This is a genomic window from Microbulbifer maximicatervae (SeqCode), from assembly GCF_052467505.1.
Genome location: NZ_CP174313.1, coordinates 267,844 through 498,529, shown reverse-complemented (window position 1 = coordinate 498,529; position 230,686 = coordinate 267,844). Strand labels below are relative to the sequence as shown.

At 49.0% G+C, this 230,686-nt stretch carries 207 protein-coding genes, 18 tRNA genes, 2 pseudogenes and 1 riboswitch (2 of these 228 running past the window's edge); of the genes and pseudogenes, 81 read left to right on the top strand and 146 right to left on the bottom strand.

Annotated features, from left to right (window positions below):
* From lon to ACJJIN_RS02230, 9 genes are all read right to left on the bottom strand, one after another.
* On the bottom strand, nucleotides 1-357 hold the beginning of the coding sequence (lon, locus tag ACJJIN_RS02270; RefSeq protein ID WP_413665176.1) for an endopeptidase La. It extends 2,049 nt beyond the left edge of the window; 357 of the gene's 2,406 nt are visible here — the first part of the coding sequence; its start codon is at nucleotides 355-357; its stop codon lies beyond the left edge, outside the window.
* A 267-nt stretch (nucleotides 358-624) separates the two neighbouring features.
* Entirely contained in the window at nucleotides 625-1,911 is a 1,287-nt protein-coding gene (gene clpX, locus ACJJIN_RS02265; protein WP_282933429.1) for an ATP-dependent Clp protease ATP-binding subunit ClpX, read from the bottom strand.
* A 162-nt stretch (nucleotides 1,912-2,073) separates the two neighbouring features.
* Complete coding sequence (gene clpP, locus ACJJIN_RS02260; protein ID WP_282933430.1) at nucleotides 2,074-2,715, bottom strand: ATP-dependent Clp endopeptidase proteolytic subunit ClpP; 642 nt, start codon at nucleotides 2,713-2,715, stop codon at nucleotides 2,074-2,076.
* A gap of 188 nt (nucleotides 2,716-2,903) precedes the next feature.
* The gene (gene tig / locus ACJJIN_RS02255; protein ID WP_444896707.1) at nucleotides 2,904-4,217 is read right to left on the bottom strand and encodes a trigger factor; all 1,314 of its coding nucleotides are present in this window, start codon (nucleotides 4,215-4,217) and stop codon (nucleotides 2,904-2,906) included.
* A gap of 184 nt (nucleotides 4,218-4,401) precedes the next feature.
* A tRNA-Leu gene (locus tag ACJJIN_RS02250) sits at nucleotides 4,402-4,486 on the bottom strand.
* A 182-nt stretch (nucleotides 4,487-4,668) separates the two neighbouring features.
* The gene (gene fadA / locus ACJJIN_RS02245; protein WP_413665174.1) at nucleotides 4,669-5,844 is read right to left on the bottom strand and encodes an acetyl-CoA C-acyltransferase FadA; all 1,176 of its coding nucleotides are present in this window, start codon (nucleotides 5,842-5,844) and stop codon (nucleotides 4,669-4,671) included.
* An 11-nt stretch (nucleotides 5,845-5,855) separates the two neighbouring features.
* Entirely contained in the window at nucleotides 5,856-8,012 is a 2,157-nt protein-coding gene (gene fadB / locus ACJJIN_RS02240; protein WP_444896706.1) for a fatty acid oxidation complex subunit alpha FadB, read from the bottom strand.
* A gap of 299 nt (nucleotides 8,013-8,311) precedes the next feature.
* Nucleotides 8,312-8,896, bottom strand: coding sequence for a type II toxin-antitoxin system RelB family anti-toxin (locus tag ACJJIN_RS02235; RefSeq protein ID WP_444896705.1), 585 nt, complete (start codon nucleotides 8,894-8,896; stop codon nucleotides 8,312-8,314).
* A gap of 76 nt (nucleotides 8,897-8,972) precedes the next feature.
* The gene (locus tag ACJJIN_RS02230) at nucleotides 8,973-10,829 is read right to left on the bottom strand and encodes a beta-ketoacyl synthase (protein WP_444896704.1); all 1,857 of its coding nucleotides are present in this window, start codon (nucleotides 10,827-10,829) and stop codon (nucleotides 8,973-8,975) included.
* A 139-nt stretch (nucleotides 10,830-10,968) separates the two neighbouring features.
* On the opposite strand from ACJJIN_RS02230, the gene ACJJIN_RS02225 reads away from it, so the two are divergent.
* Nucleotides 10,969-11,955: a GlxA family transcriptional regulator gene (locus ACJJIN_RS02225; RefSeq protein ID WP_413665170.1), complete on the top strand. Its 987-nt coding sequence runs from the start codon at nucleotides 10,969-10,971 to the stop codon at nucleotides 11,953-11,955.
* Here ACJJIN_RS02225 and ACJJIN_RS02220 read toward each other — a convergent pair.
* Nucleotides 11,935-12,588: a class I SAM-dependent methyltransferase gene (locus ACJJIN_RS02220; protein WP_444896703.1), complete on the bottom strand. Its 654-nt coding sequence runs from the start codon at nucleotides 12,586-12,588 to the stop codon at nucleotides 11,935-11,937. The two genes, ACJJIN_RS02225 and ACJJIN_RS02220, sit on opposite strands and share 21 nt — an antisense overlap.
* 1 nt (nucleotide 12,589) lies before the next feature.
* A complete protein-coding gene (locus ACJJIN_RS02215) occupies nucleotides 12,590-13,066 on the bottom strand; it encodes an Hsp20 family protein (RefSeq protein ID WP_444896702.1) in 477 nt (158 codons plus the stop codon).
* A gap of 146 nt (nucleotides 13,067-13,212) precedes the next feature.
* Between ACJJIN_RS02215 and thpR the strand changes: the two genes are divergently transcribed.
* On the top strand, nucleotides 13,213-13,797 hold the full coding sequence (gene thpR, locus ACJJIN_RS02210; RefSeq protein ID WP_444896701.1) for an RNA 2',3'-cyclic phosphodiesterase: 585 nt from the start codon (nucleotides 13,213-13,215) through the stop codon (nucleotides 13,795-13,797).
* A 95-nt stretch (nucleotides 13,798-13,892) separates the two neighbouring features.
* On the opposite strand, the gene ACJJIN_RS02205 is transcribed toward thpR, so the two are convergent.
* On the bottom strand, nucleotides 13,893-14,825 hold the full coding sequence (locus ACJJIN_RS02205; protein ID WP_444896700.1) for a hypothetical protein: 933 nt from the start codon (nucleotides 14,823-14,825) through the stop codon (nucleotides 13,893-13,895).
* Between the two features lie 539 nt (nucleotides 14,826-15,364).
* Here ACJJIN_RS02205 and ACJJIN_RS02200 point away from each other — a divergent pair.
* Nucleotides 15,365-15,721: an HPF/RaiA family ribosome-associated protein gene (locus ACJJIN_RS02200; RefSeq protein WP_413665165.1), complete on the top strand. Its 357-nt coding sequence runs from the start codon at nucleotides 15,365-15,367 to the stop codon at nucleotides 15,719-15,721.
* An 87-nt stretch (nucleotides 15,722-15,808) separates the two neighbouring features.
* Here ACJJIN_RS02200 and gorA read toward each other — a convergent pair whose 3' ends face one another.
* Nucleotides 15,809-17,167 (bottom strand): glutathione-disulfide reductase, encoded by a 1,359-nt coding sequence (gene gorA, locus ACJJIN_RS02195; RefSeq protein ID WP_413665164.1) that lies wholly within the window; start codon nucleotides 17,165-17,167, stop codon nucleotides 15,809-15,811.
* A 241-nt stretch (nucleotides 17,168-17,408) separates the two neighbouring features.
* Here gorA and ACJJIN_RS02190 point away from each other — a divergent pair, with 241 nt between their 5' ends.
* The gene (locus ACJJIN_RS02190) at nucleotides 17,409-17,909 is read left to right on the top strand and encodes a hypothetical protein (protein WP_444896699.1); all 501 of its coding nucleotides are present in this window, start codon (nucleotides 17,409-17,411) and stop codon (nucleotides 17,907-17,909) included.
* Between the two features lie 78 nt (nucleotides 17,910-17,987).
* On the opposite strand, the gene ACJJIN_RS02185 is transcribed toward ACJJIN_RS02190, so the two are convergent.
* The 4 genes from ACJJIN_RS02185 to ACJJIN_RS02170 all read right to left on the bottom strand — a co-directional run bounded on the left by ACJJIN_RS02185 (nucleotide 17,988) and on the right by ACJJIN_RS02170 (nucleotide 22,068).
* Complete coding sequence (locus tag ACJJIN_RS02185; protein ID WP_444896698.1) at nucleotides 17,988-19,112, bottom strand: TIGR01620 family protein; 1,125 nt, start codon at nucleotides 19,110-19,112, stop codon at nucleotides 17,988-17,990.
* Complete coding sequence (locus ACJJIN_RS02180) at nucleotides 19,109-20,566, bottom strand: YcjX family protein (RefSeq protein WP_444896697.1); 1,458 nt, start codon at nucleotides 20,564-20,566, stop codon at nucleotides 19,109-19,111. The genes ACJJIN_RS02185 and ACJJIN_RS02180 overlap by 4 nt, the downstream gene beginning before the upstream one ends.
* A 138-nt stretch (nucleotides 20,567-20,704) precedes the next feature.
* Nucleotides 20,705-21,514, bottom strand: a complete 810-nt coding sequence (locus tag ACJJIN_RS02175) for a GIN domain-containing protein (RefSeq protein WP_444896696.1) — start codon at nucleotides 21,512-21,514, stop codon at nucleotides 20,705-20,707.
* A gap of 131 nt (nucleotides 21,515-21,645) precedes the next feature.
* The gene (locus ACJJIN_RS02170) at nucleotides 21,646-22,068 is read right to left on the bottom strand and encodes an HIT family protein (protein WP_444896695.1); all 423 of its coding nucleotides are present in this window, start codon (nucleotides 22,066-22,068) and stop codon (nucleotides 21,646-21,648) included.
* Between the two features lie 336 nt (nucleotides 22,069-22,404).
* Between ACJJIN_RS02170 and ACJJIN_RS02165 the strand changes: the two genes are divergently transcribed.
* From ACJJIN_RS02165 to tcdA, 4 genes are all read left to right on the top strand, one after another.
* Nucleotides 22,405-22,764 carry a hypothetical protein gene (locus ACJJIN_RS02165; RefSeq protein WP_444896694.1) on the top strand — a complete coding sequence of 120 codons (360 nt, stop codon included), beginning with the start codon at nucleotides 22,405-22,407 and terminating at the stop codon, nucleotides 22,762-22,764.
* 138 nt (nucleotides 22,765-22,902) lie between these two features.
* Nucleotides 22,903-23,367, top strand: a complete 465-nt coding sequence (locus ACJJIN_RS02160; protein ID WP_413665157.1) for an FKBP-type peptidyl-prolyl cis-trans isomerase — start codon at nucleotides 22,903-22,905, stop codon at nucleotides 23,365-23,367.
* A 48-nt stretch (nucleotides 23,368-23,415) separates the two neighbouring features.
* A complete protein-coding gene (locus tag ACJJIN_RS02155) occupies nucleotides 23,416-23,865 on the top strand; it encodes a thiol-disulfide oxidoreductase DCC family protein (protein ID WP_444896693.1) in 450 nt (149 codons plus the stop codon).
* Complete coding sequence (tcdA, locus tag ACJJIN_RS02150; RefSeq protein WP_444896692.1) at nucleotides 23,852-24,652, top strand: tRNA cyclic N6-threonylcarbamoyladenosine(37) synthase TcdA; 801 nt, start codon at nucleotides 23,852-23,854, stop codon at nucleotides 24,650-24,652. Before ACJJIN_RS02155 ends, tcdA begins: the two co-directional genes overlap by 14 nt.
* Here tcdA and ACJJIN_RS02145 read toward each other — a convergent pair.
* Nucleotides 24,649-25,533 carry a LytTR family DNA-binding domain-containing protein gene (locus ACJJIN_RS02145; protein ID WP_444896691.1) on the bottom strand — a complete coding sequence of 295 codons (885 nt, stop codon included), beginning with the start codon at nucleotides 25,531-25,533 and terminating at the stop codon, nucleotides 24,649-24,651. The genes tcdA and ACJJIN_RS02145 overlap by 4 nt on opposite strands.
* Before the next feature lie 138 nt (nucleotides 25,534-25,671).
* Here ACJJIN_RS02145 and ACJJIN_RS02140 point away from each other — a divergent pair, with 138 nt between their 5' ends.
* Nucleotides 25,672-26,868 carry an acyltransferase family protein gene (locus tag ACJJIN_RS02140; protein ID WP_444896690.1) on the top strand — a complete coding sequence of 399 codons (1,197 nt, stop codon included), beginning with the start codon at nucleotides 25,672-25,674 and terminating at the stop codon, nucleotides 26,866-26,868.
* 1 nt (nucleotide 26,869) lies between these two features.
* On the opposite strand, the gene ACJJIN_RS02135 is transcribed toward ACJJIN_RS02140, so the two are convergent.
* Nucleotides 26,870-28,528, bottom strand: a complete 1,659-nt coding sequence (locus ACJJIN_RS02135; protein WP_444896689.1) for an aminotransferase class V-fold PLP-dependent enzyme — start codon at nucleotides 28,526-28,528, stop codon at nucleotides 26,870-26,872.
* Nucleotides 28,525-29,313: a TatD family hydrolase gene (locus tag ACJJIN_RS02130; RefSeq protein ID WP_444896688.1), complete on the bottom strand. Its 789-nt coding sequence runs from the start codon at nucleotides 29,311-29,313 to the stop codon at nucleotides 28,525-28,527. Before ACJJIN_RS02130 ends, ACJJIN_RS02135 begins: the two co-directional genes overlap by 4 nt.
* A 61-nt stretch (nucleotides 29,314-29,374) precedes the next feature.
* On the opposite strand from ACJJIN_RS02130, the gene ACJJIN_RS02125 reads away from it, so the two are divergent.
* Nucleotides 29,375-29,995 carry a LysE family translocator gene (locus tag ACJJIN_RS02125; protein ID WP_444896687.1) on the top strand — a complete coding sequence of 207 codons (621 nt, stop codon included), beginning with the start codon at nucleotides 29,375-29,377 and terminating at the stop codon, nucleotides 29,993-29,995.
* A 65-nt stretch (nucleotides 29,996-30,060) separates the two neighbouring features.
* Here the strand turns inward: ACJJIN_RS02125 and ACJJIN_RS02120 are convergent, their stop codons facing one another.
* On the bottom strand, nucleotides 30,061-30,540 hold the full coding sequence (locus ACJJIN_RS02120; protein WP_444896686.1) for a hypothetical protein: 480 nt from the start codon (nucleotides 30,538-30,540) through the stop codon (nucleotides 30,061-30,063).
* A 507-nt stretch (nucleotides 30,541-31,047) separates the two neighbouring features.
* On the opposite strand from ACJJIN_RS02120, the gene ACJJIN_RS02115 reads away from it, so the two are divergent.
* Complete coding sequence (locus tag ACJJIN_RS02115) at nucleotides 31,048-32,172, top strand: M14 family metallopeptidase (protein WP_444896685.1); 1,125 nt, start codon at nucleotides 31,048-31,050, stop codon at nucleotides 32,170-32,172.
* A gap of 53 nt (nucleotides 32,173-32,225) precedes the next feature.
* On the opposite strand, the gene ACJJIN_RS02110 is transcribed toward ACJJIN_RS02115, so the two are convergent.
* Nucleotides 32,226-33,104 carry a hypothetical protein gene (locus ACJJIN_RS02110; RefSeq protein WP_444896684.1) on the bottom strand — a complete coding sequence of 293 codons (879 nt, stop codon included), beginning with the start codon at nucleotides 33,102-33,104 and terminating at the stop codon, nucleotides 32,226-32,228.
* A 165-nt stretch (nucleotides 33,105-33,269) separates the two neighbouring features.
* The gene (locus ACJJIN_RS02105) at nucleotides 33,270-34,784 is read right to left on the bottom strand and encodes an MFS transporter (RefSeq protein ID WP_444896683.1); all 1,515 of its coding nucleotides are present in this window, start codon (nucleotides 34,782-34,784) and stop codon (nucleotides 33,270-33,272) included.
* 297 nt (nucleotides 34,785-35,081) lie between these two features.
* Between ACJJIN_RS02105 and ACJJIN_RS02100 the strand changes: the two genes are divergently transcribed.
* Both ACJJIN_RS02100 and ACJJIN_RS02095 read left to right on the top strand, forming a co-directional pair.
* A complete protein-coding gene (locus ACJJIN_RS02100) occupies nucleotides 35,082-36,281 on the top strand; it encodes a phosphatidylinositol-specific phospholipase C domain-containing protein (RefSeq protein WP_444896682.1) in 1,200 nt (399 codons plus the stop codon).
* Between the two features lie 244 nt (nucleotides 36,282-36,525).
* Nucleotides 36,526-38,277: a M28 family metallopeptidase gene (locus ACJJIN_RS02095; RefSeq protein ID WP_444896681.1), complete on the top strand. Its 1,752-nt coding sequence runs from the start codon at nucleotides 36,526-36,528 to the stop codon at nucleotides 38,275-38,277.
* 175 nt (nucleotides 38,278-38,452) lie between these two features.
* Here the strand turns inward: ACJJIN_RS02095 and ACJJIN_RS02090 are convergent, their stop codons facing one another.
* From ACJJIN_RS02090 to ACJJIN_RS02030, 13 genes are all read right to left on the bottom strand, one after another.
* Nucleotides 38,453-40,090, bottom strand: a complete 1,638-nt coding sequence (locus tag ACJJIN_RS02090; RefSeq protein ID WP_413665144.1) for an AMP-binding protein — start codon at nucleotides 40,088-40,090, stop codon at nucleotides 38,453-38,455.
* Between the two features lie 150 nt (nucleotides 40,091-40,240).
* On the bottom strand, nucleotides 40,241-40,576 hold the full coding sequence (locus ACJJIN_RS02085; protein ID WP_282933465.1) for an SCP2 sterol-binding domain-containing protein: 336 nt from the start codon (nucleotides 40,574-40,576) through the stop codon (nucleotides 40,241-40,243).
* Between the two features lie 81 nt (nucleotides 40,577-40,657).
* Nucleotides 40,658-42,451, bottom strand: a complete 1,794-nt coding sequence (locus ACJJIN_RS02080; RefSeq protein ID WP_282933466.1) for an acyl-CoA dehydrogenase C-terminal domain-containing protein — start codon at nucleotides 42,449-42,451, stop codon at nucleotides 40,658-40,660.
* A 178-nt stretch (nucleotides 42,452-42,629) separates the two neighbouring features.
* Complete coding sequence (locus ACJJIN_RS02075; RefSeq protein ID WP_444896680.1) at nucleotides 42,630-43,700, bottom strand: AraC family transcriptional regulator; 1,071 nt, start codon at nucleotides 43,698-43,700, stop codon at nucleotides 42,630-42,632.
* 3 nt (nucleotides 43,701-43,703) lie between these two features.
* Nucleotides 43,704-43,904, bottom strand: a complete 201-nt coding sequence (locus ACJJIN_RS02070) for a hypothetical protein (protein WP_282933468.1) — start codon at nucleotides 43,902-43,904, stop codon at nucleotides 43,704-43,706.
* A 261-nt stretch (nucleotides 43,905-44,165) separates the two neighbouring features.
* Nucleotides 44,166-45,551 (bottom strand): class II fumarate hydratase, encoded by a 1,386-nt coding sequence (locus ACJJIN_RS02065; protein WP_444896679.1) that lies wholly within the window; start codon nucleotides 45,549-45,551, stop codon nucleotides 44,166-44,168.
* 58 nt (nucleotides 45,552-45,609) lie between these two features.
* A complete protein-coding gene (locus ACJJIN_RS02060) occupies nucleotides 45,610-46,056 on the bottom strand; it encodes a DUF4399 domain-containing protein (RefSeq protein WP_282933470.1) in 447 nt (148 codons plus the stop codon).
* Nucleotides 46,057-46,308: 252 nt separating this feature from the next.
* Nucleotides 46,309-46,743: a hypothetical protein gene (locus ACJJIN_RS02055; RefSeq protein ID WP_282933471.1), complete on the bottom strand. Its 435-nt coding sequence runs from the start codon at nucleotides 46,741-46,743 to the stop codon at nucleotides 46,309-46,311.
* A gap of 177 nt (nucleotides 46,744-46,920) precedes the next feature.
* Nucleotides 46,921-48,972, bottom strand: coding sequence for an NAD-dependent DNA ligase LigA (gene ligA / locus ACJJIN_RS02050; RefSeq protein ID WP_444896678.1), 2,052 nt, complete (start codon nucleotides 48,970-48,972; stop codon nucleotides 46,921-46,923).
* A gap of 151 nt (nucleotides 48,973-49,123) precedes the next feature.
* Nucleotides 49,124-50,140, bottom strand: coding sequence for a cell division protein ZipA (gene zipA, locus ACJJIN_RS02045; protein ID WP_444896677.1), 1,017 nt, complete (start codon nucleotides 50,138-50,140; stop codon nucleotides 49,124-49,126).
* 26 nt (nucleotides 50,141-50,166) lie between these two features.
* Complete coding sequence (smc, locus tag ACJJIN_RS02040; protein ID WP_444896676.1) at nucleotides 50,167-53,670, bottom strand: chromosome segregation protein SMC; 3,504 nt, start codon at nucleotides 53,668-53,670, stop codon at nucleotides 50,167-50,169.
* A 304-nt stretch (nucleotides 53,671-53,974) separates the two neighbouring features.
* Nucleotides 53,975-55,204, bottom strand: a complete 1,230-nt coding sequence (gene ccmI, locus ACJJIN_RS02035; RefSeq protein ID WP_444896675.1) for a c-type cytochrome biogenesis protein CcmI — start codon at nucleotides 55,202-55,204, stop codon at nucleotides 53,975-53,977.
* Nucleotides 55,201-55,728, bottom strand: a complete 528-nt coding sequence (locus ACJJIN_RS02030; protein WP_444896674.1) for a cytochrome c-type biogenesis protein — start codon at nucleotides 55,726-55,728, stop codon at nucleotides 55,201-55,203. The genes ccmI and ACJJIN_RS02030 overlap by 4 nt, the downstream gene beginning before the upstream one ends.
* Nucleotides 55,729-55,904: 176 nt before the next feature.
* Here ACJJIN_RS02030 and ACJJIN_RS02025 point away from each other — a divergent pair.
* The 6 genes from ACJJIN_RS02025 to ACJJIN_RS02000 all read left to right on the top strand — a co-directional run bounded on the left by ACJJIN_RS02025 (nucleotide 55,905) and on the right by ACJJIN_RS02000 (nucleotide 57,218).
* A tRNA-Val gene (locus ACJJIN_RS02025) sits at nucleotides 55,905-55,980 on the top strand.
* Nucleotides 55,981-56,029: 49 nt separating this feature from the next.
* Nucleotides 56,030-56,106 (top strand) — tRNA-Asp (locus ACJJIN_RS02020).
* Nucleotides 56,107-56,502: 396 nt separating this feature from the next.
* Nucleotides 56,503-56,578: transfer RNA gene (locus ACJJIN_RS02015), tRNA-Val, on the top strand.
* A 48-nt stretch (nucleotides 56,579-56,626) separates the two neighbouring features.
* Nucleotides 56,627-56,703: transfer RNA gene (locus ACJJIN_RS02010), tRNA-Asp, on the top strand.
* A 314-nt stretch (nucleotides 56,704-57,017) separates the two neighbouring features.
* Nucleotides 57,018-57,093: transfer RNA gene (locus ACJJIN_RS02005), tRNA-Val, on the top strand.
* A gap of 48 nt (nucleotides 57,094-57,141) precedes the next feature.
* Nucleotides 57,142-57,218, top strand: a tRNA-Asp gene (locus ACJJIN_RS02000).
* Nucleotides 57,219-57,288: 70 nt separating this feature from the next.
* On the opposite strand, the gene ACJJIN_RS01995 is transcribed toward ACJJIN_RS02000, so the two are convergent.
* The 3 genes from ACJJIN_RS01995 to ACJJIN_RS01985 all read right to left on the bottom strand — a co-directional run bounded on the left by ACJJIN_RS01995 (nucleotide 57,289) and on the right by ACJJIN_RS01985 (nucleotide 59,374).
* On the bottom strand, nucleotides 57,289-57,768 hold the full coding sequence (locus tag ACJJIN_RS01995; protein ID WP_444896673.1) for a GFA family protein: 480 nt from the start codon (nucleotides 57,766-57,768) through the stop codon (nucleotides 57,289-57,291).
* A 142-nt stretch (nucleotides 57,769-57,910) separates the two neighbouring features.
* The gene (locus tag ACJJIN_RS01990) at nucleotides 57,911-58,420 is read right to left on the bottom strand and encodes a GNAT family N-acetyltransferase (RefSeq protein WP_444894356.1); all 510 of its coding nucleotides are present in this window, start codon (nucleotides 58,418-58,420) and stop codon (nucleotides 57,911-57,913) included.
* 63 nt (nucleotides 58,421-58,483) lie between these two features.
* On the bottom strand, nucleotides 58,484-59,374 hold the full coding sequence (locus tag ACJJIN_RS01985) for a patatin-like phospholipase family protein (protein ID WP_444896672.1): 891 nt from the start codon (nucleotides 59,372-59,374) through the stop codon (nucleotides 58,484-58,486).
* Between the two features lie 101 nt (nucleotides 59,375-59,475).
* Here ACJJIN_RS01985 and ACJJIN_RS01980 point away from each other — a divergent pair, with 101 nt between their 5' ends.
* From ACJJIN_RS01980 to ACJJIN_RS01970, 3 genes are all read left to right on the top strand, one after another.
* Nucleotides 59,476-59,991 carry a PH domain-containing protein gene (locus ACJJIN_RS01980; protein ID WP_282933480.1) on the top strand — a complete coding sequence of 172 codons (516 nt, stop codon included), beginning with the start codon at nucleotides 59,476-59,478 and terminating at the stop codon, nucleotides 59,989-59,991.
* Nucleotides 59,992-60,050: 59 nt separating this feature from the next.
* Nucleotides 60,051-60,767, top strand: coding sequence for an esterase/lipase family protein (locus tag ACJJIN_RS01975; RefSeq protein WP_444896671.1), 717 nt, complete (start codon nucleotides 60,051-60,053; stop codon nucleotides 60,765-60,767).
* An 84-nt stretch (nucleotides 60,768-60,851) separates the two neighbouring features.
* Nucleotides 60,852-61,310, top strand: a complete 459-nt coding sequence (locus ACJJIN_RS01970) for a GNAT family N-acetyltransferase (protein ID WP_444896670.1) — start codon at nucleotides 60,852-60,854, stop codon at nucleotides 61,308-61,310.
* A 70-nt stretch (nucleotides 61,311-61,380) separates the two neighbouring features.
* Here ACJJIN_RS01970 and ACJJIN_RS01965 read toward each other — a convergent pair whose 3' ends face one another.
* From ACJJIN_RS01965 to ACJJIN_RS01940, 6 genes are all read right to left on the bottom strand, one after another.
* Nucleotides 61,381-62,889: a PepSY-associated TM helix domain-containing protein gene (locus tag ACJJIN_RS01965; protein ID WP_444896669.1), complete on the bottom strand. Its 1,509-nt coding sequence runs from the start codon at nucleotides 62,887-62,889 to the stop codon at nucleotides 61,381-61,383.
* Between the two features lie 27 nt (nucleotides 62,890-62,916).
* A complete protein-coding gene (locus ACJJIN_RS01960; protein WP_444896668.1) occupies nucleotides 62,917-63,495 on the bottom strand; it encodes a hypothetical protein in 579 nt (192 codons plus the stop codon).
* Nucleotides 63,496-63,605: 110 nt separating this feature from the next.
* Nucleotides 63,606-65,822: a TonB-dependent siderophore receptor gene (locus tag ACJJIN_RS01955; RefSeq protein WP_444896667.1), complete on the bottom strand. Its 2,217-nt coding sequence runs from the start codon at nucleotides 65,820-65,822 to the stop codon at nucleotides 63,606-63,608.
* Between the two features lie 331 nt (nucleotides 65,823-66,153).
* Nucleotides 66,154-67,722: an AbgT family transporter gene (locus ACJJIN_RS01950; RefSeq protein ID WP_444896666.1), complete on the bottom strand. Its 1,569-nt coding sequence runs from the start codon at nucleotides 67,720-67,722 to the stop codon at nucleotides 66,154-66,156.
* 80 nt (nucleotides 67,723-67,802) lie between these two features.
* Nucleotides 67,803-68,810, bottom strand: a complete 1,008-nt coding sequence (locus tag ACJJIN_RS01945) for a tryptophan--tRNA ligase (protein WP_444896665.1) — start codon at nucleotides 68,808-68,810, stop codon at nucleotides 67,803-67,805.
* Between the two features lie 121 nt (nucleotides 68,811-68,931).
* A complete protein-coding gene (locus tag ACJJIN_RS01940; protein ID WP_444896664.1) occupies nucleotides 68,932-69,930 on the bottom strand; it encodes a helix-turn-helix domain-containing protein in 999 nt (332 codons plus the stop codon).
* Nucleotides 69,931-70,253: 323 nt separating this feature from the next.
* Here ACJJIN_RS01940 and ACJJIN_RS01935 point away from each other — a divergent pair, with 323 nt between their 5' ends.
* Complete coding sequence (locus ACJJIN_RS01935; protein WP_444896663.1) at nucleotides 70,254-70,664, top strand: rhodanese-like domain-containing protein; 411 nt, start codon at nucleotides 70,254-70,256, stop codon at nucleotides 70,662-70,664.
* Between the two features lie 100 nt (nucleotides 70,665-70,764).
* Nucleotides 70,765-71,145, top strand: coding sequence for a hypothetical protein (locus ACJJIN_RS01930; RefSeq protein ID WP_444896662.1), 381 nt, complete (start codon nucleotides 70,765-70,767; stop codon nucleotides 71,143-71,145).
* Nucleotides 71,146-71,399: 254 nt separating this feature from the next.
* Here ACJJIN_RS01930 and csrA read toward each other — a convergent pair whose 3' ends face one another.
* From csrA to ACJJIN_RS01900, 6 genes are all read right to left on the bottom strand, one after another.
* A complete protein-coding gene (gene csrA / locus ACJJIN_RS01925; RefSeq protein ID WP_444894366.1) occupies nucleotides 71,400-71,579 on the bottom strand; it encodes a carbon storage regulator CsrA in 180 nt (59 codons plus the stop codon).
* Nucleotides 71,580-72,718: 1,139 nt separating this feature from the next.
* Complete coding sequence (locus ACJJIN_RS01920; RefSeq protein ID WP_444896661.1) at nucleotides 72,719-74,410, bottom strand: histidine kinase; 1,692 nt, start codon at nucleotides 74,408-74,410, stop codon at nucleotides 72,719-72,721.
* 415 nt (nucleotides 74,411-74,825) lie between these two features.
* Nucleotides 74,826-75,572 (bottom strand): 2,3-dihydro-2,3-dihydroxybenzoate dehydrogenase, encoded by a 747-nt coding sequence (gene dhbA / locus ACJJIN_RS01915; RefSeq protein ID WP_444896660.1) that lies wholly within the window; start codon nucleotides 75,570-75,572, stop codon nucleotides 74,826-74,828.
* Between the two features lie 7 nt (nucleotides 75,573-75,579).
* Nucleotides 75,580-76,467, bottom strand: coding sequence for an isochorismatase family protein (locus tag ACJJIN_RS01910; protein WP_444896659.1), 888 nt, complete (start codon nucleotides 76,465-76,467; stop codon nucleotides 75,580-75,582).
* A gap of 13 nt (nucleotides 76,468-76,480) precedes the next feature.
* Nucleotides 76,481-78,106: a (2,3-dihydroxybenzoyl)adenylate synthase gene (locus ACJJIN_RS01905; RefSeq protein WP_444896658.1), complete on the bottom strand. Its 1,626-nt coding sequence runs from the start codon at nucleotides 78,104-78,106 to the stop codon at nucleotides 76,481-76,483.
* Nucleotides 78,106-79,299, bottom strand: a complete 1,194-nt coding sequence (locus ACJJIN_RS01900; protein ID WP_444896657.1) for an isochorismate synthase — start codon at nucleotides 79,297-79,299, stop codon at nucleotides 78,106-78,108. Before ACJJIN_RS01900 ends, ACJJIN_RS01905 begins: the two co-directional genes overlap by 1 nt.
* A gap of 457 nt (nucleotides 79,300-79,756) precedes the next feature.
* Between ACJJIN_RS01900 and fes the strand changes: the two genes are divergently transcribed.
* The 6 genes from fes to ACJJIN_RS01870 all read left to right on the top strand — a co-directional run bounded on the left by fes (nucleotide 79,757) and on the right by ACJJIN_RS01870 (nucleotide 92,283).
* Nucleotides 79,757-81,121: an enterochelin esterase gene (fes, locus tag ACJJIN_RS01895; protein WP_444896656.1), complete on the top strand. Its 1,365-nt coding sequence runs from the start codon at nucleotides 79,757-79,759 to the stop codon at nucleotides 81,119-81,121.
* 7 nt (nucleotides 81,122-81,128) lie between these two features.
* Nucleotides 81,129-81,323 (top strand): MbtH family protein, encoded by a 195-nt coding sequence (locus ACJJIN_RS01890; protein WP_444896655.1) that lies wholly within the window; start codon nucleotides 81,129-81,131, stop codon nucleotides 81,321-81,323.
* Nucleotides 81,324-81,596: 273 nt separating this feature from the next.
* Nucleotides 81,597-88,808 carry a non-ribosomal peptide synthetase gene (locus ACJJIN_RS01885; protein ID WP_444896654.1) on the top strand — a complete coding sequence of 2,404 codons (7,212 nt, stop codon included), beginning with the start codon at nucleotides 81,597-81,599 and terminating at the stop codon, nucleotides 88,806-88,808.
* Nucleotides 88,809-89,110: 302 nt separating this feature from the next.
* A complete protein-coding gene (gene entS, locus ACJJIN_RS01880) occupies nucleotides 89,111-90,409 on the top strand; it encodes an enterobactin transporter EntS (RefSeq protein WP_444896653.1) in 1,299 nt (432 codons plus the stop codon).
* A 62-nt stretch (nucleotides 90,410-90,471) separates the two neighbouring features.
* Nucleotides 90,472-91,128: a 4'-phosphopantetheinyl transferase family protein gene (locus tag ACJJIN_RS01875; RefSeq protein ID WP_444898220.1), complete on the top strand. Its 657-nt coding sequence runs from the start codon at nucleotides 90,472-90,474 to the stop codon at nucleotides 91,126-91,128.
* A 51-nt stretch (nucleotides 91,129-91,179) separates the two neighbouring features.
* Nucleotides 91,180-92,283, top strand: coding sequence for a 3-deoxy-7-phosphoheptulonate synthase (locus tag ACJJIN_RS01870; RefSeq protein ID WP_444896652.1), 1,104 nt, complete (start codon nucleotides 91,180-91,182; stop codon nucleotides 92,281-92,283).
* Between the two features lie 188 nt (nucleotides 92,284-92,471).
* Here the strand turns inward: ACJJIN_RS01870 and ACJJIN_RS01865 are convergent, their stop codons facing one another.
* The 7 genes from ACJJIN_RS01865 to ACJJIN_RS01835 form a co-directional block, all read right to left on the bottom strand.
* The gene (locus ACJJIN_RS01865) at nucleotides 92,472-92,963 is read right to left on the bottom strand and encodes a GNAT family N-acetyltransferase (RefSeq protein ID WP_444896651.1); all 492 of its coding nucleotides are present in this window, start codon (nucleotides 92,961-92,963) and stop codon (nucleotides 92,472-92,474) included.
* 138 nt (nucleotides 92,964-93,101) lie between these two features.
* The gene (locus tag ACJJIN_RS01860) at nucleotides 93,102-93,590 is read right to left on the bottom strand and encodes a GNAT family N-acetyltransferase (protein WP_413665117.1); all 489 of its coding nucleotides are present in this window, start codon (nucleotides 93,588-93,590) and stop codon (nucleotides 93,102-93,104) included.
* 242 nt (nucleotides 93,591-93,832) lie between these two features.
* The gene (locus tag ACJJIN_RS01855) at nucleotides 93,833-94,339 is read right to left on the bottom strand and encodes a GNAT family N-acetyltransferase (RefSeq protein ID WP_444896650.1); all 507 of its coding nucleotides are present in this window, start codon (nucleotides 94,337-94,339) and stop codon (nucleotides 93,833-93,835) included.
* A 155-nt stretch (nucleotides 94,340-94,494) separates the two neighbouring features.
* Nucleotides 94,495-95,106, bottom strand: a complete 612-nt coding sequence (locus ACJJIN_RS01850) for a DUF998 domain-containing protein (protein WP_444896649.1) — start codon at nucleotides 95,104-95,106, stop codon at nucleotides 94,495-94,497.
* A 1,094-nt stretch (nucleotides 95,107-96,200) separates the two neighbouring features.
* The gene (locus tag ACJJIN_RS01845; protein WP_444896648.1) at nucleotides 96,201-96,719 is read right to left on the bottom strand and encodes a MaoC family dehydratase; all 519 of its coding nucleotides are present in this window, start codon (nucleotides 96,717-96,719) and stop codon (nucleotides 96,201-96,203) included.
* A 30-nt stretch (nucleotides 96,720-96,749) separates the two neighbouring features.
* Entirely contained in the window at nucleotides 96,750-97,277 is a 528-nt protein-coding gene (locus tag ACJJIN_RS01840) for a MaoC family dehydratase (protein ID WP_444896647.1), read from the bottom strand.
* 56 nt (nucleotides 97,278-97,333) lie between these two features.
* On the bottom strand, nucleotides 97,334-98,185 hold the full coding sequence (locus ACJJIN_RS01835; protein WP_413665111.1) for an HpcH/HpaI aldolase/citrate lyase family protein: 852 nt from the start codon (nucleotides 98,183-98,185) through the stop codon (nucleotides 97,334-97,336).
* Between the two features lie 280 nt (nucleotides 98,186-98,465).
* Here ACJJIN_RS01835 and ACJJIN_RS01830 point away from each other — a divergent pair, with 280 nt between their 5' ends.
* Nucleotides 98,466-99,665 (top strand): CaiB/BaiF CoA transferase family protein, encoded by a 1,200-nt coding sequence (locus ACJJIN_RS01830; RefSeq protein WP_444896646.1) that lies wholly within the window; start codon nucleotides 98,466-98,468, stop codon nucleotides 99,663-99,665.
* A 5-nt stretch (nucleotides 99,666-99,670) separates the two neighbouring features.
* Here ACJJIN_RS01830 and ACJJIN_RS01825 read toward each other — a convergent pair whose 3' ends face one another.
* From ACJJIN_RS01825 to ccmA, 8 genes are all read right to left on the bottom strand, one after another.
* Nucleotides 99,671-100,270: an IMPACT family protein gene (locus ACJJIN_RS01825; RefSeq protein ID WP_444896645.1), complete on the bottom strand. Its 600-nt coding sequence runs from the start codon at nucleotides 100,268-100,270 to the stop codon at nucleotides 99,671-99,673.
* Nucleotides 100,233-100,817 carry a DsbE family thiol:disulfide interchange protein gene (locus ACJJIN_RS01820; RefSeq protein ID WP_444896644.1) on the bottom strand — a complete coding sequence of 195 codons (585 nt, stop codon included), beginning with the start codon at nucleotides 100,815-100,817 and terminating at the stop codon, nucleotides 100,233-100,235. The genes ACJJIN_RS01825 and ACJJIN_RS01820 overlap by 38 nt, the downstream gene beginning before the upstream one ends.
* A 15-nt stretch (nucleotides 100,818-100,832) precedes the next feature.
* A complete protein-coding gene (locus ACJJIN_RS01815) occupies nucleotides 100,833-102,824 on the bottom strand; it encodes a heme lyase CcmF/NrfE family subunit (protein ID WP_444896643.1) in 1,992 nt (663 codons plus the stop codon).
* Nucleotides 102,821-103,270, bottom strand: a complete 450-nt coding sequence (locus tag ACJJIN_RS01810) for a cytochrome c maturation protein CcmE (RefSeq protein WP_413665106.1) — start codon at nucleotides 103,268-103,270, stop codon at nucleotides 102,821-102,823. The genes ACJJIN_RS01815 and ACJJIN_RS01810 overlap by 4 nt, the downstream gene beginning before the upstream one ends.
* An 87-nt stretch (nucleotides 103,271-103,357) precedes the next feature.
* Entirely contained in the window at nucleotides 103,358-103,600 is a 243-nt protein-coding gene (gene ccmD, locus ACJJIN_RS01805) for a heme exporter protein CcmD (protein WP_444896642.1), read from the bottom strand.
* A gap of 1 nt (nucleotide 103,601) precedes the next feature.
* Entirely contained in the window at nucleotides 103,602-104,345 is a 744-nt protein-coding gene (locus tag ACJJIN_RS01800; protein WP_282933518.1) for a heme ABC transporter permease, read from the bottom strand.
* Nucleotides 104,346-104,359: 14 nt separating this feature from the next.
* The gene (gene ccmB / locus ACJJIN_RS01795; protein ID WP_444896641.1) at nucleotides 104,360-105,073 is read right to left on the bottom strand and encodes a heme exporter protein CcmB; all 714 of its coding nucleotides are present in this window, start codon (nucleotides 105,071-105,073) and stop codon (nucleotides 104,360-104,362) included.
* Nucleotides 105,060-105,734, bottom strand: coding sequence for a cytochrome c biogenesis heme-transporting ATPase CcmA (gene ccmA, locus ACJJIN_RS01790; RefSeq protein ID WP_413665104.1), 675 nt, complete (start codon nucleotides 105,732-105,734; stop codon nucleotides 105,060-105,062). Before ccmA ends, ccmB begins: the two co-directional genes overlap by 14 nt.
* Before the next feature lie 298 nt (nucleotides 105,735-106,032).
* On the opposite strand from ccmA, the gene ACJJIN_RS01785 reads away from it, so the two are divergent.
* Nucleotides 106,033-106,725, top strand: a complete 693-nt coding sequence (locus tag ACJJIN_RS01785) for a 2OG-Fe(II) oxygenase (protein WP_413665103.1) — start codon at nucleotides 106,033-106,035, stop codon at nucleotides 106,723-106,725.
* A 339-nt stretch (nucleotides 106,726-107,064) separates the two neighbouring features.
* On the opposite strand, the gene ACJJIN_RS01780 is transcribed toward ACJJIN_RS01785, so the two are convergent.
* On the bottom strand, nucleotides 107,065-107,244 hold the full coding sequence (locus tag ACJJIN_RS01780; RefSeq protein ID WP_108735213.1) for a PA3496 family putative envelope integrity protein: 180 nt from the start codon (nucleotides 107,242-107,244) through the stop codon (nucleotides 107,065-107,067).
* Between the two features lie 410 nt (nucleotides 107,245-107,654).
* Between ACJJIN_RS01780 and ACJJIN_RS01775 the strand changes: the two genes are divergently transcribed.
* Nucleotides 107,655-107,730, top strand: a tRNA-Arg gene (locus ACJJIN_RS01775).
* A 301-nt stretch (nucleotides 107,731-108,031) separates the two neighbouring features.
* On the opposite strand, the gene hdeA is transcribed toward ACJJIN_RS01775, so the two are convergent.
* The 3 genes from hdeA to ACJJIN_RS01760 form a co-directional block, all read right to left on the bottom strand.
* Nucleotides 108,032-108,460, bottom strand: coding sequence for an acid-activated periplasmic chaperone HdeA (hdeA, locus tag ACJJIN_RS01770; protein WP_282933522.1), 429 nt, complete (start codon nucleotides 108,458-108,460; stop codon nucleotides 108,032-108,034).
* 338 nt (nucleotides 108,461-108,798) lie between these two features.
* Entirely contained in the window at nucleotides 108,799-109,479 is a 681-nt protein-coding gene (locus tag ACJJIN_RS01765) for a hypothetical protein (protein ID WP_444896640.1), read from the bottom strand.
* Between the two features lie 379 nt (nucleotides 109,480-109,858).
* Nucleotides 109,859-110,359 carry an HNH endonuclease family protein gene (locus ACJJIN_RS01760; RefSeq protein ID WP_444896639.1) on the bottom strand — a complete coding sequence of 167 codons (501 nt, stop codon included), beginning with the start codon at nucleotides 110,357-110,359 and terminating at the stop codon, nucleotides 109,859-109,861.
* Between the two features lie 266 nt (nucleotides 110,360-110,625).
* On the opposite strand from ACJJIN_RS01760, the gene ACJJIN_RS01755 reads away from it, so the two are divergent.
* The 5 genes from ACJJIN_RS01755 to ACJJIN_RS01735 all read left to right on the top strand — a co-directional run bounded on the left by ACJJIN_RS01755 (nucleotide 110,626) and on the right by ACJJIN_RS01735 (nucleotide 114,524).
* Entirely contained in the window at nucleotides 110,626-110,934 is a 309-nt protein-coding gene (locus tag ACJJIN_RS01755; RefSeq protein ID WP_444896638.1) for a hypothetical protein, read from the top strand.
* 128 nt (nucleotides 110,935-111,062) lie between these two features.
* A complete protein-coding gene (locus ACJJIN_RS01750; RefSeq protein ID WP_444896637.1) occupies nucleotides 111,063-111,644 on the top strand; it encodes an HD domain-containing protein in 582 nt (193 codons plus the stop codon).
* A 724-nt stretch (nucleotides 111,645-112,368) separates the two neighbouring features.
* Nucleotides 112,369-113,247 carry a CPBP family intramembrane glutamic endopeptidase gene (locus tag ACJJIN_RS01745; protein ID WP_444896636.1) on the top strand — a complete coding sequence of 293 codons (879 nt, stop codon included), beginning with the start codon at nucleotides 112,369-112,371 and terminating at the stop codon, nucleotides 113,245-113,247.
* 88 nt (nucleotides 113,248-113,335) lie between these two features.
* The gene (locus ACJJIN_RS01740) at nucleotides 113,336-113,833 is read left to right on the top strand and encodes a T6SS immunity protein Tdi1 domain-containing protein (RefSeq protein ID WP_444896635.1); all 498 of its coding nucleotides are present in this window, start codon (nucleotides 113,336-113,338) and stop codon (nucleotides 113,831-113,833) included.
* Nucleotides 113,834-113,906: 73 nt separating this feature from the next.
* Nucleotides 113,907-114,524: a LysE family translocator gene (locus ACJJIN_RS01735; RefSeq protein ID WP_444896634.1), complete on the top strand. Its 618-nt coding sequence runs from the start codon at nucleotides 113,907-113,909 to the stop codon at nucleotides 114,522-114,524.
* Here the strand turns inward: ACJJIN_RS01735 and ACJJIN_RS01730 are convergent.
* Complete coding sequence (locus tag ACJJIN_RS01730) at nucleotides 114,489-114,656, bottom strand: hypothetical protein (RefSeq protein WP_444896633.1); 168 nt, start codon at nucleotides 114,654-114,656, stop codon at nucleotides 114,489-114,491. The genes ACJJIN_RS01735 and ACJJIN_RS01730 overlap by 36 nt on opposite strands.
* 203 nt (nucleotides 114,657-114,859) lie before the next feature.
* On the opposite strand from ACJJIN_RS01730, the gene ACJJIN_RS01725 reads away from it, so the two are divergent.
* The 3 genes from ACJJIN_RS01725 to ACJJIN_RS01715 all read left to right on the top strand — a co-directional run bounded on the left by ACJJIN_RS01725 (nucleotide 114,860) and on the right by ACJJIN_RS01715 (nucleotide 116,847).
* Nucleotides 114,860-115,489, top strand: coding sequence for an HAD-IA family hydrolase (locus ACJJIN_RS01725; protein WP_444896632.1), 630 nt, complete (start codon nucleotides 114,860-114,862; stop codon nucleotides 115,487-115,489).
* 273 nt (nucleotides 115,490-115,762) lie between these two features.
* Entirely contained in the window at nucleotides 115,763-116,278 is a 516-nt protein-coding gene (locus ACJJIN_RS01720) for a hypothetical protein (protein WP_444896631.1), read from the top strand.
* Nucleotides 116,279-116,595: 317 nt separating this feature from the next.
* Complete coding sequence (locus ACJJIN_RS01715) at nucleotides 116,596-116,847, top strand: hypothetical protein (protein ID WP_444896630.1); 252 nt, start codon at nucleotides 116,596-116,598, stop codon at nucleotides 116,845-116,847.
* A gap of 128 nt (nucleotides 116,848-116,975) precedes the next feature.
* Here the strand turns inward: ACJJIN_RS01715 and ACJJIN_RS01710 are convergent.
* The 3 genes from ACJJIN_RS01710 to ACJJIN_RS01700 form a co-directional block, all read right to left on the bottom strand.
* Nucleotides 116,976-117,063, bottom strand: a tRNA-Ser gene (locus tag ACJJIN_RS01710).
* 634 nt (nucleotides 117,064-117,697) lie between these two features.
* Entirely contained in the window at nucleotides 117,698-118,207 is a 510-nt protein-coding gene (locus ACJJIN_RS01705; protein WP_444896629.1) for a hypothetical protein, read from the bottom strand.
* A gap of 1,370 nt (nucleotides 118,208-119,577) precedes the next feature.
* Nucleotides 119,578-119,665, bottom strand: a tRNA-Ser gene (locus tag ACJJIN_RS01700).
* 887 nt (nucleotides 119,666-120,552) lie between these two features.
* Here ACJJIN_RS01700 and ACJJIN_RS01695 point away from each other — a divergent pair.
* A complete protein-coding gene (locus tag ACJJIN_RS01695; RefSeq protein WP_282933535.1) occupies nucleotides 120,553-121,950 on the top strand; it encodes an adenylate/guanylate cyclase domain-containing protein in 1,398 nt (465 codons plus the stop codon).
* Between the two features lie 29 nt (nucleotides 121,951-121,979).
* Here the strand turns inward: ACJJIN_RS01695 and cyoD are convergent, their stop codons facing one another.
* From cyoD to msrB, 19 genes are all read right to left on the bottom strand, one after another.
* A complete protein-coding gene (gene cyoD, locus ACJJIN_RS01690) occupies nucleotides 121,980-122,300 on the bottom strand; it encodes a cytochrome o ubiquinol oxidase subunit IV (protein ID WP_444896628.1) in 321 nt (106 codons plus the stop codon).
* Complete coding sequence (locus tag ACJJIN_RS01685) at nucleotides 122,293-122,919, bottom strand: cytochrome c oxidase subunit 3 (protein ID WP_444894403.1); 627 nt, start codon at nucleotides 122,917-122,919, stop codon at nucleotides 122,293-122,295. The genes cyoD and ACJJIN_RS01685 overlap by 8 nt, the downstream gene beginning before the upstream one ends.
* Nucleotides 122,920-124,995, bottom strand: a complete 2,076-nt coding sequence (locus tag ACJJIN_RS01680; RefSeq protein ID WP_413665088.1) for a cbb3-type cytochrome c oxidase subunit I — start codon at nucleotides 124,993-124,995, stop codon at nucleotides 122,920-122,922. It abuts the gene before it with no gap.
* On the bottom strand, nucleotides 124,992-125,957 hold the full coding sequence (locus ACJJIN_RS01675) for a cytochrome c oxidase subunit II (protein WP_444896627.1): 966 nt from the start codon (nucleotides 125,955-125,957) through the stop codon (nucleotides 124,992-124,994). Before ACJJIN_RS01675 ends, ACJJIN_RS01680 begins: the two co-directional genes overlap by 4 nt.
* Nucleotides 125,958-126,212: 255 nt before the next feature.
* Entirely contained in the window at nucleotides 126,213-126,794 is a 582-nt protein-coding gene (locus ACJJIN_RS01670; protein ID WP_444896626.1) for a hypothetical protein, read from the bottom strand.
* 34 nt (nucleotides 126,795-126,828) lie between these two features.
* The gene (locus ACJJIN_RS01665; protein ID WP_444896625.1) at nucleotides 126,829-128,361 is read right to left on the bottom strand and encodes a DcaP family trimeric outer membrane transporter; all 1,533 of its coding nucleotides are present in this window, start codon (nucleotides 128,359-128,361) and stop codon (nucleotides 126,829-126,831) included.
* 179 nt (nucleotides 128,362-128,540) lie between these two features.
* Nucleotides 128,541-129,371: an NADPH-dependent 7-cyano-7-deazaguanine reductase QueF gene (gene queF, locus ACJJIN_RS01660; protein WP_444896624.1), complete on the bottom strand. Its 831-nt coding sequence runs from the start codon at nucleotides 129,369-129,371 to the stop codon at nucleotides 128,541-128,543.
* A gap of 8 nt (nucleotides 129,372-129,379) precedes the next feature.
* Nucleotides 129,380-130,153: an ABC transporter permease gene (locus tag ACJJIN_RS01655; protein WP_282933542.1), complete on the bottom strand. Its 774-nt coding sequence runs from the start codon at nucleotides 130,151-130,153 to the stop codon at nucleotides 129,380-129,382.
* A complete protein-coding gene (locus tag ACJJIN_RS01650) occupies nucleotides 130,150-131,085 on the bottom strand; it encodes an ABC transporter ATP-binding protein (protein WP_413665083.1) in 936 nt (311 codons plus the stop codon). Before ACJJIN_RS01650 ends, ACJJIN_RS01655 begins: the two co-directional genes overlap by 4 nt.
* 203 nt (nucleotides 131,086-131,288) lie before the next feature.
* Nucleotides 131,289-131,364 (bottom strand) — tRNA-Gly (locus ACJJIN_RS01645).
* Nucleotides 131,365-131,397: 33 nt separating this feature from the next.
* Nucleotides 131,398-131,473 (bottom strand) — tRNA-Glu (locus ACJJIN_RS01640).
* Between the two features lie 118 nt (nucleotides 131,474-131,591).
* Nucleotides 131,592-131,667 (bottom strand) — tRNA-Gly (locus ACJJIN_RS01635).
* Between the two features lie 33 nt (nucleotides 131,668-131,700).
* Nucleotides 131,701-131,776: transfer RNA gene (locus ACJJIN_RS01630), tRNA-Glu, on the bottom strand.
* 118 nt (nucleotides 131,777-131,894) lie between these two features.
* A tRNA-Gly gene (locus ACJJIN_RS01625) sits at nucleotides 131,895-131,970 on the bottom strand.
* Between the two features lie 33 nt (nucleotides 131,971-132,003).
* Nucleotides 132,004-132,079, bottom strand: a tRNA-Glu gene (locus ACJJIN_RS01620).
* A gap of 119 nt (nucleotides 132,080-132,198) precedes the next feature.
* Nucleotides 132,199-132,274, bottom strand: a tRNA-Gly gene (locus tag ACJJIN_RS01615).
* A 1-nt stretch (nucleotide 132,275) separates the two neighbouring features.
* Nucleotides 132,276-132,351: transfer RNA gene (locus tag ACJJIN_RS01610), tRNA-Glu, on the bottom strand.
* A 159-nt stretch (nucleotides 132,352-132,510) separates the two neighbouring features.
* Complete coding sequence (locus tag ACJJIN_RS01605) at nucleotides 132,511-133,287, bottom strand: DUF1499 domain-containing protein (protein WP_444896623.1); 777 nt, start codon at nucleotides 133,285-133,287, stop codon at nucleotides 132,511-132,513.
* Nucleotides 133,284-133,700: a peptide-methionine (R)-S-oxide reductase MsrB gene (msrB, locus tag ACJJIN_RS01600; RefSeq protein ID WP_444896622.1), complete on the bottom strand. Its 417-nt coding sequence runs from the start codon at nucleotides 133,698-133,700 to the stop codon at nucleotides 133,284-133,286. Before msrB ends, ACJJIN_RS01605 begins: the two co-directional genes overlap by 4 nt.
* Before the next feature lie 186 nt (nucleotides 133,701-133,886).
* On the opposite strand from msrB, the gene ACJJIN_RS01595 reads away from it, so the two are divergent.
* Both ACJJIN_RS01595 and ACJJIN_RS01590 read left to right on the top strand, forming a co-directional pair.
* Nucleotides 133,887-135,101, top strand: a complete 1,215-nt coding sequence (locus tag ACJJIN_RS01595; protein ID WP_108732567.1) for a pyridoxal phosphate-dependent aminotransferase — start codon at nucleotides 133,887-133,889, stop codon at nucleotides 135,099-135,101.
* The gene (locus ACJJIN_RS01590; RefSeq protein WP_444896621.1) at nucleotides 135,101-135,502 is read left to right on the top strand and encodes a hypothetical protein; all 402 of its coding nucleotides are present in this window, start codon (nucleotides 135,101-135,103) and stop codon (nucleotides 135,500-135,502) included. The genes ACJJIN_RS01595 and ACJJIN_RS01590 overlap by 1 nt, the downstream gene beginning before the upstream one ends.
* Before the next feature lie 34 nt (nucleotides 135,503-135,536).
* Here ACJJIN_RS01590 and ACJJIN_RS01585 read toward each other — a convergent pair whose 3' ends face one another.
* The 5 genes from ACJJIN_RS01585 to ACJJIN_RS01565 are packed head-to-tail and all read right to left on the bottom strand — an operon-like array spanning nucleotide 135,537 to nucleotide 140,216.
* A complete protein-coding gene (locus tag ACJJIN_RS01585; protein ID WP_444896620.1) occupies nucleotides 135,537-136,478 on the bottom strand; it encodes a class I SAM-dependent methyltransferase in 942 nt (313 codons plus the stop codon).
* 3 nt (nucleotides 136,479-136,481) lie between these two features.
* Nucleotides 136,482-137,633 carry an ATP-NAD kinase family protein gene (locus tag ACJJIN_RS01580; protein ID WP_444896619.1) on the bottom strand — a complete coding sequence of 384 codons (1,152 nt, stop codon included), beginning with the start codon at nucleotides 137,631-137,633 and terminating at the stop codon, nucleotides 136,482-136,484.
* Nucleotides 137,624-138,745 (bottom strand): 4-phosphoerythronate dehydrogenase, encoded by a 1,122-nt coding sequence (locus ACJJIN_RS01575; protein WP_444896618.1) that lies wholly within the window; start codon nucleotides 138,743-138,745, stop codon nucleotides 137,624-137,626. Before ACJJIN_RS01575 ends, ACJJIN_RS01580 begins: the two co-directional genes overlap by 10 nt.
* Entirely contained in the window at nucleotides 138,742-139,635 is an 894-nt protein-coding gene (locus ACJJIN_RS01570; protein ID WP_444896617.1) for a 5'-3' exonuclease, read from the bottom strand. Before ACJJIN_RS01570 ends, ACJJIN_RS01575 begins: the two co-directional genes overlap by 4 nt.
* Nucleotides 139,632-140,216, bottom strand: coding sequence for an elongation factor P hydroxylase (locus tag ACJJIN_RS01565; protein WP_413665060.1), 585 nt, complete (start codon nucleotides 140,214-140,216; stop codon nucleotides 139,632-139,634). The genes ACJJIN_RS01570 and ACJJIN_RS01565 overlap by 4 nt, the downstream gene beginning before the upstream one ends.
* A 293-nt stretch (nucleotides 140,217-140,509) precedes the next feature.
* Here ACJJIN_RS01565 and ACJJIN_RS01560 point away from each other — a divergent pair, with 293 nt between their 5' ends.
* Nucleotides 140,510-141,196, top strand: a complete 687-nt coding sequence (locus ACJJIN_RS01560; protein ID WP_444896616.1) for a hypothetical protein — start codon at nucleotides 140,510-140,512, stop codon at nucleotides 141,194-141,196.
* A 75-nt stretch (nucleotides 141,197-141,271) separates the two neighbouring features.
* On the opposite strand, the gene tusA is transcribed toward ACJJIN_RS01560, so the two are convergent.
* Entirely contained in the window at nucleotides 141,272-141,502 is a 231-nt protein-coding gene (tusA, locus tag ACJJIN_RS01555; protein WP_282933554.1) for a sulfurtransferase TusA, read from the bottom strand.
* Nucleotides 141,503-141,620: 118 nt separating this feature from the next.
* Here tusA and ACJJIN_RS01550 point away from each other — a divergent pair, with 118 nt between their 5' ends.
* Nucleotides 141,621-141,908, top strand: coding sequence for an antibiotic biosynthesis monooxygenase family protein (locus ACJJIN_RS01550; RefSeq protein ID WP_413665059.1), 288 nt, complete (start codon nucleotides 141,621-141,623; stop codon nucleotides 141,906-141,908).
* Here the strand turns inward: ACJJIN_RS01550 and ACJJIN_RS01545 are convergent.
* The 4 genes from ACJJIN_RS01545 to ACJJIN_RS01530 all read right to left on the bottom strand — a co-directional run bounded on the left by ACJJIN_RS01545 (nucleotide 141,883) and on the right by ACJJIN_RS01530 (nucleotide 143,974).
* Nucleotides 141,883-142,521 carry an alpha/beta family hydrolase gene (locus tag ACJJIN_RS01545; protein WP_444896615.1) on the bottom strand — a complete coding sequence of 213 codons (639 nt, stop codon included), beginning with the start codon at nucleotides 142,519-142,521 and terminating at the stop codon, nucleotides 141,883-141,885. The genes ACJJIN_RS01550 and ACJJIN_RS01545 overlap by 26 nt on opposite strands.
* Nucleotides 142,514-142,738: a YheU family protein gene (locus ACJJIN_RS01540; RefSeq protein WP_108732557.1), complete on the bottom strand. Its 225-nt coding sequence runs from the start codon at nucleotides 142,736-142,738 to the stop codon at nucleotides 142,514-142,516. Before ACJJIN_RS01540 ends, ACJJIN_RS01545 begins: the two co-directional genes overlap by 8 nt.
* A gap of 62 nt (nucleotides 142,739-142,800) precedes the next feature.
* A complete protein-coding gene (locus tag ACJJIN_RS01535) occupies nucleotides 142,801-143,613 on the bottom strand; it encodes a class I SAM-dependent methyltransferase (RefSeq protein ID WP_444896614.1) in 813 nt (270 codons plus the stop codon).
* Between the two features lie 16 nt (nucleotides 143,614-143,629).
* Nucleotides 143,630-143,974 carry an MTH1187 family thiamine-binding protein gene (locus ACJJIN_RS01530; protein ID WP_444896613.1) on the bottom strand — a complete coding sequence of 115 codons (345 nt, stop codon included), beginning with the start codon at nucleotides 143,972-143,974 and terminating at the stop codon, nucleotides 143,630-143,632.
* A gap of 92 nt (nucleotides 143,975-144,066) precedes the next feature.
* On the opposite strand from ACJJIN_RS01530, the gene ACJJIN_RS01525 reads away from it, so the two are divergent.
* The 4 genes from ACJJIN_RS01525 to mnmC all read left to right on the top strand — a co-directional run bounded on the left by ACJJIN_RS01525 (nucleotide 144,067) and on the right by mnmC (nucleotide 147,709).
* On the top strand, nucleotides 144,067-144,597 hold the full coding sequence (locus tag ACJJIN_RS01525; protein ID WP_282933559.1) for a glycine cleavage system transcriptional repressor: 531 nt from the start codon (nucleotides 144,067-144,069) through the stop codon (nucleotides 144,595-144,597).
* Between the two features lie 82 nt (nucleotides 144,598-144,679).
* Nucleotides 144,680-145,153 carry a tRNA (uridine(34)/cytosine(34)/5-carboxymethylaminomethyluridine(34)-2'-O)-methyltransferase TrmL gene (gene trmL, locus ACJJIN_RS01520; protein WP_108732553.1) on the top strand — a complete coding sequence of 158 codons (474 nt, stop codon included), beginning with the start codon at nucleotides 144,680-144,682 and terminating at the stop codon, nucleotides 145,151-145,153.
* Nucleotides 145,154-145,167: 14 nt separating this feature from the next.
* Entirely contained in the window at nucleotides 145,168-145,707 is a 540-nt protein-coding gene (gene fldB, locus ACJJIN_RS01515; RefSeq protein ID WP_444896612.1) for a flavodoxin FldB, read from the top strand.
* Between the two features lie 13 nt (nucleotides 145,708-145,720).
* A complete protein-coding gene (gene mnmC / locus ACJJIN_RS01510) occupies nucleotides 145,721-147,709 on the top strand; it encodes a bifunctional tRNA (5-methylaminomethyl-2-thiouridine)(34)-methyltransferase MnmC2/FAD-dependent 5-carboxymethylaminomethyl-2-thiouridine(34) oxidoreductase MnmC1 (RefSeq protein WP_444896611.1) in 1,989 nt (662 codons plus the stop codon).
* Here the strand turns inward: mnmC and ACJJIN_RS01505 are convergent.
* Complete coding sequence (locus tag ACJJIN_RS01505; protein ID WP_444896610.1) at nucleotides 147,702-148,337, bottom strand: DUF502 domain-containing protein; 636 nt, start codon at nucleotides 148,335-148,337, stop codon at nucleotides 147,702-147,704. The two genes, mnmC and ACJJIN_RS01505, sit on opposite strands and share 8 nt — an antisense overlap.
* Before the next feature lie 9 nt (nucleotides 148,338-148,346).
* On the opposite strand from ACJJIN_RS01505, the gene ACJJIN_RS01500 reads away from it, so the two are divergent.
* Nucleotides 148,347-149,159 carry a glutaminyl-peptide cyclotransferase gene (locus ACJJIN_RS01500; protein WP_444896609.1) on the top strand — a complete coding sequence of 271 codons (813 nt, stop codon included), beginning with the start codon at nucleotides 148,347-148,349 and terminating at the stop codon, nucleotides 149,157-149,159.
* Here ACJJIN_RS01500 and ACJJIN_RS01495 read toward each other — a convergent pair.
* Nucleotides 149,143-149,571 (bottom strand): hypothetical protein, encoded by a 429-nt coding sequence (locus ACJJIN_RS01495; protein WP_157953964.1) that lies wholly within the window; start codon nucleotides 149,569-149,571, stop codon nucleotides 149,143-149,145. The genes ACJJIN_RS01500 and ACJJIN_RS01495 overlap by 17 nt on opposite strands.
* Nucleotides 149,572-149,724: 153 nt before the next feature.
* Between ACJJIN_RS01495 and recQ the strand changes: the two genes are divergently transcribed.
* The 3 genes from recQ to ACJJIN_RS01480 all read left to right on the top strand — a co-directional run bounded on the left by recQ (nucleotide 149,725) and on the right by ACJJIN_RS01480 (nucleotide 153,659).
* The gene (gene recQ, locus ACJJIN_RS01490; protein ID WP_444896608.1) at nucleotides 149,725-151,530 is read left to right on the top strand and encodes a DNA helicase RecQ; all 1,806 of its coding nucleotides are present in this window, start codon (nucleotides 149,725-149,727) and stop codon (nucleotides 151,528-151,530) included.
* A 98-nt stretch (nucleotides 151,531-151,628) separates the two neighbouring features.
* Nucleotides 151,629-153,140 carry a CoA-acylating methylmalonate-semialdehyde dehydrogenase gene (locus tag ACJJIN_RS01485; protein ID WP_444896607.1) on the top strand — a complete coding sequence of 504 codons (1,512 nt, stop codon included), beginning with the start codon at nucleotides 151,629-151,631 and terminating at the stop codon, nucleotides 153,138-153,140.
* Nucleotides 153,141-153,416: 276 nt separating this feature from the next.
* Nucleotides 153,417-153,659: a hypothetical protein gene (locus tag ACJJIN_RS01480; protein ID WP_444896606.1), complete on the top strand. Its 243-nt coding sequence runs from the start codon at nucleotides 153,417-153,419 to the stop codon at nucleotides 153,657-153,659.
* A 113-nt stretch (nucleotides 153,660-153,772) separates the two neighbouring features.
* Here the strand turns inward: ACJJIN_RS01480 and ACJJIN_RS01475 are convergent, their stop codons facing one another.
* From ACJJIN_RS01475 to djlA, 3 genes are all read right to left on the bottom strand, one after another.
* Nucleotides 153,773-154,618 (bottom strand): OmpW/AlkL family protein, encoded by an 846-nt coding sequence (locus ACJJIN_RS01475; RefSeq protein ID WP_444896605.1) that lies wholly within the window; start codon nucleotides 154,616-154,618, stop codon nucleotides 153,773-153,775.
* A 429-nt stretch (nucleotides 154,619-155,047) separates the two neighbouring features.
* Nucleotides 155,048-155,356 carry a BolA family protein gene (locus ACJJIN_RS01470; RefSeq protein ID WP_444896604.1) on the bottom strand — a complete coding sequence of 103 codons (309 nt, stop codon included), beginning with the start codon at nucleotides 155,354-155,356 and terminating at the stop codon, nucleotides 155,048-155,050.
* 46 nt (nucleotides 155,357-155,402) lie between these two features.
* Nucleotides 155,403-156,188 (bottom strand): co-chaperone DjlA, encoded by a 786-nt coding sequence (gene djlA / locus ACJJIN_RS01465; RefSeq protein WP_444896603.1) that lies wholly within the window; start codon nucleotides 156,186-156,188, stop codon nucleotides 155,403-155,405.
* A gap of 236 nt (nucleotides 156,189-156,424) precedes the next feature.
* Here djlA and ACJJIN_RS01460 point away from each other — a divergent pair, with 236 nt between their 5' ends.
* From ACJJIN_RS01460 to ACJJIN_RS01450, 3 genes and pseudogenes are all read left to right on the top strand, one after another.
* The gene (locus ACJJIN_RS01460; RefSeq protein WP_444896602.1) at nucleotides 156,425-157,030 is read left to right on the top strand and encodes a hypothetical protein; all 606 of its coding nucleotides are present in this window, start codon (nucleotides 156,425-156,427) and stop codon (nucleotides 157,028-157,030) included.
* 136 nt (nucleotides 157,031-157,166) lie between these two features.
* On the top strand, nucleotides 157,167-158,585 hold the full coding sequence (atzF, locus tag ACJJIN_RS01455) for an allophanate hydrolase (RefSeq protein WP_444896601.1): 1,419 nt from the start codon (nucleotides 157,167-157,169) through the stop codon (nucleotides 158,583-158,585).
* A 142-nt stretch (nucleotides 158,586-158,727) separates the two neighbouring features.
* Nucleotides 158,728-158,952: pseudogene (locus ACJJIN_RS01450) on the top strand (allophanate hydrolase-related protein); the annotation flags it as partial.
* Here ACJJIN_RS01450 and ACJJIN_RS01445 read toward each other — a convergent pair.
* Nucleotides 158,879-159,760: a LysR family transcriptional regulator gene (locus ACJJIN_RS01445; protein ID WP_444896600.1), complete on the bottom strand. Its 882-nt coding sequence runs from the start codon at nucleotides 159,758-159,760 to the stop codon at nucleotides 158,879-158,881. The pseudogene ACJJIN_RS01450 and the gene ACJJIN_RS01445 overlap by 74 nt on opposite strands.
* Nucleotides 159,761-159,851: 91 nt before the next feature.
* Between ACJJIN_RS01445 and ACJJIN_RS01440 the strand changes: the two genes are divergently transcribed.
* Both ACJJIN_RS01440 and ACJJIN_RS01435 read left to right on the top strand, forming a co-directional pair.
* Nucleotides 159,852-160,502: a hypothetical protein gene (locus tag ACJJIN_RS01440; RefSeq protein WP_444896599.1), complete on the top strand. Its 651-nt coding sequence runs from the start codon at nucleotides 159,852-159,854 to the stop codon at nucleotides 160,500-160,502.
* A complete protein-coding gene (locus tag ACJJIN_RS01435; RefSeq protein ID WP_444896598.1) occupies nucleotides 160,503-161,150 on the top strand; it encodes a type 1 glutamine amidotransferase in 648 nt (215 codons plus the stop codon). It abuts the gene before it with no gap.
* Nucleotides 161,151-161,283: 133 nt separating this feature from the next.
* On the opposite strand, the gene ACJJIN_RS01430 is transcribed toward ACJJIN_RS01435, so the two are convergent.
* From ACJJIN_RS01430 to ACJJIN_RS01415, 4 genes are all read right to left on the bottom strand, one after another.
* Nucleotides 161,284-161,733 (bottom strand): hypothetical protein, encoded by a 450-nt coding sequence (locus ACJJIN_RS01430; protein ID WP_444896597.1) that lies wholly within the window; start codon nucleotides 161,731-161,733, stop codon nucleotides 161,284-161,286.
* A 265-nt stretch (nucleotides 161,734-161,998) separates the two neighbouring features.
* Nucleotides 161,999-163,315, bottom strand: coding sequence for a sodium ion-translocating decarboxylase subunit beta (locus ACJJIN_RS01425; RefSeq protein WP_444896596.1), 1,317 nt, complete (start codon nucleotides 163,313-163,315; stop codon nucleotides 161,999-162,001).
* Nucleotides 163,316-163,334: 19 nt separating this feature from the next.
* Nucleotides 163,335-165,125 carry a sodium-extruding oxaloacetate decarboxylase subunit alpha gene (oadA, locus tag ACJJIN_RS01420; protein ID WP_444896595.1) on the bottom strand — a complete coding sequence of 597 codons (1,791 nt, stop codon included), beginning with the start codon at nucleotides 165,123-165,125 and terminating at the stop codon, nucleotides 163,335-163,337.
* Nucleotides 165,126-165,178: 53 nt separating this feature from the next.
* Entirely contained in the window at nucleotides 165,179-165,415 is a 237-nt protein-coding gene (locus ACJJIN_RS01415) for an OadG family protein (protein WP_444896594.1), read from the bottom strand.
* Between the two features lie 565 nt (nucleotides 165,416-165,980).
* On the opposite strand from ACJJIN_RS01415, the gene ACJJIN_RS01410 reads away from it, so the two are divergent.
* Nucleotides 165,981-166,985, top strand: coding sequence for a tRNA dihydrouridine synthase (locus ACJJIN_RS01410; protein WP_444896593.1), 1,005 nt, complete (start codon nucleotides 165,981-165,983; stop codon nucleotides 166,983-166,985).
* Between the two features lie 66 nt (nucleotides 166,986-167,051).
* On the opposite strand, the gene ACJJIN_RS01405 is transcribed toward ACJJIN_RS01410, so the two are convergent.
* From ACJJIN_RS01405 to ACJJIN_RS01365, 9 genes are all read right to left on the bottom strand, one after another.
* On the bottom strand, nucleotides 167,052-167,837 hold the full coding sequence (locus ACJJIN_RS01405) for an outer membrane lipoprotein-sorting protein (RefSeq protein ID WP_444896592.1): 786 nt from the start codon (nucleotides 167,835-167,837) through the stop codon (nucleotides 167,052-167,054).
* Nucleotides 167,830-169,044: an ABC transporter permease gene (locus tag ACJJIN_RS01400; protein WP_444896591.1), complete on the bottom strand. Its 1,215-nt coding sequence runs from the start codon at nucleotides 169,042-169,044 to the stop codon at nucleotides 167,830-167,832. Before ACJJIN_RS01400 ends, ACJJIN_RS01405 begins: the two co-directional genes overlap by 8 nt.
* A complete protein-coding gene (locus ACJJIN_RS01395) occupies nucleotides 169,032-169,715 on the bottom strand; it encodes an ABC transporter ATP-binding protein (RefSeq protein ID WP_444896590.1) in 684 nt (227 codons plus the stop codon). Before ACJJIN_RS01395 ends, ACJJIN_RS01400 begins: the two co-directional genes overlap by 13 nt.
* Nucleotides 169,716-169,738: 23 nt before the next feature.
* Nucleotides 169,739-170,353, bottom strand: a complete 615-nt coding sequence (locus ACJJIN_RS01390) for a hypothetical protein (protein ID WP_444896589.1) — start codon at nucleotides 170,351-170,353, stop codon at nucleotides 169,739-169,741.
* Between the two features lie 613 nt (nucleotides 170,354-170,966).
* On the bottom strand, nucleotides 170,967-171,689 hold the full coding sequence (locus tag ACJJIN_RS01385) for a hypothetical protein (protein ID WP_444896588.1): 723 nt from the start codon (nucleotides 171,687-171,689) through the stop codon (nucleotides 170,967-170,969).
* A gap of 936 nt (nucleotides 171,690-172,625) precedes the next feature.
* Nucleotides 172,626-173,387: a LytR/AlgR family response regulator transcription factor gene (locus ACJJIN_RS01380; RefSeq protein ID WP_444896587.1), complete on the bottom strand. Its 762-nt coding sequence runs from the start codon at nucleotides 173,385-173,387 to the stop codon at nucleotides 172,626-172,628.
* The gene (locus tag ACJJIN_RS01375; RefSeq protein WP_444896586.1) at nucleotides 173,375-174,187 is read right to left on the bottom strand and encodes a sensor histidine kinase; all 813 of its coding nucleotides are present in this window, start codon (nucleotides 174,185-174,187) and stop codon (nucleotides 173,375-173,377) included. Before ACJJIN_RS01375 ends, ACJJIN_RS01380 begins: the two co-directional genes overlap by 13 nt.
* Nucleotides 174,188-174,394: 207 nt before the next feature.
* On the bottom strand, nucleotides 174,395-175,564 hold the full coding sequence (locus ACJJIN_RS01370; protein WP_444896585.1) for a hypothetical protein: 1,170 nt from the start codon (nucleotides 175,562-175,564) through the stop codon (nucleotides 174,395-174,397).
* A gap of 163 nt (nucleotides 175,565-175,727) precedes the next feature.
* Nucleotides 175,728-176,345 (bottom strand): CHAP domain-containing protein, encoded by a 618-nt coding sequence (locus ACJJIN_RS01365; RefSeq protein WP_444896584.1) that lies wholly within the window; start codon nucleotides 176,343-176,345, stop codon nucleotides 175,728-175,730.
* 380 nt (nucleotides 176,346-176,725) lie between these two features.
* On the opposite strand from ACJJIN_RS01365, the gene ACJJIN_RS01360 reads away from it, so the two are divergent.
* From ACJJIN_RS01360 to ACJJIN_RS01340, 5 genes are all read left to right on the top strand, one after another.
* Nucleotides 176,726-178,315 carry a VCBS domain-containing protein gene (locus ACJJIN_RS01360; protein WP_444896583.1) on the top strand — a complete coding sequence of 530 codons (1,590 nt, stop codon included), beginning with the start codon at nucleotides 176,726-176,728 and terminating at the stop codon, nucleotides 178,313-178,315.
* A gap of 22 nt (nucleotides 178,316-178,337) precedes the next feature.
* A complete protein-coding gene (locus tag ACJJIN_RS01355; RefSeq protein ID WP_444896582.1) occupies nucleotides 178,338-178,634 on the top strand; it encodes a hypothetical protein in 297 nt (98 codons plus the stop codon).
* Between the two features lie 576 nt (nucleotides 178,635-179,210).
* Nucleotides 179,211-180,293 (top strand): efflux RND transporter periplasmic adaptor subunit, encoded by a 1,083-nt coding sequence (locus ACJJIN_RS01350; protein ID WP_444896581.1) that lies wholly within the window; start codon nucleotides 179,211-179,213, stop codon nucleotides 180,291-180,293.
* Nucleotides 180,290-183,391, top strand: a complete 3,102-nt coding sequence (locus ACJJIN_RS01345) for an efflux RND transporter permease subunit (RefSeq protein WP_444896580.1) — start codon at nucleotides 180,290-180,292, stop codon at nucleotides 183,389-183,391. Before ACJJIN_RS01350 ends, ACJJIN_RS01345 begins: the two co-directional genes overlap by 4 nt.
* Before the next feature lie 212 nt (nucleotides 183,392-183,603).
* Nucleotides 183,604-183,936: a hypothetical protein gene (locus ACJJIN_RS01340; RefSeq protein ID WP_444896579.1), complete on the top strand. Its 333-nt coding sequence runs from the start codon at nucleotides 183,604-183,606 to the stop codon at nucleotides 183,934-183,936.
* Between the two features lie 64 nt (nucleotides 183,937-184,000).
* Here ACJJIN_RS01340 and ACJJIN_RS01335 read toward each other — a convergent pair whose 3' ends face one another.
* Complete coding sequence (locus tag ACJJIN_RS01335; protein ID WP_444896578.1) at nucleotides 184,001-185,215, bottom strand: hypothetical protein; 1,215 nt, start codon at nucleotides 185,213-185,215, stop codon at nucleotides 184,001-184,003.
* Nucleotides 185,216-185,373: 158 nt separating this feature from the next.
* Nucleotides 185,374-186,975 carry a sodium:solute symporter gene (locus ACJJIN_RS01330; protein WP_444896577.1) on the bottom strand — a complete coding sequence of 534 codons (1,602 nt, stop codon included), beginning with the start codon at nucleotides 186,973-186,975 and terminating at the stop codon, nucleotides 185,374-185,376.
* A 246-nt stretch (nucleotides 186,976-187,221) separates the two neighbouring features.
* Here ACJJIN_RS01330 and ACJJIN_RS01325 point away from each other — a divergent pair, with 246 nt between their 5' ends.
* The 5 genes from ACJJIN_RS01325 to ACJJIN_RS01305 all read left to right on the top strand — a co-directional run bounded on the left by ACJJIN_RS01325 (nucleotide 187,222) and on the right by ACJJIN_RS01305 (nucleotide 194,677).
* The gene (locus ACJJIN_RS01325) at nucleotides 187,222-188,442 is read left to right on the top strand and encodes an ROK family transcriptional regulator (protein ID WP_444896576.1); all 1,221 of its coding nucleotides are present in this window, start codon (nucleotides 187,222-187,224) and stop codon (nucleotides 188,440-188,442) included.
* Between the two features lie 114 nt (nucleotides 188,443-188,556).
* A complete protein-coding gene (locus ACJJIN_RS01320) occupies nucleotides 188,557-189,543 on the top strand; it encodes a glycoside hydrolase family protein (protein ID WP_444896575.1) in 987 nt (328 codons plus the stop codon).
* Nucleotides 189,544-189,878: 335 nt separating this feature from the next.
* Complete coding sequence (locus ACJJIN_RS01315) at nucleotides 189,879-192,401, top strand: TonB-dependent receptor (protein WP_444896574.1); 2,523 nt, start codon at nucleotides 189,879-189,881, stop codon at nucleotides 192,399-192,401.
* 198 nt (nucleotides 192,402-192,599) lie between these two features.
* Nucleotides 192,600-193,532, top strand: coding sequence for an ROK family protein (locus ACJJIN_RS01310; RefSeq protein WP_444896573.1), 933 nt, complete (start codon nucleotides 192,600-192,602; stop codon nucleotides 193,530-193,532).
* A 245-nt stretch (nucleotides 193,533-193,777) separates the two neighbouring features.
* Nucleotides 193,778-194,677 (top strand): alpha/beta hydrolase, encoded by a 900-nt coding sequence (locus ACJJIN_RS01305; RefSeq protein WP_444896572.1) that lies wholly within the window; start codon nucleotides 193,778-193,780, stop codon nucleotides 194,675-194,677.
* A 144-nt stretch (nucleotides 194,678-194,821) separates the two neighbouring features.
* On the opposite strand, the gene ACJJIN_RS01300 is transcribed toward ACJJIN_RS01305, so the two are convergent.
* From ACJJIN_RS01300 to pdxH, 3 genes are all read right to left on the bottom strand, one after another.
* Nucleotides 194,822-196,153 (bottom strand): RDD family protein, encoded by a 1,332-nt coding sequence (locus ACJJIN_RS01300; RefSeq protein WP_444896571.1) that lies wholly within the window; start codon nucleotides 196,151-196,153, stop codon nucleotides 194,822-194,824.
* Nucleotides 196,153-197,844 (bottom strand): Hsp70 family protein, encoded by a 1,692-nt coding sequence (locus ACJJIN_RS01295; protein WP_444896570.1) that lies wholly within the window; start codon nucleotides 197,842-197,844, stop codon nucleotides 196,153-196,155. The genes ACJJIN_RS01300 and ACJJIN_RS01295 overlap by 1 nt, the downstream gene beginning before the upstream one ends.
* 236 nt (nucleotides 197,845-198,080) lie before the next feature.
* Nucleotides 198,081-198,719: a pyridoxamine 5'-phosphate oxidase gene (gene pdxH, locus ACJJIN_RS01290; RefSeq protein WP_444896569.1), complete on the bottom strand. Its 639-nt coding sequence runs from the start codon at nucleotides 198,717-198,719 to the stop codon at nucleotides 198,081-198,083.
* A gap of 267 nt (nucleotides 198,720-198,986) precedes the next feature.
* On the opposite strand from pdxH, the gene ACJJIN_RS01285 reads away from it, so the two are divergent.
* The 8 genes from ACJJIN_RS01285 (at nucleotide 198,987) to ACJJIN_RS01250 (ending at nucleotide 208,664) form a co-directional block, all read left to right on the top strand.
* Nucleotides 198,987-200,591, top strand: a complete 1,605-nt coding sequence (locus tag ACJJIN_RS01285) for a 5-guanidino-2-oxopentanoate decarboxylase (RefSeq protein WP_444896568.1) — start codon at nucleotides 198,987-198,989, stop codon at nucleotides 200,589-200,591.
* A gap of 28 nt (nucleotides 200,592-200,619) precedes the next feature.
* Nucleotides 200,620-202,053, top strand: coding sequence for an aldehyde dehydrogenase family protein (locus tag ACJJIN_RS01280; protein WP_444896567.1), 1,434 nt, complete (start codon nucleotides 200,620-200,622; stop codon nucleotides 202,051-202,053).
* Between the two features lie 65 nt (nucleotides 202,054-202,118).
* Nucleotides 202,119-202,245, top strand: a riboswitch (SAM-I-IV-variant riboswitch).
* 58 nt (nucleotides 202,246-202,303) lie between these two features.
* Nucleotides 202,304-202,519: a hypothetical protein gene (locus ACJJIN_RS01275; protein ID WP_108732493.1), complete on the top strand. Its 216-nt coding sequence runs from the start codon at nucleotides 202,304-202,306 to the stop codon at nucleotides 202,517-202,519.
* 78 nt (nucleotides 202,520-202,597) lie between these two features.
* Nucleotides 202,598-203,797, top strand: a complete 1,200-nt coding sequence (locus tag ACJJIN_RS01270; RefSeq protein WP_444896566.1) for a glycine C-acetyltransferase — start codon at nucleotides 202,598-202,600, stop codon at nucleotides 203,795-203,797.
* An 85-nt stretch (nucleotides 203,798-203,882) separates the two neighbouring features.
* Nucleotides 203,883-204,908 carry an L-threonine 3-dehydrogenase, zinc-binding type gene (gene tdh, locus ACJJIN_RS01265; protein WP_444896565.1) on the top strand — a complete coding sequence of 342 codons (1,026 nt, stop codon included), beginning with the start codon at nucleotides 203,883-203,885 and terminating at the stop codon, nucleotides 204,906-204,908.
* A gap of 406 nt (nucleotides 204,909-205,314) precedes the next feature.
* On the top strand, nucleotides 205,315-205,731 hold the full coding sequence (locus ACJJIN_RS01260; protein ID WP_444896564.1) for a hypothetical protein: 417 nt from the start codon (nucleotides 205,315-205,317) through the stop codon (nucleotides 205,729-205,731).
* A gap of 335 nt (nucleotides 205,732-206,066) precedes the next feature.
* Nucleotides 206,067-207,143, top strand: coding sequence for a helix-turn-helix domain-containing protein (locus ACJJIN_RS01255; RefSeq protein WP_444896563.1), 1,077 nt, complete (start codon nucleotides 206,067-206,069; stop codon nucleotides 207,141-207,143).
* A 90-nt stretch (nucleotides 207,144-207,233) separates the two neighbouring features.
* Entirely contained in the window at nucleotides 207,234-208,664 is a 1,431-nt protein-coding gene (locus ACJJIN_RS01250; protein WP_444896562.1) for an amidohydrolase family protein, read from the top strand.
* 173 nt (nucleotides 208,665-208,837) lie between these two features.
* Here ACJJIN_RS01250 and ACJJIN_RS01245 read toward each other — a convergent pair.
* The 18 genes and pseudogenes from ACJJIN_RS01245 to ACJJIN_RS01160 form a co-directional block, all read right to left on the bottom strand.
* Nucleotides 208,838-209,872 (bottom strand): annotated as a pseudogene (locus ACJJIN_RS01245) (IS481 family transposase).
* A 169-nt stretch (nucleotides 209,873-210,041) separates the two neighbouring features.
* A complete protein-coding gene (locus tag ACJJIN_RS01240) occupies nucleotides 210,042-210,872 on the bottom strand; it encodes an alpha/beta fold hydrolase (RefSeq protein ID WP_444896561.1) in 831 nt (276 codons plus the stop codon).
* Between the two features lie 483 nt (nucleotides 210,873-211,355).
* Nucleotides 211,356-211,943, bottom strand: coding sequence for a dienelactone hydrolase family protein (locus ACJJIN_RS01235; RefSeq protein WP_444896560.1), 588 nt, complete (start codon nucleotides 211,941-211,943; stop codon nucleotides 211,356-211,358).
* A 58-nt stretch (nucleotides 211,944-212,001) separates the two neighbouring features.
* Nucleotides 212,002-212,472: an N-acetyltransferase gene (locus ACJJIN_RS01230; protein ID WP_444896559.1), complete on the bottom strand. Its 471-nt coding sequence runs from the start codon at nucleotides 212,470-212,472 to the stop codon at nucleotides 212,002-212,004.
* Nucleotides 212,473-212,673: 201 nt separating this feature from the next.
* Nucleotides 212,674-213,264 carry a TrmH family RNA methyltransferase gene (locus ACJJIN_RS01225; RefSeq protein ID WP_444896558.1) on the bottom strand — a complete coding sequence of 197 codons (591 nt, stop codon included), beginning with the start codon at nucleotides 213,262-213,264 and terminating at the stop codon, nucleotides 212,674-212,676.
* A gap of 524 nt (nucleotides 213,265-213,788) precedes the next feature.
* Nucleotides 213,789-214,100, bottom strand: a complete 312-nt coding sequence (locus tag ACJJIN_RS01220; protein ID WP_444896557.1) for a hypothetical protein — start codon at nucleotides 214,098-214,100, stop codon at nucleotides 213,789-213,791.
* A gap of 68 nt (nucleotides 214,101-214,168) precedes the next feature.
* A complete protein-coding gene (locus ACJJIN_RS01215; RefSeq protein ID WP_444896556.1) occupies nucleotides 214,169-214,672 on the bottom strand; it encodes a T6SS immunity protein Tdi1 domain-containing protein in 504 nt (167 codons plus the stop codon).
* A gap of 84 nt (nucleotides 214,673-214,756) precedes the next feature.
* Nucleotides 214,757-215,074 carry a hypothetical protein gene (locus ACJJIN_RS01210; RefSeq protein WP_444896555.1) on the bottom strand — a complete coding sequence of 106 codons (318 nt, stop codon included), beginning with the start codon at nucleotides 215,072-215,074 and terminating at the stop codon, nucleotides 214,757-214,759.
* A 501-nt stretch (nucleotides 215,075-215,575) separates the two neighbouring features.
* Nucleotides 215,576-216,466, bottom strand: a complete 891-nt coding sequence (locus ACJJIN_RS01205) for a hypothetical protein (protein ID WP_444896554.1) — start codon at nucleotides 216,464-216,466, stop codon at nucleotides 215,576-215,578.
* Nucleotides 216,467-216,617: 151 nt separating this feature from the next.
* Nucleotides 216,618-218,102, bottom strand: a complete 1,485-nt coding sequence (lysS, locus tag ACJJIN_RS01200; RefSeq protein WP_444896553.1) for a lysine--tRNA ligase — start codon at nucleotides 218,100-218,102, stop codon at nucleotides 216,618-216,620.
* A gap of 72 nt (nucleotides 218,103-218,174) precedes the next feature.
* Nucleotides 218,175-219,270 (bottom strand): peptide chain release factor 2 gene (gene prfB, locus ACJJIN_RS01195; RefSeq protein ID WP_444898219.1). Its coding sequence is split into 2 segments (ribosomal slippage): nucleotides 218,175-219,197 and nucleotides 219,199-219,270, totalling 1,095 coding nucleotides; the frame shifts between segments, so codons are not numbered across the junction.
* A gap of 103 nt (nucleotides 219,271-219,373) precedes the next feature.
* A complete protein-coding gene (locus ACJJIN_RS01190; protein ID WP_444896552.1) occupies nucleotides 219,374-219,766 on the bottom strand; it encodes a MerR family transcriptional regulator in 393 nt (130 codons plus the stop codon).
* Between the two features lie 24 nt (nucleotides 219,767-219,790).
* Entirely contained in the window at nucleotides 219,791-220,249 is a 459-nt protein-coding gene (locus ACJJIN_RS01185; RefSeq protein WP_444896551.1) for a hypothetical protein, read from the bottom strand.
* Nucleotides 220,250-220,282: 33 nt separating this feature from the next.
* Nucleotides 220,283-220,909: a LysE family translocator gene (locus tag ACJJIN_RS01180; protein WP_444896550.1), complete on the bottom strand. Its 627-nt coding sequence runs from the start codon at nucleotides 220,907-220,909 to the stop codon at nucleotides 220,283-220,285.
* A gap of 8 nt (nucleotides 220,910-220,917) precedes the next feature.
* A complete protein-coding gene (locus ACJJIN_RS01175; protein ID WP_444893194.1) occupies nucleotides 220,918-221,829 on the bottom strand; it encodes a DMT family transporter in 912 nt (303 codons plus the stop codon).
* Between the two features lie 79 nt (nucleotides 221,830-221,908).
* Nucleotides 221,909-223,636 carry a single-stranded-DNA-specific exonuclease RecJ gene (gene recJ / locus ACJJIN_RS01170; RefSeq protein ID WP_444896549.1) on the bottom strand — a complete coding sequence of 576 codons (1,728 nt, stop codon included), beginning with the start codon at nucleotides 223,634-223,636 and terminating at the stop codon, nucleotides 221,909-221,911.
* Between the two features lie 60 nt (nucleotides 223,637-223,696).
* The gene (gene thrC, locus ACJJIN_RS01165; protein ID WP_444896548.1) at nucleotides 223,697-225,097 is read right to left on the bottom strand and encodes a threonine synthase; all 1,401 of its coding nucleotides are present in this window, start codon (nucleotides 225,095-225,097) and stop codon (nucleotides 223,697-223,699) included.
* An 86-nt stretch (nucleotides 225,098-225,183) separates the two neighbouring features.
* Nucleotides 225,184-226,506, bottom strand: coding sequence for a homoserine dehydrogenase (locus ACJJIN_RS01160; protein WP_444898218.1), 1,323 nt, complete (start codon nucleotides 226,504-226,506; stop codon nucleotides 225,184-225,186).
* Between the two features lie 404 nt (nucleotides 226,507-226,910).
* Here ACJJIN_RS01160 and ACJJIN_RS01155 point away from each other — a divergent pair, with 404 nt between their 5' ends.
* From ACJJIN_RS01155 to aspA, 3 genes are all read left to right on the top strand, one after another.
* Nucleotides 226,911-227,924: an asparaginase gene (locus ACJJIN_RS01155; protein ID WP_444896547.1), complete on the top strand. Its 1,014-nt coding sequence runs from the start codon at nucleotides 226,911-226,913 to the stop codon at nucleotides 227,922-227,924.
* A 105-nt stretch (nucleotides 227,925-228,029) separates the two neighbouring features.
* The gene (locus ACJJIN_RS01150) at nucleotides 228,030-228,845 is read left to right on the top strand and encodes a helix-turn-helix domain-containing protein (protein ID WP_444896546.1); all 816 of its coding nucleotides are present in this window, start codon (nucleotides 228,030-228,032) and stop codon (nucleotides 228,843-228,845) included.
* Nucleotides 228,846-228,951: 106 nt separating this feature from the next.
* The gene (gene aspA, locus ACJJIN_RS01145) at nucleotides 228,952-230,418 is read left to right on the top strand and encodes an aspartate ammonia-lyase (protein ID WP_444896545.1); all 1,467 of its coding nucleotides are present in this window, start codon (nucleotides 228,952-228,954) and stop codon (nucleotides 230,416-230,418) included.
* A 52-nt stretch (nucleotides 230,419-230,470) separates the two neighbouring features.
* On the opposite strand, the gene ACJJIN_RS01140 is transcribed toward aspA, so the two are convergent.
* Nucleotides 230,471-230,686: the 3' portion of a DsbC family protein gene (locus ACJJIN_RS01140; protein WP_282933659.1), read on the bottom strand. The gene runs 534 nt beyond the window's last position; 216 of the gene's 750 nt are visible here — the last part of the coding sequence; its start codon lies off the right edge, out of view — the gene reads right to left on this strand; it ends in the stop codon at nucleotides 230,471-230,473.

Here is a 230,686-nt window from a genome sequence, read left to right as displayed (position 1 = left end):
CGTCTCCATCGGCGAAACGGTCGCCTCGAAATGGTTCTCCCTCTCCATCACTTCGTGGATATTTACGCGCTCCCCCCCTTCTACCAGCACCTTCACAGTGCCATCGGGGAGTTTGAGTAACTGCAAGACACTGGCAATAGTGCCCACGCGATAGATATCGTCTGCACCTGGGTCATCCTCAGATGCCTTTCGCTGCGCCACAAGCAATACCTGCTTATCCCTGCGCATGGCCTCTTCCAGGGCCTCTATGGACTTTTCCCTGCCGACAAAAAGCGGGATCACCATATGGGGGTAAACAACAACATCGCGCAATGGCAACAACGGATATTCAAGTGTGGTGTCGGATGACTGATCCATAGAACTCCTCTCGGCCCTATCACTGGGTATTTGGCGCGGCATCATGCTGCTGTTGGAATTGACAGCTTAACCTGGGCCACCGCCCTTCAGATGCTAGTAATGGGGGGGAAGGGCCCGAAATACAAGTCTAATCTCGCGACCAATTTGTGCCGAGCTAAGAGTGCTATTCGAGCCAGGAATACCCAGACAGGTAGTTAGATACCCGGGTAATCAGAAAAAACTATAAAAAAAGCCCCAATATTGGGGCTTTTTGAGGTGGGATTTGAGCTACTCTTCCGGCGCCGCCTTCTGCGGCTGGGACTCACTCTCATAAACCAGCAGCGGGGCTGATTCGCCTTTGATGACCGCCTCGTCAATCACAACTTTCACCACATTATCTGTGGATGGGATGTCATACATGGTCTCCAACAATACGGACTCCATGATAGAGCGCAAGCCACGGGCGCCTGTTTTCCGCTCCATTGCCTTAGTGGCAACTGCATCCAACGCATCGGGGCGGAAATCCAGTTCTACATCTTCCATCTCAAACAGTTTTGCGTACTGTTTAGTCAAGGCATTGCGTGGCTCGGTGAGAATCTGTACCAGAGCCTCACGGTCCAATTCTTCCAAAGTTGCGGTCACCGGTAGGCGTCCAACAAACTCCGGGATCAGCCCGTAACGAACCAGGTCTTCAGGCTCCAGGTCGCGCAGGATCTCACCAAAATTACTGGTGCCATCCTTCGATTTAACCTCTGCACTGAAACCAATTCCACCCTTCTCCGAGCGATCGCGGATAACCTTATCCAGCCCCGCAAAAGCGCCGCCACAAATAAACAGGATATTGGAGGTGTCGACCTGCAAGAATTCCTGCTGCGGATGCTTGCGTCCACCCTGCGGCGGCACAGACGCCACAGTGCCTTCAATCAACTTCAGTAGCGCTTGCTGCACACCTTCACCGGACACATCACGGGTAATTGAAGGGTTGTCTGACTTGCGCGAAATTTTGTCGATCTCATCGATATAGACGATACCCTGCTGGGCTTTTTCTACATCGTAATCACACTTCTGCAAAAGCTTCTGGATGATATTCTCAACATCCTCACCCACATAACCAGCTTCGGTCAGGGTGGTTGCATCGGCAATAGTGAAAGGAACATTGAGCAGGCGAGCCAGGGTCTCGGCAAGAAGGGTTTTACCACTACCGGTTGGGCCTACCAGCAAAATATTAGACTTACTGAGCTCTACTTCATCCTTACTTTTAACACCAGACTTGGTGCGCAGACGCTTGTAGTGATTGTATACGGCAACAGCCAGCACACGCTTGGCTCTCTCCTGCCCAATCACATACTGATCGAGGATTTCAGTAATCTCACGGGGTGTCGGCAGGCGCCCTTCAGGCCCCTCCGCAGTCTCTTGTACTTCTTCACGAATAATGTCGGTACACAGCTCGACACATTCATCGCAGATAAAGACTGACGGCCCAGCGATTAACTTCCGCACTTCCTGTTGGCTCTTGCCACAGAAAGAGCAGTACAGCAATTTTCCGCTGTCTTCTCCGCTGCTTTTGTCGGTCATCAAAATACTCCGTCGTCACTGGCCGGCCAGGGCCCTAAATTCAGCTTACCCAGCAAGATGCTGCCTTTTGGCGTGATTTTCAAGTCCCAACGAAAGCCAGCCTGTCAAAAAAACTAACTTTCGCTGAAATCCGCCTCCGGCAAACTTTTAATGTAGAAAAATCTACTTATCGAATGCCTGTCGGCGAGACAATACATCATCGACCAAGCCATATTCCTTGGCTTCATCGGCGCTCATAAAGTTGTCGCGCTCTGTATCCCTCTCAATATCACTGACTGGACGTCCAGAGTGATGCGCCATGAGCTCATTCAAACGATGACGAATCTTGAGAATTTCCTGGGCGTGAATGTGGATATCGCTCGCCTGCCCTTGGGCCCCACCGCTGGGCTGGTGAATCATCACACGGGAGTTTGGTGTTACGAAGCGTTTGCCTTCAGCACCGGCAGTCAACAAGAAGGCGCCCATACTACAGGCCTGCCCAATGCACATAGTGCTGACGTCAGGCTTAATGAACTGCATGGTGTCATAGATAGACATGCCGGCAGTTACCGAACCGCCCGGTGAATTAATGTAGAGGTGAATATCCTTATCCGGATTTTCTGCCTCGAGGAAAAGCAGCTGCGCAACAACCAGGTTGGCCATGTGGTCTTCTACAGGCCCGACCAGGAAGATCACACGCTCTTTTAACAGGCGAGAATAAATATCAAATGAGCGCTCCCCTCTGGCGGTTTGTTCTACCACCATGGGAACTAAACCTGATGCTGAGGGCTCTATCGAAGCTTTTGGAAAATCAATTCGTGCCATAGGTACCATTGCTTCCTTTTGTGGCGTATTCGGCAGGCCAGCGAATAGGCATCGTATGCCCATGCTGAAAAATTTGGTTTTCAGAGCTTAACCGGTCAGGCGAGAGAAAGCCAGCCGGTAAAAAGGAAGGAGATGTAGGGGCGTCACGCTTGAGCGGACGCCACCTTACACCTGAATGAAGTGAGAGATTAGCTTTGTTTTTGCGGCTTAATCACTTCGTCGTAGCTGCTGTCAACTTCAGATACTTTAGCTGAAGCCAGTACGTGATCAACAACCTGGTCTTCCAGTACAACAGACTCAACACCAGACAGCAGCTCACGGTTGCTGTAGTAGTAGTCAACCACTTCTTGCGGCTGCTGGTAGGTAGAAGCCAGCTCTTCAACTTTCGCCTTTACGCGATCGGCATCAACAGAAAGTTCATTCTGCTTAACAATCTCACCGACTACCAGACCGAGAACTACACGGCGCTTTGCCTGCTCTTCGAACATAGTGTCAGGTAACATACGCTCGGCATCTTCAGCCTTGATCTGACCACCAAACTGCTGAACCATTTGACCACGCAAGGTAGTTACTTCACTGGCAACCAGAGCGGACGGCAGCTCAACTGGATGCTTTTCGAACAGCTGATCCATGATCTGGGTCTTAACTTTGTTAAGAGCGGCATTTTTCAGCTCACGCTGCATATTGTTGCGAACTTCCTCACGGAACTTCTCTTCGCCACCTTCCTGAACACCGTAAGCTTTGAAGAACTCTTCGTTCAGCTCGGGAAGTTCAGGCTTCTCGGAAGAAGTCACCTTGATATTAAAGGTAACAGCAGCACCGCGAAGCTCTTCCGCCTGGTAATCTTCCGGGAAGGTCAGATCAATGTCTTTCTCTTCACCGGGCTTCATGCCCAGAATGCCTTCTTCGAAGCCAGGGATCATCTGGCCGGAACCCAGTACCAACTGGTGACCTTCGGCCTTGCCACCTTCAAACTCTTCGCCGTCTTTGCGACCAACAAAGTTGATAACAACACGATCGCCCTTTTGAGCTTTGCGCTTGGTATCTTTCCAGGAAGACTGTTGCTTACGCAGAACATCGATCATGTTCTTCACGTCAGCATCAGTAACTTCTGCAACAGGACGCTCTACAGCGATCTCAGCCAGATCAGCGAGTTCAACTTCAGGGTAAATCTCGAAAGTAGCAACGTACTCCAGATTTTCGCCAGCAGCAGTCTGCTTAGCTTCGATGCTAGGCTGGCCGGCAGGTTTAACCTCTTCCTTCTGTACCGCTTCGTAGAAAGAACGGCTCATTACCTCACCCAGAACTTCCTGACGAACGCCGGCGCCAAAGCGCTGACGAACAACCTTCATCGGCACCTTGCCTTTGCGGAAGCCATTGATGCGAACAGTCTTAGCAGCCTGCTGGAGACGCTTATCCACTTCTTTGTCGACAATTTCTGCCGGCAAGTTGACCGTTAAGCGACGCTCCAGACCGGAAGTAGTTTCGATGGAAACCTGCATGTTTATCCTCGTGAGACTATCTCTGTAATCGCGCCGCAGCGCCAACGAATACCGGGTCACCGAGACTTAGTCAGCAACCTCGTGGCCCAGCACCAAAACAATACTTTTGTGCTGCCGCCAAATACACAAGAAGCCCGCACCCACCCCTCCAGGGCAAGTCACACGGACTTCAAGGCTTTTAATTTGGTGGGGACGGGGAGACTCGAACTCCCACACCTTTCGGCACCAGAACCTAAATCTGGCGTGTCTACCAATTTCACCACGTCCCCAAATCGAACCTGCCGCTAACTCTTTGATATTTAAGCGCTTTCGCTACTTTTTTAGAGCCCATCGCGACAAGGGGTGCAGATTGTGCCACAGCATTTTGGGGTCTTCAACACTTTACTGAACACTTTTCCCATAAAATAAAAAAAGGCGCCTCAAAGGCGCCTTTTTTCGGGGTCTAATTTCCTTAGACTCGCTCTACAACAGTGGTAATACCCTGCCCCAGACCGATACACATGGTAGACACACCCAGGTTGCCGCCCTCATTCTGCATAACGCTCAGCAGGGTGCCAGTAATGCGCACGCCAGAGCAGCCGAAGGGGTGACCCAGGGCAATAGCGCCACCGTACAGGTTGACCTTCTCATCCATCTGCTCGAGCAGATCCAGGTCTTTCAGCACCGGCAGCGCCTGCGCGGCAAATGCCTCATTCAGCTCAAACTTGTCGATATCGCCAACAGTTAGACCCGCTCTCTTGAGCGCCTTCTTGGTAGAGGGCACCGGGCCATAACCCATAATGGACGGATCAACACCAGCCAGCGCCATTTCTTTCACGCGAGCAATAGGAGTCATACCCAAAGCCTGAGCGCGCTCAGCGGACATTACCAGCATCACAGAGGCACCGTCGGTAATCTGAGAGGAGGTGCCAGCTGTTACCTGACCGTGCTTCGGATCGAATGCTGGCTTCAGCTGAGCCAGACCTTCCACGGTGGTGTCCGGACGGATGGTTTGGTCCGTCTCAACCAGGAAAGGTACGCCGTCATCGTCATGACCTTCAATAGCGATAATTTCGCGATTGAATTTGCCAGCCTTGGTAGCTTCAGCAGCGCGATGGTGAGAGCGTGCACCGAACTCATCCATCTGCTGACGTTGGATACCGTGCATCATCGCCAGGTATTCAGCAGTCATACCCATGGAGCCGGCAGCTTTAGCCATATAGCGACCCAGCATTGGGTTGGGGCTAACATGCTCCATCATGTTCAGGTGACCCATGTGCTCAACACCACCCACAACGTACACATCACCAACGCCAGCCTGGATGTTGGCAGCTGCAGTATGCAGGGAGGACATAGAAGAGCCGCACAGGCGGTTGACGGTTTGCGCCGGGATAGTGTGTGGCAGACCAGCGCGCAGCAGGATAAAGCGAGCTACGTTAAAGCCCTGCTCATCGCGCTGCATAACACAGCCCCAGATCAGGTCATCGATCTCGGCGGGATCGAGCTTATCATTGCGCTGCATGAACTTTTTCAGCAGCTCAGCGGACATATCATCGGCGCGAACATGGCGATATACGCCATTCTTCGAGCGACCCATGGCCGTACGCGCGTAGTCGACGATTACGGCATCTCTAGGATTTAAACTCATCGCTATTCTCCTTACTTGTCGCCGTAGTAGGTTTTGCCACTTGCGGCCATTTCACGCATGCGATCGGTCGGCTTGTACAGCTCACCCAGATCGGCGTACTTATCGGCAATCTTCACGAATTCATCCAGACCAATGCTGTCCAGCCACGCGAAGATTCCACCGCGGAACGGGGGGAAGCCAATGCCGTAGATCAGCGCCATATCAGCTTCAGCTGGGGAATCCACGATACCCTCTTCCAGGCAGCGAGCCAGTTCGGTTGCCATAGGCACCATCATGCGCTCGATAATTTCGTCTTTTTCAAACTCGCGACGTTCAGCAACGTGCGGCTTAAGCAGCTCGTAGGACTCTTCAGTAGCCACTTTCTTCGGGCGACCTTTTTTGTCCTGCTCGTAGCTGTAGAAGCCATTGTTGTTCTTCTGGCCGTAACGACCCGCTTCATACATAACGTCGGAAGCGGCGGTAAAGGTTTTACCCATGCGATCGGGGAAGCCTTCAGCCATTACGCTTTCTGCGTGAACACCGGTATCGATACCGACAACGTCCATCAGGTAAGCGGGGCCCATCGGCCAACCCCAACGCTCCATCACCTTATCAACGGCCTGGAAGTCAGCGCCATCGCGCACCAGCATGGAGAAACCGGCAAAGTAAGGGAAGAGAACGCGGTTAACCAGGAATCCAGGGCAGTCGCGTACAACAATAGCCTTCTTGCCCATCTTGTTTGCGTAGGCAACAACGCGAGCTACAGCTGTGTCGGAAGTTTTCTCTCCGCGAATCACCTCAACCAGCGGCATTTTGTGCACTGGGTTGAAGAAGTGCATACCGAGGAAGTTCTCCGGACGAGAGAGCGGCTCAGCCAGCTGGTTAATAGAAATAGTGGAGGTATTAGAAGCGATGACAGTGTCTTCGCTTACTTTGGTTTCCACTTCTTTCAATACTGCGTGCTTCACCTTGGGATTTTCAACCACCGCTTCCACAACAACATCGATATCGTTGAAGCCGTCGTAGCTCAAGGTAGGCTCGATACGGTTGAGCACTTCACCCATTTTAACGGGGGTCAGGCGCTTGCGATCAACCAACTTGGACAGCAGCTTGTTCGCCTCATTCAGACCAAGATCGATACCCTTCTGGTCGATATCCTTCATCTTGATCGGAGTGCCTTTGTAGGCAGACTGGTAAGCGATACCGCCACCCATAATGCCAGCACCCAGTACTGCCGCACGCTCAATCGGCTTATCGGCCTTCTTCTCCCAACCTTTGGCAACTTTACCAATTGCCTGGTCAGCCAGGAACAGCCCTACCAGAGACTTCGCAGTGCCGGTCTGCGCGCAGAAAATGAACTTCTCCTGCTCGATTTTCAGCGCTTCATCACGGCTCAGCTTGTAGCCCTGCTCGATTGACTCAACCGCAGCTACGGGAGAGGGGTAGTTTTTACCCGCCTGCTGACCCACAAATGCCTTGGTGGTAAAGAAGGCCATTAGCGCTTCAGTATCATTCAAGGGGATTGGAGATTTCTTCAGCTCGCGAATGGCTTTGTAGTCCAGCTCGCCATTAATAGCGCGCTCAAGCAGCTTGACCGCTGCATCTTTGAGCTTGGCAGTGGGGATCACCGCATCGACAGCGTGAGCTTCCAGAGCGGCGGCAGGCTTCTGCTCCTTACCCGCTGCAATCCACTCAGCAGCAACATCAACACCCACTACACGCGGCAGGCGAACAGTGCCACCCCAGCCCGGAATCAGACCCAGCTTAACTTCCGGAAGGCCAACTTTGGCCTCTTCGCCCATCAGGCGGAAGTCACAGCCAAGACACACCTCAAAACCACCGCCAAGCGCGTAGCCATTAATTGCTACCGCAGTCGGTACCGGAAGGTCTTCCAGGCGGTTGATATTTTCGTTGTTCTGATTCATCAGATCAGCAACGCCCTCTGCACCTGCAGAGAAGGCACCACCAAACTCAGTGATATCAGCACCAACAATGAAGACGCCTTTACCGCTGGTCAGCAGTACACCTTTTACACCATCCGCTGCTTCGATAGCATCCAGCGCTTGGGAGAATTCAGAAACCGTCTGACGGTTAAATTTATTGACGGATTCGCCTTGCAGGTCGAATTTGAGCTCGGCGATGCCGTTATCCAGCATCTGTACCGTGAGCGCTTTGCCACTAAATAACATTGATTGACCTCTTTTATTCTGGGCCGCGATCCTGGGCCCGGGGTCGGAATTTTTGTGCAACCAAGGGCCGCCCCGCACAGCGCGGTGACACTTAGGCCCAATTTGGTCAGCCGTAGTATAGCCAGATTCAAACGATTGTTTGAATACTATTTCTTACAAATGGAGTGGCACCAGGAGTGCCAAAGTACAGAAATTCGCCAGTTTGCGAACAGAGAGAAATTAAAGCTGGGCTAGTCTATCTCGGATCGTGCTGCCTTATCAGCCACTTGGCACGAACTCCCTCTTTTCTAAACCATCTTTCAGGAATTGGGCTCTTGAAGGTCGGGATGCCCATAAGCCGGCATCATTGCGCTGACAACTACACAGTCACAGCGACCTGTATTTCGAAAGCGGTGCGGACGCTGAGCATCAAAATAATACCCATCACCGGCACTCAGCAGGGCAAAGTCGGAGCCAACCGTAACCTCCAGGTCACCACTGACAACCACTCCACCAATCTCCCCCTCAGCAGACTCGAGAGAAAAGCCGGTGTCATCCCCAGCCGGAAATACTTTCCACAATAGCGACATGCCGCAGTTTACCTTTGCCCCTCCAAACAAACGGCAGGACACAGAGCCATGACCGATCTCAGGCACTTCATTTCCGCGAAAAAAAATTTGCTTTGCGCCCGATATTTCCAAGGAAAAAAAATCGGTTAGCGACATAGGAATGGCGCCCAATATTTTTTTTAAGGAGCTTACGGAAGGGCTAACCTTCCCCAATTCAATAAAAGAAATTGTTGCGTTGGTTACCCCAGCCCGTCTCGCCAACTCCCTCTGTGAGATACCGTAAATGTGGCGCACCATTTTCAAGCGGGCGCCAACATCCTCTTCAGGATCATCCATGCTCCCCATTAGCTCCTTTTGTGCAATCTCCCCTCAGGTAAAAATCACCGAAATTGAGGTATTATGTAAAAGCCAATCACACCATATCTTCAAAGGGATTTCCATTTGGCAACTTCACCGGCGGCATTCCGGGTAAACAAATTTCTTCTTCTGAGATAGTGATCTCACTTTCATTGATCATGCCCTCACCAAATCGATAAATAACATCAAGCTCACCACGAGAAGCCTTGGCGTTGTACTTTTCACTCTGCTCTACAACCTTCTCGTTCAACGCTTGAGACGTCACACTGGCCGATTTGCCATGACGCTTTTCCATCATTGATTTTGTGATCTGCGGGGACAAAATTGTTGCCGTCGCATTATTTCCACCAAAACCTTTCGAGTTTAAGAACGCTAAATCAAGCGCACCCCTGCCCCTATCGGTATGCTCAAGGGAAATATCCAAATGCTTACAATGAACATCATCGGCGATGTGATCAACGGTAGTCACTCCAGGGAGAATGCCGCGATCAAATACACCTAACGCTGTAACTAACTGATCTCCACTGGCTGAAGCGACGGTATGCCCCAAAAAGGCCTTGACCGCACAAATCGGCCACTCGGCAATGCCAAATGCGCCGGCCAAACGATCAAAAATGGCGGACTCAGTAACCCGATTTTGCGGCGTACTGGAGCCATGGGCCTGCACAAAGCTGCGACGCCGCAAACTATCCTCACCCACAATTGCCCGCGCCTCCGCCATTGCCCTGGCCATCGTCAGGTAATTCCCGGGACCCGGCGCAGAAATCGATTTTTTTGTACCGTCGGCATTGGTAAACACACCGGCAACCGAACCATATACGGAAGCACCCAACTCAAGCGCCAAAGCATCATCCATTAAGATGACCCACTGGGTACCCTCACCCAAGGTAAAACCACAGTTCTCACCGAACGGGCGACTGGTGCGTCGATAATCAATCTCACCAGGGAAAAGCTTGCGTAAATTCTCAGTAGTGGCAAGAGCACCCATCGTTGAATAGCCATCGACAACTTCAGGCACAAGGGGCGCCTCAGCCGCACCAATTACAGCGACCCGCGCTCTACCCGAACGAATATCTTCAACACCAGCGCGAAGGTTGTACAAGAAGGTTGCGCAAGCACCGGCAACAGCGCCAGTAGAGCCGACATTTCCGAGCACATAAGCGTTAACAAAATCCGCTGGCATACTATTTAAACCAAGCGCCAGTTGTTTAGAGCTTACGCGACCACCTCGCAGGCGGGACTGCAATAGACCACCGTTGCCAAATGGGTCCAGCTGACTCATTGCCGAGGCGGCATAGAGTGAAATATTTCCCGGCCCAGCCGCAGATACAACGGTATCCCAATCAACCCCCAAAGACTGCACAGCATCTGATGCACCCAAGAGGGCCAACTGCAGTCCCCTCGGGTGAAATCGAGAGTTATATTTAGTGCTCGGTTCAAATCCGGTTGGGAGCTGGCCGGCAGCAGCCACACTTATCTCGCGGTGGCTATCCAACAAAACTGACAGCTCAGCTGTGGTGACCCGAACCCTGCCGCCCTGGATATGCTCCAAGTACCAATGAGCTGGCACAGGCTGCGGAAGCTGCCGGGTGGAGATTTCGAATGTCAGGCCCTGGGGGTTTGCGAGCTGGGCAGACTGATGGAAATGGCACTTGCGGTAGTCGTAATAGCGACTCTCTAGTTCGCGCACCAAAGTACCATCCAACACCTGCCGCTCAAGGGCAGGGTCCAAAATGCCTTCAGCGTTGTCTCCGGTACGCAAGCCCATCAGGGCGGCCAGGTCGGAAAGAGTGCTATCCCTCTCTTCCTTACCCAGTTTATCTAGCACGAGGCGAGAGTACCCCCTATGGAAAGAACTACGTCCAGCAGGGTTGAATCCACCGAATGCGGTGATTACGGGAAGGCGCTGCATCCTGACCTCCAGCCAAGCACTTAACACTATAAAAATAAGAGATGCGAGTGTAGGGGGTGGCGATTCTGTCCAGTTATGGGCATACTGGCCAGCAAAATTGAGTGTTTTGGCCAATAGCGCAAGTGCGCATAGATGTGTAATGCGAACAGTAACTTTTCTACTTATCGACCAGATGCTGGCAACCGGTACCGTTCTCCCACTTGAGATGCTCCGCGGTGCGGAGAGTCGCGCCAGGGTTGAGGGCATCAAGGGCAGCCTAAAACTGGTGACCGCCAGCTTGGATGGGGCACCAGTAAATACCCGCTGCGGGTTTACCCTTCAACCGGATGTCGCTCTTAGCGACGCACCAGATAGCGACCTAATCTACATCCCGACCATGTGGCGCAACCCCCGCCCCGCCCTTAAGCGAGGCGGAAAAATATTGGAATGGCTGCGCCAACAGGAAAAACAAGGAGCTGCAATTAGTGCTGTGGGTACCGGAGTTTGCTTTTTGGCCGAAGCGGGCCTCCTTAACGGAAAACCTGCAACCACCCACTGGCATTATTTTGATCAATTTAGCTCAGACTATCCAGAGGTAAAATTAAAACGTCAGTATTTTATTACCCAGGCAGACAAACTTTTCTGCGCGGCCAGCGTCAATGCCCTCGCTGACGTAACGGTTCATATGATCCGCCAACTGTATGGACCGGCCATTGCCAGTCATGTAGAGCGCAATTTCTCTCACGAAATTCGCCGCCCATTTGAAGAGATAGCCTACTCAGAAGGATCTGTTCACTTACACCCAGACGAAGATATCGTTCAAGCCCAGGCCTGGCTCAAGGAACATTGCAATACCGAGGTACGCCTTAGCGAAGTGGCACAACTTTTCGATATGAGCGTGCGATCGTTCAATCGCCGGTTCAAACTTGCTACAGGACAGACACCATTGCAGTATTTGCAAAATGTCAGGGTTGACATGGCGCGCGAGCTTTTACAATCAAGCAATTTATCGGTCAATGAAATTGCTGAAAAAGTTGGTTATCAGGATATGGGACATTTCACAGCGCTATTTAAAAAATTCCTGGCAACAACTCCAAGTGAATACCGCACCACGGTGCGAGCCAAGCTATTCAGGGTCAATACTTAATTTTCTTAGAAAAATAACATCGCTGTGAACAAACTGGAGCTCGGCACCGAGTGACCGAGCCAACCATTCAAATGTCTTCACGCTAAAGAAGCAAATATGTGTAGGGTCTCTGATGTAGTGCCAATTGGCGAAGCGCTCTGCAGAAATAACCAGTTTCGTCATCAGGGCCATAACCCCCCCCGTGCGAAGCCTTTGCCAAAGGTTTTCAAGCTCCTCTCCCGGCCTCACAAGATGTTCGATCACTTCTGTAGCGACAATAAAATCGTAGCTCCTATGCAGCGCCTTTCTGGCCGGCATGTAAAAGTGATCATACAGGTCCACCCGGTGCCCACTCTCCGCCATAATTCTGGCCAATAAAGGCGCCGGGCCACAACCAAAGTCCAGGCCATGACAGACTCCATTCAACTCTTTCAGTAACGGCTGCGCGCAACGACTAAGAAATTGATGGTAACCGTCATCCTCCATCGAATTCTCATGGAGGTCGTAATAAGCTCTCTCTTTTTCAGGTGTCAGATGGTACTGCTGCGGCACAAAAACGAGCGCGCAGTTATCACACTGATGATAACTGCGGAATTTATCCTGATGGTAAAGCTGTACCGCACTTTGGCGGCACAGCGGGCAATGAAGTGACAACTTACGCTACTGCAGCAGTGGGCTTAGTCTCACTCCCTTTGTGCTGCAGCACATTACCTTCTGTAATCGAAATTTTTCGCGGCTTCATCGCTTCAGGTATTTCGCGTACCAATTCTATATGTAACAGCCCATTAGCCAGTTTTGCATCGGTCACTTTCACGTGATCGGCGAGCTGAAAGCGCCGCTCAAAATTTCTTGCGGCGATACCCCTGTGTAAATAATTTCCCTGGCTATTACTTTCTGGCTTAGTACCGCTAACCACTAAACGATTTTGCTCTACCTGAATATCGAGTTCAGACTGCTCAAAGCCGGCGACAGCCATGGAAATTCGGTAGCTATCCTCACCAGTCAGCTCTATATCGTAAGGGGGGTAGGAAGGCTGCTTTTGCTCGCTTGTGGTCATTGCATCGAGCAGACTGGCCATACGGTCAAAACCAATTGCAGAGCGATAAAGTGGAGAGAAATCAAAATTACGCATTATCATATCCTCAATTCAGAGCAATATTTAAAACCACGTCCGTCAAATGACCGGACTCTATCCAGGGGCACTTTTCATTGAAGCTACCACCTGTACAACAGAGATATGGGCAGAGGTTTCTAATTCAAGGGTGACAGATAAATTTTATGCCAAAAAATCACAAAAAACCTTTAGAGCCCACTTGTCGAATCTTTATCGGCATCCAGCTGGATAAAACAACACAAGAATTTTTAAATTATTTAACGAGCTTCATCACGGAAAAACAAAGCGCCTCATCCTTAGCCAGCACCCGCTTGATAACCTATAAGAACCGTCATATCACCCTTTGTTTTTTAGGCCAGATTCCAATAAAAACAATACCGCCACTAAAAACCGGCCTGACCTCAATCGCTCGAAACACAACTGAGACGAAAACTCGCCTATTTAAACTTGATACCTTCCCAGGCAATGATGCTCATCTAATCGCCGCAGAAATCACAGTCACCAAACAATTGGCGACCTTGCATATGTCCGTCAAAAGCCTCGCAGAGAGCCTATCCATACCGACAGAAAACCGGCGCTATCGCCCACATATCACCCTGTGCAGAAGCAGGAAACAATTTCACGGATTTTCTCCAGTCGACCTAGAACACCCAATAACAATTAACAATATTACTCTCTACCAAAGTCAACCAAGCCCGACAGGAAGCCTTTACACCCCCCTACTAACAACTATTCTACAGTCGCGGTAAAACTCCTCTCCACTGGTAAAATCTGTTTTCTGGAACCCCAAAAGCAAAAAAGCGAGCCTTAGACTCGCTTTTTTATTTACTTGTTCACTGAACAATTAATTCAATTCTGACAGCACATACTCTGGGTACATAACCAATCTTGGTCGAGACAGGCGACGCGCATCAAAAATAAAGACATAGCGAGCCCCATCATCCTCAGCCGGAATTGTACGGCGGAATTTCCAAGTGTTAATTTTATAAGTTTGGCGACCTGACTCAACGGTAGTCACCAAGCGATATTGATTTTCCCCCAAAAACTCAAAGGGTACTCTTTCCCCCCCAATTGGCCGCAACTCAAGATCCCGGAACGTTTTTCTATCGTTACCTTCTTCGTCAGCCAGGAGATCACTCAGGCGTGCTGTTTCCCGCTTTACATAATCCAACAAGTCGGCATCGATCTCTCGCTTAGCAACAGCTTCCACTTTTTTAGCGGGCTCCTCGCGCTTTGGCGGCTCGACCTGAGCTTGAATTTGCGGGGGTTTTGGTTTCTCATTAGTAGCAGCAGCTCGCGCCATAGCTGCCCTTCTCTCGGACGCTTCAGCCTTTGCCAGCATATCCTCAACCATCTTGCTAATTTTATCCTGCTGGGCAGAAATCTTAGCTTTGGCATCAGCAATTGCCTGCTTTTCTTCAGCCAGTTTTTGTTGAAGCTGCTGATGATTTTCTTTAATAAACTCGAGACGACGTGAACGGCTATCGACACCTCTCTCCGCCATAGCGAAGGCATGCTTAGCCTTCTTCAGGCGACGCTCAGTATCTGAGTTGGGGGTTGACTCATGAGCCCGGGTCGCTTGATTGAGCTCCTGGCGACTCGCCTCGTATTCCAGGCGCAGGTCATCGAGAGATTTCTGGGCCTGCTCAAGCTTATATTCGTAGGAGAGCAGCTCATTTTCGACATCCTCGAGCCCAACACTCCGATTTTCAAGAGACTGTTCCAATCGCGCAAGACGGTTCTTCTCCGCCGTGAGGGGCGTCTGCGCTTGTGCCACTGCCCCACCCATAACTACTAAGCCCGCCAAAAGGAGCGAGCAACACCGCTTTACCGCCATCGTCGTGAACCCATTTCTCGAATTGATGTGTTTCGTGTTTTGGAAGCGCAGCGACTCTGAATCTACGACAGAGTGAAGCTACTGCGCAATATGGTCAATTTTACGCAGGGAGCAAGCTATGAGCAATGACCTTGCGTTCACCTGAGCCAACTAGCTGATCAATAAACCTTCAAATCCACAATATTGAGTCACCACAGTGACACCACTCCAAAATTTATATGAAATTTTTCTGCGATAGCGCTTGATTTTTTTTTTGGCGGAAGCATTATGGATACCAGGGAGAAGATCGCTGGACTCAGCGGAAACCCGACCCGGACGTAAAACACCCTAAGCTGCTTTGTCAGCAAACAATCGTTGCGATTCCGGCAGCTCGGCGCTTCAACTGCAGCCTCGAACCCTCCCACTAGGGCGCCCTACCTTCTTTACAGCAAACCGCAACAGCGGCCTGCATGGTTTCTTTTAACCGGAGGTATGTGCCCATGAAATCAGCGCCTAACGATAACATTGTGTTCCGCGACATCGACAAGTCAGCCGCCCTGGCGACTACCGTATCCAAGAAGTTAAACAAGCTGGAACGTTATTGTGGCGACATCATACATAGTCGCGTAGTCCTCGAAGCTCCCCATCAACACAAAACTAAAGGCAGACACTTCAAGGCATCACTAGAGCTTGCGATTAGTGGCAATCCCGTGACTATTAGTAGTGAAAACGAATCCATACACCGAGCGGTAAACGACACATTCGCCTCCGCCGAGCGCTGCCTGAAAGAGCGTAGTGAACGCAAGAAAACACGGCGGCACCAAGCCCTACAAGAGGTTGTAGAAGAACCCAGCTAAAAACTGGGAGTCACAAAAAAGGCGGCAAAATGCCGCCTTTTTCATTATTCACAACTGCAACTTATATCTACAGCGTAACAACAGCACCTAACCTGCAACTGGAGTTCTCATAGTTACAAACTCCTCAGCAGCGGTGGGGTGAATTCCAATCGTTGAATCAAAGGTGCTTTTGGTAGCTCCTGCCTTAAGTGCTACGGCCATCCCCTGAATAATCTCCCCTGCGTCATCGCCAACCATATGCACGCCAATCACCTTGTCGTTGGACGCATCTACAACCAGCTTCATCAATGTCCGCTCTGTATTCCCACTCACAGTGTGACGCATTGGTCTGAATTCCGACTTATAAATAGTGACGTCGAGTCCAGAGTCCCGCGCCTCTTCTTCGGACAACCCCACAGTTCCGATATTCGGTTGACAGAAAACCGCTGTAGGAATGTTGTTATAGTCAATTTCAGCCGTCTCTCCAGTGCGCCAATGCTTAACCAAGGCCATAGCCTCCGCCAAGGCAACAGGAGTAAGCTGAGGCTCACCCGTTACATCTCCCAGTGCATAGATTGACTGCACACTAGTTCTAAAATTATCGTCCACAGAGATTGTGCCATCCTTGTGCAAGACAACACCCTGCTCCTCTAGCCCCAACCCTTCAACATTTGCTACGCGCCCAGTAGCGTAAAGCACCATATCTACATTAATACTGGAACCATCATCGGCATGAGCGAGCAAGCTGCCATCCTGAAGCTTCTCAATAGAAACAACGTTGTGGTTAAACTTTAGATCGATATTTTTCTTCTGCATCTCATCGCGAACAAAAGTGCGAATATCCCGATCGAATCCTCGCAAGAATAAATCTCTTCGATAAGAGAGGTGCACGTTCGCGCCGAGACCAGCAAAGATACCTGCAAATTCGACGGCAATATAACCCCCACCAACAACCAAAACTCGCTTGGGAAAGTTTTCCATTGAGAAAACTTCATTGGAAGTCAGCGCAAATTCCCGTCCCGGAATATTCGGAATAAATGGCCATCCGCCTGTCGCCACCAAAATACGCTCTGCAGTAATTTCTTTGCCGTTAACAACAACACTGTGAGGACCTTTGATGCTGGCTCTGCCATTTAGGGTTTCCACCCCAGAGTTATCCAGCAAATTGCGATAAATCCCATTGAGTCGAGCAACTTCTTTTGCGTTGTTATCCCGCAGTGTTGGCCAGTCAAACTCAACTCCCGCACTATTCCAGCCATAGGCTCGAGCATCAGAAAAGCCTGCGGAATAACCACTCGCATAAACAAATAATTTTTTGGGAACACAACCTACATTTACACAGGTCCCCCCCATATAGCGGTCTTCAGCCACAGCGACCTTCATTCCTTGTGCAGCAGCCATCCTACTTGCACGCACGCCACCAGAGCCGGCACCAATAACAAACAGATCAAAATCATACTCAGCCAAAATAAACTCCCACTCAGCTATGCTTCGAATAATTTTTAAACAGCCCGACAATAAGTTTTCTGTGAACAACCATCTCAAGCTGACAATTCTTACTTAATAACCGTTGACACTTGACTTCGCTTTGGATATTCATGTGACTGCTGTCACAGATATCAGCCCGCCAGAGGAAATTGCACAACAAAAAAACCTGAGGCGGATAAAATAACAGCCATTAATAAGAGCAAAACCTATGGGCAATAATATGAAATACCCAAATGCAGTGATGCAGCGCGCCCTATTGCTTACTTCTCTACTGCTCATCAGCAATTTAAGCAGCGCAAAGTCTCATCCATCCTATCTGTCAGAAAAATACTGTGGCGATATGGTTGAACAATTTGTCGGCTCGGGCATGCGTAGCCTCGACAAGTATATCAACCATAACTTCAACCCCGAATACACCGGGGGAATTCGCAATACAATACAGTTTCTCGAACAGAGGTTGGACTGGCTGAGCGAGTGTGATGATTACTTGACAGACACCACAAAAAGCTCAGTATTTCACAGCAAAGACGATACACAAAAGATCTTCACCGCCATCAGAGAGTTAGCCAAGGAACTCCAACACGTCCGGTCTGGTGTTGAATATCGGGATGAATCGGGAAATAACAACCCCGCCCCCTTCATACAGCGCCGCTATGAAGCCCTGGCCCAGCTGGTTGATCAACATCACACCCGCATGTTGATGAAAAAACAGTTTCAATAAGTTGCTGACTAAGGGGGCAGATTTTCGCCCCCTTACATCAAATAGTCAGCCCAAGAGATTTGCTTACTATCCCAGTAGCTACTCGGTACCCGCCTTCCGAACCCTTGCTTCCTTTCGCGAGCTAAGCCCAACCATAGAAAACAACTCGGGCATCCTCTCTTTAAGGCCACCCCCAATACGGGCCATAACTGATCTCAGGCGAGGGCGCTGCTTTTCAGTAAAAGGGATTGGCCGACAGCTTTGCATTGTCGCCAGGCCGATACGCGCAACAAATAGACTGGCTCCGACCCCCTGCCCCAAACGCACAGATACTGTGCTCAGCATGCTATCGCCAACAAGTTCCGGCCACATTTCACTGATCGCATACTCACTCGCGCCAGTGTAGGCGACCAAAGACAAAACCCTCTTGAACAAGCGCCATCGCACCACAAGAGACGGCTGCACACCATAAATCTGCGCCACATCATCAATCATTCGCAGTGACTGCCTCAGGGCAACCAGAATATCGATACTGGCAAAAGGGCTCAGCCCAACCAGTGCACCAGTGCTCGTTGAGTGGCGCACGACTCTCCTTAGAGCCTCTTGGTCAAGGGCATTTAAGAAGGTAACCTCTAAATGCTCTAACAACTCACTGCTATCGTAATAGTCAGCTGCCTCATCTAGAACTCGATTGAGCAGTACACCTTGGGGCTTACCGGCAAAATGCTCCTGCAAATTGCGCCTGAATACTTGCGCCTCTTGGTGACTGCGGCAGTCTCGGGCCTCGGCAGCCATTGCCTGAGTTTTTTCAAGCTTGTTCAGTGGGCGCCCCGCTCGGAAAAACTCCCACACGGAACTACCAATGATTGCACTGAAGCCCGCCATCAAAACAGCCACAAAAAGTCCCAATCCCCAGTGTTTATCGACCGCCCATTGATAAAGTCCATAAAACTCCCATCCGACCACGACCACCACTACTGCAAGCGCAGAGAGCACTGCTGGCTTTAGCCACTTAAACCGGAAAGTGGGTAGGCGCAACTCGGAGAAAGCAATCCGATCAGGAAGAGACTCTCCAGTGGTTATTGACCTAGGAATCTCCACTGACTCATCCGCAAGCGGTTCCACCCGCGTCGCATCTCTGTGCGGGACCTCCTGTCCAGGCTCATCTAGCGACTCGATACGTGTTTCGCGACGGTACTCAGTATTTTTATCACTGTTAATCAAACCTTATCTCCCAACAGAAGGTTCAAAAGAGCATCCACCCGTATATGTGGAATATGTCCTTCCTGCATTCCCACTGGAGGCCGCAGCTGTGGTGGTGCAGCTCCCGCATAGTGGCTCCACCCCTGCTCTTCATAGGGCGCCTGGGCAAAAATTTCCGCATTCTCAAAACCCAAATACTGCCCTTCGAGGTCATAACCCATCAGCATTCTCCGTCCATTCTTCTGCCCCTCTCTAGAGCAGCGAACCGCGGCAATCGCCTCACTAAATACCGGCAAACCCCGGTGACGGGCATCGGAGAAAGTCTGTTGTAACTGCTGGCCTAGAAGCTGCCTCAAAGCATCGTGGTCGGCAGCAAGTACCTGATCGACTTTAGTCGCAGCAAAAAGGAGTCGATTAACCTTTGGGCGCCATAGCTTGCTTAAAAACCCCGATTCGCCATAGCGGAATGTATCGGCAATATGAGCAAATGCCAGACGCATATCTTCCAGGGACTGTTCACCAGCAAATAGAGTGCCAATCATATCTACCAGTACTAGTTGTCGATCGATATGTCGAAAATGGCTGTCTACAAAGGGTTTTACCTTCGTCTGTACATAGCGTTCGTAACGCGCCTGCAAAACCTTAAAAACACTACTCTCAGACAAAGCAGCTAACTGCCCAGCATCTAAACCACGCAAATCCAGGAGTGGAACTACCCAGTACGCCTCCTCGTCTAGCAGCGCTCTACCAGGCTGTAAATAACTGAGATTCAACTTGGTTCGGCAACTCAGGAGATAAGCTCGGTATTCCCCCCATAATTCGTCTAAATTTACTTCACTAGCATTCGCCTGGGGGGACAGTGCTGCCAGCTGAGCTATCAACCGGGGGGCCAGCATTGATCGCGCATCTGTAGAAAATAGGTGTGCTTGATGACGACACCACTCTGCGTAATCCATACGCAATAGCGGCAAGTCCATCAACCATTCCCCGGGGTAGTCACGCAACTCCACTACCAACGTCTTTCTACCATTACCCCGAAAACGGCGCCGGCTGCGTAAATGGATGTGTAACTCCATAGCCGAAGCATCTCTAGTACTCTGTGGCCAACTAGGTGGCTCAGCCATCAGTGCCGACAGGCAGGTCTGATAGTCAAATGGCGCCAAACCAGAGTCCAGCGCTGGCTTCAACTCTGCCCCCAACAGATCGCCATTGAGCGCAGGGGCAAAACCAGGTAATTGAGACTTCTCCGGATTGCAGAGTTGGTATATCAGACTGGTGAGAAACGTGGACTTGCCAGCACCACTGAGCCCAGTGATACCGATACAGATGCGTCGGTCCAACAAGCGCTCGGCGGCCCAGTGGGATTTATCCTGGGCCTCTCGGCTCCAGCGCCGTAGCTTTTCTTTTAAATGTGGGCGAGATTGACTCTCGCGAGACATAGAATCTTCGCGGTCCAGCGACACACACTCTGTCACTTTGGGCTCCATATAAAGCTGACTTCCAGAAATGGGGATAGAGAGGATGATGGAGGCTCAAGAATACCCCCAAAAAGAAATAGGCGCACAGCCCTCTGGCCGAACGCCTTAGATGCAAGGGGGCTCAGGAGCCGCCACTTAGTCGACCAGCGCTACGTCTCCCGACCCCATCACTGAGAAGGAGTCAGTTCCCGGCCGTTTCAAGACAATATCACCCGATCCCATTATTGAACCGCTGGCAGTATCGGCGCGCAGACTGCGGCCAATAAAATCTCCTGAACCCATGAGGCGAACGTTCACATCGGCGACTCGCCCGCCAACCAACATATCGCCGGAACCTTGTATCTCCGCAAGTAAACTCTCACCGGTAATAGTACTTATCTTCATGTCGCCAGAACCTGTCACCGCTACTTCCCCTTTGACAGTCAATGCCTTGTTGAGGAACAAATCACCGGAACCAGTAACATACGCTTTCAAGGATTCTGCGGCGACCTTGTCGATATTGATCATTCCTGAGCCCGTCACCCCCAAAGTTAGGCCTTCACTCTCAACACTTGAAGATCTAGCCTCACCAGAGCCAGTCACCTTAAGAGCCTCAATTTTAGGCATCGTCACGGTGAAGTTAACTTCATCTCCCTGCCCTCGGGATATGGTGACAAATCCAAAAAGGTTCTGGGTGTTTTCCTCAACGGATAACTCCAACCTTTCCCCTTTCACCTCAACTTTGACGTAGGGCATTGTGCTGACAGGGCCGACAGCGACAACTTCAAAACTGTCCCCCTGAATCAACTTCAAGTGAGAACTTCCCTTGAGAGACACCTGAGTGAACCCTTCCATATCGAAACGCTTAGTTTCCATTTCTTCTGCCTGGGCATTAGTGCAAAACGCAGCGACTGTGGCGAGGACTACTACCAGCGGGGCAAAGAGTGTCTTCTTCAAAATCATCATTAGAGGAATCTCATCGTTATTACCAGTTCATACCTATGTGACTCAGTAAGCGGGGGACTTGGATGCAGTGTCCCACAAATATTTTGGGGACACCATATGACCATGCAGTCTAAAAAATCAATCTTAACGACCTAGCCGCACTCCGCCTCGCTAAAGCCCAGATCCTTTAAGGATTGTCGAATCTTTTCCGCCTCATGTGCCAACTGCTCTGAAGAAGCAGGCTTTTGCTTAGAGAAGTCAAAGTCTGACAATTCATCTACGGGTATCAGGTGGATATGGGTATGTGGCACTTCAATCCCAGCGATCATCACGCCCACTCGCTTCGGTGAGTAAGTTGCTTTCAGCCCTTTCGCCACCTTTTGCGCAACCAGCATTAGATGACTCGCCAGCTCCTCCGGAACATCATCCCAATGATTAATTTCCTCAACAGGGATGACCAAACAATGACCAGCCTTAATGGGTGAAATGGTCAAAATAGCTACGACCTTTTCATCTCTCCAAATAAAATTGCCAGGTAAATCGCCATTAATTATCTGAGTAAAAATACTTGCCATAAATTATCTCAAAAGGTTGAAATTTATTATTTGGTGCAAGCGTGCAGTCTAACACCAAGAAGAAAAAATAAAGTGTAAAGGCTTAGAAAATACTTGCGCAAACATAGATTTTCTTCTTTGGCGAAATAAACCCTCAATATGTGACAACCTGTCGAACAGAATGACAATTTTCTTAAACCAAGTTGGCATACCGAAAGAATATGTCTTAGGCTCGTCACCAATTAATGTTGTACCGCCATTGAGCCAATGCACATTGTGCTTCTCGTTACCAAAATACTTTTTCGGCTCTGCGGATAAACTTTAAATCAGTGCCAACTGCTCACCGGGGGGAGAGATATGGAAAGCCTGTTGGATCAGGTCGGTGGTGCTAAATTTGTCAACCGTACAGTCAGTGAATTTTACGGTGCTCTCAGCCACCACCTTTCAGCCTACGAAACTTGTGATTTCCGCAAACAATTAAGTCGTCAAGCTCAGTTTTTGAGCCATGCGTTGTCATCTACACCGGAACCAGACCGCAGTAGTCGCGCCCGTTTTTTAGCCAGGGGGTTAAACCCAGAGCTATTCGATTCAATGCTGGAGTATTTCGAGGGTCGCCTATTGGAGTTGGGCTATCGCCCTGACTTCAGCACACAACTGGTTGCGATCGTAACCAATCTCTATGGCGGTTGTGAGCAGGACCTGTCAATCGCTTGCTAATCTTTATCAGCGGCGCGCACGCACAAGTTGCGGCGCGCCCGCCCTGTCAATACAATTGCGCTTCACAGCCTTTACCCCCCGTTTTATTGCGCAGCGGTAAGCGCTCATTCACATACTCTTTTATATCAGAGATTATTCATGAAGATTGCCAACCACACAGTTGTGGAGATCCACTACACCCTGAAAGATGCTGACGGAACAGTCATTGACTCCTCAGCCAATGGAGAGCCGCTCAAATATCTGCAAGGGGTTGGTAATATCATTCCTGGTCTTGAGCGCGAGATGCTGGAAAAGGCACCTGGTGATAAATTTACCGCAGTAATCGCACCAGAAGACGGTTACGGCGAGCAAAACCCGGAGCTGATCCAAACCATGCCGCGCAGTGCCTTTGGAGGTGTTGAAGAGTTATCTGTAGGCATGGCATTCCGTGCAGAGAGTACCGAAGGTCACCCGATTGAAGTGGAAATTATCGATATCGACGGCGACGAAGTCACTATCAATGGCAACCACCCCCTCGCCGGCGTTGAGCTGCACTTCGAAATTGAAGTTGTTTCTGTACGCGAAGCGACTGCCGAAGAAGTTGACCACGGTCACGTGCACTGATCCCATGATACGAAACGCCGCCAGCCGCGCGGCGTTCCCCCCTTCTCAATGTCATTGCCAAACAACATCATCCTGTTTGATAGCGTCTGCCACCTATGCAATCGCTGGAGCCTGCTAATTCTCAAGCGCGACAGAGAGCAGCGCTTTACCCTGTGCCGAGTGCAGTCCAATGCAGGCCAGCACTTCCTTAAACAGCTGAACCTGCCGCTGGACACTTACCAGACCATGATTTTACTGGAACGACATGGTGGCACTTACCAATCCTTTTACAAAAGTGAAGCGGCACTGAGAATTGCCAGCCGCCTACCCCAACCCTGGCGTTCATTGGCCATTTTGCGCTACATTCCCCGCCCGGCAAGGGATTGGCTCTACGACTTGGTTGCCCACAACCGCTATCGCTGGTTTGGTCAACGGGAGAGTTGCCTATTGCCGTGTGACGCTGACAAACAGCGGTTTTTGGAAGATGTACCTGAAGAGACCCCAGATGAGCTTGTCTGACCAGTATTTACAGCGATTTGGCGGCATTGCTCGCCTGTATGGCGATAAGGCCCTCGAAATTTTATCCTCTGCTCACATATTGGTTATCGGTATTGGTGGTGTAGGGAGCTGGACCGCAGAGGCCCTGGCGCGAAGCGGCATTGGTCAGTTGACGCTAATCGACTTGGATGACGTCTGCATCACCAATACCAATCGTCAGAGCCACGCACTCGCCGATACTGTAGGCCATATCAAGGTCGAGGTGATGGCAGAGCGCCTCAGGCAGATTAACCCGGAGATTACAGTTCATACGGAAGAGGACTTTATCGCTAATGACAATTTCTCAGCGCTGATCAACCCCGATATACACTCTATCGATGTGGTGATTGATGCAATAGATTCCGCCCGGGTAAAAGCCGCCCTGATCGCTTACTGTAAAGCCCGAAAAATACGCTTGATAACGGTTGGTTCCGCAGGAGGTAAGCGCTCCCCCGATCGCATTGAGTGCGCCGATCTCGGCCGTACAATTAATGATCCGATGCTGGCAAAAGTCCGCCAACATCTATACCGCTTTCACAACTTCCAGAAGAGTCGCAAGCGCCAGTTTGGCATCGATGCGATCTTTTCCACTGAAGCAATGGTATACCCGCAGCCAGATGGGCAAGTATGCCAACAGAAGAGCGCTATGCAGAACGGTGTTAAATTAGACTGCAGTGGCGGCTTTGGTGCGGCAACTATGATTACCGGCACCTTTGGGTTTTTGGCCGCCAACCGGGCCATCGAGCGACTTCTCCAGGCAAAAAACTAAGCCGGGGTTAATTGAGCCCTCAGCTGATCGCGGTAACGCCTGCTCACCGGGATCAGCCGGCCGCCAACCAAGTGAATACGCGCATCACCGCTCTCCAGGGGTTCAATCTCCGCAATAGAGTCCAAGCGCACAATATATGAGCGGTGGATGCGAGCAAATGATCCTGGATCCAAACGCTCCAGTAACTTGGTCATAGTCTCCCGCAGGGGGTAAATTCTATCGCCCAAGTGCAGATTGACATAGTTGCCAGCAGCTTCTACCCATTCGATATCCTGCACATTAACCAGAAATTCTTTTCCCAGCTTTTTCACCAGAAGACGCTCTGGCCTTTCTACTGGCTCAGCAGCATCTCCCTCATCTGGCTCTTCTAGTAAGCGCGCCTCACCCTGTAAACGTACCAACAAAAAGCGGTACAAATAAACAGAGCTTAAAAGAGCGGCATAGGTTTGAATATCTTTGAGATATTCATAGAAAAATTCTACAGCCCAGTTACCAAAGTTATAGGAACCATCATTGAGGTGGTAAATGACCGTCCTCATAAACACCATGCCGGAAACGTGGATCAAGGACCAAGGCAAAGTGAAAAATAAATGTATGGCCAAGCTCTGCCGAACTCTCCCCTTGCGCAGGGGAAAATAATGATCAAGAAGTAATATCAGCGGAAATAAGATTGCGATCATTAGGATACTGGTTCCCTCCCACACCAGAAATTCCCATGGCTGAAAAATAGAACCCCAGCGGCGGTGATCAAAGTATGCCAAAGCGAACTGAACAAGCCACTGGCCGACAAAAAACAACAACCAGAATCCCACCTCAAACTGTCGCCGGTGCATCAAATACTGCTGAACCGTCATTGCTCCTGAACCAGTATGAAAATTCATCGGCAGTCTACCCCCAATTCACCCCCAAAAACCACCACTGGCCCCTAATACCGCACAAACCGGCACTTTCGGATAGCTAATGGCAATTACTAACGGGAGCATAGCAAGCGACTAAAACAGCCTTGAACGACGAAACCTATGCATTCAATAACACAGAGACGCCACGATATTGACGCCCTTCGTGTACTAGCCTTTGGCCTACTTATTCTCTACCACCTGGGAATGGCCTATGTCGCGGAATGGGGGTGGCATGTAAAAAGCAGCTACCAAAGCGAGCCACTACAGCTGGTAATGCTAGCGGTTAACCAGTGGCGGATGCCGTTGTTGTTCCTGATTTCAGGTGCAGCCAGCTATTTTCTCTTCCACAAGCTGGGCACTGGGGATTACTTACTGAGAAGAATGAAACAGCTATTGATTCCGCTGGCATTTGGAATGCTGGTGGTGGTTCCACCCCAGGCCTACTATGAAGCGCTAAGCAACGGCATTATTGAGCCTGGATACTTATCATTCCTGCTGAAGTACTTCTCGTTCAGCCCCTGGCCAGAGAATGCCTTTGCTGGGAGTGAGTTTGGCCTGACCTGGAACCATCTGTGGTATCTACCCTATCTGGCATGCTACACCCTGGCCCTTATTCCTCTAGCCCTGTGGTTTAAACACCAACGATGGCTAGGCCGATTCATGGAGAATATTAAATCTTGGCAACTGCTAATTCTGCCGCTTGTACCCATGATGGTATACGGCCTGGTCCTATTTCCGCGCTTTGGTGGGATAAACTATGCTGTCGTCGACGACTGGTACACCCATGCCAGATTTTTTACTTATTTCTTCTGCGGCTACTTGCTGGTCAGCAGTAACGCCCCCTGGGAAATACTGGCAAGATTGCGCAATCGCTTGGTTATTGCAGCGCCCCTCACTTTCGCCCTATATCTATTATTTGATCGAGCACTACCTGAGAACAGTATTCCCGCCCAGAAAATACTGCATTTTATTGTTATCTATACAAATCGATGGGTATGGCTCCTGGCTGTTTTAGCCTGCGCCTATCGATTTCTCAATAAGCAATTCCGCTGGTTACCCTATGCCAATGAAGCGGTATATCCCTGGTATATCCTCCATCAAACCGTTACCGTAATCGCTGTGTATCAATTGGGGCGACTCGCCCTGGGGCCCATCCTGGAGCCCTTGCTAGTATTATTAATCACTATTTTCGGCTGCTGGGCTTCATATGAATTTATCATCCGAAGAAATCCAGTTTTACGGCCGCTGTTTGGTTTAAAGCCTATTTCCAATATCGGGCCTATTGCGGTGGAGGCCCCCATACCCCGCTCCAGTTAAGTTAATGGGAGGACTGCTCCACCAGATTCAAAGCACGTTGCAGCAATGCGTAAAAACCATTGCTGCGCGATTCACTTAGGTGCTTTCCGAGCCCCAGCTCAGTAAATAACAGGGAAAGATCTCTCTCTCTAATCTCAGTAGCCGTGCGGCCATCGATTTGTGAAAGTAATAACGCACCCAGGCCTTTTACAACCCTGCTGTCGCTTTCCAGTCCAAAATAGTGCCTACCACCCTCTGTCCGGTGCGCTAACCAAGCTGCGGACTCACAACCCCGCACCAGGTTTTCTTCGGTACGTATCTCGGGCTTTCGGGCAATAGTTTTACTCCACAGCATTAATTCTCTATAACGTCCCTGCCAGTTGCGCTGGGAAACCAAACTCTCCAGCAATAACGAGGAAAAATCATCCCTGGCCCATTCATCACTCTGAATACTATCCCCCTGTTCAATTGACTTCTGGATCTCACAATACTCTTCCAGGGCCTGCAAAAAAGCCTGAATATCGCTATCGGTATTGTAGGCCGCGACTGAAGCTCGGACCGTCACCAAATCACCGCTCTCTTTACCTAACAACTGTGCACAGTGATGGCCGACTCTCACCGCAATATCGCGCTCATCTAGCCAATGCATTAAATCGGCAGCGCTACCATGAATAGGCACAAAAGAGACAATACCCAGATTGTGGCGCACTTGGCTGATAACTCTAAAATTGGGGGACGCTATCAGTTCGCGATGTATCCATCGCACCAATTTCTGCTCATGCGCCGCTATTGCGACCCTATCTTGCTGCTCAAGAAATTCCAGTGCCGCTCCAAGACCCGCTATTGCCGCCAGCGGAGAAGTGCCTGCCTCAAATTTGTGCGGCAAGCCTGCATAATGACTCGTTTCAAGTTCAACGTCGGAGATCATTTCTCCACCACCCAGCCATGGCGGCATAGATTCCAAAAGTGTTTCCCTACCGTATAAGAAACCAATTCCTGACGGGCCATAAAACTTATGAGCTGAGGAAACAAAAAAATCACAGCCAATTTTCTGCACATCAATCACTTCATGAGCTGCCAACTGGGCGCCATCAACAATCCACATCAAGTGCTTTCTGCGTAGCAATTGCCTCACCGCAGCCAGGTCCGGACGCAATCCGAGTGCGTTGGAACCGCCGGTTAGGGAAACAATTCTTGTGCGCTCATTCAGCACTTCTCCCAGGCGATCAAATTCCGGGACACCCGCTACATGGGGTACATAGCGCAAACTCAAATTGAATCGCTTGGCCGCCATCTGCCAAGGGATAATATTTGCATGGTGCTCCGCTGTTGAGATGACAATTTCGTCCCCAGCCTGCAACTCACTACACAGGCTGTGCGCCAACAAATTCAATGCTTCAGTAGCACCGCGACAAAATACAATTTCCTTTGTGCTGGCAGCATTAACAAACTGTGCCGCTTGGCGACGCACTCGCTCCACCATTTCTGTAGCCTTACGCGCCAGACGATGACTGGAGCGGTGCGTATTGGCATTGCTGTGCACATAGTAATCGCGTACAGCATTAATCACTGCCTCTGGCTTCTGCGTCGTTGCAGCATTATCCAGGTATACCAACTCCCTATTCTCCTCTTGAGCAAAGAGGGGAAATGACTGCCTGAATGATTCAGCGGAAAAACTCATAGGGAAAATAACTTCTCAGTATTTCGACAGGTAGCATTGGCGATTTCCCGCACGGAAACTCCCCGCAAATCAGCCAATGCTTGTGCAATTTTAGAAAGGTTTTCAGGGCTATTACGCATACCCTGCTGACCCGAAAGGGGCATATCCGGGGCGTCCGATTCAAGCAGTAAACTCTCCAGCGGCGCACGTGACACGGCCCGTCGGGTTTTCGCTGCCCGTGGGTAAGTAATTGTTCCACCGATACCCAGATAGAAGCCGCGCTTCCAGTACTCTTGCGCCATTTGCTCACTGCCACTGAAAGCGTGGATCACGCCTCCCCGCGGGAGCTTGAATTGCTTTAACAGCCTCAGGAGTTCATTGTGGGCCCGGTGAACATGCAGAATAATCGGCAGTTCATGGTTACTAGCAATCTCCAAATGAAGCTTGAGAATATCTTCCTGCTTATTCAAGTCAGTGCCGATAGAGGCATCCAAGCCACACTCTCCAACAGCGACACATGAGTATTTCTCAAGGCTCTCACTAAGCCGTACTCCCAGCTCCATCAGGTTTTCCCGCCAGCGGCAATCCTGCGGGATTTTCTTCACCCACCAAGGGTGAACACCAGCAGCCATCATCCAACCGGGCTGTTCCGATACCAGAGTGCCCAACAACTGCCACTGAGCCTCGCAAACGCCGGGGATAATGACCCTATCTATTCCGGCATTGAGACATCTTTGCCACACCTGGTCCCGGTCCAGAGAAAAAACCTCAAAATCAAAGTGGCAATGACTGTCTATAAATTTCACTTGTGATACCCATTATTCGCGCGCATATTAGCATGAAGTCGCCTTTTCCTCTGGTACACCTGTGATTGAATCTCTTTTGCCGATCGCCCTTTTTGCTTTCTCAGCCAGTATTACACCGGGCCCTAATAACCTGATGATTATGTCCTCAGGACTCAATCACGGCATCTACAGTTCAACACCTCACCTACTGGGAATTTGGCTGGGATTTCCCGCCATGGTGGTTGCCATTGGCTTGGGACTGGGAACCGCCTTCAATCACTTCCCTTTTCTGCATGAAGTTATTCGCTGGGCAGGCATTGCCTATTTACTCTACCTGGCATGGATAATAGGTTCGACCCGGGAAATGGGTTCTGGAAATTCAAGCCAACCCCTGAGCTTTACCCAGGCGATGGCTTTTCAGTGGATCAATCCTAAAGGCTGGATTATGGCCACTGGAGCACTGGCTGCTTTCACCAGTCCCGGCACAGAAATATGGTCGGGAGTTGTTAAGGTTGCACTGGCATTTATCACCATTGGCGGGCCTTGCGTTGCCATTTGGCTATTCTTTGGCGTTGGGCTAAAACGGTTCCTGACTGAACCACGCTACTTGCGAAGCTTTAACACTGCTATGGGATTGTTGCTTGCTGCAAGCGTTATCCCCTTGGCCCTCGAGGGGCTTACCCCCTTTGGCGCAGCCACCTGAAAGGTCTCTTCTACAGCTTAAGCTCGGGAGCCTTCAACTCCCGAGGCGCTCAGAGTTAGGAAAAACTAGCGAGACGCAGCCTGGAAACGGCTTACTGCACGAAGCTCGGCTGAGTCCTGTAACCAAACAATATCTTCAGCTTCTACTTGCTGCCCTGTTATCCCTGATAACTGATCACTGAGTACTTCTAGTCGGGTATTCTCATCGACGCCTTCCACCGGAAGTCGAATCCAGACCTGCCCCTCTTCGTCTGTAACCTCCGCAGGTGCCCCCTGTTCAGTGCTGCTTAAATGGCGATCAAACACCGAGCTGTGACCTGGCGGCAAATAAATAGTGCCATTGGTAATATCGACAGCGAAGGCCACTATGCCCGGCAGCAAGCCAAATAGCAGGCCTGCGCCGTCCAAGATTACGACCGCAGGATCAACTCGCCCACCCGCCTGCCCTTTGCGCTCCGGGTACAGGAAATAGCCACAGGCGCTCAGATTCATCACTGTTACAAGCGCAGCGGATGCCACGATACTTCGTTTAATCACTCTATTCATGGTGTCACCTCTCACGAAAGCCCCCTATGCGGAGCTATTACTTGTTCTTTCTATTCCCACTAATGCCATGGGACCTATTCTCTATCTATACAAATTCACGTCAGATAGCCCTGAGACAAAAAGATCATCAAATTTACGCCGATCGAAACGTTCGTACAACATCAAGCAGGCTCGATTGCCTAAACTTTAACCAGCACTTGCTGCGGGATGTTAAGGAGATTTACTAATTTCTGACAGTGTGGAGTGACGCACTTGTGATCTGACCGGGCAGTAAGCAGTCGCCTGGGGTCCGACACCGGAAATTTCAGGGAGCAGTAGTCGTAGCAGGTGCCGCCAGGGATTGGCTAAAGCACGGTATCCTTATCGATGCCGTGCTTTTCTAATTCACTAAATAAAGGAGATTTCGTCCTATCGCACCCAAAATTGGCGAGATCCCCTACCTTTCTTCCTGGAAAATTCCCCCTACCGCTGTATCCTGCGCCCAAGAACAAGAGTGGAGCTCTCTACATGTATATCAGCAGCGCCTTTGACAGCGGCAATATCGAAGTTATCAATACCGACAGCAATCCAATTGAGCTAGCAATCCGTCAGGACAACAATTCTGACTTCTACCAATGGTTTCACTTTCGTCTGGAAGGCGATATTGGCACCAGCTATCCCTTGCGCATCGTTAATGCCGGCAAATCCGCCTACTCGGAAGGCTGGGAAAACTACCGCATCTGTGCCTCTTACGATCGTCAAAATTGGTTCAGAATTGGCGCCAACTACGACGGCAATACCCTGGACTTCACTGTAACCCTGGATGAACCCAGCATCTATCTCGCCTATTTTGCCCCCTACTCCTGGGAACGCCACCTGGACCTGCTCGCTTGGGCGCAGAGCCACGACCTGGTCAAACTGCAAACTCTGGGTAAAACCCTTGATGAGCGCGATATGACCATGCTCACGGTTGGCAACGCCGACACCGCGAAACATCGTGTTTGGATGATTGCCCGCCAACACCCAGGAGAGACCATGGCGGAATGGTTTGTCGAGGGCTTCCTGGAAACTTTGCTCGACCATGCCAATCCTACTGCGCAAAGCTTGCTGGCAGATACCGTATTTTATGTAGTACCCAATATGAACCCCGACGGCAGCGTTCGCGGGCATCTGCGCACTAACGCTGCGGGCGCCAACCTGAACCGTGAGTGGCTCAACCCCACAATGGAGCGAAGCCCGGAAGTCTTTTTGGTCAGGGAGAAAATGTTGGAGCTAGGAGGGGATATCTTCCTGGATATTCATGGTGATGAAGCCCTGCCCTATAACTTTGTTGCGGCTTGTGAAGGTATTCCCGGCTATGACGAGCGCCACGCCAAGCTGGAAGAGACATTTAAGCAAGCTTATGAGGCCGTCAGCCCCGACTTCCAAACGGAGCATGGATATGAGCTGGATAAACCCGGCGAAGCAAATCTGACAATTGGTACCGCCTGGGCTGGACATCAATTCCGCACCCTGGCTCTAACATTGGAGATGCCGTTTAAAGACAATGATGACCTCCCCGACTTGATCGAAGGATGGTCCCCGGCGCGAAGCCAACAACTCGCTCGCGATATTCTTTTCCCAATTCGCGAAACGCTAAAAACTATGTCTTAATCAGCCCAAAAGCCCCTAACTTAAAGAGCCAAGGGGCTTTTGCCGACCAAAACTTAGTAAACAGGCTTTTCTATAAACCAAGTTATATCAATATAATTAGCCTGCTGACGGCTAATATCCCCGCTTTCAGTATCCAACCAAATTACATCTAGCTCCCCCGAAGAACTTAACTTCGCTCCCCATACCATACTGTTTGAAGTAGGTGGAACCATACCTAATTTTGAAAATTCATCTGATCCGAGATGATGAGGCAACTGCGCTGTAATTTCTCCCCCATTAGATATATGGGCAACAACAGGTATTGCTTGCTCTGCCTCAATAACTGTTCTCTCTTCGGCCTCAGTATTAATACTACCTAACCAACTAATTCGTACTGCTAACCTTCTGCGTATAGCATCCAATAGATTAGAGATCCCTCCAGCAACAACCCTTCCACTATGGTCTTTCTGAAAAGCAACTTCCCAGTTTCGTTTTGGGGGAGTAGTGAAACACCAAACTGAATGTACACGGTCGCTATCTACCCTATTAGAGTGCTCAAAACGCCCTAGTAAAATACCTCCGCTATCTAGTAAACCGTGCCACCGCCCAAACTCAGAAGAAAGCTCTATCCTTGTATCATTAATTCTAGGAATCTGCCGATGAACAGACTGAACTTTTGTTGCCACTTCTCCAGACATAACAGTTGTAAACTGCGCGTCAGACCAATGTGTAAGATCAGACTCTTTATCTCCATTAAAGTCCAAATCCCACCCCACTCGCATTGGCACTCCACTTAAGGCAACTCTGGATAGTTCTTTTTTAGAGCCCGCCACTACCACTCCATCATAGTCGACTTCCAAAATAGGATCGTTACAGCTTGCCATCTGTTCGGCATTAACCTCAATCGCCCTTGCCAAAGAGAAAGTCAAAAGTAGCCAACTTTTACTTTTCATCACCATCACCCGTGCATACTTTATTTGCCATTGTCGCCTTTAAATGTTACCCATAAAAGAGCTGCTATATTTATACCCCAGCAGTAAGCCCCCTCATCTAAAGAAGGGATAAAAGCAGCATTTTATGAGTTGAATTGACTTTCTACGGCTAGTTTACGCAAGCCATTACCCTTTTTCTTTTGCCATCTTCAATAAAGCAAGCACAGCCAAAAAAAGAAGAAAAGTAAATACAACCAACCCCCACATCACCGACTGAAAAGCCTGGGCAAAAGCCTCATTAAACATGTTAGCGATGCGACCGTGCAAAGCAGCAGACACCCCCATTGCTCCACGCTCTATCCTTTCAGGATTAATCAGCAATGCATCGATATATTTTTCCAGTGCACTGGTAATCTGCACCCCACTTTCCTGCAATTGATTTAGCAAACTCTGTTTTTCCATTATCCGGAATACAGTACCCACTACAGCCAAACCAAGTGCTGCGCCTATGTTTTGCATGCCCCACAACATTCCGGTTGCTATACCTGCACTATTAGGCGGCAAAGCGCCAATAGCGATTGGCGCTGTCGCACTAAATACAAACCCCCAAGCCACACCAAAAGGTATAAAAGCCAGCAAAAGCGTTGAAAAATTGGTATCCACTGAGAATTGCGTCATTACGATTGCCGCAATCAAAATACATATGACACCAATTAAGATTGGAGCCGCAGGTGCGGAATTAGCTGCCATTCTGCCCGCCACAGGAGATACCAAAGCCATCACCAAGGTAATAGGGAGCAAAATCAAGCCGGACATTACCGTTGTATCCTGACGCACAATATGCAAATAAAATGGCAATAAAAAGAAAGCAGAAATGAGAAATATCAACAAGCTGAAATTGGTTAAAACACAAGCAGAGAATAGCGAATTCTTAAAATAGGCAAAATGGATCAACGGTTGCTCCAGTTTTCGCTCAACACAAAAAAGGGCAATAAAACTCAATATAGAAATAACCAATAACAACAGTATCGGCCAGCTCAACCAACCCACTTGCGCCCCTTCAACTACTAACACCACTAGCGAACCCACACTAAGAGCAAGAAGTATCATTCCACGCCAGTCAATATAACTTTTTTCTTTATCTAAATTTTGCGGGCTCCGCATTACAAAAAGGCCAAACACCATACTGACCAGCACAAAGGGGATATTAATAAAAAAGATCGACCTCCAAGACAAATACTCACATAGGACCCCACCCAACACCGGACCAAGAGCAAAGCCGACAGCCAATACCGACATCCACCATCCCATTGCAAATCCGGCTTCTTTTTCTACAAAAGTGTGGGACAGCAAAGCAATATTATTCGGCACGATTATGGCAATGGAGACACCTTGAAAGGCCCGCCAGACAATTAACCAAAGTGGATCCTCAGCCAATCCCGCGAAAAGGGAGCTAACTGCAAGTAATACCCATCCAATATTGAGCATCTTCAGGGAGCCCACAATATCCCCCAATCTCCCCATACTGGCCATCAGGATACATAGCATCAACATAAATATATTCATAACCCACTGGGTTTGAATAAAGGATGCACCTAAACTTTGCTGGATTGTCGGCAGTGCAATACTGACAATGGTGTAGTCCAACCCCAATATAAAGGTGGCTGGAAAGGAGCCAAGCAAAACAACCCACTTATTCATTAGTCGCATAATTCCCCTTATCCAGCTTGTTAATTAAAGCAAGGAAAGATCCTGAATAATTTATCGGCATTTATTGCTGAGAGAGCTACACAATCCATCCATTAACAATAGAATTATGATGCCGCCAGAAAACAACAAGAAACCAACCCTCATCACATAGACAAAAAAGTCCAATTCGTAGTAAAAAGCAAAAATAATAAAACGGTACCTTAAGGCACCGCACACCAATAAAAATTAAAAAATATTCACTAGCGCCTACTGCAAAGGTAGCGTATCTACTCAGTCCGGAGAAAAATAATGAAACACACTATCAGACAGATGATCCTATCGATTCTATTTGTACTTTCCTTCGCCTCTCCCCCCCTTTGGGCCGATAGCATTTCTGATTTCCAAAACAGCTGGACAGGCACAGCCTTGGATCTACAGCGTCAAATAGACAACCACACTCCCATGAGTGAAAACAATATTTTGGGGACACACAATTCTTACAACTCAGAAGTGTATCGCGCCTGTAACTTCTCAGTGGGATGCCGCTACCTGGACCCTCAACAGGAGCATTCCATAAAAGATCAATTGCGTATGGGAGCTCGCTTTATAGAGCTGGATGTCCATTGGACAACGAAAATGGAGAGCCTTTTTTCCTACCCAAAAAGATTACTTCTGTGCCATGGGCTCTGCAGTATCAATGACAAGTATGCGACTGAAGGATTTAACGAAATAAAGGACTGGCTAAATGACAGCGCCAATCAGGACGAAGTCATCATTTTATATATCGAGGACCACTCTGATGGGCGCCATCAAGATCTCTACAACCAAATAACCGATCGATTCGGGGATAAGATTTTCTACAGCGGCGGCTGCCAGAGTATTCCCAGCAATCTGACAAAAAATGATGTGCTTGCTGCAGGGAAACAAGTCGTCGTATGGAAAGATAGCGGCTGCTCTGGAAATGGTGACATGAAGAACATGGCCTTCACCGGATTAGGGGAAATCGGTCGAGTGTGGGAAGACAGCACCACTATTGGCACCATAGGGGAAATTTTTAGCGGTGGTATTGAACGAATCACAGCCGATGATGTTCGCAATGGCTTTGCTATAGGTCACAACATAATCAACCTCGATAATATGAATACGACTGATGGCCGCATCGCTGCAGCTATTTGGTCATGGGATCAGAATGAGCCAAATAACTTGAACAATGAGGACTGCGCCATGCAGTGGGGCAACGGACGCTGGAATGATGCCAACTGCAGCAACCAATATAGCTTCGCATGTAAGAACACGGCTGACGGTAGCTGGCTGGTCAGCGCCTCCACAGGCCCATTCTCTTATGGTGCCGGGGTGTGCCAGGCACTGGGCAATGACTATGTGTTTTCCGCCCCCACCAATAGCCAGGACAACCAAGCCCTTAAAAGCGCCAAGGAAACCACTGGCTATGACAAGGTGTGGATTAACTATCAGGACCAGATAACTGAGGGCCACTGGCAGCACAATTAACCTCAAAAATCTCGACTTGAGGATTTAGGCTGGATAGGAGGCTAAGCCCGAGCCTCCTATCCAAGGCGAGTTTTATTGAACCCTCTCAAACACAAACCCTGTCACCATATTCAACTAAAATATCAAAACGGGAATATAGCTCCGGGCCTAGTCACACTCTACTCTCAACTGATCGCTGATATGTCGTTAGTTAAGACAAGATCAGGCATAATCTGCCTCCTAACAAGACTGTCAGGACAAAATTATGCGAATTCCTACTACCTGGCGCCGCCTTGGCTTGGCTATAGCCATCGGCGGTGTTATCAGCGGTTGTAGCAAGGGCAACGAAGAAGTCAGCTCACAAGCGCACTCCCATAAAGAACATATCGAGCACGGCACTGAAAAGCTCAATTTGGAAGCCGCTGAGAAGGCTCAAATTGATATTGTCGCTGCCGACCTGCACAAGCATGTCGCCGTATTGGCCTCCGATGAATTCGAAGGCCGCGCTCCCGCCAGTAAAGGTGAGGAGCTGACGGTAAACTATCTGGCAGAGCAATTTAAGGCGCTCGGACTTACCCCTGGTGCTGTAGATTCCGACGGTAACCCCAGCTGGTTCCAGGAAGTCCCCATTGTAGAGATGGATATTCAATCCACCCCCCTTACTATTCAGGGCGAAGGTGTAGGCCAGGTTCTAAAACCGATTGACGACATGGTCGCGTTTACCCAGCGCCAAACCAGCGCATCCAGCCTTAATGAAAGCGAATTGGTTTTTGTCGGTTACGGCATCGTAGCTCCAGAAAACAACTGGAATGACTACGCAGGTCTGGATATGGAAGGCAAAACCGCAGTCATTCTGGTGAATGACCCCGGCTATGCCACCCAAGATGAGGCTCTATTCAATGGCAATGCCATGACCTACTACGGTCGCTGGAGCTACAAGTTTGAAGAAGCTGCCCGTCAGGGCGCCGCAGGGGCCATTATTATCCATGAGAATGGTGCTGCCGGTTACCCCTGGGAGGTAGTGAGCGGCTCCTGGTCTGGCGCCCAGGTAAGCCTTGAAGCAGAAAACAAGAATATCGATCGCGTGGCGATTGAGGCCTGGATCACCAACCAGGCAGCGAAGGATCTGTTCCAGGCGGCAGGTCTCGACTTGACCGAAGAAATGGCAGCTGCAAAGGCACCGGGATTCAAGCCTAAGTCACTGGAACTCAAAGCCAGCATCGAACTCAGCAACAGCCTTGAGAAGTCCAACTCTCGCAATGTTATTGCTAAGTTACCCGGCAAAAAGTACGCAGATGAAACCATTGTTTACACTGCCCACTGGGACCACTTAGGGGTCAACAAAAACGCTTCTGGCGAAGACCATATCTTCAATGGCGCAGTGGACAATGCCACCGGTACCGCTGGACTACTTGCTCTTGCAGCCCAAGCAGCAAAAGAGGATCAAGCTGATCGCTCCCTGGTATTCGTCGCAGTAACTGCTGAAGAGTCCGGTTTACTCGGCTCCAAATATTATGCCGCCAACCCTGTTGATCCTCTGGAAAAGACGGTTGCCGGCTTTAACTTCGACGCTATGAATGTCTTGGGCCCCACCAAAGACATCACCGTCGTAGGCTTCGGCAGCAGCGAGCTGGAAAATCTCTTAGAAGCAGCCGCCAAAAAGCAGGGCCGCTATCTGGCTGCTGAAGAGCACCCGGAACGCGGCTACTTCTATCGCTCAGATCATTTCAGCCTGGCAAAAGAAGGCGTGCCAATGCTGTATTTTGATTCCGGTAGCGAAAACCATGAGCACGGCCGGGAGTGGGCACAATCCAAGGACAAGGAATATCTCAGCCAGCACTACCACAAGCCGGGAGATGAGTACGACCCCAACTGGAACCTGAAAGGCGCCGCTATGAACTTGCAGCTGGGCCTGCAATTGGGCCTGAAGTTGGCAAACAGCCGCGACTGGCCCAACTGGTATGAAGGCAATGAGTTCCGCGCTATTCGCGACGCCAGTGCCGAAAGTCGCAAATAACCAAGCAGGATAAACATCCCGCTTTTCCTTGGTGGCACCTCCTTGGTGCCACCAAACTTCCCACCCCAAACATCAACCCTGCATTCGCTGCAGGTGCCTCTCCCTGAATCGAAACCAATAAAAAAGCCCCACTGTCTCCAGCAGGGCCTTTTGAGCTCTTTAGCTAAATAGCGACTTAAGCAGCGCTAGTAGCCTCAAGCTTTTTCAACTCTTCATCGCGAAGTTCGCGGCGTAAGATTTTACCCACATTAGTTTTGGGTAAGTCCTCACGGAACTCCACATGCTTCGGCACTTTATAAGCCGTCATATGCTCACGGCAGTAGGCGACAACTTCATCTTCAGTCAAAGATGGATCAGCCTTCACCAGGAAGAGCTTCACCTGCTCACCACTTTTCTCATCCGGGATACCGATAGCGGCAGCTTCAGTGACCTTCGGATGCGCGCTGATCACATCTTCAATTTCATTGGGGTATACATTGAAGCCGGACACAATAATCATGTCCTTCTTGCGATCCACAATTTTGATGTATCCGTCATCCTGAATAACGGCCATATCGCCGGTATTCAACCAACCTTCACTGTCGATGGTATCCGCTGTCGCTTCCGGACGCTGCCAGTAGCCTTTCATCACCTGAGGTCCGCGCACGCACAGCTCGCCAGGAGAGTTGTTCGGCAAGTCATTGCCATTCTCATCGACAACCTTGACCTCAGTACCGGGAACAGGAACACCCACTGTGCCCAGCTGAACACCATCAGTAGGGTTAAATGAAACAACCGGGGAGGTTTCAGTCATACCGTAACCTTCCATGATCATACAGCCGGTCATCTCCTCCCAGCGCTTAGCCGTATCGCGAGTTAACGCCATGCCACCAGAAGCTGTTGAGTGCAATTTGCTGAAGTCCAGTTCAGCAAAATCCTTGTTGCGCATCAGGCCATTGAACAGGGTATTGAGCCCAACAAATCCGGTGAAACGCAGGCCTTTCAGCATCTTCACAAAACCCGGAATATCCCTCGGGTTGGGCACTAACAACGAGTGGTTGCCCGTGGAGAAAAGGCACATGCAGTGGATGGTAAATGCGTAGATATGGTAAAGAGGCAAAGGTGCAATATAGAACTCCTCACCTTCTTTCATACCACTGGCAAATGCGATACGAACCTGCTCCATATTCGCAACCAGATTGCCATTTGTCAGCATTGCCCCTTTGGCAACTCCGGTAGTACCGCCGGTGTACTGCAGAACCGCAATATCTTCTTTGGTGCGCTCAACATCCTTATGAGGACGCTCAGCGCCTTTTGCCATGGCATCGCGAAAGCTAACCTCATTGGCAAAAGAAAATTCAGGCACCATTTTCTTAACGTACTTTGCCACACTGTTGATCAAGGTACGCTTCAGCGGACTGTGCAGATCCGCAATCTCAGTAACAATAACTTGTTTTACATCGGTTTCAGCAACAACAGCAGCAGCGGTATCGGCAATATTTGCCAGCACAACCAATGCTTTGGCTCCTGAGTCATTTAACTGATGCTTAAGCTCGCGCTGTGTATATAGCGGATTGGTATTTACTACAACCAGACCTGCGCGCAGTGCACCAAAAACAACTACTGGGTACTGCAACACGTTGGGCAACTGGACAGCGATGCGATCGCCGGGCTTCAAGTCGGTATGATTTTGTAAATAAGAGGCGAATTTTCCACTCAGCGTGTCAATATCATTGATTGAAAGTGTACGCCCCAGGCATGTGAAAGCCGGCCGGTCACCGAATTTGGCGCAAGCGCCTTTAAAGACATCAAGTATGCTGCGATCAATGTCCAACTCTCTTCTCCCATTCCTGATTGTTGTCGTCGCTTGCCCACACCTTCCGTCTCCATAGGCGAAAGCTGCCATATCTCTTGGCGAGCGAGAATTTATTTATTGTTTGTAGTATCTTTGAGACGGTGAAAAAGAAGGGTTTAAAACCTCTCTTTACCGATCTCCCTCTTCACTATTCGCAGGAAATAAACCTGCCAATGCTGCGGCCAATTCGCGATTTCCAGAATATTGAACATCCCCCAAAAGGAAGGCGTGACGCCCACTTAATTGACCGTCCAATATAGCACTGAGAGTGCTGTTTTCCATTTCCAATGTTAGTTCTGGATTATCAGTCTGACCAAATTCGGAAATCACTTTGTAATTTTTAGATACTTCGGTGACATAAACATAGAAGTCACAGGCATCTGGCAGCCGGAACTGTACCCGAGCCAGCGGGTACGAACAAGCTAAGTGACACAGGCGCTCTTGAACTGAATCCGGCAATTGCATCGGAAATTCTCCGTTTAAGCCGCTTTATTACTCACAAAAAAACCGCCGGCATTTGCCGGCGGTTTTAATTTCAGAGCGGGATCAGAATGCAAAATGCTCGGCATCCAATTCCATCAAGTTGCCTGCTCCACTCAACATGGACGTTGCGTGGCTGGAAGTGCGAGGAAGGATACGCTCGAAGAAGAAACGCGCGGTAGTAATTTTCGCCTTGTAGAAATCTTCTTCTCCAGTGCCCGCTGCCAGTTTTTCATTGGCAACTTTAGCCGCCTGTGCCCACAGGAAGGCCAGCACGGTGTAACCGGAGAACATCAGGTAATCTACAGAAGCAGCACCTACTTCGTCTGGGTTTTCCATAGCTTTGCCGCCAACGTGCAAGGTCAGGTCGCCCCACTGTTTGTTCAGCTCTTGCAACTTAGCAACGAATGGCGCCAGTGCTTCGTTATCAATTTCCGCCTGGCAGAATTTGTGAACCTGCTTGGTGAAACCGCGCAGCAATTCACCCTGGGTCATCAGAACCTTACGACCCAACAGGTCCAGAGCCTGAATACCAGTGGTGCCTTCATAGATAGTGGAGATACGCGCATCACGTACGTTCTGCTCCACGCCCCACTCGGCAATATAACCGTGGCCACCGAAACACTGCATACCCAGGTTGGCAGATTCGAAACCAGCTTCTGTCAAAAATGCTTTTGCAATCGGCGTCAGGAACGCCAGCATATCGTCAGCGGCTTTCTTCGCGTCAGCATCGCCTTTGTGAGTGATATCAACCAGCTGTGCGCACTTAACAACCAGCATGCGGCCACCTTCGGAGAAGGCTTTCTGGGTCATCAGCATGCGGCGCACGTCAGGGTGAACAATAATCGGGTCAGCCGGGCCTTCCGGGTTTTTCACGCCGGACAGAGAACGCATTTGCAGGCGATCTTTTGCGTAAGCCAGGGACTTCTGGAAACCGATCTCGGAGTGAGCCAGGCCTTGCAGAGCAGTACCCAGGCGCGCAGTGTTCATAAAGGTGAACATATAGCTCAAGCCTTTATTCTGCTCGCCGATCAGGAAGCCTTTAGCACCGTCAAAGTTCAACACTGCAGTGGCGTTGCCGTGAATACCCATTTTGTGCTCGAGGGAACCACATACTACACCGTTGCGCTCACCGGCAGAGCCGTCAGCGTTCGGCAGGAACTTGGGTACAATAAACAGGGAGATACCCTTGGTGCCAGCAGGTGCGTCTGGCAGGCGGGCGAGTACGATATGAACAATGTTGTCAGTCATGTCGTGCTCACCGGCGGAGATAAAGATCTTGGTGCCGGTAATCGCGTAGGAGCCATCTTCATTTGGCTCGGCCTTGGTGCGCAGAATACCCAGATCGGTACCGCAGTGAGGCTCGGTCAGACACATAGTGCCAGTCCAGCTACCTTCAACCAGCTTGGTCAGGTAAACCTGCTTCTGCTCTTCAGTACCGTGCTCTTCCAGGGTGTTCATGGCACCGTGGGACAAACCGGGGTACATGCCCCAGGACCAGTTGGCGGTGCCAACCATCTCGCTCATGATAGTACCGAGCGAGGGCGGCAGGCCTTGGCCACCGTACTCAGGATCGTGGGGCAGCGCAGCCCAGCCACCCTCTACAAACTGCTGGTAGGCTTCTTTAAAGCCTTCCGGGGTAGTAACTTCACCGTCTTTCCAGGTGCAACCTTGTTGGTCGCCAATTTGGTTCAGCGGTGCAATAACGTTTTCACAAAACTTTGCACCCTCTTCCAGGATGGCATCCACGACATCAGGAGTAGCCTCCTCATATCCAAGTGACTCATAATGCTTTTCTGAGTCCAGCATCTCGCGCATTACGAAACGCAAATCACGCAGTGGCATTTTGATATCGGTCATCCTGATAACCTCAATTCGCTTATGTTTGGGACCGGAGGCAAAACCATCCAGTCATATTTATGACTAGTTTCTAAGATTGGTTCATCATAGTAGTAAGCAAGCAGCCCCCTCTATGGCCAAACCCGTCCAAAGCGGTGACAAATCGAGGCGAGAGGATGAAAAAAGGTGACTGGCCCAGTCAAATATCCAGGCCAGCTGCGGCGCGACCACCCCGGCGATACTCGCCTGGCGTAATTCCCGTCCACTTTTTGAAGGCGCGGAAGAAAGCACTGGATTCATCGAACCCAAGCATCTCTGCGATCTGCCCATTGGAAAGATCCGGGCAGCTCAGGTAGTGGAAAGCCGCTTCCATCCGACATTCGTCTTTGAGCTTCTGGTAGGAGGTGCCCTCCTGTTGCAGGCGACGACGCAACGTGGTGACCGACATATTGAGCCTCTCCGCCACCGCCTCTGCGGCAGGCATGGACTCACTCACATCCCGGTTCAAAATGGTTTTTACTTTGGTTTTGATACTATTGGCACTGCCGTCGCTGATCACCAGGTGATAAGGAGCGGTGCGAATAAAGTCCTCGACCATCTGCGGGCTTTGCACCACAGGGTATTCCAGGTAGCGGGTATCATATTCGAGCGCATTAAACGGCTGCTCAAATAACAACTCATTGGCCTCGCTTTGCGCGAGACTGCGAAACTCTTCCGGGCAAGCAAATGAGAAGTGCAACCTGGCCAGCGGAATCTCCCGCCCTGCCAGCCAGCAATAAAACCTGTGCCAAACCGCTAGAGTTGTACGCACCACACTGGGGCTCGTGTTATTCAGCAGCTGCTCAAACTCGCCTTTGGCCAGCGAACTGATCCCGCAAATTTCAACCCGCTCGCGCCCATGGCCACCTTCTCCGAGTACCGGCTTCACCTTAAAACCTCGGCAGATTTCCATAAATTCGGCACAGAGCGTAATCGCCTGGCGGAGGGTTGCACAATTCACCACCGCCAGACACAACAAGCGAAAAGACCCGGAACGGACCCTTCCACCGCTAAGCATGCCAAACCACTCATTTTGCGCCAGCCACATCACGCGCTGGTACAAGCGGCCGTACTTCACTGCTGAAAATGCAGACACTCCCTGCAATTCAGACTCATCGATATCGACAGAAGCTAAAAGCTCCTTGCGATCACACCCGTGTTTGGTCGCCTCTTCGAGCAGTCGCTCGAGGTAGGCGATAGGGATGCGAATATCCTCTTCCGTTGACGCCATCTATTATTTACGCCTGCGCAACCAATTCAATAAAGCCCCGCACCCAAACGCCAGAGCAATGATGACAAGCAATATCACCAATAGAAGAATGAAATAGGTGACAACATCCTTAACAGGCAGGTCCCAGCTGTAGACTGCCGCCACTACAAAGGCGACACAGGCGAGGACACTGGTAATAAAGGAGCGGCGACTTCTTTTAGCCATGACGATCTGGATACATTGATTTTCAAAACAGGTGAGACTGCCACATTTTGTGGCGCTACCATTGTATTGTCGGCACCCAGTACCGACGCGGCGTCGAATCGTGAGGGATTGGCCGGTTCCTGTCAACGCCGCAGGAGGCACCAATGAGCAGAAGAATGCTGGAACCAGAGGATCGAGCCACGCTGATAAGGCTTTTGCACTGGCTTATGTGCCTGACCGCCATTATATCCTTAATACTGTTGGGAATCGCCTTTTTTGCCCCTAGCTAATCAACCCACCCTTAGCCAAATGGGCGGGGTCTAACAATTCCTCAAGCGTTTCTCTATCCAGGTCCGTCATTTCAACAGCAACATCCAGCACTGGCCTACAGCTGGCATAGGCGGCCTTGGCAATCTCCGCCGCTTTCAGGTAGCCAATCACTGGGTTAAGGGAGGTCACTAAAATGGGGTTGCGGCCCAGGGTTCCCTCAATATGCGCCCGATTCACCGCGAAACTGGCAACGGCTCGATCAGCCAATAGGGTCGATGCATTCGCGAGCAGGTTAATACTTTCCAGCAGCGTACTTCCTACTAAAGGCAACATAACATTCAATTGAAAATTGCCACTCTGTCCCGCCACGGTCACTGTGGTGTCATTACCCATCACCCGGGCACAAACCATAGTAACTGATTCGGCAATAACCGGGTTCACTTTGCCCGGCATAATACTGCTCCCTGGCTGCAAGGCCTCCAGGGCGATTTCGGAGAGGCCAGCAAGGGGACCGCTGTTCATCCAACGCAAGTCGTTGGCAATTTTCATCAGGGAAACTGCCAACACCTTGAGCTGCCCGGACAACTCCACCGACGTATCCTGACTGGAAATTGCGGTAAAAAAGTTCTCTGCCGGGCGAAACTGATGAGATGTGTGGGCGCTGATTTTTTGCGCGAACAGCTCGGCAAAATCCGGGGGAGCATTGAGCCCGGTGCCAATCGCCGTACCGCCTTGAGCCAGCTGGGCAAGCCGAGGCATTACCGCGCGAATTCTCTCCCGGCACGCTTCTATTTGTGCTGCCCAGCCTCCAACTTCCTGCGCCATTGTCATAGGCACTGCATCCATCAGATGGGTGCGGCCGGTTTTTACAATACTTTCAAGTTCCGTGGACTTGTCGCACAAGCCAGTGTGCAAATGGCGCAACGCAGGCAGCAGGGTGTCTCGCACTGCAAGCAGGGCTGACACATGGATTGCGGTAGGAACCACATCATTACTGCTCTGACTCATATTCACGTGATCATTGGGGCTGATGGTTTGATCACTGTGCTTTTCTGCGAGGTGGGCGAGCACCTCATTAACATTCATATTTGAGCTGGTACCAGAACCTGTCTGGTAAATATCGACGGGAAAATGAGTGGCATACTCCTCATCACCGAGACTGTCGCAAGCATTGATAATGGCCTCAGCCTGCGCTTTATCCAACAACCCCAAGTCCCGGTTGGCCTCCGCGGCAGATTTCTTTATCAGCACAATGGCGCGGATAAACTCTGCCGGCAAGCCGTGACCACTGACAGGAAAATTCTCCACGGCGCGCTGGGTTTGCGCGCCATACATCGCCTCAGTCGGCACCTGAACTTCGCCCAGGCTGTCCTTTTCAGTGCGGAATTCGCCACCCATTTCACTCTCCCCAGATGCGCTTAATGCATCGACAGAAGGTTATTTAGCCGCTGCAGCCCTACTCGACCACGACGGTAATTTTCTTGGACATCACAGGCTCTTTATGTGGCACATGCATATAGTTGCCCAGAACCAGTTGTAGCGTATGCTTGCCGGGTGGCAAGGTAACTTGAGTCTCGGTTTGCCCACCACCAAAGTGAATGATGTTCTTACTCGCCGGCAAAGGCTTGCTCATATCCGGCATATCATCCACATCAATCAGCAGATGATGGTGGCCGGTATTCTCTTGATTGGTACCCGCCGGTGCCACACCCATACCAGACAAACCAAACTTCACCGTAAATGTCTGGGGCACCTTCTCTCCATCTTTCGGCGAGATAATATAGACCTTGGCATCTGCTGGGGCCTTACTGCTCATATCCATTTTGCTTTCGTGTTCAGACGCATGTAACAGCGGCGACAACATCAGTGCGCTGGCAAACAGCAGAGAACTGGATTTAATCATATGTATTCCTTCCTGATAGGGCGCCCAGATCGCGCCAATTCTTATAATCTGGCTTTACAGCTTCTCGGCCGCGGCACCTTGGTACCGTTCGGCAAAGACACTTTAACAGACCAAAGTTTCAGTTCCAGAGACTATCAGGGAATATAGTTGCGGAAAGAAAAAGAGAGATAGGATTTGTGACAGGGCTACTTATTTAAATCTGCTTTGCGGCAATTAGGCAAGAGAGAGCCCGGACCAACCGGGCCAGAAAAATCAGATACTCACCCGACCCTCTTGGGTCCATTCGCAGCGAACCTGCATATCGCCGCTGCCAGGCTCGTGATAGAGGCCAGCGGACTCCCAGCTGAAAGAGTGAACGCCGGAAAGCTCAGTTTCCAAATGCACAGTTGCCGAAACCCAATACATACTCTTCAGCAACTCTTCAAACTTCTGTATCCACAAATCCCACTCGTACTCTACCGCCCGATAGGAAGCGCCAAAGTGGATAACATCGGTTTGATACTGGGACTGCTTCACTTTAATGGTGGGAATAGCAAACATATCCCGGCACAGGAATGGCCATTCATCAGCACTGGGCAGGGCGAGCACAGCATTGCGGTTCACCCTGCGCCGATCGCTGCCGCCAGCGAGGCTATTGCTGTCTTTGATACATCCGTAAACGATGGATTCCTGATCGCCCTGAAGCATTAATTCCATTCCTTACCACAGTGCCACTGGACATCAGGTACCCAGGGCAAAACAGATCTAAGGCATCAACTTTAACGGCGAAGCGACCAGAAAGCCACAAAACAAAACATGAACCTGCAAAGTGCTCAAAACTTCGGCTATTCAGTTACTAATGGTGCCCCGCCTAAAATACCAGGACTAAATCTCAAAGCCCCTTTCGCGCAACATATCCAGAAGCGCCTCTTCATCCATAACTGTGATACCTAGCTCCTGCGCTTTGGTCAATTTTGAGCCAGCGCCTGGCCCGGCAACCAGAGTGCCGGTCTTGGCGGAAACACTTCCTGCGACTTTCGCACCCAGCCTCTGTAAGTAATCTTTTGCTTCACTGCGGGACAGGGTTTCCAGTTTGCCGGTGAGCACCCAGGTTTCCCCTGCCAGGGGCTGATCCTGCTCGTCACTCTCTTCCGCTTGCCAATGCACACCCGCCTGCTGCAGTGCCTCCACCTCTTCTTGGGCATGAGGCTGCTGAAAAAACTCAGCAACAAAATGAGCGACCACTGGGCCCACATCTTCAACTTCCTGCAAAGCCTCGACATCTGCCGACATTAGCGGATTCAATTCGCCAAAGTGCCGCGCCAAATTGCGCGCTGTAGCCTCACCCACTTCCCGGATACCCAGGGCATAGAGGAATTTAGGCAGCGTGGTCTCTTTACTGCGCTCCAGTGCATCGAGGAGGTTCTGGGCAGACTTTTGCCCCATTCGCTCAAGTCCCGCCACCTGCTCCAAGGTGAGGTGGTAGAGCCCGGACACCGAATGTAACAAGTCCTCATCTACCAGCTGCTCTACCAGCTTGTCTCCCAGCCCATCAATGTCCATCGCTTTGCGCGAAGCGAAATGCTTGATGGCCTGCTTGCGCTGGGCACTACAAATCAGGCCGCCGCTACAGCGGACCACCGCCTCACCGGGCGTGGATTCCACCGGCGAGCCGCATACTGGGCAATGTGTGGGGAATTCAATAGCGTGGCCACCCGGCTTGCGCTTGCTCTCCACCACAGAAACCACCTGCGGGATAACGTCTCCGGCACGGCGAATAATGACGGTATCACCTACCTGCACACCGAGGCGCTCGATCTCATCTCTATTGTGCAGAGTTGCATTGGAAACGGTAACGCCGCCGACAAAAACCGGCTGTAGGCGAGCAACCGGGGTGACCGCACCGGTGCGCCCTACCTGGAACTCAACATCCAATAATTCAGTCATTTCCTCCTGAGCGGGAAACTTATAGGCCATGGCCCAACGGGGTGCGCGGGCAACAAAGCCGAGACGGCGCTGCAGGGGAATACTGTTGACCTTAAAAACAATACCGTCAATATCGTAAGCGAGGTCCTCGCGCTTCTCACCGATTTCCCTGTAGTAGTCGATGCAGCCCTGAATATCCTTAGCGACGCGCATCTCCCGGTTTGTACGGAAGCCCCAATGTCCCAGCAGCTGCAAAGTCTCAACGTGCTTTTCCGGCAGCTCACCGTCCTCTACAAGGCCAGTGCCATAAACACACAATTCCAGCGGTCTCTGCGCTGTTATGCGGGAGTCCAATTGACGCAAACTACCGGCAGCGGCATTTCGAGGATTTACGAAAAGCTTCTCACCCGCCGCGGCCGCTTTGCGATTCAATTCGGCAAAGCCCGCTTTCGGCATATAGATTTCACCGCGCACCTCCAATACACCCGGATACTTTTCAATACCATCTGCTTGACGCAAACGCAGAGGTACAGATCCCACGGTGCGTACATTCTGGGTGATATCCTCACCCGTCGTGCCATCCCCTCGCGTTGCCGCTCGCTCAAGTACGCCGTCGCGATATAAAAGGCTGATAGCGATACCGTCTAACTTGGGTTCACAGGCGTATTCCACCGGCCCTTTACTGTTGAGGCGCTCACACACCCGGCGGTCAAACTCCAGCAACTCTTCATCATTAAAGGCGTTATCCAAAGACAACATCGCCACCTCATGGCGAACTTCCTGAAAAGAGGGAAGCGGCTCTGCGCCGACCCGCTGGGTGGGAGAATCCGGAGTTAGCAGCTGAGGATATTCACTTTCCAGGTCCTGCAACTCGCGCAGGCGCCGGTCGTACTCAATATCCGGCAACTCGGGATCATCAAGCACATAGTATTGGTGATTCGCACGCTGGAGGATTTCATGTAATTCCTGAACACGTTCGCGCACTTGAGGGGAAATAGTTTGATGAGTCATCGGCAATTCGAGTGAATAAAAATAATAGTTAGAAAATTATTTCGATTTTACATGCAAATACGGCCCGAGCTTACGGCTAATTTCCAAAATGAAAATCAGCCGGCATCCCGGACCGCATTAAAAATGGCAACAATTATTTAGAGATTGCGAGCTAGCTTTGCGCCATCGCTAAAGTCCTGCGACGCTGGTACTCCACAACCCGCTGACGATAATGCTCCGCCGTTTGCGCGGTAAATACACTGCGATTCTCATCCTTCAATTCGCCACCGAGCAGCTCGGCAATTTTGTATGAGGTGGAAAGCAGTTGATCGAAAGCTTTAATCGCCTCGCCTTCCACAGGTAGTGTCAGGAACAGGCTAACACCTGGCGTGGCAAATTCTTCCATCTGGGCCAAGTCGAAAACGCCGGGCACAACAATATTGGCGAGACTAAAGATAATGGCCCCATCAGCACCGCCGTGCTCATGGTAGTGAAAAATATTCATTTCACCAAAGCGCATGCCACAGGCAACCATTACCCGAAGTAAGTCATTACCCTCGAAGTAATCCCCTTCTGGCGCCATTACATTAATCACCAGCACCTCACGGGTGGGAGCACCTTCACCAACACTGCCACAGCTTGGAGACTGAGAAGATCGTTCGGGTTGAGAATCCTCATGCACCGCTTCATGCTCAGGACTGTGAGCGCTATCCATCGCATTTAGGCTTTCAGCCTCATCTAATGCAGGCTCATAGCGTTGCTCTTCACCGACCGACTCCATCAGAGTGGGGACTTGCTCTTCCAAATCGAGGATACCCTGCTCTTCCGGACTCCTCTGGGGATTGCTGCCAGCGAGCGGCTTGCGCGAGGAAATAAAGCTCTCCTGCACCTGGCGATTCACATGTAGCGCATCCTCTAGCGGACGGCGCTGAACAACGCGAGCCTGCCCGGGCAATTCGCTGTTTGCGGGCTTGGGCTCCCGCGTCTCTAGGGGTTTGCGGACCGGGGGCTCTTCTTCAGCCTTCTCTGAGACCGGATCAGCTTCATTTTTTACTTCAGATTGCATGGCCCGCGACAGATTGCGGGAGACCTTAACTGCCGCGCGCTGCCGCAAGATCGCCCGGCGTATGCCATCGACCACAACGACCAGCAGAACGACAACCAGGATTGTAACCAGCCAGTTATCCATTTTTTAGCGCCTCTCCCTTTACGCCCTTATGCAGAAGCCAGCTCGGCTGCTTCTTCCACATTCACCGACACCAGTCGGGATACACCCGGCTCGTGCATGGTAACCCCCAGCAACTGATCCGCCATCTCCATTGCGATCTTGTTGTGGGTAATATAGATGAACTGAACGTGTTCTGACATTTCTTTAACCATTCGTGCGTAACGACCAACGTTAGCATCGTCAAGGGGAGCATCCACCTCATCCAACATACAGAAAGGTGCTGGATTCAGACGGAAAATCGAGAATACCAATGCGATCGCTGTCAGCGCTTTTTCTCCACCCGAGAGCAGATGGATTGTGCTGTTGCGCTTGCCCGGCGGGCGGGCCATGATCGCGATACCAGTATCGAGCAGATCTTCACCGGTAAGTTCCAGATAGGCATTACCACCACCGAAAACTTTCGGGAAGAGTTCCTGCAGGCCCGCATTTACCTGATCAAAAGTTTCCTTGAAGCGGGTTCTCGTTTCCTTGTCGATTTTCTTAATTGCATTTTCCAGGGTCTCCAGCGCTTCCATCAGATCCCCATGCTGGCGATCCAGGTAGTTCTTGCGCTCAGACTCCTGCTTGTATTCATCGATAGCGGCGAGGTTAATCGGCCCGAGACGCGAGATACGCGCGGCTACCAATTCCAAATCTTCCTGTACCTGTTTAATCGTCAGATCGCCAGGCAACTGTTCGAGCAGCTGATCGATATCGTGCTCGCTCTCGCGCAGCTGCTCTACCAATCCGTTTCGTTGCACTTCCAGAGTCTGCGCAGCGAGACGCTCCTGCTCAAGCTGGGCGCGCACTCCCTGAAGAGCCGCCTCCACTTTGTGGCGCTCCTGTTCCTGCTCACGCAGGCCGGTCTCAACCTCTTCCAGCTTTTTGCGCGCATCGGCGAGTTCCGTTTCCACCTCAATACGCTCGCCGAGTTTTTCTTCCAACTCAGCCTGAAAATCCTGGGAGGGGTCCTGGGTCTCCTCCATTTGCTCCTGCAATTGCTGACGACGACTGCGCAACCTTTCCAGCTGCTCGCTCATCACCTGCAAAGTGCGCTCGAGAGACACCATCTGGGTGCGCACTGACTGCTCGCGCATAGCCAGTTCATGGGCGCGATCCTTGTCCTCCCGCGCGCGCTGGCGCACGGCATCCAAAGCTTCGCGCAATTCCTCCCGGCGTGCCATTAGCGTTTCGCGACGATCGGTATCATCGCTCATCGCCTCGACAGCTTCCTGCAGCATTAGACGAGCTTCCGACAGGGACTCCCCTTCCAACTCCTGCTGCTCACGCACCTCATCGATTTCCTGCTCAATTCGGATACGGCGCTCATTCATCTGCTCCGCACGCGCCCGTCGGGCGGACAACTGGCTGCGCAGCTCTGCCTCGCGACGCCCGAACTGGTCGGACTCATTGCGAGCCTGTTCGATGGAGCGCTCGAGATCGACCGTTTGCGTGCGCAGGGACTCGCGTCGCTCGGCAATACTCTCTATCTGCTCCTCACATAGGGCCAACTCCTGCCCCAGGGTTTCAAGATCCTGCTTGCGCGCCAGGACCCCGGCCTCTGCATCACTGGCGCGATTCACTCGCAACCAGTTAGGACCGAGCCAGAGCCCATCGCGAGTCACAATAGACTCATGAGCTTGCAAATTCGCTCGCCTGGACAGCGCCTCAGTCAAATCCTCTGCGGTATAAATTCCCGCCAAGATGCCGGAGAGAGATGCCGGCCCCTGAACCATATCCTGCAGCGAAGGAAGTGCTCCCTTGGCACTGCTATTTACAGCACTGTTATCGATCAGAACCGCTTGACCGCTTTCCAGTGCCGCCAATCCTTCAGCCACGGACTCGAGCTGCTCAACACATACCGCCTGCAATTGGGGGCCGAGGATAGTTTCAACTGCGGTTTCCCAGCCGGGCTGGGCTTTAATCTGGTCGGCGAGCCGGGGCTTGTCAGCCAGGGCTTGCTGGTGCAGCCAATTCTCAACTGCCTTGCCTTGCCCTAAAGCAGCTTGCTGCAAGGCTTCCAGAGACGCCTGACGGCCGCGCCCGGTTTGCAGCTGCAAGCGTAACTGATCGAGTTCGGTAGCCAGCTCCCGCTCCTGCACACGGAGACTGTCCAGAGACTCGCGACGCTCTGCCGCTTCCTCGCGGCGCTCTTCAGCCTGCATTTCCAGCTCGGCCATCTGCTCGTTCAGCTGCAGTGTCTCTTCATCGTCGTCAGAGACCTGGAGGCCGGACTGCTCCGCCAATAGCTTGTTGACCCGCTCCAGCAGCCGCTGGCCAGAAGTTTCCAAGTGCTGGATGCGGGATTGCTGTACCTCAGCTTTCTGACGGGAGCCAGAGGCACCCTGGTTAAACTGGTCCCACTCGTTCTGCCAATTGCGCATCTGCTCTTCAGATTCGAGCAGTGCCGCAGCAGACTCCTCTTCTGCTGCCAAAACCATCTCCAGGTCCGGCAGAATAATCTCAAGCTCCTCCTCAAACTGGGCCGCTTTTTCGCGATCCACTTCGAGATTGGTCTCCGCCTCGCGATATTCTTGTTCGGTTTGCGCCAAATCGGAATGCAGGCGAGTAGAGCGCTCACGAGCGTGGGCAATGCTCTGCTCCAAGCGGGCGATATCTCCACCGACGGCGTAAAAGCGTCCCTGGACTTCGTTAAAGCTATCAGACAGCTCGTGGTACCCCACGCGCTTTTGCTCAATGCCTGTGTCACAGGTGACCTGGCGGGTAACCAGCTCTTCAACGGTGAGTTCAAGCTCACCTATTTGTTGCTGCTTGGCCTTGGATTGGTCATCCAGTTCGCGGTATTTGAGCGCCTGAAGATTAGCCTTGTGGCTGCGCTCTTCCTCTTTAAATCGGCTGTATTTTTCCGCTGCTGCGGACTGTCGCTCCAGTCGGGACAACTGGCGATCCAGCTCATCGCGGATATCCGTGAGGCGCTCAAGGTTTTCAGAGGTCCGTCTCATCCGGTTTTCGGTGTCCCGGCGGCGCTCCTTGTATTTGGAGATACCGGCGGCCTCTTCGATATAGACGCGCAGCTCTTCGGGCTTGGCTTCGATCAACTTGGAGATCATGCCCTGCTCAATAATGGCGTAGCTGCGTGGGCCAAGGCCGGTACCCAAGAAGAGATCGGTTACATCGCGGCGGCGGCACTTCTCGCCATTCAGGTAATAGGTGTTCTGTGCTTCCCGGGTTACCTTGCGCTTGACGGAAATCTCCGAGAAAGACGCATAGGCTCCAGAAAGCTTGCCCTCAGAGTTATCAAATACCAACTCAATCGAGGCCTGCCCCACGGGCTTACGGCCACTGGAGCCATTGAAGATAACATCCGTCATCGAATCGCCGCGCAGGTTCTTTGCGGAGGATTCCCCCATAACCCAGCGCACCGCATCGATGGTGTTGGATTTACCACAGCCATTGGGACCCACCACCGAGTTGAGGTTTGTCGGAAAATAGACAGTGGTAGGGTCAACAAAAGACTTGAAGCCCGCTAGCTTGATGCACTTCAGACGCATGTATTTATAAACTCGATATTTTTCTCTGCCGGGCGGGACACCAAACCTTTAATATTACTTGGTGTCGCCAGAGCATTCAGCGCTATTCTTCACAGTAATGTTCAGTCGGGATTATCAATCCGACCAAGCAGCGGTCAAGTCAAACATGACGATCGCTACCAAATGCCAACTTGCCCCAATAGAACTCATCAATATCGGGGCAATGTGAGCTTGAGGCCAATTAGACGCAAGAATGCCATCCGGCCGCAAATAAAAATGAGGCCACAGCTTACACTGTGACCTCATTTTCGACAGTCACAGCCAGTTACAGCTGACTATCGATGGCTATTGACTGAGTTTCACTCCAGCGGGATTTAGGCAACTCGCTAATCATTCCCTGCCAATCCCCCGGGGCCGGACGCGCATCTCCCTTAATGGCCAGTCGCGCTACCAACTGCACAGAGTCGACAGTGGCGATGGAGCTTCCAGGCATCATTGCTCGGGACTCATCCAGCACAACCTCTGCCGGTAACTGCCCAGCCGTGAGGCGCACGATAGCCAGAGGCATCGGGCTCGCAGCACTGCGTGCATAGATAAATACCGGGGTAGATTCTGGGGCTTCAACTCCCTCCCCCAAACTGACCTGAACTCGAATCTGCGGGCCTTTCTCTTTCGTTTCTACCTTTGCCTGCACCGCTACAGCCTCACCGCTGTCTGCCAAAGCGCTTTCGGCCCTGGCAACGCCAGCCTGAAGCGCCTCTGCTGCTGCAGATCCTGGGGGAAGCTGGCTAAGTGCTAGCTGCCAATGCTGGCGAGCCTTGCGGTAGTCCCCATCTTCAAAAGCGGCAATACCCGCCAAGCCCAGCACAGTGCCATTGGATGGCTGCACCTGTAACACCTGCTCAATCAAGGAGCGGATTTCATCGGTAATCTTGGAACCGCCTTCAAAAAACAGCGCTTGCGCCAGCTCAGCTTGAACATTGGCCGCCTGGGGCTCGCGAGCCACAACATAGCGATAGGAATCTACCGCCCCAGCCAAATCGCCACTCACCAGTAGCCGCTGCGCCAATATATAGCGACTGCTAAGATCATCTGGATGAGTTTTAGCCCGCTCCTGCAACTGACGGGTGATTTTTGCCTCTTCCTCCGAAGAGGTGTGCCCACCTTGGCTCGCCACCATATCGCGATACAAAGCTACTTCGGACGGTCGGTCGGAAAACCCGTAGGCAGCTGCTGCAATTGCAGGCACCAAAACCGCCAGCCCGATCAGCAATCGGCCGCCACCCTGCCTGGCTTCACCAGATTGACTTTCCTGCTGAGCCGCCAGCAGTTCCCGCGCGAGATCTGCCTCCAGCTGGGCAAACTGCTTTTCATCCATCGCACCGCTCTGCACCGCAGCGCGAAGTTCTTTACTGCGCTCCCGGTAGAGCGCTGCCATAGCCTCTCGCTTGCTACTACCGCTGCGACGTCTGCCTGCAGCTCTCAAAGCAGGAATCAGAAATACAAAAGCTACCAACAGTAGCAGTAGGGCTACACCAAACCAGATATCAATCATTTACCTTCCTTCCCGCTATCACCTTCATCTACAGCTCCTTCTCCCAACAACTGCTTTAATCGACGCCGCTCATCATCAGTGAGTTCCCCACTGCCGTCATCTTGGCGAGCCCCGGTACCACTTTTTGAGCGCATCACGATCACAATCAAGGCCAGAAGCCCGAAAATGGCAAAGACTCCCGGAGCCAACCACAGGATCAAGGTATTTTTCTGAACAGGTGGGCGGTAGAGCACAAAATCCCCATAGCGGGCCACCATGTAGTCAACGATTTCCTGGTCCGTAAATCCCTCCTCCAGCAAACGGCGGATTTCACGGCGCAAGTCCGAGGAAATAGACGCATCGGAGTCTGCCAGGTTCTGGTTTTGACATTTGGGGCAGCGCATCTCTTCAATAAGCACGCGATACCTTGCATCCAGCTCGGGAGAGGACAATTTTTGTGTCTCCACTACCGCATGTGCAGCGATGGACAGGCAAAACATACCGAATGCCAGTACAAGTTGGGCCAGCCAGGTCTTCTGTGTCACAGCTTTTCTCACGCTCTAACTAACGGGAATTGGGGCGATTATAACAGTGTCACCCCCCGGCGGACACGCCCACGAATTCACACAAAAGCGCGTTAACTCATTGAAAGACAAAAAAAAATTCAAAAAAGGCGTTGACGCCACGAAGAATATCATTAAGATACGCAGCTCCTGACACGGGGTGGTTAGCTCAGTTGGGAGAGCGACGGCCTTACAAGCCGTAGGTCACAGGTTCGACCCCTGTACCACCCACCACTTCTCTTACTCTTGCCCGGCAAGAGCAACCAAAGAGAAGCAGGAATGCGGACCGGTAGTTCAGTTGGTTAGAATGCCGGCCTGTCACGCCGGAGGTCGCGGGTTCGAGTCCCGTCCGGTCCGCCATATACAAAAAAGCCCTGCTCGCAAGAGCGGGGCTTTTTTGTTTGTGCCTCACATCTTTTCATTTTTCTAACATTTTATTTTCAGTTGCTTACGCTGGAAATTTGAAAGGGCCACAAAAAAACAACCAAATCTCAGCGTAAAAAAATAGTGCGAGCGCAGTGCCGACAAAATTTTTCTGCAACAATTTTCTCTAGCCTGAATTTTTATTTTCTGAATTTCTACGCAGCTGATTTTGATCGATAAAAACAACTTAAAAAGCCCTCAAAAAATCCTCTAATTAATTAATTTTTAAACAATTTTTGGGTGTTTTTTATTCTTAAAAAACTTTTTAAAAATCTTCCAACAAAATTGTTGACCGCAAAAAAAATATCATTAAGATACGCAGCTCCTGACACGGGGTGGTTAGCTCAGTTGGGAGAGCGACGGCCTTACAAGCCGTAGGTCACAGGTTCGACCCCTGTACCACCCACCACTTCTCTTACTCTTGCCCGGCAAGAGCAACCAAGAGAAGCAGGAATGCGGACCGGTAGTTCAGTTGGTTAGAATGCCGGCCTGTCACGCCGGAGGTCGCGGGTTCGAGTCCCGTCCGGTCCGCCATATACAAAAAAGCCCTGCTCGCAAGAGCGGGGCTTTTTTGTATATGAAAAATTCAAAACCACTTTTCAATACACAACCACCTCCCCGCTCCCCGCCACAAACTGTGCAGACCGACTAACAAAATTAATAGAAAACCGGGGCAATGAAAGTAGCACCCTGTTTTATTACCAAGTATTGCCAATACACGAGCAGCAATTTCTTCAAATACACACCCGCTTCTCACACTTAAAGCCAGACGCAAACTTTTTTAGAAAAACTTCCCTAAGTTGTTGACCTAAGTAAAAAAATCATTATGATACGCAGCTCCTGACACGGGGTGGTTAGCTCAGTTGGGAGAGCGACGGCCTTACAAGCCGTAGGTCACAGGTTCGACCCCTGTACCACCCACCACTTCTCTTACTCTTGCCCAGCAAGAGCAATCAAGAGGAGCAGGAATGCGGACCGGTAGTTCAGTTGGTTAGAATGCCGGCCTGTCACGCCGGAGGTCGCGGGTTCGAGTCCCGTCCGGTCCGCCATATACAAAAAAGCCCTGCTCGCAAGAGCGGGGCTTTTTTGTATGCGCCAATTAGAAAAGAGTTTGGGTTTTTAAACTTCAGCTGAAGCCGCCTGGCTCTCCTCCCATTCCCCATCCACTGCTTCTTCGCCGCCATGCAATAGATGCATCAATCGCTCCAGCTCCGGCATTTCATTAAAGCACTCCGCTTCACCAGAAATTTCATCCCAGGATGCTTTGGATTCTGTGCAAAGATGGGCCACGACTTTCCCATCGATATCCCCCTCCAACAATCCCGCAGGCACCCAGAAGTGCGTTGTATTACTCATTAAGTGCGGAACTGTACTTCCGCATCCACTGCAAAAGTCAGATCGATAGCCCGTAGGAGTCCGGAATGAAGAGATTCTGTCTAAGCCCCGCACCCAGCGAAACTGATCCCGGCTAATAAACATGGCCGTATCCGAGGCGGAACCACTCAATTTGCGGCAGAGCGAGCAATGGCATTGGTAAAGGTTTGGAATTGGCTCTTCCAGCTGGAACTCAACCCCACCGCATAGGCACTTCCCATTCATCCCTTTCTCCTTCCGCAAAACTGTTATTCGAAGTCGTCCATGAAATCGCAATAGGTTAGCAACAATATCTCAGTCCTACCCAAGACTCCTATAGACACACAGTGAAATAAATGCCATTTGGCGTCTCATTCAACGAACATCATTAAATATCCAAGGATCTGGGGTTTAGCTTCGCCGTGAGGATATGATCCTCCCAGCATCCATTGATCTTCAGGTATTTTGCCGCCCTACCCTCGACAACGAAGCCCAGTGCCTCCAGTAGAGCAGCCGACCTATCGTTGCCAGGCATGTAGTTAGCCATCACCCTATTCAAATTTAGGGTGTCAAAAGCATAATCAACGACATGACGACACAAGCTCCCCATTAAGCCCCGCCCCTCGTGGGACTGGTCAACTGCATATCCCATATTACAGGCCTGAAATGGGCCTCGGATGATATTCGTCAAGGAGCAAACACCCAGCAACTGATCACACCCGGACTCTAATGCAGCAAACTTTAAAATTCCTCCAGAGCTTATGCGTCGAATCCAGGACCCGGAACTGTGAAAACCGGGCTCGCGAATGGGCTCCCAGCGCTTCAGGTGCTCTTCATTAGATAGATAAAAAGCAGATATGGCGGGCGCATCTGTCACTCCGAGCAAACGTATTTCCACCAGTCGATTACCTCACCATTCACATTCTGATTAAGCTCAATCAACCCATTTATACCGGCACTACTATTCAATTGACGGTAAAGAGTCCCGCTGACCGGGAAGCTCACCAAGAAATTCCCAACCCCGGGTCCTGCCGCTCTCATAACCTTCCTCGAGCAACTCTGCTTCCTGGGTAAAACGCTTAACCGGGAAATTGTCTGGAGGCGCAATAACCGAAACCTGGCACCCCTCTGGAGGCACCTCGATAAACTCCAGGGCCCGATTATATTTCTCCCCCCTCTCTAGCACGGCCTCAAATAGCCGGGTATGATCACGGAAAAACTGTTTGATAAATTTTGGAGCAGGCCCCTTAATTTTCCGATACCCCAGAGGGCGCGAAAGAATAACGGTTATATTTCTGGCCCCCTGCTGATAGGCCTGAATAATCGGTATCGAATCAGCCAGACCGCCATCGGTCATAGGCTCCCCATCCACTTCAGGAAACCCCCGGTAAGCAACCGGAATGGCACAAGAGGCCGGGAAAACCTCGTGCATATTTTCTGGAGTTACTTTCAGGTATCTAGCCTCCCCCGTGTTGATACTGGTAGTCACGGCATAAAGCGGTATTCCATTCTCAACATAACTATCAACACTGAGCGGAATATCCTGATATGACGCATGCCACAACCAGCCAATATCACAAAAATGACCGCCTCGGAGATAGCGGCGCCAGTCGATGAAGTCTGCCCGCCGGGCATGGTCCATTAGTATTTGCCGACTTCGCCCATGATTTCCCGCCAGATAACCAATCAAGTTGGTGGAGCCTGCGGATACACCGATCGCAAAATCAAATGGCCGATAGCCCGCCTCCAAAAATGCATCCAATACGCCTGCAGCGAAAATCCCCCGCATAGCACCCCCTTCAACCACAAGGGCTGACTGGGAATTCTCGTTAATCAAAATACAGTCTTCCATAGCGAGCAACCGTTAAAACCAAACCATCTCTACCTTTGCCAAGCAGATTCCAATAGCACTATGATTGGGGCATTCAGGTAATCCGTTGAGTTAAACCAAGTATGCCAACAATCGCGTTTAAAGCGCCGTGGAGCCGCCAGCTCCAAATTATCAGTGCCATATGCACATTACTCCTACTGGGACTGCCGCTCTTTCTGGCATCGAGAGCACCAGCTGCTCCATCTACCCTCTATAGCATTGCCATAGCACTTCCGCCTGCAATACTGGCTCTCAGCGCCTTCTTTGCCATCCGTGGTTACGCCATCAAAAATGGCAACCTCTTGATATTGCGCCCGGGCTGGAAAACCACCATCTCCTTGGAGGGGCTATCTGAAGCATTCCCCGACTCAACCGCCATGCAAGGATCAGTCCGCATCTTTGGCAACTCCGGCTTATTTGGCTATATAGGCCTGTTTCAAAACCAAAAATTGGGGCGCTATCGTGCATTTGCTACCGATCAGCAAAAATCTGTCGTACTGCGTCTGGCTACACAAACTATCGTGATCACTCCCGATAAACCGGAGCGGGCAGCGGACATTCTCCGCCAACACTGCCAACTTCAACCCAACCCAAATTAATTGCTCCGACAACAACGCCACACGAATAGGCACAAGAAGTCGACAGGAAGTTCAAACCGATGAAAAAGTTCGCTTTTATAATTGCCGCCGCATTTACGCTGCTATCAGCAAGTGCTCACTCCGCTTGTGTGATTTTATTGCATGGACTAGCCAAATCAGATAGCTCAATGGAGAAACTGGCAAAGGCCATAGATGCCGAGGGTTTCCAAACGGTCAATATTGATTACCCTTCGACCAAGCACTCCATTGAAGCTTTGGCCAGCATGGCCATAGCGCCTGCTGTCGAGGAGTGCGGTAACGCGCAAGAAATCAATTTTGTCACTCACTCCATGGGCGGCATTCTGGTAAGGCAATATCTACATTCAGCTGAAATCAAAAACCTGAATCGCGTTGTCATGTTGGGCCCACCCAATAAAGGCAGCGAAGTAGTTGATAAACTGGGAACATTCCCCGGTTTCAAGTTTATGTTTGGCGATGCTGGGCTGCAGTTGGGTACCGGCGAGATGAGCGTCCCCAACAAGCTCGGTAGTGCAGATTTTGATGTAGGTATTATTGCCGGTACTCGCAGCATCAACCTGATTCTATCCCGCCTTATCCCAGAAACCGATGATGGTAAAGTCTCCGTATCCAGCACAAAACTGGATGGCATGAATGATCATCTGCAAATGCCAGTGACCCACGTGTTTATGATGAAAGATAAAAAAGTTATCTCGCAAGTTATCCATTACCTTAAGCATGGATTCTTTCATAGAGCCGGCAATCAGGCATCCAATTAAAATTAATCGATCTTATAAATAATCTATACCTTTTAACTCCAATCACAATACAAAATTAGTGACAATAATTTGGAATTCACCTTTATGCAGTGGCAATGGTGCAGCTTTAAAGAGCTTACGCTCAGTCAACTTTACGAAGTTTTGCGAGTAAGGCAGGAAGTTTTTACGGTAGAACAAGATTGCCCCTATCAGGATGCCGACGGCAAAGACCAACACTCCTGGCACCTGATCTGCTGGGAAGGAGACGAAGATAACCCGCAGGTTATGGCCTACCTGAGAGTTGTTTTCCCAGGCCTTAAATACCGGGAACCTTCGATAGGAAGAGTATTAACCGCAGAAGCCAGTCGCGGAACAGGCCTGGGCAAGGAGCTGATTCGCCGAGCCGTAATGCACACATGCGAAGAATACCCCAACACTGGTATTCGCATTTCAGCTCAACAACATTTGGATAGATTTTACGGGGAATTTGGCTTTGAGCAGGTGTCTGAGCCATATCAGGAAGACGGCATCCCGCATATCGAGATGTTACGCCCTGCCAATTAATTGAAAGGGACCTTGTAAGTCCGATAGAAGTTTTGGGGGCCCTGCAGAGGCACTGCGGGACCCCAAAAATCTAGTTGCTACCCAGTGGATTGGCACCGGCGGATACAGGCTCGCTATCCGACTGACGCGCCCTGCTATAAAGGCAAGAGGCCGCGATTCCAGCAGCAATTAGCAACCACACAACATTAACGACCAGTGATGCTCTCACAAAGGAATCCTCACCAAACTGAGCAACGTGCACTACAACTGCACCGACGCAAGCGATAATTGTGGCAATACGCAGAGACATAGACCACTTGGCCACTGTCCCCATGAAGGCAGCCGCAACGCTTAACACCAAGGTCACCAGCCAGAACACCTGCGCAGCATTTAGCTTAAACGCCAGATAAGTCACCGCACTCAGAGCAATCGCAAATGGTACACCCCATACCTGAGCCATCCAGACTCGCTCCAAACGTACGGCGGGATTGCCGCGCTGACGCTTGCGAACAAACCAGATATTGATGCCGGATACCACCAGCAAACACATCCCCACCCCCAGCAGGAAGTAAGCAATTTTCACTGGGAAACCGGAAAAGTGGCCAAAGTGTAAACGGTACGTAGAAAGGTAAACCTGCTTAGCCGCGTCTCCCTCAGACCAACCCTCTTTTTCAATCAGGCTACCATCGGGATTAAAGTGGTAACGCTCACCCCAGACCAAACGCTCTGGAACCCGGGTCCACACCTCAACAACCTGGCCTTCACGTCCAGGGAATGCCACTTCTAAACGAGTGCGCTCTTCTTCCGGTGCGATACGATCCATTGTTGCCAGAATTGCAGCATAATCCGGATAATCAACTTCAGGGGCGTTTTCCTCCATCACCGGATGATCCGCGTAAAGCATGTGCTCTACCTTTTCCGTATCACCCTCAAAGAATACGCCGGCAATTGCAAAAGCGGCTACCTGGGACAACCCGATAAAAGCCCCAGTAATGGCTATGGCAAGATGAAAGGGAGAGGCCCAAACCCCCAGGCGATTGTGCAAATCCACTTGTTGAAGACGCTTAGAGCCAGAAAGACGGAAAGAGAAAGCGTCTTTAATAATTTTGGGGTGGGCCAGCAAACCGGAGACGATCAGAGCGGACATCACCATCCCGATCAAACCAACCAGGATGACCCCATAACCAACGGGAAGGTTGAGCGCGTAGTGCAAGTAAGCCAGGAAGTGGGTCCACTCATGCTCCACCTTGCCCAACAGGGAACCATCTTCAGCGACATATCGCTCCATATCGCCGACTTCAACCATCAATCTGGGCTTATCCTGATTAGGGATGGTGAAGGTAATTGAATCGAGATCCTCTTTTTCCTGCTTAGCTAACGCAATAGCATTTTCTGTAGCCGTCCGATACACAGAGGCTTCAACATTGAGGTTCTCCAACTCGGAGGCCTGCTCCCAGCGTTCGAACTCATTGTAAAAAACCGCCAGTGTTCCGCTGACGCAAACAATATATAAAAGAGTGGATACCGCCAGGCCGAGAACTGAGTGTCCATCGGTCATATCACGGACAAAGCCAGGGGTCGGTTTAAAGGAAAATTTCACGTTAAATTCCTACTCAAGTCCGTTGATCTATGCTGCCGAAGCGGGAAGCGCAAAGGTCAGCAACAAGCCGCTGACCACCGAGAAAGCCAGCATGGCAGCCGAAGGGCGCAGAAGCTTTTTATCGGCACAGCACCAAACCATCGCCAGGGTCCAGATTATCACCGACAGGAAAGCTCCGCCGACCAAGCGGGCAGTTTCAGAAAAACCGGTAAAACCAAAGAAAAGCAAACCGGCAATCAAACCACTGGCCGCGGGCAAAAGAAAGGCAGCCATAAAACGCAAGAAGCCCCGCAACCACAATGGAAGCAGGGCTTGAGATTCGGGTGTTCCCGAGCGCTGTTTTTCAACGGGTCTTGGGCCACTGGGCCAGTCACCCTTAAGAGCCAATAAAGCAAAGGCTCCGAGCATCACTATTAAAGTGGCAATACTGATTCCATATTCCACCCCAACAATTGAGCTCCACCCAAAAGCCGACAACACCATGGCTCCCCAACCACTCCAACGGCGCACGGGCTCTGCCCCTCTGCGAGACCAGGCGGAATAAAGGAGCAGAATCCCGGCCAAAGCAAAGGCGCTGGAAACTCCTGCAATCATATAAAAAGACATTGGCATAACCATAACAGCGAGAGACTCGCCTCTCGTCTGGTTGCTTAAACGTAAAAAAGGGAGCCAGCCCACAGACTCCCCCTGTGGACAAGCTCCCAGTCTACACTAACTTAGAAAATGTAGCGTGCTTCCGCAGTTACATAGCGACGCTCACCGTAGAAGCAGTCACCGCGGCTCAGGCAAACCGTTGTATGCTCTTCATCGGTCAAGTTTTTCGCATTCAGCTGGAACTTCCAGCTTTCAAGGGTGTATCCGATAGTCGCATCATACAGAGTATACGAAGGGTTCTCTGTCGGGAAATGAGCAAACTCCGAATCGTAATAAGCTGCATTTTCTGGATCGAAAACAACATATTGTGCATGTACTTTATCGATACCGGTGTAACTGTCTCCTACGTAACGCGCCCCAACGCCAATAGTAAGCCCTGGAACCCAGTCGCTCAGATCATAGTCTCCCCAAATAGAAAACTGCTCTTCTGGCACGCCTTCGATTTCAGAACCCTGCTCAAAGGAGCTGCTGCTCTCAGTGATCTCAGTGTCTATTTGACTATAGTTAGCGATAAGAGTGAGATTGCCTAACTTACCGCTGGCCTCAAGTTCGAAACCATCAACTTTCGCCTCACCAATTTGCTCGAAAAGCCCGTAATCCCCATAAGTCAAACGATTCTTTTGCTTGATCTCATAAACAGACGCCGTCATCAAGATATCGGTTCCCTCAGGCTGAAACTTAACACCAGCCTCAACCTGATCCCCCTCTACCGCTTTAAAGTCACGCCCCATACCATCCGGGTCGGATACGATCGGCTCAAACGATTCAGAGTAGCTAACGTAAGGTGAAATGCCATTATCAAACGCGTACATCAAACCAAAACGCTTGGTTACAGCATCCTCCTTGTGAGTTCTTTGATCCGCTTCAGGGTCATTACTATCTGCTTGACTACTGGTGTTATCCTTCCTAATCCCGGTATTCAGAATAAAGTTACCGAAGGAAATCTGATCCTGGAAATAAAATCCAACCTGCTCAGAATCGGTAACAGTTTTCGTTCTGGCCAGATCCTCAAGGCCCGTAGGTACATACCCATAAACAGGATCAAAAATATCGATCACGCCACCATAACTTCTCGCTCTCAGAGTACTCTCATCAATTTGAGCGTCCTGGCTGTCCAAGCCAAAAGAAATCTGGTGTTCCAACGGGCCAGTTGAGATTTCCCCGGAAAGTCGCAAGTCAAAAATAAGGAAATCGCTGTTAGCGTCCTTCATGTAGACGGTACGTGATACTTCACGTATATCTCTTTGTAGGCGAAGCCTAGCTGAGAAGTCAGCGTACATACTGTTGTAGTCCACTGTACCTTCAGAGTACCGAAGAGCCGCGTTAACTCCCCAATTGTCACTGAATCTGTGATCTAACCACAAACTGTAACCAGTCTGCTCTGTATCATATTTATCCCAACCCGGCTCACTCAGGAAAGTGTCAGTAGGGATTTCACCATTTACGTTCTCAACAATGGTGCCACCCCAGGGTAAAAATGCTGCGGTAGTACCTGATTCATCTTCCTGATAGCTCGCCATAAAAGTGATTTCAGTATCAGCATTCGGACGCCAGGAAATCGAAGGCATTAGTAAAGTACTGTTATCTTCAACGTGATCAACCTGGGCATCAGCCTCTCGATTGTAACCAACCACGCGGTAGAGCCACTCTCCAGACCCGTCGATAGAGCCAGTAACATCTCCCGCGACTACCATGCGGTCGTAATCACCAGCCTGAACCATTACCTCACCCCCAAATTCCTCTTTGGGGCGCTTAGAAACTAAGTTGACAATACCGCCTGTAGAACTCTGCCCGTAAAGTACAGATGAAGGGCCCTTCAGGATTTCAACACGCTCATATGAATAAAGATTTGCTCTGGAACTCGTATAGCTACCAAAAATAGACTGGAGACCATCAACAAACAGTACTGGTTCAACAGCGCGAATTGTGGACCAGTCCCCGCGAGCGTCTACACCAAACAAACCACCGTTAACACCGGCAGAATACTGCAAAACATCTTGTATGGATTTAGAGCCAGTCGCATCAAAAAAGTCCTTATCCCGTAGCGTGATCGAATACGGGGTCTCATCGACCGGAATATCCAGTTTACCAATGGAGGTCTGACGATCCAGGTTCAGATCTCCGATAACACTAACCTCTTCAATTCCTTCATTTTTATCTTCTGCAGCAAACGCCACAGAAGAACCGCCCGCAGCAATAGCCAACGCCAATACAGAGCGACTGATTCCAGAAATTACAGGAGAAGCTTTTTGCATACTTTTTGTTCGAGCGGTACTCATGAAGGTCCCTCAATGCCAACTGAATTTATGTGAATCACACTTAGACTGTGATACAAGTAACTGGTCGCGAATCCTAATAGGAATCGTTATCATCTACAACATTATTGGAACATTTTTTTATTAAAAATGTCTTCGCGGCGGTTAATGACAAAAAAACAGCATGAAAAGGTGGTTTAGCCACGCCAAAAGCGCACGGTCGTACCAAATTATTTAAGCTATCGGGAAGGACTGAAAGGCTTGGGCAGAGAGGGGGTTGGGTGGCAGCTCGCAAGCCACCACCCATCCATTTAGGGTGTCATTCGATCAATTGACCTTAAAGCACCTTGCACCCTTAGGGGTAGGTATAACTAGCCTGCACTCCCAAAGGCATCCCCAGTGTCCAGTAAGCCACCAGGAACAGTGACCAGCAAATCAGGAACACAATGGAATACGGCAACATAATGGATACAAGTGTCCCAATACCCGTTCCCTTCACGTAGCGCTGGCAGTACACAACCACCAAGGGGAAGTAAGGCATCAGCGGGGTAATAATATTGGTGGAGGAATCACCTACCCGGTAAGCCGCCTGGGTGAGATCAGGGGAGAAACCGATCTGCATCAACATAGGCACAAAGATGGGGGACAGCAGCGCCCACTTGGCAGAGGCAGATCCCACAAATAAGTTGATAAAGGCTACCAGTACAATAATGCCCATCAGGGTAATCGGGCCCGGCAGCTCCATCGCCGCGAGCAAGCTCCCTCCCTCTACCGAAAGCAGCGTACCCAAACCGGAGCGGGCAAACTCAGAGATAAACAACGCACAGAAAAAAGCCATCACGATGTAATAAGCCATGGAGCCCATGGTTTTGGACATCGCATCAATAACATCCTTACTCTGGCGGAAGGTACCAGCCGCATAGCCAAACACCACACCGGGAATCACAAACAGCAGGAAGATCAGCGGCACAATCGACTTCATAATCGGCGCTGTGAAGGAGGCCAATTGCCCTTCTGCATCGCGCAAGGCCGAAGTCTCTGGCAGCATCCAGGCCACAAGCCCCACGATACCCGCCACCATCACAGTTACCGCCAGGTACATCGCTTTTTTCTCGCGGGCGCCCAGTTCCTGCATTACTGGCATATCCGCTTCATCACCATCCACCTCTACATTCTTGAGACGGGGCTCGATGACCTTATCCGTCAACCACCACCCCAACAGGGTCACCAGCAGGCAGGAAGCCGAAGTGAAGAACCAGTTATTAAGAGGGTTTACCTGCATTTCCGGGTTGGCGATTTGTGCCGCTGTCTGGGTAAAGCCTTGCAGTAAGGGATCAATCGCTGAGGGAACAAAGTTGGCAGAAAAGCCCCCTGAAACTCCGGCAAATGCCGCAGCGATACCCGCTAAAGGATGGCGCCCTGCCGCATAGAAGATCACCCCTCCAAGAGGAATTACCAATACATAACCCGCATCTACGGCTGTATGGCTGACGATAGCTACCAAAATCAACATAGGTGTCAGCAGCATCTGCGGCGTTACCGCCAGCAGCTTTTTCAATACCGCATTGATAAAGCCACTCTGCTCAGCCACACCGACCCCCAGCATGGCTACCAGCACTACCCCCAGGGGCGCAAAACTGGTAAAGGTAGTTACCATACCAGACAGGAAGCGAGCCATTTCACTACTGGAAAGCAGGTTGGTTACCTGTATCGCCTCACCGGTAGCGGGGTGTAAGGCTTCGAAGTTAACACCGGAGAGAAGCCAGGAGAGTACCCAGATTCCCACCATCAAGATCAAAAACAGAACAGCGGGATCGGGTAATTTATTACCGACAACCTCAATAAAATTGAGCGCTCGATTAATCCAGCCATTTTTATTATCGGCACTATTGCCGGCATCAGGATTTGCCTGAACGTTTTCCATGTTTGCACCCTGTACATTTATTATTTTTTATTAAAAAGGAGGCCGATACTCCATGGCCTCCTGCTTTTTCGGGAAAAGCTCTAACCTATCTTGCGAATACCAACCGCGTGACGCAACTTCTCGATAAAGGGCGCAGAGTAAGCGCGAGCTTTAATAGCCCCCTTCTCCAGCTCCGTTTCAATTTGGTCCGGGTTAGCCAGCAGCTCATTGTAGCGCTCGCGAGCTACACCGATCTGGCCGTTCACCAGCTCAAACAACTGCTTCTTGGCTTCACCCCAGGCAATGCCCTCTTCAAAAGCTTTGCGCATTTCTGCTGTCTGTTCTTCGCTGGCAAATGCCTGCCAAACCTGGAATACAGTGGAAGTATCCGGATCTTTTGGCTCGCCCGGCTCCAGCAGGTTGGTTTTGATCTTATTAATGTGCTTTCTCAGCTTTTTCTCAGGAAGGAACAGCGGAATAGTGTTGCCGTAACTCTTACTCATTTTGCGACCATCCAGGCCTTGCAACACAGCTACGTGGTCGTCAACTACCGCTTCTGGTAAAGCGAAGTGCTCACCGTAGTGGTGGTTGAAGCGCTGGGCAATATCCCGAGCCATTTCGATATGCTGTACCTGGTCTTTACCCACCGGCACCTTATTGGCGTTGAACATCAGAATGTCGGCGGCCATCAGGATCGGGTAGCTATACAGCCCCATGGTGACGCCAAAATCGGAATCTTCGCCATCGGCGCGGTTGGCATCTACCGCTGCTTTATAAGCGTGGGCACGGTTCATCAGGCCCTTGCCGGTCATGCAGGTGAGCAGCCAGGTTAGTTCAGGAATCTCATGGACGTCGGACTGACGGTAGAACACCACATTGTCGGTATTCAGGCCCAAGGCCAGCCAGGTTGCAGCGATCTCCAGGGTGGACTGATGGACCTGTGCCGGGTCCTGGCACTTAATCAGTGCGTGGTAATCGGCCAGAAAGTAGAACGATTGGTTGTTTTCATCCTGACTCGCGGCGATCGCCGGGCGGATTGCACCCACATAGTTCCCCAGGTGTGGAGTACCGGTTGTTGTAATACCGGTTAATACGCGCTGTTTCGTCATAATTCCTTCGTAGTCTGTACTGTCATCAGGCAATAGAGACCGAATCATACCCCTTTAGTGCCCAGGGGTGTATCAACCAAAGGTACCGACTCCCCATAGCCGTACCAACATGCGGCCAATGTTAAGCCTCAACCGCCACTTTGGCGGAAACCTGGAATTGGCGCTGATATTCACTTGGCGAAATCCCAAACGCCCGACGGAAATGGTGACGCAAGGTCGCACTACTCTCAAAGCCAGCCAGTTGGGCTGCTCTGTCTACAGACTCCTTACCGGACTCCAGCGCCTTCTGCGCCGCCCGCAAGCGCTGCTGAATCAGCCACTCCTTGGGAGCAATTCCCATCGACTGGCGAAACTTTCGGTCAAAACTACGGCGGGATAAATGGGCGCGCTGCGCCAAATCATCAATTTTAATTGCGCCATCCAAATTGCCAATCGCCCAATCCAGCGCAGCAGAGAAGTGGTCTGGCCGTTTGGCAACGGGCATCTCCACATACTGGGCCTGGCCACCCTGCCTATGGGGTGCCATCACCAACCGACGGGCCACCGAATTGGCCAATTCATAACCGTGATTGCGCCGTAAAAACTCAATGCCCAGATCGATGGCAGCACTACTGCCCGCAGCGCAAGCCAGCGCGTCCTCCCACACGTAGAGAACATCTCCCACATACTCCACCGCAGGAAAGCGCTCACGAAAACGCTCCGCAAACAACCAGTGGGTAGTCGCTTGTCGACCATCAAATAATCCCAATTCCGCAGGCAGAAAAGCACCGGAGCAAAAAGTAAGGATCTGGCGGCCGGCAGCGGCAAACTCAGCCACCGCCCTATGTACACGCTCCAAATAAGCATCTTGTGGTTGTGCATTGGTCGACCAACAGGGAATCACCAGCAGATCATAATCCATCAAACTCTCTACCCGCCGACAAGCCAGAGCCAGACCGCCGGTCGCCAGAGGGTTTTCCTCAGCGAAAGTCACAATTTCACCGGTGTAGAGCTCGCTAAGTTCAGGTCGGGGTAGGCAAAAGAGTTCGGTAGCGCAACCGAGTTCGAAGAGTGAGACCTGCCGGTGGGCGAGAACAGCCACTTTCTGGCTCTTATTAGGCTTTTGTGCCAACGTCGACATAGGTACCCCTAACCCTCAGCAGTTAATTAAATTAGGTTAACGAATAAATCCAATCCAGCATACCCAGTTGAGCAGTTATTGAAAGCAATGCCGGGAATAAAACCCTCAACCTTTGAAGCATTATTTGATAGGTAAATCACTATCATCTTCAAATAAGTAAAGCCGAACCCCACTAGCCAAAGCCGACCCACAAGTTTGCACGCAGAATTGGCGCAAAATTAATGCTATCTGGCTCAGAGGTAGATCGCCCGGAAGCAACCAAACAGGGACACTATCGCCACTTGGAAATCTGATGAGTCACCGCAATTACCGGGAGCAATTATATGAGTTCAGCCGTAAGTAGAGTACCCGCTGCCAGCAGCCAAGATGCGCTAAACCACTTCCAAAACCTCCTATCTTTTGAAACAGACTGCTGGGATGTACACCACGCAGTCAGCCAAAATCGCAAGGACTTTGTACTTTTAGACGTGCGAGGTGAAGAGGCCTATAAAAACGGACATATACAAACAGCTGAATCCTTACCATACAGCCGTATCAATAAAGACAGGCTGAGTGAATACCCTTCAGATACATTATTTGTTGTCTATTGTGCAGGCCCACACTGTAACGCGACAGAAAAAGCAGCTATCAGGCTGGCCACACTTAACAGGTCGGTCAAGAAAATGATCGGCGGCATCACCGGATGGTTAGATGAAGGGTTCACCCTCATCCAAGAAACAGCCAAATCAATTTAATTCCTATTGTTAGCCTCTTACAGGATGACATAGCTTGGCATAAGGATGTGCCAAGCTATCAAACGCCGATTCAAAGAAACACTGATTAAATGGTACTGATATGTTTGTTCGCCATGCCCACCCCACCGACTGTTTTTATCTCTTCAATATGATGCGCTGCTTAGCCAGGCATAATAATTCAACTGACTCTTTCCATATTACCCAACTTGAATTGCAAAATAAGTTGTTTCAGAGGAAGGAGCATCAAGTGCTGGTTGTGGAACAAGACCACAGCCTTGAGGGGTATATCAGCTTTAATATTATTCCAGAAAATGAAAGCTCGGCGGCCTTAGCTATTATCAGCGAGCTATATATCGGGGATTGCGATACAAACCGAAAAGAAGAAATTACCCAAGCCCTATTGAGTGCAATTTCGAAAGAAGCTCGGAAATATCGCTGCATGGATATAAGGTGGAAGGTATCTTCAAAGGGGCATAAATAAAAACGGGATTTTTAGCAAGGATTGCAAGTTCAACTTGTAATACAAAAAGAAGGAGAATTCTAAAACTCACCTGACAGAAAATAATTAGCCCTTCCGCCACCTAACTAGCTTTGATATTCAAAAAAGCCTTTTGGCAGCAAAGAGACACTCGAACCAGAGTGCGTATATCCCCTGCCAGCCAAAGGCTAAAACTTTATGTTTGGAGTCTAGCTTCTTATTCACCTGCCCCCAGAATTGTCCCCCTTGCGACATATTCAAGCCTCCAATTTCTGTTTCTTTTTGATCCTCACATAGACTTCTTCACGGTGGATAGGCAGTGACTTGGGTGCGCTTATACCTATCTTAACTTGATTACCTTTTACCTCCAGCACTGTGACTGAGACATTTGATCCAATTCTTAGATATTCACCTGTCCGTCGCTTTAAAATCAACATTCTCATTTCCTTCAATAATCAAAGTTTGAGCACTTCCGCGATGGGGAACCTGTGATTCAACGTTTGGAGGAAATATGGGGTGGTGCGCGAGGGCGGTAGGCACAGAAGAGAAAAAGGCGGGCGCTAGGCTTCCAGAGCTTGGGAATTGGTCCCAAACTGCTGAATGCACTCCACTTTATTGAAGACGAGCGGGTTTCTAGCGTATTATCCATATAGCCATTTTGATACTTATCCTATCAATTTGGTTAGCTGGCCCCGGGTGTTGGTAGCACCTTGGGTCAGCGCCTTTTACTTACTCTTATGTCACGCTACCGTTCTCCTTTAAGGGGATGGGTCTTTTAGAAAATTCTCGGTTCACTCGAAACCTTCAAGTTTGTAAAGCCTTTTTAATCGGCTCACTCAATTACGATCAAAATACTAAAAATATCCACCGATTCTACGCAGCTTTGACATTAAAACAAACGCAATAAATTCCAATAAGATCATTTTCGTGCCTATATTTTTTATGTGCCGGGCTTGTGAAACCTCAGCTAACAACCAACAACTGCTATTGATACTGGGATCCTCCCTCTGACTGTTCAAAAGCTTGAAGAAATAAGCTCTCATTACCGTAGCAGGGAAGAGTTTTCTGAATTAGGTTAAAATTCCCATTGAACTAACTTCACAAACAGCACATAGTGCGTTTTGAGCTAGTGATCGTGCAGGCACTCTAAATTATAACCGTGTGAGCGATAATGATTGGATATGCTCGCAATCAATTGGGGGTAGCTAAAATTATCTTTTTCAAATTCACCCTAGTTTAATAATACTTGAAATCAAGACACCCAACACCAAAATGAAAAACCCTAACCTTTGACAACCAAGAAAGAAGTTAATCATTAACTGGCAAAAAGAAAATCCAATCACCTACCATTGCTTGCTAAATATGCAAAGTAAATAGAATCTTCAAAGTATAGGGCTAAAAAAATTGAGCCCTAATCTCTCGATCGTACCAACAGTAAAATTCAGAGAGATAAATAAAGGAAAGAAATTGAGGTCTCAACTTACAGAAGACAGGTTGGTAAAGCATGGTTGGACCCACGAATATGGGTCCAACTGATATAGAAATATTCCTAGAGATTGAGAAAGATATCGTCTAGCTAGTAGATATAAATAGCTCCCGCAGCATCCGCATCATTTAAATCTGGATCAGCCATAATCCCAGTATCCGAGCCCTGCTCTTCTGGAGCGCCCACTACCAGGGTATCACCATCGCCACTTAAAGCGATTGAAGTTCCAAAGTAGTCACGCTCATCGGTGTTATTAGCTTTCAGGTAAGTGCTCTCAATCCACTGCCCATCAACCATCGAATACATATAGGCCGCACCCGCCCTAGATGCCGAGTTGTCATTGCTATCAGCATAGAAACCTATACCAGCACTACTCTCCTGAGCACCTACCGCAAGTAGTGAGCCATCATTGTTCAGGCTAATAGACGTACCAAAAGCATCATCTTCATCGGTGTTACTCGCTTTAAGGTAGGCACTTTGGTACCAAGAATTCTCCTCATATGAAAATAGATAGACAGCACCATTATTGAAGCCATCACGATCATCGGGGTCCTCTGAAGCACCAGCCTGAAGTGGGGCACCCACAGCAAGCAGGCTGCCGTCGCCACTAAAACTAACATCCCAACCAAAGCGATCGCCCACACTTGCACTATCTGCAGTAAGCAACTGTTGTTGAGCCCAGCCACCATTATTGGAGAAGATATAAGTTGCTCCCCTGCCACCATGCCCACCAATAGCACCAACCGCCAGCATGGAACCATCATCACTCAAGCTAACGGATGAGCCGAAGTCCATATTTGAATTACTATCACTTGCCTTCAAATAAGCTTCTTGACTCCACTCAACCCCAGAATACTGGAAGATATACACCGCACCAGAATCCAGAGCTTCGTCATTATCAGGGCCGCTATTAACACCGGTAGCACTACTATCTTCATATGGGGCTGCTACTGCCAGGGTTGTTCCATTACCACTTAAACTCAACGCCCGACCAAAGAAATCATAATAGCCATGATTATCTGCTCTTAATTTAGCGCTGTGAGTCCACTCCAAATCCTCACGGGTGAATATATGAACTGCGCCAGCTGAAAAGTTATCATCCTCACCATTTTCTTTGTAGGCACCAACAGCCAAAGTATTCCCATCGCCACTAAGGCTCACTGCAGATCCAAATGCAGCTCCACCTTCAACCTCAAAAGCTTTTAAAACAGCTCGGTAAACCCAGCCATCTTCACCGTAATCAAAAATATATACAGCACCTGACCCGCTAGCTGCATTATTAAATTCATTTAACTCATTACTATCTTCGCCAGTCGCACCAACAGCTATGGTAGAGCCGTCATCACTAATCGCAACGGACCAACCAAACTGGTCACCGGCTTCGGCATTACCAGCCTTGAAATAACCAATACTATCGACAACTTCCTCATCAATCGATATTTCATTTGAATCCAGGCAAGTTGTATCATCACAGCTTTGCAATATATAGCGAGCATTCAATCGCTCAAATAGAGGCACCTTAATTTCTACAATTTCAGAACCTGCAGAAATTTTATCGCTAACTACTTCATAGCCAGATTGCCCATCTTTGTTCTCAAAAAGTTGATAATAGGTAGCCCCCTCAACATCCGACCATTCAAAAGTGAACACTTTTGCTGAATTGAAATATAGATAGGGAGTCGCCGCCTCTGAGATTGAGGAACCTCCGCCGCTATCACTTCCCCCACAAGCGCTCAAGATCACACCACATGCAACGACTACTGAACTGCTTTTAAATTTCACAACATCCTTCCCTAAAGAGTATGATTTGAATCGCGCGCAACTCTACCAAGCTTAAGGGAAAAGAAAAACCAGAAACAGGATAAAGTGAGGGTCGAAGGGGATTAAAAAAACAAGGCAATGGTTGCAGACATTAATACCGCACCAACTTTAAAGCACTATTTTTTACGCAAAATACACTTCTGAATTCCACATCATCACAACATTAAATTAAGACAAAAATACAGCAAAAAAGGACACATCAAAAAAGTAAGTAAACAACCAAAGAAAATTAAATAGAGACTTAAAAGTAAGCCCACCTTTCTACCCACAACAGATACTTTAATGCACACACAAAAAACGATTGAGGGGGTGATTTTTAGTGTACTATCCCTCTTATCAACGCAAATCAAAATTTGCAGGAGAGAAAAAGGCAAATTTAGCCTCCTAAAGTTGCCCCACCATCAACAACAATATCTTGCATGGTGATATGCGCAGCCATATCCGAGGCTAGAAACATAACAGTATTTGCTATATCAGAAGTACTCGCGATTTTTTTTAAGGGGATACCCAGCTTATATCCTTCTGGATTACCGGCAACAGTAGCAGCCTCACTGCCTTCACTTCCCCACAGTTCACGCAGCATCTCAGTATCTGTAGATCCTGGTGAAACTAAATTACAACGGACACCATATTCTGCTAGCTCAAGAGCTACGCAATGGCTCAGTCCAACCAGGGCAGATTTTGATGCGCAGTATGCCGTCATTCCCAGTCTTGGAACATGGGCTGCATTAGAGGCTACATTTACAATAGCCCCTTTACCCTGATTTTTGAAATGGAGCGCCAGCTCTCTTATCAAACTAAAGGGGCCTGTCACATTTACTGATAAGCAATCACGCCAATCGGAAAGTGTCAGTTCGGATATACCTCCAACCCGTAGAATACCCGCTGCATTAACTAGAATATCCGGGCCCATGTTGTCAGTAAGTAATCCCTTACAAACCTGAGCAATCTGATCCGAATTTGAAAGATCCAAAGGGACAGTCTCATATCCATACTCAGCCTCTGGAAATTTAATATCGAAACCAAATACAGCAGCACCATGTTCACAAAACAAATCCGCTATGGTTGCTCCAATTCCTCGTCCGGCACCAGTAACCCAAACCCTTTTCCCTGAAAAATTCATATGTCCACTACTCTTTTAATTCAGGGTATTTACCCTGAATCAGCTTCCACCACCCATTGAGTGAGGGGGCAACAGCCAGCTCTTCGAATGTCATTTGGACTCCGAGCTTTTGCCAATCAGTAATCAAGCCCATTAGCTGGGCTGAGTCCAGTCCATAATCAATGAGATTTTCATCTGCATCAAATTGGTCAGGCTCTTCATCAATCAGCTCCAGCAATTGCTCCTTGAGAAAAGACCAGGTTAACTTATCCTTTGATGAAACCCCGAGAGATACAACATCATCTGTTGCAATAACACTTCCGCAACGATTAGCTACATATTTAAGTGCCATAAGATGCTCTTCTTCAGAGAAATCACCAACAGCATCAGCCACCATGAATGGCTGAACATCTCGCATAAAAGCATCCAATGCTGTGGTTAAACAGCCGATATGCGCATATATACCGCATATCAGGAGTTGATCCCTTCCTTTCTCCGCAAGAATTTCCTGAAGCTCAGATCGGTAAAAAGCACTATATCGCCACTTAACCAATACAATATCATCTTCATCTGGCGCCAAAGCAGGCACTACTTTTTGTAAGCTGGGGTCAGCTTTGGTAAGTCCTGGCCCCCACATATCGTTTAGCAATGCGCGATCTTTATCGCTTTGCTCAGTGGGTTGAGCCGTATAAATTACCGGTACCTGATGCTTTTTAGCCCAAACCCGCACCGCAACAATATTGTTTTCTATATTGCGGACCAACTCGCTTCCTTCACCAAAAAAGCGGACGAAATACTCCTGCATATCATGAATAAGCAAAGCACTTCTGGAGGGGTCAATCTTCCAGCCCACCTTATTTTGGGGGAGAGAATCAATCGTGGGTAGACTATAGTTATCCAGTGATGGAATTGACATAAATATTAAGACCTTAAATCTTTGGAGCGGCTGTACTTTCAAGCAGTTCTTTGCGCAAAACTTTCTTGTCTATTTTTCCTACCGGAGTAAGCGGCAAAGTCTGCACAAATTTAAATTTATCTGGCAGCTTGAATTGAGCTACCCCGAGCTCTCGCAAGTACTTTCTCAGAGTTACAGGGCGCAAGCTATCATCACTTGACACTAAAAAAGCACAACTTTTCTCACCCAGTAAATCATCCGGCATTGCTACCAAGGCCGCTTGAGCAATGGATGCATGACGTAACAAAAGACTTTCTATCTCTTCAGCCGCTATCTTTTCTCCACCGCGATTGATTTGATCCTTTTGCCGACCCACTACTTTTAAATATCCACGGTCATCGCGCTGCACCAAATCCCCGGTACGATAAAAACCCTCACTATCGAAAGTATTTTTGTTATGCTCAGGACTTTTGTAGTAACCGCGTATTGTGTATGGACCTCGAGTAATCAGCATACCGGTCTCTCCGGCAGGCACCGCATCTCCGTTCTCGTCAATTACCCGGACTTCATCATTAGGACACATGGGGCATCCCTGGGTGCAAAAAGCCAAAGCATCATCATCATCCAAGCGGGTATAGTTAACCAAACCCTCAGCCATACCAAATACTTGTTGCAGTTGGCATCCTAGCTCTTCCGGCACTCTGCGAGCGACACTTTCAGCAAAATTTGCTCCACCAACCTGTATTAGAGAAAGCGTGGTCAACTTTTCATTGTGCTGCGGGGCAGCTTTAAGCCAAAGTGAAACTGCCGGAGGTACCAGTGCCACCATATTAACTTCGTGCTTTGCTATTAGGGCAAAGCAATTTAATGGTTCTGGATCAGAAGCTGTTATTACGGTACCGCCGCTATCAAATACCCCAAGGGCACCTGGTGAGCTTAATGAAAAGTTATGTCCAGCGGGAAGTGCGCATAAAAACCGGGTCTGAGGACTCAGATCGCATATCTCTGCACTTCTACGCACGCTGTATAAATAGTCATTATGGGTGCGGGGAATAAGCTTCGGTGTACCGGTACTGCCGCCCGAAAGCTGAAAAAAAGCAACTTCTCCAGGAGGAGTTGGCTCTAATTCCCCATTAGGTTCCGTTGTATTTATACTGGCATCAAGTGAATCGGCAGAGCTATCCTTTCCCCACAACAATACATGATTTACGGAGGGCGTTTGCTGCTTTAGCTCATCTATAAAAGCAACATCAGAAAATAACGCATGAGAAGCCGAGGCGATAATAAGAGAAGGGTGAAGCTGATCAGCATAAGCCAACAGTTCCAAGCGCTGATGACTGTACAGCGCATTGACCGGAACGACACCTGCTTTTAACAGCCCAAAGAATACAATATAAAATTCAGCAATATTCGGTAGCTGGACCAAGGCAGTATCGTAAGGTTTAACCCCTTTTGATTTCAGGGAGTGGGCCAGGTTATCGGAAAGCTGATCTAATTGGGCATATGAGAAATGTCGACCACCACAAATAATTGCTGTGGCTTTAGCATCCCTTTCACAAGACACTCTTAAGATATCCGTTAGCGGCTTGTCCTCCCAATAGCCAAGATCCCGATAACGGCGAGCCTCCGATTCTGGCCAAGGCGTAAATTCAATACTCATTAAAGCGCTTCCTGCTGTTTGATTCCCAGAGCATTGAGCATTGTGCCCAACTTCGCGCCGGTTTCCTGCCATTCCGATTCAGGACAAGAGTCCTCCACAATGCCGGCCCCAGCAAATAATTGAATATGGTTGCCATTAACCGTGCCGCAACGAATAGTAACTACCCACTCACCATTACCTTCAGCGTCACACCACCCCACCATTCCAGTGAAGACGCCCCTTTCGAAAGACTCCACCAAGCGGATTAAATTACGGGCATCTTTTGTTGGGAAGCCACATACGGCAGGTGTTGGATGCAGCTGACAAGCAAGTTCCAAAGCAGAAATTTCAGGTTTTTTTAGTTGGCCATGGATGAGGGTCGACAAATGCCACATAGCCGGGGTGCTGATAAGTTCAGGGGCAGCCGGGATATCCAGTGAGCTACAAAACGGTGTGAGTACCTGGCGAATTTCATCAATGACCAATTTATGCTCGTAGCTGTCCTTTGCAGAAGTAAGTAGCGATTCACTTACAGCTTTATCTTTCTCCAGATCGTTTTGTCGCTTAGCTGAACCGGCCAAGGGGTTTGAAATCAGTTCGCTTCCTACTTTTCGTACTAACAACTCAGGACTTGAACCGATCAACTCCTGATCTCCCTCAATGGGGATACGGAAATGATAACCGGAAGGGTTCTGTACAATTAACCTAGATAGAATTTCGTCAACGGAGATTTTCTCGGATAACTCTACGTTTAGCACTCTGGACAAAACCGCTTTACGTAAATCACTATGCTGAAAATTAGCAATCGCCTGCTCTACCGACTGCTTAAAGCGCCATTCACCGGGAATACTTTGGATCTTTTCTACTCGGGGAACAGATGCGCTCCTTCCTTTAAGGGTCGTAATCATTTCACTGCGATCAAAAAATTCGCATTTGGCAGGAACAAACAAGCGGGACTGCTGACTGAGATCAAAAGGAACTGCACCAACTATAACAGGGTTGCGGATTCCGGCCCCTTTCGCTTTGACAAAAGCCTCCTGCACTAACTCATAGAACAGCTGACTGCCTCCACTGGGCTCCGGTATCACCGGCTGGTTGATCTCCGTAAAAACCCCCTTGCCACGCAAGCTTCTATAAGAGGAAGTGAACAAAAAATCAGCGGAATCGGGAATGGGCAATCGTCCAGATTCCATGTCCTGAGTCGGGAAGAGCATAAACGGGCACTCCATTGAATATGCAAATGAGAATGACTATCATTATAATTCATGTCCAAAAGCATTTGTCAATTGGTGTACTCAATATTTGAGAAGTATTTGCGCGAAAAGCAGCGAGGGAGGCGTCACACAAACTAATAAGCTAGGTAAACATTTAAATATGCGAGACAAAACAACAAGAGCGACCTAAAAAATATATTTTTATTTATTTCAGTTGCAACCTCCCAGGCAGATTTTCTCTGTTTTTCAGTAACCACTTGCGATTGCCGTCACGTTTAATTGCCATCAGACCATGCAACTAAATAAAATTTTCCTTGCTGAGTTTTTGAATTACCCCACACAAGCGAGAATGATAATAATTTCTATTTACACCAGCCATCCTCTTGCGGTAGCCTGTTGGCAAGTTATTACTACTTCTTGAAAAGAAGAATTAAGCACATGGCTCTTTATAAAATTCATGGAAAGTCCAACCATTAAACACAGGAATGCCATGACCGCTGTCATGCACTCAAATATGTTGCGTATTACTCAATCCAGTGTCTCTGAGATTGGCAGCGCGCTTTGGTGGTCGGAGATGGAAAGGCAGGGACTACCGCTTGTTAATAAAAACCCCTCGAATAAAGAAAATTTAATTCTGACATTTTTGTGGAGAGACCCAGATGGTAGCGAATCTCACTCACCGATCAAACAAGTTTATATCGATATAAATTGTGTAACGAACCACCATACATTTTCACCGCCCTCCCTAGAACGGTTGCCAAATACAGATGTGTGGTATTGGCAAGTAGAGATCGAAAAATCCTGGCGGGGTAGCTATCGCTTAATTCCAACTACAGAAAAATGGATCGGCTCCAACTGGGAAAAAGCACTTCAACCCAACGACGATTCCCGAAAAATGCAAAGACATTGGTGGCGCAACCTGCTTAAAGCAGCCATACCCGACCCGCTGAATCGACAAGCGCCGAGTGTCGGTTCGTGGAACAAAAAGTTTTCTGCAATTCATTTGCCAGGACTTATGGAGCAAAGTCTATGGCAAAAATTCGATCTAAAACCTGAGTCTTCAGAGTCGGAAAATAAAAATTCTTCCGGCGTGGGAGAAGTGTGCTGGCAAAGTTCCATCCTGGGAATTAGCCGCAGGGTCTGGACCTACGCATGTGGCAAAGCATCTGATCCTGAGAAGCGCCCACTTGTAATTCTATTGGATGGTGATCGATGGGCAAAAGAAATGCCTATTTTCTCAGTTTTGAAGGAACAGACACAATCCGGACATTTACCTGCGGCACTCTATTTATTAATTGATTCAGTCAACGAGAAACAGCGAGAGAAAGATCTGACTTGTAGTGAGGACTTTTGGCTGGCAATTCAGAAAGAACTGATCCCCCAGATTAAAGAAGAGCTACCTCATACTGAAAATCCAGCGCATACAATTGTTACTGGACAAAGCTATGGTGGACTAGCTGCGATGTTTGCAGGATTAAAGTGGCCCGCAAGATTTGGCTGTGTATTAAGCCAATCAGGCTCCTTCTGGTGGCCAAACAATAAACTCATGGGTAAAGATAATAACAGCGCTGACAAAGGCTGGCTCACAGAGCAGATCTTATCGGAAACCTACCAGCCAGCCAGACTGAAGATTTTTCAGCAGGTGGGCACTCGGGAATATTCCTTAATCAGAGTAAATGACCAGCTGAATAAAGTCCTAAATAGTAAAAGCTTTGATGTTAAGTACCAGAAATTTGTCGGCGGACACGACACTCTGTGTTGGCGTGAGGGACTAATCACGGGTCTTTCATATTTATTACAAAATTTCAGTTATCAGGATTAAAGTTGCTATGCAATCAGAATACCAAAATCCATTTGATGATGAGAGCCACCAATTTTTTGTGTTAACTAACGATCTTGGCCAACACAGTCTGTGGCCAGAATTTGCAGGAATCCCAAGGGGCTGGAAGACAGTATATGGACCTCAGGATCGTCGACTATGTGTTGAATATATAGAAGAGAACTGGAAAAGCCTCAATCATTGATAGCGGTCAGTTTCTGCGGTTGTGCTACTTCTCGTAAAGAGTAAATACAACCAATAAGACTTGAGAGGTTTAAGACTCTATTTATTGGCGGTTAAGGGACTAACTGCAGCTGGAAAGTGCCAGCAACACCCGCTTGAAAATACGGCTAAGGTCTGTGCCACACTATTTTCATATTTCAGGGGCGTGGCCAAGTAGATCAGGACGAAATATTTGGCCACTTTTTTCCCACCTAGACATTGTGCCAACTCAATATGTTGAAAAAGGATTGTTACTGTGCAAGAAGAAAGCGCAACCATTTCTGCAAGTAAGCTTAGCGATAACACTTACCCTTTGGTGGGACCTCAAGTAGGAATCTGGTTGGCTGATCAACTTTCGGAAAGCAGCAATACCTTCGCCGTGGCCCAGTATGTAGAGATCCACGGCGCAATTAATGTGGAGCTGCTGACAAAAGCTATTCATATTGGATTAAGTGAAGCTGACACGATTCATGCAAAATATCACCAGGAAGATAACATTCCGGTCCAACAGCTCCAGTCAGCGCCCGAACCTGAATCCTTAAACGCTGTAGACCTCATAAAAATTGAAGATCCGCTTGATCCGGTAGCTGCTGCAAAATCCTTGATGCTCAATGATATTCAAGGGGAATTAAGAGCAGATAGCGAAACTTGCCTCTATCATCATATTATTTTTCAGTTACCCGATAGTTCAAATGGGCAACACTTTCTCTGGTACCAGCGCTATCACCATTTAATGGTGGATGGCTTCAGCTTTACCGCCCTCACTAAAAGAATCGAGAAAATTTATAATGCACTTACTAACGGTGCACCAATAGCCAGCTCTCCATTTACGGGGTTTTCCGCAGTCGTTGATGAGTACTTAGAGTATGCCGAATCGGAAAAATTCAAACAGGATCGAGCCTTTTGGACAGAATACGCCAAGGGCTTGACAGCACCACTGACGTTGTCGAGTAAGACTACCAGCTCGCTCGACAACACCAACAGCCTTGTGCATCGTCAAAGTAATTCGATAGCTCGAAGTTTAATTGAAAATCTAACCCAGCTGACGGACGCAAAGAAACTGTCGGTGGTCGACCTTACCACAGCAATGATCTTTATTTATTTATCCAGAATATGTGATAGCAATAAAGTTACCGTAGGCTACCCATTTATGCGGCGTATGGGCTCCTCCGCACTTAACTCTACAGGTCCCGTTGCTAATGTACTGCCATTACAACTTGAAATCAGCGCCGAGCAAAATATTTTTGATATTGCCCGCTCTCTATCCAGGGAATTACGCAAAATCCGTAAACATCAGCGCTACGAATCCGAGCAGCTACAAAGAGATCTTGGGCTGGTCGGCTCACACAGACGTCTGTATGGCCCCACTATCAATTGCAAGATCTTTGACTACACACTCAATTTTGATGGGGCCCCCGGTAAAACCTATCAAATAACAACAGGCCCCATTGAAGACATAGAGTTTTCAATTTACTTCGGCAAAGAAACAATAACTATTGAACTCGCAGCCAACGCTCATCGATACAGTGAAAAGGAGCTAGAACTCCACAGACATAGAATCAGCGATCTCTTTGTTCAGGCTCACCATAATAGCCACTGTTTATCCAGTGAATTCTCTCTAATACCTATCGGTGAAAAAGGCCTTATCGACAGCTGGGCTAAAGGCATAGAAATCACCAATACTGAAAGTCATATCAGTGCCTTGGATATTTTTTTACAGCAAGTGCACACTCGCAGCAATGAAAATGCCCTGGTTTTCGAGGGGCAGGAAATTTCATTCAGTGAACTTTCACTGCGCGCGCTACAGATTTGTGCTTCCTTACAGAACAAGGGAATAACACCACAGGACATTGTTGCCGTCGCTCTGCCAAGAACCGTTGACTCTATTGCCGCCATCCTGGCAGTGTTCTACTCTGGTGCCACGTACCTACCGCTCGACCTTACGCACCCGGATGAGCGTATTGCCATTATGTGTGACGATGCGCAGCCGGCACAGGTTATTACATTATCCAATCATGCCCACAGGCTACCATCCTTTGTTGACCAACTGCATCTGAATGCAGCAGCGCTTGCCACCCCCAAAACGTATAGCGACCAGGCATTGATTAATTCTGGGGAGCAGAGGGCCTATATATTTTATACCTCAGGTTCTACCGGAAAGCCTAAAGGTGTAATGGTACCTCACGGGGCGCTCCTTAACCTGGCGCTAGCCCTGCAAAAGGAAATTTTTGAAAATGCCATTGAACATTGTGCCAACACCCGCTTAAAGGTAGCACTGACTGGCTCATTTTCATTTGATACATCCTGGGATCCAATTCTTCTTATGATGCTCGGCCATGAGCTGCACTTGTTTGGTGACGATGCCAAACGAGATGTTTATGGGTTAATCGATTCTATCCGCACATTAAAAATAGATACTCTTGCCGTCGCTCCATCATTGGCTACTCAACTAATGGAAGCCGGACTGATGGATGAAGGCCACCATCACCCGATCTTGATGGATATTTGCGGGGAGGCCATATCTCCAGCCTTATGGTCTCAATTACAACAGTTCCCCAAACTGCAAGCGCATAATATTTACGGCCCCACAGAATTCACCGTCTATGCGACCAGTGCACAGGTATCCACAGATCTGGCTGAGCCGGTTATTGGTAGTCCGCTAGCCAACACCGAAGTTTATGTATTGGATAAACGACTGCGTCCAGTTCCCATTGGTGTTCCCGGCGAGCTCTATCTCGCAGGGGACAATATGACCATTGGATATCTGCGCCGCCCAGAAACCACTGCCAGCCGCTTTGTAGCAAACCCCTACCGCCCCGGTAAAGTTATGTACTTAACTGGGGACTTGGTTCGCTGGGGCACCCATGGAGAATTGGAGTTTATCGGGCGCTGTGACAACCAGGTAAAAGTACGTGGATTCAGGGTTGAGCTCGGCGATGTAGAAGCTGCATTTTCATCTCTCGACGAAACCAAAGAAGTGGCTGTAATTGCCAAACCAATTGCTACAGGAAATCAATTGCTTGCTTACTGTACGCTGAAGACACCGTCTAACGGCAATAAGCAGGAGATTCTGAGCCGACTTATACAACAACTGAACGAGCAGCTACCAGATTATATGGTGCCTGCTAGCTTAATTATTCTCGAAGAGTTTCCTCTAACTGTGAGTGGCAAGCTCGATAAAAAGGCCTTGCCAATGCCTTCTGCCACGCCTCAGAAAAGTTCAAGAGCGGCAATAGGAACCGCTGAGAGACTTGTGTGTAGCGCTATTGCGAGCACTTTGGAGATCGACAATATTGGAGCAGAAGATGATTTCTTCCAATTGGGAGGAGACAGTATTTCAGCGATGCGCCTCTGCACGGCAATGCGCAAAGCTGGCTACGATCTGCGCCCAAAAGAAATTTTCAAGTTGCGCTCTGCTGAGCAGATCGCCCTCAATCTCACACCTTTAGAGAAGCAATCCAAAGAAATTTCACCGGCGACATTGGGATTACCCCTGGTTGAAGCAGAGACCAAATATGGCCCTCTGACCGCTGTACTCCCTGTGCTTCCCCTACAGGAAGGTCTACTGTTCCAGACCGAATTGGGTAGCGAGGAAAACTCCTATAGCTTTACGACAAAATTAACTCTCGAAGGTGAACTGGATATCTCCCGGTTGGGTCGAGCCCTAAACTCCACTTTAGCTAAGCACCCTCAACTAGGAGCCCTATTCGACTGCGAATCCTGGGATGCTCCTCTGCAGCTTATTCCCCAAATCAGTAGCGATGCCGATACTGCTGGAAAATGGCCTTTGACAGAAATTGACTTGAGCCAGCTTCCAGAACCACAGCAACAGGAGATGCTACTTAATCTGGAGCTGCAGCAGGCCGGGCTGCATTTTGATATTCGTATGCATGCCGAAACCCGTACACCTCTGCTACATGCTCATGTTGTAAAAACATCAGTAGAAAATTACGCTCTGCTAATCACTGCACATCATCTGGTTATCGATGGCTGGTCGACTCCAATTCTATTACAGGACCTGCTTGAAGCTTATCGGGAGGATACCGGGAAAGTCACATCAGAACCTAACCGTTACAATCCTGTTGTAATGGAACTGTCTAATAAGGAAAAACAAAATACCATCAAGCATTGGGGAGATCTTCTCAAAGGTGTCACCCCCACTATCGCGTTCGCAGAGAGTCGCGATAAAGAAACAGTTCATGAAATAGAAGTCCCCCTTTGTGAGCACTTACACAAACAGCTGAATAAGCTCTGCCTACAGGAAGGACTCACGTTCAATACAGTGATCCAAGGTGTTTGGGGCGCAATGTTGGGATCATTAACCGGGCGCAATGACGTAGTATTCGGCAGCCCAGTTTCTGGACGATCCAGTGCGGTAGATGGGATTGATGAGGTGATTGGTTTATTCAGTAACACCCTACCCGTTCGTGTCCAGTTGCAACCTCAACAACCCCTGATCAAGCAGCTGCAATCATTGCAGGAGCAACAAATCGCACTGTTTGATCATGACGGGATTGGCCTGGGTGAAATCCAACGTATTGCCGGCACAGATACCCTATTCGATACACTTCTGGTTGTGGAAAATTACCCGGCCGATGAAGCTCTGATACAGCAGAATCACGCCGGGATTCATTTAAATGCAGTTCAAAATCGCGGGTTTACTCACTATCCACTGACACTATTAGTATTGCCTGGAGAAAAACCTAGAATACTTTTTGAATATCGGGATGCGGTTGTCAATGCTGTAAACCTTGTTCATCGATTTATCGACCTGCTTACACAGGTTGCCGAAAATCCAGAACAACCGTTGGCTGCCATGTCCCTGCAGACGGACACTGAGCGCAAGCTTCTTGAAAGTATCAATGACACCAAACAGACATTTGATCCTGTCACTTTACGCGATTTATTAATTAGGCAAGCTCAAGTTAGCCCAGATGGTAGAGCGCTCACAGACGAAAGCAGCTCCTTTGACTATCAAAGTATGCGTCAAAGTGTTCGCAGTATTGCTGCACAACTCAACGCCCACCACGTAGGTCGCGGCGATATTGTCGCCGTGGCTGTTGAGCGTAGTGTTGAGCTCAGCCTCTCCCTACAAGCTGTAATAGAAGCCGGAGCCGCTTACTTACCATTGGACATTAGCTACCCGGATGAACGCTTGGCGCTCATGCTGGAGGATGCTAACCCCAAACTGATAATTGCTGGAGAAAATCAGGTTCACCGATTTGGTGAAAATTCTGCGGTGCCCTGCACCGCACCTGTACTAGCTATTGAAAATCTTCTCCAGCAGTCGTCACCCAATGAATTAATTGCTGTGGAAATTCGGCCGGAAGATCCCGCTTACCTGATTTACACGTCAGGGTCGACAGGTCGCCCCAAAGGTGTTCTGGTTTCCCATGAAGCCATAGTGAACCGGCTGCTTTGGATGCAAGCGGAATACAACCTCACAGAAAATGATGTAGTGCTGCAGAAAACACCATCAAGCTTTGATGTCTCAGTATGGGAGTTCTTCTGGCCACTGATCCGGGGGGCAGAGCTGGTCATGGCCCCACCGGAAGCCCACAAAGATCCGGAGCATCTACTGCAGATTATCTCCAAATACCAGGTAACAACCATGCACTTTGTACCCTCAATGCTCGCAGCTATGGTGGACTACCTGGATAGCCAGCCATCTTCAGTACCTCTTACCAAGTCGCTGCGCCGGGTATTTTGTAGTGGCGAAGCACTTTCGAAAGAACTTGCCTCTGCCTATGCAAGTTACTTTAAAGCGCCTTTGCACAATTTATACGGCCCTACTGAGGCCGCTGTTGACGTTACATACTGCCCCGCTGATTTAGGGTTAAATCTTGGAGAAGGTACGGGCATACCTATCGGCAAACCGGTTTGGAATACCCAACTGCGGATTCTCGATCAATTTTTACGCCCGGTAGGTATCGGTGTTCCCGGAGAACTCTACCTAAGCGGTATGCAGCTCGCACTCGGTTATCTCAACAGGCACGGCCTGACTGCCGAGCGGTTTGTATCCGACCCCTATGCAGTAGGCGAGAGAATGTATCGCACCGGTGATGTCGTTCGCTGGATGCCTGATGGTAACGTTGAATATCTGGGGCGCAGTGATGATCAGGTTAAAATTCGTGGACTGCGAATTGAGATTGGTGAGATTGAAAAAGCACTATCTTCCTTGGAGGGAGTGAAGCAGGCTGCCGTTCACGCGCGCGTATTGAGCCAAAGCAAAGCGACAGGTGATAACCGTCAATTGGTCGGCTACGTAATACTGGATAACCCAGAAAAGTTCCCAGAGACTCTTAGCCCACTTTCGGACCAGCTGGCCCAATCCTTACCGGCACATATGGTGCCGTCAGCATTGGTTGCTGTGGAAACGTTCCCACTCAGTGCCAATGGCAAGCTCGATAGAAAAGCACTGCCAGACCCAGAAAGCGATAAAACTGATTCCGGCCGTCCACCCAGTGAAGGGGCTGAGCAAATTATTGCCAATGCCTTCTGCAAGATGCTGGACTTGGAATCCGTAACAGCAGAAGCGAGCTTTTTTGAGCTTGGTGGTCATTCACTACTTGCTATGCGGCTGGCTGCAGAACTACGCCAATGCCTGTCCCTTCCAGTAACAGTAGGACAAATTATGGTATCTCCTACTGTTGAGGGACTTGCGGCGGTATTGACCGATGAGAATTTGCGCAAAGATCCTGAAAAAGCGGGCTTTGGCAATATTCTTCCGATTAGGGCTGGAACTGGTACGCCGCTGTTCTGTATTAACCCCGGTTCAGGTTTTTCATGGCAGTACACCGGATTCCCCAAATACCTTGAAGGAAACTGGCCGATTATTGGCCTTCAATCACCGCGACCTAACGGCCCTGTAGCTATCAGTGAATCGATGGACGAAGCCGTTGAGCGCTACTTACAAACTCTCTTAAGTGCACAGCCCAAAGGCCCCTATCACTTAATGGGTTACTCGTTTGGCGGTACTGTTGCCGTAGCCCTGGCATCCAAGCTGACGGCACTCGGCCACCAGGTAGCTTTTGTCGGATTATTCGATACTTATCCACCTGAAGGCCAGGAATGGAAACGACCCACAGAAGATGAAGCCAGGGAAGAAGTAGAGCGCGAGAAACGGCAATTCCTCAGCGCAGCTGAAGGCGAATTTGCCGATGAAGCAACACTGGCAGAGCAGACCAAAATGTTTAACGATATCGTAGCGAATTACGATGATACTGTACGCCTGCTATCGGATGCAGACACCCAACCCTATTCTGGTAATGTGCAATTATTTGTTGCGGAAAAGACACTGCCTGAAGGTTGGGACGTAGATAAGTGCTGGTCTCCATTCCTAAATGACATGCAACAACACCGATTGCCTTTTGCCCATGACGATATTCTATCGCCGACATCTCTTGAAGTGCTCGGGCCCCTACTCAACGGTATATTGGCAAAGGTTCCAACTTTAAGGAGCCTATGAATAACTCCATGATGCCTCTGGCATGCAGAGCGGTTCACAATCAAGGCGTGGCTTCGCAGGAATGTCTAGACATTTCAAGAAGTCGCAACGCGGAGTGTGGATCGCTCTGCAAGCCCCGAAGGGCGGGTCTTGAAGGCCACAGTTGCTGCGTTGCAACTCTTGCAAAGGGCTACGGCCATTAGCGGCGAGCTGCGCCTAACATCTGCAGCCTTCAAGACCCGCAGAGACATTATGGAGTTATACAGAGACTCCTTAACTAAACAGACAGAAAAAGCAGATCCCCAAGAGGCTGTAACATCCCTATGAACCGTTCACTATTTATGAGATTTGACTTGCTCAAGAGCAATGCAAACTTCCGCATGATCTTTATTGCCAGGATGATTTCGATTATCTCTCTGGGGATGTTAACAGTCGCGGTGCCGGTACAAGTCCATGCAATGACAGGCTCTACTATCCAGGTAGGAGTCATTATGGCTCTGGAAGGTATAGCCATGTTTATTGGCTTGCTGTGGGGAGGTGTGCTCGCCGACCGCCATAACCGCCGCACACTGATTTTGATCGGACGCTCCGGTTGCGGCTTGGGTTTTGCTGCATTAGCTATAAATTGCTTCTTTACATCACCCTCACTAATAGCCCTGTATGCTCTTTCCATTTGGAGTGGTTTCTTTGGTGCAATTGGTATCACTGCATTAATGGCCTCAATTCCCTCAATTGTAGGCAAAGAGAATCTTGCCTCTGCCAATGCTTTGGGCATGCTCACCGTACGTATCGGTACCGTTATCTCGCCGGCAATTGGCGGATTGATTATTGCCGCCACTGATATCAGCTGGAACTATACTGCGGCCTCCTTAGGTACTTTTGCCACGCTGATCCCGCTGACCCGATTGCCCTCCATGGCGCCAGGAAAGCAGCCGAAAAAGCAACCTCTAAAAGCACTAGCTGAGGGTTTTTCATTTTTATTCCGTCATAAAATTGTTGGCAGTGCGATTGCAGTAGGGACATTGGATTCCCTGGGCAAAGGCATCCGCGTTCTATTCCCCGCAATGGTTACCGTTATTTTTGGTGGAAGTGCATTCGAAATCGGCCTGATGTATTCTGCTGTGCCCTTAGGGGCTATGTTGGGTGCCCTAACCAGTGGCTGGGCGCCCCAATTAAAACGTCCCGGTGCTGTTTTACTACTCACTTGCACCCTCTCTTTTGTTGCCTTGAGCGGTCTCACTCTCGCTAACCATCTCTATATCGCTTTAGTTGCACTAGTCGCTTATGGCTATTTAGGGGCTATTAGTTCACTAATTCAGATTACTTTGGTTCAGAGTCATACTCCTAACCAATTACAAGGAAGAGTTAACAGTCTCTGGGCAGCCCAAAATGTAACCGGCGATACTTTTGGCGCAATGGGATTCGGCATCTTAGGCAAGCTGTTTGCCCCAATGGCCGGTACTCTCTACTTTGCTGCTACAGCAATTGGCATTACTGTTGCTATGTCCTTGGGATTCAGAAGTTTGAAGGACGCTGTATTTATTAAAAATAAAGCGCAAACCCCTCCTCAAAGCCCCGTCCCGAAAAAAGAAAAAATGGAAACTGAAGCCACAGCATTATGAATTGGGAATCCTCTTATAAAATTGACAACCCGATACCCAGCTTTTTAGGTGGATACAAGGTGATGAAGTCCAAGTACTTTACGGGCCATATGGTAGAGACTACTTTTTGCCCAGAAAGGTATGACGATCAGTTTTTCTCTCACTTGAATATTCCTTTTCCAAGTTCATTAGTAAAAGCCGTCCCATCACGACGAGCTGAATTTCTTGCTGGACGAAGCTGTGCTCACCTTGCACTCAGAGAGCTAGGTGTGCCAGTGAGAGAAATCCCTATAGGTATAAACCGCTGTCCAGTATGGCCGGAGGGAGTACAAGCCTCTATTACCCATGCAGGCAGCCGAGCAATCTGTGCAGCCAGCACTACTTCTCAAGGGCTTGGGATTGATTATGAAACAACTATTGCCGCTAAAACTGCTGAAGAAATCAAACGCAATATAGTCAGTGATTCAGAAGAATCCCTACTTTCAGAGAGCGGTTTCCCTCAGGAACAGTGGTTGACTATGGCTTTCTCCATTAAAGAAAGCCTTTTCAAGGCACTATATCCTCTAGTAGGAAAATACTTTGACTTTCTGGATGCTGAAATTACAACACTGTCGCCCCTGCAGCAAAAATTAGAACTGAAAATTTTGCGAGATCTCTCATCCAGAGTTCCCAGTGGAAATACCTACACTGGTACATATCAACCACATCAAGACGGCATATTGAGCATCGTTGAGTATTAGTCAATCTCGACAATAACAGCGCTATATCAGTTAAAAGAAAAGGACCATTCTATGTCTGACGTTCCTGCTATTTTGAGCGCACGGACTCATATGCAACTTCCGGGTAATGATGAGCTAATCCGAAAAATGCCGTGCCCATCTACTTCCGCTTTAACTATTGAACGAACCCGTAATGAGATTTCCCGAATATTGCGAGGGGAGGATGATCGACTTTTGGTTGTGGTAGGTCCGTGTTCAATTCATGACCCCATCGCCGCACTAGATTATGCGCAAAAGCTGTCCGAGATTAAGCCCCAGTTTGAAAGTAACCTCTGCCTGGTAATACGGACCTATTTTGAAAAGCCACGTACCACCATCGGCTGGAAAGGCTTTATTTACGACCCCAATTTAGATGGCAGTGCCGATATGCATACTGGGCTCACTATGGCTCGGGAATTATTGCTTAATATCAATGCTCTGGGCTTGGGAGCAGCCACCGAATTTCTTTGTCCTTTGAACGCACTATACATCGCAGACCTGATTTCCTGGGGAGCCATTGGTGCCCGCACCACAGAATCACAAACACACCGGGAATTAGCTTCAGCACTTCCTTGCCCTATCGGATTTAAAAATAGTACCGACGGAAATATCAAAGTTGCAATGAATGCGATTCAAGCTGCCCAATCACAACAGATATTCTGCACCACGATTCGCAATGGAAAGTTTGAAGCAGTTCAGTCTACAGGCAACTCTAATTGCCACTTAATTCTTCGCGGAGGAACAATACCCAATTACTACCCCGAAGACATCGAACTAGCGATAACCCAACTTGACTCTGTATCGCTACCGGCCGGCATTATGGTTGATTGCAGTCATGGCAACAGCCAGAAAATACACAGTAATCAAATAGTTGTTGCGGAATCTCTCTGCGATCAAATCAGCACAGGGCAAAGAAATATTTCAGCTGTAATGATTGAGAGCTTCCTCGAAGAAGGAAGCCAAAAAATTCTCCCCTGGGGCAAGATGACCTACGGACAATCGGTTACTGATGCTTGTATCGGCTGGAAGGATACTTATCAGGCGCTAGAGATGCTTTCTGAAGCCGTTGTCAGACGCCGTCATCTATTTACCACCTCCCACAATATGGGAATTGAATTAAATCAAAGTGCTATGTAATAGTACTTCGGACATATTTAAGTTGCCGATCCCCTGAAGTTATAGCGGCACTGGCAAAACAGTGCCAACTTTTTCAGTTTTTGGCGCAGATTCTATTTGCAATCAATTCATTCCAATAGATATGGTCTGAATTTACAACGATCCCAGAAAGAAAATAAGAAAACACAGTGATGTTAAATTTATTTACTTTAGAGCGTAAGAAACATCTCATGCCAACTCAAGCCACCATGAGTAGAATCAGATTTACCTTGATGAATAAATCCATATTTAGAATACATACCAACAAGTTCATCCTGACATATCAAATAAATTCTCTTTTTCCCTAGCTCACTCATAGAGCTAATAAAGCTGTTCAATAGCTTATTTGCCATACCCTTACCTTGATATTTGGGGTGAACCACCAGGGACATAATAACAATATTTTCTCCACTCGAATCATGGCCTACCAACTCTTTAAACTCTTCATTAGGCAACTCTACGTTATGAGTTGCTCCTGAATTAATAAAACCTATAACTTCCTTATTATTCTCTATAACAAGGAAACCTTCGGGGTAAGTCAAAATTCGCTTTAAAATCTTTTCTTTTGTCGCTGCCTCGTTACCAGCGTAAGATATAGATTCAATCTCAAAGCACCTAGCTAGATCCCTCTCATTCGCAGAGCGAATATTAATTTCAGACATCCTTGAGCAAAACTCCATGTTCATAAACCAAAATAAAGGTATCCCTCCTCTCAAAGGTACCAGAGGGCATACGTATCAACAGTTATATCAACCTTATCTTTCGTAGTATATAGCCTTCAACCACTAGGTTATATTGAACTAAACTACCTTAGCCATAAGATAGACATCAGCATACTCACCATTTCGAAATGCATAATTTTTTGCAGTGCCTTCGACCTCAAATCCATACTTCTTATATAGACCTATAGCCTGTTCATTATCAGTATAAACCTCTAACTCTATACGGCGAACGGCAAGCCAGTTAATAGATAAGTTGAGCATTGCCTCTAAAAGCTTTGAGCCAACCCCACTCTTTTGATGCTCTTCACTTACTGCCATACCTATATTTGAGACATGCTTTCGCCTTGGATTCGAGAATACCTCCATTCCAATTTGACCGACGATCATCCCATCCAGGACAGCTACGATGCTATAAAAGTTATCGGGGATATTCCCCAGAAACTTTTCCCATTTATCTATTGAAGGGTATGGGACTTGAAGTGTTCCTGCATAGCAGGAAGACTGAGCATATATATCTTTAATTTCAGGAATATCTTCTTTTCTACTATGCCTAATTTCTATACTCATGGACCCACTCTCGTATCACTTAATATAAATTCTACCAGCTTATTAATTTCGGTAGAGATAACTTTCCTATTCTGACGCATATCCACAACCACGCCCCCACCTGAATAAATTTAGCGTCTCTCAAAAGCTGGATACGCATTTGCTCGTATATTCATTGTCATGCCTATAGAACATACAATCTTACTCGTCCGCCCTTTTCTATCTGTAAAACGGTGGAAGGTCCATCGCAGTACAGCTGGCAGTTAAAATTGAGCCGAGAATGCTTTGTGATATACAACCTCTCCACTTGGAAAATCGTCATCAAACGACAGTGCCTGGAAGTACTCTACGGGTACATCAGGTAAAACCAGCCCTTCAATAACTTTGAAGCCAAAACGCCTGTAATAAGCAGGCTCCCCCAGTACAACGCAGCCTGCCGCACCTTGTTCTTTGAGGTCAACCAGGACGCTCCGAACAAGCTTTGAGCCAACTCCTCTTCCTTGATACTCAGGTAGTACTGAAATCGGCCCGAGCCCGAACCAGTTGGCTGAGCCATCAGAAATAACAACTGGAGAAATGGCAATGTGGCCTATAATATCTTCATCCACTTCAGCCACCTTTGATATAAATAATGCGTCAGCTTGGCGAAGGGCCTTCACGATAAACTGCTCAGAGTGATCAGTATACGGAGCGTCCCGAAAAGCCAAGGTAGTGACTCTGTGGATTGGCTCAATATCTCTTTTACTCTCTTTGCGTATCTGAATATCCAAATTTTGCTCTCTCTAAATTTTATAAACTATTTTCCCAGCTTTGTTATATTGAAATTTTTTCTTTAAATTGACACTCTTTCTGTCTCCCACAAGTAGATTACTTTTTGAGTAAATTCCTACGATTCTTGATTCATCTGATTTGATACCTTAACGCATTACGTAACAGGCATAGAATATGACGCAACTTGTTCATGCACCTTCTTTTTGGCCGACGATGAAAGCTGATAAGCTGCCAGGCCATACCATATCAAAGTAACTGCCACCCAAGTCCTTTGTGTCACTCCTTTGTATTCAATAGGCATATATCCATAACTAAAGAACCAAAAGAAAACAACGTGAATCAAGGTTACAAGTACGCATAAATCCTGGAATTTCTTTGAGACATAATAATTGCGCATCTCTAAAGCAAATATAACAGGAACAACCATTAAGATACTTGTTAGCCCATATACATCATGTAATGGGCTATTCATAATAAAGAGCCCCGCAAAAATCCATGTTACACCAAATGCAAACATCGTTAAAAAAGTAAATTTAGCCTTTGCGAGTGACAAACAAGGCAGAGAAAATATACACATAGAAAGACCAATCAATATATCTGTAAGTCTATGTGAATATGAAAAGAAAGGTGATTCCAATGCTAACTCACTAATATGCTGAGTCACAATACTATAGCCTGGCAAAAACAACCCCAAGAAAATATTATACAGTGCAAACACAGGTATCAGCATTGCCTGCCTAATGAATATCAAATCCCGATTACCCAAAACTCACTCCATCTTGTAGAAAAATTAACATCCACATCTCAGACAAGCCAGCGCTACCTGACTGCCCAATGCAGGCTCATGTGATCAAAAAACACGGCATCAGCTTATCAAGTAACACCCTACATTGTGACGTAAAGTTGCCGAGAATACGCATGACAGCGATTTATAGCCAATAAGGCATTTTCCAGGATACTCTCTTCAACACTATTGCCAAATAAGAGCGCGTACCTAGAGTTCTCCGAATCTTGTATTTTGAACTCGTACTCAATATCGAAGTGCTCAGCTAAAATATCCTCGATATAATCGAGATGATCCCAACTGAAAAACTCTAAACACATGCCAAAATCTGGATCACAGGAAATTCTAAGTTCTTTCAATAATGTCGATCTATCAACCATAGTCACTTAATGCCAATCACTCATGGAGAGGCTCGAAGCGCTGCCCCCAGAAAGCATGATAGCCTTAGTACTTACCAGATGCATTCTTCTTAACAGGCACTTCTGATCTGTAGTACTTCATATGTATATTTATCTAATTCATCTTCATTTGAATAAATATCAGGGTAAACTACCCTGTGCTCTTTTATCAATTTGAAAATCTTACACGTGGCTTTCTTGCTTTCACTATCTACAGACGGTAAGCACCCATCACTAATCATGACAAATGTGTCAACTGACATTCGCAGCATCTCTGAGTCACTGCATAACTCCCTTTGTCTGTTCCTACCTACTGAGTTAAGATATTTATCTTTAAGGGTATACAAAGAAGCTATTTGTCACTTTGTACAAAGGTACCCCTAAAGACATCTTACAGCCGCACAATATACCAACATTTTCCTCGTTTTGACGACATACGTAAATCTGCATAAATCAATCCGTTTACACAGATTTTACAATTGATGTAACTATTCCCTTGAAGTATTAGCAATAGGCGGGGACGGTACAGCCACTATTTAAAATAGTGTAAGCAGGGATATACTAGGATACTCTTTTCGATCCATCGCTATACTAGAAAGCTTCTTGAATTTTACTACTTGCGCTATACCACTCTCGACAATCCAGAGTAGGAAAAAAGCGCCTGGCTAGGCTGCGAAATCAGTATCCAGCAGCCTTATAGGGACCAAAGTTCTTACGATAAACAAGTAACGTTCGCTTGTAGGCACAAACCCATTCACCATGTTGATTTTGAGCGCGGGAATATATGCTAAGCAACCCCTGTTCAGGCCTTGATTTTGACTCCCTTTTGGAAAGTATCTCAGATTCGAAGTATAAAGTATCTCCTACGTAAACTGGCTGCAACTCACAGTCACTCATCTCCAAGTTGGCCACAACCTTTCCAAACGTTCTAGTTGTATGCGCCATTGCACTTAAAACAAATGTCTCCAATACTCGTTGCCTATCACCATAAACTCTACGCGCATAAACCTTATCAGTGATAAACGGGCTGAGATCGAATGAGCGAAGTGCATAGTCGACACAGCTAGCTTCAGTGAAGGTTCGGCCTGGGCGATGTTCGAATACTTGCCCGACTTCAAAATCTTCAAAATCTATTCCGACCGTTTCTATATAAACGTTATTTTCTACTTCCCGCAAAAAATTAAATGACTCTTTCATTGAGGTCACCTAAATATGGAAAATGGAAATTTAGTAGCCGTTCGCAGAGAAAGGCAGGTGATTGCGCTTGAAGATCAACATGTCACACTGCATTTCGCAAATAGTCTTCTTGTCTTGATTCTTTCCATATATAACAATTTCTACCAGCCCCGCGTCGTCATACTCACTACCTGCCTGGACTTCGAGAACCTTACTCTCAGAATACAAGGTATCACCGCCATAAGCTGGTGCCACCATGGAAATTTTTCTCCAACCAACAATTTTTTTTCGTCGATTGTAGGTCTTCCAGATCAAGCCCATTAGCTGTTGAACCGCTAAAGTAGTATCGATTAACGGCTTACCGAATTCAGTTTGGGCGGTGTAACACTCATCAAAATGCAGCATGGCTTGATTTAAGGTCTTGATACACTCTTCCTTATTATCGTGCTGGCTAATGGTAACGCCGGGCCTATGGTGAAAAACCTGCCCTACCTTAAAGTCTTCAAAATCGAGACCGTAACGCTCTCGATAGCGATTTTTACCGGTTTTTATATACGCAGGAAAATGATAGCGGGGCATAGAAACCTCTTGCCTTACCGTAAGGCTCCGGTGAGTTTGGCTCTGCTACAGTACGGTCACAATCCCTTCGAGGCCGCCACAGTTTTCAGTGCCCGCTCAACCACGGGCATATCCACCATCTGTCCATCAACTACAAGAACTCCACCATGATTCTCTTTATAAGCTTTCAGTACTCGCTGAGCATGAGAGAGCGCCTCACTAGATGGTGCCAATCCTTGGTGAATCGGTTTAATTTGCTTTGGATGGATGGCTATTTTTCCAGAAAACCCCAGGGCGGAGACCCTCTGTGTTTCCTCAATTAGGCTTCTTTCATCATCCAGCTCCAAATAGGGGCCATCTACAGCATCAATGCCTGCAAATGCGGCAGCCTGAACCAGCCGCCCCCTGCCATATAAAAGAGCATCCCAGCTCATATCTGACCCCACTGTTGCACTGTAATCAGCCGCGCCAAAGGCCAGGCAAACCACCTCCTCTACCTGGGCAATACTCAACGCATTCTCCAAACCTTTTGGGGATTCAATCAGGGCTATTATTCGAATCGTTTTATGGGAGGGGGCCATAACCTGGCAAAAACCAATCACTTCTTCTGCTGATTGAACCTTGGGAAGAATCACAACGTCTGGCAGTTGCGGCAGATCTAGCAGCATCAACATATCCTTGATGCCGCAATCGCTGTCGAGCTGGTTGATTCTCAACGCGCGCTGAGTGGGAACAATATCCTTTCCTGTAAAGAAATTGACCACCTGCTCCCTTGCAGTATCTTTATCTTCCAGGGAAACGGCATTTTCCAAGTCCACACAGGCAATATCGGCTCCGCTGGCCATTGCTTTTTCATAGCGATCCGGCCGGGTCGCAGGGACAAACAGGACGCTGCGAAAATACTTGCTTCTGTTAATGACACTACCCATCTAGCGGCGCCCTCTCAACAAATTGACAGATAGCCGGATATCCGTTCCCGGTGCCCTTCTCTACAACCGGATTCCAAGCCAATCCAGTAGCTCACCCAAAAGACTAGCAACTCTGTATTAAATCGCGACACTCACCTTCAGTGAGCCCTGCCTGTCAGAGGGTCACTAAAATACGGGTGACCGACTATTCCCAATATCTACCAGCCAATCCCATCGAATTTACAACTCCTGCTCTATGCTGAGGAATACGGCGTATCTATATTTAGTGGATTATTCCGACATGTTACCTCTCTCAGGATTGCGGATTGTGGCGGTGGAACAATATGGTGCAGGCCCTTTTGGCACCTTATACCTGGCAAATCTTGGAGCGGAAATCATCAAGGTCGAAGATATCTCCCACGGGGGGGATGTAGGCCGTACCGTAGGCCCTTACTTCTTGGAGAATGAACCTGGGGATAATAGCAGCCTTTTTTTTCAGGCTTTCAATCACAACAAACGCAGTTTATCCCTCAACCTGTCCTCTCCCCAAGGGCAGGAAATCTTGCACAAATTAATTCTTAGTGCAGATGCACTGACCGACAATCTACGGGGAGACGTACCGGGCAAGCTGGGTATTACTTACAAAAAACTGGGAAAGCTGAACCCCAAGATCGTTTGCGCCCACCTGACTGCCTACGGCCGCAGTGGCGATAGGGCCAAGTGGCCGGGATATGATTACCCCGTGCAGGCAGAGGCAGGCTATTTCAAGCTAACTGGTGAACCTGACAGTCCACCTGCCCGGTGCGGCCTGTCCCTGGTGGATTTATCCACCGGGGTAGCTCTCGCGTTGGCCGTTGTTTCTGGTGTACTTAATGCCAGGGAAACTGGCAAGGGGCGAGATATCGATGTCAGCCTTTTTGATAACGCTTTATATAATTTAAGTTATGTGGCCATGTGGCAGTTAAATGCGGGGCACAACCAAAAGCGGGTGCCGCGATCAGCACACTTTTCCCTAAGCCCTTGTCAACTTTATAAGACAAAGGACGACTGGATTTACCTGATGTGCAATAAGGAAAAGTTCTGGAAATCCCTGTGTCAATGTATTGAACATCCGGAATTAGCTGACGCACCCAAGTTTGTAAATTTCAGGGAGCGCAGGAAAAACCAATCGGAGTTAACCGAAATACTGGATGAGATACTGTCAAAAAAAGATACCGTAGAGTGGCTAAAAATTTTAGCTGGCCAGGTGCCAGCCGCACCGGTATATGACGTTGAGCAGGCGCTAACAAACCCCTTTGTTTCCGATACCGACCGCATCCAAACAATACCCGGTGATCACGGCAAGGATATTAAAATACTGGCACCGTCAATTCGCTGTGATGGAGAGATGGTTAATTTCAAGCGGGCACCTACCCTGGGAGAAGACACCAAGGATATCCTGGCTGAGCTTGGCTATTCCGGGGCTGAGATAGCCAAGCTCGCCAAATACGGCATCATTTGAAAGAACTATTGATCATCGAGAAGCTGAAAGCCCTCTGCCAATAGTTGCACCTGCAATTGCGACCACTGATCCTGTGGGAGTGAAATTGGCACGGTGACATCACTGGCATATTCCGCCTGCCCACAACTCCCCTGGTGACGCCCTACCAAAAAGCGCAGGCGAGCTTCCTGGGCAAAATCACAGCAAACCGAAACATGCATTAGGAGAACAAAGGGCTGCAACGGAATATCTTGCAGCGCGGCACCTACCGCACCGCGATAGGCGCGCATCAAGCCACCCACCCCAAGCTTGGTACCACCAAAATAGCGGGTCACTATAGCGCCCACATTACCGACACCCTGTTTCAACAGCAATTCCAGCATTGGTCGCCCCGCGCTACCACCGGGCTCGCCGTCGTCATCTGCTAGCATTACTTCCGGGTTGGAAGGGTTGCCGATCACCAACGCGGTACAGTGGTGGCTTGCATCGGGATATTGAGCGCGGACAGTTTCCAGCTGTTGCTGAAAAGCCGCTTTATTCTCTACTGGCCCCAGCCAACAAATAAAACGGCTCTTCTTTTCTTCTGTCTCACTGACAACGGGAGATGAGGGAATCTGATAACTCACCGACAATATCGTCCCAGCGCTGGTTTTTTAATTTTTCGTACAAAGGCTGGAGCTTGGTCTGCCAGACTTTATTGTCGACAACGCCAACGTGTTTGCAGCGAATAGTTCCCTCGGAATCCACCAGGAAAGTTTCCGGCGCACCGAAAACACCGAGGTCCAGAGCCAAACGGCCATCTCTATCGGCGAGGCTATACAAGTAGGGATTGTGGAATTTTTCCAACCACTTGATTGCTGCCTCATCCTCATCTTTGAGGTTAACGCCAACGATCGGCACACCCTGCTCAGCCAGAGCATTCAAATAGGGGTGCTCTACCCGGCAAGCTACACACCAAGTGGCCCACACATTCATCAAATGCGGGCCATTGGGAAGATCTTTCTTCTCTACAATTTGGCTGTTATCCGCCACTTTTTGCAAAGAGAATTCCGGCACAGGCTTATTCAGCAGGGCCGATGGCATTTCCTGTGGATTCAGGTAGAGGCCCCGCCAAAATAACAGGGCCAACACGACAAATATTACCAGGGGCAAAAAGAGTTTGAGTCTAGACATTATCCTTTCCAACTATTACGCCGCAGCAACATTGCCTGTAACTTCTACATCTACAGGTTTAGCGGCTTTCGCTTTGCGATAGCGCTTATCCGCTACAGCAATAGCTCCACCGATCGCCATCAAAAGCGAGCCCAGCCAAATCCATACCACAAAGGCTTTGTACTGAAGTCGCACAGCCCAATCACCGCTTGGGTTAGACCTGTCCATCGGCTCACCGAGGGCCACATAAATATCGCGGAAGAGTCCGGTATCGATCGCCGCCTCTGTCATGGTGTTGCCACCAGACAGGTAATTGCGTTTCTGGGGATGCAGCTCTGCAACCGGCTTCCCGTCCTTGCTGACATGCAATACACCTTCAAAGGCTCGGTAATTAGGCCCCTGAACCATACGAACACCGTCAAATTTGAAGTCGTAACCGGAAACCTGGAAACTGTCCCCAGCACCCATACGCACATCTTCCTCAATGCTGTAAACGGTGGTCAGTACTACCCCCAACACCGAAACTGCCAGGCCGATATGTGCGATATGCATACCGTAGTAACTGGCTCTCTGACGCTTAAGGCCGGCAAAGAATGAGCTGGAGTTGCGGGTTTTAGCCACGATATCAGCGATGCTGGAAGCAAAGACCCAGATACCAATAAAGATTCCCAGCGCCGCTCCCCAGTGGAAGTCTCCCAGGGCCAGGGTCCACAGCAACGCAACTACCAACGAAGCGACAAATGGCAAACGCCATGCGCTCAGCAGTTTGTCCCAGCGGCTGTCTTTCCAGTTGGCGCGCACGCCCATACCCACCAACAGGCAGAGAACAACCATCAGTGGCACGAAGAAAAGATTAAAGAAGGGCGGACCCACACTCACCTTGCCCCAGTTCATGGCGTCGGCCAGCAGCGGGTAAAGAGTGCCGGTCAAAACCATGCCCATAATCAGCATCAACAGGATGTTATTGCCAAGCAGGAAGGTTTCCAAAGAGCGGAAAGAGAAAACACTGCGTGCGCTGACTGTCGGTGCGCGCAGGGCGAACAACAGCAGCGAAGTGCCGACAATTACAGCCAGGAAGCCCAGAATAAAGCTGCCTCGCAGTGGGTCGGTAGCAAATGCATGTACCGAGGTAATAACCCCTGAGCGCACCAGGAAGGTGCCGAGCAGGCTGAGACTGAAAGCGAAAATCGCCAGCAGGATAGTCCAGCTCTTAAACAGCCCACGCTTCTCAGTTACCGCCAAGGAGTGCATCAAGGCAGTCCCCACCAACCAAGGCATCAGGGATGCATTCTCAACCGGGTCCCAGAACCACCAGCCACCCCAGCCCAGCTCGTAATAAGCCCACCAGCTACCCAGGGCAATACCCAAGGTCAGGAAGCCCCAAGCCACAGCCGTCCAGGGTCTTGCCCAACGGGCCCACACCGCATCCAACTGGCCACCGAGCAGTGCCGCAATGGCAAAAGCAAAGGCAACCGAGAAACCCACATACCCCATATAAAGCAAGGGCGGATGGAAAATCATACCCGGGTCCTGCAACAGCGGGTTCAGGTCAGAACCTTCCATCGGTGGGAATGGCAGGGTGCGATCAAATGGGTTGGAGGTAAGCAGAATAAACAGGAAAAACCCGATCAGTACAAAACCGAGTACGGATAAAACCCGCGCGGAAAGCTCTGGAGGCAGCTGCTTACCAAACAGCGCTACTGCCGCAGCCCAACCAGCCTGAATCAAAAGCCACAACAGGATGGAGCCCTCATGCCCACCCCATACGGCGGTAACCTTGTAATAAACCGGCAGGATACTGTTGGAGTTCTGTGCTACGTAATTAACCGTGAAATCACTTTGCACAAAAGAAGTGGTCAGGCTGGCAAAAGCGATCAGAACGAACGCAAAAATACCCAGTGCCAGCGGACGCCCCGCATCCATCCACACAGGGCGCGATGAATAGCTACCGGCCATCGGCACTGTTGCGAGAGCAACCGAAAGCAGCAAGCCGACAATTAACGCAAAATGGCCCAGCTCAGGGATCATATTTTCGCTCCATCGGAACAACCTTCATGGGAAACCATGGTGTCGGCTACTTCAGGTGGCGTATAAGTTTCATCGTGCTTGGCCAGAACCTGGTCCGCACGCAGAACACCGCTTGGCATCAACTGGCCGGTAATCACTGCTGCTTCGCCTTCGGCAAATAGATCCGGCAGGATTTTGTCAAAGACTACGGAGAGTTGAGCCTCGCCATCGGTAATCACAAACTGGACTTCCAGGCTATCAGTAGCTCGCTGCACACTGCCCGGGACAACACAGCCTCCCGCGCGAATCCGCTTTTCCATCGGGACTTCACCCGCTGCAAAGGCCTTGGGGGCATAGAAATAATCGATATTGCCACGCATCGCATAGGCTACAAAACCTACTGCTGCACTGGACAATACCACCAGGACAAGTACGAGTATCAGGCGTTGCTTGCGTACAGGGTGCATTGTCTAAGTCCTACTCCATAACTATTTAATTCTGTTGCGCTGATAGGTTCTCCATCGCCCTATCCGCTGGAACCCGGCAAATTGAAGTTAAGCCGGTTCCTCTGCTATTTCTTTCTTCGTGGTTACTGTGCGCTCACTCACTGCCTGGCGGCGGCGCTGGGCAATTTTCTGCTGTCGCACCAGCTCTGCCTTCAGGCCGCGGCGGGCGATGTAAGGGTAGAGAGCCATCCCCGCGAGACTCAGAAAAGTCACCGCGTAGGACACCCACACAAATACACCGTGGCCGTCCATCGTTAGGAAATCAGCCAGGTTGGCAAATTGAAACTCCACTTTATCGACCTCCCGCCAGTTCTTCCTGTACCCACTTGGTGCGCATCTCGCGCTTGAGCAGCAGAGTGCGGGTGTGAGTCAGCAGGGTCCAGGCATACATACAGTAGAAACCGATAATCATGGTCAGCAGCGGGTAGAACATACTCGGATCAATACTGCTGGATTCGGTCAGGCGAATGGTCGCGGGCTGGTGCAAGGTAAACCACCAGTCTACGGACTTGTAAATAATTGGGATATTCACGGTGCCCACCAGAGCCAGCAGCGCAGAAGCTTTGTCGGCTACTTGCTCCCGGTTCACTGCGTGGGTAAGTGCCATAACGCCGACATAGAGAAACAGAAGAATCAGCATTGAAGTAATGCGGGCATCCCATACCCAGTAAGCACCCCAGGTAGGTTTACCCCACACAGCACCGGTAAATAGCGAGACAAAGGTCAATACCGCACCAATCGGCGCGGCAGCGCGCATGACGGCAAAGGAGAGCTTCATCTTCCAGATCAAGCCGATAGCACCGCTGATCGCCATAATGTAGTAACCGGCCAGTGCCAGGAAGGCGGCGGGTACATGGATAAAGATAATGCGGTAACTATTGCCCTGCTTGGCATCTTCTGGGGCAAAACCCAGGCCCCAAACACTGCCTACAGCGAGCAATACAACACTAGCCAGCGCCAGCCAGGGCAGCCAGGCTTCAGTTTTTTGATAGAACCAGCGGGGCGAACCCAGGCGGTGAAACCATTGCCAAGCCAAGAAAGACCTCCAAATCAATTATCCAGGCTAATACGTATTGCACCCGCAGCAGCGAGTGGCGCCAGTGCCGCAGCAGCCGCTAGGAGTGCTGCCAATATCGCCAGTTGGGCGCTGTAGGCATAGCCATCAATTGCCGCCTGTACTGCGCCGGTGCCGAAGATTAGCACGGGCACATACAGCGGCATAACAATTAGTGCCAAGAGCAAACCGGGGCGGCGCAAGGCAACAGTGAGTGCTGCACCAATGGCCCCGATCAAACTCAAACTCGCAGTTCCCAGCAATAGGGAAACCAGCAAACAAACATAACCATCCACGGGCAGATTCAGCATTAAGGCGAGCAGCGGCGACAGCAATGCCAGCGGCAAGCCTGTGGCAATCCAGTGCACCAGGGATTTTGCAAGAACCGCAAAATAAAGCGGTTGTGGTAACAGGGTGAGCTGCTCCAGGGTGCCATCTTCGAAATCACCTTTAAAAAGGCTTTCCTGGGATAGCATGGTGGACAGTAGAGCCATTACCCAGATCATGCCCGGAGCCACCTTTGCCAGAAGTTCGGGCTCAGGTCCTACCCCTAACGGCAAAAGTGCTAAAACCGTCACAAAAAACAATAAGGGGTTGGCAATATCTGCTCGTTTTCTCAGCGCTAAGAGCATTTCAATCCGGAACAGCGCCATAAAACCGGGGCCACTGCGCACTTCGCTCACCGGCGTTTGGACATCAACTGTCGACATGCTCTCCCCCAAAATCCTCAAAAGGCTCAGAGACTGAATAGTCAGACAAATTAACCTCACTGAGTCCGGCTAATGACAGAGGTTGGTGTGAGGTCAGCAGAATTGAACCACCGCTATACAGATGGACCGCCATTTGCTCTTCCAATGCAGCAACACCCACAACGTCGAGAGCGGTCAGTGGCTCATCGAGTATCCACAATCGAGGGGAATCAGGTAGAAATAATCGCGCTAGGGCAACCCGGCGATTCTGGCCGGCGGAAAGGGAGTGACACAAGCTGTCCTCAAAGCCGGTCAGGTCGACTTTATCGAGGGCATTGAGCGCGTCCTCATGGTCAGCACCATACCAGGTGAGGTTTTCCAGCGGAGTCAGGCCACTGCGCACTCCGCCCCTGTGCCCGATATATAGTAAGGATTCACGCATCGCCGAGAGCGATTGCGGGTAGGCGGTATCACACCAAAGGATCTCCCCAGTGAAATCACTGCTACTGCCAATCAAAGTGCGCAGCAAGGTCGTTTTACCCGCGCCATTACTACCTTTGATTTGAATTGCAGCACCGGCTTGAAGAGAAAACTGAAGGCCCTCAAACAAGCGCCGACCATCCCTTTCGCAGGCGAGATCTCTCACTTGCAGCACAACTTGGGACTTAGGGGTCACAGACATTCCAGGATAAAACCGCTCTGACAAATCTGAACGGCATTATACCGGCACCAGCGCTAATTGCATTGTCTCAGCGAGCAACATTTTAGCAACCCTTGATCTTTCGCAAGAATGCCCACTGATTCACACTGAAAAGCGCTATTTAAATTGGCACTGAATTGTAGTTTTGGTATTTTCACACCGTCGTGAGATTCAGTACCTGTTTCTCGCTGTACCCTCAAGGAAGTGGGTAATCTCAGAAGTCGACATAAAGCTGGACCCCCAAAAGGGCCAATTCTTCTGCTCGTAAGGATGCGTGTCTATGAACAATCTCGCCACCCATATCGATCCCTGGCTCGACGCTACTACTTTAATTGGCCAAGAAAGCCAGATTCACCAACAGCCATTTCCTTTCTTCGTTGCCAAGAACTTGCTGGCCGAGAACCTGATGGCATCCTTTATCAAAGACTTCCCAAAGCTTAAAGGGGCCGGCTACCTTCCCTACGATAGAAGCAGTTGTGGCACCACAATAAATGAACTGATTGAACAGTTTAGGGCTCCGGAATTTGCCGATGCTATTGGCAACAACCTGGGTATTGAGAATCTTTCTCAATACCCTACCTATGTTTCCATTAGCCGTACACTCAAGAAACGCCACGGCCGCATCCATACCGACGGACAGTCAAAAATTGCTACCGCCCTGCTCTACCTGAACCCGGAGTGGTCCTTGGACGGCACAGGCTGCCTGCGCTTCTTAAAAAGCGGCGATAACTTTGAAGATACCGCAGCCCCAGAGGTAAAGCCTTCGTACGGTACCCTGGCCGCATTTAAGCGAGCCGATAACTCGTTCCACGGACACTTGCCTTTCGAAGGTAAAAGATTGGTTATCCAGGTAGCCTGGTTAGTCAGCGATGCTGACAAAAACAGAAAGGCCAAGCGCGGCAAATTAGCTTCAAAACTCAAGCGTCTGCTGGGCTGGTTTGGAGGCAACTCTGCAGCCACACAAAATATGTAGCTACAGCCAACTCAATACCTACGATAGAGCCCGCATCCCTTACGGGCTCTGTACATACACACCTTCTTCCCTATCTCCATAGCACCCATTGCAAAAGCAATAAGCCTAACAACTTTAATTAATGGAAAATACAATACGGGGAAACAGAGCCCAACGATTTAAAAGCACAGAGAAAAGCCAGGGGAAAATAGAAGTGACTTGGGCAGGAAAGGCAAATTTTCAATAAAATCTATTAACTACGCAGAGTACAGTTTAAGCAATCCTATTTTTAGATTACTTTAATTTATTATCTGCACCCTGCATAGCTGGCCGTAGCCGTTAAAGTTTCAGCATATTTCGTTAGTCGAAATCATAATCCATTAATTCACGCCTTAAACGCTTTTCCTCCAATTTGTCTTCTACCATTCGACGTGCGTCGCGTGGTGGCTGAGAGGTAGCTTCCTTCAGCACTTCAGTTGCAATTTGTGGAATACCCACATTATCAAAATCTAGGCGTCTTTCGTTAACGTGGCCGCTCATACGAAACTCCATAATCTTGATTAGAGAAAGCAGAAATATCCTTATCGCACCAAGGGTGCAATTGCAGGTTATCCAGCTCAATCAATCGTGGTCAAGCAATAATTTATCAAGTGGAAATGCGGCTTTTACGTCAAAACTTTCCAGCTGATCCCCGAACAAAGCTATCCGCAAAAACCGCCATTTCGAAGTCAAAGTAGCGAAGAAAAAAGACAGATTTATGAAGGTTTTTCGAAAATTTTAAGAAAAGGGAACGACGGGAATAGCAGTAACCGAGTGGCGCCAATGTTACCCTCAGTGACACAGCAACTTGGTACGATTTGATGGAAGGTGAGTTAATGGTGAAAAGCATGACATGACACAGGGCTTTCCACAGGCTAGAATAGCGCCGCTCTTCAGCAGTGCTGACACCCGCCCCCGTCGGTTAACAGGATAAACCACGGACCTCCTAAGTCCGGACTGGTGGTTCGAGTCCACCCGGGGGCGCCATACATATCAAGGCAAATTAGCAAACGACTGCCTTTGACGAATGCATAAACAACGCCAGGAATAACCCAGCCAACAGCACCCCACCCCAGAAGAGCCTGGTAGAACGGCTAATTGTTCTCCCCCGCCTGGCTTCGTTTCTTACAGTCTTTCCCATATCACAAATCCATTTGCCTACATTTCGTCCATTCACCATAAATACTAACCGAAACCATTTCGCTGGTGAATCTCCATCTCAGGATAGACAAAGCCCGGCACAAGCCGGGCCCAGAACAATAGCAATGCAAGTATTGACGAACAGCGCCTACTGGTTAGTCCCGTTTGTGCCACTGCCACCATTACTATTGTTCATCTGAGTGCCATCCTGCATTTTTTTCTGCATCTTCATCATCTGCTTTTCAGCTTTGTCCTTCTTGTGGTGCATCCCCACCTTGTGCCACTCATCTTTGAACTTAGCCCAGAAAGATTCTTTTGGCGCTTTGGTGCAGGCGGTAATCACCATCGGCGTCACTTTTTCTGTGCCTTCAATATCCAGCATATCCCCCTCTTCCGTGCCTTTCTTGGCGTAGGCGGCAGCCCAATAAACTGCTTTAGGTTTAAACTCATCGTCGATAGCCAGGAAATCCGCACAGGTCCAGTCTTTCGCCGGCTTCTTGGGATGGTTATCCGCGAAGGCAGCAGAAGCAGCAAGACTGGCAATTACCAAAGGAAGAATGAACTGCTTACTTTTCACAATTAGATCTCCAAAATATCCAGGGTTATCACCCCGTGAATCAATTGCAGGTAATGTGCAATCCGCTCGCTACCCACGGGCCGGGGAGGACTGGCCGGCAAGTCACTAAAATGACTGCGACAAACAGCGAGGCAAGGAATAGCCCCGGATTCACCAGCCTTACGACAGCGGAAACGCAAGCCAAGACACTAAATCAACGAATGCTTGGCCCATTGAAAGGATAGACGCATTTTTCATTTTTTGGGGAAAATCAAAAACACTTTCTTACCCACTTGCATACAAACTTTATTGTCCAGACGCATTCCATGTGAAGAAGCAGGCTTTACCTATATACACCTTTAGCTATTAGCGCTCGGAATAGAGTTTGCTGCCTCCCATTTTTGACTGTGCCTACCCAGCCTTAGCAAAGAGAAACCTAACCAAATAAACCAGACTATTTGGGAAATTCCGAATATTTCTGTAAAGATATCGTCCGGATAGATAGTCGCAATTCCCGCCACTCCCACTAGCACACCGATAAAGTTTAATGGCCGGGAAAAAAGACCAGCTTGCAATGCAGCAATACTAATTAACAAAACCCAAAGTCCACCCACCAACTCATTGCCACCACCAAGACTTTCAACCATCAAGTATATTATTCCCCAGGTATCGAAAGCCTTCTGAACACTGACCTCCATAAGCCCCAAAGCATAGGCGAGCCCTATATTTGCGATCATACCGCTCGCTATGACAAGGCCCACCCAGACTGCTCCAAACAAGGATGCCAATACAGCTATCTCCCTCCTCTTACTTTTTAGCTTTTCATATAAGTTAACTACCACACAGCCCAGTAATATCGCAAAGACCAAGTACATTAGGGTATAGGCAATATTAAAAATCAGTTGATTTTCTGCCAAGAACGTCATTTTTTCTATGGGGCTCCCATCCGATGGAAAAGACCAAAAAGTACCAAAGAATACAAACGCACTAATATAAATTAACCCCATGCCAAACGCCGAGATACCAGCAACTCTATCCATAGCTCTCCCCTATCATCTTTTAACTCAATTCAATGCCCGTAAATATCACTTTAATTATGTAACCCAAGGAAGCCAAATTCGTAACACCCCACCCTATCTAAGCGGCAAGTAATCGCAGAAATGAATATTCAGCAAGAGAAGAAAGTAACAGTGCTTTAACCGAAGTGTACATTAATGCCATTTCTGACTAGCGCTCATACCAGGACCTGTTGGTTAGGTGGATAGCTAAATATCACTATTGCCAATTAACCCGAAGGAGATAACAGGATGGGGAACAAGGAGTAAAGGATCTAAATAATCCGGAGATCAGCGATTTCCATCAGGAGCCGATTTCCTTAAAAATCAGCTGCATGTCAGCTCTAACGGTAGAGTGTCGTATTCAGTCGCCAAGCCGATACTTACGGGCCACAACCTCAAACTGACGAATATAAATGGCTTGGGCTGGCTTATAGGGCGGCAGCCACTGATCGGGCCCTTTATCTCCCTTACTGCGATTGTGGCCATCATCAACCAGCCACAAATTTGCAGGGTCTTCTGCAAAAGCTTCGCGCTGCTCCCGGCTCCAGCTAGCACCACCGTACTTATGAGCCCAAGATAGCGGTACTATATGCTCCACATCCAGATCCGAAGCTTTTTCAAAAAACTGTCCCGTATAGGGGTCCATCCACAGGCCTGTAACCACTGTACAGCTCTTCTCATTGCTGAAGGCGACAGGAGCCAAAGAGAGACGGATCAATAGCTCCTGGCGAGTATTCTGGCAATCACCATCGACATCAGACCACCGTGGCAACCACTCACTGCGATCATAAGATTGAGGGGTTACTTCATAACACCCGCTGAGGGTCAGCATGGACACTATTAATAAAGACTTGAGTCGCATAAAGCTAAACTGCGGCTAATTACTGCTGGGGGAGCATTTTGATTGTAGTTTAAGGGCGCGTCAACAAGCACTTTTCTTAACACAAAATTTATTCGAGGATATAAGTAATAATCGAACCTGACAGAGATACGGGTTATTTAGCATGTGCAAACCTGTAGTAGTAAAAATATACAAATAGCGACAATTTATCGATACTGTATATACTTAAACCAATAAAATTCGTTAGCAGAACAATTCAATACATCTCAACAACAATAGCGAAATGCATGAAAACAATAACAACTTTAATCGTAGGATTTTTCCTTGGGGTAGGTTCCACTACCACCTTCCTTAGCTTTCGAGATTCCGGTACATCTGAAGTCTGGACTTTAACAAAATCGCTACAGACTAACGAAGGCATGATAATCCCAAGTGGTACACATTTTATAGTACATAAATACATGCCTGAAGGCTATGTATCCCTAGATCTTAACGTGAATGTAGAAGGAGTGACTCTAAAAAATTTTCACAAAAAAACTATAAATAAAAATCACTTCAGATCTCCTGTGTGGGCTGAAGAAGCAGTAAACAATTGAATCAGCATCAGCCAGAGGGAAACTGTGGCGTACCATATAATATCTTTATATCAAAGCCTAAAAATACTCCAACAAAGACTTATATAATTCAGTTTCAATAGAAGATCCTACGTGAGAAGCGAAGTAGAGTGAGTGATATTGAAAAAATCATAGAATTTGTTATCGAAATTGAGAAGCTTAAAGCTGTCCTGAGGCAAACAAAGCCAGTCGGTATAAATCGTTACGAGAACTCAGCAGAGCATAGCTGGCATGTCTCCTTAATCGCACTTATGCTCAAAGACTACGCCAATGAACGTATTGATATTAGCCGCGTTGTTAAGATGCTATTGATACATGACCTGGGTGAAATTGGAGCAGGTGATCAAATTGTGTATCAACCACTCACCGACGAGCAACAATTAAGTGAGACCCAAAGTCTAGCGCAAACACTATCGATATTACCGGACAAGCTCTCAGCTGAATTTATAGCTTTATGGGAGGAATTTGAGGAAGGCGTTTCACCTGATGCTAAGTTTGCAAAAGCGATTGATAGAGTACCTCCACTACTACATAACATTTATGGTAACGGCCATAGCTGGCAGAAACACAATATTTCCAAGGAACAGGTTTTCACTGTCAACTCAGAAAAAATAGCAGGTGGCAGTCATAAATTGTGGTCTACTATAGAGAAAAAACTCAATGAAGCAATTGAGAGTGGAGCTTTAAAGTGATCAGAAGGCATCCATAAACTTGTATACAGTAATGCTACGAGTAGAATGCACTACTCTAACAGTGAGACAATTATAAAATTTTACATCCAGCTGGTACAGAGGTGCATATTAAATTAAAAATAGCAAGCACCTGAAATTATACCTTTAAGAAGGGTTTAACTTTTTACTACTTCTACTGTACTTACATCCCCTCAATTTCACCACCCCCTTAAACAAAGATCAAGCATAGCTGGTAGGATATATATTCTCATTCAAAAGTTGACTTCCACATGAAAAATAATACCTACCCAGTAAGCGGTTGTTAACAAAGACACTTCGAGCTGCGCCTCGAACTACCAAACAAAATAGGCCCACCTAAAGCTAGACTCTTTAAACCTACAAAGATTGATCAATATCTCTGGATATCTCACAAGGGATACCGTTAATCGAATCTACAAAAGATGCAATGTGTCGTCTGGTAGACTTAAAGCAGCCAAGCCAAATAAAAGGTCAATAGGTATGAGTTCGAAAAGCAGTTAATAAGCTATTCCTTCTACATTTAGAATAGATAATTTAGAGAGTGAAAAATTCACCTAGCCTCAATAACAGTACTCTGCAGGGCAACCTTCAAAACCTTACGCCTCTTGTAATCCCTACTCATTAACAGTACAAGAAATATCCTATTTCGCACATAGACATACTACAGATTAGCCATTTTCAAGATAACACGGAGTTAACGATCTAGATGAAAGAATCGCTGAGTTCGCTCAAAATTATCGCTGTTTTTTTAATTCTCACAGCGAGCCTCTACCCTATCGGATACTGGCTAATTTTTCACATGGAAAGCGCAGTACCCTTAATGCTTTCTGTTGGGCTTGCCACGGTCACAACATGCTTGATATTCAAGAAGAGCCTGGACTCCTTAGGATGGTCTTGGGGAAGCTGGAGATATCAGTGGTTAAGCTACTTGGTACCCTTGGGTTATGTAGCAGCTGCCTACCTCATTATGTGGATCTTAGGTTTCGGGGAGTGGTATAACTCAGAATACGTTACGGCACTAAGAGAAGGGTATAAAGTAGATGGCTGGAGTGATACCAGTGTAATCCTCTTTAGATTCTTAATTACTGCAAGTATCAGCTTTTTATTGATACTGCCTGGAGTTTTAGGAGAGGAGATTGGATGGCGTGGATTGCTTGTACCTGAGCTCTCAAAGCTTATGTCCTTCTCAGGGATCGCACTAACCTCTGGGTTTATATGGGCCGCCTGGCATTGGCCCATGATAGTAGCAGGTGTCTACGGGAATGAAACAGCCCCCCTCAGCTATCAGTTGTTTTTCTTTACGCTAGGCTTAATGTCAATGTCAGTAATCATGACTTACGTAAGATTAAAGACTAACAGTGTTTGGCCTGCCGTTATTTTCCACATGAGCCACAATGCATTTATTCAAAAATTCTTCAATCCATTGACCCTACAAAGCACAGATTCAGGTTGGTATCTCAATGAATTTGGTATGGTTTTACCTGTAGTTATTTTTTGTATCAGCATTTATTTCTGGAGAAAGGGCCAACAAGAGTTCGGCTCCGCTCAATCTGCAAGCGAACTGCTGTCTCCACAAAAATCTTGACGTAGCGCCATAGATGTGTGACAGAGGCTTGGATTAAGAACAATCATGAGTTTTGGGCAATTTTACCGCAGGCATATAGAAATACATTATGGATAATGAAGTAGATATTTTTGCTCCAGTTACTGATCTAGGAAAAAGAGATGCCCTTGAATGCTGGAGATGGCTAGTTGGCAAAAAGGCCTCCATGTGTCTTCTGACCTCCATGGGGGATTTATTCTTCAAAAGGAAGGAAGGCCTACTGAACAAGGAACGTGTATATTTCCTAGATACTGGCACAGGAGAAATGGAACTTGCCGCTAAATCCTGGAATGCATTCCGAGAGATGATGGCAGCAATGAAAGATATTCCGGGCCACTGGTTTAAATATAGATTATTACTTGAGTTAGTGGAGCAACCATTAACTCAAGGTTGTTGCTATTCACCAATCCAACCACCGATAATGGGCGGGGAGTACATTACAGAAAATTATCAATCTATATCTTGGGAAGTCCATCTAGATCTGTTAGGACAGATACATGAGCAACTCAGCGGCCTTCCCCCAGGAACACCAATAACTAGTGTAAGCTTAAAAATTGAAGAAGATTGAGAGGCCACCATTCAAAAGGGTTATCCCTAAATCCAGCATTTAAAACTATAATTTCATGTCAGGACTTGTCCTTATGATAAGCATTGAGTTTTTGATTACCTCTTTTATCGTTGTGTTGATACCGGGAACGGGAATTCTATATACAGTTGCTGTGGGGCTATTCAAGGGTAAAAGGGCAAGTATTTCTGCAGCGTTAGGTTGCACACTAGGCATCATCCCCTCTATCCTTGCTTGCATCATGGGGCTGTCCGTAATCATTCATACCAGTGCATTAGCATTCCAGTTTGTAAAATATGCAGGAGTCGCATACTTATTGTACCTAGCTTGGTCAATGCTTAAATCTAGCAATTCCCTGACTCTAGAAGAAAATCAAAAGAAACAGAGTTTAACCTCAATTGCTTTCAAGGGATTCATGATTAATATCCTGAACCCAAAGCTAACCATCTTCTTCCTGGCATTCTTACCCCAGTTTATTCCCTCTCAATTACAGAACCCTTTAGATAGTATGCTGATTCTTGGACTTGCCTTCATGGCTATGACCTTTCTGGTTTTCATTGTTTATGGCTTACTAGCAACAGTCATTCGAAATTATGTTATTCACTCTGAAAAAATTAGCGTTATCATTCAACGAGCCTTTGCTGGTAGCTTCGCAGCTTTAGGGCTCAAACTCGCCTTTACGAGCAGAGATTAACATGTCTTTAACTTGGGTTATTATTGGTTCATTTCTCCAGCTATCATTTTCCAGCCTTCTTTTTATGATGGCTGCACTTGCTGTAGGCGGCATTAATAATAAAAGAAACTTATCAAAGATCTCATCATTCATACTTGCGGCCTCCCCGTATTTCTTACCCTCAGTTAGCGCACTTGCTACCGGCATTGTTATATACCAATACAACCTCGGAGGGGGCGCCTCCCCTTATTAGTGGCACTTCATGTCTATTGCGGCGGCGGCTTTATCTATCATTTATATAAACTTACTATCGAAAAAATTGCGCAACATGAAAAAAATCAATACGAGCTTCGTCCGTGAGTAAATGCCTATTTTTTGATAACGACGGCACCTTAGTCGATAGCGAACATCTCTCCAGTATTGGCTTAGCTATGATGTTCGAAAATTACGGAGTAAAACTAGATGCTGATGAATTGGTCATAAAATTCAGAGGTTGGAAACTGGCAAGTATTCTATCCCTATTAGAAGAAGAGAATAATATCAAACTGAAAAGCAATTTTGTTGCAGCTTATCGCGATATAGTCACAAAAATCTTTACCAGAGAGTTAAAACCTGTTGAAGGTGTAGCAGACGCTCTTGAGGCACTTGATGGTGAGAAAGCGGTAGTATCTAGCGGCCCCCTGCAAAAAATCAAGCATGCATTAGATATATGCGGGCTATCTAAGTATTTCGGAAATAATTTATTCAGTTCATATGAAGTAGGCATATGGAAGCCTGATCCAGGCATATACCTACATGCTGCAAAAAGTATGGGCTACCATCCTGAGAACTGCTCCGCTATAGATGATGGGCCAGTGGGAGTTCAGGCCGGTATAGAAGCAGGCATGAAAACTTACTTTTTTAATCGTCTTAACGAGGAATCTAATACAGTTGGTGTAGTGTCCTTTCAAGCGATGAGAGAGTTACCAAAACTAATAGGTAACTAATCCCCCAAGAACACTATACCTTTAGTTTATTAGCATCATTCAAGCTCATGCTACAACCGGTCATCATGGGCGGCAGAGAAAAGATGGTTCCCGACAAGCAATATCTATTTGGCTCTTTGCCCATGGGAGATACAATTTAGCCATTAACAGTAGTGCAAAATATAGACAGAAAACCTATCATTCCATGTCTAATAGGATGTCGGTTTCACACGATACCTTCAGCACTACCCCTTGTACCCATCCTCACAAAACCTATATCTGGCTACAGTAAGAATGTTCTCAAAGTTATTTAAAAAGAGTAAACCACGAGTCTATCTGGATAAAATGATTGTCGTCTCACAGAATGAATTTAGCAAGATTGGTGCTTGGGGGGCTTTTAAGGGCGGAGATTTAGAGGCGGGCATTCGTCATAGGCTGGTAGAAATTTTCTCCTTACCACATATATCGAGTCGAATAGAACCTAAATCCAATGATTTAGCACTAGAGGTTGTAGTCTTAAAAGTAAGAGGGGGTGAGTTTGACACCGCATACTTTGGAGAATTTGGTGCAATGCCTGTATTCTGGCGGCCAAAGATTGAAGTCGCAGCTAGACTCTATTACGCCGACTCCAATAAAACACACTCCTCTTATAGGGCTCGAGAGAAAATGCCATGGAGAGAATATTTTTCAGGAGTATTCAGCCTAAGAGGGATGCTCAAATATAGGCCTGTTTTTGGAGCAAAAGAGCTAGAACCTATTCTCTATAGAGCATGTGAAAAACTGCTTGCCAGTATGGTGAAGTCAGTATGAAATACCGTAAATTTAGGCAATCCGCTACTACTTACGGACTTATTTTTTCCTGCGATAGAGATATCACAGCCCTAAGATAGGATATTAAAGTAACCAGGACTTTTGAGAGCTATCGAGAGGGTGATTTTTAAGTATAGCCAGATTTGCAGATAAGCTATTAGACTGAAAGGGCTTATCAAACCCATACCCTTTCAAATTTGATAATAATATAAAAAACACACTTGGACTGGCCTTGAAGTAACAATCAGGCACGACTTGTGATGGGTGCTGCTCTAAATCGTATACTTAACAATAACCTTAACTTTCTGGTGATTGTAATGCTCAAAATCAAAGAAGCCGCCGCTTTTATTCTAGTCGCCTCCCTAATGGGATGCTCCTCAGATACTCCAGAGGACCCCAAACCCACCACACCGGTCGGTTCAGACAAGGATGCACACGGGTGTATAAACTCAGCCGGCTACCTTTGGTGTAGTAAAACTAAAGAATGCGAACGACCATGGGAACTTGCAGAGAAGGCTGGCTTTGCTAACACTCCCAGCAATTTTGATGAGTATTGCGGTAATAAATAGGGTCTCTGCCTAGCAGCCTCCTCCATCTATAGGAGAAAGCAGTGACAGCTAAGGTCTTTGATACTCAAGATTAAAGAACAAAAGCTTCAGAAATAAAAAAGCCCGGCATAAGCCGGGCTTTTAGAAGATGGCGGTGAGGGAGGGATTCGAACCCTCGATGCCTTTCGACATACACACTTTCCAGGCGTGCTCCTTCGACCACTCGGACACCTCACCAAATTGTCGCCCTCTGCAAGGGCATTCCGCTCATTATGCGGCCTCCCACGTCACCAAGATCCTTAACAAAATCAATAAGATAGATGCAAGATCGTTAAGAGAGCGCGAACTTTACCTCAATATTAAGAGAAATTCCAGTTGAACTTCAGATGTTTGCGGTCATATTTTATCTAAGGGTGACATACCAAGGTTCAGGTTTACATTTAATGCGACCGTTATGAGTTTGCTTAGCAAACATGATCAAAATTTAGGCGTTACTAGGGAACCAAAGAAGAGTAAATAGCTGTAGCAGAAGTCACAAAGAGCCTCGTCATTTCAATAAACACTAAATGCGGGGGTATCAACAAACACCCTGCACCCTCTCTTGCCAATCTCCCTCCTGTTTAGCAATACTATTACTTCTAGTGTATTATCTAGCCTCATTGTTTCACGTCCTGGTAAACCTTCATAGCGCCTAACTTAAAATCTGAAGAGAAATAGCTGGTAAAGCTAACTTTAGTAAAACCGTCAGCACCTACCTCCAATCAATAAGTATTCAATATGTATTTCTTAGCAAAAGCTGAAATCACGTGGACACTTCATATATTCATTCCCACATAATGTCATCGACAAATACCAACCATGCTACTAACTGTCATTCAATTTGATTAAACCTAATAGGATCCTTCAATTCAATTAAGTCATAGAACTCATCTTGTGATCGGCTAAAAGCTGCAACCTCCTTATAAGCTAGAAATAAAAACGCAACTACCGTCACTTCCTCTCCATTAAATTGAAAAACATCTGAACAGTTATCAAAAAATTCAAAAAATCTCAACCGACTGAAAAATAACCCTCTAATCCCATGCTCATTGAGCAACTCACTCTCCAGTTCAAGCATATCCCCCCAATTAGTGGTACTATCATCAGGGAGGTTAGATAAGTAATCTATCAAATAAGATATCGTTTCAGTTGGCCCATCGGTAACCGTTACAAAAATTTTATTCTTTTTAGGAATTAATCCAGACACTAAATATAAGCCTGTAGGCGACAACCCAACCCTTAGCGCATAGGCCTCTCCCCTTAATAAAAATTTATCAATAGCGTCGGGATCCACAGTGGGACTTTGTTCAAAATAGCTTATTAATCTATCTTCAAAAATCATTAAAAAATCCTCAGGATATTATCTTTTTTCACTAAACTTCTGAATTTTTATTCTTTCAGCTGAACTCATTTAGTTTTTTCCGCCCCCACTTTGGTTGCAGGACCCGGCCAACCCAACGCAATTATCGGCACAATTTTAACATTTATCAGTGCTTTTAGGCAGTACTGACGGAATCAGATAACAGAAAAACCCGCTGTTACAGATAGCCCTCACTATTACCGGCCTCAATTACAAGGTATACAGAGAAGGTAATAATGGATGGAACCACGCATATTACGCCCCCCAATTAGTTTTCAAAAATATCAAAAAAAAGCTCAAGAATAAGCCATCATAGCAACAGTTCAGTCAAGCACTATTTTAATGCCAAACTAAACACCATAAAAGTAAGAAGAATAGACCTTCCCAGGGCCACCACAATCCCAGCCAATCAGATATAAAAGTCTTAGCTGCCTATACTTGAAAAGCGGCTGATACCTTAACAGTTCTGTTCACATCCAATAATTACATTTAACACCTATAATATGAGCAAAGTAGAAGCTAAAACAAAAAGAATAAATAAAAACCCACAAGGAGCACTCTACACAACCCTAACCACCAACAAATAGCACTTAGACAGACACTACAAAAAAAATACGCACCCAAGAACTAGTGAAAAATATTCCTCAAGTATCTTTAAAATTATTCTCCCTCTTTTTCCTAGCCCACTGTTTATTTCCTCAGATACTAGGTGAAAAATTCAGTAAGCATGTACAAATTCATCACCTAAAGCCAACTGTGGCCATATACAGAAATCTCCCCCCCTAAAAAGCACTGCGGTCCTAATCGATTCTTACCTTTAGAAATCCACCCCGTACTTTTTCACTATCATCATAAACTGCAGAATATAAAAAATCTGGACTAACTCACGAGATAGCATCCTTTCATCAACAACTTGTAACGCACTTAGTTTGCACTTGAAAGTGTTTCCACCTATCTACCTACAACATGAGAATTAAATTATAGGTAATCGAAAAACATACAAGGGAGTCGGTCAAAACTTAAAATACAATCTCACTAACCAAGACACTTCATCGCACAATACTCTTACATGACCGCGATTATCTCGAAGGCTTCAAACACAGCAGTATTTATCGAACAGCTAATAAGGACTACCCTGAACAACACCCCATCGGCTCCGGGGCTGCCTACATAGATGACCGGAAAAGTAGACTTTTAGTATTAGAAAGGGCCGAATGATGCAGCTCACGCTTAGTGTCGACTCGAAAGCTCGGCAGCTTTACCCCGCAAGATCACCTGCCAAAAAAACGGGACTGAAGGGGCTGGAAACCCTGGAAACAAAAAAGCCCGGCATAAGCCGGGCTTTTAGAAGATGGCGGTGAGGGAGGGATTCGAACCCTCGATGCCTTGCGACATACACACTTTCCAGGCGTGCTCCTTCGACCACTCGGACACCTCACCAAATTGTCACCCTTCGCGAGGGCTCTCCGCGTTGTAGCGGTCTCTCTCTTCAGCGAAATCTTCAAGGAAATCAGGAAGATAGCTGCTGTGTCGTCGAGAGAGCGCGCACTTTACCCAAATGTTCCTTGTTGTGCAAGCACTAATGCGAAAAAAGTCTCTCTGGCTGTTAAAACGGGGCATCATGAGGGAGCTCAGGCTATCCGCACAAGTCACCACGACTATTTGCCCCTTCAAATGAGCCCCTCAGCTATCGCAGGTTTGGTGACTAGACTCTGTGAGTCGATTGATCCAGGCTCTATATTAGTCCGACCAGCATTAGTTTTCCGGCCTGCTCTGCCCCTTCAGTTCTCCAATATAAGGGCTGTACAACTTATGTAACCCCTTGACTCAAAGGTGAATATAAGCCCGGCTTTATCTGAGGCCGATACCCAACCCCTTAAAGCAGCTATAAGAAAAATTGCCTTTTGCTGCCCCCCCCTTTTCCCTTCACCTGGTACAAGTCGCCCGGATTCCTGAGCTCAGATTGATCTAGGTTAATAATGTCGGAAAAGCACCCTGTCATAATCCTTGGCCTGCTGTAGAGTCAGTGGTCGCTATCTATATAAACCTTGATACACAAAGCCCTAAGGTACCCTCCCTGCCTAAACTGCAAATCTGCCATGAAAATTGGGAGGTTCTGAGGCTAGAGGTGCGGTAATATCACCGGCGACAACAACGAGAAAAATATCACTTGCATGCACAGTTTTTTCGCATTCTGTTCCTCGGAAGAGTAAACTGCGCTGCTGGAGTCACGGCGTGGCTATACGGTGGATGGGGAAATCGGAGCCACCCTATCGCCAACGCGCAAGGTGTTCACTTTCTGCTCAAACGGACAAAGAACAACACAAATGCAGGACCAGCTTGAGGAGAGCACGGGGCGGAATGTTAACCCTCGCTACTCCACCTATTTTCGCACCCTGATTTTATTTGCCGCTGCCGGTACCCTGGCAAACGCGGTGAATTGGGATGCGCCATGGCAATCAGACAAGCTGGTTATTACCGGATCTGCTCTTTTTATCATTGCTTATACCGCTCTCGCCCAATTTATCCTCTACAAAACTGGCGATAAAAAAGCACTGAAAACCCGCCGCTGCCTCTCTTTCCTGGATACAGTACTGATCGGCATCACCATATCCCTGGCAGACTTCAGCATGCTGCCCTCGCTGCTGCTGGTTACCATGGTCCAGCTGAATGCCCTCACTGGGGGCGGCGGTGGTCGCGCTTGGTTTGAGCACAATACCGGCTTATTGGTTGGGGTCGTTATCGGGTACCTGATGCACGAGCCATCTCTGCTAGTGAGCGCTGACCTCACTATCAGCACCGTGAGCCTGATCTGTATTCTGGCCTATTTATGCGCCTATGCATTCTTTACCCACCGCCAGATTGGCCAGCTTAAGGAAGCCAATCACTCCCTGATGGTTGAGCAACGCGTTAGCAAGGTTCGCTCCTACAAACTTTCCAAATACCTGCCACAAAAGCTGTGGCGCTCTGTCACTACCGGGGATGAAGAAGCTCTGGTGACCCAGCGAAAGCTCCTCACCGTTTTCTTTTCTGACATCAAAGACTTCAGCCAGCTCACCGAGGAGTTAGAGGCAGAGACCTTTACCCAGCTGCTCAATAATTACCTCTCCGAAATGGCACGTATAGCTGGACAATACGGCGGCACTATCGATAAGTTTATCGGCGATGCGGTAATGGTTGTTTTTGGGGACGATGAGAGTAAGGGACCCAAGTCAGACGCTCTGCGCTGCGTAGCTATGGCCCTGGCGATGCGTAAACGCGTACGTGAAATGAAGCAGGAATGGTACAACAAAGGTATCTCGCGCCCTCTACAGGTTCGTATGGGTATTAATACCGGCTACTGTACTGTCGGCATTTTTGGTACCGCCAACTACCAGTCTTACACGGTGATGGGTACCCACGTTAACCTCGCTTCACGATTGGAAGGCGCCGCCCAGCCGGGAGAAATCCTGATTAGCCACGAGACCTGGGCCATGATCAAACACACGGTAATGTGCCGGGACAAAGGGCATATCACCGTAAAAGGTATTAGTACCCCGGTGAAGGTTTACCAGGTTACTGATCTGCGTAAGAACCTGGGTGGGCAGCAGAGTTACCTGGAGGAGCATGCCCCCGGATTCTCAATGCATTTAGACCTGGATAAAATCCGAAATTACGATAAAGAAAAGGTTTTACAGTCCCTGCAAAAAGCAGCATCCAACCTGAAGAGCAAAGTTATTATTTAATTTTATAAAAGGTGCGTAAGCGTAAAGCGCTACATAGTTGTATGCATACGCACCGCCAGGTTCCCCATAATCCAGACTGTACCTAACACAATAATCAAAAGAATTAAGCTAGAGAAAAGGATTAACGTCAGGTTATCCCTCCGGTCCCGTTGGGTCGTTACGTTCAAGAAATATTTTAATTGCACCACCAGCTGCGCAACCCCTAGTAACGCAACCAGAATCAAGACACTTTTATTCTCCCTTCCGATCGTCAGCACTGCGGCAAAAGCCGCTAGAGTGAGCACAATAGACAGGATATAACCTGTGATATACAGCCGCAGGTGTTGTGCAAAAGTCGGTTCTTTAGCCATAGACCCAGCCACCGAAATAAACCACGGAAAAAATTCCGATCCAAATCAAATCGAGGAAATGCCAGAATAATGCCAGGCGCAGAAAGCGCAGCTTTACGACATCTCCCAATCCCATAGTGAAAACCTGAACGATCAAAACGATCATCCACAGACAGCCGAAAGTGACATGGAGACCGTGCAAGGGCACTAAACCAAAAAAGGCTGACAGGTAACCACTGCGCTGTGGCACCCCGCCCTTCTCGGCCATCCCGGCAAAGTCGTACAGTTCCAATGCCAGGAAACCCATGCCCAGCAACAGGGTTATCACCACCCAAAATAGAAAGGCAGCGCGACTGCGTTCATGCTTAACAATAACTGTCGCAATACCCGCAGTGAGGCTGCTGGTTAGAAGAAGCATCGTTTGGGCGAACAAGCTGCCGAAATCAAAAAGCTCTTTCGGGCCCGGCCCTCCGGCGGTAGCGCCCACCATGGTGATATAAATCGCAAATACCACCCCAAAGAAAATCAGGTCGCTCATCATGAAGACCCAGAAGCCAAAGATCACCATATCGGGATCTCTGTGGATGGCTTCGTGGGGATTGATGCTGCCCGGGCTTTTCGGTGAAGAGACGGGATTCATTTAGATCTCCAGCTTCGCAAGGCCGACATTTCGCGGGGAATCTTCCAGGTCCCGGCTCACTGCCTCGCTCTTCTCGACCAAGGCCAACCAAGCTTCCGTATCCTTTTCTAACTGACTGGCAGGAATAATATATTCCGTTTCTTTGCGGAAGGTGGCCGCGATAACTGCAACCAAAATGGTTAATGCGGAGATCAGTGCAAGCCACCAGATGTACCAAACCAGGGCAAACATCAAAATTCCACTGACAACGCACAAAATAAATCCGAGAGGATTATTTTTAGGGAGCTCTATGTCTCGATAGACTTTAGGCCGCTTATAGGCTTCACCGTGCTCCTTAGCCTCAGTAAATGCATCCCGATCAGTAACCTTGGGTATTTCAACAAAGTTATAAGCCGGTACTGGAGCGGGAGAGTTCCACTCCAGGGACCGTCCATCCCAAGGATCACCCACAGGAACCTGGGTTTTCTTTCGGTCCCTGATACTTACGATAAATTGAATAACCAGCGAAATTAAGGCCGCCAGAACAATCATTGCGCCGATAAAAGCAACGATCATGTACGGCTTGAATGTGAGATCGGCATAGCTGAATGATCGTCTTGGCATCCCCAATAAGCCGGCGCCATAGAGCGGGAAGAATGTCACCATAAATCCTGCAAACCAGAGATAGGCTGAGCGTTTGCCCCACTTATCATTAAGGCGGAAACCAAATGCTTTGGGGAACCAGTAGTTGTACCCCGCCAAAATTCCAAACAGCACGCCGGGAATCAAAACATTGTGGAAATGCGCCACCAGGAACAGTGTATTGTGCACTTGGAAATCGACAGTGGGGTTAGCCAGGATAACGCCGGACAGACCACCAATCACGAACAGGATTAAAAAGCCGATGGCATAAACCATTGGAGTGGTAAAACGTATTCGACCGCGATACATGGTCGCCATCCAGTCGTATACTTTCACCCCGGTCGGCACCGCGATCAGCATAGTCGCTATACCAAAGGCAATATTGATCGTCGGACTCTGCCCCATGGTGAAAAAGTGATGTAACCACACAGTAAAGGACAGGATCGCAATACACATGGTGGCAATCACCAGGGATTTATAGCCGTACAGAGTTTTGGCCGAATAGGTAGAAAAGACCTCGGAAAAAATACCATAGGCTGGCAACACCAATAGATAGACCTCAGGGTGGCCAAAGAGCCAAAACAAATTGGCATAGTTCATCATATTTCCACCGAGGTCATTGGTGAAGAAGTGGAAATCCAGGTAGCGATCCAAGCCCAACATTAAGGCGGCAACGCTGAGAGGCGGCATTGCGAAAATCATTAGAATGGAGGCGCAGAGTACGGTCCAACAAAACAGTGGCATACGGAATAAGTGCATTCCTGGACCACGGCATTTATACACGGTGACGGTGAAATTAATCCCCGTTAATGTGGTCCCCGCCCCAGAAAATACGATCGCCCATATCCAGTAGTCAGGCCCAACCCCAGGGCTAAAATCCGCCCCCGTATAAGGCGGATAAGCCGACCAACCCCCAGTAGAAAACTGCCCCACCACCAGAGAGACCATCAACAAAATACCGGAAGAAACTGTCACCGCCAGGCTGATTTGATTAAGTACCGGGAAGGCCACATCACGGGCACCAATTTGCAGCGGCATAGCGAAATTAATAAGGCCCACCAAAAACGGAACTGCCACAAAAAACACCATTATGGTGCCGTGTGTACTGAACAACTGGGCAAAGTGATCTGCATAGAGGAAGCCTTCCGGTGCGGCGGCTTGCTGGGCACGCATTACCATCCCCTCCAGCAACCCTCGAACCAACATCACGATCGCAAAAGCGATATACATAATGCCGATTCTTTTGTGATCAGTGCTGGTCAACCAATCCCGCCAGAGTGTTCCCCAGACTTTAAACCAGGTCAATAAAAACAGGATTCCCACTGTTGCCAGTATTACTATCGAGCCCGCCACACTGGCAACGGCCTCACTGACTGAGGGCCGCTCAAGAAACCCGCTAAATACCAGAGAATCCCAATTGAGCTTACCCAGCCAACCGTAATCCAAATTGTTCATGGCTGCGCTCCCTCGGCATCATCCTCGCCTCGGCCGAATTTTCGGGTGCCGGGCTGCTCTTCTATGCTCAGCGGTTTACCGGAGTGATAACGCATTACTATTTCGTGAAAAAGGTCTGTGCCCGGCAAGTTAAAATACAGTGTATTTTCTGGCATCTTGCTATTTCCCAAGACTTTGTATGCTTGTTTTTTGGTATTTCGCTGTGCCAGGCGGTTATAATTTTCTGGACTCAGGACAATCCCACCCGTCCGTACTTGCTTTACCCAGGCTTCAAATTTCTCATCAGTCACAACCTTGACTGCAAAATTCTGGTCGACAAAACCATTGCCGGTATATTGGGTATTCTCCCCTCTGGTGTCGCCGGTTTTTGTACCGATAAAATTGAGCTTTGTCGTCATACCCGGCATCACATAAATCTGCCCAGCCAGTGCAGAAATAAAGAACGACTGCATTACTGTGTCGCTGGTCAATATCATTGAGACTGGAGTGTGTACCGGTACAACCAATTCACCGACTGTTGCAATATCCAGCTCCGGATAGATAAATAACCACTTCCAGTCGAGCCCCACCACCTGCACTTTTACCGGGGGTACAACGCCCTGTATTTCCTTATAGGGATCGAGCCGTGCCGTTGCACGCCAGAGCATCACTGACAGCACAATTATGACCAGGAATGGCACACCCCACATAATTACTTCGAGCGGGCCATAGGTTTCCCATTTTGGCGCATAGAATCCGTGACCTTTTTTTCTTCGGTATTTAAAGAGGATTACTGGCACCAAGATAAATACCGGGAGAACAGCGACCATGGTGAGTGCCATAGCCCAAAAGAAGTGTACTTTCTGCTCCTCTGCCACTGGTCCCAACGGCATCAGAAAAGTTTCAGAAGCACTGGCTGAATAGGGGATTAATAAAATTGAGAGAAAAACTGGCAGAATAAATAATAATCGTGGAGCGTGCACTTCAACACATCTCCAGTAACTTAGATATGCACGCAAAAAAACCACAGGGGCTTTTAGATTCCAATCCATGGTAAAGCCTACCGCCAAAAGTAGTTAGCCGGCATCTATTCCAGCTAACGCTTTGAATTCCCTTTCGAACCATTGAACGCGCACTCTTTAATAGGCCCATCAACGGTTTGTCTCACCAGAATAGCTGAATACAACAGTTCTATTGCCCTGGAGAAAGGTTCGATAAAAATCACGATAAATTAGCGGCTATAAAACGCCATTGCCAGACATAGTGCGAATCATCACCTCTACAAACTCGCGTAAATCTCTCTCATTGGGATGGCGCAGCTCCTCCCCTGAATACTTGTATAAAAAAGTATCCGACTGAACCGACCAATAAACTTCGTCACTAGGCGCCGAATATAGACGTGTCTCCACAACAGCAACCTGGGAGTTGCGGATATTCGGGTTGATCCGTTTTAATGCCAACAATTGGGTAACCAATAAAGTGTCAAATCCTCTCTCCCGGAGTAAGGGTGCAATCTCCCCCATTGAGGGAACACCACTTATTGCCCCGAGAGCACTCCAGGAATGCGCATCAATACCCGTATCCTGCAGCTGCATGACCCACTCCCTTTCTACCTGCCCACCGACTATTGGCCTCGGTACCAGGGTATATGCGAGTACCAGGGTTTTTCCTAAGCTTTGAATACCAATATATGGGGACTGCCATACCCGCGTAACCACGGTACTGGCTGAAGTCCATCCGAGCAGAAGGGAAATCACTGAAAGGCTGCATAACAACCGAATAACTCGTGCTTGAAATACCTTCTCTCGTTTGACTCGCATATACCTGAACACCTCGTTTAAACACTTTACTTTGTTAAAATGTCATTCGGGTCGTAAATTGTGTCCGCACCAAAGACCCCCTATCTCCATCTTTGTCTTTGCGGGCGCCGTAGAGCACCTCGATTCCAGTCAACCAACGGGGAAAGGGTAACCAGACAATATTGATACTGCGGTATTGGGTTGCTTTGTAGGCCTCACCGGGTTGGAAGTCCAGATTATCCTGCCTTACCCTGCCGTAGGTCGCCACGGTATACAGGCAAGGAGTCCACCAGTGCTGGTACCCCAGATACCAGGCTGTAGTGTTTAGTGCCTCTACGGAGTTATCAAAAAAATCATAAGCTGCATCTGGTGGCGCATCATTAAGTAGACCGCTATATCCCGCACCGAGGGACAAAGAGTAATAAAGAACGTCTTTAGAAAGTACGCCGGGCATATTGAAAGTGCCGCTTAAATTTAATCCCCAGCCGGTAGTCGATACGGCTGAATCCGGATCGCCACTCGCGCGCAAATCCCTTAATACCAAACCCGCTTGTACCTGGGACCTAGGCAAGTCCGACTCCAGCGCAAATACCGCATCGGGCCAGCGGGCAACCTCGGTTGCATCCTCGAATATTTGTGAATCCGGCGCTTCAATAGCCACCTTAAAGTAATACTGTGACCCGTACCTCTTAATCCATCGGACCATTGAATGGCGCAAACCAAATGCCGAATTAGGCCCCTGGAAATCCAGGGTATTGGGGACCGCTTCCAAGTTCGCGAATGTTGACCACTGCTGCCCCACAAGAATACTGCCCCCCCAAAGCGCATTACTCACTTCTCCATAAGCTTTGCGCATACGGGGGTTGGGAGTGGTAACACTGGAGTCCTGCAGGAAGTCCATCGAAATCAGGGTTTTAAATTCACGTCCCTCCCAGTGCTGTAGGGTCTCAAATACCAACCTGGAGGTCTGCACGGTAAATTCTGTCTGCCCGTCCGCTCCCTCTGCAGCCGTTTTATCGAAAGTCACAATATCGGCAGGTACAAATTGTGCGGGGCTGATGATCGCGTCGGTATCATAATTGACATCCAAGTCCGCAAAGCCACTGATCTTTGCCTTCATGGTATTTCCCAACAAGGGAATGGAGCCAGGCCACTCCGTTGTCGCATTGGCAATCACATCTTCGATGTCACTGGGGTCAGGTACCGCCTGATCAGTCTGGGCCCGCGGCGGAGGCAGCGAACCAGGTGGAACTTCCTGGCGTATTTCCTCAATCTGTCGCTGTAAGTCATTCATATCCTCCTTGCTCACCGGTGCTTCGACAGGCTGTACAGGAGTTACTTCCAGAGACGGTCGGGATGGTGGTGCCCGTTGCATTTGCTCAATTTGCCGACGCAGGGCTTCGAGGTCTGCCTGTTGTTTCTGAATCTGGGCCTGCTGCTCTTCCAGCTGCTGTTGCTGGGCCTCAATCACCCGTATCAGTTCATCAGCTTTAACATAAACTTCTGCAGTGGAGGGTTGAGAAAAAAGAAGTGGGGCAAAACCGATAACTACGGCAGGAATTACTGGGGACTGGGTATTAATCTCCATCTGTCAGCCTCAACTCCACCTCCTGTGGGGCGGCCAACACAACTACACTGTCGGTTTCCCCGGCCTATCTGGAAAGCGTAGCTTAAGAGACCGCAGCGCCAACCCAGGTCGGCACTAGGCAAAGATTGGAATTGAAGGGCCGTGCCACCGGGGACTCCGGTGGCACTTAAGAAAGGAAATTATTGACGGGCAAAACGCGGAGGCATACGTTTCTCAATGCGAGTCGATCTCAGCGGATTAATATCCAAGCCGCCACGACGGGTATAGCGAGCACATACAGTTAACTCGGTAAACTCCGCCAACTGTTGCAAGTCGCAAAAGATACGCTCGACACAGTGCTCGTGAAAATCCTGATGTTCGCGGAAAGAGACAATATAAGCCAACAGTGCCTCTCGCTTCAGTGCCGGCCCTTTATAGTCCACAACCACTGTCGCCCAGTCCGGTTGTCCCGTTACCGGACAATTACTGCGCAGCAAGTGGCTATAAAGAACCTCACTCACATCTTCCTCACCGCCTTCGAGGGCGAGAAGTGCGGGGGCCGGCTCGTAATTATTCACTTCTATATCGAGATGATCCAGACAGTAGCCCTCTGGCTTCTCAACTGCCAGCGCTGCATCTTCCACATCCATCAGGGTAACGCCGACATTTGCCCCCGCCGCTGCAGAGAGGTCCCGCACCAGGGCATCCTGTACCAATCTCCAGGATTCAAACTTGCTCTGGTTGAAAGAGTTTAAATACAGTTTGAAGGATTTTGACTCCACCATGCAGGGGCTTTCTGCAGGAAAACTAAAACGAGCCACCGCCACCTGTGGTTTGCCCCTGGGGTTCAGCCAGGAAAGCTCAAAACCCCACCATTCATCCTCTCCAAAGAAAGGCATTGCGCCGGCAGAGAGCCCCAACTGGGCTCGGGATACAGAGCGCTGAATTGGATGGAGCAACTCGGGGTTGTAAGTGGATTCGTAGGTGGTCTCCTGCCCCAGGGGGAGGTTTTGCCAGTCTTCTCTTGTCATAAATTTGCTCAATGTCTCAGTCGCTTACCGTGGCTCATCAGATAAATGGCCCAGGATCCCAAAAGCGCAATAAATACCAGGACGCCAAAAAATGCCCCGACAACATTAATATCGGAAACACCCAAAATGCCGTAACGGAAGGAGTTCACCATATAAAGAATTGGGTTCAATTTCGACAACCCCTGCCAAAAAGGCGACAGCAGGTCGATAGAGTAAAACACGCCTCCCAAGTATGTGAGGGGAGTTAATACAAAGGTCGGAATAATAGAGATAGCATCAAAACTATTGGCAAAAATAGCATTGATAAACCCGGCCAGGGAAAACAGCACCGCCGTCAAAAATACAATCGCTACCGTGACAAATATGTGCTCTACCGTCAGCGAGGTAAAAAACATCGCTACGAGAGTCACTATCAACCCCACCATTAATCCCCGTGACACGCCACCGAGAACATAGCCCGCCATAATCACCCAATTCGGCGTTGGCGAGACCAAAAGCTCCTCCACACTGCGCTGAAATTTAGCGCTGTAAAAAGACGAAACTACGTTGGCATAGGAGTTGGTAATCACCGACATCATGATCAAACCCGGCACAACAAACTCGATATACGGATAGCCCCCCATATCACCGATTCGCCGACCAATCAGGGAGCCAAAGATCACAAAGTACAGTGACATAGTGATTACCGGCGGTACAAGGGTCTGTGGCCATATACGCATAAAGCGCCGGACTTCCCGACGGTAAATAGTGCTGAATGATATCCAGATTAATCTGCCCTTCACTCTTCTAGCCCCGACATTTTTTCTTCCGACAACATGGAAAGGAACAATTCCTCCAAGCGATTGGCGCGATTGCGCATACTGGTGACTGTGATGCCCTGCCGCTGCAATGACGCAAATACCTCGGTCAGAGATTGTCCCTTTTCAATAGTGACTTCCAGTGAGTGATTGTCTCGCAAGCGCCCTTCATAACCGGACAAGTCCGGGCACTCAGTGAGAAATTCTGCGCAATCCAGGATAAAGGTTTCCCGGTTCAGGGTTTTCAGCAGTGACTTTATCGAAGTGTTCTCGACAATAGTGCCCTTGTCGATAATCGCTATATTGCGGCAGAGGCTCTCGGCTTCCTCCAGGTAGTGGGTGGTGAGAATAATTGTGGTGCCCTGCTGGTTTATTTTTTCCAGGAAACTCCACATGGAACGCCGCAGCTCTATATCCACTCCGGCTGTGGGTTCATCCAGAATCAGTAATTTCGGCTCGTGAATCAGCGCGCGGGCAATCATCAATCTGCGTTTCATACCACCGGAGAGCATTCGCGCCTGGGTAGCGCGCTTATCCCACAGACCCAACTGCTTCAGGTACTTCTCAGTGCGTTCTTCAGCCAGTTTGCGCGGCATACCGTAAAAACCGCCCTGCGTAACGACAATATCGAACACTTTCTCAAACTGGCTGAAGTTAAATTCTTGTGGCACAACACCTAACAGGCGCTTAGCCGCAGCAAAATCGACGTCGATATCCTCACCAAAAATCGACACTGAACCACCGCTTTTGCGCACCAGGGAACAGATGATACCGATTGTGGTGGACTTCCCCGCCCCATTGGGGCCCAGCAGCGCAAAGAAGTCTCCCGGCTGCACGTCAAAACTGATGCCTTTCAGGGCCTGGAAACCATTGTCGTAGGTTTTCTGTAAGTTATGGATCGATAGCGCAGCGCTCATCTTGCACTCCTATAGTGGGGAGCGTTATTCAACGCGCTTGCCCGAATAATTTCAACCTGAGGGGAGCTAGGGTTTTTCATACACGTCACTTGGTGGGATGAACCGGAACTTGCACAAGTCCCGGGCAAAAGTAACCGTGCAGAAGATAAGAATTACTATATCGGAAAAACAAAAAGCCGCTCGATTGAGCGGCTTTTTATTTTTGGAGCGGGAAACCGGGTTCGAACCGGCGACCTCAACCTTGGCAAGGTTGCGCTCTACCAACTGAGCTATTCCCGCAATTGACCCGGTAGCATTGCTACCGGGTCGTATTGGCATCCCCAAGGGGAGTCGAACCCCTGTTACCGCCGTGAAAGGGCGGTGTCCTAGGCCTCTAGACGATGGGGACAGAAACTTGCACTTCGACCTTGCGATCCGGTGCTGCCATGCTGTCCATGGCAATGCCACTGATTTCTCGGTGGCGTGCTCTCCGAGTTGACTAGAGATCATCTCGCAAAGCGGAAATTTGGAGCGGGAAACCGGGTTCGAACCGGCGACCTCAACCTTGGCAAGGTTGCGCTCTACCAACTGAGCTATTCCCGCAATTGACCCGGTAGCATTGCTACCGGGTCGTATTGGCATCCCCAAGGGGAGTCGAACCCCTGTTACCGCCGTGAAAGGGCGGTGTCCTAGGCCTCTAGACGATGGGGACAGAAACTTGCACTTCGACCTTTCGATCCGGTGCTGCCATGCTGTCCATGGCAATGCCACTGATTTCTCGGTGGCGTGCTCTCCGAGTTGACTAGAGATCATCTCGCAAAGCAGAAAATTGGAGCGGGAAACCGGGTTCGAACCGGCGACCTCAACCTTGGCAAGGTTGCGCTCTACCAACTGAGCTATTCCCGCAATTGACCCGGTAGCATTGCTACCGGGTCGTATTGGCATCCCCAAGGGGAGTCGAACCCCTGTTACCGCCGTGAAAGGGCGGTGTCCTAGGCCTCTAGACGATGGGGACAGAAACTTGCACTTCGACCTTTCGATCCGGCGCTGCCATGCTGTCCATGGCAATGCCACTGATTTCTCGGTGGCGTGCTTTCCGAGTTGACTAGAGATCATCTCGCAAAGCGAAAAATTTGGAGCGGGAAACCGGGTTCGAACCGGCGACCTCAACCTTGGCAAGGTTGCGCTCTACCAACTGAGCTATTCCCGCGTGGCATCCCCAAGGGGAGTCGAACCCCTGTTACCGCCGTGAAAGGGCGGTGTCCTAGGCCTCTAGACGATGGGGACCCAGAAACCTTCTGTCGTTTCGCTCCACCTTTGAGTGTAGCCCTGCGTCAGAAGTGGGGCGCATTCTATGGATCACCGCTAAACCTGTCAACACTCTTTTTGATTTTTTTTCTTTTGTTGTCAGACACTTACAAAACCCAGCCATTTCTGGAGTGCATTCTAGTACCGCTCTGTGCCAGTTCCCTCGAGCACCAGCGCGTGCAGGTGCAACTCTTCCAGAAATTGGCGGATACGCTTCGCATTGGTACCTAAGTCACTGACCCCGACTCGGGAGCTGGAACGCACATCGACTTTGGAGCCACCACCCACGTCAGCGCTGACCCGTACAACGATATCGTCCGTAAAACCGAGGATCGGTGTTTTCGCTACAGCCTCCAGGTGGCCCCGCTGAGGCTCATAGGAAACCACTTTCCAGCCCAGGTCTTCGGCCACTTCAGCAGCGATCTCAGTGGTACGAGCTATCGGGAAGTCCACGTGCAACGGCATTATATCGGCATATATATCCGCCTCCCGCTGCAATTCGGCCACCTTCTCTCCACCGTATTCGGCACTGTTGTCGCCTTTCTGGCGCAACTTCAATACCTCTTGATACTGGGGGGGATTGCGGGTATCGGTACTGATGTCGTGAATTCTTGGCACATCGAAGTTGCCCTTGCCTACGGTTACCAGAGGTATTGCCACCGGCAGCAGTCCGAGCAACGCCGCCCACAGAGCATTGCTGCGCACCAACGGCTTGCTCTTGCTCACTCCCCAAACAAAGACAAAGAGGCTCAGTAGCGCAATTGCCAAGGCTACACCGCCAGAAAACACAAATATTTTGAAAACCACAGAGAAGTGCAGCAACCCGTAACGCAAAGCGGCAGCCGCAAGGACGATCAGCAGTAACAGAATCCACTGCACCCGCAATAGCCAATTACTCCAGTGTGATTCCGTCACTCAGTGTCATCCTCCGTTTCATCGCTGCCCTGGTCCAGCTTTACCGATAGAGAGTTCACACAGTATCGAAGTCCCGTATCGGTGGGGCCATCGTCGAATACATGGCCGAGATGGGCATCGCACTTACTGCAGCGAATCTCTACACGCTGCATACCGTAGCTGCTGTCAGGCAGCTCCTTCACCGCACCTTCATAATGCTCTGCATCAAAGCTGGGCCAACCACAACCGCTCTCAAATTTTGACTGCGAGCCGAATAAAACCTCGCCACAGCAACGACAACGATAGACGCCATCGTCAAAAACATCCCAATATTCGCCGCTAAACGGCGCCTCTGTCCCACCTTCCCGGCAGACCTTAAACTCCTCATCTGTAAGCTTATCCCGCCAGTAGTTCTCATCCATCTGTTTTGACATACTCTAGTGTTTCCGTAATCAATTGGGGTTTCCGGTCAGGCGTCACTTTGTGGCAATGCCTATGTGTATCGGTTCCCGGTTTCCCGCAGGAGTGGTACCTACCGCTGGTGGACATTACCCGGCTTTCGCGCACTGAACTCGCGGCCCTGGGCCGCTCCTGCTCTGCAATAGAGCTTCCAGGTCACCATGAAGGACATCAATAAATCAGAAAAACTGCACGGCGTCTGCTACGAAATTCGCGGCCCCGTGATGGAGCAGGCCCAGCGCATGGAAGAGGAAGGCCACCGCATCCTCAAGCTGAATATTGGCAACCCTGCCCCCTTCGGTTTTAACGCCCCCGACGAGATTATCCAAGACGTCATTCACAATCTCTCTGAGGCACAGGGCTACGTCGAGTCTAAAGGGCTCTTCGCTGCGCGTAAGGCCATTATGCAAGAGTGCCAGACCCTGGGTATCCCGGGCGTCGAGATTAACGATATTTACCTGGGCAACGGCGTCTCCGAACTGATCTCCATGAGCACCCAGGCCCTTCTCAACAATGGCGATGAAATGCTGTTGCCAATGCCCAACTACCCCCTGTGGATGGCCGCCACCAACCTCACCGGTGCCAAGCCAGTTCTCTATCGCTGCGACGAGGAGTCCGGATGGCTGCCTGATATTGAGGATATCAAAGCAAAAATCACTTCAAAAACCCGCGGCATAGTGGTTATCAATCCCAATAACCCTACTGGCGCCGTTTATCCCCGGGAACTACTGGAGGATATTGTCGAGGTTGCCCGCAGTCACAACCTGGTGATCTTCGCCGATGAGATTTATAGCAAGATTCTCTACGACGATGCGGAATTTACCCCGATGGCCAAACTGGCCCCGGACGTGCTCTGCCTGAGTTTTAACGGCCTGTCCAAGTCCTACCGCCTGGCCGGCTTCCGCTCTGGCTGGATGGTTATCAGCGGCACCAAACACAGGGCCAAAGGTTTTATTCAGGGGATGGAAATACTCGCCTCTATGCGCCTGTGCGGCAATGTACCCGCCATGTTCGCAGTACAAACCGCTCTCGGTGGCTACCAGAGTATTAACGATTTGGTCCTGCCCGGCGGGCGCCTGCGCCAACAGCGAGATATGGCCCACCGCATGCTCAATGACATTCCCGGTGTGAGCTGCGTCAAACCTAGCGGTGCTATCTACTTGTTTCCCAAGCTGCATCTGGATCATCATAAGATCGAAAATGACGAGCAGCTGGTGCTGGATTTCCTGCGCCAGGAAAAAATACTACTGGCTCAAGGCAGTGCCTTCCATTGGGATGCACCGGACCACTTGCGTATTGTCTTCCTGCCCCGTGCCGACGACTTATCGCATGCGATGGAACGCCTGGGCGACTTTTTGGAGCGATATTCCTGCTGATGCTGGACGATTTACATATTCACGATTTTTACCGGGATGCCGGCAGGGTACTGCTGGCAATGTTTAATCAATTCCCGGTACCGGCAACCGTTTACGTGGAAGATATTTCCGGCCCCGACTCACCGGATGAGTACGGGCTGCACTCCCCCCGCCATTTAGCCTGCCTGGGGTCCATGACCTGGCTAAAGCAGAGTGGCTATATCAGCTTTTCCCAGCTGGTGCGCCAGGAGGCGATGGAGGATGCGGTATTAACCCACAAGGGTTTCCTGCTAATGATTAATGCCGGAGCTGAGTCCGGGCAGAGCAACGCCCAGTTGCTCAACAGCGCTGTGCGCGAGGGATCATCAGGCCAGTTGCAGGCGCTGATGGAGCGCTTGATGCGGGAGTTTGCCGCGCTGTAAGGGGTTCCTTAATGCGCGGCATTGACAATCACCATTACCGGGATTGGCGACGATATTTAACGTGCAACATTTTTAGGGCAGCATCCGGGTCCCGATCAGGGAAATCCGGGTTCTGCTCCAAGCGCGCTACAACTTCATAACCGCTGTCAGATCCGAGGATTAACTCCCTAAACTGGGCTTCGCTGTGCCGTGGCGAGTTGATCACCATCAGCAGATCCGCCTCAGCGGCGAGACAAGCGGGCAGCTGCCTCAGCAACTTTTCATAATTCTGGCTGACATCGAAGCGACCTTTCTGTCGCGTCGGCGGATCGACAATGCCCAGGTCAAAGGGGCCGCGACGATCGAAGCGCTTGAATTGACGCAGCGCATCGAATTGCAGGAACTGAACCCCTTTGAGGGACAGCCCATTAACCTCGTGATTTTCCCGTCCGCGATTTAAAACACCGCGATTGACATCCACATTTACAATATCGATATCACCTGCCGCTCGCGCGACCGCAGAAAAGGCACAGGTGAAAGCGAAAAGATTGAGCATTTTTGCCGACGTCTGCCCGGCTCTTGCACGCACCTGCTCTTCAAGCCAGGCCCTGCCCGGCTCAATATCCAGGAAGAAACCCACATTTTGTCGATCAAACGTGAGGGGGAATTTAAGGTCTCCACGCTGCGCGACCGGGTCTGTTACCGGCTCACCAAAGTGCCACTGTAAAGGTGCCCCAGGGAGATAGCGTCGCTGCGCAGCGACCCCCTGATAACCTCGCGCCTCGGCCATTTGCCAGAGTTTTTCACACAGCTCTACTTCACCTTCATATTCTTCAAAAAAAGTCACTAACAAAGCGGGGAAAAAGCTGTCGACGCAGACCTGCTCCAAGCCCTCATAGCTGCGACCCCGGCCGTGAAAAAAACGACGGCTGTCGCCAACATTTTGTCCTAGTTTATTTCCAACCTGCTCCAGCAGTAACTGCCAATCTGCACTCATCGTTTATTCAATATCCCCGTTACTCAGTGGATAAAGAATGGCATTCCGGTAGCCGGTAACCACTCGAATAAAACCACTCCACCGTTTATCAAGCTTGGGGTTACCGCTATCGATTAATAGCGGGCGCCCATGCAATTCCGTAATTTTTGTTTTAGTTGCAACCACGATTAAATTATCGCGCCCAACGCGCCGCAGTACATTGGCTGACAATTGTTGGTTACCCCGGCCAATTAAATGACCCTGGCCACCAATGGCGGTGAGAATGATTTTTACCGGCCCGCTGTGATCGGCAATGGCCTGTTCAATTTGCGGCGCACTGACATCCAACTGCAACAACTGGCCATCCAGTAATAAATCCACCCCCAACAGTGTCCCCTCACAGCCCAACTCGCTGAGGATTGCCAATGTAGTAGAGCCTGGGCCAACGACATACAGGGTTTGCGGGTCCAGGTCTTCGGTAATCTCTGCGGCGATATCCGCAACTGCCAGCTCTTCCACTTCGCGGCCGGCATTTTTTACCGCCTGTAAAAACTGACCTTCCTGGGGCACCAGCAATTCGCCGTAGTAACGCGTGGTTACCCGCCCACTGCGGAATGACTGCTCATCAATATCCCGCACTTCACGCTCAGCGAGGTCCACCAGTTGCCCAGCCATCAGACGGCGCAAAACCTCACCACCCGCTTTAGGGGAAATCGCAAAACAGGCGGAGTGCATTTTCACTCCGGCGGGAATACCGAGTACCGGGAAATTATCCCCCAGGGCATTGACGATATTTCTCGCAGTGCCGTCACCGCCAATAAAAACAATGAGGTCTGCACCATTGTTGCGGATAGTGGCAGCTGCACGCTCTGTATCTTCCGGGGAGGATGGCGAGCACTCGGCCACGCCCACTTCACAGACAGAAAAACCGAGTTTACGCGCTGTACTGGCCCCCATATCGCCGGCAAAGCACAGGATTTCCAGCTCATCCTTATAGGGTTTTAACTCTTCAAGGGCCAGCGCCGCACGCTGATTTGCCTGGGGTTCGATACCTGCGTCCAGCGCGCGTTGTACAGTTTCGGCACCATCGCTCCCCTTGAGACCTGCCGGGCCACCAATGCCAGCCCAGGGGTTAATAATTAAACCAAGCTTTTTTACTTGTTTACTTAACTGCACGCCAACCCCAACACTTCCAGTTGCCGCTTCTCTTCGTCACCCAAAGTCTGGGCTGAAGTTTTGTAGTGACTGAACTCCAGGCGCTCGGGATACTCTTTACGCAGCAAGTCAAAAGCCTTCTCCATCGGCACATCACCTGCTGCCGCCGCGCGCAGGCGGCGATCGTCCGTGCGGGGGTTGTACATCTGCAACAGTAATTCTTCTGCTGAGTCTCCCCTGATCTCTTTAGAGGTAACAGCCGGCTGACATTCCGCAGACATAGGTGCAATACCCAATTCCCTGCACAAGGCCTCGCGAATCATACGGGTGCCGGCCAGCTTCCCATCCAGACTGTAACCGGCAATATGCGGTGTCCCCAGGTCAACATGCTGCAATAATTCAGTATCGATATCCGGTTCGTTCTCCCATACGTCCAGTACGGAAGTAAAACGCTTACCCCGCTGGATTTCCGTCAGCAGTGCCCGGTTGTCTACCACCCCACCCCGGCCGGCGCTAATCAATACGCTGCCATCGCGGAGCTGGCGCAACTGCTCTGCTCCAATCATATGGAAACTGGGGTAGGTGCCGCCCTTAACCAGCGGTGCGTGAAGGCAAACAATATCCTGGCTCAGCACCTTTTCCAGCTCACTCGCATCCGGGTTTTCCGGTAGCCAGGGATCGTAAACTGCGCAGGAAACCCCGAGAGCATGCAAGCGCTGCTGCAAAAGCCCGCCAACATTGCCGCAGCCCACTATGCCGAAGCTGCGCCCATGCCAGTCAATTTCCAGTGCGGCCAGGGTGCAGAAAACATACTCCACCACGGAGTTGGCATTGCAGCCAGGCGCGGCGCTCCAGAAGATCTCATTGCGTTCCAACCACTGGGTATCCAGGTGATCAGTGCCTATGGTGCAACTGCCAACAAAGCGCACCCGGGTCCCCTCCAGCAGGCTTTGATCAACCTGGGTGACCGAGCGCACCAGCAAAATATCCGCATCAATTAATTGTTCTCGGCTCAAGGTGCGGCCGTGGTAGCGCTCCAGCGTTCCCAGATCACCGAAATACGCCTCCAACGCAGGAATATTCTCATCGGCGACAATTTTTAATCCCGCACTCTGTGCAGCACTATCCGTCATGTAAGTTCTCCATCAACACCCGCTAAGGTGCGTTCAATCTTCTTGCTCAGGCCACCGATACCAAATTCCTCCGCCAGGGAACGGGCCAGATAGACATCCACCGGCTGTGGGCGCAAATCTGCCAGTTTTATATCCAGGGGAACCCGCTCCTCAAGACTGGTCAGGCGCTTGGCGAGGTGCAGCTGCTCTTCGTATTCCTCTATCCGGGCCACCAATCCCTTGGCTCCGCGAATGGGCATTGTGGCAAGGGTATCGAGCTGCTCCAGCAACATTTCTATAGTGTCGAATGCCTCTAACAGGCGTGCCGCAGTCTTTGGGCCAACCCCGGGTATCCCGGGAATATCATCGCTGGTGTCTCCCACCAGGGCCAGATAGTCGGGAATCTGCTCCGGGCGCACACCGAACTTTTCCCGTACGCCCTCGCCATCCAGGTGCCGGTCGTTGGCAAAATCCCACAGGGATACAGCGCCCCGAGCCAGCAGCTGCCCCAGATCCTTGTCCCGGCTCACGACCACTGGGTTATGCCGGTGCAGCTTCCGGGTTAACGTGGCCAGTATGTCATCGGCCTCGTAGCGCTCACTGGAAAAGCTGGCAATACCCAGTACCTCAGCCATTTCCCGGCACGCCGCCAGCTGGAAAGCCAGGGCTTCATCGGGTAGTGCGCGACTGCACTTATAGTCTGGGTAAATCTCATTGCGAAAACAGCTTCCCAATGATTCGTCGAAGGCGCAGGCAATATAGCCCGGTTGTCGCGCCAACATATCCAACAGGAAGTTAGTAAAGCCGTAAACGGCTTCAGTGGAGTAGCCACTGCGACTCTCCCAGTTGGGCGGCAGCGCAAAGTAGTAGCGAAAAATATATACCGATGCGTCTATGAGATAACTATTCAAGAGAGATCCGCCAATTGGTAGCTGCCCCGGTCAAAAGGATTGGGACAACCGAATTCCTTCATCAGGGCTTCGGCGAATGCACAGGCCCGAGGGTTGGGCCGGGTATCACAATAGTCCAGAACTTGCTGCCAGATGGCCTTTTTAAACGGGTCGCTGGCGCCCAATCCATTCTCCAGATTGTCGGCACTCACGCGGAACTTGAGTCCGCAAGCCCGTGCAAAGATCCATTCAAGGGCCTGTGGCTTGACCTCTACCTGCTCAAACTCAGCCTGCTGGTCGGCACTGCGACCATCCGGCGCATACCAGTAACCGTAATCTGGCAACTGCCGCCGGGCCTCTCCGGCAACACACCAGTGCGCCACTTCATGCAAAGCGCTGGCGGCATAGTCCAGGGTGAACTCTACCTGGTGGTAGGGTTGACCTTCCCCCCTGGGCCTGTAATAGGGCTCGCAGAAGCCCCCGCGAAGTCGGGTATTGAGCCCATTTGGGTCTGAAAAACAGTGATCGAAGACTCTGACGATACGATCAGCCATTGGCAGTTTCGTAGGAACAGAAGCCATTTCTGCGGTTGCAACAGGCAAGGCGTTCTCCGGGATACCTCAAAGGCGGGGACTATATCAACGCCTGCGCCCCGATCAAAGCGCAGGCGCTTGCGGGGCGCAAAAGGCGCTGGTTGTATTTCGGCAAATCAACATATACCTTTAGGAACAGGGATGCCGCAGAGGGCGTGTCCTTCTAGCGTCTCCCCGAGGAGGGAATTAAAGCAATCAAACACCCTCCTGCCCCAGTCTTCCTTCAGAGGTAGGGCATTTCGCTGTCGCACCTTCATCTGACGTGGAGACGGTATACAACCGGCCCTGCAAGGAGGTGTTCCATGACAGACCACAGCATCAACAATGTGGTTGACCTCTTCACCGGCGAGCCCATCGAAACTTCTGCGGACAGGCGCTTTATTCGTCTTTCGCCGGAGCTAGACGGCTTGGAAATGCTCTACTCCAACAACTCCAGCGGCACAGATCTATATAGCCTGAAAGTTTTATGCTGGGGTCTCAAAGCAAATGGCGAGGTCGTAGGCCTCGTTCCCTGGTTAAACACCATAGTGGCCTGTCCCGACATCAAGGACCCTCTCGACGGACGCTTTGAGGGCTACTATGACCCCGGCATCGAGGAAATCTTCCATCAGCCCCCCATTCACAAGGTCGTCGAGCTGGAGACTGCGGCGGAATACTTTGAATACGAGAGCAATAAAGCTGAGGAAGTACTCCAGGAGATCCCCGACACCATCGGCACCCACGCTGTGTTTATGGATGAACAGCGCGAGAACCTGACACTGATTGAGGTCGTCAGCTGGAGGTTGCACGCCGACGGGGAGATTCACGGCATGCTGATAGACCACGATATTGTTGAAACCACTCCGGTTTTACCGGGGGATCACTGCCTGTACCCCGCGCAGGAGAGCGAGGGATTCCGGTACTTTTTCCAACACCATATCGCTAACAAAATTAAATCCGAGGACCCCGAAGCCCTGGCCGCTATCGCAGCCCTGGTGACAGCCCCCTAGGGACTGTTGGGTCTTAATATTCAGGAGTGTGCCAGCCCCCGCCAATGGCATGGGGGCTGGAGCAACCGCGACCCGCTATTCCGCTTTTTTAATCCAGTAGACAAATTCGTCATTTTCCTCTGCGTGCTGTACCAGCTCATATCCAAGAAATTGGCAGAACTTGGGCACATCCCGCTGAGTGGAGGGGTCGGTAGCAACCATTTTCAACACTTCACCATCGGCGACATTACGCACCGCTGAATGCAGCATCATGACGGGTTCCGGGCACAGGAGGCCACGGGCATCTAAGGTGTGATCTGACTTCATAGGTATCATTGTGCGCAATTTTACCGCCGTCGTCATCTCCAGAGGCATGAGGGCCGCGCGGTAATTCCCCTGCGCCCGCACTAAAATCCTCATAGGACTTACGCAATTCGGGCTGACAATGATCTATGTGTTGATAGAACGGGAAATTGCGGCAGAAATGCAGGGCAGCTATGAAGAGGCCGCCCGCAAAATCCTCACTTGCGCCTACCGCACCGTAGGCTTTATTGAGGGGCAGACCTATATCGAGAAGGGCAATCCCTTGCGGCGCTTTACACTCTCCAAATGGCAATCTGAGCTCCATTGGCAACACTGGTATACCAGCCAGGAGCGCCGCGCACAGATGAATCTACTCAACCCACTGATGGTGCGGGAAGAGCGCATTACTGTCCTGGAGATCGCAGCATAAACTGGGCAGCCAACTCTACTGCGGATTGCCAATGCTGAAGCTGGTTAAAACCGCTGGCGCGACGGGGTTTAAAGTCGTGATCGCCATCTTCCAGCCACTCGACCTCAATGGTGTTCGCCAAACCGTAACCTTCTACCTCAGCCCGGCTGCCTAATGGGTCCCGATCTCCCTGTATCACCAAGGTCTGGCAGTGAATATCCACCAAGTGCTCGGTACGCAGCTTTTCCGGCTTGCCCTGGGGGTGAAACGGATATCCCAGGCATACAGCACCGGCAATCGCCTTCTGCCCCCAGTATTCATCCGCCAATAGACTCGCCACGCGCCCGCCCATGGACTTACCACCGATAAACAGGGGCAACTCGGGGCCTAGCTGGACGATTTGCTCGCGGAAAGACTCTTGTAGCTGGGGCATGGTATTGGGTGGCCGCTTACTTCCCCCGGTGCGCCGCTGCGCCATATAGGGAAACTCAAAACGGACAACTTCCACACCCTGCTTACACAACCCCTGCGCAAGGAACTGCATAAACTCACTGTCCATCGGCGCCCCGGCGCCATGGGCAAACAGAAAGCGCGCACGGGGCTCTCTCGGGCTATCGATCAACCATTCAGACATCGGGGGGCAGGTCCTCGGCCAGGACCAGGTTTACGGTTTCTTCACCGGGCTCAAACCAGATCACCACTTGGCCGGATTGCAGCTGGCGACGCAGGCTGGCAACTTTGTCCACCAGTTCCACTTCACGCTCACCGTATTCGGTGCCCTCGCGAGTGGCGTACTCTTCCAGCAGACTTTGCAGGGTATCGGCATCTAGTTGTTCGAAGGGAATAATCATACAGCGACTAATTCAGGTAGGCTGGGAGCAGCCATAGCCACCCCCAGAATATTGTAAAACGATCAGGACTTGGGTTTGCGGAAGCGCAGAGTCATACGATCGCTCTCGCCGATAGCGAGATACTTTTCACGATCCTCTTCACCCAAGCGCATTACCGGCGGTAAGGTCCATACGCCTTTGGGGTGGTCAGCAGTGTCTTTGGGGTTCGCATTTACCTCGCTGGCCTCTTCGAATTCAAAGCCCGCCTTTTTAGCCAGGTCGATAACATACTCCTGGGTGACATAACCACTTTTCACCATATCTTCCAGGCTGGTACCTGGCTTGGCACGGTGCTCAACGATCCCCAGAACACCACCGGGCTTCAGCGCGGCAAAAAAGCTGGCAAAAGCTTCATCGGCATAATCGCGATACATCCAGTTGTGCACGTTGCGGAAAGTTACTACGGCATCGGCACTGCCTGCCGGAGCAATCTCGCGACCGGTTTGCGGGGCAAACTCAGTCACAATCACTTTCTTGTAGGCCTTATCATTGGCAGCCAGCTTCGCTTTGAAGTTCTTCAGGGAGCGCTTGAAGTAGTCGGACTCACTATTCTCGGGGAAGTGCGCCGCATATAAGGTCCCTTCCTTGCTCAGGTAGGGCCCCAGAATTTCGGTGTACCAACCGCCACCCGGAGTAATTTCCACTACCGTCATATCCGGCTCGATCCCCATAAACTCCAGGGTCTCCGCTGGGTTGCGGTACTGATCGCGGGCGACATAATCCTTGTTGCGATGATCCCCCTTAATGGCAGCAGAGAAATCTGCGGCCTGGGCTGTGCCCGCCAAAGCCAGGGCACCGGCCAGGGCCACCAGGGATTTCTTAAAATTGCTCGTCATAGTTTTTCCTGTGTTGTTATCGTTGGTCCAACTTCATTTGCACACTGTTGATCTTATCCTGCATAGATTGCTCGCGGTCAATACGAGTTCCCAATTTCAGGCTGGAACTGATTCGGTCGGCGCCCATTTGATGCACCCGCTCGTGGCACTCTTTAACTGCCGCCATCACCTTATCCCAGTCCCCCTCGATATTGGTACCGTATGCGTGCAGGCGATAGGAAAGCCCCGCCTCTTCCAGCACCCGCTCGCACTCAGCAACGTATTTACTGACGGAAACACCAACGCCGATAGGGATCACACATAAGTCAGCAATCACGTTCATCAACAGTCCCTCGTTAAAGTACTTGGATATTGGTTTCAAAATAACGCTTTTGAGATTGGCCGATAGAGTTATTCGACGAGATCCTATTACAATGTCAGCTCAACGTCTCTCGTGAAGCAAAGGAACCCTATATGCAACAGCATCTCGTTATCTCCATGATCTCTGATGACAAGCCCGGTGTCGTGGAAAAGCTTTCAGCAGTTATCGCAGATAACGGCGGCAACTGGGAAGACAGCCATATGGCCCACTTCGCTGGGAAGTTTGCCGGAATCCTGCGGGTGGCGGTGCCCGCAGATAAAAGCGAGACACTTAAAGAGGCGTTATCAGCCCTGGCAAACGCAGGCTACAACCTGGTCATTGAAGATGCCATTGCAGTATCCGCCAAACCCCAGCAGACGCTGACGCTGAAACTGGTTGGCAACGACCGTCCCGGCATAGTCCGCGAGATCTCGCGCGCACTTACCGCTCACCATATCAATATGGAGCATCTGGAAACCACTTACGGCAGCACCCCCTGGAGCGGTGAGCCCCTGTTTAATGCCGAGTGCACTATCAGTGTGGCCGAAGACATAGATCTCGACGGCCTGCGTGACGATCTGGACCAGATTGCCAATGAACTCGGGGTCGAGATCGATTGCGAGGAGATCGCCACCCCCATCTAATTGTGGAATAATCCGCAGCCGTACAGGGCCGGGCACTGCTGTCCGGTCTAGCTAGAAGTCTCTCCAGCGCAAACGCCACCTCATGTTCAAGATTGTTCTATACCAACCTGAAATAGCGCCAAATACCGGCAATATTATTCGACTTTGTGCCAATACCGGGGCAGAGCTGCACCTTATCGAGCCCTTAGGTTTCGATATGGATGACAAACGCCTGCGTCGCGCCGGCCTCGACTACAGCGAGTACAGTCGCGTGGTGCGCCACAAGGACTGGCAGACCTTTATCGATAGCGAGCAACCCGCCAGGGTGCTGGCGCTCTCCACCAAGGGAAGCAAAAGCCATACCGCGATCGAATTCCAGGCGGATGACGCCATTGTGTTTGGCCCGGAGACCCGGGGGCTACCCGCAGAGTTCCTGCAAGCAGTAGGGGCCGAAAACACTTTGCGTATCCCCATGCGTGCCGAGAGCCGCAGTATCAACCTATCCAATGCCGCCGCCATTGTTATCTACGAGGCTTGGCGACAATTGGATTTTAGTGGCGCCGTGTCCCAGCAGTAAGAAGTTCACCTGTTATGCAAAGTTCCCAAGCCCCAATCGGACTCTTTTACGGTTCCAGCACTTGCTATACCGAAATGGCTGCGGAGAAGATCCGCCAGTGTATCGGTCCTCAATGGATTGATATCCACAATATCGCAGAGGCGGATATTGGCCTCGCCGAAGACTACGACTTCCTTTTGTTCGGCATTCCCACCTGGGACTACGGCGAACTGCAAGAGGACTGGGAAAATATCTGGGACGACTTGGCCGCGCTGGACCTGCACGAGAAAAAGGTCGCGCTGTTTGGTCTGGGTGATCAGGAAGGCTACCCCCAGTGGTTCCAGGACGCCTTGGGCTATTTGCATTCACAGCTCCTCGCCTGCGGTGCCCGTGCAGTGGGCTATTGGTCCGCAGAAGGTTACGAGTTTGAAGAGTCCAAGGGGCTAACCGCCGATGGCAGCCAGTTTGTCGGGCTGGCCCTGGATGAGGAGAACGAATTCGATCTGAGCGAGGAGCGTATCCAGCGCTGGTGCGCCCAGGTAATGCGCGAGTTTGGCTTGCAGGATGAGGGCTGACGGAAGTCTTATTGTGAGCGAACCGGACAAAAAGTACGCAGAAATTGAATGGCGTGAAGACGGCCAGCCGCTGTCTCGCGCCTACGACGACATCTATTTTTCCAGCGCCTCCGGCCTGGAGGAAACCCGCTACGTTTTCCTGCAGCAAAATGCCCTGGCTGAACGCTGGCAACGGCTCGCAGAGAACGGCACCTTTACCATTGCCGAGACAGGCTTCGGCACCGGCCTGAACTTTCTCGCCGCCGCAGAGCTTTGGCAGAAAACGGCCCCGGAAAGTGCTCGCTTGCACTTTATTTCGGTCGAGAAGTTCCCACTGCGTCCCAACGACCTGCGCAGGGCAATGGATCTCTGGCCACAACTGGCCCCGTTCGCTCAGCCTTTGATTGATAGCTACCCTCCCCTGCTGGCCGCCGGCATTCACCGGCTGCACTTTGGCCCAGTCAGCCTGACCCTGATTATCGGGGAGGCAAGTGAGGCCCTGAACAGCTTGCGCCTGCAAAGGGACAGCGATCACCAGGTAGACGCTTGGTTCCTGGATGGTTTTGCCCCAGCCAAGAACCCGGATATGTGGACACCAGAGCTGTTTAAAAACATGGCCGCTCTGAGCAGTCCCAGCGCCACTTTCGCCACCTTTACCTGTGCCGGGCTGGTTAAGCGCGGACTCCGCGATGCCGGTTTTTCCCTGCGCAAGGTTCCCGGCTTCGGGCGCAAAAGAGAGATGCTGTGTGGCACTCTGGAGAGCCCACAAGTGAGCGAAACCAGAGAAACTCCGTGGCACCTGCCTCACCAGGAAAGCAAGCCCCCTAAAACCGTCGCTATTGTCGGCGCGGGAATAGCCAGTGCCACTATTGCCCGGGCGCTGGCAGAGCGCGGCATCGATGTTCAGGTATTTGAACAGGGTGAGGAACCCGGCTCTGGTGGCTCTGGGAATGACCAGGGAATTCTATACGCCAAGTTATCTCCCAAGCCCAGCCCCAACGGAGACTTCAATCTCCACGCTTTGATGTTTGCCCAACGCTACTATCGCAGCCGCTGCTCTAAAGTGAGCCACTTCAGCGGTCTGCTTCAATTGGCGCAAACTGAGCGGGAACAGCAATTACAGAGTCAGGTTGCCGCCACACTGGCGGAGAGCGTTGGGCAGCTATTGGCTGAACCTGTCGATGCTCGAGCGGCCAGCTCCCTGGCAGGCGTCGACCTACCCGTGGGTGGACTGCACTTTCCTCACGCCGGGTGGATTGAACCGCGCAAAGTCTGCGCCACTTTATTACAGCACCCAAATATCAACCTGCACAGCAACAGCTTGGTAAAAGGGTTAGGGCGAGAATCGAGCGGTTGGTCAGTAAAAACAGACCGCAGTGACTTTCAATTTGATGCGGTAGTTCTGTGCGGTGCCAATGATATTCGCCAATTTGCCCCTGCGGCGGCCCTCCCCCTGAAGCCAATTCGCGGGCAGGTGTCCAGAGCAACGGCCACTGAAAATTCTTCGCAGTTACAAATGGCTTTGTGCGGTGAGGGTTATATCACTCCTGCCTATCAAGGGCGTCAGAGCTTTGGTGCCACCTTTAAGCTTAAGGAGACCGCTACTGACCTACGAGTTAGCGAGCACAGCGAGAATCTACAAACCCTGGCAGAGCTACTGCCGAAAATAGCCGATGAGTTCTCACAACAGTCTCTCACTGGCCGAGCGGCTTTGCGCGCAGCGACCCCCGACTACCTACCCTTAGCCGGCCCCTTACCCAACTGGGACTCTATCAACGATACCTATGTCGCACTGCGCAAGAATCGCAAGCAGTACGTTCCCGAGCGGGCTGACTACCAGCAAGGCCTCTATGTAATGGGAGGCTTGGGTTCCCGTGGCTTTACCTACGCACCACTAACAGCCGAGGTACTGACTGCCTGGATGCTCAACGAGCCCCTTCCGGTCAGCGCAACCCTGGCCAAAGCACTGCACCCGGCTCGCTTTGCCATTCGCGATCTGGGTAGAAACCGGGATATCAAGTAGAGGGGACTCCAGTCTCCTTCTTCTCTGAAGACAGCAAGTTGGCACTGCCGGAACCACAGGCGACGATCGTCTTCATCGCCGCCTCAACACTCACGCCGGGCAGTATTTCTACGCACTCTGCCGGTACGTGAAACACAAACCCGGAGGTGGGTACCGGCGCTGTGGGCACATAGACGGTCATATCTCCATTGGGGTGTTGAGAAGTGACAATTGCGGTGACAGTGAGCGGATTATCAATGCCGTGAATGCGGACCTTGGCTACCGGCCCCGCCAGCACACCTTCACCACCGCCACCAATAAACTGGATCACCACATCTTTGATGGTGCTGTAACCCGGCGCCAGGCGTCCCAACCAGTGATCCACATGGCGGTGCAACCAGCTGCCAACACTGGTTTTCACCAACAAACCAATCGCGAAACAACCACCGAGAATCAGGGCTATCACCACGAGCCTGGCAAGGGTATTCTTAAATTCTGTATGCGCCTCAAGCCACACCACAGCGGGAGCTACAAGATCACCAACTTGACCGAACAGCCACTGAAACAGCAGGACAAAGATAGCTATAGGCAGCACCACTGCGAGTCCACCCAGCAGCGTCAAAGTGATAAAAGTTTTAATTCTGGTCATAGGCTATTGATGAACCGACTTCTCGTGAACAGCTGGATACTGTTATTGCTTTACGCCCCGTGGCTGCAAAGTGCAGCTGCAGAGACACAACTCCAAACAATCCCTTTTTCCATCCTGGAAGAGCGCCAGCGTGGAGGGGACCATTTCACCCAGGGGCTTTTCTACGATGGTCAACGCTGGTGGGAGAGCAGTGGTCGCTACCGCCGCTCCTGGCTCGCCGAGTATACCGATCCTGGCGCCAATCCAGTAAGACGCAAATGGCTGGCCAGGAACCGTTTCGCCGAAGGGCTCACAGTTCTCCACGATAAACTTTACCTGCTGACCTACAAGGCGGGAGAGGTCCATGTCTACCACGCAGACAAGCTCCAACATTTGAAGGTCATGCACTATCGAGGCGAAGGCTGGGGCCTCACCAGTAATGGCCAGCAGCTGATTATGAGTAATGGCAGTGGCGAACTGGTTTTCCGCGATCCCGATACTTTTGAGGTAGTGCGACACCTCAAAGTTCAAGGCGGAGGTAAAAATTGGTCCAGACTCAATGAATTGGAATTTGCCCAGGGCCTGATTTGGGCAAATATATGGCAAGAAAAACAGATTATTGCCATCGATCCGGAGAGTGGCCAGGTGCGCGGCATTATCGATCTCAGCGCTCTCAATCCGGCCGGCAGAAATCACCCTGACACCGTGGCCAATGGGATCGCCTGGGACAAAGCCAAAAATGGGCTCTGGATAACTGGAAAGTACTGGAAACAGCTCTATTTGATTCGCCCTGCAGGACTGGGCTTTGAGCGTACCAGTAGAGTTTCTAACGCTGATCCGTAACGGTCAGCACCCCCCCATCCCGGAGATAGTCCATCGCAGACAACTGCAACTGCAAGCGATAGCCGTGCCCCCTGCTCTGTAGGCTGACGCCTTCCAAACTCGCCTCGCCGTCATACAGCGTGGTGAATTTCCCTTCTTCATTTTCCCACTGAATATTTTCAACTTTTTGCATGCCGGGTAACTCAAGAGTGACCACTGTGAACTCTTCCGGCAAAGGCTGTAGCTCAACCTGGGCAACACCCGATGCGGTCGCCAGGGAAAATGCCAGTTGGTTTTCCGGTGCTGTTTGCCACCCCAGGTGAGTGTCAGCAACAACAGATTGAACCAGATTATGTGGGGAGGTGGAGGCGCACCCCAGAAGTCCGGCAGGAACCGTCAACGACAACACAGTTGACAAAATCAATGTGCGCATAGCCCTATCCTTAGCTTGCCGCTGTGATGGCGTAGGATTATAACCCGCGAAATATGTCACAGGCGTAAAGCCGCCAATTTCATTCAATTTCAGCGGCATACTCATCAATAAACATACCACGCGCGATCGAGCCACAAGGTATACTCCCCGCCCATGAATTCCCCACAACATATTCTCGAACACGTTTTTGGCTATACCGATTTCCGCGATCCTCAAAAAGCAGTTATCGACACACTGGTAGCCGGCAATGATGCCCTGGTATTAATGCCCACCGGCGGTGGTAAATCCCTGTGCTACCAGATTCCCGCCCTGGCGCGCCCCGGGTGTGGAGTTGTAATCTCCCCCCTGATTGCCCTGATGCAGGACCAGGTAGAAGCTCTTCAGGAAGCCGGCATCCGCGCCGCTTACTTGAATTCATCAGTGGCCTATGACGAAATCCAGGCAATCGAAAGCCAGCTATTACACGGTGAGCTGGATCTCCTCTATCTAGCCCCGGAGCGGTTGCTACAGCCACGAACCCTGTCATTACTGCAACGGGTAGAACTGTCGCTGTTTGCCATTGATGAAGCCCACTGTGTTTCCCAATGGGGGCACGACTTTCGCGCCGACTATCTGCAACTCAACTGCCTGCACGAGCAATTCCCCCGGGTACCCCGTATTGCCCTGACAGCAACAGCAGACAAGCGCACCCGTGCAGAAATTGCTCGCCGCTTGGACTTGGAAGAGGCCCGCCACTTTGTCAGCAGCTTCGACCGCCCCAATATCCAGTACCGCATTGAGCCCAAGGACAACCAGCGCCGCCAACTGCTGCAATTCTTACAGAACGGACATCAGGGCAACGCCGGGGTTATTTACTGCCTGTCCCGAGCCAAAGTGGAGAACACTGCGGAGTGGTTGAGCCAGCAGGGCTTCACTGCCCTGCCCTATCACGCCGGACTACCCGCCGAGACCCGCGCCGAGCACCAGCGCCGCTTCCTGCGTGAAGAGGGCGTCATTGTTGTCGCCACCATTGCATTTGGAATGGGGATCGATAAACCGGATGTGCGTTTCGTTGTTCACCTGGACCTGCCCAAGAGTATCGAAGCCTACTATCAGGAAACTGGCCGTGCAGGCCGCGATGGCGGAGTCTCAGTTGCTTTACTCCTCTATGGTCTCGAGGATGTGGTAAAGATCGGCCAGATGGTGGAGTCCTCAGAGGGCAGCGAAGAGCACAAGCGCCAGGAACGCAGCCGCCTGAATGCCATGCTCGGGCTGTGTGAAATCACCAGCTGCCGCCGCCAGGCCCTGCTGGACTATTTTGCGGAACCACTGGACAACCCCTGCGGCAACTGTGATACCTGCCTGGAGCCACCTGCCACCTGGGATGCCAGTGAGGCAGCGGTAAAACTACTCTCCTGTGTCTATCGCACCGGGCAGCGCTTTGGCGCCAGCCACGTGATCGATGTACTGCGCGGCTCCGAGAACGAGAAAGTCCGCAAATTCGAGCACGACCAGCTCTCCACTCATGGCATCGGCAAAGACCTAAGTGCAGCCGAATGGCGGGCAGTCGTGCGGCAGCTGATTGTTCGCGGCTACCTGGAGGTCGAGGGAGAGTTCCAGGGGCTGAGGCTCACTGAGATTTGTCGCCCGCTGCTGCGACGGGAGGAGACTCTCAACCTGCGCAAGCTTCCCCCAAAAGCGGCGCGCTCGCAGAGCCGTGACAATCGCAGCCTGGATGATCTCAGCCCAGAAAACCAAGTGCTTTGGGAAGCCCTGCGCAACTGTCGCAAACAGTTGGCAGAAGAGCGCGGCGTGCCGCCTTATGTCGTCTTCCACGATGCGACCCTGCGCGGCATGGTACAAGCCCACCCACAAACACGCAGCGAGCTATTAGCGGTCTCCGGCGTTGGAGACAGTAAGCTCGAACGCTTCGGCGATGCATTTTTGGCAGTTCTCAGGGATTTTCCCAAACACGAATAACTCCGAACAGTCGGGAGCTTTTCCCCAAAACACAGAGCTGTGTTACAAAGGGGCAAAGCAGTAGAACAATAATTGATAAACCCGACTGAGAGAGAACTATGAAAGTAATCGGCCACCTGATTAATGGCAACATGGTTAATGACACCGGTGCCGCAGGTAACTCCGAACTCCAAGAGGTCACCAACCCCTCCACCAACGAAGTGATCGCCCAGGTTTCGCTAGCCTCTAAAGCGACGGTTGAAGAGGCCATTAGCGCAGCTGAAGCAGCCTTCCCCGCTTGGCGAAACCTTCCGACGGCCAAGCGAGTACGAATTATGTACCGCCTGCGAGACCTGCTCCAGGAGAACGCCGCAAAGATCTGTGAGCTGATTACCCTGGAACACGGCAAGGTCCTCGACGATGCGATGGGGGAATTACAGCGGGGCATCGAGAATATCGAGTACGTTTGCTCTACTCCGGAAATGCTAAAGGGCGAACACAGTAAAAATGTCGGACCGGCAATAGACTCCTGGAGCGAATTCCAACCGCTGGGTGTTTGTGCCGGCATAACCCCCTTTAATTTCCCCGCTATGGTTCCCCTGTGGATGTGGCCAATGGCAATTGCCTGCGGCAATACCTTTGTACTAAAACCCTCCGAACGCACCCCCTCCTCTGCACTGTTTATCGCGGAGCTGGGTATAGAAGCCGGCATCCCTACAGGGGTACTGAATGTGGTTAACGGCGGTAAAGAGGCCGTCGATACACTCCTCACTGATAAACGTGTCCAAGCGGTGAGCTTTGTGGGATCGACTCCGATCGCAGAATATGTCTACACCACAGGCACCGCCCATGGAAAAAGAGTGCAAGCGTTTGGTGGTGCCAAGAACCATGCGATCATCATGCCCGATGCCGACCTGGACAACGCTGCAGCGGCTCTAATGGGCGCAGCCTATGGCTCCTGTGGTGAACGCTGTATGGCCATCTCTGTCGCTGTAGCGGTAGGTAATGAAACCGCCGACGCCCTTGTTGAGAAGCTCAAAGTACAAATTGCTGATCTGAAAATCGGCGATGGTATGGACAGCCAAAGCGATATGGGGCCACTGGTAACCAGGCAACACTTACAAAAAGTGGAGAGTTATATTGCCGCTGGTATCGAAGAGGGTGCCGAGTTGGCTGTAGATGGGCGCAACCAAACCGTTTCCGGCTTCGAAAATGGTAATTATCTGGGTGCCTGCCTATTTGATCGAGTCACTCCGGAAATGTCGATTCATAGTGGGGAGATATTTGGCCCGGTACTCTGTGTGATACGTGTCGAAACCATGCAGGAGGCAATGGATATTATCGATGCTCATGAATACGGTAACGGCACCTGTCTATTTACTCGCGACGGTGAGGCCGCACGCTATTTCAGCGACAATATTAAAGTTGGAATGGTCGGTATCAACGTACCTCTGCCGGTGCCAGTAGCACACCACAGTTTCGGTGGCTGGAAGCGTTCACTGTTTGGCGACCTCCACGCCTACGGCCCCGATTCAGTGCGTTTTTACACTAAGCGCAAAACCATTACCCAGCGCTGGCCTGCCAGTGGTGTAAGGGAAGGTATTCAGTTCAGTTTTCCTTCAAATCAGTAATTACTGAAACAAATCATTATAAGAAGGCCCGTAACCAAACGGGCCTTCTTCCTACTCCAGATATAAACTGCTAGCAGGCATAAAGCTTCAGGACTCCAACCTCTACGCTCCTTAAACACTCCCCTGCCCCGATTTTCACGCCTAACACCAAAACCTTTTATTTACCTCACTAATTTACTCAAAAAAAACAAATAAGTTCTTATTTTTTAATGCATCTCATTTACTTCAGATTGACAGGGTGGGATTATTTATTTAGCAATAACTAGAATAACCATCATGAAAACCAAAGGTCTCGCTATTGCCCTTATTGCTGTATTGACCGCTACCCATCAGGCAGCAGCACAACAGGATGCATCATTTAAGAAATGTAAAAAATGGCAACAAAAAATTGAACACTTCCGCGAAGAAAGAAAAGATGACGGATCGGGAGAGCAGATGGAGAAATGGAAGGACAAGATAAAAAAATTGAGAGAGAAATTTAAAGAATACAACTGCGATCAATATAAGCGCCACTTGTAATCAAGAATTGGCAACTGCAGCACTCAAGAAAAATTATTCGCCTTCCCCTGAATATCAGATGAGCGTTAAATAAAAAAGGACGCCGAAGCGCCCTTTTTTGGCTGCATGACTGATTACCAGTGGAAATCAAACTTGTAGCCTACACCAATATTGAATGACCAGGGGTCAAAGAGGTAATCACCACCGAATCTGTGGCGATAAAACTCATTGTCATCATTGGTATCGAACCAGAAGGCATCCACCTCAATATCGGTATCTACATCATAGTAAATAGCGGCAAGGTTAATCAGCCAGCTACTATCATGACCGAAATTAAAGTCGACACCAATCTGCCAAGTGTATCCCCAGTTGTCACCCAGGTTTACACGGCCATCCCAAGGCCGGAACACTTCAACATCATCATCGAAATCCCACCAACCCCAATGTCTCAGACGCTCATCGGTAAAGTCGGTATAGTTGATACCTACTCCCATATAAGGCTGAACCATGCAGCTGGGATCTAACGGATAATAATTCAGATAGGCGGCCGTGATCTGAGGCTTCCACCTAGCGAAATCGCGGCGGCGATGGAACTCGTCAAAGTCCGGATTAAAGCGACGTAGCCAGGGCCTATTGTCTCCTCCTGTATGGCGGTCACCCTCGGTGTAACTCAAGGATACACTCATATGGTCAGTAGCCCGCCACTCTACATTGATAAACCAGCCCCACTCATCACTAGGATCAACATTGGAACGGAATGCACCCCAGTCAAAAGACTCATCATCCGGCCAGTCAAAGAATCTATCACTAAAGGTGACATTATCCGAGTTGGGGGAGATATAGGCCCCACCAATTCGAACCTTAAACTCCTGGGTCTTTGGTGGGGGAGGGGCATAGCCAGCCGGTCCTGCCGAAGCGACACTAGAGATTGCTAAGGCGAGGGGCGTCATAACGGGGATCAGAATACGCGTCATCTTCATTTGTGGTAACTCCATTGATATTCAGCAGATCAAACAGCAATCAGCCCAATCAATGGTCAGTCTAGTCGCACGAAGTAACAGGTGTAGAAAAAACAAACAAATGTTGGCGTGTAAAAAAGTATTTATTGTTTTCTGGCACTTAAACCGCTTTTTGGCGTTTAATTTTCCCGAACAAAGTATGATTTTTAAAATGGATAGGCGCCTCTTGGAATTCTAGCGGCCATCAGAGCAAGAGAGATATGAAGAGATCTAAATTAACAAACAAAAAATAGACGCCATTACACTACTGATTCTTACAACCAGTAAAAGCTTATGAGGGCTTTCATGACGCAAAAAGAAACTGAAAATTTTTGAATAGCTGTTTACATGAAAAACGCGACAGGTCCCAGAACTGGAACCTGTCTGAGTTGTTTTAAATAAAGCGCTGAATTACGACTTTTTTCCACCACCCTGGCATTCAGGACTCTGTGGGGCCTGTCCCTCCCACTCTTCCGGGCTGTAAGTGTGCAGAGCAAGAGCATGTATTGGGCCAGCCATTTCTTCAGATAAAGCCGCATAGACTTTTTGATGGCGCTGCACTTTTCTTGCCGAATTGAACGCCTCACTCACCAAAACGACCCGAAAGTGCATTTCAGAGCCAGCAGGCACATTGTGCATATGACTTTCGCATTGCACTTCAATATGCTGAGGGGAAAATTCCGCAGTCAGCTTATCTTTAATTGTCTCAGCAAGACTCATCTATCAACTCCTTTATTTGCGATACAGCAAGGCTACTTTCCAGAACCTAGCTGACAACCTTAGCCTGTTGCTTTCTCGCCTCAACAATCGCTTCATAGGCAACAGTAATACTTTTCATCTGATCATCAGCATGACGCATAAACTCTTCAGGCAACCCCTTGGAAGCAATTTTATCGGGATGATACTCTGCTGCTTTTCGGCGATAAGCTAATTTAAGCTCTTTATCGCTAGTCTCCGGAGTACAACCCAACACTGCGTAATGCTGCTCCAAATTTGCAGCCGTACTCCTACCCCCGTGCACAAACTCATTTTGCATTGCCGCAAATAAAGATTCATGCAACCCAAGATCAACAGTGATGCGTTTTAAAATATCTTCTTCTGCGCTATGTAATTCACCATCGGCATAAGCAACAGCAAATAATAGGCGATACACCATTTCCCGCATTGCTTGATCGCGAACCAGCTGGCGATACTGTTTTGCGTAATCGTAAATGCTGTACTTATCAGTCTTGGCATTTTCAAAAATACGGATTGCATGCTTGCGCTCCTCAGTGCCCAGACGGAGGTTGTTTCTAATAAAGCCCTCTATAAACTCCACTTCAGCTTTAGAAACCAGGCCGTCTGCCTTAGCCATTTTTGCCAGCATCGAAAATAGAGTCACGATGAAGATTGTCTGGGCTCCATCCCTGCTCAGGGCCGAAGCAGCCTTCCCGAGGCGCTGCTGCAAACTGGAACCAAATGAACTGCCGATCCAGGCTCCCAATGCCGCACCAATTGGACCGCCAAACATAAAACCAAAGCCTGCACCTAACCCCGCCCCTAACCAGGACATACACTCTCCTAGACGCTAAAAGTCGCGCCCGCTATATAAGAATTAAACAAGTAAAACGCGCCTATCATACCACGTACTACGGCGCCTTAATCCCCAAATATGAATCGCCGGTCACAACCCAATAGAACTGAACCCGCCAGGTCTATCTTTTGACGCGGCAATCAATCTCGAAACTATCACTAGTCCTCAGGCCCAATTATGTTTGAGAGTGAAAATCGAACTTAAAGGCAAGCCGAATGAAAATGCGGCCAGACACAGCTCTCTTTCGCCCCCTATTGGCTTTTTGTGCCATAGCACTCCTCACGTTAACCGGTTGCGATCAACATCGAGGTGCATCCCAGCAAGAGGAGGCCAGCAGCACTCCAGGGCACCAGGACTGGGAAACTATCGTAGAGGTCCTTCTGCACCCCCGCTGCCTCAATTGCCACCAGTTGGAGATGCCACTTATAAATGAAGGGTCTCCCCATGTTCCTAGAGTGGAGCGCGGTCCAGATAATATGGGGGCAGGTACCATGCGTTGCAATAACTGCCATTCAAATAAAAACAACCCTGTTACCGGTGCGCCTGGAGCTCCAGGGTGGGTTATGGCACCCATTGAGTTGAACTGGTCACAAAAATCCTCGGCTCAAATCTGCAAGCTGCTAACTACTCCCCAGGACAACGGCGGGCGAGCACCAACCAGTCAGCTGGAGTTTGTCAGTACCAGCCCACTGGTATTGTGGGGATGGCACCCCGGTGACAGCCGCCAACCGGTAAATATCCCCCACGATAAGTTCATTGAAGCAATGAAAGGTTGGATTGCAGCAGGGACACCCTGTCCACCGGAGAGGACATCAAACTAATTATGTATTTGCTAAATCTAATATTATGCGGTTTACATTGAGATGAAAATTCTTGAAAAAATATAATCTTAGTAATACAAACATCGAAATAAATAACAGTTCGGTATCTAGTTGAAGTTATTCTCGGAACCCTTTTATGGCCCACGATTTAACGCTAGACCATCTAAGAAACACCTACTCCCAAGGTATTACAACACCGCGTGAACTCATTGCCAGTCTATTAAAGCAAGCACTGCAGCAAGCCAATTATAACGCCTGGATAACTCTATTAACGCGAGAAGAGCTAGAACCCTATCTAGAAGCATTGGACCGAATAAGGCCCAGCGATCTGCCATTATACGGAGTGCCCTTTGCTATCAAGGATAATATTGATCTTGCTGGAGTACCTACAACAGCAGCCTGCCCAGACTTTAGCTATATCCCTCGCGAAAGCGCATTTGTTGTAAAGCTATTGATTGAAGCAGGAGCCGTGCCGCTCGGCAAAACCAATCTCGACCAATTCGCCACCGGTCTAGTAGGTGTTCGCTCCCCTTACGGAGAAGGTAAAAACTCTTTTAACCAGGAGTATATTTCTGGCGGGAGCAGTGCGGGATCAGCTATTGCCACAGCACTTGGGCAAGTCAGTTTTGCTTTGGGAACAGATACTGCTGGCTCTGGTCGGGTACCTGCGGCACTCAATAATTTAATAGGCCACAAACCCACTCGGGGACTGCTGAGCACTACAGGGGTTGTCCCCGCCTGTAAAAGTCTCGACTGCGTGTCAATATTCGCCCTAAATTGTCAAGATGCTGCCAAGCTACTTGATATTACGGCGAAGTTTGATTCAGCCGATATCTATAGCCGTACCACCCCATCTTCAAATAGGCTGCGGTACTTCCAGGAAAGCTTCCCTAACAATAAGATCAGTTTTTCTTTTGGTATACCTGAACAACTTGATTTTCAAGGGAACAAAGAAACCCAGGCACTCTTTAATCAATCTATCAAAAAATTAAAAGTGCTGGGCGGACAGGCTGTAACTGTAGACTTTAATCCTTTTATAGAAGCGGCAAAGCTACTATACGAAGGTCCCTGGGTAGCCGAGCGCTGGATTGCAACTCAAGGTGTAAAACCGAAATCCATGCTTGAGGTAATCCGGAAGGTTATTAACTCCGCGGAAACAAAAACTGCAGCTGATGCTTTCTTGGGACAATACCGCTTACAAGCACTAAAGAGAATCTGTGATAAAACACTGGAGAATATCGATTTTATCATTATTCCCACTATACCGACTGCTTACACCCGCCAGCAAATATCCGAGCAACCCATTCAAAGAAATTCTATTCTCGGAACCTACACAAATTTTATGAACTTATTGGACTATTCTGCGACCGCAGTACCCGTTGGCTTTCTTAGCTCCGGAATTAGCTGGGGAGTCACTTTGTTTAGCCAGAAACATTGCGATATGTCTCTGCTAAGTTTTTCTAATAGTTTACACCAGGCCTGTAATCTCCCATTGGCTGCTACAGGAGAACGCCCGGGAGAAACATCCAACCAAGACAGCGGCTCTCGCCATTAGCTACACCGGACAAGCTGGTAAAAATTGTAATCTGTGGTGCACATCTCAAAGAGTAACCTCTCAACTGGCAACTCACTGAGCGGGAGAACAGTTATATCAGAAAACAACAACCAGTCACCAATACCGACTCTATGTTCTCCCCGAGGAGGTGCGCCCCGCTCTGGTTCGCGATGAATCAGGAAATGGGCAAGCCATCCAGGTGGAAATATGGCAGTTACCAACCGAATATTTCGGCCATTTAGTTGCTACAATACCTTCTATGGAAGCTGGCTTAATTGGCTCCAATCCAAACACTAAGCCCACTCGGCGAATTTACTTAGCCAGGAGGCATTCGTTTTCCTTCCTACTACAAAAAGCTCTTCACTAGATTTTATATCGCCATCCTCCACCCTAACGATTACCCCACCTATTTCAGTTATCAGAGGCTCAGGCAGAAAAGCGAGCAGCCTATTATTTTTTACTAGCTGGCAAAGAACCCCATAATCATTTACAACGACCTGCACCTTGCGAGGATAATTAATTTCCGGCCAGCCATCGCTACCTATCCCCCGCTCTTCACCACAGAAGGGTGATATCCTCGGTGCGGCAAATGGATATTGCAAGATATCTGACAGTGAAGCCTTCACCTCAGCCCCCTGCTCCACTACCAAAGAGTGATCAGGCCCTGCAGCAATACACATTGATACTGAGCCAAGTGGCCGAGCACCCATTGAGGATGACAACTGCCCCAAAACCGCTCCGGTTATCAGGGCCAGATCTACCTCCCCCCTGGATAACATCTTCAATGCCAAGGCTTCATAGGCCGATGTGAATGACAACCGCCCCCCTTCCTCCTCAATAATAAATTTGCGGTAGATAAATGTACCCCAGGCTAGTTGCAGCATGGTCGGAGCAGCAATTCGGCACTCCTGATTTACATTTAGCTCGCCAACTTCAGAGCGAATTCTTCTGGCAATCGCCACCATCTCAACCGCCCGACTTTGCAGTCTGAGGCCTGCATCATTGATTTTCAGTTGCTTGCCAACTCGATCAAACAGGCGAGTGCCCAGCTCTCCTTCCAGCCGCTTTAATGTTTTACTCAATCCACCCGGGCTCGTATCCAGCCTGTCTGCGGAGCGCTGCAGGTTCTCCGTCGCAGCAATCACTAGAAACTTCTCAAGTGCTTCTATTTCCATAGTGGAATCAAATATCTCTATTTTTGAATCGATTATTCACTAGAGTACTCTTAGAATCCCCTGCATCCAAGTTCATAGCTACACAAAACCGATGAAAAATATTCTTCTCTTTTTGGCGCTGACAATCAGCTCAAGCGTATGCTTCACACAATCTTCATTAGCACAAAGTGACAATTCGGTCGGAATTCATGGCATGGCCCTGTTTACCGTCGGCGGGCAAATTATTGCCACACACATGCCACTACATGGCGGAAAACACAGTCATCAAGTTATTTTGGAATTGGAGACTGATGACCAGGAGGAGGTGCAAAACCTCCTCAAGCAAAACGAGTTAGTTACATTGCTTCCAGAGGAATTTTCTTTACGCGAACTACGCGAGGGAAAACTCAATGCCTTTAACGCCCAAATGTTTACAGGGCATTTTGAACGAGGAGGAAAACTTGCGCTGCAAGCTGTTACTTTCAGGGTAACCTCTCGACTAATGGATAGCCCCCTTACCCGAACAGAAAATGGGCACTACCAATTAATACTTCTTAAAAATTACACTTTGCTTGTGCATGAAATTGCATCCACCCCCAGCTTCGACCAAATACTGCTGGTCAGCACCGACCATGATTTTTTCAGCGACATTTATAGCGGCAGTTTAAAACCGCTTTCGAAAGATAGCTGGCCAAAAAGCCTAACTAAAGCTGGCATCCACTATAAGGAAGAACTGTATTTTGAAAATCAGGATTTCCAGTAAATGACCAAACCAATACTGATTATCCAACATGAGGGAACTGAGGGCCCAGGGTATATTTATGACTGGGCTACAGAGAAGCGAATACCGCTTTCTATCATTAACCCTCAGAAGTCACCACTTCCTCAAAGCGATTTTAGCGGAGTTATTATCCTTGGTGGGATGATGAACGTTTGTGAGCGCGAAAGGCTCCCTTGGCTTGCCAATGAGATTGCATGGGTAAAAAACTGCATTGAACTTCCAATCCCAATATTGGGCATCTGCCTTGGGGCACAGATTCTTGCATATGCATTGGATGCAGAGGTCCGCCAACTTCCTCAAGAGGAAATGGGCTGGCTACCTATAAGGTCTACAACAGCACTGAATTTCAATTTAGAGAATGTATTCCAGGCACATAGCTATTTCTTTGAAATTCCGGAGGGGGCAATTTGCTTGGCAGAATCTGACTTGTGCCCTCATCAGGCCTTTTTATTCAGCGAAAGAATAATGGGTTTGCAGTTTCACCTAGAGTGGTCCAGTGAGGATATTGCCCAACTATTTCCTGAATACTTTAAAACTTACGGTTCCTCAGAGAAACTCCATCAGCAAGGGCGTGACTTTTTATATAAGATCCTAGACACTCACTTCTATAAACTAGACAACCTTAGATAAGAAGCTTAAGTATGAACAAGTGGTGCAAAGCTGTACTCTCACCTAATAGTTATCGTCCTTACTTTTTAAGGGGTAGCCAGGGGCGCAAACTCATCCAAGAGTAGCCGCCCCATATTAAACTGGCTATTAGTTACTACTCATCGGAGCATTCAATTCCACTCTCAAAGCAAAGGCCACCACGTTGGGAGCAAATTTCAAGTAATCTCCCCTTCGCTTCAATACGACTAAAGCCCTTAGAGTGAATACCCCCAGCTTTTACATCTGACATATAGCAAGCCCACTTAGGGCGCTCCTCTACAGGAAATGGATGTACTAATTCAGACTGAGCTTCAATACTCGCCTGTAATTCCAAAATCAAATCTTGAAGCCGATGGACATTTTTTCGCAACCTCATCACTTCTTTTTCTAAGTCACGAACATTTTCAGATCCCACACTCTGCTTGTGTTCAGAGCGTACTTCTTTACGGAGCTTAACCACCTCTTTCTTTAACAGGCGAACTTCTTCCGCAGTTTGATGATTATCATGTGCAAACGCACTGGTGGAGAAAAGAGCAAAGGCAATTAAGAATGGCAAACTACGCATTGGGGTTACTTCCTAATGAATTTTTATTCCAGTAAACATTTTGGGAGGAATATAGCGCAACTAACCTTAACTCAAAATGAATTCTATCGCTGGAGATACTCTATTGACCTGATAAGTGTACCAAATCCATCCATGACTACTTCTTCAAATTATTTAAATCAGAAGGATCTGTTTTAACTAGCAAAAGCAGACAAAATGCATTTGTTTTAGGCCAACAAAAAGGGCGAACACTGTTCGCCCTCTCTTCCAAAGCCATGGATTTTGGTTACCCTCCAGTAAGGCTCCGCACCATACTGATCATCACACCCGCAGCCACCGCAGAACCGATAACACCGGCTACGTTGGGGCCCATTGCGTGCATCAACAGGAAGTTGTGAGGATTGGACTCGAGTCCCACTTTGTTGGACACCCGCGCGGCCATAGGTACGGCAGAAACACCGGCAGAACCAATCAATGGGTTAATCTTGTGCTTGCTGAATACATTGATCAACTTAGCCATCAACACGCCAGCCGCAGTGCCGATCGCGAACGCCACAATACCTAAGGCCAAAATACCCAGGGTTTTAGGGTCGAGGAATTTGTCTGCCGCCAATTTCGAACCAACGGAAAGTCCCAGGAAAATAGTGGTGATATTGATCAGCGCGTTCTGAGCGGTGTCCGACAAGCGGGAAACGACTCCGCACTCACGCATCAAGTTACCAAAGCAGAACATGCCCAACAGCGGTGCAGCAGCTGGCAGGAACAGGGCCACCAAAATCAGCAGCAACATCGGGAAGGCAATTTTTTCCCGCTTGCTCACATGGCGCAATTGCACCATTTCAATTTTGCGTTCCTGCTCAGTGGTCAGGGCTCGCATAATCGGCGGCTGAATCATAGGCACTAGCGCCATATACGAATAAGCTGCTACAGCAATAGCCCCCAACAGGTCCGGGGCCAATAGGCTGGAAACATAGATAGCTGTGGGGCCATCTGCTCCACCGATAATACCGATCGCAGCGGCATCGGCGATTGAGAAGTCCATGATTCCCGCTACCGAGAGACCCACAGCACCGAGCACCGTGGCAAAGATCCCAAACTGGGCCGCTGCACCGAGGAACAAGGTGCGCGGATTGGCGAGTAGCGGACCAAAGTCGGTCATAGCCCCTACGCCCATAAAAATTACCAACGGCGCAATGCCGGAAGCAATAGCTACGGAATAGAAGTTATACAGCATACCGTTATTGAAACCGGCATCCCGGGCAAACTCAGCTGCTTGTACCTGCACGGCTGCCGGCGCACTGGCCAGAGCTTCCTGAAGCGCGGGTAAAGCTGAAGTACTATCGAGGCCCAGGATCTGGGCCATTTGCGCCAACACAGCTCCATCTCCCTGGGTAAGGGCTGTCTCCGCGGCTGAGAGTGCCAAATCGGCACCGGGAATATTGGCCAGGATTCCGCCGAAACCGATAGGTACCAAAAGCAGGGGCTCAAAGTTTTTGCGAATGGCCAAAAACAGCAGGCCCAGGCCCACCAAAATCATAATGAACTGGCCCGATGCCATCTGCGCGACACCGGAGGAATGCCAAAGAGTAATCAGATTATCCACGTGTGACTCCTACCTTTGGCTATGCAATAGACAGCAGGGCATCACCCACCGCCACTGAATCGCCTTCTTTTACTGCCACACTGGAGACGTTACCGGCACGAGGGGCACTCACCACAGTTTCCATCTTCATCGCTTCCAGTACTAACACCGCCTGGCCTTCGCTCACCTGATCCCCAGGCTTCACCATTACTTTGAAGATATTTCCAGCGAGAGGCGCATTAACCGGCTCACCTCCGGTAGCAGGCACGGAAGGTGCACTAGCTGCAGATGCTGGAGCAGCACCGGACACTGGGGCAACATTGGTTAAGTCGCCACCATCGGCCACAGTGACGGTGTAGCTCTGCCCCTCCACAGTCACCGTATAAACTTCTTCACCTTTGTCGTTCTTGACTGCAGCACCTTCATTACCGGTAGGTACTGGCTCGAAAGCTTCTGGATTGCCACGGTTCTTCAGGAACTTCAGGCCAATCTGCGGGAAGAGTGCATAGGTAAGCACATCGTCGATCTCCCCCTCACCATAGGTCAGGGCCACATCTTGTTCACCCGCTTTCTCTTGAAGCTCCAGGGTTAACTTGTCCAACTCTGGTGCCAACAGGTCTGCCGGACGACAGGTAACCGGATTCGCCCCATCCAGTACCCGGACCTGCAGCTCCTGGTTAACTTCGGCAGGTGTCGCACCGTATTCGCCTTTCAAGACGGCGGCAGTCTCTTTAGAAATCGATTTGTAACGCTCTCCAGTCAGGACATTGAGCACCGCCTGGGTACCCACAATCTGGGAGGTGGGGGTAACCAGCGGGATAAAGCCCAGGTCTTCACGCACCCGCGGGATTTCCTCTAGCACATCATCCAAGCGATCCCCGGCGCCCTGTTCGCGCAGCTGGCTCTCCATATTGGTGAGCATGCCACCCGGCACCTGGGCCACCAGGATGCGGGAGTCCACGCCTTTCAAGGAGCCCTCAAACTTCGCGTATTTCTTGCGGACGTTACGGAAGTAAGCCGCAATTTCTTCCAGCAGGTTAATATCCAGCCCGGTGTCCCGCTCAGTGCCTTCCAAAATGGCCACCAACGCTTCGGTTGGGCTGTGACCATAGGTCATGGACATAGAGCTGATCGCGGTGTCCACGTTGTCGATACCCGCCTCGATACACTTGAGAGCGGTAGCCGTAGATAAACCGGTAGTAGCGTGGCACTGCATATGGATGGGGATGTCCACGGCGGCCTTCAAACGTTTCACCAGCTCGTAGCCCTCATAGGGGCGCAGCAGACCGGCCATGTCCTTGATCGCAATGGAATCCGCTCCCATATCCTCGATCTGGCGCCCCAGGTCCACCCACAAGTCCATGGTGTGTACTGGGCTCACGGTATAGGAGATGGTGCCCTGAGCGTGCTTCTCTTGTTTCTTCACCGCAGCCAGTGCGGTTTTCAGGTTGCGCATATCGTTCATCGCGTCGAACACGCGGAACACGTCTACCCCATTGACTGCAGCGCGCTCTACAAACTTCTCAACCACGTCATCCGCATAGTGGCGGTAGCCGAGAATATTCTGTCCCCTGAACAGCATCTGTTGGGGCGTGTTCGGCATAGCTTTCTTCAGTTCGCGAATACGCTCCCAGGGATCTTCGCCGAGATAGCGAATGCAGGAGTCGAAAGTGGCACCCCCCCAGGACTCCAGGGACCAGAAGCCAACTTTATCGAGCTTCTCAGCAATCGGCAGCATATCGTCCAGTCGCAGTCGGGTAGCGAACAGTGACTGGTGGGCATCGCGCAGGACTACATCGGTAATCCCCAATGGCTTTTTAACCTCAGTCATGGGTTATCTCTCTCGGCAGAAATTATTGGAAATTGTTTGGAAGCGATTGGCGGTTAGCGTCTTTTGCGATGCTGTTCGATCGCCGCTTTAATCACCGCATGTAAATGGGCCTTATCATTCCCTGCGGTTGGGGAAGGCGTGTGGGATACGGGCTCCGCTTCGGGAAAATAGCGGGAGATGACTCTCGACATAATACCGGTACCGATCACCAGCAATAGCAGAAAAGTAAAAACAATTCCCATACCAAACAGGGTGATATCTAGCCCCTGTTGCAAAAGTGTTTCTTGCACTGTTTATTCCCCCTGGCACCAGGCAATAAAACCAGCCATTCCGGACGGTTTCATCTGTCCCCGTAACACTATGAATTTACGTACCTATTTATTCAGGACAGCTGAAACACCCCAATTGATATTTTGTGCATATGTAAAATCTTCGCTCACAATTAAACAAATTTATGTCGTACAACCAATAAACTTGCCCGGGAAAATCTCACTTAGCCCAGCCGTCCCAAATTTCTGCACATCGGAATCTTATTCCCTAGACCGGTAATTTCAACCGCCGCTGCACCTGATCCTCCCCCAAAAAGAGCGGGCACACAGGAAAAAATTCGTTAGTTCCAAAATACTGATATTTTTCTATTATCAATACAAGTTGCTTTTAAAATCAAACACTTATTGGTTTCAGGGGCAACGGAGGGGTCTAAATTGCCACGCCCAATTTTGGTGCAAAACATCAATAGGCTGAGTTTATATCTCCTACTTTTATATACTGAAGAATGATCGTTTTTGCGCCATTACAATAACTTGCTGATAGAATATGCGCCTTTAGATTTATGATTTACCTCTCAACTGACTTATGACCGACAAGACACCTACCCCAGAACCTACGATTTACCAGGCACCAATGGAAGGGGTAATCGACCATCACGTACGTGCCCTGCTCTCCGCCATTGGAGGGGTCGATATCTGTGTTACAGAGTTTGTTCGTGTCACTAATACTCGCTTGCCTCGCAGAGTATTCACCCGCTTGTGCCCAGAGGTCGACAAAGGTGCAAAGACCCCAAGCGGGATTCCAGTACGGTTACAGCTGTTAGGCGGCAACCCCAATGCAATGGCAATTAATGCAGTAAAAGCAGTTGAGTTCGGTGCTACAGCAATTGATCTCAATTTCGGCTGCCCTGCAAAATCAGTGAATAACAGCGACGGTGGCGCCTGCCTATTGCAAAGCCCTCACAGAGTGGAAGCTATTGTAGGAGCGGTTCGCCGCGCTGTCCCGGAAAACATCCCTGTCACCGCAAAAATCCGACTGGGCTTTAATGATCGCTCTAGCTATATGGATAACGCCCAGGCCGCAGCAGCTGGCGGCGCAAATGAACTGGCAGTACACGCTCGCTCCAAAGTCGATGGCTATAAACCCCCAGCCTACTGGGAATACATCGGTGAAATTCGTCAAAAACTCGAAATCCCAGTCATTGCCAACGGGGATATCTGGACACTTGAGGAATTTCAACGCTGCCGTGAAGTAACCGGATGCGAAGCATTTATGTTTGGTCGCAGCCTGCTAGCCAGGCCAGATTTGGGCAAGCAGATAAAAGCCTACTGCTCAGGTGAGAGCTATACAGCAATGGGCTGGCAAGAGATTATTGAGATTCTTTGGGGTTACTATCAAACCACCCGAGAAGTTTACCCTTCCAAGTATCTGGGCAATCGTATTAAACAATGGCTCGCTTACTTGAAATTGGCTTTTCCTGAAGCCCAATTGTTCTTTGATAAAATAAAACGTCTCAGGGAGGCAGAAGAGCTTGATAGAGCTTTTTCCGAAGAGCGGAAAATTCAAATAGCATCAATTGAGGCAGCCTAATTTTCCGCACCTCTGCCAGTATCGGAATTGATACTGGCAGAGGCAGTTACCCGCTCAGATCCACTCTCACAGATCCATTTTTGACTGCCGACTCAAGTAAGCCGGATTGTAAAATTTTTCCGCTAACTGATGCGCAGTGCTACTTTCGTAGTGAACTCTGGTTTCAGTGGTAGCTTTGATGCTATCAACCAAAACCATCTCCTGCACAAATAGCTCTTCATCCTTTATCCCCGATACAAAATGCGCAACCTTAGCCAACTTTCCAGATTTCAAGTAAAGCTCCGCTTGGATTGGGAAGAAACTCTCACTATCAAGCCACAATTTTATCTTTTGATAGCTGGCTCCTTTGGTTTTTGCCTCCAGCTGAAGTTTGTGGGTCAATTTATCCTTTAGAATTTCACTTGCCTCGAATTGCCCCCGATAGTCCTGGCTCCAGGTCAAAGTGGCGATATCACCAATTGAAGCCTCCCCCAGCAATCTTTGCATCGGTGTAATGCGGATAGGGCGGCGGCTGCGGGGCATCAATAGCCAGTAGTTATCCTGCAGCATCAGCATTTTTTGCCCCTCTTCACCAACACCTTTAAATACCACCAATGATTTTCTCTCAGGGCGAGTATAAACATGGTAGCGATCTTCGCTTTCTAACTCTCCCTGTTTAAAAACCTGGATGTTGGTGACAACTTTTGAAGATGACTCTCCAAGACGATAGGAATCGGCTTTGGCCAACATGCTTTCTACCTGTACAGCGGAAAAATGACTTTCCTTCTCCTCAGCCCCAGCTAAAACAAAGGGAGAGAACATCAGCAAAAAACCAATCGCCAAGCTAACTCTGCCTAATCTTAATTTATACATGGACCAATGCCTCAGTAATCGGTTTATTGACACCTTTCCGCGCCGCAAGGAAGGATGAAAAAACACATATCGCAGCTATTGCAACCGAAATCATCCAAGCCAAGTTAATAGAGAAATAAACAGTCAAAGGATACCCCGTTGTTTTTCCCGGAGGTGGCGGCATAGTAATGTCAAACATCATCAACCCAGCGCTTATCAGACCAGCCAAAATAACACCTGCTAAAGAACCCACTACAGCAAGTACTAAAGCCTCCAATATAAACCCAGTTATCAATTCCACTTTGGATGCACCCAGTGCGGACAAGGTACCTATTTCCCGTGTTCTCTCTGTTACCGACATTGCCAGCGTATTGAAAAGCGAGACAAAGATAACCAGTGCCATAATGATGCCCATCAACCCAAAAATTCGATCATAAAGACTCTTCACTCCCTGATAGAAAAAGGCACGATCCTCCCAAGTTGTAATTTCCAACTCTGGAACTAACTCACGCAGTCTTTCCTGCAAGCTCGATGTCTTATCAAGGCTGTAGCCATAGATTGCCATGGTTGAGACCCTGTCACTATCTAAAAGGAACTGCGCAGCCTGAACAGAAATATATACTTGACGCTTATCCATATCTGGAACACCAGTCCCGAAAACTCCCCTAACCTTAAAATCCATTGCATTGAGAGCCCCATGAACTGTAGAGGACATTAAAGTAATATAATCCCCAGGCCTTACATTAAGATTTCTTGCGAGATCTTTACCCAGCATAATCTCAGGATCACTGATATCTTCACGGTTTGATAAAATACTGCCCTCAGTGACATTTAGAAAAGGCCCCTTCACCCGAAATTCACTTGGCAATATCCCCTGACCTAAAAAAATAGAAGACTTATCACCATTGGAAATTAACCCTTGCAGATAAACTCTAGGCTGCACGGCCTTCACATTTTCCTCAACCAACAAGTCCCCACGTAATTTATTGGCATTATCTAAACCAAGCTGAAGAGGAAAGTCCTCATCAGAAGAGAAATATCCCGGCTGTGTTAGCACCAAATGCCCCTCACTGCGCGCCGCGCTCTCTTTAAGGGATTGATATGTAAATAGGCCAAAACCTCCGGAGGTCATCAAGGCCGTTACCACAATGGAGATAATGGCAACAGCAAGAAAGCTTCTGCGACGATTGCGCAATAAATTTAAAACCGCGACTTTTAAGCGACGCATAAAGCACTCTCCTGCAGAATTACACCATCTTTCAACTCAACAACTCTATCGCAATGACGAGTCATTCGATCATCATGACTGGCAACAATAAAAGCTGTTTTTTGCTCCACTCCCAAATTTTTCATTAACTCAATAATTTGTTGTGCGGTAACACTATCCAAGCTGGCCGTAGGTTCATCAGCAATTACCAGCTTGGGCTGATGCACCAGTGCTCGAGCGATTGCTACTCTCTGCTGTTGTCCACCTGAAAGTCGATCTGGCCGGTAGTTGGAAAACTGGGACAGCCCGACATGATCCAACATGCCCATTACACGCCGCCTTACTTCACCTTCTTTCATTCCATTCAAAAGAAGTGGAAAGGCTACATTCTCAAAGGCTGTCATTACCGGAACCAAATTAAACTTTTGGAATACAAAACCCAGCTGGGTACGACGGATCTTCATTGACTGCCGATGGCTTTTTCTCAGCACCTCGCCGGCAAAGCAGACTTCTCCGCTGTAATCATGATCCAGTAGCCCGCAAATATTTAACAAGGTACTTTTACCAGACCCCGATGGTCCGCACAGAGCTACCATAGTGCCTGCTCGAATATCCAGATTCACATCTTTTAGGGCCCTAAGTTGAACCTCACCGGAAGTGTAAGTCTTTTCAATATGAGTGAGCTGTAACATAGATTTACTACCTGTTCGCACTATTAGTCAGAGTTTTTAACATCACCACATGGATTTGATATGCCATGACTCTCAGCCTTTGCTCCCCATAAATTCACTAACTCCTTGTCACCCTCAAGCTCTGCAGCCTGCAATGCGCCACAGTAAATCCAGCGAGTAGCGTCTGGCGGCATATATCCTATGCGTGGATCGCCCATCAACTCATAATAAAGTTCAAACCCACGGTCAAAAGAATTAAAGAACTTTGGCACCTTAGTAAAAGTTGTTGCGGCAATGCCTTTAAGCAACAAGTCTTGAGGCATCCCCTGAGAGGAACGACCAGGGTTATCCATTTCTTCAATTATGGTGAGCGCCTTATCCATACGGGCAATTCCATTCTCTGCATAACTGACCTTTCTCCAGGGCAACCAGCTTTCTTTTGCCATTAGAGTCTCACTGGCTCCCAGGTAAAAAAGTGCAATAGGATCAGAAGGATTATCTTTCTGTAACGCCTTAAAAGCCTCATAGGACTCCTCTATCGCCGCCCCACCCTGTGCTGCCGCTTTTTGGTACAAATCTTCAATTTGTGCGTCCTGGGCAGCAAGAGATGAAACGCTCACCCCAAGATTTAAAGCCATTATTACAAGTAACCTTTTCATTACACTTCTCCTTGCTTCTGAATTTCTAATAGATTACCTAGCATCCAAGTATCATTCAGGACAGTGCGATGAACTGTCTCTGGGGAGGATAAGAGGCAAAAAATTATGCTGAATGGCTGTAGGAAGCCTCTGAATAACTCCGTGATACCTCTGGCATGCAGAGCGGTTCACAATCAAGGCGCGGCTTCGCAGGAATGTCTAGACCTTTCAAGAAGTCGCAACGCGGAGTGTGAATCGCTATGCAAGCCCCTAAGGGCGGGCCTTGAAGGCCACAGCTGCTGCGTTGCAGCTCTTGCAAAGGGCTACGGCCATTCACGGCGAGCTGCGCCTAACATCTGCAGCCTTCAAGACCCGCAGAGGCATTACGGAGTTATTCAGAGGCTCCCTAGAGGGTGGATAGGTGGAAAATTACTGCACGCGAAGAGATACTATCGTTAAGGCGTCTAAATTTAGGAGAGTGTACTAGTTAGTAAAGACTGCGGAATTGCCAAAATATTGAAGACTTGGCAACTAAATTGATACTAATAAGATTGTGCGATGCACATGGAGTGGATACAGATCAAAAGAGCAGCTCCCTTGATCTGTATAAAATATCAAATGAAATTTACAAAGACTAATCCACCATTGCAATATGGGTGATCATTTCACCGACAGACTGCCCCAAATTATTTGTAGCTATAGTACGAACAATAAAAACATCGTTTTCAACATCTAAGAGTTCTACTTTTATATCTACATCTTGCCCTGCTAGCGCTAAGTTGTCCGCACACAAATCCGCAGAGGTAACTATAAAACGAGCACTATCTTCACCTGTCAACCGCCTCAAAAATATACAACATGACTTAATAAGGCTCTGCGAGGCAATAGCAACGGGCAACGCTTTCACCTTATCAAAATGCCCCATGCACATTTCTGGAGTAACTCTACCGATACTTGCCGTCAGAGACATTAGATCAATATTATGTACATTAATATCAATACTTTTGGAGTAAGGGTTAATATCGCTAATAACAGGAGTGATATCATGGATACTATCACTATATATCTTATGGAAAGATCGCTCCCGCATTACATGATATTTCACGTTAAGCCGTGCCGCCACTTCACCGGCAGGGTCTAACAATTCAGCCTCAGCAACCAACTCTCTCTTATTGGTAAATACGACTTTGGTTCGGGCCAGAAGGTGATCAGGGCGCATATCAGAAACAAAGCTATCATAAGTTTTCAAATCAGCTTTGCGCGCCAGGTAATAATGCTTGGATCTCACTGGATTGGCCAAAGCGCCAAAACAAGAGCCCAAAATTGCCAAGTGTCGACCAATCTCCGCGACATCCATTAAACTACTTTCATATGTACTTTGACATTGTACAGGCACTTTAGCAACAAGCCAGCCGTCAACGTCAAAATGTAAAGCCTCTAGTGCAAAGTAGGGAGGTTTTACCTCAATTAGATCCTCAACTCATTCTACAGAAGAAGAATCCAACTTATAACTATCCAACATAATTATTCCATTAATTATCGGAGAAAATTTACACACAGGTACTCACAGCAGAATACCTGGCATTACAAGAGGAAAATAGATTAGGCACTTTCGGGAAGAATGCAGCATATATACCTTCCCAGCCATTTAAGAAAATGTCCTAAAATAGAAAAACCATAAAGAAAAATCTTAGCCTATTTTACAAGCCAAATAAGCAGAAAATAGACCTTCAGGCAGAATCTCAAGCACCAGGCACAAACAAACTCAAACCCACCAAAATAGTTAATCTACAATTAAAAAACACTCCACCCCTCAAGTCGCGGGCAATTATGCCAATCAAACCCCTAAAGTAAATTACCGACAATTACAAAAACAACCCCTCAGTTCGCACAAGATTACTAGTCAAACCATATAGCAATAGCATAAAAATATATAAACAAGCGTCCAAATTCAAACCCAAACAGCAACCATCCTAAAGCCTTGGCAATTAAAACCCCATTAAGTTTGAAGCACGGCTTTAATAGTAATTCAATAAAACCAATATCATCTTTAACGCTATAATCTCTTATCGCAGTCCCGCCATATTACCCTTCCTTTCATCAGAGGCAGTTGGAGCATTTAGATTAAAGATCTCTCGACACCAAACCAATCTGAATGTCCGGCCATCAAAAATAAGGGGCGGTAAAGTTACTAAATCTTAAGTAGCAGATATGAATCTCTACTATGCATATCAATTTAAATAGAGGGGTCAATTTAACCCCCTAAGTTAAGACAAATATAAATTGTTGATCACTACATTGTTTTAAACAATGAAGCAGCCCTACGACTCACTGTATATTGACGCCCGTCATCCATCACCACAGATACACCGCCAGTTATTCCACGGCATACTTTTTGAATGCGCTTCACACAGACAATTGTAGAACGGTGGATTTGCCAAAATAAATCTGGCTCCAACTGAGCTAACAACTCCTTTAGAGGGGTTCTAATAATATGCTCACCCTGACCGGAGTAAACCGTCGTGTATTTGTCCTCTGCCACAAATGCCGAAACCTCATCGCAGGCAATCAGATGAATATCTTCTCCCTTGCTTGCCTTAATCCAACGAAGGTACTCAGGTCTGCTTAAGGAAAGCTGCCTCAGTAACGCCTCAATATCAGGTCCTGACTTTAGGTTACCCTCTTCCCGGTCTCTCAGGCGCTGCCGAATACGATCACAAGCTTTTTCCAATCGCTTGTCATCAATAGGTTTTAGCAGATAGTCGGCTGCCTCATGCTCAAAAGCACTTACAGCATACTCATCATAGGCCGTGATAAAAACAACAATAGGATTTGTTTGTAATTTGCCAAGAGCCTCAGCAACAGCCAAACCATCCATTCCAGGCATACGAATATCGAGAAAAACCACATCAGGCTCCTCTCGCTGGCACAGAGCTAACGCTTCGTTACCATCACAGGCTTTACCAATAACCTCAAGCTCAGGAAAAATATCGGCTAGCATTTGGTCGAGATGGTGACGCAATAAAGGCTCATCATCTGCAATTATGGCACGCATGGAAACTCCAAACGGGCAGTTACTCCGCCCTGATTATTACTTTGAATCAGTAGCTTACCACGCTCTTGGTAAAGGGTAGAAAGTCGCTCCCTAATATTGCTTAGCGCAATCCCATTGTGTTTGCTGGAGCTAAGTTTATTAGCTCCAGCAGTGAGTCCCACACCATTATCTTCCACCTCAATAACCCATTGGCCTTCCTTCTGTTTCACCCGCAACCGGACCAGTCCACCTTTGGCTGCAGGCTCAATGCCATGAAAAATTGCATTTTCCACTAAGGGTTGCACAAGTAACGGGGGAACAAATGTCTCTAAACTCACATCCTCTGATAAATCAACTTCATACTCTAACCTTTCCCCCAGGCGTATCTTTTGAATCTCTAAATAGCATTTCAAACTGCTAAGCTCAACCTTTAAAGATACCTGGTCGGAACGGGATTTTTTCAAGCTAATTCGCAAGAGATCACTAAAGTTATCCAGTAGGTCTTCTGCCTTTTGAGGGTCGTGACGAATTAGCATTTTTAGATTGGCCAGAGTATTGAAAAGAAAATGAGGCTCTATCTGGCTTTGCAGCACTTTTAGCTGGCTTTGAGCAAGAGTCTTTTGTTGTTCAAGCTTTAACAATTCAGCTTCCTGACGTTCCCTCTCAAGCTGGTGAGATTGCTCCCGGTTAAGATGAACTTGATAGAGAAAAATGGAAAGAAGAATGGCAATAATTAAAAAATCAAGTGCCCGAAACTCCCCAAAACCCGATATCCACCACCAAGCATGTAGAGTTCCCAGTACAGTTGCCGCTAAACTCACTACCGCATACTTTACTTTTGAGGGCCAGGTGGGCTTGAAAAACTCGACTACCTGCCTCGTGGATGTCGCTATAAATCCATACGCCAGAGAAATTACGCCGTGAACTGCATAGCTCCCCCCCCAGATAGCCTGGGTAATTACCGCCACCACCACACAAATTATCAATGTACGTAAGCACTCTCTTAACAGATTCACCCTTAACTCCACTCAAAAAACAATAGTCGTACTCAAGGTAAATACAGCCTGGTTTTGAAGCTGCGCAAAAGCAGACTCATCAGGACCAGCAAAATATCTTACGGATGTTCCAAGTACCCAATCGTCCGCCATCTCCCTCTCACCCCCGATAGTTAAAATAAGGCCACCATCTTCAGGCGTGTATATTAAATCTACTTTTGGATGGTACTCATTATTGGTAAGCGTCCAATGTAAAAGTAAATTGTGCCTCAGGGTATTATCACTTAAAAAGGCCATTGCTGAGGATTGGCGGAGGCCATCCCACTGCACTCCCTGATTTTGGTACCACAGGCTGCTATCAAACACCTGCTCCCATTCGCTTTTCCCCCAGGCCCGACTATCAAACCAGTACTCTAAAATAACCGAATGCCCAATGCTGTTTGCCCATGTCATCCCTATAAGAGCTTGCCAGCCATCATCCATCTGCTCCTGTTTTGGCATAGCCGTCAAAGCTGGGGCTCGCCAGCGCCAGTATTCTTGCTGGTAGCGCCATTCTGTATGGATCTCCCATTGCTCTCCATAAGTATTAACCCAGCTTCCCCCTAAGTTCATACCTCGCTGATCATCCATGTAACCCAGTAACTGCCACTCGGCACTAGTTCCAAGCTGATACCAGCGCATGGCAAATCCCTTTGGGTGGTCACCCCCAGAGGCCTGGCTGATACCGGCATCCACCAGCATTACACTTAGCTCTCCATTCTCAGTGAAACGACTGGCAGACACCACCCCAACTCCTTCGCTCACTTGAAGTGATACCGGATTCCGCTCTATGGGTAGAAACCAATCCAGCGGTCGATGACCATAACCAACACCAAAGTCCAGGCGGCGTTTGCCCAGCAACCAATCCCAGTCCTGCCAGCTCCCCTGCCAGAAAAGCTCCTCAACTACCAACTCTGAGTCTTCACTGCCACCGCGCTCTGCCTGGTGGAATGCAGAGATCTGCCCTTCCCAAGCTTCATACTGTAGTGCCCCCTGTAGTAAAGCTTGCCGAGACACACTTGATTGCGCCTCAAAAAGTGAGCTATCAGAAGCGCGATCATAAGCGGCTGTCATCGCCAGCTCCCACTGTGATTCAAGGGCATCCGCCTGGCTAGTAGCACTACCAATCAGTAGAGATAGCGCCCAAAGAGAATATAGTTTCATAATTGCCTCCATTCGTGGGAAGCACACTACCAACCTTCCAGGCCCATACCATCGGATAAGACCAGCGGTACTGGAATCAGATAAATGGCTTTTGACCGAGATTAATGGAGGGGGTTATCCATTAAATAACCCTCTGAAAAGTTGATCACTCTTTGCGCAACCATCAGAGAATACGGTTATTCTCTACATACCATTGCCCTGAGGGCATGAAAATAAGTGGGTAACGCTCTCGGGAGGGAGAAAATGGACCCGCGTTCTGCTGAATAATCTCCAGGGTAGCATTCTCTATATCTACCATAGAAACGATAGCTACATGGCCATAAGGGTTAAAAAGGGAGGGGCTATAAATAACGATATCGCCAATATTCGGAGGGGTATTACCTTGGTTGTGAAACTGCAGTAATCCTCTTTTGGTATTCACACTCCCGTGCTGGACTGTCAGGTCAAAAAAATCTCTAGCATGTCCAAATGTATCCGGCATTCGATGCCCAAATCGCTCGTAATAATAGCGCTTAACAAACTCAACACACTGGTACCTTAGGCCAAGATTATAACCGTCTTCCGAGGTGTTGCGCTCTTCAACATTATTAACTCCTCCATTGTAATAAACTTCTACCCCATGAAGTGAGTATATAATCTCTCCGACAGAATAAGCTGTATTAAGGTTTAGGCGAGTAGCCAGTTGATATATCACGGCGATCAAAAGTCCTATACCGGCCACAACAACAATTAACCTACCCTTCCTTCCACCTTCTTTGATTGTTTCAACGAAAGACAACATCCATATTTCCCTCTAATCAACCCCAACTAAAAACACCCCAATTTCAGACTCCCACCTGTGCAAAAAAGCAAATGGGGTTAAGTGCACTCTACGTTCAAATATAGCTCTCATTCCTTTATCCTACTCATTACACCTAGTTAACTTTTTGAACCCTGTCATCAATTGCTCAAACGGGGTTCACACTACTTACAGGCGCTAATAGCAATTGATCCAACACCGTCACAACCTGCCAAAAAAGCGATAGCTATTTTGCCTTAGGTGACCCAGAATCCAAATATAGTTATTTAACTAATAATCAGCAGGAACCGGGCCACTGAGCAGCTGTCCATCAATTACAAATCGCCTTGCTCAATTAGATTAAGAAATACGTCGAGTTTGTCATGCCTGATACCCTAAAATTCCTTACAGCATTCAGTTTATCGGTTCTCCTTACAGCTTGTGGAGGAGGATCCGGCAGTAGTAATTCCAACGATGAGACTACTGAAACCGAAACAAGTACCGACGGCGGAGACAACAGTGGTTCTGATGATTCCGATAACGGGGACGACGACAGTGATGAAGAAACGGGGGGCTACACTTTTAACCCCAGTAGTCCCCTGGCATCACTTATCGTAGGGACACAAGAGTATGCCAGTGGCACTCTCAGCCTCGAAGATACCGATAGTAATAGCCCCACCTTTCAAGCCAGCAGTGTGGCCGGAAGCTATGGAGATTTTACTCTCTATGAAAGTGGAAACTGGGAATATCAATTAAACACCAGTTCCCAGAGTTTGAATGATGGTGAGTCCGTGGAGGACACTATCTCTTTCCAGCTCACCGATGGCAGCACCCTCTCCGTGGTGTTCTCTATTCAAACCATCGAAGCCACAGAAAGCAGCATTGTCTTTATCTTTATGAACTTCTCAGATGCCGCCGTAGAAGATGATCTAAGCATTACCCAAATTGCAAATATGGCTTTCAATGACACAGATTCTCTTGATAATGCCTACCATGAAAACTCCCTGGGACAACTAAAGTTCAGCCGCCATCTAAGCAATGACACTTCACTAGATCAATACTGCTACGGTGAAGACAATGATGAGAGCACTTCTATAGACTGCTTTACCTACAGCATTGCCGACAGCCAGAATGGCGGTGTATTGAGCATCGAAGATGCGGAATCTCGCTCGGGCAGTGAATATAACGATAGCGGCTATACATGGAGAGATAGGGCAACCAGCTGGATCGAAAGCAATTACCTAGACTCCAACAACCAGCCCGTAGAGCTCAACGATTGGCGTCATCGGGTCTACATTTTCCCGGAAGCTGCGGCCAGTGCAGGACTGGTTGGCACGGGAGTCGCCTCTGTCGGAGGCCGCTGGAGCATGATAATTGCAGATAGTGATCAACTGATTATGGGCCATGAAATTGGGCACAATATTGGCCTGAGCCACGCCGGTAATGACGATAATAATGATGGGGATACCAACGATAGCGGTGAGAGTGAATATGGTAGTGACGGCTCCCTAATGGGCAATGCTTGGCAATCACGACTCTTTGGAAGCGGTCATCGTGACTATATGGGCTGGTATGACTCATTCCCCGGATACACTGAAACTATTGAGGCGGTCGCAGGCAGCACCACTAGTATTGAGTTTCAAGCCATAGAACTTGCTGCTGGTGAGCTTAGTAGCGATCTACCTCAACTCTTAAAGGCCGAAAGTATTGGTAGCAGGAATGGAGAAAACTACTATTACATCGAATACCACGTCGAGCACGACACCCTCAACCCCCGTCCACACCACGAAAATGCGGTAACGGTTCACTATCTTAGCGGCACCAGTAATAACAATGTTACCGCCAACCAGGTAGCCACACTGTCAACTACCGGGGACAGCTTTACTGACTCATCTGCTGGGATCACTATTGAATTCCTATCCACTGACAACAGCAACAACTCTGCAACTGTTTCTGTAACTTACGATGAATAATTTAATGGGGAGTACGACCGCAATGAAAAATCTACCCTTAGCCCTACTTCTCGCCCTTTCCTCTTCAGCAATTGCCGAAGAGACTGTAACTGGCGTGTTAGAGGAAGAGATCTCCGAGAACTTTCAAACAGGAGAAGTGGATCACCGCTTCTCCGTAAAAGATGAAACTACCGGTGACTACTACTTTATCGACGCCAAAGAGGCAAAGCAGAAAGGTATGCAATCTGGTGAGCGAGTACGTATTCATGGAGAGCGAGAAAACAAACGGCGTTTTCGTATACGTGAATCTCAACGCCTGGAGTTAAGACGAGAGGAGTAACACCCTTTCTAACTATAGTTTTAACTCCTACCTCACAAATTCCGCATAGATCAAGTCGGGTGTACAGAACATTATCAGTGCACCCGCTTTACATAACACCAATTAGCCTACCATTTGGCCACCTCAGACCTAGATACATTTTACTTACCACATTATTAAAGTTAATTATTTAAGTCCTATAATATCGGCACATCTTTACCATTTAGGTAAGCTACAAACAGATCTATTCAAATTACGCCGATAGAAAACCCGAGCAGGCAAGTCACTCTAAAATTCACACTGCCACTCCCGCCGTCATTTCCAGCTGAGCATATAAGCGCTGCAATATATGCAGTAAAACCTAGTTTTTGGCGCCAAAGACATCCATTGTGAAAGTTGACATTTTACAAAATTCTAAACATGAACAACTCACCCCTTGTAGATTTCATCTTACCGCACCGAGATTGCAGCAGATAGCTCATCCAAATACCTTTTAGTCAAAAATAATACTAAAGGCACTATAGTCTCTTTAATTTTTAATACCAATTACCGCTCTTAAACAATTAATTCAGAAACAAAACCGACCAGAGCCTCAGGATGAGAAACAGTAAAATTAAAAAGCTCTTTATGGGTAGCATCCCACCTATTCTGTTAATTATTGGCTCCAATAGCCTTGCCAACGATAGCCGCACAGTGCTAGTAGAAGCAGCGCAACCCTGGGAGCAAGCTATTAGAACAAAGTTATTTTGCTCTGTATCATCCCCTGCCCTACATCAAATATCTAGTCACTCAGATGCTGAACTTATAGAAATAAAGCCTGTTGGCTCCATTATCAAAGCTGGTGAACTAGTAGCAGCCCAGGATGACTTTTATCTCTCCCAGCAAATGAAGATCATTCGCACCGATATTGAATTAACACAAAGCCAGCTTAACTATGCAGAAGAAGAACTAGGTAGACTGGAGAAACTTCGCTCCGCCGACATGGTTTCTCAGTCTCATTTAAATAACCTTAAGCTCAATGTGGACACCTATCAATTAACCAAGCAAAGACTCGAACAACAACTAAATACAGCTGAATATCGTTCTAAACGACTACTGCACTACGCAAAAACCGATAGTCAAGTTTTAAGCATAGAAGCTAATCCTGGAGAAAACCTCAACCCAGGACAAAGAATTATGCAGTTACTCCCACTAACTGAAAACCAAATTGAATGTAGTCTCCCTGAAGAACACATAAATAAAGAAAGTCTGCTAAGCAATAGCACCTTCAAAATTAAGGAGCAAGATATTGAACTCAGAAATATCAGCCATATAGTAAACCCAGAAACACAGAACTTTAATCTCTACTTTAAAGTAAACAGACAAAAATTCAAATCCTTACTGGTTGGGCAGCGATTTGAAATAACTATGTTTACCCCTTTCGCGGGTCATAGCGAGCAAGAATACATTACTAGAATTCCTAGTGACGCCGTAATTCTTGAGAATAGGCGACAATATAAGGTTTGGACTCTAGACAACGACCAAAGAGCAGTTAGTACCAGGGTGCAAATAATAGATACTCTCGATAATTACTTTGTCGTACGTTCAAGCATCGCTCCTGGCGATCTTTTGATTGTACTAGGTCACGAAGGGTTACAACTCAATGAAGCCGTTACTCCAACAAAGAGGGAAAACACATGAAGTCCCTGGAGAAATACAGCTCAATTATCATCTGTTGTACCTTTACCCTAATAATAGCCGGGGTTATAGCCGGGATAAATTTACCGAACGCCCTACTCCCATCCATTAATCGTCCACAAATTGCACTCGCAACCTCCTGGCCAGGAAAGACCGCAGAAGAAATAGAACAAATACTAATTGCTCCACTAGAACAGGAACTCTCTAGCCTAAGCCACCTCAAAGAATTGCAAACCAATGTTAATAGTAGCTGGGCTTGGACCATAATTGACTTCCATTCGGAGGCAAATATGGAGCAAATGTATATTGAGGTACTGTCCAAAATCAACCAAGTACCCAATTGGCCAACACAAGTTCGCACACCGGATGTATTCAATTTTGCAAATGGCGCAGGGGCTACGCTTGGATCCTTTTTCCTATATTCTGAGAAACCGGCTAGCGAACTTCAATTAATCGACGCGTTTATAAATCATGTTAAGCCAGCCTTTAGTAAAGTTCCTGGTGTACAGTCCATTGAAGAAGCCGGCACACCCACTGCCCAACGGGTCGATATTGAGTTCGACCCGGAAAAGATGACTCGGTACTCTTTAACCATTGGTGAGATAACCGAAAATCTAAACAACTTAACGGATCGCTCGGGAGGAAATCTAAAAATTGGGTCAAAAGATTATGCCCTTCATTTCAAGGGTCAGATCCCACTAGAGGAACTCTCAACGTTACCTATCGCAACACGAGAAAGCCAAATCATTCAACTCTCGGATATTGCTTCGGTAAAAGAACGTGTAGCTTCAGATTGGTTATACTTTGCCCTTGAAGGCAATAGATCTCTATACTTCTATCTACGCCCTACCGAAAATGTCAATGTTCTAGAAACCATCGCCCAGCTCAAATCAACAATAGAAGAATTAAATGACGGAGAGTTAAATCGATTGGGGACGAAGCTCGCCATAAGCCGGGATGACTCCACGGGTATTCGGAATTCCCTCAGCCTGGTATACGGAAGCCTCTTGCTGGGTTCACTACTCGCCTGCCTGGTTATTTATTGGTTTTTACGTAACCCCAGAACTCTAACCCTAATATTTCTAAGCATTCCCATTTGTATCTCTCTGGTAGTTCTGGGAATGTATCTTGGAAATAGAAGTATGAACGTTGTTTCACTTGCAGGGATTGCACTTTCTATCGGGTTAATGGTCGATGCAGCAATTATTGTCATAGAAAACATTCAAAGACTGCGCAAGCAGGGTATAAATATTCAGGAAAGTATCACGCGGGGAACCAAAGAAGTTTCGGGCTCATTATTTTCATCTACAATATCCAGTGTTATCGTATTCCTGCCCATTATTGCTATGCAATCAGCAACAGGGCAGCTTTTTCAAGACCTGGCATTCACAATTTCAAGCGCATTATTAGCATCACTATTGTTTGCTCTACTAATACTACCCTCATTGGCCAGACACTTACTTGGAAAAGCAGCAATTTCTGAGGAGGGATCCAGTAGTATCAAAATCAATAAGGTGCTTGAATGGTGGGTGAAGCTTTCTATCCGTTCTGCAAGCAATCCTAAGCTCGCTTCCACTATAATTTTGTTAGGATTACCCGTCGCACTCATTGCCACTTTCATTTCTAGCCCTGACATTGATGTCCTCCCAGACCCTAAACAAAATATGGTCTCTGTTTATATCAACTTTGAAAGTCCTTTATCCACAGAGACCATAAGAAATGAAATTGGGGAACGGGTCGTAAATAGAATCACAGCCAATAGAGAAGAAATAGAGAACCAAGTTTCAACCTATGGAATAATTTGCAACCCAAATAATTGCAATCTCTATCTATACACAAAAGGGGACTGGGATTTTGAAGAGCTAAAGAGCTGGCTAAATGAAAAAGCTCTCTTTGGACTAATTGGGACTCGAATACATTTCAGACAAGGTGGTTTACTAAGGTTTGCCCTACCCAATAACCGTATTAGCCAGTTAGATATCAAAGGGGCAGAGCTATCTCGACTACAGATGGCAGGGAGTGAGCTTATGAGCCATTTACGCTTAGAGTTTCCAGAAGCGCAAATTCAAGAGGGAAGCGCACTTCAAAATAGAGCGGTTCGTATTGAATTTCAACCCAAGCTAGTACAACTAGCTCGTTTAGGTATTACGATATCGGAATTAAATCATCATCTGATGGCTTTAACCGATGGAATATATATTGGGCACTTCTATACGGGAACCAACACTCTTCCTTTTTACTTTAAAGCAAGAGAACCGCAAAATCTTGAGACGCTCTTAAATACAGAGATACTGATTAACGGTCACGGCTTTATTCCTCTACGCGAATTGACCGACGCCAAAATCACTCAAGCGCCAGCCAGTATACTTCGTGTCGGCCAGGAAGTGAGTGCATCAATAAACTTAACTCCTCCCGAAGGCGTTGCTATGAAGTCATTTGTCGAGGATGTTGATCAATCTGTGAAAGAGTTTTTATCAGGAAGTTCCTACAATGATCTTCATACACAGTTTAGAGGTAGCGCTAATGAACTCAATCTGTTCCTCAGTGAGTTCCTAAAAATTTTTGCAGCAGCTATCGGAGTATTGGCCTTATTAATGTATTTCGCCCAAAGGTCCGCAAAGTTAGCAGCAGCAGTACTCTGTGCTGTACCCTTATCATTTGCAGGCGGAATGATTAGCTTACAAATTTTAAATCTATTTACCCCCCAAAGCCTGGATGTAATAACCATGATCGGCTTTGTAATCTTAATGGGACTGGTAGTTAATAATGCGATACTACTAGTCAACCAATTTAATAAGTCATTGCAAAACGGAGCTAATCAATTGGAGGCGATATATATGGCTGCCAGCTTGCGTGTCCGCCCCATTATGCTTACAACAATTACCTGTATCTTTGGCAATATTCCTTTAGTGCTTAACCCTGGAAGTAGCGCAGCTATTTATCGCGGTCTAGCGACAGTTATTACCGGCGGGATGGTGTTTAGCGCCTTATTTATCTTGGCTTTTATGTCTGCCTTGCTATCACAGAAGCTGTTTAGCGCTCACTCACCTGACACTACTCAAAAGAGTGATCTAAAGCTGACAGAAGCCTCTACTGCATGATATCCCTCATTTGACATCAATTTATTCACGCCCAAACTGGAAACATATTTTTTGTGCCAGCATGGGCGTTAATACTTACTTCGAAAAGTACTTTACGACGCAGAGCGCCACCTATTCAAGCAACTTTATTTGCTATAGTTTTACAAGATGTAGTTAACCAAAACGGAGAGCAAGGGTTTAATTACCATTTATGAATGGGTAAGGAATCAAGGATGAAGTCTCTAAAATATTTACTTTTGAGTATCCCATTTACACTGCCACTTATCAGCGAAGCCGCTTGGACAGAGAAGGCGCAAATTTACTACTTAAAAGTACACTCGAATGGTGTAGATGTCAGACTTAGAGGATTTGTCAATCCAGAGACAGAGGTGAGCTGCGTGAGCAAAAACACCTTTTTTCTTATCAATGACGACTCTGCCATATACAACACCAAAGTATCTTTTCTACTTTCCGCTTATATGTCCCAGAAAACTGTAAAGTTCAGTTACTACGGATGTGAAGATGACAGGATTCGCTTAGGCTCAATCCGGTTCCACGATGAATAGCCAAATCTCATATGATTGACTGGCCCTTTATAATTTGGGCCAGTCAATTCTTATCAATATCAATCTAGAAAATATCCGGATCATCTATCAAACTTGCATTTTCCAACCCATAGTACTCGATCACCCAAGCATAACTCTGGTAAATTTCATAACGAGTCGGAAAGGCCCGCCCCACTTCATCCCAGCGTTTCCGCGCATTGGAATAGCTGGAACCTTTGATAACTCCTGACAACTCGAACTCATCACCATTATGGGGATTCATGACCGTTGTGGTATAGGGAACTTCAACCTCGCTATTTTCCACCATCATCCGCGCCATCATTAGTCCATAAGCGGGTACATTAGATGGCATGGCATCTTTAACAGTTTCCTGGTTGCTTTTGGTCGATGTTTCCCCAACGGTCGTTGAAACACTAAAAGTTTCAGAAAAACTGAATGTAATGGAGCCACTATTTTCAACAGTACCGGGAACACCGACTTTGTAACCCTCGGTCAAGCTAACTCCAGCAGTAACCGAAATCCCCATAGTATTAGTCCAGGTATCTGTTTCACTCTTCCCGTCGGTATACCAGACTTCTGTGCTGTCGTTTTGGGCAATACTGCCGGAGTTCTCAAGCAATCTCTCACCAAAGAATGTCCTGGTATTGTTGGGAGTTTCCACAATCTGATCCCAGTGAATCTCTACTCCAGATTCCACCAACTCCAAACGATCCGCAACGCAAGGGTAGATACTCCAAACTTTACTATCACTCGCAGTACCAGCAAACCCAACTACTGACCGGGTTCCAATACTTAGATGGTATTCCTCCCACTTATACCAGCCATTATTACCTCCAAAGGTAATATCACGGGTTGAGTTATCAGCCATGTCTTTCAAGTAGACTCGAATCCTGGAAATATTGCCATCGCGCTTTTTATAGAAGCGCCAACCCTGAATATATTCGGTAGCACCAAGCAACTTTCGATACCCGGAGATAGTGGTTTTACCAACCTCCTCATCTCCTGCATATAAGTATTCGAGTTTTAACCCTTTGATTCTCTCATCACCGCTAAAACTGGTTATAGCGGTGATCTTGTCTCCAGGGATTCGGGTGGTGACATAGCTATCGCACATATCGAAATCGCTACCATTCCCACTCTTACCATACTGAAATATTGTATCGTACCTTAGGGTCCCACCATTATCTGATGTATTGAAGTACTGATCCAAAATATTTTCTGTTGCACTAATCTGCACAGAAGCCAATAAACCTAACATCGCTGTGACGAAATACTTCATAGTCAACACCTTCTTTATAAGATTATTCTTTTAAACGGATACAACTATCTGAGTACAACCTTTTGTCAACTTCGCCCGTGTCCAGCCCTCCTGTATTGCCTTTATTGTTTAAGTTTTCCATCCTGTGGGGTGAAAAATAGAAGTAATCTGACTTCGCACTACCAGAACGAGCCCACCACTAACGCAGTAGCGACAAGCAGTAACACAGATAGAACTCGATAGTTCTGCCATAGTGGTTGTGCTTTTAGGGATACGGTCTCAGTGTCAAAATCGCTTTTAGACCAAGTGAAAGATTTAGCTTCTTCGCTAATCTCAGCTGGATAGAGCAGGCTGGTAATCACCAATACCACTGAGCAGAAGACAAACAAAATTGGAGCAATATAGAGGAAATGTAAGTTTGTCCAGTCGAAGACTTCATTGACAAAAAAGAGGCCAACACCGCCCAAGGTACCTAATAGCAAAGTAGCTATAGCTCCCTTGGAGTTAGCCCCACGCCAAAAGAATCCGATCAGGAAAAGTGCCAGTACAGTGGGAACTGCATAGGAAAGCACCTTCTGCAGATACTGGAATAAGGAACCAAAACTCTCAATCTGTGGTGCCCAAAGTACGGCAAGTATCATAAAGATAAAGGTGACCAGCTGACCTACACGCATTAACTGGTGCTGGTTCAGGCCCGGAAAAAACTTCCGCACAAAGTCCATGGTCACCAGCGTGGAAGCCGAATTAAGCGTGGAATCAATTTGCGACATTAGTGCAGCAACAAAGCCGGCCAACACCAGCCCCAGGATACCGACAGGCAACAGCTCAAATAGCAGAGTGGGATAAACCATATCTGCGCGCTCTAGCTCGGGGAAAATAACAATCGCCATAGTGCCAGGCAGAACCATGATAAACAGCACGGGAAGTTTGAGCAGACCGGCAAACAAGGCTCCCCAGCGGCCGTGATTAACATCTTTTGCACTGAGTACCCTTTGCACCATAAATTGGTTAGTACACCAGAAATAAAAACCCAGCAAAGTGACTCCCGTAATTAGCCCCAACCAGGGCACGCTCGAATCACCAATGGGCCGTATCAGACTCAATTGTTCAGCCGAGACCTGGGATACAACATTTTCCCAACCTCCTGCGCGATCCAGAGCAAAAATACTGATCAGGATCGAACCAAATATCAGCAGCAGCGCCTGAATGGTATCGGTATAAATAACGGCCGCCAAACCTCCACAAATGGTGTAGATACCCGCGATCACCGCCAAAATTGAAATCGTGGTCCAAATTGGTAATTCAGGAAATATCAATTTCATTACCAGGCCCCCTGCATAGAGGCTACCTGCAGTATCAACCACAATATTCAGGAAAATAGTCAATCCCGAAAAATAAGTGCGCGCGGTGCTGTTAAAGCGACGCTCAAGCATTTCCGGCATCGTGTAAATGCGCGAGCGAAGAATTGTGGGCAGATAGAAAACGGCAAAGAAAACCAGGATAACCGCCGCCATCCACTCATAGTTGAAGACCGCTATGCCAGTGCTGTAAGCATCTCCGGCTAAGCCGATCAAAGTGGTACTCGATATATTGGAAGCGAACAGGGATAAGCCAATCAAGGGCCATACCATTTTCCTCCCTGCCAGGAAGTAGTCCTCTGCAGTATCGTGGCGGCGACTTAGGAAGAGCCCAAGGGCGATGGTGAAAACAAAATAGACGACCAGAATGGTCGCATCGACTGGGTGAAGACCAAAATCGACCGGCATAACTTCCTCGTTCACTGCTAGCAGCGTATTTTTAGAATGATTTGCTTGAACTTGGTCAAAAATTAAATCACAGTGATTTAATTAAGTAAAGCCAAGCTTCAATAAACAAAAAAAGCTATATTAATCAATAAGTTATATAAGCTCGGATCTTAGTGCCAACGAAGCCAATAGACTAAGCAAAGGCTTTAAAGTTACACTTTTAACAATAGAACCGGACAATCGGTGGCCGGATCAGATCACGTTTCATCTCAGGGGGCACGGATGGGTAAAGGTAGCAATTCCAGTGGTTTACGCCGCTATAACGAGCGAGTGGTGCTCACGACCTTGCGGAAGACTGGCGCAGCCTCCAAGTCCGACCTAGCGCGCCAAACTGACCTCACCGCTCAGGCGGTTACCCGGATTGTCGATGATTTGGAAAACGCAGGACTGGTGATGCGAGAGGGACGCCGACTGGGCGGCAAAGGCCAACCCTCGATTATGTACGTTATTAACCCTACTGGTGCTTACTCTGTCGGCATCAAGGTGGGACGGCGCAATATCGAGCTGCTACTAATGGATTTTGGTGGCACAGTACTAAAGAAGATTTGCCACGAGTTTGAATTCCCGGAGCCCGAATTTTTATTGGCAAAAATTGAATCGGGCCTCCAGGCACTTACTGATACCCTACCCGCTAAAGACAGAGGGAAACTAGTGGGCGTGGGTATCGCTATGCCCTGGTTTATCGGCGCCTGGACTGAAGAACTCAATATGAGTGAAGAACTTGCCGCCCAGTGGCAGGAAATTAATTTTGCTGAAGAAGTTGCTCAGCGCACACATCTGCCAGTCTTCTTCGAGAACGACTGTTCCGCTGCTGCTGTTGCCGAATTGCAGTTTGGCAATGGCCAGGACATATCCAATTTTCTCTACGTTTATATCGGGACCTTTATCGGTGGAGGCCTGGTATTAAATGGCAGCCTGGAAACCGGCGTCCATGGCAATGCGGGCAATCTGGTTTCCCTGCCAGTGCCCCGCTCAAAACTTAGCAGTACCCCTGAAAATCAAGGGGCATTTGAGCTACTCCTCAACCGCGCTTCACTATTTGGGCTGCGCAGACATTTACGAGAGTGCGGCATCGAAATTACCAGCACTTCCGAACTTGAAACGGTAATGGACCAGGCCCGCCCTCAGATCCAGGAGTGGCTGGACGACTGTGCAGATGCGCTGGTTTATGCATTTCTATCGGCAAACAGCGTACTAGACCTGGAGGCTATTATTGTCGATGCGCATTTACCCCGCTTTTTATTAGACGAACTGGTCGAAATGATTTCTCGCAGGATAAAGCAGGTGGCGCCTTCAGGCGTATTTGCGCCCAAAATTGTCAGTGGAAAAATTGGAGTCGATGCCATCGCCACAGGCGGTGCGATTTTGCCTTTTTACTCAATTTTTGCACCGGATAAAACAGTTCTATTAAAGGGCGGCATACCTGGAAGAATATCTACCTGATTGCGCCTTAATTGGAACCCCAGAAAAGCATAAAAATAACTCTGGGCTCCTTAAGAATAATCAAAGCAATAACTCACCGGCAAATTTCCAATCAGCACTAATGAGGTAAATATCATGGCATTTAATCTCGATAATAAATGGGTATGGGATTTTTGGTTCGCGCAGGACGGCGACCAGTACCATGTATTTTACCTTCAAGCCGATAAATCACTGGGCGATCCTGAGCTGCGCCATTGGAATGTATCTGTCGGTCATGCCGTTTCTACGGACCTTATTCATTGGACAACGCTCCAGGATGCATTAAAACCCTCACCTCGAACTGCAACCGCCAGTGAGGAAGCTGCAGACTCTTACACTACCTGGACCGGCTGTGTACACAGAGAAGGCGATACCTGGTATATGTTTTATACCGGTACTAAATATTCGGAGAAAGGCCTGATTCAGCGGGTCTGCCTGGCAACTTCCAAGGACTTATTACACTGGGAAAAACACCCCAACAACCCCCTGGTGGAATTAGATCCCAATTTCTACGATGGCCTGAACCTTGAATATTGGCACGATGCATCCTGGCGTGACCCATGGATCGTTAAAGACCCCACACAGAATCTCTACCATATGTATCTCACTGCGCGCTGTAACCAGGGCAGCCCTGATGGGCGTGGCGCAGTTGGCTATGCCAGTTCAACGGACTTAATTCACTGGAAAGTGGGGCAACCGGTACTGGCTCCCGGCTGGTATGGCGAAATGGAAGTACCGCAAATTGAATACATCCATGGCCGCTACTACTTATTCTGCTCAGTATCGACAAAGTTCCACAGCGCTGCCCATCGACAATCCATGCAGAGTACACCACTGACTGGCACAAAATATTTTATCGCCGATGATCTGAATGGCCCATACGAAGTGGTTGGAGATGGCTTTATCGGCGCAGACCAGCAGGGATCACTCTATTCCGGCCGGGTTATCCAGGGGCCGGACCAACATTGGTATCTGCTGGCTTTTAATAGGGACGATGCCGAGGGCAACTTTATCGGCGGTATCTGCGACCCCAAACGCATCGAGTTTATGGACGATGGACAACTGGAATTGGCCAAAGACTAGCAGGCAGGAATCGCGACCAAATCCTTAGGTAGATGCTCACCAGAAGCATCTACTGCCCCGTATCCCCTTCTCCCGCAACCAGTGCTACTTAGAAAGACAAGCAGCGCTGTCACCAGAAGCAAAGATCGTTACCGCGAAAATCACTACTTCCCCTTGGTTTACTTATCTATTTGCTGATTCCACTTCGTAAATTCCACAAATTTTCGTATTGCCTTTATTAAATCACAGTGATTTAATAAATGTGTTCGCGGGGAGAGGTCCCACCCATGCGGTAACAGGAAGAGAGTCTCGAGCCCGCAGAGAACGGGCCGTGAAAAATCTAATAACCATAAGAGATGATTGAGGAGAGCGCCGTGATTGCAGAGGGCTTCCAAGCAGGTTCAGAGACACAGAAACACTTTAAACCACACTCCATAGCCCTGGCAGTTGCCATGGCCTCCAGCGTTGTGGTACCGGCAACAGCTGAGGAAATGCCGGAAATTGAAGAGGTGATGGTTACCGCAACCGCCCGACCGGTTACCAAGATGGAATCTAGCGTATCCGTTAGTGCACTGGACACTGAGGAAATGGCGAAGTACGCCCCGCGCTCTACCGCAGAGCTGTTCCGCAGCTTACCCGGTATTCGGGCGGAATCCTCCGGTGGCGGCGGCAATGCAAATATCACCGTTAGAGGTATTCCCCTGGCAACTGGCGGCTCCAAATATATGCAAATCCAGGAAGACGGATTGCCTGTATTAGAATACGGCGATATTAATTTCGGTAACACTGACAACTTTGTTCGCACCGACTCCTCTCTCGCACGTATAGAAAGCGTACGCGGCGGCTCTGCCTCCACCTTTGCCAGTAATTCACCTGGCGGTGTGATCAATATGATCAGCAATACCGGCGAAGAAGAAGGTGGTAATGTAGGACTTTCGTTTGGTGCGGACTACGATGAATCCCGCCTGGACTTTGGCTATGGCCACCACTTGAATGACACTTTGCGATTCTATGTCGGCGGATTTTTAAGAGAGGGAGAAGGCATCCGCGAGACCGGCTTTGATGGGGATTCCGGCGGCCAACTCAAGGCCAACCTCACCAAAGAATTTGATAACGGATATGTCCGCCTCTATTACAAACATCTCGATGACCGGGTAACAACTTATCTTCCTGGCCCTGTAACCTATAAAGGCGATGGTGAATTCGGCACGGTTGCCAACTTCGATGCCAGCAGCCAAACCCTGCATTCCGATAATTATCGATACATTTCCACTTTTGATGCCTACGGCAATCCGGTAACCCGCGACTTATCCGACGGTATCGAATCACTGGTGGAAGCCTATGGCTTTGAAACCAAATTCGAATTTAATGATGGCTGGACTGTTACCGACAAATTCAGAATTTCTGATGTTAGCGGCAGCTTTATTTCCCCCTTTACCGATACTTTCGGCGATTACGGACCACAATCCACACAGGATATGGCTGATACCATTTGTGCAAATGCCGTAGGCAGTAACGGAGAGGCCATAGACTGTAGCGCCGGCACAACGGTGACTTATGCCAATGGTGAAGAAGCCGAAGGCCTCGCCTATGTCGACCTGCTCTTTGATACAGAAATACACGATTTGGGTCTGATAGTTAACGACTTTAAAGTCGATAAATTAATTGGCGATAATATTGTTGTTTCCGGTGGATTCTATTACTCCACCCAAAATATCAAAACCAGCTGGAACAGTTGGAATGCCCTAATTCAAACTGTTGACGGCAGCAATTCTGAAAACCTCACCATAACTGCCAATGCCAACGGAGATGTACTGGTAGATGATGGGGTCTGGTCTGCAAGCTTTCTTTCCTGGGCCTGGGACCTGGAATATGAAACTTATGCACCCTATATGAATGTGGCGATCGACATCGGCAACTTTACCTTCGATGTCAGTGCCCGCCACGATATGGTCAATGCCAAAGGCTCCCTGGTTTCCAGCTGCTGCGGTGGTGATACAGACTACGATCTGAATGGCGATGGTATTATCAGCGACGTGGAAAGTGCTAGCGCTTCCGATGCCTTTGGATTCACCGGCGGCGTCATCACAATGGCCAATGGATCCACCCAGCTCGTTGACTACGATGCAGACAACACCTCTTTCTCTCTCGGTGGAAATTATATTCTCAACGACAGCATGGCTATTTTTGCCCGCTACAGCGAGGGTGGTCGAGCAATTGCCGATCGGCTTCTACAAATTAGCGGCGCCCTCAACAGTGACGGAAGCCTAACCGACACCACCGATGGCTTCGACTCTGTGGACCAGCTGGAAATTGGATACAAACTCTCAACCGGCGATCTGGATTTCTTTGCAACTTACTTCAATACGGTCACTGAAGAGACCAATGCAGAAATCACTAGCGGCTTAACGTTTGTACGCGAGTATGAAGCCCAAGGAATCGAGCTGGAAGCAGCCTACAGTTATGGAGACTTTTCCGTAAATGGAAACCTCACCTGGACCGACGCCGAAATTTCAAAAGATGCCAACGACAGTTCTGTCGTAGGTAATACGCCGCGCCGTCAAGCTGATTTCATTTACACGATTACACCGCAATATAACTTTGGCGATGACTTTACATTTGGTGCAAGCCTCCAAGGGTCTACAGAATATTTTGTTTCTGACTCCAACCAGTTGAAACAGGAAGGTTATGTCCTGGTCAATCTGTTTGGTTCTTATTACCTGACAGAAGACCTTACCGTTTCCTTTAATGTAAACAACCTCACCGATGAATTTGTTGTTACCGAAGTTGAAGAGTCTTACGCAGAAGTTGGAGACATAGTACGCGGACGGGCTATCAGTGGCCGCTCCACCAGCGTCAGTTTCAATTACGCTTTTTGATCGTTGTTCTTCCCTACTCTAGTAAGTGGTTTGCAGTTCTGCCCATAGCTTTGCAAACCCCGAGCGTCTGGCCCCCACCGGCGCTCGTTTTTTTTCTTTCAGAAACAATATAACCAGCTATAAACAATCAGTAGTGTAATTTCAGCAACCATCAACTGATAATACGAATAACTTATGTAACCCGGGGAGCGGATTAGGATGGAAATGCAAGGCAATGCGGTAGATACCTTGCTCGGCGGAATTGAAGCCGGTGGTACCAAATTTAACTGTGTGGTAGCTGCTGGGATTAATGACATCCGTGAGCGAGCCAGCTTCCCAACCACCGATCCAGAACATACGCTATCCAAGGTCGCTCAGTTTTTTCACGAAAGCAGTCAGCGCCACGGCACTGTTTCTGCGCTGGGCATAGCCAGCTTTGGCCCGGTAAACCTGGACCCAGAATCCGCCTACTATGGCTATATCACCCAAACACCTAAAGCTGGCTGGTCCAATACCAATATGGCTGGCTACTTCAGCCAAGCCCTGTCGGTACCAGTTGCTTTCGATACAGATGTTAATGGCGCCGCCCTTGGAGAGCACCTCTGCGGCGCCGCTACAGATGTAAAGAATTTTGTCTACGTAACCATCGGTACCGGTATCGGCGCCGGCATTATGATCGACGGGCAGCTGATCAATGGATCTATGCACCCGGAAATTGGGCATATGTTGATGCCTAGAGACAGCCAAAAGGATTCTTTTAAAGGCAACTGCCCATTTCATAACAACTGCCTTGAAGGACTGGCCTCAGGTCCTGCGATAGAGGAGCGTTGGGGACTGCGTGGCCAACACCTCGAACAACATCATCCGGCCTGGGACCTGGAGGCGGAGTATCTGGCCACTATGTGTGTCAACCTTACCAGCTGCTACTCACCACAGCGGATCATACTGGGGGGTGGAGTGATGATACAGGCGCACCTATTCAACCGTGTAAGACAAAAATTCCTAGCCTTAGCCGGTGGTTACTTTCCCCAAGTCTCAGAAAGTAATATTGAACGGTATATCGTTGCACCAAAACTAGTGGGAAGATCCGGTGAAGTCGGCTCCCTACGGATGGCCCAGCACCTATACAACAGTAAAAACGTCATTGCCTGAACCTGGGAGGGGACATCCCCTTCCTGCCATCCTCTTTTCAGTGGACGTGGTTCCCACGCGCAATATCCCTATTTCTGTGATCACGACCACTTCTTGGGCAAAAACTTGCCATGCAGAGTGATTCCTGCGGCAGTAACCCCCTCCCCAGCTAGCGATTCCCTTTATCTATCTGTTAGGCTTCCATATAGATACCTCTAGTAAGCAGGGCGATAACAGGTAAGTTTCAGCGCCCCTCAGGGATAGCAATGAAAATAATTAGATTATTAGTGATAGGTATTCTTAGTGCCTGTTGCCAGCTGGCAGTGGCCGGCAGTGCCGAACCCACAACTTTCACCCGCCCGGGGATACTGTCCTACAACTTTTACTCTGATTTACTAGAGCGTGAGTACGTTATTGACATAATGCTGCCTCTCTCGTACACCCCGGAAAACACCGATCGCTATCCAGTCATTTATATGACCGATGGCTTTCTGCATTTCCCTATGACAGCCCCTAACCTTCTTCAGGAACAGGTTCCCGATGAGTTTGGCAATGTCAAAATGCCCCCTGTAATTCTGGTAGGTATCTCCCACGCTTTTGACAGCCCGAATTTCGCCCAGCGAGTAATGGATTTCACCCCCGTGCCTGGTGTGATCAAAGGTGCTGAACTAGGTGGCGGCGCAGATCACTTTCTTGAGTTTATCGAAGAGGAACTCAAACCCTTTATCAATAATAATTTTAAAGGTAACGAAGAAGACGAAACCCTAGTGGGCCATTCCCTGGGTGGGCTTCTGGCTCTCCATGCACTTTTTAACCACACCAATAACTTTGACCGATATGTCATTGGAAGCCCCAGTATTTGGTGGGCAGATAAGCAAATTTTAGATAGTGAATTGGCCTATGCAGAACGCAATGCCGATTTAGGAAAAAGTGTGTATTTATTTATTGGTGGTGAGGAGACTTGCAGTGAAATCGACTCAGTTTGCGCAGTAAAAGACTTCTCTCAACTAGTAAAAAGATTGAAGTCCCGTAACTACAATAGCCTTACCCTAAGAAAACGTGTATTTGATAACGAGAATCACGGTAGTGTTGTTAATCCAGGCTATGATCGAGGGATAGAGAAAGCCTTTAAAGCAAAGCTTATTCCGCGAAAGTACTCCTTTTAAATAAAAAATTCAAATTCATTTAACTAAGAGTTTTCGGAGAAATCTAGCTATATTCAAGCACCAGCCTCTTAAACATACAAGTCAACTTACATTAAGAAGTACTTATAGATAAGGGAAGAGCGGGAACCAATCCCCGCTCTAAAGCTAAGCTTTTCTCAAACGGCGTAAATGCTCTTCATGAGTCTTACGCATATTAATAACATAAGTGCGACTTAACCGATCATGCAATAATTTGTTAACCAGGAAGAAGTTGATAATCCATGCAAAAAGCCCAAATGCACTAGTGAAAGCAAAGCTCACAGTTCTCCAAAGCCCTCGCAAGTATCCAATCCGCCCAAATTTTTGACTGGTTACTCGATAGCCCATTATATACTTGCCAGGTGTTGCCTGAAGTTTGGAACACTCAAACAACCAAGCAAATAACAGGTAGGCTCCAAAACAAAAAGGTATGACTTTTGCGGCTGCTACAGCTTCCGGCAATCCAAAGATTTTCATCATCGCCGCAGTTGCAAGAGAGCCTACGGCCATATAAGTCATAACCAAGTCTAAAAAGAATGCAACGCCTCTAGGTACAACATCACCAAAAAAGTACTTTTCATAGCGCTCTTCAAATTCAGCCTCACTTTGTGCCTCTACCTTGCCCCCGCCACGAAGCCCTTGCAAAGGATCAATACGGGACTCATGGGTTTCCAAGCTATTAAATATGCTATTGCACAACTTCTCGTCAAGTGCTTGGTAGAGGTAAGACGAATTCCCTCGCCAATCGAACAACTGGTCACAGTACTGCAGGATGTTCGGCGTTACTTGCGGGCGAAACCTTGCGGACTTCCCCCCCTCTACAGCATTTTGATTAAATTGGGCAAAGCGTTCAAATACAGAAAGACCTAAGTTCCAATTATACTCCTCATCCAGCATATAGGGACTCTTGGTGAGAAAGCCCCAACTTTTCTCCAAACTCATTTCCAAGTGATTATTGAGCATCTCATCAACTTGCATAAGCACCCGCCGAAACTCTTCGATACGCAAATCTCTATCCGGGTCTTGCGGCTCCCGAGATTCACTTGGCTGCGTATCAGGGGATACACCTTCGCTCTGTTCCAAGGGGTCAGAAACGCTCTCTTGCTTCGCTGGGTGTTCTTCAGCTGCGAGCGGAGTTAACACTTCATCAGTGGAAGGCCGCACTTCTGTTTCCTGCGCCCCTTCTAATACAGCTATCCTTTCACTGTTAACCTTCTCATGGCTTGTACTTCCTGCTTGCCCTAGTGAAGGAGTTTCCAAGGAGGCTTCCGCATGCCCGGCAGTCTCCTCTTGCAATTGCTCAGCCAGTTTCAATGCTTGCTTATAAGCTGTATGAAGTGCCTGGAATTCTTCCGGCTTTTCATCAGGGCGGGTTTGCTTTAGTTTTTTTGCATAAGCGCGCTTAATCGCCCGAGCATCAGTGATGGGGTTAATTTCAAGAATGGCCCAGGGATTCATCAAATCCAATCCTCGCCATCCAACCGATCCAGAATTTCACTAACCTCAGTTCGAGCCTTAATAATTTCTGTAGGGTTTTGCCTTTCTAGGACGCTATCAAAGGATGACAGTAATTTGGCAATATACTCACGCTGCTCGCCCAGACTGGATTCATACAAGCGCTCACCACGAGCAATGATTGCCTGGTTTTTTTCATCTTCACGGGGGTGGAATTTCAGTTTTGCCAGCTTTTGCAGGGCTTCAGCCTTTTGTACATCGGTGAGAGCTCCCGGCGTAAACTCGATTAACTTGTTGAAGGTTTTACCCGTGGAGACCACGGTCACATCCACTTCCAAAAGCCCATTCATATCGTAGGTGTAGCGAATATCAGCCGCTTCTTCCCCTTTAGGCTTTTTCGGCACAGGAACTGTCATCTCACCCAGGTACACATTTTTAGCTACCAAGCGATTCTCTCCTTGGTATACGTCTACACAAAGTTGGGTTTGATCATCCCGAGCAGTCCAAACCCGCCTTACAACACTAACTGGCACAACGGTATTGCGCTCAATAATTGGCATAAAGTAAGCACCGAGCTGCGGATTATCTTCATTGATAACACCCGTCCCCAAGGTGTAAGGGCATACATCAGTTAGGACAATATCATCCAGTGCCGAGTTCTTTTCTTTTAAGCCAGCCTGAATAGCTGCTCCCATCGCAACGACAGTGTCCGGGTCCAAATGACAGGCTGGCAGACGGCCAAACATTCGACCAACCATTGAACGAAACTGGGCCATGCGCGTCGAACCGCCAACCAATACCACCTCATCAATGTTCTGTGGGGGCAAATCTGCATCGCGCATTGCCCGCTCAATTGGCCGTTTCGCTCTTAACAACAGAGGGGTGCTGAGTTTTTCAAACCACTCTGGGGTCACCTGGAATTGCAAGGAGCGCCCATCAAGTTGTAATTCAAGTTTTTGCTCAGGCTGCTGGCTAACTCGACGTTTGGCGCTTTCCATTTGCATATATAAGTTTTGTAAATCGCGAGGGCTTAAAGCTTCTTTCTTAATTTCAAACTCAGCCAGGACATCATCGACCATTGCCTCAACGAAATCCTCTCCACCGAGGAAGTTATCTCCGGCACTGGCATGGACTTCCATAATGCCATCGAAAAACTCCAGGATGGAAACATCAAAGGTGCCACCCCCAAGATCTAAAATAAGGAAGTTTCCTTCGCGCTTGTCGTGTAAACCGTAAGCAATGGCAGCCGAAGTTGGCTCGTTAATTAGCCGCTCTACTTTTAATCCAGCAAGCTCTCCTGCCAACTTGGTAGCATGGCGCTGATTATCATTAAAATAAGCTGGGACACTGATTACCGCCTCGGTTACCTCTTCACCAAGAAAAGTTTCAGCATCTTCTTTGAGCGCACGTAAGATTAACGAGGAGAGTTCCGTTGCACTAAATTTTTGCTTCCCCAGGGAAACTTTGTGGTCAGTGCCCATCAAGCGCTTAAACGCAGCCACAGTGGTACTACTGTGGTTAATAAGACGTTCTTTAGCCGTTTTACCGACTAGCAGTGTGCCAGAATCATCAAGCCCCACAACTGACGGAGTCAAAATTTCACCCAAACGATTGGGAATTAGTTTTACCCCGTCATCAGTCAGTACCCCGCAAGCACTATTAGTGGTTCCCAAGTCGATACCAATAATGGCCATATTTCCCCTACCTACCCTTGGATTCGAATTGCAAAAACGATCGAATCTATAGAATTTTTAAGACATTAGTTTTAGCTATATTTATGGCGCATTATTCTAAGCGGCCTTGACCACAAATTGCCAGATAAGACACCGCTATAAAACAATATCAGGGGATAGGTACTCACAAAGTGAGGCGTGATTAAGCGGTTAGTTGTGGCCCAAAGGGCTGGGCCACGAAAAGATAAATATAAAAATTAGGGAGCGCGACGCTCTATATTCCAGCTTTCCTTTTCTTCACGGCGATAAATAAAACGATCGTGCAATCTATTTTCACCCCCCTGCCAAAACTCAACAGCATTGGGCACCACACAGTAGCCGCCCCAAAATTCTGGCAATGGAATTGTTTTACCGGCAAAGCGAGCCTTTTCTTTATCAAACTGTTGCTCGAGTTCCTCCCTGGACGAAAGCGGCCGGCTCTGGTGCGAGGCCCATGCGGCCAACTGGCTATCCAGGGGGCGCGACTGGAAATAGGCCTCTGCCTGCTCGCGGGAAACGGGCTCCACCTTCCCATAAACAATCACCTGCCGCTCGAGACGGCACCAGGGAAACAACAGCGACACCTGAGGGTTAACGGCCATATCTCGAGCCTTGTCACTCTGTAAATTGGTATAGAAAACGAAACCCTTCTCATCGAAGCCTTTCAGCAAAACAATACGCTGCGAGGGGTGCCCGTCCGCGTTAGTGGTGGCAAGACACATGGCGCTGGCATCAACTAATTCTGCTTCAACAGCTTCTGCAAGCCACTTGCGAAACTGCTCCACGGGGGTCGGCTTCAATTCAGAGCGCCTTAAACCACCCATTTGGTATTCCCGACGCCATTGATCGATTTCCATGGTGATACTTCCTCGGTTGTTCTAGCTCAAAGTTTATTCAGCGAAGTGCCGGAAGGCTATTGTGCGGCAGACACCTCGTCAAATTCCGCAAAATCTACTGACAGGTAAAGTAACCCAAGCGTACAAAGTTTCCTGCCGCAGTGCCGGGTGAATCTCAATTTTCCTGCGATATTGCCTGTGAAGGTGCAGACTCTGCGGGTGCTTGCACGGCCTTTGGTGGGCCGCTAGGCTCACTGCATTTTTACACGAATAAGGAAAATGGTGCTTATGTCCTCTGCGCCCACATGCGCCCAGGTGCTGATGCGCCTGCTGCGCGAATACCAGGTAGAAAAAGTTTTCGGGATTCCCGGCGTACATACCATTGAACTGTATCGCGGCCTGCCCGGTAGCGACTTGATGCATATCACGCCAAGGCATGAGCAGGGCGCCGCCTTTATGGCAGACGGTTATGCCCGCGCCAGCGGCAAGCCCGGTGTCTGTTTCCTGATCACTGGGCCGGGGCTGACCAACGCAGCCACTGCGATGGCGCAAGCTTACTCAGACTCAATTCCCATGCTGGTTATTTCCGCCGTCAATCGCCGGGAAGACCTTGGCATGGGCCGTGGGCGCCTGCATGAGCTACCCCGCCAAAGCGATGCCAGTCGAGGCTTCTGTATCTGGCAGCACACCCTGACCCAGGCAGAACAATTACCGGAAGTGATGGCACGGGCATTCCAGCTGTTGCAGTCCAGCCGCCCCGGCCCTGTCCATATCGAAATCCCTATCGATTTATTCCCGGCGCCTATGTCCGGCAATCTGGACGATTACCGCGCGGCACCCAATGCCATGGTACCGGCAGCCAACGCGACGGCTATCGCGACCGCAACCCAGTGGCTGCAAGCTGCCGAACGCCCGGTGATCCTCCTGGGCGGTGGCGCGCAATCTGCTGGAGAAGCGGCAACTCAGGTATCAGAAAAAATTGCAGCCCCAGTCTTCCTGTCTCTGGCGGCCAAAGGCGTTGTCGATGAAAGACATCCTCTGTGTGGCGGAGCCAATCTCAGTTTTGATTGCGTGCGTGAGCGAGTGGAAGCTGCCGATGTGGTCTTGGCCGTTGGCACAGAGCTTTCGGAAACCGATCGCAACCTGGTGAGAGAGGATTACGCTTTCTCCGGCAAACTGATCCGCATCGACATTGATCCGGCTCAACTGGTATGCAATGCCCAGCCGGACCTGGCCATCTGCGCGGATGCAGCAGAAAGCCTTCAGCAATTAAGTGAAGCCCTGGTTCAGTGCGAGGAGAGCTCAAAACTGCGCGCAGAAAAGGAAGTTTCACAATTAATCAGTAACTGCCGCAAAGAGTGGTGGGAAGGTTCTGAGGAGCGTTTCCCTTGGGTTGAAGCTCTGCGCGAAGCCCTGCCCAATGAGGGAATTCTGGTTACCGACTCCACACAACTGGCCTATAACACTAACCACGCCTTGCCGCTGTACCACCCTCGCAGCCATATTACCTGTACCACCGGTTACGGCACGCTGGGCTTTGCCCTGCCCGCCTCGATCGGAGCCAAGTTATCCAGCGAGCGGGATGTAGTTGCCTTGATCGGCGATGGCGGCCTGATGTTTACTCTCGGTGAGCTGGCCGTTGCAGTAGAACAGCAACTGCCCCTGCCAATACTGGTTTGGAATAACAGCGGGTATGGAGAGATTCGCGACTTTATGGATGCTGCAGAAGTACCTCAAGAAGGTGTTAATCTTCGCACTCCAGATTTTGTCGCACTGGCAAAATCTTTTGGCGCTGAAGGTTGTCGCATCGACAAACCACAGCAATTAGCTACGGCAGTCGCAGAAGCCCTGCAACGCAAAACACCAACAATTATCGAAATCACCGCCCCTTGAACTGGCGCGAAGCAAACGGAAGCGTGACATGACAGATTTCAGCAAGCTGCATACCGACAAACTGTTTATCAATGGTGAGTGGCGCGAGCCCCTCGGCACCAGTTCCCATCCTGTGATCAACCCCGCCACTGAAGAAATGATTTGCCAGGTGGTGGAAGGCTCTGCTGAGGATGTGGATATTGCCGTTGCCGCTGCCCGCAGCGCCTTTCGCAAGTGGCGCCATACCAGCGCAGATCAGCGCTCAGCCCTGCTAAATGCCATTGCTGACGGTATGGAAGAGCGCAAGGAAGACTTGATCCAGGCGATCTCACAAACCCTGGGTTGCCCCGCCCATATCACCCGTTGGTTGCATGTGGATGGCCCTATCTACGCCATGCGTTACTACGCCGGTCGCACCTCCATAATGGAAGAGACCGAAAAGGCGGCCCACTCGGTATTAATCCGGGAGCCGATTGGCGTGTGTGGCTTTATTACCCCCTGGAATTACCCTCTGCACCAATTTGTCGGCAAAGTAGCGCCAGCCCTCGCAGCGGGCTGCACCATGATTACCAAGCCTTCGGAAACCACTCCGCTGCAGGATTTCGTCATGGCGGAGATTATCCAAGCAGCCGGTGTGCCTGCGGGCGTATTTAACCTGATCCCCGGTGCTGGCTCGGTCGTCGGCGCAGAGCTGTCATCCCACCCGGGAATCGATATGGTGTCCTTTACCGGCTCCACCCGTGCAGGCGTTGAAGTTGCCAAGGCTGCAGCGCCCACAGTTAAAAGGGTAACCCAGGAGCTGGGTGGCAAATCGCCTCTGATTATCACCCCGGACGCGGATCTCAAAGCAGCGGTTCGCTGGGGCTGCGAAGATGTATTTATTAACAGCGGCCAAACCTGTACCGCACTCACCCGTATGCTGGTTCCCGCTGAGCACTATGAAGAGGCGGTGGAAGTTGCCAAGCAGGTGGCTGAAGAAGTAGCCATGGGCACCGATGCCAATGCCTTTATGGGCCCCCTATCTTCCGCTCGCCAACTGGAAATCGTGCGCGGTTACATCAAGAAAGGTATCGAGGAAGGTGCCCGCCTTGTGACTGGCGGCCTCGATTTACCCACCGAGCTGGATAAAGGCTTCTATGTGAAACCCACGGTATTTGCCGACGTTCACAACGATATGGCCATAGCCCGGGAAGAAATCTTTGGCCCGGTGACCTGCCTGATTCCCTACAAAGATATGGATGAAGCCGTCGCCATTGCCAATGACACCGAATACGGTCTGTCCAGTGGCGTATGGGCTAAAGACGCCGAAAGCGCCATGCCTATCGTTCGTCGCATTGAAGCGGGCCTTTGCTTTGTCAACGGCGGTGAGTTTAACTACGACGCCCCCTTCGGCGGCTACAAGCGCTCCGGCAACGGACGCGAGTTTGGTGAGGCCGGTCTCGGTGAGTTTATCGAACTGAAATCCGTGCAGCTTCCCGCATAAACTTCTGCACCGCCCTCTAATGGGGGCGGTACTGTTGACTGCTAATCCCCTCCCCGTTATCTTTGCTCGCACATCACGAGAGTGGCTGACGCCAACGCCAACCTGCCGACCGGGGCAAGGTGGTTCTCTCTCTGCGGCACACAAGGCCTGCGGGGAGGATGGGGCTCTACCAGAGCAAACCAACCGGATTAGCGAACATCACTTCGCCGCTTCCACGTCAGTCCTCCATAGTTTTACCATTGGAGGGACCATGTCCGAATCACCGTTTTCCAGTAAAGACATTATCGAAATTCAAATCGCCAGCCAAAGAAGCCACACGGCAGTACGCGCGGTGAGAAGAGGTGATCGTCAGTTGTTGTGGCAACTACTGTTCGACACTGCCGAAGAGGCATTAAAATTTGCCACCAGTTGCCGCGCCAGTGAGCACCCTATTTCGGCCCATGAGGCCTGCGAACTGGCGGGATAAAGTAGAACCAACAGGCGCCGCGAGCTCGCGCCCGTTACCCTGTGCCAAGAGCACCCGACAGGAGCTAAAAACAATACCATGTCAAAGCCAGAACAATTCTTTGAGCACCTGCGCAGCGAACTCAAACAGATCGATGCAGACGGCCTGTACAAACGCGAGCGGATTATTACCTCCCAGCAGGCCGCTGAGATCCAGGTGAACAACGACACCCAGGTACTGAATTTTTGTGCGAACAACTACCTGGGCCTGGCTAACCACCCGGACCTGATTGAAGCGGCCAAAGAGGGGCTCGAACAGTACGGCTTCGGCATGGCATCGGTGCGTTTTATCTGCGGCACCCAGGACATTCACAAAGCGCTGGAATCGCGCCTGTCTGAGTTCCTGCAAACCGAAGACACCATCCTTTATACCTCCTGCTTCGACGCCAATGGCGGCCTGTTTGAAACTCTGCTGGGCCCGGAAGATGCCATCATCTCCGATTCCCTCAACCACGCTTCTATCATCGACGGCGTGCGCCTGTGTAAAGCCAAACGCTACCGTTACGCCAACAACGATATGGCGGAACTGGAGAAGCAACTGCAGGCCGCAGACGCCGCTGGCGCCAAGACCAAGCTGATCGCCACCGACGGCGTTTTCTCTATGGACGGAGTTATCGCCAACCTCAAAGCCGTTTGCGATTTGGCCGACCAGTACAATGCCCTGGTAATGGTGGACGACTCCCACGCAGTGGGCTTCCTCGGAGACCACGGCCGTGGCACCAATGAATACTGCGATGTGATTGAGCGCGTCGATATTATTACCGGCACCCTGGGCAAGGCCTTGGGCGGCGCTTCCGGCGGCTTTACTTCCGGCCGCAAGGAAATTATCGATATGCTGCGCCAGCGTTCGCGCCCCTATCTGTTCTCCAACTCCGTGGCCCCGGCAATCGTCACCGCCTCCCTGAAAGTGTTGGATATGCTGACTGAAGGCGGCGAGCTGCGTGAACAACTACGTGACAACTCCGCTTACTTCCGCAAGCGTATGTCTGAAGCCGGCTTTACCCTGGCCGGAGCCGACCACCCGATCATCCCGGTGATGATCGGCGATGCTGCCCTGGCGCAGAAAATGGCTGACAAGATGCTGGAGCGCGGCATCTACGTAGTGGGCTTCTTCTATCCGGTAGTGCCCAAGGGCCAGGCCCGCATCCGCACCCAGATGTCCGCCGCCCACACCCGCGAGCAGCTCGACCAGTGTATCGATGCCTTCATTGAAGTTGGCCGCGAACTGAATATTATCTAAACCAAACAGCGGCGCTGATACGGTAATTCTCACAAGGAATTCACCGGAGCGGCGCCGCGCCCTGCCATTTGTAGTTTTAAAAACAATGAAAGCACTATCCAAGCTGAAATCTGAAGTGGGAATCTGGCTTACCGATGTGGAAATCCCCACACCGGGCCATAACGACCTGCTGATCAAGATTCACAAAACCGCGATTTGCGGTACCGACATGCATATCTACAACTGGGATGAATGGTCTCAAAAGACGATTCCTGTCCCTATGGTGGTTGGCCACGAATATGTGGGTGAAGTTGTCGGTATGGGGCAGGAAGTTGCAGGTTTCCAGGTGGGCGACCGTGTTTCCGGTGAAGGCCATATTACTTGCGGCCACTGCCGCAACTGTCGCGCCGGCCGCCGCCACTTGTGCCGCAACACTTACGGTGTCGGTGTAGACCGCCCCGGAGCTTTTGCCGAGTATCTGGTAATCCCCGCGCTCAATGCCTTCAAGATCCCGGATAACATTTCTGACGATCTCGCCTCTATTTTCGATCCCCTCGGTAATGCGGTACACACGGCCCTGTCTTTCGACCTGGTGGGCGAAGATGTACTGATTACCGGCGCCGGCCCTATCGGTATTATGGCCGCAGCAGTCGCCAAACATGTTGGCGCACGCCATGTAGTTATCACCGATATCAATGAATACCGCCTGGACCTGGCACGCAAGATGGGCGCTACCCGCGCCGTAAACGTTGCCAAGGAAAACCTTAGCGATGTGATGAACGAGCTGGGAATGAGCGAAGGCTTTGATGTTGGCCTGGAGATGTCCGGCGTACCCGTTGCCTTCCGCGATATGATTGCCGCGATGAATCACGGGGGCAAAATTGCCATGCTCGGTATCCCCGCAGGTGAAATGGCGATCGACTGGGGGCAAGTTATTTTTAAAGGCCTGATGATCAAAGGCATTTACGGCCGTGAGATGTTTGAGACCTGGTACAAAATGGCCAGCTTGATTCAATCCGGCCTGGATTTAACCCCAATTATTACTCACCAGTTTTCAATCGATGACTTCCAACAAGGCTTCGATACCATGGGATCTGGTGAATCCGGTAAGGTTATCCTGAACTGGAAATAAGTCCCGATGGCTGCGGGATTGCCCGCAGCCATTCTCCCTGCCCTCAATTTCCCCCCCCCTACCCCAAAATATCTTTGCGTTACCTGCCAGCTTCTACACATTTGCAGTTGCTACGGCTTAACCAGTTAGCGACTGAAATAGATCTTCTAAAACTTCCATTATTTTTTCAAAATCATGGATCATTAGGTTCCAGCCGACCTAACACACGATTCATTCAGCATCCCTGAAGCCTTTTTTACTGTACATCTTTATATTTATAGCGCCTGAACCTGGTACGATCGGACAGGATCGCTACCACATTCTACTCCTACATAGGTCTTCCGGTTTTTACTCCAATTGATTCCAAGATAACAATCGGGATAATAAAGATCAGATTTACTGCGGCACAAATGTTAAAAGTAAGAACATGAAACTATATTTAACTTTGACATTACTTCTTTTTACACCATTTGTCATAGCAGATGAAAACCTCTTCTATGTGGGAACTTGGCAATCAAATGAAAAAAAGACTTTAGCCAGCATGAACAGCGTGGAGGACATACCCGAGAAAACCCAAATGCTCTTCCGCTCCAATTTCTTTGGGCGTCTCGTGAATGTAGTTCGAGTAGATTCGTTTGCAACTTACATCATAGGGGAAAAGCCGGAGGTATTGACATTTTCATCACATACGATCGAAGTCTTGAGTGCCGATACGATTCGTATCACATATTACGACGAACTCTCCACTTCTGATGAGACACGGATTTTAAAATACGAAAATAACTGCTACTCATTGCCGGTAACAAAATGGGAGTTTAGAGAATATTTTTGTCGTGTTGAATAAGACTCGCAACAAGCAGAGGTATACTCGTGTACTTCGAGTAATCGATCTCAGCTTCACTCCGCCATACTTTGGGAAGTTACACTTAGAGTGACTCTGAATAGCTCCATAATACCCCTGCGGATCTTGAAGGCTGCAGACGTTAGGCACAGCTCACCGAAAATGACCTGGTTGAAACGCAGCAGCTGTGGCATTCAACCCCCACCCTTCTGGGCCTACAGATTTGTTCAGAGGCTCCATAAGTAGTCATCCAGTATGATCAAATACAGGAAGTTTCGAACGATGTTCCCATTTAAGAAATTCTGCTTATCGATTTATAGATTATTATTTGAGCAAACATGGTAAATTACTCCGCATCTAATTTTTTACAGATAGCCTTTATCACCCTATCGATTCTAGGTATTGCATTACTTTGGGCGCAAACCCGTTTTACAGCAATGCGATACTTGTTAGGCGCCACTGCATTATTGATGACATTTAATTTTATAGAAGAAACGAAAGTAGTTAATCTTGGTTATTTAATCACGCCTTCGTTCTCATTATTGATGGGCCCATTATTTTTTGCCGTAGTTGCACAATTAATATCCGCCAGTTATCAACAACAAAGTAAACACTGGGTACACTTAGTACCAGCAGCAATCAGTTTATTATTTAATCACTGGCCCCAGTGGGTTTTAGCAGCCGGTACTTTAAGTCAGATTGTTTATTTCTCATTAAGTATAAAAGCGCTTATTCGATATCAACATATCTTGCCCCAAAACCGCTCCGATGCTAACAAATTGAGAGCTGATTGGGTTAAGCGTATCCTATGGGTTCTGGTTGGCGTTGCACTGGTGGATGCAGTGCGGCATAACTTGCAACCTTACTTACCCACTACTCTTTTGCTCAGATGGTACCTTGTTATGCAGCTGAGCTATTTTTTGATTGTTGCTTTGCTTGTAATTCGCGCGGTTAGGGAACCGCAGCTATTTGCGGGTTTAACAGATGGTGAACAAGCGCTGGGCTTATCCGTAATAGAGGGTTGTGACAAGGGAAAGTGCAAAGCTGACGAAACGACTCAGGCGGATACGCTTTTCAAGGAGCTTAACAAACAGGTTCATAGTCAACAGCTCTATCGCCTACCAAGGCTATCCCTCCGGGACTTGGCACAACATACAGGGCTTGGAGAGAAAGATATTTCCTGGGCCATTAATCAGGGCTATGGCAGTAACTTTAATGACTATGTTAATGCCCAGCGTTTGGCAGATGTAGTTTCGCAACTTGATTCAGCAAAAGAGAGTGATTCGGACAAAAAAGTTCGTCTCCTCGATATTGCACTTGAAGCGGGCTTTAACTCTAAATCCAGCTTCAACAGCCTGTTTAAGCGCCACCTTGGGATGACTCCTAGTCAGTATTTAGCAGAAAAACCTCAATAATGGTTACTTTGGACGTGCAAAATCTGGATTTCGGACGCTAGAAGCTGATAATTTTGGCATTTTGGCCTCTTTGATTCAAAAGAGGTCATTATGAGGTTTTCTTCCTATTTTGCTCGTTCATGGAAAGCAGCGGTAGCTATTTTAGTGTTCATTAGCGTTGCTGCGCTCGGATCTTGGGGATGTGCATGGTACTTCCCTCCCTCTTCCTACGGGTTAGCTGAACAGAATGCTCGCATTGTAGTTACCGATATCACAGTCATCGACACCCAGCATAATACAGCCGCAAGTAACCAAAACCTCGTCATTCAAGATGGAAGAATTACCCAAATAACTAGCGATGTAATACCTGAGATTGAAGGCGAGCTGAGGATTAATGGCCTGGGTAAATATGTGATGCCAGGCTTAATCGATATGCACAGCCATGTATGGGGGCGGTCCGATCTATTAGCTATATTAGCGCACGGAGTCACTCGCACAAGAGTTATGGCTGGCAATTCCCCTCAGCGTATTCTTAAAAAATGGGTCGATACTGGCGATATAGTCGGGCCTCATATGGTGTTATCCGGTGCACCTGTTAATCAACATTCCCACTATGCCAGTGGCCGACACCACAAGTTTATTGGTAGTAAAGAAGAGGCTCGCCAGCTGGTTCGCCAGCAATATCAACAGGGGTACCAGCAAGTTAAAGTTTATGACGGTTTATCCCGTGAGGTTTTCTTCGCTATAGCTGATGAGGCGCAAAAGCTCGGCATGCCTTTAGCTGGCCACCCGCCTTTTGGTATTACTCTCAATGAATACTTATCGGCTAAACCGCAGTCATTAGAGCATGTGGAAATGATCTTTCAGGCACATTTGAACTACGATTATCAGCAGGAGAGTTTCGATGAAATTGTGCAGCAACTACTAGATAGCAACGTACCAGTTAGCCCTACATTAATCGTATATGACAACGTAGCACAGGTCGCGCAGCATGGGCCAGACTACTGGCACAGCATAGCTGATGATCTCGAGCTCAATCACCCCGCGATAAAAGCAATGGGTGAGCAGAATGTTAATGGGATACATAATGCTAAAGCACAACAGGATTGGCAGGGTAAATCCAACATTTTCGGGGATATGGCCAAGCAGCTAAACCAAGCCGATATTGAGATACTGATAGCGTCTGACGGCGGAACCTTCTATACGCCCAACGGCTTGGGCACTATTCAAGAAATGCAACGATTAGTGGAGGTGGGGATTCCTGTTCAAGATGTATTGCGAGCAGCAACCCATCACCCAGCAAAAGCACTGGGTATTAGCGATAAGGTGGGCTCCGTTTCCACAGGCTTTAATGCTGAACTATTGTTGCTCGAAGATGATCCACGAGAAAACTTGAACACACTCACCAGGCCCCTAGGGGTAATTTTGGATCAGAGCTATTTCGATAGACATAGCCTTAGTGAAGTGAAAGAGCTAGCCAAAAGCACAGGATCGAAAAGTAATTTCTATTTTTGGTGGATTGTGGATAATTATATTTATTAGCGACTATGCCAGTTAAATTAGCTACTAATGTACCCAACGAAAGATAAAGCCCAGCCGAATTAGAAGGGAATTCCATACTAATAGGTAGAGTCATCCCACAAAATTAATGTGTAGTAATTCAGACTTGATCTGACAGTTAGCGATTTTTCAGAAGGTGTTCTGTCAGGTCAAATTCAGTTTACAAATTTTTCCTTCCAGACGCTTTTTCTATCCTCAAGTGTTACCATCGGTGTGCGGCCACAACACTTTTTACCCTGATGGGTACCCTCACTATTGTAACATACGAGCCATTCGTCCAGATCCCTTTGTAACTCTTCTATTGATCCATAGATCTTGCAGCGTAATGAAGGCTGGTAAAACTCTTGTAGAATCGTTTTATGGAAGCGCTCACAGATGCCGTTGATTTTCGGATGCCTGGCTTTTGTCTTGGCGTGTTCTATTTCGTTCACACTTAGATATAGCTGGTAGTCATGCTGTTCCAACTTGCCACAATATTCAGTACCACGATCAGTTAGGATACGCAGCACCGGTAGATCATGCATGGCGTAAAACGGCAGCACACGATCATTCAGAAGGCCCGCCCCGGTGATTGGTGTTTTGGTAGTATGCAACTTGCAATGAGCTACCTTTGCATATGTATCGACATAGGTTTGCTGATAAACACGTCCAACGCCCTTAAATGCTCCTACATAGAAGGTATCCTGCGAGCCCAGATAACCTGGGTGTTGAGTATCAATTTCACCACAAACTTCATCACCATGCCGTTTTCTCTCCAAAGCCTGAACCTGTAACTATATGAGGATCAGCCCCTCTGCAGCTACGTTGGCCTCAAGTGCCTTTAATCGCAATTTGAAGTTAGCCAGGTCATGCCGTAACCAGATACCCCGAACACCACTAGGGGTCACAAGCACACCGCGTTTACGCAGTTCATTGGAAACTCAAACCTGCCCAAGGGCAGGCTCCTGGAGGGCATAGGTTAAAACTGCCTATTCAATAACTATATCAACACGATTTTTGTGATTGAGTACACGCCGGTTCTTCTCAAAAAGAGCTTCCACGCTGCCACCAAAAACGGCTTCCATGTACCGATAGAAGGTGTCTCTCGATATACTCAGCATCTTACAAGCTTTGGATATATTGCTAAATTCTTCTGCCAAATTTAGTAATCCGGTCTTATGTTTGATGATGCGGTCATTAGTATGAATCATGGAATTTAACCTTGGTTTTTCTTTTAGGTTTAGGCACCTTCATCAAAACCGGAAAGCCCTCTTTTTCAAGAGAATGTGTCAGATGTGACCTGAACCAATTCAGCCAAGGTTAGCTCGAGAGAAATCTCGTAGACCACTAATAAATAGGCTCATGGTTATTTTATGAGAATTATTTCAGGACCTTGCTCTCCAGTAATTCAATCTCTTTAAGTACAATCCAAGGGTCTGTTTCGTCAAATAAATGACTCGAATACTCCATAACCACATGCTTTACATCTTCATTTATTTCCAATAAAGCCGCTTGTGATTGATTCCAGGTGTCATTATATGCATCAACATCAGCATAACTCATTCCTGTTTGCCTAATTTGGTTGTGCCGCATTCCCCGACTCATAACAGTAATGGGAATGTTATTTACTAGCTGATATCTTTTATGATTTCGTGCTGATTCTTCGAAATCTTCATAGGAGTGATGCTGCTTTTCCCACGCTATAATCCTCTCCATAATACTCCACCCTTCAGGGGAGAGAGATGATTTCAAATTTTCTAGCCAGGATTCATGGGATGTATCTACTAACAACAGGCCTGAGACAACTTCGGGTTTTTTATGTGCAATGGCTCTTGCTATCTGCCCACCAAAAGAGTGCGCGACTATTACTACAGAACTCCACTGCTTCTTCTCTATAAACTCCCCTAACTCATCCGATAGCTCATCCATAGTTCGCAGTTTCAACTCAGAATGCTTGCTTTTACCTGTCCCGGGTCTGTCGTACATGCACAACATAGAATTCTTTGACTCAAAATTATGGTATGTATTCTTGTAGGTACTATGAGCATCTAACCCCATACCGGAGACCATCAAGATTACTTGGTCACCTGACCCTTTACACAGGTATGCGATATTATTTCCATTAATATTAACAAAGCTATATTTGTGCTCATCTTTCGCAAAAACACTCGAACACCAGATCAAAGCAAGAAATACTATAAAGACTCTCATAACTTTCCTTTAGAGTTGACACTACATTTATCAAAAAAACAAACAAATCGAGAGATTGGACAGCCACCAAGACTTAGCCAAAAAGCAGAAAACCAAACTGCTAAGCTTATAGGCAAAGCCAGAAAACAGTACCATTTAGAGCGTTTTTTCGTTTAGTTTAGAAAATTCATTCTTTCATCCCCTCCAATGATTGTGATGCTGCACCAGAGACTTTAAACACGACCTCCTCAACAGCCAAAATAACAATTAATGTAATTAACCAATAAGAAATATCTCACGCAAATACCTTTTGACCGTAGAGAATAAACCAGGGGTATCATAGGCTTTTATGATTTAGCTCAAACCTCTCGATTAACTCAATGCGCTCGAACTCTAGACTCAGAAATGAACAACAAGGAGCATACTCTTTTTGACAAGCACGAACAAGATGATAAAAACCTCTTACTAGAATCTAGATTATTTTTATCACGCTAACCACCCAGATCAATGCATCAAGTTGAAATCTGTACAGATAGAATTGTTAAGTGCTGTACCACACACCACCTGTCTATATTTAACATAGCCTTCCGCATTGTAATTTCTGGAATGGGGATTCATAAAACCATGAAGGTAAGTGGAATGATGAACCTCCACTTGCTCTTTCTGCTTCAACGTCTGTATGACCTCTAATACAGAAAAATGAGACTCCATCACCGGGAATATCAAGCGCGTAGGAAATATAGGATCAATTTTGACGTAATGGCGAATTTGTGAACTATAAAATAAAATTGCCCCTGAAACATTACTCAAAGCTTGATGATCAGATAACCTCCATATGGCCGATGCACCAATACTAAAACCTACTAAACTCACATGACCAAATGATGCGCTGATTCTCTCTGATAATTTTTCAACGTATTTATCGAGTCCAACCTTTGATGTAAAGTGTGAATACGCCTCAACTTCACAATCGAAATTCATCAATTCTGAATTATACGGATCAACTATCTCTACACTACCAGGAAGATCAGCTGCAAATCGCTCTAACGCTTTTGTACGACCAAAAATATCTGAAACCAAAATCCAAGCCATAGTTTATTTTTTTCATATAACAAGAAAGAAACGATACACCGACCAGTTATAGTTTATTCTATGCATATTTATCGAGTTCGATACAGTATGTCGTAAAACATCGACCCAACAGCTCGGTTTTATGTACTGTTTTGGATATTCTTTTCAAAGCTCTGTATTCTGGCCTACTGTCAAGCAAATGACACACTATTTCTTTATGCCCCAACTCCTTAGCCCAACCGATCATTATTTTGAATACTGAGAGTCCAAAACCCCAAAACTGTTGAGATATGACAACAGCCATCTCAAAGCCGCTATCGTCAGGTTGAATACCACACCACCCAGCTAATACTCCACCGATGTAAATTAGTCGAACACGGCACCCAGGCAGGGAGTCTACTTCTAACTTAAACTTGATCCACCCATTAAGGCTTTGGTCATCAAAATATTCATGTTTAATTAAGTGCTCCCTAAGTGAATCCTCATTGAGTACAGCTAACAGCTCACCTCGATTCGCTTGGGTTAGTTCCTTAAACTCTATTCTGCTCATATTAAAGTAACTTTGACCTTATCGTTTTGGGGTGCTTTTAAGGACGAAATAATTTTTGCTTGCTTTATGAGTTACCCAAGAGTAATTGCGACCGAAAGGTAGGTGCCTATTCAATAAGGAAAGTTTCTTAATCCATTTGAGGAAAAGAATGCAGCCACAGTGTAAAAAACACAAAAATAGGACATCAACTCCATCATTCTATTAGTCGCTACGGTTTGCTCTCTTGTACTTTTCCTGGTACTCGCGGCGCTGCTTAGTAACTTCATATAATACAATTCCAGAAGTTGTTCCGAGGTTCAGGCTTTCAATCATTCCAAACATTGGAATGGATACGCAGAAAGCGCTATTTTCGACTGCAAGATCACTTATACCTCTAGATTCGTTACCAAACCAAACAGCCAGTTTTGGCTGAGTGTAATCAGCCTCATGCAATATAAAGTTGTCTTTTCCTTTTACATGGGGAGAGGTGACAATCGAGATAAATCTATTTTTTGCCAAATGATCCAGGCATTCCTCGGTACTATCAAAACGCTTTACGAAGCTCCATTTGATCGCAGAGACAGATGGTTTTGAGAGTGACTTTCTTTCTCTCATTTCCTGCCATTCATTGGGCAATAGGTTGCGTGGATCAACAATATACGTTTTTTCAACGCCTAACGCATTGACGTTTCTTATGACTGTTCCAATGTTCTTCATATCCATTGGGCACTCGAGAACAGCTATCAGATTTTTACAGCGATAGGGCTTAATTTCATCAGCTCTTTTTCGGGCACCATTTTTATCAATTTCCATATTCTCGAAGACCTTAGATAATTTGTTCACTACTAACATCGCAGTCAGACACAGCCTGGACTGTGTAAATACTAACAACAATAAGCGCAGCAACCTCACAAAATATGTATAATGCTATGTTAATGGCTGCATTACTTAATTAACTATTAAGCTACATCGACGCCCATAAACCGCCTATATAATTAAACGATATTATACCTAGCGCCAAATAATACAGGGTAGTGCCGATGGACAGTTGTACCCAATACTTTTCTCCACCCATCGATTTGCAGTGATAAAACCATACAGCCCCTATGGCTATCAATGGGCCAACAACTCCCCAAAAAAACCCATGTAATTATTCCAGGAACAAACTGAACATTGATAGAAACTATGTTCAGTATCGTATATAAAATTGTAAATAGTACAGTTTTAGTCAAAGGATACTTAATTATTTCCACTCTCTACCTAGACATTTAAACTTGAGCATAGAGCACACTGTCTAGCCGCAACATCAGCAAACAGCATGCGCCAGTTATAGGAAGTTAACTCCAAATAACCCATCCGATAGCCACTCCTAAAACCAAGCAGGAAGCTCCTATTTTAACCAGTAAGTTATGCTCTGCTCTATCTTCCATTATGGCGCCCTGAATGTACAAGTTAAGCGCTTTTTCTGCTTCATCTGAAGATGGAAATTCCTTATAGAAATTCAGTAAAGCGTTTTGAACTTTGGGTACCCACGAGGATGGATGATCCTCCTCAGGAGTATAATCTAATACAGCCAAAACATAAGGTGCCTGGGGCTCTACTAGCTTTCCTATTTCCTTAGCTTCATCGTAATACTGAGATATATCCATCGTTGTATCTACGTATACCATTTCAATTAGATGATACCTTTGCAGTCGATTGTACTACCTTGTTAGCCCTAAAACTTCCACCAAGACTTCCTTTTTGGCTTGACCAAGGTAACACTTTCAATTGGAGTGCCCTCTGGCAAACCCTGAACTTTTTTATGAAATTGTCCTGATATTGAGAAGTGGACTTCGATATCAGTTATCTCAAAATTTTCTATGTCAATTTCACCACCAAGAAATAGAGGTATCTTAATGCTGTAAATCATATATTTAGAAAGTGACTTACCTGATTCAATCAAGCTACGTACAAATTTTGCCCCCATAAAACCGCTAACAAATTCAGAGTCTTGTAATTTTGAGAGAAACTCTTCTCCATCTTTTGCGATGAACTCGACTTGGCAAAGTGTAGTACTCAAAAACTCCACTTCATTGGTTTTTACGTTTTGAATAAACGCATCGCCAAGAGCGGTAATAACTATAGGTAACTTACCCTTACCAATAAGCCATTCCCAATCGGATAGAAGGTCTCCCTGGTTAATATGAGAAAAATTTACTGTTAAATCATTTAATGTCATGAGAATATTTTTACTAGTTAGCGCTTGCGAACCGGAGTGGAGATCAAAACTACGAAGCAGCGGATCATGGCCTACTCTGTTAGATCACCACTCCCTCATTTTTCCATCATTTGCCATATAACTATTGACCAAGCTTTCAGAAAGGCTTGCAACTCTCATAACCTCCTCCTCTGTCAGCTCTCTACCTAAATTTAATTTAAGCTGAGAAAATGCCTTCGAGTCTTCACAAATCACGCTTGGCATGGACGATATTGCTGCCCATTCAATTTCGTGACCTGGTATATTTGTAGTAGCCTCATATGCATCAACTACCCATCCACACCCCAATCGAATTGCAATTAACCCACTTTCGACAGCTCTTTTATCATCTTCTGGAGTTAGATTTTTTGGATGAATATACACCCATTGGTGAACATCCTCGACAGCCTTTTTCTTTATCGCTTTTGATGCAGCCTCTCCACCGACTTTATACTGAAGGTACTCAAGAAGCCCCTCTACACTTGAATAGTCCTCTGATGAAAGCTAATCATACTGATCATCAATAATAAATTCACATTCATCAATTAGCTCTTTGAGTTGCTTTTTATCAAAATGATTTAGTTCCGAGTAATCCTTAAGATCTAGGACAGATGGAATTTCCATATATGCTCTTCAAATCTAACATTTATATAATAGCTGCCCAAACCACTATTATCTTTACTACGGTTTAAAATGTAAATTCGCTCCTCACATTTACTTTTTATTATGAAACCAGTGAGACAAGCATAAGTGGGACCATAGAGCTAAATAAAAAAATGCGCTCTATATGGCCACTATCACAAGCACCAAATAAATATCTAACTCTTTGATTTTAAACTTATGACTCTAATGATCTTAGTTTCTTCAAAAACTGAACTCGCTCAACTACCACCGCCAAGTCGCCGCAATATACGGCCCATGCTGAGTAATATCATAAGCAAAACGCCCATCAGAAAGTCGATCGGAGTAATCAATACTGTAATACTGATACCCAAAACGCAGTGAGGTGGTTCTCCAGGCGCGCCAATCGAATCCGGCTAGTAGATTCCACTGTAAGTCATCACCCCCAGCGCCAAAGCCTCCCAGTTCCGTGCGTACAGCAATGGTTAGGCATTCAGTAATTCCGATTGCACCTCGCGCAGATAGCGTAGGTTCCCACCAACTCTGTTTGCCTCCAAGGCGATTCCTGAATTCCGGTCTGGGGCCTATATTAATTCCCGCTCGTGCTTTCACTTCCTGCTTTAATCGGTTCCAGCGCAAACCCGCTCCCACATCAACAAAGTACTTTCGTCCACTATTAGCCAGGTTCCCTTCTAAAACCCTGTAACCCGCCAGGGCATTTATCCAGCCCTGGCGAGCATCCACTTCTACATCAATATCTATATCGATATCCAGTTGTGGGTTTCGCGGCGGGGTTATGGTTGCTCCCTTATCCAATCTGAGGTGCACATAGTAGAGATCCGCCACTACCCCAAAGCGCCCTTTCCAGGCTTCCAGGCGCACAGAAAATGCAGCGTTGAGGAGCTCCAGGGTTTTGCTTAAATCCAGATCAATATCGACACTGGTGTCAGCGACAGTGGAAGTCCCTTTAGTGCGAAGCGGGAGGAAAAGATAAGGAGTAGCAAGGAAGCGCCAGTCATCGGGCTCTTTGGAAGTTAGGCTGGCAGCCGGTGCAGGCTCCGAACTTTGCGCAGCGGCGGTACAGGAGATAAAGCTACAGAGCGTTAGCGCCAATATTTGCCTTGCGCTTTTCTCTTTCGCCTGTCCCTGTTTCATAGCAGCAACCGCTCCAAATCATTCGAGGCTCCATAGAGCACCAATGAATAAGGATAGATAGAGCTGAGGGAAGTTTCAGAGTGAGGAAATCTGCGGCATAGGGGGAGGAAATACTGCCGGGCAGGTAAAACTACCCGGCAGTGAGAAGCGATTAGTCGTTCGCTTCAGGGCGCATATGCGGGAACAGCAGTACGTCGCGAATCGACGAAGAGTTGGTAAACAGCATTACCAGACGGTCGATACCGATGCCCTCACCAGCGGTGGGCGGCAGGCCGTATTCCAGCGCGCGGATATAGTCGGCGTCGTAGTGCATGGCTTCGTCGTCACCGGCATCTTTCTCCGCAACCTGGGCTTTGAAGCGTTCAGCCTGATCTTCCGCGTCGTTCAACTCGGAGAATCCATTGGCAATCTCGCGGCCGCCAACGAAGAATTCAAAGCGGTCGGTAACAAACGGGTTGTCATCATTGCGGCGAGCCAACGGAGACACTTCGGTTGGATACTCAGTGATAAAGGTCGGCTGGTCGAGACGGTGCTCTACAGTTTTCTCGAAGATCTCGATCTGTACCTTACCCAGGCCCCAGCTGTCTTTCAGCGGGATTTCCAGCTTCTCAGCTACCGCGCGGGCGGATTCGATATTGTCGATATCGGCCGCCGTGAGTTCCGGGTTGTAGTGCAGGATGGAGTCGAACACAGACAAACGCGCGAACGGCTTGGAGAAGTCGTAGCTGCTGTCCTGGTATTCCACAGTGGTGGAGCCCAGTACATCTTCACAGATACCGCGCAGCATCTTCTCGGTGAGATCCATCAGGTCGTTGTAGTCCGCGTACGCCTGGTAAAACTCAAGCATGGTGAATTCGGGGTTGTGGCGCGTGGACAGACCTTCGTTGCGGAAGTTGCGGTTGATCTCGTAAACCCGCTCAAAACCACCCACGACCAGACGCTTCAGGTACAGCTCCGGGGCAATACGCAGGTACATATCGATATCCAGCGCATTGTGGTGGGTAACGAACGGACGCGCGCTGGCACCGCCGGGAATAACTTGCAGCATGGGCGTTTCCACTTCCATAAACTGCTGGGCGTTGAGGAAATCGCGGATGTACTCGATCACTTTGGAGCGCACGCGGAACACTTCGCGGGCTTCCGGCGTGGCGATCAGGTCCACGTAGCGCTGGCGATAACGCATTTCCTGATCGGCGATGCCGTGGAATTTTTCCGGCAGCGGGCGCAGCGCTTTGGTCAGCAGGCTGTACTCTTCACAGTTGACGTAGAGGTCGCCCTTGCCGGATTTGTGCAGTGTGCCTTTTACACCGACGATATCGCCGATATCCCAGGCACCGAAGCGCTCTTTAATATCTTTCTGTGCCGCTTTATCGGCGTAGAGCTGGATGCGGTCAGACACATCCTGGATCACCATAAAGGGTCCGCGTTTAGCCAGGATTCGCCCTGCTACGCACGCCCGTTTACCCAGTTCTTCCAGCTCCTCTTTTTGTTTATCGCCGAACTCAGCTTGCAGGTCGGCAGCGAGGTTCTCGCGGCGAAAACTGTTGGGGAAAGCATTGCCCTTCTCGCGCAGAGCGGAAAGCTTGGTGCGGCGCTCGGCGATCAGTTTGTTTTCGTCTTGCTGGATATCAGTCATGGTGATCTATCAGTTTTGTGATTGATATTGCCCCTCATCGACGAGGGGCGCGGTGAGAGTGGAGACTTTAAATCAGAGGCCGGCTTTTAGGCTGGCTTCGATAAATTGGTCCAGGTCTCCGTCCAGTACTGCCTGGCAGCTGCTGGTCTGGACATTGGTACGCAGGTCCTTGATACGCTGGTCGTCCAACACGTAAGAGCGGATCTGGCTGCCCCAACCGATGTCGGCCTTGCTGTCTTCCATGGCCTGCTTCTCTGCGTTGCGCTTGAGCATTTCCTGCTCGTACATTTTTGCGCGCAGCATTTTCCAGGCTTTATCGCGGTTCTGGTGCTGGGAACGCTCGCTCTGGCACTGCACGACGATACCGGATTCTGTGTGGGTCAAACGCACCGCAGAATCGGTTTTGTTCACGTGCTGACCACCTGCGCCGGACGCGCGGTAGGTGTCTTCACGCACCTGGGACTTGTCGATTTCAATCTCAATATTGTCATCGATTTCCGGTGACACAAATACCGAGCTAAAAGAAGTGTGACGGCGGTTGCCGGAATCAAACGGCGATTTGCGCACCAGGCGGTGTACACCGGTTTCTGTGCGCAGCCATCCGAACGCGTGGTCGCCGGCGAAATGCACAGTGGCACTTTTGATACCGGCCACTTCCCCCGCGGAGACCTCTTCCAGGGTGGTCTTGAAGCCGTGGGCCTCACCCCAGCGCAGGTACATACGCAGGATCATTTCCGCCCAGTCCTGGGCCTCGGTACCACCGGAGCCGGCCTGGATATCCAGGTAGGCGTTGTTCTCATCGTTCTCGCCGGAGAACATACGGCGGAATTCCAGAATCCCCAGCTGCTGCTGGAGACCTTCGATCTCAGTGGAGACCTCCCCTACGGAGTCCTCATCATTTTCCTCGACTGCCATTTCCAACAGCTCGCGGCAATCGGCGATGCCGGAGTCGAGATTTTCGATGGTGTTGACCACCGTTTCCAGGGAGGAGCGCTCGCGCCCCAGTTCCTGTGCGCGGCTGGGGTCGTCCCAAACGCTCGGCTCGGCCAGCTCCAGCTCTACTTCGGTAAGGCGTTCTTTCTTGCTGGCGTAGTCAAAGATACCCCCTAAGAACGTCGGTGCGCTCTTCGAGGTCTTTCAATTGATTGATGAGGGGATTGATTTCCATGAACTTTCGGTGTCCGGACAAAATAAAAAGCGGCGCGCATTCTACCGCAGCGCGCGGGGGTCCTTCCAGTCAGATAGGGGCTGATATGGCGGCAAATCCTCTACTAGGCGGTCTGTCCCGAGAGCTTTTCCAGAATTGCGCAGTCTGGGGACTCATTGCCGGCGCAGCTATCGGCAAAGGCCCGCAAGGTTGCGCGCATCCCCAGCAGGGTCTGCAACTGCTCTTCGAGCTGCCCGAGCTTGTGATTGACCAGGTCTTTGGTCTCGCGGCTGTGGCGCTCCGGGTTATCCCGCAACCCCAGCAGCGCCCGGACCTCCTCAGTGGTAAAGCCACAGGCCCGCGCGCGGCGCACGAAGCAGAGGGTTTCAACATCGGCAGTGGAGTAATCCCGATAGCCATTAGCAGAGCGGCCGGGCACCACCAGGCCAATATTTTCGTAGTGGCGTAGGGCTCTTGCACTGAGCCCCGAATTCTCTGCGGCCTGGGAAATGTTCACGATTACCCCACTTAAGGTTTCAACTCAGGCACTGTTGTCCCGACAGGCAGCAAACTGATACTGCACTTTCTCCGCGGGGCTATATCCCAGCTCAATTGAGGCATCAAGGGCACCCATACCGACCAAGTGCATCAGGATATCTCCTGTGGGTGCGCCACATACGGCGGGGAACATCCTGTCGGTGCGGACTCCACAGCGGGACTCCTGCACCTTCACCCCATTGTCACTCAACTTGGCCTGGCTCTGCTGAAGAGTCATACCACCCCCTTCACACTGCTTGCTGCCACTGCCGCGGTAAATCCACACCATTTCCCCTGGCCTCATAGTCGCTGCAGGAGGCGTGGGTGCGACTTCGGGCTCCGCCGCGCCGGGTGTGTTCTCAACCTCGTTCTCCATCGCTTTCTCCTCCCTCGACTGGCCGCAAGCCGCCACTGAGATAATCAGGGCCCATACCCATAAGAATGACAACCGTTTTTTCAACACAGAACATCCTCCATAAAGCGATAAATAGCCGCGTCAGGATAACGCCAACCAGGCTCCCACCGATAGCATCAAAGTACCAGAAATCCGATTAACCAAACGCACATTTTCAGACCGCTCCAACAATCGACTCAGGGCCTGGCCGCCACTGGCATAAATCAGCAGGCACAACGCCTCCAAAAGCAGCAATATCGCCAGCAAGACTGAAAGCTGGGGTATCAGAGGTTTGGTATCGTTAATAAATGGCGGTAATAACGCAATAAAAAACGCCCAGCCCTTGGGGTTAGCCACAGCTGTAACAAAACCCTGTAGTGCCAGCGCTCTTCGCGATGGTCGGCTAGCGTCGACCGTATCACCCTGATCCATCAGAGCCAGCTGCCCCCGGGAGCGCCACATCTGCACGCCTATCCAGGCCAAATAGACGGCCCCGCAGTATTTGAACAGCTGAAATAAAGTCGGATACTGAACCATCAATACCGCAGCACCGAGTGCAGAAGTAATCGCCACCGACGCAACACCGATCAACTCTCCCACCATCATCCATAGAGTCTGACGCACGCCCAGGGTAATTCCCAGACTGAGCGATAGCATCATGCAGAGCCCCGGTGTGACCGAGGCAAAGAAGCTTGCGGGAACAAAGAGTGCCAGTGTCGATAATTCCATTGATATTCCTAGTGGTGAGTACCGCTGTGGTTGCCGTAATGACTGACCAGCATCCCCGCCAGCATCAAACCACAGCCAATTAACTCCGTGGTATTGAGCATTTCATTGAGGAATAGCCAGCCCGCCGCCAGGGCAAAAACCGCCTCCAGGCTCATAATTACGGTAGCGTGAGAAGGCGCGGCGTAGCGTTGGGCCAAGAGCTGGAAAGTAAACGCCAGTGCCGTGGAGAAAATCATCATATAGGCAATGGGCCAAGCCGCATCGATCGCCGATTGCAGTGTCGCCTCTTCGGTAAATAGCGAAGCTACGGCGGACAAAAGGCCACACACCAGGAACTGGATACAGGCGAGTCGCAAAGCGTCGTAGCGTTTTACCAATCGATCCGCCGTCAATACCTGGATGGCAAAAACAAAGGCACTGGCAAATACCATTAAGTCACCCACCAGCTGGGATTCTTCACTGAAGTCCGCCAGCCAATAGAGGCCAAACAAAGCGAGACCAATTCCCATCCAGGTCCAGCGGTTGGTTTTATGCCCCAAGGACAAACCGATCACCGGCACCAACAGTAAATAAAAACCGGTAATAAATCCGGCGCGGCCGGCAGTGGTATAAAGCAGGCTCACCTGTTGCAGTGCCGCGCCGAGAAACAGCCAAAAACCCAACAGTGCGCCACCGGGCAGGCAGGCGCGCCAGGTGTGATTCACCGATTGCCCTTCGGCTTCACCGGGCTGGGCATCGCGACGGGAGGACAACCAGTAAACGATGGGGATCAGGATTAAACCGCCGAGAATAAAACGCCATGCGTTAAATGCCAGCGGCTCTATATCCGCCATGGCAATCTTTTGTGGCACAAAGGCAACGCCCCAGAAGAGAGCGGCTAATAACAGTAGGACTTCGGCCTGGACTTGTTTACGTTTCACTACTTTTTACTTCCAAACAACTTGGGAGCTGTTGCAAAAAACTCTGTGTTTTTCCCAACAGCCAAATACAAAGTGCGCCCTATACCGCTTCTAACAGGCTCACCATTAATTGCAGGGATTCCCGCCCGCGAAATTCATTAACATCGAGCTTAAAAGCCAAGCGCACTCTTTCCGTGGGCTGCGGCCACTGCTCGGTGTCCACATTAAAAGCAATAGCATCCAGTGCCAGTTGCGGCGCCTGGGGCGGCGCCACCACCATTTTTAAATGGCGCTCGCCGACAATGCGCTGTTGCAGCAACAGGAATTCACCGTCGAATACCGGCTCTGGAAACGCCTGTCCCCAGGGCGCACAAGCGCGCAACATGGCTGCCGTGTGCAAAGTGTAATCCCCAGATTCCAACTCACCGTCAGAGTCGATAACCGCGTGCAGCTGGTTTTCATTCAGGCGGTTGCGCACCACCTGCTCAAAAGCCTTGCGGAAAGCCTCCAGGTTTTCCTGGGGTAAGCTCAGCCCCGCCGCCATGGCGTGGCCACCGAACTTGCTGATCAGGTCCGGATGAGCGGCAGCTACGTCACTCAGGGCATCGCGAATATGCAGCCCGGGAATCGAACGCGCAGAGCCCTTAACCAGGCCGTTATCACCCTCTGCAAATGCGATCACCGGGCGGTGGAATTTCTCTTTGATGCGGCTGGCCAAAATACCCACCACACCTTGATGCCAGTTGGCATCGTACAGACACAAACTCCAGGGAATTTCGCCCTCCAGGCGCAACTCATCCAGGGCCGCCATTGCCTCCCGCTGCATCCCCTGCTCGATCGCTTTGCGATCCCGGTTCAGGGCGTCCAGCTCGCCGGCCAGTTCCCGCGCTTCACTGGGATCGCGGGTGAGCAGGCAGCGGATACCGGTGCCGATATCGTCGAGACGACCAGCCGCATTAATTCGCGGCCCCAAAATAAAACCAATATCTGTGGTAGAGAGCCTGCGCTGGTCGCGCCCGGCAACCTCCATCAGGGCGGCAATACCGGGCCGGCAGCGGCCGGCGCGGATACGGGCGATACCCTGGTGAACCAGAATCCGGTTGTTGTGATCCAGCGGGACCAGGTCGGCCACAGTACCCAAGGCGACCAAATCCAGGTATTCGGCCATATTGGGCGGGGCGATACCGCTCTGCTCAAACCACCCACTCTGCTGTAGGGCCGTGCGCAAACGGCTGAGCAGATAAAAGATCACCCCCACCCCAGCGAGGTTCTTGCTGGGAAAGTCACAGTCCGGCTGGTTCGGGTTTGCGATGGCATCCGCCTGCGGCAGCTCACTGCCGGGCAGGTGGTGATCCGTCACAATCACTTTCATACCAGCAGCTTTTGCCGCTGCCACGCCCTCGATACTGCTAATACCGTTATCTACGGTGATCAGCAGATCGGGCTGATAATCTTTGGCTACCTCAACAATTTCTGGAGTCAGCCCGTAGCCGAAGTCAAAGCGATTCGGCACCAGGTACTCCACTCCCGGCGCGCCCATTGCACCCAGGGCCAACACCCCCAAGGTGCTACTTGTGGCTCCATCCGCATCGAAATCCCCCACGATAAGGATTTTCTTTTGCCCGTGGATAGCATCCACCAGCAAGGAAACGGCAGCCTCCAGCCCTCGCATACTCTGCGGGCTCTGTAATTGAGAGAGGCTGTGATCCAGCGCTTCTTCGCTGACAATCCCCCGCCCCAACAGGACACGCTGCAATATTTTTGGTGTTTCAGAAGCAAAACGGCCAGTAGACAAATCCACTGGCCGTCGCTGAATTTTTGTACTCAATGTATTTCTCAGCAAACTAATAGCTAATCGGTTGCCGCTTATTGCACGACAGTGTGCCGATTAACTGCTTTCTGACAGCATCGTCGCCATATAGTCGTGTACTTGGGACAAGTTATTGGGCAATACCTTGAAGCGCTCCTCCCGCTGCCAGAGATCCTGCATATGACTCGGCAGGGGAATCTCTTTTTCTGGCAGGGCCTGGGCCACGGCATCGGGGAATTTTGCCGGGTGTGCGGTAGATAAGCAAACCATGGGCTGTTCGGTAGAGTGACGTACCTGTCGTGCGGCTTCAACCCCGATAGCAGTATGCGGATCGAGTAGATATTCGCAGGAGCTGAAGGTCTCGCCAATCACTTCAACCGTACGCTTGTCACCCACCCGACTGGAGGAGAAAACTTCCCTCGCTTTGCCCAGGGCCGATTCACTCAAATGCATGGGCTGGCTGCGATCCGCGAGCAATTCAGCAACCGTCGCACCATCGCGACCGTAGAGATCAAACAGCAATCGCTCAAAGTTGCTCGACACCATAATATCCATACTGGGAGACAAGCTGTGCACCAGTGGTTTGGGAGTGTGGTCATTGCCGCTGATGCAGCGATGCAGAATATCGTTGGCATTGGTCGCAATTACCAATTGGTCGATAGGCAATCCCATCTGCCTCGCCAGGTAACCGGCAAAAATATCGCCAAAATTACCGGTGGGTACGGAGAAATTAACGGTTTTATCCGGCGCCCCCAGGCGCAGGGCGGCATAAAAGTAGTAGACGATCTGCGCCATAATCCGCGCCCAGTTAATGGAATTAACCGCTACCAGGCGGCGTCCATCGGGCAGGAATGATTGATCGGCAAAACTCGCTTTCACCATATTCTGGCAATCGTCGAAATTACCTTCGAGAGCGATATTAAATACGTTGTCCGACTGCACTGTGGTCATCTGGCGTCGCTGGACTTCAGATACACGGTTATGGGGGTGCAGAATAAAAATATCGATATTGTCGCAATGGCGGCAACCTTCGATCGCGGCCGAACCGGTATCACCAGAAGTTGCCCCCATAACCACCACTCTTTCACCGCGCTTTTTCAGCAGGTGATCAAAGAGTTGACCGAGGAACTGCAAGGCAAAATCTTTAAATGCCAGGGTGGGCCCATGAAACAACTCGAGCACCCACTCATTGGTGTCTGTCTGCACCAGCGGGGCAATAGCCTTGTGGCGGAAGTGCTTGTAGGAACGCCCGATAATACCGCTCAGCTCTTCATCACTGAGATCACCCCCCACAAACGGCTGGATAATGCGAAAGGCCAGCTGCTCGTAATCGAGCCCCGCCATAGAGGCAATTTCCTCGTGAGAAAACTTCGGCAAAGTCTCGGGAACATAGAGGCCTCCATCGCTGGCAAGGCCTGTTAGTACGGTATCGGCGAAGGAGAGAGACGGCGCGCTGCCGCGTGTGCTGACAAATTTCACAGTATTTCTTGGCTCTTATCGCTGGCTGGGGAGTTTATTGATTGGGGCACCGAGCCCGGGGTTATGTCACTCGGCGCCTGTGGAGTTTATCCGAGGCTCTCTACGCGAATCCTGACGACTTCACCTTCGACCGTTTCCAACGCCTCTATTTGTGCAACCGCTTGGCGGAGGCTGGCTTCATCGGCCCGGCTGGTCAAAATCACCACCGGGACAAGTGCCTCACCTTCAACCGGTTCGTGCTGGATCAGAGCCTCGATGCTGATGCCTTGATCACTGCAAATGGTGGCCACCTGAGACATAACACCGGGCTTGTCGTGGGCGGCGATACGCAGGTAATAACTGGTAATAACATCTTCTTCCGGCAGAACCTGGGTTCCCCCTTGGTTCGCAAGGGCGACACCCGCTGCCGGCACTCTGTGCTCCGGCTTGGCCTCAAGAGTGCGGGCCACATCAACAAGATCGGCGATCACTGCCGATGCCGTGGCTTCATCGCCCGCACCAGCGCCATAATACAGGGTTGGTCCCACAGCATCGCCGCTGACCAGCACCGCATTCATAACGCCGTTTACGTTGGCGATCAGGCGGCGCTGGGGGATTAAAGTCGGGTGCACCCGCAACTCCACGCCCTTGTCAGTGCGACGCGCAATCCCCAGATGCTTGATACGGTATCCCAGCTCATCGGCGTAGCGAATATCTTCACTACAGATCCGGCTGATGCCTTCGGTGTACACCTTGTCAAAAGCAAGGGGCATAGCAAATGCCAGAGAAGCCATAATCACCAGCTTGTGAGCAGCATCGATACCTTCCACATCAAAAGTGGGGTCCGCTTCCGCATATCCTAAAGCTTGGGCTTGGGCCAGAGCTTCATCAAAGCTCCGCCCTTTTTCCCGCATCTCAGTGAGGATGTAATTGCCGGTGCCATTAATAATTCCGGCGAGCCACTGCACCTGGTTGCCCACCAATCCTTCGCGCAGGGATTTAATAATAGGAATACCGCCAGCTACCGCCGCCTCATAGGCAATGGTGACATTGTGCTTTGCGGCCAGCTCAAACAGCTCGTTGCCGTGTTCGGCAATCAACGCCTTGTTAGCGGTGACAACATGCTTGCCATTTTCAATCGCTGTGCGCACCAGCTCCTTGGCTACCGTAGTACCACCGATAAGCTCCACCAAAATATCCACGTTGGGATTATTGGCGACATCGAAAATTTCCCGGGTAACGTTTATCTGGCTGGTATCACAGTGTGCGTTATCGCGGCGCGCACCTATTTGCTCAATGACCAGGGCGCGACCGCAACGGGCTGCAATTTCCCGCCCATTGCGCGCCAATACATTCACCGTTCCACTGCCGACAGTACCCAGGCCACAGATACCGATCCGCACGGCACGGGGTGCCTTTTTTACAACCACCTGAGCCTCCGCCTCCGCAGTCTCTTCCACTGTTGCGCTCACAATGTTCCTCCGCGCAACTATAGGGGCAGCGAACCAGACCGGGATCTACCCCCGATTACATAGAAAGTGCCACCACAGGAAGCCGCGCAATAAATGCAAATAAAATTGACAAAAGATCATCAACCTTACCGAGCGGAACGTAAAAAAGTCAATATAATTGCGCCATAAAGGCACCGCTTCCGGCTAGAGTAAAGTCGAAACTTCTGTCACCCAAAATCACCTCTTGAAACCAACAGCGTCCTCAGTAGATGCTATATGAGCATCTACTAGCATCAGGTAACAGCAACCTGCGAAATTGCATCCACCGCGCCTTTGCACAAAATAGGGGCGTACTGAATCCGGACTCAGATAGTGGTCGAGTAATGAAGAAAACCCTAATCCTTTATACAGGCGGAACCCTGGGAATGCGCCGAAGCGAATCGGGCTATGTGCCTGACGCCGACCTGGAAGGCGCTCTGGGCCGCCTCTTACAAGATGTTATCGGCCAGCTTCCACAATACGATTTCCAGGCACTCGACCCACTGCTGGATAGCGCCAATATGCGACCAAAGGACTGGTATCACATTGCCAGCCTGATACGCGACAACTATAGCCAGTACTCAGGCTTTTTGGTGTTGCACGGCACCGACACCATGGCCTACACCGCCTCAGCACTGTCCTTTGCCCTGCAAGGCATAGAAAAGCCCGTGGTCGTCACCGGTTCCCAGATTCCCTTGCGGGAGATGCGTAGCGACGCCTATAACAACTTAATTGCGGCGCTATTATTAAGCGGCTCCGACGATATCAGGGAGGTCTGCCTCTACTTCAACGGTAAACTCCTACGCGGCAACCGTGCAGTAAAGGTCAGCTCTGGCTCACTGGATGCTTTTAGCAGCCCCAATTACCCCTGCCTCGGGGAAGTGGGTATCCAGGTCAATATCGACCACAACGCCCTGCTGGTGCCCACCGGTGAACCGCAGTTTCAGATTCCCGCCGATGCCAATGGCGGAGTGATTTTACTGAAACTATTTCCCGGTATATCTCCCTCACTGATTGAAAAAATTTTAGAGAGCCGCCCCAAGGGTCTGATTATTGAAACATACGGCACCGGCAATGCACCGACTGACGACAGCGCATTTACCGAGCAGCTTGAGAAGGCCTCAAAGCTCGGCACTATTTGTGTAGCAGTGTCCCAGTGTTTGGAGCACCAGGTGGATCTGGGTAAATACGCTGCGGGCTCCGCACTGCTTGATGCCGGTGTTATAGGTGGTCTGGATATGACCAGCGAAGCCTGTTTTGTAAAACTCAACCACCTGTTGGCAATGGGCTATTCCGATATGGAAATTAAAACCCTATTACAGCGCCCGTTGTGCGGTGAGTGCAATCACCCCAACTGATAAAAACTGAAACTATTGGCGAAGCCATATGGCTTCGCCTTTAAAAAAGGACCGAGTGATTAACAGGGATTGAAGGGATAACCTCTATCCAGAAGCAAAATACCGATGAGCAACGATTTTTCGCAAAACCTCCGCCTTCTGTGCAGCTTCTACCCATCCATAGCCGAGGTGTGCCGGCGAATTGGGGTGAACCGTGCCCAGTTCAATAAATATCTCAACGGTAACACTCAACCCTCCCAGTATACCCTGGGAAAGATATGTCATTTTTTTGGCGTAGAGCCCCATGAAATCGTGATGCCCCACGAGCAATTCAGCCAAATTGTTCGCGTACGCAACGCGCCCGTCTCCGACAGCCTCCCCGCCAGGCCCTACAATCGCGATATTGATACTCTGATGCGGGAGTCCCAGGGGCGGGCCGATAAATATTTAGGCTTCTATTTCGAGTACCACTACTCCATGACCTTCTCCGACCATATTATTCGCAGCCTGCTGCATATTGAGTCAGATGGTGATGGGTATTATTTTCAGCGCTTCGAACGAATGCGCTACCCGGACAGGGATGAGTGGTATAAATCCCGCTATAAAGGCATGCTGCTCTTTCTTGCCGATCGTATTTTTCTGGTTGGCTATGAATCACTGACTCACAATGAAATCGCACAAACTATTTTATACCCTACTTATAAAAGCCGAGTCAGCTATCTATCCGGATTAAAGCTGGGAGCATCCGCCAGTGACAGGCGTGAGCCCGTCTGCACAAAAGTAGTTCTCGAATCTCTCGGTCACAACATCAGCATAAAAAATGCACTGAAATTATGTGGTGTTTTTGGTCCTGAGTCCGAAGAGATAAACAAAAACATCCGCGAGAATATTCGCGCAACCTCTACAGAGGGGCCGCAGAGTTTCTTTGCGACACCACTCTAAAAATACTTCCCAATTAATTACTAAATTACCCCAACACGAGGCTTGCGGGAGGTGGAGATATTACCCCACCCCACACAGGCCCATACGATGAAGAGAAGAGAAACTGATGACCAACGATTTCCACACACTCAAACCAATGCCGGTTTTTAGTGCAGGTGCAGAAACCCGCTTGGAGAAAGACTTATTGGGTGAGCGCGAAGTACCGGCCGATGTCTATTTTGGCATTCAAACTTTGCGCGCTTTGGAAAATTTCCAGATTACCGGAATTACCCTGAATCACTTCCCCAATCTGGTAAAAGCACTGGCGATGGTAAAAAAAGCTGCAGCCAACGCCAATGGACAGCTCGGCTACCTGGAGCCCAAACTGCAAGGTGCCATTGCCACTGCTTGTGACGAGATTATCGATGGCAAACTGCACGATCAATTTTTGGTAGATATGATTCAGGGCGGCGCCGGCACTTCTACCAATATGAATGCCAACGAGGTGATTGCCAACCGCGCGCTGGAATTACTCGGTCACAACAAAGCCGAGTACAAAAAAGTACACCCCAACAACCATGTAAACCTGTCGCAATCTACCAATGATGTTTATCCAACCTCGATAAACCTGGCCATTCTACTCAGCTACAGCGATCTGGTTCAGTCCATGGAGAGCTTGTGCGTTGAGTTCGACAAGAAGGCCAAAGAGTTTGCCTCAGTAATTAAAATGGGGCGCACCCAGCTGCAAGATGCCGTACCCATGACCCTGGGCCAGGAGTTTGCCGCTTTCGCCGCTACTGTGCGCGAAGATGTCGACAGAGTTAAAGAGCTGGTCGCTCTATTCAAAGAGATCAATATGGGGGGCACCGCGATCGGAACCGGCATTAATACGGACCCGGAATATCGCCAGCTGGTTGTTAACGCGCTGTCAGAGATTTCCGCCATCGACTTTGTCTGCGCAGAAAACCTGGTGGAAGCCACTTCCGACATGGGCGCCTTCGTGATGTTCTCCGGCGTAATGAAACGCATCGCCGTTAAGATCTCGAAAATTTGCAGCGATTTACGCCTGATTTCCAGCGGCCCTCGCGCTGGCCTCAATGAAATTAACCTGCCGCCGATGCAACCCGGCTCATCCATTATGCCCGGCAAGGTCAACCCGGTTATTCCCGAAGTGGTTAACCAGGTTGCCTACCAGGTGATCGGCAACGACCTCACGATTACCCTGGCTGCTGAATCCGGCCAGTTGCAGCTCAATGTAATGGAGCCAGTAATCGCCTTTAACCTGCTACAGTCCATGCGCCTGATGACCCAAGCCATGACCACGCTTGCGGATCGTTGTGTGAGCGGCATCACTGCCAACGAAGAGCACTGCCTGCAACTGGTTGAGAACAGCATCGGCCTGATTACTGCGGTAAACCCGTTTATTGGCTATGAAAATGCCACCCGCATCGCCAAGCAGGCACTAATTACCGGTGCCAGTGTGAAGCAGTTAATCCTTGATGAGGGGTTACTGAGTGAGGAGGAACTGAACGATATCCTCGCGCCGGAGAATATGACCCAGCCGAGAAAAGTAGAAATTAAAAACCCTGCTTGAAAACAAAAACCGGCGGCCTCTCGGCTGCCGGTTTTTTAGCTATCAGCCGGGCTTAAATTCCCAGCTCTTTAAGCAGGCGATCCGGTGGTAAGTAACCGGGAACAACCCGACCATCTTCCATCACGATAGTCGGCGTACCGCGCACATCGATAGCCTCGTTGCCCAGCTTGTATTGAGCTGCCACCGGGTTTGTCTTACAGACATCCAAAGGCACATTTTCACGGTTCTTAAGTGCAGTCAACGTCTTGTTGCTGTCTTCCGCACACCA

What these genes read in the sequence shown, in the direction of transcription:
- clpX (WP_282933429.1), bottom strand. Translation starts at nt 1,911, where the DNA reads ATGACCGACAAAAGCAGCGGAGAAGACAGCGGAAAATTGCTGTACTGC.
- clpP (WP_282933430.1), bottom strand. Translation starts at nt 2,715, where the DNA reads ATGGCACGAATTGATTTTCCAAAAGCTTCGATAGAGCCCTCAGCATCA.
- tig (WP_444896707.1), bottom strand. Translation starts at nt 4,217, where the DNA reads ATGCAGGTTTCCATCGAAACTACTTCCGGTCTGGAGCGTCGCTTAACG.
- fadA (WP_413665174.1), bottom strand. Translation starts at nt 5,844, where the DNA reads ATGAGTTTAAATCCTAGAGATGCCGTAATCGTCGACTACGCGCGTACG.
- fadB (WP_444896706.1), bottom strand. Translation starts at nt 8,012, where the DNA reads ATGTTATTTAGTGGCAAAGCGCTCACGGTACAGATGCTGGATAACGGC.
- ACJJIN_RS02235 (WP_444896705.1), bottom strand. Translation starts at nt 8,896, where the DNA reads ATGGATGATCCTGAAGAGGATGTTGGCGCCCGCTTGAAAATGGTGCGC.
- ACJJIN_RS02230 (WP_444896704.1), bottom strand. Translation starts at nt 10,829, where the DNA reads ATGCAGCGCCTTCCCGTAATCACCGCATTCGGTGGATTCAACCCTGCT.
- ACJJIN_RS02225 (WP_413665170.1), top strand. Translation starts at nt 10,969, where the DNA reads ATGCGAACAGTAACTTTTCTACTTATCGACCAGATGCTGGCAACCGGT.
- ACJJIN_RS02215 (WP_444896702.1), bottom strand. Translation starts at nt 13,066, where the DNA reads ATGCGTAATTTTGATTTCTCTCCACTTTATCGCTCTGCAATTGGTTTT.
- thpR (WP_444896701.1), top strand. Translation starts at nt 13,213, where the DNA reads ATGCCAAAAAATCACAAAAAACCTTTAGAGCCCACTTGTCGAATCTTT.
- ACJJIN_RS02200 (WP_413665165.1), top strand. Translation starts at nt 15,365, where the DNA reads ATGAAATCAGCGCCTAACGATAACATTGTGTTCCGCGACATCGACAAG.
- ACJJIN_RS02190 (WP_444896699.1), top strand. Translation starts at nt 17,409, where the DNA reads ATGAAATACCCAAATGCAGTGATGCAGCGCGCCCTATTGCTTACTTCT.
- ACJJIN_RS02175 (WP_444896696.1), bottom strand. Translation starts at nt 21,514, where the DNA reads ATGATGATTTTGAAGAAGACACTCTTTGCCCCGCTGGTAGTAGTCCTC.
- ACJJIN_RS02170 (WP_444896695.1), bottom strand. Translation starts at nt 22,068, where the DNA reads ATGGCAAGTATTTTTACTCAGATAATTAATGGCGATTTACCTGGCAAT.
- ACJJIN_RS02165 (WP_444896694.1), top strand. Translation starts at nt 22,405, where the DNA reads ATGGAAAGCCTGTTGGATCAGGTCGGTGGTGCTAAATTTGTCAACCGT.
- ACJJIN_RS02160 (WP_413665157.1), top strand. Translation starts at nt 22,903, where the DNA reads ATGAAGATTGCCAACCACACAGTTGTGGAGATCCACTACACCCTGAAA.
- ACJJIN_RS02155 (WP_444896693.1), top strand. Translation starts at nt 23,416, where the DNA reads ATGTCATTGCCAAACAACATCATCCTGTTTGATAGCGTCTGCCACCTA.
- tcdA (WP_444896692.1), top strand. Translation starts at nt 23,852, where the DNA reads ATGAGCTTGTCTGACCAGTATTTACAGCGATTTGGCGGCATTGCTCGC.
- ACJJIN_RS02145 (WP_444896691.1), bottom strand. Translation starts at nt 25,533, where the DNA reads ATGAATTTTCATACTGGTTCAGGAGCAATGACGGTTCAGCAGTATTTG.
- ACJJIN_RS02140 (WP_444896690.1), top strand. Translation starts at nt 25,672, where the DNA reads ATGCATTCAATAACACAGAGACGCCACGATATTGACGCCCTTCGTGTA.
- ACJJIN_RS02135 (WP_444896689.1), bottom strand. Translation starts at nt 28,528, where the DNA reads ATGAGTTTTTCCGCTGAATCATTCAGGCAGTCATTTCCCCTCTTTGCT.
- ACJJIN_RS02120 (WP_444896686.1), bottom strand. Translation starts at nt 30,540, where the DNA reads ATGAATAGAGTGATTAAACGAAGTATCGTGGCATCCGCTGCGCTTGTA.
- ACJJIN_RS02115 (WP_444896685.1), top strand. Translation starts at nt 31,048, where the DNA reads ATGTATATCAGCAGCGCCTTTGACAGCGGCAATATCGAAGTTATCAAT.
- ACJJIN_RS02110 (WP_444896684.1), bottom strand. Translation starts at nt 33,104, where the DNA reads ATGAAAAGTAAAAGTTGGCTACTTTTGACTTTCTCTTTGGCAAGGGCG.
- ACJJIN_RS02105 (WP_444896683.1), bottom strand. Translation starts at nt 34,784, where the DNA reads ATGAATAAGTGGGTTGTTTTGCTTGGCTCCTTTCCAGCCACCTTTATA.
- ACJJIN_RS02100 (WP_444896682.1), top strand. Translation starts at nt 35,082, where the DNA reads ATGAAACACACTATCAGACAGATGATCCTATCGATTCTATTTGTACTT.
- ACJJIN_RS02095 (WP_444896681.1), top strand. Translation starts at nt 36,526, where the DNA reads ATGCGAATTCCTACTACCTGGCGCCGCCTTGGCTTGGCTATAGCCATC.
- ACJJIN_RS02085 (WP_282933465.1), bottom strand. Translation starts at nt 40,576, where the DNA reads ATGCAATTGCCGGATTCAGTTCAAGAGCGCCTGTGTCACTTAGCTTGT.
- ACJJIN_RS02080 (WP_282933466.1), bottom strand. Translation starts at nt 42,451, where the DNA reads ATGACCGATATCAAAATGCCACTGCGTGATTTGCGTTTCGTAATGCGC.
- ACJJIN_RS02075 (WP_444896680.1), bottom strand. Translation starts at nt 43,700, where the DNA reads ATGGCGTCAACGGAAGAGGATATTCGCATCCCTATCGCCTACCTCGAG.
- ACJJIN_RS02070 (WP_282933468.1), bottom strand. Translation starts at nt 43,904, where the DNA reads ATGGCTAAAAGAAGTCGCCGCTCCTTTATTACCAGTGTCCTCGCCTGT.
- ACJJIN_RS02065 (WP_444896679.1), bottom strand. Translation starts at nt 45,551, where the DNA reads ATGGGTGGCGAATTCCGCACTGAAAAGGACAGCCTGGGCGAAGTTCAG.
- ACJJIN_RS02060 (WP_282933470.1), bottom strand. Translation starts at nt 46,056, where the DNA reads ATGATTAAATCCAGTTCTCTGCTGTTTGCCAGCGCACTGATGTTGTCG.
- ACJJIN_RS02055 (WP_282933471.1), bottom strand. Translation starts at nt 46,743, where the DNA reads ATGCTTCAGGGCGATCAGGAATCCATCGTTTACGGATGTATCAAAGAC.
- ligA (WP_444896678.1), bottom strand. Translation starts at nt 48,972, where the DNA reads ATGACTCATCAAACTATTTCCCCTCAAGTGCGCGAACGTGTTCAGGAA.
- zipA (WP_444896677.1), bottom strand. Translation starts at nt 50,140, where the DNA reads ATGGATAACTGGCTGGTTACAATCCTGGTTGTCGTTCTGCTGGTCGTT.
- smc (WP_444896676.1), bottom strand. Translation starts at nt 53,670, where the DNA reads ATGCGTCTGAAGTGCATCAAGCTAGCGGGCTTCAAGTCTTTTGTTGAC.
- ccmI (WP_444896675.1), bottom strand. Translation starts at nt 55,204, where the DNA reads ATGATTGATATCTGGTTTGGTGTAGCCCTACTGCTACTGTTGGTAGCT.
- ACJJIN_RS01995 (WP_444896673.1), bottom strand. Translation starts at nt 57,768, where the DNA reads ATGAATGGGAAGTGCCTATGCGGTGGGGTTGAGTTCCAGCTGGAAGAG.
- ACJJIN_RS01985 (WP_444896672.1), bottom strand. Translation starts at nt 59,374, where the DNA reads ATGGAAGACTGTATTTTGATTAACGAGAATTCCCAGTCAGCCCTTGTG.
- ACJJIN_RS01980 (WP_282933480.1), top strand. Translation starts at nt 59,476, where the DNA reads ATGCCAACAATCGCGTTTAAAGCGCCGTGGAGCCGCCAGCTCCAAATT.
- ACJJIN_RS01975 (WP_444896671.1), top strand. Translation starts at nt 60,051, where the DNA reads ATGAAAAAGTTCGCTTTTATAATTGCCGCCGCATTTACGCTGCTATCA.
- ACJJIN_RS01970 (WP_444896670.1), top strand. Translation starts at nt 60,852, where the DNA reads ATGCAGTGGCAATGGTGCAGCTTTAAAGAGCTTACGCTCAGTCAACTT.
- ACJJIN_RS01960 (WP_444896668.1), bottom strand. Translation starts at nt 63,495, where the DNA reads ATGTCTTTTTATATGATTGCAGGAGTTTCCAGCGCCTTTGCTTTGGCC.
- ACJJIN_RS01955 (WP_444896667.1), bottom strand. Translation starts at nt 65,822, where the DNA reads ATGAGTACCGCTCGAACAAAAAGTATGCAAAAAGCTTCTCCTGTAATT.
- ACJJIN_RS01950 (WP_444896666.1), bottom strand. Translation starts at nt 67,722, where the DNA reads ATGGAAAACGTTCAGGCAAATCCTGATGCCGGCAATAGTGCCGATAAT.
- ACJJIN_RS01945 (WP_444896665.1), bottom strand. Translation starts at nt 68,810, where the DNA reads ATGACGAAACAGCGCGTATTAACCGGTATTACAACAACCGGTACTCCA.
- ACJJIN_RS01940 (WP_444896664.1), bottom strand. Translation starts at nt 69,930, where the DNA reads ATGTCGACGTTGGCACAAAAGCCTAATAAGAGCCAGAAAGTGGCTGTT.
- ACJJIN_RS01935 (WP_444896663.1), top strand. Translation starts at nt 70,254, where the DNA reads ATGAGTTCAGCCGTAAGTAGAGTACCCGCTGCCAGCAGCCAAGATGCG.
- ACJJIN_RS01930 (WP_444896662.1), top strand. Translation starts at nt 70,765, where the DNA reads ATGTTTGTTCGCCATGCCCACCCCACCGACTGTTTTTATCTCTTCAAT.
- csrA (WP_444894366.1), bottom strand. Translation starts at nt 71,579, where the DNA reads ATGTTGATTTTAAAGCGACGGACAGGTGAATATCTAAGAATTGGATCA.
- dhbA (WP_444896660.1), bottom strand. Translation starts at nt 75,572, where the DNA reads ATGAATTTTTCAGGGAAAAGGGTTTGGGTTACTGGTGCCGGACGAGGA.
- ACJJIN_RS01910 (WP_444896659.1), bottom strand. Translation starts at nt 76,467, where the DNA reads ATGTCAATTCCATCACTGGATAACTATAGTCTACCCACGATTGATTCT.
- ACJJIN_RS01905 (WP_444896658.1), bottom strand. Translation starts at nt 78,106, where the DNA reads ATGAGTATTGAATTTACGCCTTGGCCAGAATCGGAGGCTCGCCGTTAT.
- ACJJIN_RS01900 (WP_444896657.1), bottom strand. Translation starts at nt 79,299, where the DNA reads ATGCTCTTCCCGACTCAGGACATGGAATCTGGACGATTGCCCATTCCC.
- fes (WP_444896656.1), top strand. Translation starts at nt 79,757, where the DNA reads ATGGAAAGTCCAACCATTAAACACAGGAATGCCATGACCGCTGTCATG.
- ACJJIN_RS01890 (WP_444896655.1), top strand. Translation starts at nt 81,129, where the DNA reads ATGCAATCAGAATACCAAAATCCATTTGATGATGAGAGCCACCAATTT.
- entS (WP_444896653.1), top strand. Translation starts at nt 89,111, where the DNA reads ATGAACCGTTCACTATTTATGAGATTTGACTTGCTCAAGAGCAATGCA.
- ACJJIN_RS01875 (WP_444898220.1), top strand. Translation starts at nt 90,472, where the DNA reads ATGAAGTCCAAGTACTTTACGGGCCATATGGTAGAGACTACTTTTTGC.
- ACJJIN_RS01870 (WP_444896652.1), top strand. Translation starts at nt 91,180, where the DNA reads ATGTCTGACGTTCCTGCTATTTTGAGCGCACGGACTCATATGCAACTT.
- ACJJIN_RS01865 (WP_444896651.1), bottom strand. Translation starts at nt 92,963, where the DNA reads ATGTCTGAAATTAATATTCGCTCTGCGAATGAGAGGGATCTAGCTAGG.
- ACJJIN_RS01860 (WP_413665117.1), bottom strand. Translation starts at nt 93,590, where the DNA reads ATGAGTATAGAAATTAGGCATAGTAGAAAAGAAGATATTCCTGAAATT.
- ACJJIN_RS01845 (WP_444896648.1), bottom strand. Translation starts at nt 96,719, where the DNA reads ATGAAAGAGTCATTTAATTTTTTGCGGGAAGTAGAAAATAACGTTTAT.
- ACJJIN_RS01840 (WP_444896647.1), bottom strand. Translation starts at nt 97,277, where the DNA reads ATGCCCCGCTATCATTTTCCTGCGTATATAAAAACCGGTAAAAATCGC.
- ACJJIN_RS01835 (WP_413665111.1), bottom strand. Translation starts at nt 98,185, where the DNA reads ATGGGTAGTGTCATTAACAGAAGCAAGTATTTTCGCAGCGTCCTGTTT.
- ACJJIN_RS01830 (WP_444896646.1), top strand. Translation starts at nt 98,466, where the DNA reads ATGTTACCTCTCTCAGGATTGCGGATTGTGGCGGTGGAACAATATGGT.
- ACJJIN_RS01820 (WP_444896644.1), bottom strand. Translation starts at nt 100,817, where the DNA reads ATGTCTAGACTCAAACTCTTTTTGCCCCTGGTAATATTTGTCGTGTTG.
- ACJJIN_RS01815 (WP_444896643.1), bottom strand. Translation starts at nt 102,824, where the DNA reads ATGATCCCTGAGCTGGGCCATTTTGCGTTAATTGTCGGCTTGCTGCTT.
- ACJJIN_RS01810 (WP_413665106.1), bottom strand. Translation starts at nt 103,270, where the DNA reads ATGCACCCTGTACGCAAGCAACGCCTGATACTCGTACTTGTCCTGGTG.
- ccmB (WP_444896641.1), bottom strand. Translation starts at nt 105,073, where the DNA reads ATGTCGACAGTTGATGTCCAAACGCCGGTGAGCGAAGTGCGCAGTGGC.
- ccmA (WP_413665104.1), bottom strand. Translation starts at nt 105,734, where the DNA reads ATGTCTGTGACCCCTAAGTCCCAAGTTGTGCTGCAAGTGAGAGATCTC.
- ACJJIN_RS01785 (WP_413665103.1), top strand. Translation starts at nt 106,033, where the DNA reads ATGAACAATCTCGCCACCCATATCGATCCCTGGCTCGACGCTACTACT.
- ACJJIN_RS01780 (WP_108735213.1), bottom strand. Translation starts at nt 107,244, where the DNA reads ATGAGCGGCCACGTTAACGAAAGACGCCTAGATTTTGATAATGTGGGT.
- ACJJIN_RS01765 (WP_444896640.1), bottom strand. Translation starts at nt 109,479, where the DNA reads ATGGATAGAGTTGCTGGTATCTCGGCGTTTGGCATGGGGTTAATTTAT.
- ACJJIN_RS01760 (WP_444896639.1), bottom strand. Translation starts at nt 110,359, where the DNA reads ATGCGACTCAAGTCTTTATTAATAGTGTCCATGCTGACCCTCAGCGGG.
- ACJJIN_RS01755 (WP_444896638.1), top strand. Translation starts at nt 110,626, where the DNA reads ATGAAAACAATAACAACTTTAATCGTAGGATTTTTCCTTGGGGTAGGT.
- ACJJIN_RS01745 (WP_444896636.1), top strand. Translation starts at nt 112,369, where the DNA reads ATGAAAGAATCGCTGAGTTCGCTCAAAATTATCGCTGTTTTTTTAATT.
- ACJJIN_RS01740 (WP_444896635.1), top strand. Translation starts at nt 113,336, where the DNA reads ATGGATAATGAAGTAGATATTTTTGCTCCAGTTACTGATCTAGGAAAA.
- ACJJIN_RS01735 (WP_444896634.1), top strand. Translation starts at nt 113,907, where the DNA reads ATGATAAGCATTGAGTTTTTGATTACCTCTTTTATCGTTGTGTTGATA.
- ACJJIN_RS01730 (WP_444896633.1), bottom strand. Translation starts at nt 114,656, where the DNA reads ATGAATGATGAGATCTTTGATAAGTTTCTTTTATTATTAATGCCGCCT.
- ACJJIN_RS01720 (WP_444896631.1), top strand. Translation starts at nt 115,763, where the DNA reads ATGTTCTCAAAGTTATTTAAAAAGAGTAAACCACGAGTCTATCTGGAT.
- ACJJIN_RS01715 (WP_444896630.1), top strand. Translation starts at nt 116,596, where the DNA reads ATGCTCAAAATCAAAGAAGCCGCCGCTTTTATTCTAGTCGCCTCCCTA.
- ACJJIN_RS01705 (WP_444896629.1), bottom strand. Translation starts at nt 118,207, where the DNA reads ATGATTTTTGAAGATAGATTAATAAGCTATTTTGAACAAAGTCCCACT.
- ACJJIN_RS01695 (WP_282933535.1), top strand. Translation starts at nt 120,553, where the DNA reads ATGCAGGACCAGCTTGAGGAGAGCACGGGGCGGAATGTTAACCCTCGC.
- cyoD (WP_444896628.1), bottom strand. Translation starts at nt 122,300, where the DNA reads ATGGCTAAAGAACCGACTTTTGCACAACACCTGCGGCTGTATATCACA.
- ACJJIN_RS01685 (WP_444894403.1), bottom strand. Translation starts at nt 122,919, where the DNA reads ATGAATCCCGTCTCTTCACCGAAAAGCCCGGGCAGCATCAATCCCCAC.
- ACJJIN_RS01680 (WP_413665088.1), bottom strand. Translation starts at nt 124,995, where the DNA reads ATGAACAATTTGGATTACGGTTGGCTGGGTAAGCTCAATTGGGATTCT.
- ACJJIN_RS01670 (WP_444896626.1), bottom strand. Translation starts at nt 126,794, where the DNA reads ATGCGAGTCAAACGAGAGAAGGTATTTCAAGCACGAGTTATTCGGTTG.
- ACJJIN_RS01665 (WP_444896625.1), bottom strand. Translation starts at nt 128,361, where the DNA reads ATGGAGATTAATACCCAGTCCCCAGTAATTCCTGCCGTAGTTATCGGT.
- queF (WP_444896624.1), bottom strand. Translation starts at nt 129,371, where the DNA reads ATGACAAGAGAAGACTGGCAAAACCTCCCCCTGGGGCAGGAGACCACC.
- ACJJIN_RS01650 (WP_413665083.1), bottom strand. Translation starts at nt 131,085, where the DNA reads ATGAGCGCTGCGCTATCGATCCATAACTTACAGAAAACCTACGACAAT.
- msrB (WP_444896622.1), bottom strand. Translation starts at nt 133,700, where the DNA reads ATGTCAAAACAGATGGATGAGAACTACTGGCGGGATAAGCTTACAGAT.
- ACJJIN_RS01595 (WP_108732567.1), top strand. Translation starts at nt 133,887, where the DNA reads ATGAAGGACATCAATAAATCAGAAAAACTGCACGGCGTCTGCTACGAA.
- ACJJIN_RS01590 (WP_444896621.1), top strand. Translation starts at nt 135,101, where the DNA reads ATGCTGGACGATTTACATATTCACGATTTTTACCGGGATGCCGGCAGG.
- ACJJIN_RS01585 (WP_444896620.1), bottom strand. Translation starts at nt 136,478, where the DNA reads ATGAGTGCAGATTGGCAGTTACTGCTGGAGCAGGTTGGAAATAAACTA.
- ACJJIN_RS01575 (WP_444896618.1), bottom strand. Translation starts at nt 138,745, where the DNA reads ATGACGGATAGTGCTGCACAGAGTGCGGGATTAAAAATTGTCGCCGAT.
- ACJJIN_RS01560 (WP_444896616.1), top strand. Translation starts at nt 140,510, where the DNA reads ATGACAGACCACAGCATCAACAATGTGGTTGACCTCTTCACCGGCGAG.
- tusA (WP_282933554.1), bottom strand. Translation starts at nt 141,502, where the DNA reads ATGAAGTCAGATCACACCTTAGATGCCCGTGGCCTCCTGTGCCCGGAA.
- ACJJIN_RS01550 (WP_413665059.1), top strand. Translation starts at nt 141,621, where the DNA reads ATGATCTATGTGTTGATAGAACGGGAAATTGCGGCAGAAATGCAGGGC.
- ACJJIN_RS01545 (WP_444896615.1), bottom strand. Translation starts at nt 142,521, where the DNA reads ATGTCTGAATGGTTGATCGATAGCCCGAGAGAGCCCCGTGCGCGCTTT.
- ACJJIN_RS01540 (WP_108732557.1), bottom strand. Translation starts at nt 142,738, where the DNA reads ATGATTATTCCCTTCGAACAACTAGATGCCGATACCCTGCAAAGTCTG.
- ACJJIN_RS01535 (WP_444896614.1), bottom strand. Translation starts at nt 143,613, where the DNA reads ATGACGAGCAATTTTAAGAAATCCCTGGTGGCCCTGGCCGGTGCCCTG.
- ACJJIN_RS01525 (WP_282933559.1), top strand. Translation starts at nt 144,067, where the DNA reads ATGCAACAGCATCTCGTTATCTCCATGATCTCTGATGACAAGCCCGGT.
- trmL (WP_108732553.1), top strand. Translation starts at nt 144,680, where the DNA reads ATGTTCAAGATTGTTCTATACCAACCTGAAATAGCGCCAAATACCGGC.
- fldB (WP_444896612.1), top strand. Translation starts at nt 145,168, where the DNA reads ATGCAAAGTTCCCAAGCCCCAATCGGACTCTTTTACGGTTCCAGCACT.
- ACJJIN_RS01505 (WP_444896610.1), bottom strand. Translation starts at nt 148,337, where the DNA reads ATGACCAGAATTAAAACTTTTATCACTTTGACGCTGCTGGGTGGACTC.
- ACJJIN_RS01500 (WP_444896609.1), top strand. Translation starts at nt 148,347, where the DNA reads ATGAACCGACTTCTCGTGAACAGCTGGATACTGTTATTGCTTTACGCC.
- ACJJIN_RS01495 (WP_157953964.1), bottom strand. Translation starts at nt 149,571, where the DNA reads ATGCGCACATTGATTTTGTCAACTGTGTTGTCGTTGACGGTTCCTGCC.
- recQ (WP_444896608.1), top strand. Translation starts at nt 149,725, where the DNA reads ATGAATTCCCCACAACATATTCTCGAACACGTTTTTGGCTATACCGAT.
- ACJJIN_RS01485 (WP_444896607.1), top strand. Translation starts at nt 151,629, where the DNA reads ATGAAAGTAATCGGCCACCTGATTAATGGCAACATGGTTAATGACACC.
- ACJJIN_RS01480 (WP_444896606.1), top strand. Translation starts at nt 153,417, where the DNA reads ATGAAAACCAAAGGTCTCGCTATTGCCCTTATTGCTGTATTGACCGCT.
- ACJJIN_RS01475 (WP_444896605.1), bottom strand. Translation starts at nt 154,618, where the DNA reads ATGAAGATGACGCGTATTCTGATCCCCGTTATGACGCCCCTCGCCTTA.
- ACJJIN_RS01470 (WP_444896604.1), bottom strand. Translation starts at nt 155,356, where the DNA reads ATGAGTCTTGCTGAGACAATTAAAGATAAGCTGACTGCGGAATTTTCC.
- djlA (WP_444896603.1), bottom strand. Translation starts at nt 156,188, where the DNA reads ATGTCCTGGTTAGGGGCGGGGTTAGGTGCAGGCTTTGGTTTTATGTTT.
- ACJJIN_RS01460 (WP_444896602.1), top strand. Translation starts at nt 156,425, where the DNA reads ATGAAAATGCGGCCAGACACAGCTCTCTTTCGCCCCCTATTGGCTTTT.
- atzF (WP_444896601.1), top strand. Translation starts at nt 157,167, where the DNA reads ATGGCCCACGATTTAACGCTAGACCATCTAAGAAACACCTACTCCCAA.
- ACJJIN_RS01445 (WP_444896600.1), bottom strand. Translation starts at nt 159,760, where the DNA reads ATGGAAATAGAAGCACTTGAGAAGTTTCTAGTGATTGCTGCGACGGAG.
- ACJJIN_RS01440 (WP_444896599.1), top strand. Translation starts at nt 159,852, where the DNA reads ATGAAAAATATTCTTCTCTTTTTGGCGCTGACAATCAGCTCAAGCGTA.
- ACJJIN_RS01435 (WP_444896598.1), top strand. Translation starts at nt 160,503, where the DNA reads ATGACCAAACCAATACTGATTATCCAACATGAGGGAACTGAGGGCCCA.
- ACJJIN_RS01430 (WP_444896597.1), bottom strand. Translation starts at nt 161,733, where the DNA reads ATGCGTAGTTTGCCATTCTTAATTGCCTTTGCTCTTTTCTCCACCAGT.
- oadA (WP_444896595.1), bottom strand. Translation starts at nt 165,125, where the DNA reads ATGACTGAGGTTAAAAAGCCATTGGGGATTACCGATGTAGTCCTGCGC.
- ACJJIN_RS01410 (WP_444896593.1), top strand. Translation starts at nt 165,981, where the DNA reads ATGACCGACAAGACACCTACCCCAGAACCTACGATTTACCAGGCACCA.
- ACJJIN_RS01405 (WP_444896592.1), bottom strand. Translation starts at nt 167,837, where the DNA reads ATGTATAAATTAAGATTAGGCAGAGTTAGCTTGGCGATTGGTTTTTTG.
- ACJJIN_RS01400 (WP_444896591.1), bottom strand. Translation starts at nt 169,044, where the DNA reads ATGCGTCGCTTAAAAGTCGCGGTTTTAAATTTATTGCGCAATCGTCGC.
- ACJJIN_RS01395 (WP_444896590.1), bottom strand. Translation starts at nt 169,715, where the DNA reads ATGTTACAGCTCACTCATATTGAAAAGACTTACACTTCCGGTGAGGTT.
- ACJJIN_RS01390 (WP_444896589.1), bottom strand. Translation starts at nt 170,353, where the DNA reads ATGAAAAGGTTACTTGTAATAATGGCTTTAAATCTTGGGGTGAGCGTT.
- ACJJIN_RS01385 (WP_444896588.1), bottom strand. Translation starts at nt 171,689, where the DNA reads ATGGATGTCGCGGAGATTGGTCGACACTTGGCAATTTTGGGCTCTTGT.
- ACJJIN_RS01380 (WP_444896587.1), bottom strand. Translation starts at nt 173,387, where the DNA reads ATGCGTGCCATAATTGCAGATGATGAGCCTTTATTGCGTCACCATCTC.
- ACJJIN_RS01370 (WP_444896585.1), bottom strand. Translation starts at nt 175,564, where the DNA reads ATGAAACTATATTCTCTTTGGGCGCTATCTCTACTGATTGGTAGTGCT.
- ACJJIN_RS01365 (WP_444896584.1), bottom strand. Translation starts at nt 176,345, where the DNA reads ATGTTGTCTTTCGTTGAAACAATCAAAGAAGGTGGAAGGAAGGGTAGG.
- ACJJIN_RS01360 (WP_444896583.1), top strand. Translation starts at nt 176,726, where the DNA reads ATGCCTGATACCCTAAAATTCCTTACAGCATTCAGTTTATCGGTTCTC.
- ACJJIN_RS01355 (WP_444896582.1), top strand. Translation starts at nt 178,338, where the DNA reads ATGAAAAATCTACCCTTAGCCCTACTTCTCGCCCTTTCCTCTTCAGCA.
- ACJJIN_RS01350 (WP_444896581.1), top strand. Translation starts at nt 179,211, where the DNA reads ATGAGAAACAGTAAAATTAAAAAGCTCTTTATGGGTAGCATCCCACCT.
- ACJJIN_RS01345 (WP_444896580.1), top strand. Translation starts at nt 180,290, where the DNA reads ATGAAGTCCCTGGAGAAATACAGCTCAATTATCATCTGTTGTACCTTT.
- ACJJIN_RS01340 (WP_444896579.1), top strand. Translation starts at nt 183,604, where the DNA reads ATGAAGTCTCTAAAATATTTACTTTTGAGTATCCCATTTACACTGCCA.
- ACJJIN_RS01335 (WP_444896578.1), bottom strand. Translation starts at nt 185,215, where the DNA reads ATGAAGTATTTCGTCACAGCGATGTTAGGTTTATTGGCTTCTGTGCAG.
- ACJJIN_RS01325 (WP_444896576.1), top strand. Translation starts at nt 187,222, where the DNA reads ATGGGTAAAGGTAGCAATTCCAGTGGTTTACGCCGCTATAACGAGCGA.
- ACJJIN_RS01320 (WP_444896575.1), top strand. Translation starts at nt 188,557, where the DNA reads ATGGCATTTAATCTCGATAATAAATGGGTATGGGATTTTTGGTTCGCG.
- ACJJIN_RS01315 (WP_444896574.1), top strand. Translation starts at nt 189,879, where the DNA reads ATGATTGAGGAGAGCGCCGTGATTGCAGAGGGCTTCCAAGCAGGTTCA.
- ACJJIN_RS01310 (WP_444896573.1), top strand. Translation starts at nt 192,600, where the DNA reads ATGGAAATGCAAGGCAATGCGGTAGATACCTTGCTCGGCGGAATTGAA.
- ACJJIN_RS01305 (WP_444896572.1), top strand. Translation starts at nt 193,778, where the DNA reads ATGAAAATAATTAGATTATTAGTGATAGGTATTCTTAGTGCCTGTTGC.
- ACJJIN_RS01300 (WP_444896571.1), bottom strand. Translation starts at nt 196,153, where the DNA reads ATGAATCCCTGGGCCATTCTTGAAATTAACCCCATCACTGATGCTCGG.
- ACJJIN_RS01295 (WP_444896570.1), bottom strand. Translation starts at nt 197,844, where the DNA reads ATGGCCATTATTGGTATCGACTTGGGAACCACTAATAGTGCTTGCGGG.
- pdxH (WP_444896569.1), bottom strand. Translation starts at nt 198,719, where the DNA reads ATGGAAATCGATCAATGGCGTCGGGAATACCAAATGGGTGGTTTAAGG.
- ACJJIN_RS01285 (WP_444896568.1), top strand. Translation starts at nt 198,987, where the DNA reads ATGTCCTCTGCGCCCACATGCGCCCAGGTGCTGATGCGCCTGCTGCGC.
- ACJJIN_RS01280 (WP_444896567.1), top strand. Translation starts at nt 200,620, where the DNA reads ATGACAGATTTCAGCAAGCTGCATACCGACAAACTGTTTATCAATGGT.
- ACJJIN_RS01275 (WP_108732493.1), top strand. Translation starts at nt 202,304, where the DNA reads ATGTCCGAATCACCGTTTTCCAGTAAAGACATTATCGAAATTCAAATC.
- ACJJIN_RS01270 (WP_444896566.1), top strand. Translation starts at nt 202,598, where the DNA reads ATGTCAAAGCCAGAACAATTCTTTGAGCACCTGCGCAGCGAACTCAAA.
- tdh (WP_444896565.1), top strand. Translation starts at nt 203,883, where the DNA reads ATGAAAGCACTATCCAAGCTGAAATCTGAAGTGGGAATCTGGCTTACC.
- ACJJIN_RS01260 (WP_444896564.1), top strand. Translation starts at nt 205,315, where the DNA reads ATGAAACTATATTTAACTTTGACATTACTTCTTTTTACACCATTTGTC.
- ACJJIN_RS01255 (WP_444896563.1), top strand. Translation starts at nt 206,067, where the DNA reads ATGGTAAATTACTCCGCATCTAATTTTTTACAGATAGCCTTTATCACC.
- ACJJIN_RS01250 (WP_444896562.1), top strand. Translation starts at nt 207,234, where the DNA reads ATGAGGTTTTCTTCCTATTTTGCTCGTTCATGGAAAGCAGCGGTAGCT.
- ACJJIN_RS01240 (WP_444896561.1), bottom strand. Translation starts at nt 210,872, where the DNA reads ATGAGAGTCTTTATAGTATTTCTTGCTTTGATCTGGTGTTCGAGTGTT.
- ACJJIN_RS01235 (WP_444896560.1), bottom strand. Translation starts at nt 211,943, where the DNA reads ATGGCTTGGATTTTGGTTTCAGATATTTTTGGTCGTACAAAAGCGTTA.
- ACJJIN_RS01230 (WP_444896559.1), bottom strand. Translation starts at nt 212,472, where the DNA reads ATGAGCAGAATAGAGTTTAAGGAACTAACCCAAGCGAATCGAGGTGAG.
- ACJJIN_RS01225 (WP_444896558.1), bottom strand. Translation starts at nt 213,264, where the DNA reads ATGGAAATTGATAAAAATGGTGCCCGAAAAAGAGCTGATGAAATTAAG.
- ACJJIN_RS01220 (WP_444896557.1), bottom strand. Translation starts at nt 214,100, where the DNA reads ATGGATATATCTCAGTATTACGATGAAGCTAAGGAAATAGGAAAGCTA.
- ACJJIN_RS01215 (WP_444896556.1), bottom strand. Translation starts at nt 214,672, where the DNA reads ATGACATTAAATGATTTAACAGTAAATTTTTCTCATATTAACCAGGGA.
- ACJJIN_RS01205 (WP_444896554.1), bottom strand. Translation starts at nt 216,466, where the DNA reads ATGAAACAGGGACAGGCGAAAGAGAAAAGCGCAAGGCAAATATTGGCG.
- lysS (WP_444896553.1), bottom strand. Translation starts at nt 218,102, where the DNA reads ATGACTGATATCCAGCAAGACGAAAACAAACTGATCGCCGAGCGCCGC.
- ACJJIN_RS01180 (WP_444896550.1), bottom strand. Translation starts at nt 220,909, where the DNA reads ATGGAATTATCGACACTGGCACTCTTTGTTCCCGCAAGCTTCTTTGCC.
- ACJJIN_RS01155 (WP_444896547.1), top strand. Translation starts at nt 226,911, where the DNA reads ATGAAGAAAACCCTAATCCTTTATACAGGCGGAACCCTGGGAATGCGC.
- ACJJIN_RS01150 (WP_444896546.1), top strand. Translation starts at nt 228,030, where the DNA reads ATGAGCAACGATTTTTCGCAAAACCTCCGCCTTCTGTGCAGCTTCTAC.
- aspA (WP_444896545.1), top strand. Translation starts at nt 228,952, where the DNA reads ATGACCAACGATTTCCACACACTCAAACCAATGCCGGTTTTTAGTGCA.